A 228,957-nucleotide genomic window follows, 5' to 3' on the forward strand; every position below is an offset into this window, starting at 1 on the left:
CGCCACCCAGGCCATCAGGCTGTCATGGATGGGCAGTTTGTTGTCCACGGCCAGCCAGACGAAACCCGCCACCAGCGCAGCTGCGGCCGGGCTGGGCAATCCCTGGAAGAAACGTTTGTCCACGACGGCGATATTGGTGTTGAAACGCGCCAGCCGCAACGCCGCGCCGGACACGTAGACGAAGGCCGCCAGCCAGCCCCAGCGGCCCAGGTCGTTCAGGATCCATTCATACATGACCAGCGCCGGCGCCACACCGAACGACGTCATGTCGGACAGTGAGTCGTATTGCTCGCCAAATGCGGACTGCGTGTTGGTCAGACGGGCCACCCGGCCGTCCATGCCGTCCAGCACCATGGCGACAAAAATGGCGATGGCGGCGACTTCGAAGCGGTCGTTCATGGCCTGCACAACGGCGTAGAACCCGGCAAACAAAGCGGCGGTGGTGAACGCGTTGGGGAGCAGGTAAATGCTCCGGTGGCGGTTCTCGGAATCGCGCATGGAAAAATTGGGCATGGTCTCAATAACTTACGACGGACTTTGAAAGGTTAACCTATCTGGCCCTGCTTGCGGGCTACAGCAAGGATCATGCCCGGCCCCATTTGGCGCCAAAGCGCCCAAATGGCTGCGAAAAGGCCAAAAAATAAGAAAAAAGCGGCATGCCCATGAAAGGCATGCCGCTTCGATCCTGACGGGCGGGGCCGCGCCCCGCCTGCCGTGGGGATCAGTTCTTGGACTTGTCCACCAGCTTGTTGGCGGCGATCCAGGGCATCATGGCGCGCAGCTTGCCGCCCACTTGCTCGATCTGCGATTCCGCGTTGATGCGGCGGCGCGAGGTCAGGGTCGGGGCGCCGGCGGCGTTTTCCAGGATGAACTTCTTGGCGTATTCGCCGGTCTGGATGTCCGTCAGGCACTGGCGCATGGCCTTGCGGGTTTCGTCCGTGACGATCTTCGGGCCCGTTTCGTACTCGCCGAATTCGGCGTTGTTCGAAATCGAGTAGTTCATGTTGGCGATGCCGCCTTCGTAGATCAGGTCGACGATCAGCTTCAGTTCGTGCAGGCACTCGAAGTAAGCCATTTCGGGCGCGTAGCCGGCTTCCACCAGCGTGTCGAAACCGGCCTTGATCAGTTCGACGGTACCGCCGCACAGCACGGCCTGTTCGCCGAACAGGTCGGTTTCGGTTTCTTCGCGGAAGTTGGTTTCGATGATGCCGGCACGGCCGCCGCCGTTGGCGCTGGCGTACGACAGGGCCACGTCACGCGCGGCGCCCGACTTGTCCTGGTACACGGCCACCAGGTGGGGCACGCCGCCACCCTGCTTGTACGTGTTGCGCACCGTGTGGCCGGGGGCCTTCGGGGCGATCATGATGACGTCGATGTCTTCGCGCGGCACGACCTGGCCGTAGTGCACGTTGAAACCGTGGGCAAACGCCAGGGCGGCGCCCGCCTTGATGTTGCCGTGGACTTCGTTGTTGTAGACCGAAGCGATGTTCTCGTCGGGCAGCAGCATCATGACGATGTCGGCCGACTTGACGGCTTCCGCGACTTCCTTGACTTCCAGGCCGGCGTTGGCGGCCTTGTTCCACGAGGCGCCGCCCTTGCGCAGGCCGACGATGACCTTCACGCCCGACTCATGCAGGTTCAGCGCGTGCGCGTGACCTTGCGAACCGTAGCCGATGATGGCAACGGTCTTGCCTTTGATGAGGGACAGATCGCAGTCTTTGTCGTAGAAAACTTTCATGTTGTGCTCCAGATTCCAGTATTTGGATATTCGTTTGATTCAGATGTAGGGTGAGGCAGGCCTGGAAGGCCGGTCAAATCTTCAAAATCCGTTCACCGCGTCCGATGCCGGACACGCCGGTGCGCACGGTTTCAAGGATGGCACTGCGGTCCAGGGCCTCGAGGAAGGCCTGTACTTTTTCCTGCACCCCGGTCAATTCGATGGTGTAGGACTTGTCGGTGACGTCGATGATGCGGCCGCGGAAGATGTCCGCCATGCGCTTCATTTCCTCGCGTTCCTTGCCGACGGCGCGCACCTTCACGAGCATCAGCTCGCGCTCGATGTGGGCGCCTTCGGTCAGGTCCACCACCTTCACGACATCGACCAGGCGGTTCAAATGCTTGGTGATCTGTTCGATGACCTCGTCCGAACCGGTCGTGACGATGGTCATGCGCGACAGCGTGGAATCCTCGGTGGGCGCCACGGTCAGGGTTTCGATGTTGTAGCCCCGCGCCGAAAACAGGCCCACCACGCGCGACAGCGCGCCGGGTTCGTTTTCGAGGAGGACGGAAATCACGTGCTTCATTGCGGGGCCTCCTTACAGGTCTTCAGAGCCGAGCAGCATTTCAGTCAGCCCGCGGCCGGCCTTGACCATCGGCCACACGTTTTCGGTGCGGTCGGTGATGAAGTCCAGGAAGACCAGGCGCTCCTTGTGCTTGCCGAACGCTTCGCGCAGCGCCGGTTCGACGTCGGCGGGACGCTCGATGCGCAGGCCCACGTGGCCATAGGCTTCGGCGACCTTGACGAAATCGGGCAGCGAATCCATGTACGACTCGGAATAGCGCGAGCCGTAGTCGATCTGCTGCCACTGGCGCACCATGCCCAGGAACCGGTTGTTCAGGCAGACGATCTTGGGCGTCAGGCGGTACTGGTGGCAGGTCGACAGTTCCTGGATGTTCATCTGGATCGAGGCCTCGCCGGTGATCACGGCGATGTCCTTGCCCGGATTGGCCATCTGCACGCCCATGGCGTACGGCAGGCCCACACCCATGGTGCCCAGGCCGCCGGAGTTGATCCAGCGGCGCGGCTTGTCGAACTTGTAGTACTGGGCGGCCCACATCTGGTGCTGACCGACGTCCGAGGTGACGAAGGCGTCGCCGCCGGTCACTTCCCAGAGCTTTTCCACCACGTACTGCGGCTTGATGACCTCGTCCGAGTTGGCGAACTTCAGGCATTCCTTGCCGCGCCACGTCTCGACCTGGTCCCACCATTTGGCGAGCGAGGCCGGCTTGTGCTCGGCGGCGGCGATCTCGAACTGCGCGCTGAGATCGGCCAGAACGTCCTTGACGTTGCCCACGATCGGGACATCCACGCGCACGCGCTTGGAGATCGACGAGGGATCGATGTCGATATGGATGATCTTGCGGGCGTTCTGCGCAAAGTGCTTGGGATTACCGATCACGCGGTCATCGAAGCGGGCGCCGATGGCAAGCAGCACGTCGCAGTGCTGCATGGCCATGTTGGCCTCGTACGTGCCGTGCATGCCGGGCATGCCCACGAACTGGCCGCTGCTGGCCGGGAAGCCGCCCAGACCCATCAGGGTGCTGGTGCAAGGCGCGCCCAGTTGCGTCACGAGCTTGTTGAGCTCGGGCGCGGCGTTCGACAGGATGACGCCGCCGCCCGTGTAGATCATAGGGCGCTCGGCGGCCAGCAGCATCTGCACGGCCTTCTTGATTTGTCCCTGGTGGCCCTTGTTGACGGGCGCGTAGGAACGCATCGAGATCTCGCCCTTGGGCGGCACGTACTTGCACTGCGCGACGGTGATGTCCTTGGGGATATCCACCAGCACCGGACCGGGACGGCCCGTGCGCGCAATATAGAACGCGCGGCGCATGGTTTCGGCCAGGTCCTTCACGTCGCGCACAAGGAAGTTGTGCTTGACGCAGGGACGCGTGATGCCGACGGTGTCGCATTCCTGGAAAGCGTCTTCGCCAATGGCTGCAGTGGGCACCTGCCCGCTGATGATGACCATCGGGATGGAGTCCATGTAGGCGGTGGCAATGCCGGTGACGGCATTGGTCACGCCCGGACCGCTGGTCACGATGCAGACGCCGACCTTTTGCGACGAGCGCGAGTAGGCATCGGCCGCGTGCACGGCAGCTTGCTCGTGACGAACCAGGATATGCTGGAATTTGTCTTGCTTGAAGATTGCGTCGTAGATGTAGAGCACCGCGCCGCCAGGGTAGCCGAAAACGTGTTCCACGCCTTCATCGGCCAGGCAGCGCACGACGATATCGGCGCCATTCATTTCCATGTTGTAGTTCCTTTCAAAACCGGCCCTGCAACCCTGACTGCTGCGCGCCCGGATACGGCGGCAACTGAACCCATACCGGTTACGACAACATGATCCGGCGCTTAGCGGCTCACGGAGCCACGCCACCCGGACACCTTGCCGACCCGGCACACGCTCGACAGAACGCAGTGCAAACGCCCCTGGGGGACGCTGGAGGTCGAAATGGAAGCCTTGGCAACACACGCTTGTGGCGCGGCCAACGGCAGGTGAGACTTGCTGCACAACGGCTGGGATGTGACCCTGGCCGTTCGCATCAACGCTCCGGTATCGGATAGGCAGACCGAAGCAAGTGGAGCAATTTACCGCGTTGCGTCAAAGGTGGCAAATCGGCTTTTGCCGACCGTTGCGTGGAAGGTTCGGTCACTATCCGGCCCCAAAACGCGCGATGCCCTCTCTATACTTGTTGCGTCGTCCAGAACCGAGCCGCCGCCCATGGATTTACGCATTGCCAGCATTCGCCGCTTTCTCTATAGCCACTACTTCTTCGGAGGGGTGCGCCAGGGGGTCGGCATGCTGTTGCCCGTGCTGGTGCTGGGCGGCCTATTCGGCAATTACACGACCGGGCTGGTGGCGACCTTCGGCGCGCAATGCCTGGCCATCATCGACCAGCCGGGCGGTCCGCAGCGGCACCGCACCAACGAAATGCTGGGCGGCGCGGCGCTGGGCACGATCACCGTCATCATCACGGGGCTGGCGTCCTCGCATCCGGTGCTGATCTGGCTGGCCGTCATTGCGCAATGCTTCGTCTATTCGATGTTCACCGTGTTCGGCAAGCGCGGCGGCCTGATCGGCTTTGCGGGCCTTCTGCTGATGACGCTGACCATGCACTCGCCGCTGGCGCCGCAAGAAGTGCTGGCCCATGCCGCCGCCACGCTGGGCGGCGCGCTGTTCTATGTGGCGTTCAGCCTGGGGTTTTCGCGCCTGTTCTGGCTGCGTGAAGAGCAACAGGCCATGTCCGTCGCGCTGTTTGCCACCGCCGACTACGTGGCCGCGCGCGCAAACTTCTACGACGAAACCGCCGATCTGGACGAGGCCTACCGAAACCTGATCCAACGCCAGTCCGTCATGACCGAAAAGCACCAGGCGGCCCGCGATATGGTGCTGCGCGCCCTGCCCCGCGGCAAAGGCCTGGGCGACCGCCAGCGCGTGATGATCTGGAACATGTTCGTGGACATGCTGCAGTTGCTGGACACGCTGGTTGCCACGCATACCGACTACGCCGCGCTGCGCCGCACGCTGGCCGGCAACGACTGCCTGATGTTCATGCGCGACGCGCTGGTGAAGATGTCGCTGGAACTGAACCGCATCGCGCTGGACGTGTCGCGCGGTCGCAAGGTGCAATACCGAAGCAGCGCCAAGGCGGAGCTACGCGCCATCGAGTACGAGATCGAGCAACTCAAGCAGCAAGGCCTGGGCGAACGCGACCCGGAGATGCTGGCGCTGATAGTGCAGGTGCTGCGGCGCCTGCGCAATTCGGCGCGCATCGTGGACCGGCTGGCCGATCACACGGCGGCCTCGCCCGACGCCAAGCCCACCGACGTGCTGCGCATCAACAAGTCGCTGACGCGGTTCATTTCGCGCCAGGAATTCCGCTTTGGCCTCTTGACCAGCAACCTGCGGCTGGATTCCCCGCACTTCCGCTATGCGCTGCGCGTGACGGCCGCTGCCGCGATCGCCATGACGCTGGCCAGCCGCTGGCTATCGCCCGAGTTCTCGGCGCACAACTACTGGATCATGCTGACCATCGTCATCATCATGAAGCCTGGCTTTGCGCTGACGCGCCAGCGCAATGGCTGGCGGCTGATGGGCACCCTGATCGGCTGCATCGCCGCGCTGCTGCTGTTCAACGTGACCGACGAGCCCAGCGTCCTGTTCGCCGTCCTGCTGGGCGCCTGCATCATGGGCAACAGTATGGTGCAGCTCAACTACATGGCCAGCGCTATTTTCAATACGCTATTCGTGGTGCTGGTGTTCCATTTCGTGTCGCCGGGCACGGTGTCCATGTCGGTGATCGGCGAACGCGCCATCGACACGCTGCTGGGCTGCGCGCTGGCGCTGGTCTGCAGCTACATCCTGCCGTGGTGGGAGGCGCGTTACCTGAAGCCGCTGGCTTCGGCCGCGACCCGCGCCAACCGCGAGTATCTGCTGGCCGGCCTGCGCTACGTCGAAGCCATGCAGGCGCACGGCGCGCCCGTGGGTGCGGCAGCCACCGACACGCCCGCCGTCACCGACGCCGACCTGGCCTGGCGCCTGGCGCGCAAGAACGTGCACATCGCCTTCAGCAATTTCGCCGAGGCGTTCTACCGCATGATGAGCGAGCCCAAGTCGCATCAAGTGGACGTGCCGGAGCTGAACAATCTGTTGATCCAGAACCACGTGCTGGCCTCGCAAATTACCGCGGCAATTCCGATTCTGGCGGCGCTGCCCGCCACGCCCGAGCCGGTCCGGCAGGCGCTGGACGGCATGACCGTGCTGCTGGATGAAAACAGCCCGCGCGTGCCGCTGGACCTGCCCACGCAATTCGACACTGCGGGCGATCAGGCTGCGCTGGTCTATCCCGTGAAGCAGATGCTCAAGGCCACGCACATGATCCGCCAGGAACTGCAGGCGCTGGCCGATCCGCTGCATGCGCCGCCGGTGGCGGCCGCGGCGTCGTAAGCCGCCGTCCGTCGATTCGACGGGCAAAAAAAATGCCAGCCTGGCGGAGATGCCAGGCCGGCATTTTTTGTGAAAGGGCGAGGTCCCAACCAGGTGTCTGACACCTTCCCCCGCCGCCGACTTCGTCAATCTAGCTTGCGGCGAAACACCAGCTTGTCCGCCGACGACGCCGACGCGTCGTACGCGTAGCCTTCCAGATCAAACCCCTGCAGCCCTTCCGGCTTGGCAACCTTGTGCTGGATGGCGTAACGCGCCATCAGGCCGCGCGCGCGCTTGGCGTGAAAACTGATGATCTTCCAGGCGCCGTTCTTCCAGTCCTGGAACACGCATTGCACCACCCGCGCCTTCAGGACCTTCTGATCGACGGACTTGAAGTATTCCTCGGAGGCCAGGTTGATGACGACCGGCGACTTCTGGCTGGCCTGGCGCTCGTTCAGGTAGTCCGCGATGGTGCTGCCCCAGTACTCGTACAGGTTCTTGCCCTTGGGGTTCTCCAGCCGCGTGCCCATTTCCAGGCGGTACGGCTGCATCAGGTCTAACGGGCGAAGCACGCCGTACAGGCCGCTCAGGATGGCGACGTGCTCCTGCGCCCAGTCGAGCTGCTTGGCCGACAGGGTGGCGGCGTCCAGGCCTTCGTAGACGTCGCCATTGAAGGCCAGCACGGCCTGGCGCGAGTTGGCCTGCGTGAAGCTGCGCTTCCAGTGCGCGTAGCGCTGGACGTTCAGCTCGGACAGGGCCGGGCTCAGGCTCATCAGGTCCGAGATGTCCTCGGCGGTCTTGGTCTTCAGGACCTTGATCAGGCCGGCGGCCTGATCCACGAACATCGGCTGGGTATGCGTCTCGACGTGCAGCGGCGAGTCGTAGTCCAGCTTCTTGGCGGGGGAAAGCAACAACAGCATTCAGAAATTCCTTGTTTAGCGCGCCGTCCAGCCGCCATCGACGGAGACGGTCGTGCCGGTGATTTGCGCGGCGGCGTCCGAGGCCAGGAACACGGCGGTGCCGCCCAGTTGTTCCGGCGTCACGAATTGCAGCGACGGCTGCTTTTCGCTGAGCAGGTCGCGGGCAGCGGTTTCCTGGTCCACGCCGTTCGTTTCAGCCAGCGCGGTGATCTGCTTTTCGACGAGCGGGGTGCGCACCCAGCCCGGGCAGATGGCGTTGGCGGTGATGCCCTGCCCGGCCGTTTCCAGCGCCGTGACCTTGGTGAATCCCACGACGCCATGCTTGGCGGCCACGTAGGCCGACTTGCTGGCCGATGCCACCAGGCCGTGCGCGGACGCGATGTTGATGATTCGGCCCGAACCCTGCTTCTTCATGTGCGGCAAGGCGGCGGCGGTGCCGTGGAACACGGCGGACAGATTCAGCGCCAGGATGGCATCCCACTTTTCGGCCGGAAAGTCTTCGATCAACGCGGTGTGCTGGATACCCGCGTTGTTGACCAGGATGTCGATGCGGCCAAGCTGGCGGACGGTGTTTTCGACCAGCTCGCGCACAGCGGCGCCCTTGGAGAGATCCGCGCCGTCGTAGATGACCTTCACGCCATGCTTGGCGGCAAGCTCCGCGCGCAGCTTCTCGATTTCGGCCGCGTCGCCAAAACCGTTCAGGACGATATCGGCGCCCTGCTCGGCGAAGGCCGTGGCGATACCCAGGCCGATGCCGCTGGTGGAACCGGTGACAAGCGCTACTTTTCCTTTGAGCATGAGCTTTCTCCTGTGAGCTGGCGTGGGGAAACGAAACGGGCTTCAAGTGTAGCTGCCCGGCAAGCCGCCAATCATGCCATGCCCTTACCCGCTGCGGGGTCAAGCGGTGGGCGGCTTGTCCGAGGAGGATGACGGCGCGGCGTCGGCAGACGGCGCAGTGTCCGTGACCGGCACCGCGTCCGTCACAGGCAGGCCCGCCATGCCGCCGTATTTCTCCGGCACGCGCTCTAGCACCTTGATCAGCACCGGCACCACGCCCATCGACACCGCGACGATCACCGACAGCACGTCGCGCTGCTCCAGGTTCACCAGATGGTTGTCCCAGGCTTCGTTGAAGATGGCGAAGCTGAACTCGCCGCCCTGGGCCAGCACCAGCGCAAACAGCAGCCGGTGATAGCGCGGCAGCCCCAGAAAGCGCGCGAATCCATAAAGGATGACGGCCTTCACCGCCAGCAACGCCGCGACGCCCGCGCAGATGAACATCCAGTGATGGGCCACGACCTTGAGGTTGATGGACATGCCGATGGCCACGAAGAACAGGCCCAGCAGCAAACCCTTGAACGGGTCGATCGCTTTTTCCAGTTCATGCCGGTAGCGCGACTCGGCCATCAACACGCCCACCAGGAATCCGCCCAGGCCCGCCGACAGGCCCGCGTAGTCGAACAATTGAGCTGCGCCCACCACCATCAGCAGCGCCGCGGCGGTAAAGAGTTCGTTCAATTCCGCCTTCGCCGCCCAGCCCAGCAGACGCAGCCGGTAGGCCAGCGCCACGACCGCCACGGCCACCAGCGCTTCTTTGAAGGACGGTGCGGAGGTCCCGTCCGAGCCCAGCAGGCCGGCCGCGACCAGCATCGGAATCGCCGCCATGTCCTGGAACAGCAGCACGCCCAGCGCCGAGCGCCCCAGCGGCGTGCGCGTCAACTGACGCTCGTCCAGCAACCGCAGCGCCACCGCCGTGGACGACAGCGCCAGCGACAGACCGCACAACACCGCCGCCTGCCACTCCATGCCCGCCAGATGCCGCAGCGCCGCGCCGAACACCACCCCCAGCAGCAGGCCGCAGACCAGCATCTGCAGGGTGCCCAGGATGAAGACTTCGTTGCGCATCGCCCACAGGCGCTTGGGCGACAGTTCCAGCCCGATGATGAACAGCATCATCACGACGCCCCACTGCGACACGCCGATCATCGTGTCCACGTTCGTGACCAGCTTGAAGCACGATGGACCGACCAGGACGCCCGCGATCAGGTAGCCCGGAATGGCGCCCAGCCCCAGTCTTTGCGTGATGGGCACGCAAAGCACGGCCGCGAGCAGAAGGATGAGGATGAGGTCCATGGAATGCGCAGAGGGCGGAATGGGGTGAATTCTGGCCAAAGATTGCGCCGGCTGAAAGCCGGATGAAACCCGCTGTGGTCCTTTTACCCGTTCTTTTTTCCACCCCTTTACACAAAAGAAAAAAATCCTGTAGAATTGCGGGCTTCGCTGCTCCGACAACGAAGATCCTTCCGACCAGGGATCTTTTAGTGAAGTCTTGTTAAACCGAAACTTCACCGATGCGGAACCCAGCCACGGAGAGGTGGCAGAGTGGTCGAATGTACCTGACTCGAAATCAGGCGTACGGTATCCCCGTACCGTGGGTTCGAATCCCACCCTCTCCGCCAAGTATTGAAGAATGAAGCCCCTGAGAAATCAGGGGCTTTTTTCTTTGCACGGCGTATTCACGCCGTGCCGCATGCTCAATAAGCGGCCAGCCGCAGCGATGCCTGCGATCCGCCGGCCTGGACGGACGACACCGCCTCGACCGCCAACACCCGCTCCGCACCGCCCGGCAACCTGAATGCGCTCACCGCCCGCGTCAGATCCGCCGACTGATCCTGCATCGAGCCCGCAGCCGCCGCAGCCTCTTCCACCAACGCCGCGTTCTGCTGGGTCACCTCGTCCATCTGCGACACGGCACGGTTGACTTGTTCAATGCCATCCGCCTGCTCGGCCGAGGCCGCCGCGATTTCGCCCATGATGTCGGTCACGCGTTGCACCGAACTGACAATTTCCTGCATCGTCGCGCCGGCGCGTTCGGCGCTGCCCGAGCCCTGGCCGATCTTCTGCACGGTGTCTTCGATCAGGACCTTGATCTCCTTGGCGGCCTGGGCGCTGCGCTGCGCGAGCGTGCGCACCTCGGCGGCCACGACCGCAAAACCCTTGCCCTGCTCGCCGGCACGGGCGGCTTCCACCGCGGCGTTGAGCGCCAGGATGTTGGTCTGGAATGCGATGCCGTCGATCACCGAGACGATGTCCGCGATCTTCACCGAGCTGGCGGAGATCGCGTTCATGGTGCTGACGACTTCGGACACGGTGGCGCCGCCGCGCGACGCGGTTTCCGAGGCCGCCGCGGCGAGCTGGTTGGCCTGCTTGGCGCTGTCGGCGTTCTGCTTCACGGTAGACGACAGTTGCTCCATCGACGCGGCGGTTTCCTCCAGCGACGCAGCCTGCTGCTCGGTGCGCGAGGACAGGTCGGTGTTGCCTGCCGCGATCTCGCCGGAGGCGGACGCGATGCTGTCCACGCCGGTGCGGATCCGGGCGACCGTGCTGGCCAGGTTGGCGTTCATGGATTCCAGCGCCGCCATCAACTGGCCGATCTCGTCACGCGAGCGCACGACGATGGTGCTGGTCAGGTCGTTTGCGGCAACCGTGCGCGCGACGCGCACGGCGTCGGACAGCGGACGGGTGATGCTGCGCGTCAGCAGCACGGACATCAACAGGCCACACACCACCGCAATGGAACCGATCACGATCATCCACAGATTCGCGGTGCCGTAAGACGCTTCGATTTCTGCGGCGCGCGCGTCGATATCGGCGCGCTGCAATTCGGACAGGCGATTGATGTTGTCAATGAACTGGCGCGTCGCGGGCAAGAACTCCTGCGTGAAGATCTTGTTGGCGGCGTCCACGTTGCCTTCCTGCTTGGCCTTGAAGATGCCGTCGCGGGTGCGCAGGTATTCGCTGCGCGCCTTGCCAATGCCTTGCCAAAGCACCTTTTCCTCGTCGCTTTCGATCAAGGGCTCGATCTTCTGCTGCAAGGCCGACGAGTTGCGGCTCGATGCCGCGGCTTCCTCGGCGAAGAAGCCTGCCAGGCTGGCGTCGGCACTCTTGGCGATGGCGGTGGTCCGGGTGACGCCCGACTGGATGTTGCGCGCCCAGTCGTTGATCAGGCGTTCCTTTGTGAGGGATCGCTGCGTCAGCGTTTCGACCGATTCGTTGATGTTGGCCAGGCTGACCAGTCCGACAATGCACATGACCATGATCATGGCCAGCAAGATGGCGAAACCACCCGCAAGGCGGGTTCCAAGCTTCATGTTTTTCATACTGCCTCCGGCGACTTCCAGGGCGGTGTGAATGCGTGCTCGGGCGGATGCCTTGGCGGCGGGATTGCGCCGCCTCCAATTCAAGCCAGATGCTCGCAAGCCCCTGGTTATCCGCCCCCAATAATGGTGTCCGTTGTGTCTGAAATTGCCGGCGGAGAGTTCGGATTTTCGAGGGTTCTCGCGACGGTCGAACGGATGCTAGCAGTCCGGATTTGGGCGGCATCGGGGGAAATGAAGGCGTTATTGACGCAACCTCTTCGCATTGCCTGAAAGGCGTCGGCAGCGTTGAAAAAAAGCCGCTATTGCTGACCGAATCAACGGGAAAACCCAGGCAAGAAAAACGGCCCGAAGGCCGCGGAAACTCAGGTCGGCGACGTCGGCCGCGCAAGCTGGAAGGTGTCCGTACTGCGCGCATACCAGCCGCCGCCGTGCATGCGGGCAATAAGTCCCAGCGCCGGCGTATCCACATGTCCGCGTTCGGCGTCCCGCACATAGGCGTCTTCGACATGCGCGCCCAGCACGCGCCCGATAACCACAATCTGTCGCGGACCGGTCACCACCGTTGCCTGGCTGACACACTCCAGCGACACCGGGCTGCCCTGGATGCGGGGCGGTCGCACATGGGTGGCGGGCAGCGCGGTCAAACCGGCCGCGGCCATTTCGTCTACGTCCGCCGGATAGTCGGCGCAGGTCTGGTTCATCTCGCGGACCAGGGATTCCGGCACCAGGTTCACCACGAACTCGCCGTTCTCGATGATGTTGGCGCCGGTGTCCTTGAATTCCCCGCCAGCATGGCGCATCAGGCCGATCGCGACCGTCGGCGGCTGATGCCCCATCACGTTGAAGAAACTGAACGGCGCGGCGTTCACGACGCCTTTGCCCGACACGGTGGTGACCCACGCGATCGGACGCGGCGTGACGGTCGAGGTGAGGATGTTGTAGACCGTCTGCGCCGGCAAGGCGTTGAAATCAAAATGCATCGATCAGACCTCCTGCTGCCCGGCGCCGGCGCCGGTGGCCGAGACCGCGCGCTTTTCGCGGGTGTCCACCTGAAGCTGGAAGACGTCGGGGCGGGCGTAGTGCCCGGACACGTCGAAATCGTACTTGCCGCGCAGGATCTGGTTGGGTTCGATGTCGGCGTACAGGATGGTCTCGTCCGAGAAATCCGGACCGGCCAGCACCTCGCCCAGCGGACCGATGATGGCGCTGCCGCCGCGCATCAGGACCGTGTCCGGCGCGTCGCCCAACGCGCATTCGAAGTCCTCGGGGTAGGCGCTGCGGCGCAGGTGCTGGCACGCGGTCAACACGTAGCAGCGCCCTTCCAGCGCAATGTGGCGCATGCTGGGCACCCAGGTGTCGCGATCGTCCGCGGTGGGTGCGCAATACAGCGCGACGCCCTGGCTGTACATGTACATGCGCAGCATGGGCATGTAGTTTTCCCAGCAGATCACCGCGCCGATCTTGCCGTAGGGGGTGTCGATGACGGGCATGGTGGACCCGTCGCCGAAACCCCAGATCAGGCGTTCCCCAGCGGTCGGCATCAGCTTGCGATGCTTGCCCGCCAGGCCGGCCTGGCCGTTGAAATACAGCACGGTGCAGTACAGCGTACCGCCGTCGGCCTCGATGCAGCCCATCACCACGAAGCTGTCGGTGTCGGCCGCGGCCTGCGCCACCAGCGCGACCTCCTCGCCGTCCAGGCGGATGGCCTGCTGATGGTAGGCGGCAAAGGCGTCGCGGCCTTCGGGCTTGCGCATCCCGATGGGCGCGCCGAACGAGTTGCCCTTCGGGTATCCGCCCAGGAAGGCCTCGGGAAACACCTGCACGCGGGCGCCCTGCTCGGCCGCCTGCCGGATCAGCGCGGCGGCCTTTTCGGCGCAAGCCATGCTGTCGGTGGGAATGGACGCCGCCTGGATGACGGCGGCCTTGAAGGTCTTTTGCATGGACATATCTATGCTCGCTTCCTTTTTGTCTCGTTGTTGTCAGTGGGCCGGATCTTCGTCGATGGCCTTCGCACGCGTGTTGGGCAGCAGCAGGCTGCCGATGACGCCCACGACCACCATCACCGCCACCGGGTACATCAGGCCGCCGAAGATATTGCCGCTGGCCTGCGCCAGGTACGTGGCGGTAAAGGGCACGATACCGCCAAAAATGCCCGCGCCGATGTGATACGGGAACGACAGCGCCGTGTAGCGGATGCGCGCCGGGAACAATTCAACCAGATAGGACGCGACCGGGCCATAGACCATCGCGACGACGGCCGTCATCAGCACCAGGATCAGGATGATCGTGGCGCGGTCGATGCGCGCGGGATCCGCCTTCTCCGGATAGCCGGCCGCCGTCAGCGCCTTGGCGTAGGCCGCGCGGTCAAAGCCGTTGACGGTGGCGCCGCCCACGCTCATCGCAATTTCCTGCCCCGGGATCGGCGCGGCATATTCAAAGTTGATGCCCTTGCCGACCAGGAATTTCTTGGCCTGCACGCACACCTTCTTGTGGTCGGCATGGCTGCCGATCATGGCGGCCTGCAATCCGAAGTCGCACGCGCCGCCGCTGGTGTCGGCATGCACGCGGACCGGCGTGGTCTGCATGGCCTGCGCCAGCGCCGGATTGCCGGCATTGAGCAGCACGTTGAACATCGCGTGGTAACCCACGGCGCCGATGAACAGGCCGGCCATCATGATCCACTTGCGGCCCACCTTGTCCGACAGCCAGCCGAACAGCACGAAAGTCGGCGCGCCGATGATGAAGCCGATCAGGATCAGCCGGTAGACAGTGGTCTGATCAAGCTGCACGGCCTGCTGCAGGAAGATCATCACGTAGAACTGCCCGGTGAAATAGGTGGCGCCCTGGCCTGCGGTGACGCCGATCAGCGCCAGCAGCACGAGGCGCAGGCTGGGCCATTGGCCGAACGTTTCCTTGACCGGGTTCTTCGACAGGCGGTTCTGCTGCTTCATGCGCGTGAAGACGGGCGATTCGTGCAGCTTGGCGCGCACGTAGATCGAAATGGCCAGCATCAGGATCGACAGGATGAACGGCAGACGCCAGCCCCACTGGCGGAAGTCCTCGGCGCTCATCGAGGCCTGGACGAGCAGGATGACGACCAGCGACAGGATCAGGCCGGCCGACGAGGTGATCTGGATCCATCCGGTCAGGAGCCCCCGGCGCCGCGGTTCGCAGTGTTCGGCAACGTAGATCACCGCGCCACCGTATTCGCCGCCCACCGCCAGGCCCTGCACGACCCGCAGCGTCAGCAGCAGGATCCAGGACAGGTGGCCCGCCGTTTCATAGGTCGGCAGGCAGCCGATCAGCACGGTGGCGCCGCCCATCATGACGACGGTGATCAGGAAGGTGTACTTGCGGCCCAGCTTGTCGCCCAGATAGCCGAACATCACCGCGCCCAGCGGCCGGATGATGAAGCCCACGGCCAGTGCGCCCAGGGCGGCCAAGAGCGCGACGGTGGGGTTGTCCTGCGGAAAGAGGACCTGGCTCATGAAGACAGCCAGCGTTCCGTAGATGAAAAAGTCATACCACTCGAACAGCGTGCCCAGCGTCGAGGCGACCACGACCTGACGTTCTTCCTTGCGGCTCAGCGTCGGCCCGGCGTCGAGCCTGGGCATTGCGACATTTGCTTCCATGCTTGCTTTCCCCTGTCGTTTTAGATTGATACTGCTGTACGCATTAACTATTATCAAAGCTAAGCTGGGACCGGAAAAAGCTAGGGGAAACCCGGCGCGGTCTGGAAAAGCGGGGAAAAGGCCGCTGCTACACTGCCGCCACGCACACTGTGGAGGCAGCAATGGCAAGGCCCGCCGGCAAGGTTGAGAAGAATTCGGAACAGGCGCCGGCCACGGCGCGCAGGGGCATCCAGTCGATCGAAGTGGGGTTCCGGATCCTGGACGTCATCCGCAAGACCGGCCGCCCGATGCCGCTCAAGGAAATCGCGGACGCCTGTGCGCTGACGGTGCCGAACGTCCACTACTACCTGGTGAGTTTTCAGAAAGTGGGCGTGGTGCAGCAGCACGCCGACACCGGCCACTACGGCCTGGGTCCGTATGCGTTGCGGCTGGGGCTGGCCGCGCTGGAGCAATTCGACGTGTTCACGACGGCGCGCCCGATCATGGCCGAGGTGGCCGCGGCCACGGGTCACACGGTGTTCCTGGGCGTGTGGGGCAACAAGGGTCCCACGATCGTCTACCGCGTCGAAGGCAGCCGCAGCCGGCCGCTGCTCGAATTGCGCGTGGGCACGGTGATGCCGCTGCTGTCGTCCGCGCTGGGCCGAAATTTCCTGGCGCACCTGCCCGATGCGCTGACCCGCGAGCTGCTGGAACAGGAGCTGGCCTCATCCGTGCCCGAAAGCCACGGCGGCACCGCCGGCAATGCCTACACGATGGCGGACGTGCAGGCCATTCGCGACGAAGTGCAGAAGCACCACATCAGCCGCTGCCGCCACGCGCTGCTGCCGCATTTCACGTCGTTGTCCGCGCCCATCTTCGACATGCTGGGCGAAATGAAGGCCGCCATCACACTGATGGGACCGGTCGGCGCGGTGGACGACGACCTGGAATCCGAAACCGCGCGCCTGCTCAGCGAAAAAGCCCGCTCGATCTCGGCGACGGCGGGCTGGGTGGATCCTGAGGCGCGGTAAGCGCTACCCCTCCGCCACGATCTTCGCGTCCTGGATTGTCTTCGCGTACTTCTGCTGTTCGCTCTTCATGAATTCGGCAAAGCGCTGCACGCCCCCGCCGCCGTCTTCCGCGCCCACCTGCGCCAGTTTCTCCTGCACGTCCGGCATCGCCAGCACCTGGTCGATGTCGCGGTTCATGCGCTGGACCATGGCGGCAGGCATACCGCCCGGGCCGACCATACCAAACCAGATGCTGGCCTCGAAGCCCGGGTAGCCCTGCTCGGCCACCGTCGGCACATTGGGCTGGCTCTTGGAACGCTTCTGCAGCGTCTGGGCCAGCGCGATGACCTTGCCGGACTGGATCAGCGGCGTGGCGGTGGTCATTCCTTCGAAGCAATATTGCACGTGGCCGCCCAGCAGGTCGTTCATCAGCGGCGCCGAGCCCTTGTACGGCACATGCAGCACGTCGATGCCGGCGCGCGCCTTGAAGATTTCCAGTGCCAGATGCTGCGCGGATCCGCTGCCCGCCGATCCGAACACGATCTTGCCGGGCTGCGCGCGGCATAGCTGGACGAGTTCGGGCAACGTCTTGGCCGGCTGGCTGGCGCCGCCGATCAAAATGGTGGGCGTCTTGCCGACCAGCGCGATGGGCGTGAAGTCCTTGTCCACCGAATACGCCAGCTTGGGCTGCAGGCCGGGCGCGATGCCATGGCTGTTCACGTGCGCCATCAGCAGCGTGTTGCCGTCGCCGGGCTGGCGGGCGACCTGCTCGGCCGCAATGATGCCCGCCGCACCCGCGCGGTTTTCGACGATGACGGGCATGTTCCACAGCGCGCCGAGCTTCTGCCCCAGCAGCCGGGCCAGCACGTCCGTGCCGCCGCCCGCGGGAAACCCCACCACGATCTTCACCGGACCGGAGGGCATGTCCTGCGCCCGCGCCGCCGACGGCAGCACAAGGGCCGCCCCCAGCGCCGCGGCGCTGGTCATGAATTGCCTACGTTGCATCGTTGTCTCCTCGCGCGCCGGTCCGACGGCCGGCAACTGGTTATGTGGAACTGCCTGCCGCTGTTGCATCCGGCCGTCTGACGCGGCCTGGATGCGGACCTTCGGGTACTACGCCTGCATGAACCGGCGCCGCTGCCGCATGTGCACGGCATGCAACCTTTGCGCGGCGCCGGTCGACGGGCCTAATGGAAGACGGGCCTAATGGAAGACGGGCCTAACGGGCGACGCGCGTCCACTTGCCGAAGCGTTCGACCATGCGCTCGTCAAAGCCGAACCCCAGACCCGGCTCCTGATGCAGAATCACGCGGCCCTGCTTGTGGGTCAGTTGGCGGTCGACCAGCTTGCGGAAGTTCAGGACCTGGTCATCCCAGAAGAATTCGACGTAGCGCGCATTGGGCGTGGCCGCGACCAGCGGCGCATGCACGTCGTGGAACCAGTGCGGGCACACGACCACGCCGTAGCTGGCTGCGGTCGCGGCGATACGCTTCCATTCGGTGATGCCGCCGCAGACCGCCGCATCCGTCTGCAGGATGCCCGCTGCGCCCTTGTCCAACAGTTCCTTGTGATACCAGCGGCCGTAGCCGATCTCGGCGGTGGCTATCGGCAGATGCGTCAGGCGCGCCAGCTTGGCGTGGCTGTCGATGTCGTCCGGACTGAACGGTTCTTCGATGAAGTACGGCTCGTATTGTTCGAAGCGGCGGATGTATTGCATGGCCTGCGTCACGTCCTGCCAGGCGTTATTGCAGTCCATCATCAGCTCGACGTCCGGACCCACAGCTTCGCGCGCGGCCTTCAGGCGCGCTTCTTCCTCGCGCGGCGACAGGCGGCCGGTCTTCATCTTGACGGCGCCAAACCCCTTGGCCACGTAGCTGGCCATTTCCTCGCCGAGATGCTGCGGGGTCTTGCCATCGAGGTAGTAACCGCCGCTGGCGTAGGCCGGCACGGATTCCAGTTCGACCGCGCCCAGGAACTTGTGCAGCGGCAGGCCCGCGGTCTTGGCGTTCAGATCCCACAGTGCGATGTCCAGCGCGCTTAAGGCGCGCATCACGGTGCCTTGGCGGCCTTGCAGCAGCGCTTCCTGGTACATGGACTGCCACAGCCCTTCGACCGCGTGCGAATCCTTGCCGAGCAGCACGGGGCCCAAGAGGCTCTGGACGGCGGCCTCGAAGATCGCGCCGCCGGCGCTGCCGACGTAGCAGAAGCCGATGCCCTCCACGCCATCGGTGGAGCGCACCTTGACCAGGCCGTAGTGGCGGGTGGACACGGTGCGGTTGGAAAACGAGGTGACTTTATCCAGAGGCACCGCCGCGGCGCATACGTCTATGGATTCAATGATGGGCACGGGTGGCTCCTTGAAAGCAGTGAAATCGACTGGACCGATCGGCGCGCCGCGCGTTGCCTGATCGCCTGGACGTATTCTTCTCCGGACCAAAGAAAACAACAATTATCTTCACGCATCTTTAGAATATGGAAAAACCATTTTCCGAAAAGGGCACGCGGCTTTGGATTCGCGCTTTCTACAGACCTATGTGCATGTGGTGGAACTCGGCTCCATCGCCCAGGCCGCCCGGCATCAGGGGCTGACACCGGCCACGGTGCAGCAGCGGTTGCGCACGCTGGAGGCGGATGTGGGCAGCGCACTGATTGCGCGCTCGGGCCGCACGGTCAAACCCACGCCCGCCGGCGTGCGCATCCTGGAACGCGCGCGCGCCATCCTGCGCGACGTGCGTGACCTGCGCTCGGCCGCGTCGGACACGGACCTGCCGGCTGGCCCCTTGCGGCTGGGCGCCACCCCCACCGCCTTGACCGGCATCATGCCGCCGGTGCTGCGCACGTGGGTGACCCAGCATCCGGGCATCGAGATCTACATAGAACCCGCGCCGACCACGCTGCTATACAGCAAGGTGCTGTCGGGCGAACTGGACGGCGCGCTGCTGGTGCACCCGCTGTTTCCCATTCCCAAGACCTGCGCGTGGCGCGACTTGCGGCACGAGCCCCTGGTGCTGGTTACCCCCGCCGACATGAAGGTCGACGACCCCTTGGCCGTCATCGTCCGGGAGCCGTATATCTGCTACGACCGCAGCGTGGTGGGCGGCAAGATGGCGGACGACTACCTGCGCGCGCGCAGCCTGCGTCCGCGCGTCCGCTTTGAACTGGACGGCATCGAATCCATTGCCAAACTGGTCGCCGAAGGGTTGGGTGTCGCGCTGCTGCCCGATTGGGCCAGTACGGGCACGCCGTCCGCGCACGTCAAACGCTGGCCGCTGCCCGAACCTTGTCCGGTCAGGACGGTGGGCGCGATCTGGTTGCGCTCCGGCGTGCGTTCGGAATTGATGCGGGCGTTTGTGGAATTGGCCGAGTCGCAACTCGGCCTGGGCGCCGCGGCCGCGCAGCGCGCCCGCTAGGCGATGGCGTCTTCGCCGTTGCGCGCCACGACCACGCCGCTGGACACCACCAGGCGCCGGGGCGTGCGCTGCACCACGGCTTGGGCAATGCAACTGGCGTCGGCCAGCACCAGATCGGCACGCGCGCCGGGGGCCAGGCCGTAATCCGCAAACCCGCAGGCGCGGGCTGCCGCGCGGGTCACGCATTCAAACGCCCACTCGATCTCGTCGTCGCGGCGCAGATCGTTGCGCAGTCCGATCAGCGCGGCGCGTTCCAGCATGTCCGGGCTGCCGTACGGCGTCCAGGTATCCCGGATGCCGTCGTTGCCGCCGAACAGCGTCACGGCCGCCTCGCGGCAGGCCCGCACTGCGGGCACTGGCCTCGACGCCGGCGCGGTGGTCAGCAGGGCCACGTCCAGCAACGCCAGCCGCCGGAGCAACCCGTCCAAACGAGCGGCGTCGAGGGCGCCCAGACAGAAGGCGTGGCTGATCACGACCTTGCCTTTCATGTCCAGCGCCTGCACCCGGTCAAGGATCAGCTCCAGCGTGAAGGCGCCGAGTTCGCCGGGTTCATGCAGATGAATGTCCACCGGCTTGCCATGCTTGTCGGCCAGGCCGAACAGCACGTCCAGGGATTTCACGGGGTCTCGGTCGATGGCGGATGGGTCCAGTCCGCCGAGCACGTCCGCCCCGCCGGCAAGTGCCTGGTCCAGCAGCTCGGCCGTGCCGGCACGGCCCAAGAGACCGGATTGCGGAAAGGCCACCGTCTGGATTTCGACGCGGCCGGCCAGCGCCTGCCGCGTGGCATGCACGCCTTCCAGATGCTTCAACCCGGCGTCGGTGTCGACGTCAACGTGGGTGCGGATCCGCGTCGTGCCCGCCCGCAGAAATGCGAGCGCCAATGCGTGCGAATGGCTGGCGGCGTCATGTGCCGTGGCGGCGCGCCAGTTGCGTTCGTTGTCGATGCGATCGGTGAGGGACGGTCCGACCTTGTTCACGTACCAGGCGGAACCCCAGGTCGTCTTGTCCAGATGGGTGTGGCCCTCGATGAGGGCGGGCAGCAGCAAGGCGCCACCGCCGTCTTCGACGTTTACGCCGGGATCGGCATCGAGACCCGGTCCGATCTGCAGGATGCGGCCGCCGCGCACCAGGACGTCAACGCCCTCGCCTTGTGCCGAGCGAACGTTCTTGAGGAGCAGATCCGCCATCTCAGACTTGAGGCGGCTCGATCCAGAAGAAGCGTTCGCCTTGCCGGACCATATCGGCGACGCCTTCGGCGCCGATGCGATAGTCCGTGCCCATGAGCGTGGCGCCGCCGTCTTCATGAATATGAATGACGGCCAGCGGGTCGTTGGCCATGGTGTACCAGTAGTACCCGGGCTTGAGATTGTGGAGGTCGGTAGTCATTCGTCGAGTATACAAATAACGCCCAGGCGTTTTCAAAAAGACAACACATATGAAGCGCCCTACCTGACAGGTAAGTCGTGACACGTCATACTCCGCATGCGGAGCTTGAGCAAGTCTCAAGCAGGTGGCACGTGCCGGCCCCGGCCATAACAGCAATAAGCGCGCAAGCGTTCATCGCGAGGGATACAGCTAGCACATGAAACGGCAGTTACTTCAATTCAGCGAACCGCTCAAGCAAGCCATTCTGGATGGCGCCAAGGTGCAAAGCCGGCGCATCCTCAAGCCGCAGCCGTCCAAGTTCACCACGGTCTGGTATGCGGACGCCGCGGATTCCGGAAGATGGGTGGCCATGGGACCGTCACCGGATAAGCCTTCCGAATTGCGCAAGACTTCGAGCTGGGTCAGGTGCCCCTATGGCAAATCGGGCGAAACCATCATCCTGGCCGATGAAGCGGGCTCGCCTTTTGCCAGTGCCGTCGTCGTGGGCGTACGCATTCAGCGGCTACAGAACCTGACCGAGGCCGACGCGCGTGCCGAAGGTACGCAGTCGCTTTATCAGAGTTCCGCGCTATTGCCGGGCGTGCCGCTGCAGACTGCGTTCGCGCTGATGTGGTGCGAACGTTATGGCGCACATGCGTGGGCGGCCAATCCCTGGGTGTGGGTGGTCGAATACCGCCAGACGACGCCTTACAACAAGTCGGACTACTAGCCGGCTGGTGTGCCGCAACAACACCGGTACGGCTGCACGCCTGGAGTTAGTGTCCAGCTGTAACTCCAACCCTCCGCTTCAGTTAATTCCATCCTATTTCAATCGACTTCAATCGCGAACTCCCCAGAGCGAGCGCCCGCTGCCGCAGTGCAGCAGGCGCACCCGCTTGAAAAAGGGGGCGGTTGCGGATTGTCGCCATTGCGGCCGGGATGCTTACGAATAGCTTGCGCAAACCGCCGAAAATAGCACCAACGAATACTCAACTTTGCTGCGGCTCGCAGCAGGCAGGTGCAAGATGAAAAAATGGCTTATTGCAGGTGTCGGTGCCGCGGGTCTGCTGATTTCCAGCGTCGCCCTGGCCCGCGTGGACGTTGGTATCTCCATCGGTGTTCCAGGCGTCGTCTACCCCGCACCCGTCTACGTGGCCCCGGCGCCGGTGTACGTCGCACCGCCCCCACCGGTGTATTACCGTCCTGCACCGGTTTATGTCGCGCCGCCCGTCGTTTATCCGGGGCCGGTGTATTACGGTGGCGGCCGTTATTACGACCGCCGCGAATGGCGAGGCCCGGGGCCCCGCCACGGCCATTACCGCGGCCACGGCCACGGCCACGGACATGGGCGCGACCGTCACTGAATATGCCCGGCGGCAAAAAGCAAAGGCCACTCTTGCGAGTGGCCTTTTTTTCGTCGGGGCAATGTCCGGTGCCCCGCGCGACGACCTGTCAGGCAGCGGGGGCCTGGACGGGTTTTGCGGCCAGCGAGGCCGGTTGTTGCAATACCGGTTTGGCCTTTTCATCGGCCCAACGCGGCGATTCCTGAACGAGATCAATCCAGCGGCGCGGCGCACTGGACGCCCGCCACCAACCATTATGCGGACGCATGAGCAAACTCCGGTTCACCGTTGAAACGCACACCATTGATGCCCTGAAACAGATGACGGCTTTCCTGTTCTGCTTCGTGCAATTCAGCGAAGGGCGGCTGTCCCGGAACGGTCCAGCATTTTTCGGGTGCGGTACCGCCAATTCGGCGGGTCCATATTTGCACCCGATAGCCCTGCTCGTCTTCCTTTGCCACAGAGCATCTCACACGAAAATCTCCAATCATTCTTGAAGTCATGGACAACTCCTTGTTATATAAGTGAATGAAGCGTGTAGAACGCCGGTGTATTGTGCCGTAACTATCCGGCCCTTTTATGCCAAATACACAATTGCTCACATCAAAAATCAAGCACTCACGCGAGCAAGATAGCGTTCTAAAACGACAGGAATATGTCGGCCATGATAAAAAAAAACGGAGCCCGAAGGCTCCGTCTTTTTATCAGCCATATGGCCGATGGACGTGCGGCAATATCAGGGCTTGAGTACCGAAATACCGCCCATGTACGGCTGCAGCGCTTCCGGAATCAGCACACTGCCGTCGGCCTGCTGGTGATTTTCCAGCACGGCGACCAACGCACGGCCCACCGCCAATCCCGAACCGTTCAGCGTGTGCACGTATTCCGGCTTGCCTTGGGCATTGCGGAAACGCGCCTGCATGCGGCGGGCCTGGAAGGTTTCGCAGTTGGACACCGACGAAATCTCGCGCCAGGTGTTTTGCGCCGGCAGCCAGACTTCCAGGTCATAGGTCTTGGCCGAACCAAAGCCCATGTCGCCCGTGCACAGCAGCACGACGCGGTAAGGCAGATTCAGCAACTGCAGCACGCGCTCGGCATGGCCGACCATTTCTTCCAGCGCGTCGTACGACTGGTCCGGTTGCGTGATCTGCACCATTTCAACCTTGTCGAACTGGTGTTGACGGATCATGCCGCGGGTGTCGCGGCCGCCGCTGCCGGCTTCGGAGCGGAAGCACGGCGTGTGGGCAGTGAGCTTGAGCGGCAGATCGGCGGCAGCCTGGATCGCGCCGCTGGCCACGCTGGTCAGCGTGATTTCCGACGTGGAGATCAGGTACTGGTCTTCACGCACATACGGCTTGCCCTGGTCGTCGACCTTGGGATCGTCATCGCCGCCGCCTTTGGAGACCGCGAACATGTCGTCCTTGAACTTGGGCAACTGACCCGTGCCGTACAGCGTCGAGGCATTGACGATGTAGGGGGTGTAGCACTCGGTATAGCCGTGGGTGCGGGTTTGCAGGTCCAGCATGAACTGCGCCAGCGCGCGGTGCAGGCGGGCGATGGGGCCGCGCATGAACGAAAAGCGCGCGCCCGACAGCTTGGCGGCCATGTCGAAGTCCAGGCCCAGCGGTTCGCCCAACGACACGTGGTCGCGCGCTTCGAAGGCCAGCGCAGGCGGGTTGCCGTCAGCCCCCGCTTCGCCAGGCAGCCAGCGGCGCACCTCGACGTTGTCGTCGGCGGATTCGCCCAGCGGCACGCTGGCGTGCGGCAGGTTCGGCACCGACATCAGCAGGTCGTTGAGCGGCTGCTGCAGCGCGGCCAGCTCTTCTTCGAGCTGCTTCAGGCGCTCAGGCACGGCCTGCGATTCCGCCATGACGGCGCTGGCGTCCTCGCCCTTGGCCTTCAGTTGGCCGATCTGCTTGGCCAGCGCATTGCGGCGGGCTTGCAGGGACTCGGTCTCGGTCTGGACGGCCTTGCGGCGAGACTCCAGGTCGTTGAACCGTTCCGTGTCGAAGGCGACGCCGCGGGTCTTCAGGCGGTCTACGACGGTTTGCAGGTCTTTGCGCAGCAGTATCGGGTCTAGCATGGTGAGGTCGGTGAGGTTGCAAAAAAGGTGGCGGGACTTTGCCCGTCACCGGTTCTTGGCGCGTTCCTGCGCGTCCAGCTCGCGCAGGAATGCCAGCTTCTGCTGGATTTTAGCCTCCAGGCCGCGATCGGTCGGCCGATAGAAGGAAGGCTTGAGTCCGTCAGGGAAATATTGCTCGCCCGCGGCGTAGCCGTGGGGCTCGTCGTGCGCATAGCGGTAGGCCTTGCCGTGGCCCAGCTGTTTCATCAGTTTGGTCGGCGCGTTGCGCAGGTGGATGGGCACCGGCGCGCTGCCGTGTTCCGCCGCGAACTTGCGGGCCTGGTTGTACGCGTTGTAGACGGCGTTGGACTTGGCGGCACACGCCATGTAGACCACGGCCTGCGCCAGCGCGAGCTCGCCTTCGGGGGAACCGAGACGTTCGTAGATGTCGGCGCCGTTCACCGCCAGGTCCGTAGCGCGGGGGTCGGCCAGGCCGATGTCTTCGACCGCCATGCGCACCAGGCGCCGCGACAGGTACTTGGGATCGGCGCCGCCGTCGATCATGCGGCAGAACCAGTACAGCGCCGCATCCGGATTGGAACCGCGCACCGACTTGTGCAGCGCGCTGATCTGATCGTAGAAGGCGTCGCCGCCCTTGTCGAAGCGGCGCAGATTCTGCGACAGGGAGATTTCCAGCCAGGCCGCATCCACCGTGTCGCGTCCGGCGGACTGCGCCGATTCGGCCACGACTTCCACCGCGCTGATCAGCCGGCGCGCATCGCCATCGGCCCAGGCGGCAAGCTGCTCGCGTGCGTCGGGTTCGATGCGGATCGCCGCGCCGTCGTCTTGTCCTTCGTTGAGCGCCTGCACGGCGCGGTCGACCAGCTGCTGCAGCTCTTCGGCCGTCAGCGACTGCAGCACGTAGACGCGTGCCCGTGACAGCAAGGCCGAATTGACTTCGAACGAAGGGTTTTCAGTGGTCGCGCCAATGAACGTGAACAGCCCGCTTTCGACATACGGCAGGAAGGCATCCTGCTGCGCCTTGTTGAAGCGGTGAACCTCGTCAACGAAAAGGATCGTGCGGCGGCCCTGGCCTTGCGCGATCTGCGCCACCGTCACGGCGTCGCGGATGTCCTTCACGCCACCCAGCACGGCCGAGATGGCGATGAACTGCGCGTCAAAGCCGTCGGCCATCAGACGCGCCAGCGTGGTCTTGCCCACGCCCGGCGGCCCCCAGAAGATCATGGAGTGCGGACGGCCGGATTCGAAGGCGACGCGTAGCGGCTTGTCAGGTCCCAGCAGATGCGACTGGCCGACCACGTCGGCCAGGGTGCGGGGACGCAGGCGTTCGGCCAGGGGAACGTAAGGCCGATGCGCAGGATCGGCCGCGAAGAGATCGTTGCTCATTGGCAGCAGATGAAGGAATACAGCAAGGATTTCAAGCCTGCATTACACCATGTCCGGCTCGGCCCCCTTACCTGCCAGCCGCCCCGCTCGGCGGCAGCACGCCAGGCCTACGCCAGTTCGGGCGGACCGAACCGTCGGTTGGCCAGCACGGGCAAGACCTTGCGGGCATGGGCCAGCCGTTCGGGGTCAATGTCCGCAAAGACCAGCGCAGGCGCTTCACCGGCCCGCGCCGTGACCACCCCCAGCGGATCCACGACCATGCTGCACCCGATATTGCGTTCGCCGCATTCGCCAGTAGCGGCGACGTAGCAGGTGTTTTCCAACGCCCGCGCGGTCACCAGGACCTCCCAGTGCATTTCCTTGAGCGGACCGCGCACCCAGGCGGCCGGGAGCACGAGCAGGTCGGCGCCGTCCAGCGCCAGCCGGCGGGCCAGTTCGGGAAAGCGCACGTCGTAGCAGGTCATGAGGCCCACGCGCAGACCGCCGATATCCAGCAACGGCGGGATGTCGGTGCCGGGGGTGACATTGGTGGACTCCTTCATGGTGAAGGCGTCGTACAGGTGCAGCTTGCGGTACTGCGACAGGATCTGGCCGTCGCGGATGGTGACCAGCGTGTTCCACACGCGGCCCTCGCCCGTCGGCACGTGGACGCACATCATCGTGGCCAGGTCCGAACCGCGGCTGGCGTCGAGCAGGCGGGTGATGAACGGGCCATCCAGCGGCTGCGCGGCCTTGAGCACGATCTGCGGGTCGGTGATGTCGCGGGCCAGGATGCCTTCGGGCAGAACCAGCAGCCCCGCCCCGCCGGCGCGGGCGCGTTCCATCAGGTCCACGCAGACCTGCGCGTTTTCTTCCCAGACGCGGCTGACGGCGAACTGGCCCAAGGCGACTTTCAGCATGGCTTTTCCTTTGTCGAAGCACGGGCGCGCCCTGTGGGGCGCGCAGCATGGACCTATTTTCCCACCGTCGGCGCGGCCGGGGCTACGGGAAACTCCTAGCTCCCGCTTGTAAATTTCTTTCACGATAATGAAAAAAATCAGTTTTGACGTAAATATTTTCCATACCGGACCGCCGCCATGACCAACTCCTCCTCCCCCGCAGCGCCGCTGGACGTGAACGGCAAAGGCCTGGGCGCGTTTCCCGAGTCCTGTACCACCGCCGACGTGGCGGCGCTGAACTGGAATCTGCTGAACGAAGACGTGAGCCTGCCGGTGGCCGTGCTGTACGAAGCGCGTGTGCGCCACAACCTGCAGTGGATGCAGCAGTTCATGGAGGCCTATCACGTCAAGCTGGCGCCGCACGGCAAGACGACGATGAGCCCGGCGCTGTTCAAGCGCCAGATCGACAACGGCGCCTGGGGCATCACGCTGGCCACCGCGCCGCAGGTGCTGGCGGCCTACCAGCACGGCGTGCGCCGGGTGCTGATGGCCAACCAGCTCGTGGGCCGCGCCAACATGGCCATCATCGCGCGACTGCTGCAAGACCCCGCCTTTACGTTCTTCTGCATCGTGGATTCGGTCGCCAACGCCGCGCAACTGGGCAAGTTCTTCGGCGACGAGGGCAAGGTGCTGCCCGTGCTGATCGAACTGGGTCCGGCCGGCGGACGCACCGGCGTGCGCGATGACGCACAGTTGCAGGCCGTGGCCGACGAGATCGCCCGCTGGCCCGGCCTGGCGCTGGCCGGCATCGAAGTCTACGAAGGCGTACTGCAGGAAGAAGGCGCCATCCGCGCGTTTCTGCGCCGCGCCACCGATGCGCTGCGCGGCCTGGCCGCCGCGGGCCGGCTGCGCAAGAACGGTCCGGCCATCATCTCCGGCGCCGGTTCGGCCTGGTTCGATGTGGTCGCCGAGGAATTTTCGCAACTGGACATCGGCGGCGCCCTGGAAGTGGTGCTGCGTCCGGGTTGCTACCTATCGCACGACGTGGGCATCTACCGCACCGCCGCCGAGCGCATCAATGCGCAGAACCCGGTGGCGCGCAAGATGGAGCCCGGCTTGCAGCCCGCCTTGCAGGTCTGGGCCTACGTGCAGTCGCTGCCCGAACCCGGCCGCGCCATCATCGCGATGGGCAAGCGCGACGCCGCCTTCGACGCGGGCCTGCCCACTCCCGCCCTGCTGTACAGGCCCGGCTCGGTGCAGCCCGGCGCCGCGCCGTCGCACTGGAAGCTGTCCGCGATGATGGACCAGCACGCCTTCATGCAGGTGGGCGACGGCGACGACATCCAGGTCGGCGACATGATCGCCTTCGACATTTCTCATCCCTGCCTGACGTTCGACAAATGGCGTCAGGTGCTGCTGGTGAACGAGCACTACGGCGTCACCGGCGTGGCCGAAACCTTCTTCTAGTCCCCCAGCCCGCGGCACCGCGCCAGGCCCCAAGGGGACCGCAGCATCCGGGCACCGGCGCGCATCCGATTTCACGCGACAACCTGTTTCTGTTCCTCTGGAGAGAGAATCATGAACTTCCGTACCTCCCGGCGAGGCGGTGGGCTGAAGAGCCTGCTCGCGGCCGGCGCAATTGGCTTGACCGCTTTGTCGACCCCCGCCCTCTGTGCCACGCCGGTCAAGGGAGGCACGATCTCTGTCGCCACCATCGGCGAGCCGCCGACGCTGGACCCGATGACCAGCACGGCCGACCTGGTTGGCATCCTGACCCAGCACTTCTTCGAGACGCTGTACACCTTTGACGCCAAGTGGAACCTGACGCCGCTGCTGGCCGACAAGATGCCGGAAGTGTCGGCCGACGGGCTGGTCTATACGATCCCGCTGCGCCAGGGCATCACGTTCCATGACGGTTCGAAGATGGATTCGTCGGACGTGCTGGCGTCGCTGAAGCGCTGGACCGAGACCGCCACGCGCGGCAAGATGGCCGCCAAGATCATCAGCGCCATCGAGGCCCCGGACGCCAACACGATCCGCATCACGCTCAAGCAGCCGTACGCGCCGCTGACCGCGCTGCTGGCCATGAACAACAGCGCCGCGGTCGTCATGCCCAAGGGCAAGATCGCGCCGTCGCTGACCGAATTCATCGGCACGGGCCCCTACCAGCTCAAGGCCCGCGTTCCCGACCAGTACGTGCAACTGGTGCGCTTTGACGGCTACAAGCAGCGCGAAGGCGAGCCCAACGGCTACGGCGGCGCGCGCAAGCAATACCTGGACGAGATCCGCTTCGTGCCGGTCAGCAACGCCAATACCCGCGTGGAAAGCGCGGTGGCAGGCCAGTTCGACTACGTGGACTCGCTGCCGGTGGAGTCGCTGCCCAAGCTGAAGAACGGCCGCTCCGATCCGGTCATGCTCAAGCCCTTCGGCTGGCCGCGCCTGGTGCTCAACACCAAGCAGGGCATCATGTCGAACCAGGCCGTGCGCCAGGCGGTGCAGCTGGCCCTGAACGAAGAAGACATGCTGTTCGCCGCGTTCGGCGACAAGAACTTCTACAAGCTCAACGGCGACCTGTATCCGGAAGGCTTCCCGTGGGCCACGTCGCTGGGCGGCAAGGTCTACAACAAGGGCGACGCCGCGGCGGCCAAGAAGCTTGTCGACAGCGCCAACGTGCAGGACCGCAAGATCCGCATCCTGACCAGTCAGCAGTACGAGTTCCATTACAAGATGGCGCTGGTTGCCGCCGAATACCTGAAGGCCGCCGGCTTCACAGTGGACATGCAGGTCGTGGATTGGGCCACGCTGACGCAGCGCCGCCAGGATCCGGCCGTGTGGGACATCTTCATTACCCACAGCCCCTTCCTGCCTGAACCCGCGCTGATCGACTTCCCGTCCAAGGACGCGCCGGGCTGGTGGGACACGCCGCGCCGCAATCAGGTGCTGGACGCCTTCAACCAGGCCGGGTCGCAGGAAGAGCGCGTCAAGCGCTGGGCCGATGTGCAGCAGGCCGTGTACGACGAAGTGCCGTTCATCAAGGTGGGCGACTTCAACGCACAGGCCGCGCGCTCGCCATCGCTGCAAGGCACGCAGGCGGTGCCGTGGCCGTATTTCTGGAACGCCTGGAAGGCGGCCAAGTAAGCCCCTGCCCCGGCGGGCGGCCGCAGCCGCCCGCCACCGCAGACCGCGCGATCCGCTCGCGCCCACGAGAATGATTTCCAGGACTCCACCGTGTTGCGTTATCTCTTGAATCGGCTGGTCGGGCTGGTGGCCGTGATGTTCATCGTCGCGACCATCGTGTTCGTCATCATCCGCCTCACGCCCGGCGACCCGGCCGCCGTGATGCTCGGCCCGCAGGCCAGCCAGCAGGACATCGCCGCCCTGCGCGCGCAGCTGGGGCTGGACGAGCCCGTGGCGATGCAGTACGTGTCGTGGCTGGGCAAGCTGCTCCAGGGCGACCTGGGCCAGTCAATCTTCATGAACAAGCCGGTGCTGGCGGCGCTGGCCGACCGCGCCGAACCGACGATCCTGCTGACGCTGATGTCGCTATTGATCGCCAGCGCCATCGCGCTGCCGGTCGGCATTCTGTCGGCGGTCAAGCGCGGTACGACGCTGGACCAATCGGTGCTGTCGTTCTCGATGTTCACGTCCAGCGTGCCCAGCTTCTGGCTGGGGCTGCTGCTGATGCAGGTGTTCTCCGTGAAGCTGGGCTGGCTGCCGGTGGCCGGCTATGGCGGCCCGGACGCTTCGCTGGCCACGCGGCTGTCGCACCTGATCCTGCCTGCGGTCGTGCTGGGACTGGTGAATTCGGCGCTGATCACCCGCTTCATCCGCGCCAGCATGCTGGACGTGCTGCGCGACGACTACGTGCGCACGGCGCGCGCCAAGGGCCTGCCGGAACGCAAGGTCATCCTGAAGCACGCGGTGCGCAACGCGCTGATTCCGATCCTGACGGTGCTGGGCCTGACCACGGCGCTGCTCATCAGCGGCGCGGTGGTGACCGAGACCGTGTTCGGCCTGCCCGGCGTGGGCAGCCTGGTGGTGTCGGCCGTGCTGCGGCGGGATTATCCGGTCATCCAGGGCGCGCTGCTGATCATCGCGGCCATCTATGTGCTGATCAATTTGTTCATCGACCTGCTGTATCTGGTGGTCGACCCCCGCGTGCGTTACTGAGCCATCGACATGACGACTGCAACTTCCATGAATCCCGGCTCGGACCGCTGGCAGGTCCTGCGCCTGCTGGTGTCGCGCAAGACGGTGCTGATCAGCCTCATCGTGATCGTGGTGCTGGCGGCCGCCGCGCTGCTGGCGCCGTGGATCAGCCCCTACGACCCGTTCAAGCTGTCCATCATGAACCGCCTGAAGGCGCCGGGCGCCGCGCACTGGTTCGGCACCGACGACTTCGGCCGCGACGTGTTCAGCCGCGTCATCCACGGCGGACGGCTGTCGCTGATGGTGGGCTTTTCCGTTGTCATCCTGTCCAGCGTGCTGGGCATTGCGCTGGGACTGATCGCCGGGTTCTTCCGCACCGCCGACAAGTTCGTGTCGCGGCTGATCGACGCGATGATGGCGTTCCCGGACATCCTGCTGGCGATCTCGCTGGTGGCCGCGCTGGGCCCGTCGCTGGTCAACGTGGTGATCGCGCTGGGCATCGTGTACACGCCGCGCCTGGCGCGCATTGTGCGCGCCTCGACGCTGGTGATCCGCGAGCTGCCCTTTGTGGAAGCGGCCCGCGCGCTGGGCGTGCCCACGTGGCGCATCGTCACCGTGCACGTGCTGCGCAACCTGGTGTCGCCCATCCTGGTGCAGGGCACCTTCATCTTCGCGTACGCCATCCTGGCCGAGGCGGGCCTCTCGTTCCTGGGCGTGGGCGTGTCGCCCGACATTCCGACCTGGGGCACCATGATCAACGCCGGCCAGCAGTACATGGGCTCGGCCGACTGGATCATGATCTTTCCTGGCATCGCCATCGTGCTGTCCGTGCTGTCGCTGCAACTGGTGGGCGACGGCCTGCGCGACGTTCTCGATCCGCGCCTGCGCAAGGAGCTGTAAACATGACCGCAAGCACCCGAGACATCGTGCTGTCGGTGGAAGGCTTAAAGACCTGGTTCCACAGCCGCGACGGCATCGCCAAGTCGGTGGACGGCGTCACCTTTGACCTGGCCCGCGGCGAAACGCTGGCCATCGTCGGCGAATCCGGTTCCGGCAAATCCGTGACCAGCCTGTCCATCATGGGCCTCTTGCCCAAACCGGCCGGCCGCATCGAGGCCGGCAGGATCCTGTTCCGCGACCGCCAGGGCGTCCAGCACGATCTGGCGCACGCCACGCCGTCCACGCTGCAACGCATCCGCGGCGCCGAGATCGCGATGATCTTCCAGGAGCCCATGACCAGCCTGAACCCGCTGTACACCGTGGGCGATCAGATCGCCGAGGCAGTGCTGCAGCACGAAGGCGGCTCGCGCGCGGCGGCATTGAAGCGCGCCCGCGAGATGCTGGAGCGCGTGGAGATTCCGGCGGCCGACCGCCGCGTCAACGAATACCCGCACCAGATGTCGGGCGGCATGCGCCAGCGCGTGATGATCGCGCTGGCCCTGGCGTGCAACCCCGCGGTGCTGATCGCCGACGAGCCCACCACCGCGCTGGACGTGACGGTGCAGGCACAGATTCTGGACTTGCTGCGCCGCCTGCAGGCCGAGATGAACATGAGCATCCTCTTCATCACGCACAACCTGGGCGTGGTGGCCGAGATCGCGCATCGCGTGGCCGTGATGTATGCCGGCCGCGTGGTCGAGGACGCCGGTGTCTACGACCTGTTCGAAAAGCCCACGCATCCCTACACGCGCGGCCTGCTGTCCTGTCTGCCGACGGCCGCGCTGCTGGCGTCGGGCGAACGTCTTCGCGCCATCCCGGGCAACGTGCCCAGCGTGCTGTCGCTACCGGCAGGCTGCACGTTTGCGCCGCGCTGCCCGCTGGCCGCGGACGACTGCCGCGCGGGCGTTCCCGACCTGGTGACGGTGCAGGCCGAACACCGCGCCCGCTGCATCAAGGTGAACCCGATATGACGAGCATTCCGACTCCCCGCGCCGCCGAGCCGCTGGTGCGCATCGACGACCTGAAGGTCCACTTTCCGACCTCGCAGGCGCGCAACGCCCCCGTCGTGCGCGCCGTGGACGGCGTGAGCTTCGACGTGCCGCGCAACACCATCGTCGGCCTCGTCGGCGAATCCGGTTCGGGCAAGACCACGACCGGGCGTGCGCTGCTGCGCCTGTTTGCCCCCACTGCCGGCCGCATCGTGTTCGACGGACAGGACATCACCACGCTCAATGAAAAGCAGATGCTGCCGTGGCGCCGCCGCATGCAGATCGTGTTCCAGGACCCGTACGCCAGCCTGAATCCGCGCATGACAGTGGCCGAGATCCTGGGCGAGGCGCTGGACACGCACAAGCTGGCGCAGAACCGCCGCGCCGAGCGGATCGGCGAACTGCTGGAACGCGTGGGCCTGAATGCGGACCACAGCCGCCGCTATCCGCACGAATTTTCCGGCGGCCAGCGCCAGCGCATCGGCATCGCGCGCGCGCTGGCGGTTGAGCCCGACTTCATCGTGGCCGATGAACCCGTATCCGCGCTGGACGTGTCGGTGCAGGCGCAGGTGCTGAACCTGCTGCAGGACCTGCAACGCGACCTGGGCCTGACCATGCTGTTCGTGGCGCACGACCTGGCCGTGGTGGATTACCTGTGCGACGACGTCGTGGTGATGTACCTGGGCCGCGTCATGGAGCGCGGGCCGACCAGCGAGGTCTACGCCCGCCCCCGCCATCCCTACACGCGCGCCCTGCTATCCGCCGCGCCCGTGCCGGATCCGCGCGCCCCGCGTTCGCGTATCCTCCTGAAGGGCGATATCCCGAGCCCGGTGAACCCGCCTTCCGGCTGCGTGTTCCGCACGCGCTGCCCGCACGCCATCGACGCCTGTGCCGCGGCCGTGCCGCCGGCCGTCAGCGTCAGCGCGGACCATTACGTGTCCTGCATCCGACTCGACGATCCCGCGCTCGCGGCCTGAGCCCGCCCGAATTGATCCAGGAATCACACATGAACATCATCCGCGACATCGTCTTCCAGATACGCAGTCGGCGGGACGCATTGAGCGTGACCGAACGCAAGGTGGCCGACGCCATTCTGGACGACATCATCTGGAGCGCCAGCGCCACGGTGGACCAGCTTGCCGCCAAGGCCGGCGTCAGCATCGCCACCATCTCGCGCTTTGCGCGCACGGTGGGCTGCGACGACACGCGCGACCTGAAGATGAAGCTGGCGCAGGCCAGCACGGTGGGCAGCCGCTTTCTGGATCCCAGCGCGCCGGCCGAAGAAAGCACGTTTTACGCCCGCATCTACGCCGACATCGAAAGCACGCTGCGCGCGCACCTGCCGGCCTTCACCGAGCAGCTGTTCGAAGCGGCCGCGTCCATCGTCGATGGCGCACGCATGATCTATGTCTTCGGCATGGGCGGCGCATCCGCGGTGCTGGCGCAGGAAGTGCAGTCGCGCCTGGTGCGGCTGGGCTATCCCATCGCCGTCTACAGCGACGCCGTGCTGCTGCGCATGGTGGCGGCAACCCTGGACGAGCGCGACGCCGTGCTGGTGCTGTCGGCCTCGGGACTCACGCCTGAAATCGTGGGCGCCGCGCGCATCGTGAAGCAGTACCGCGCCAGCATCGTGGCCATCACGGACGCCTCGTCCGAACTGGCGAAACTGGCCGACGTCGTGCTGCCCATCCGCACCGACGAAACCGACTTCATCTACAAGCCCTCCGCCTCGCGCTACGCGATGATGCTGGCCATCGACCTGCTGTCGACCGAACTGGCCATGCTGAACCAGGAAGAAAACCGCGAACGCCTGCGCCGCATCAAGCTGGCGCTGGACGAGCACCGCGGCGGGCCGAACCGCCTGCCGCTGGGCGATTGATCTGGAAACCAAGATGTACGACACCCTCATAGGCAACGTCCGGATTCTGGACGGCTCCGGCGGCCCGGAAATCCGCGCCAGCGTGGCGCTGGAAGGCGGCCGCATTGCCGCCATCGGCGACCTGCCCGGCGCCCCTGCGCGCCAGATCATCGACGGCACCGACCTGGCGCTGGCGCCCGGCTTCATCGACGTCCACACGCACGACGACACCAACGTCATCCGCACGCCGGACATGCTGCCCAAGCTGTCGCAGGGCGTGACGACGGTAGTCGTGGGCAATTGCGGCATCAGCGCCTCGCCGGTGACGCTGCGCGGCGATCCGCCCGACCCGATGAACCTGCTGGGCAAGCGCGAGGACTTCCGCTACACCACCTTTGCCGACTACACCCGCGCCATCGAAGCCGCGCAGCCCGCCGTTAACGTGGCCGCGCTGGTCGGGCATACCGCCTTGCGCAGCAATCACATGGACCGGCTGGACCGGGCGGCGACGCGGGAAGAAGTGCTGGCGATGCGCGAACAGTTGCGCGATGCGTTGGCGCACGGCGCGATCGGCCTGAGCACGGGCCTGGCCTATGCGTCGGCGTTCGAGGCGGATACGGCCGAGGTCAAGCTGCTGGCCGAGGCGTTGGACGAGTTCGGCGCGCTGTACACGACGCATCTGCGCTCGGAGTTCGCCGCCATCCTGGAGGCCATGCAGGAAGCCTTCGACATTGCCCTGCATGCGCGCGTGCCGGTGGTGGTGTCGCACCTGAAATGCGCGGGGGCCGGCAACTGGGGCCGCACGAAAGAGGTGCTGTTCGCGCTGGAGAACGCGGGGCGCATGCAGCACGTGGGTTGCGACTGCTATCCGTACTCGGCCAGTTCGTCGACGCTGGATCTGAAGCAGGTCACTGACGAATTCGACATCGACATCACGTGGTCCGAGCCGCATCCGGAACAGGCGCGCCGCAAGCTCGCGGCCATCGCGGCCGACTGGGGCGTGACCTTGCTGGAGGCGGCAAAGCGGCTGCAACCGGCCGGTGCGGTGTATCACAACATGCACGAGGACGACGTGCGACGCGTGCTGTCGCACCGCCTCACGATGGTCGGATCAGACGGCCTGCCGAACGATCCCATGCCGCATCCGCGCTTGTGGGGCGCCTTCCCGCGCGTGCTGGGTCATTACAGCCGCGACGTAGGCCTGTTTCCGCTGGCCCAGGCCGTGCACAAGATGACCGGCCTGTCTGCCGCCCGCTTCGGTTTGGCCGAGCGCGGCTTCGTGCGCGAGGGTTATCACGCTGACTTGGTGCTGTTCAACCCCGACACTGTTATCGACAGCGCCACTTTCGCTGAGCCCGTACAGACTGCGGCGGGCATCGAGGCGGTGTGGGTCAATGGCGTCCTGTCCTACCGCAAGGGCCAGGCCACCGGCGAGCGCGCCGGCCGTTGGCTGCCGCGCAGCGGCGACCTGCGAAAGTCTTACCCCGATCTTTCGGCCGCCTGACTGCGGCGGCATCCGGACATCTTCAAGGAGAACCATCCCATGAGCGCTACCCCCACTCCCGACAACAACGGCATCACCCGCTACGGCGTGGCCGGTGGCACCGGCCAGGGCGGCTCGCACATGCCCTTCGCCCGCGCCGTCGCTGCGGACGGCTGGCTGTATGTGTCCGGCCAGGTGCCGATGGACAACGGCGAAGTGATCGAAGGCGGCATCGTCGCGCAAAGCCACAAGGCCATCCAGCAGGTGCTGGCGATCCTGCAGGAAGCCGGCTACGGTCCCGAACACGTCGTGCGCTGCGGCGTCTGGCTGGACGACGCGCGGGATTTCGCGTCGTTCAACAAGGTGTTCAAGGAGTATTTCGGCGCGAATCCGCCGGCGCGTGCCTGCGTGCAGTCGAGTCTGGTCGTGGATGCGAAAGTGGAAGTCGATTGCGTGGCGTATAGGAGCCCCCACGCCGCGACCACTAACGTGGTCTAGCTGCCCCCCAAGGGCTGCCCCGCCTTGGGGCGGCCCGGCGGCGTGGCGCATGCTAACGGAAGGTGTCTGACCCCGCCGTCAAAACGAAAATGCCCGGTTTCCACCGGGCATTCTGCATTGGGCTGGAGCCAGCACCGCACTACATCTTCACCACGTCCACGCCCTTGGGCGCGGTGAACTGGAATTCCTTGGCCGGCAATTGCGGGTTGGCCTGGATGCCCGACAGGTCGACGCGAGTGGTCTGGCCGAACGAATCCAGCAATTCCACGCGCACGGGCAGATTGTTCTTCATACCAATATCCACGCGCGAAAAACCGGCGTCGGCCGTACGCGGCTTGGCGCGCAGCCAGTCCACGCCGTCCTTGGCGGGCAAGGCAGACACGTCGAAGCTTTGCTCGAGCGACCCCGATCCAAACAGAATGGCCGCTGGCGACGTGCCAATCGCCGCGTCAACCTTTCGCTCGGTGACCTGGGCCAGGTCCGGGTCGTACTGGAACACCTGGCGGCCGTCGGAAATCACCAACTGCTCATAAGGCTTCTGCACGGCCCACTTGAATTTGCCGGGCCGCTGGAACGAGAACACCCCGGTCTGCGCGGGCTGCGTCCGGCCCTGATCGTTGACGGTGTACTGCGAGAACGATCCGGTGGCCGAGGTGACCGTGCTCACGAAAGCGCGCAATTGCTCCTGCGCGCTGGCGGCCAGCACCAAAGTCGGCGACAGGCCCAGGACCGCGACGGCGGCCAGCCTTTGAAACGTCTTCATCATGCTTCCTCTCGGGCGGCGGCTGCAGGAACCAGAATCTCGCGGTTCCCATTGGATTGCATCGCCGACACCATACCCGATTGCTCCATCTGCTCGAGCAACCGGGCTGCACGGTTGTAACCAATGCGCAGGTGACGCTGCACCAGCGAGATCGACGCGCGGCGGTGCTTGAGCACGACTTCGCAGGCCTGGTCGTACATAGGGTCGGATTCCGCGTCGCCGCCGATGCCCGTGACGCTGCTGGCGCCCTCGGCGCCGTCGCCGTCCAGACCGCCTTCCAGGAGGCCCTCGACGTAATTGGGCTCACCCTGCGACTTCAGGCTCTCGACCACGCGATGGACTTCGTCGTCGCTGCAGAACGCGCCGTGCACGCGCACCGGCAGGCCGGTGCCCGGCGGCATGTACAGCATGTCGCCCTGACCCAGCAGCGTTTCCGCGCCCATCTGGTCAAGAATGGTGCGCGAGTCGATCTTGGACGACACCTGGAACGCGATGCGGGTCGGAATATTGGCCTTGATGAGACCGGTGATCACGTCCACGCTGGGACGCTGCGTGGCCAGGATAAGGTGGATGCCGGCTGCGCGCGCCTTCTGCGCCAGACGGGCGATGAGTTCTTCGATCTTCTTGCCGACGACCATCATCAGGTCGGCCAGCTCGTCGATGACGACCACGATGGTCGGCAGCGGCGACAGCGGCTCGGGCTGGTCGGGCGTCAGCGAGAACGGATTGGGGATCGGCTCTTCGCGCTTGATCGCGTCGCGGATCTTGGTGTTGTAGCCGGCCAGGTTGCGCACGCCCATCTTGCTCATCAGGCGATAGCGCTTTTCCATTTCGCCCACGCACCAGTTCAGCGCGTTGGACGCCTGGCGCATGTCGGTGACGACCGGGGCCAGCAAATGCGGGATGCCTTCGTAGACGCTCATTTCGAGCATCTTGGGATCGATCAGGATCAGGCGGGTGTGCGAGGCGTCGGCCTTGTACAGCAGCGACAGGATCATCGCGTTGATCCCGACGGACTTGCCCGAGCCGGTCGTGCCCGCCACCAGCAGGTGAGGCATCTTGGCCAGATCGGCCACCACCGGGTTGCCGGCGATATCCTTGCCCAGCGCCATGGTCACGACGGAATGGCTGGCGTGATAGGTCTGCGAACCCAGGATTTCGGACAGGCGCACCATCTGGCGGCGCGGATTGGGCAGTTCCAGCCCCATCAGGTTTTTGCCGGGGATGGTCTCGACCACGCGGATGCTGACCAGGCTGAGCGCCCGCGCCAGGTCCTTGGCCAGATTGACGATCTGGCTGCCCTTCACGCCGGTGGCCGGTTCGATCTCGTAGCGGGTGATGACGGGGCCGGCCTGCGCCGCGACCACGGTAACCGACACGCCGAAGTCGGCCAGCTTCTTTTCGATCAGGCGCGAGGTGAATTCGATGGTCTCGGCCGAGACGGTTTCCTGGTTGTTCAGGGGCGGATCGAGCAGACCGAGGGTGGGCAGGTCGCCTTCGGCGCCGCCGGTGGGCGGGAAGAACAGCGATTGCTGCTTTTCCTTTTCGACGCGCTCGGACTTGGGCACCACGGTGATGGCCGGTTCAATACGCACCGGCTGCTCGTGGACCAGCTTTTCCTGCTTGGCCACGACCTGTTCGGTGCGCACGGCCTTGGCGACTTCGCCGACCTTGCGGTCCTGACGCGCCGTATAGGAATTGCGCATCTTGCGGACCAGGCCTTCCAGCCAGGAACCGACGCGCTCGGCCACCGCCAACCACGAGAACGAGAAAAACAGGCTGAGTCCGATTGCGAGCATGACCAGGAAGGCCAGCGTGGCGCCCGTAAAGCCGATGCTGCTGCCGATCAGGCCGGCCAGCATCTGGCCGATGACCCCGCCAGCGCCGCTGGCCGTTTCCGAGGCGCCGGGCAGGTGCGTGCCGCGGCTGGCCAGGCGCAGGGCTTCCATGCCCAGCGAGCCCACCATCAGCAGAAAGAAGCCGATGCCCTCTTCCCAATGGACACGCGGCAGCACTTCGGGCTGCTTGCTATTGGCGACGCGCAACTGCGCGGCCAGCCGCCGATAACCTGCGCGAACGCGGTGCAGCAGCAGGATGACCCACCACCAGGCGGAAAAACCGAATAGATAGAGGAGGATGTCGGCCAGATAGGCGCCCAGGCGTCCCCCCTGGTTGCGCACGACATCGCCTGGAACCGAGTGCGACCAGCCAGGGTCGGACGCGCTCCAGGTGGCGAGCACCAGGGTAAGCCAGGCCGCCAGGGCGGCAAAGAGGATCCAGCGGGCTTCACGCAACAGCGCGGAAATGCGCGTTTGCAGCGGCGAAGGTCCGTTGCGGGTGTTGCGCGAGGCGCGCGGAGAAGCAGTCGAGATACGCGGCATGCGGCTCATTATAATTGGGCGTTACCCTAAAGATACCTGCCCATGTCCACGCCTACGCACGCTAAAGTTTTGATACTCGGTTCCGGCCCCGCCGGTTACACGGCGGCCGTCTATGCGGCACGCGCCAATCTTAACCCTGTTCTTGTTACAGGTTTGGCCCAAGGCGGCCAGCTCATGACCACCACGGACGTCGACAATTGGCCGGCCGACGCAGATGGCGTGCAGGGCCCCGACCTGATGCAGCGCTTCCAGAAGCATGCCGAACGCTTCAACACGGAAATGCTGTTCGACCACATCGCCAAGGTCGACCTCTCCAAGCGCCCCTTCACCCTGACCGGCGACACCGGCAAGGTCTACACCTGCGACGCCCTGATCATCGCGACCGGCGCCTCGGCCAAATACCTGGGCCTGCCGTCCGAACAGTCCTTCATGGGCCGCGGCGTGTCCGGCTGCGCCACCTGCGACGGTTTCTTCTACCGCAACCAGGACGTGGTCGTGGTCGGTGGCGGCAATACCGCCGTCGAAGAAGCCCTGTACCTGTCCAACATCTGCCGCAAGGTCACCCTGATCCACCGCCGCGACAAGTTCCGCGCCGAGCCCATCCTGGTCGACAAGCTGATGAGCAAGGTCGAAAACGGCAACATGGAGCTGAAGCTCTTCCACACGCTGGAAGAAGTGCTGGGCGACGACAGCGGCGTGACCGGCGTGCGTGTTCGCCACGTGGACACCGGCGCGACCGAAGACATGCCGGTCACCGGCGCGTTCATCGCCATCGGCCACCAGCCCAACACGGAAATCTTCCAGGGCCAGCTCGAGATGAAGGACGGCTACATCGTCACCAAGAGCGGCCTGTCCGGCATGGCCACCATGACCTCGGTGCCCGGCGTGTTTGCCGCCGGCGACGTGCAGGATCACGTCTACCGCCAGGCCATCACCAGCGCCGGCACGGGCTGCATGGCCGCCCTGGACGCCCAACGGTGGTTGGAGAATGCGGGGCAATAAGGTCGGCGTGGCCGACCTGAAACGCCTGAAGAAGGACCTGCAGGAAGAACGCGAGCGCGCCGCCCTTGCCCCGCAACGGGCGGCAGCAGCGCCGGCGCGCGCGGCATCGCCCCCCGAGGACGATCTGGCGGCGTTCAAGCGTTCGATGAAGTCCGTCACGCCGATCCGGCACACGGAACGCGTCACGCACAAGCCCGCCTCGGAACCGGCGCCCGCCCTGCGGCGCGCCAACGCGCTGGGCGAAACGCCCAGCCGCGCCGATGCCGGTGTCTCGGACGGCGGCGAGATCACGCATCTGCTGTCCGAAGGCGGCACCGCCTTCGTGCGCGGCGACGTGGCGCCCGACACCGCGCGCAACCTGCGCCGCGGCCAATGGCGCGCGGGGGCTGAACTTGACCTGCACGGATTGCGTGTCGAACAGGCGCGGCATGCGCTGCTGTCGTTCCTGGACGAATGCCAGGAACACGGCATCCGCTGCGTGCGCATCGTGCACGGCAAGGGCTACAACTCGGAAGGCCTGGAGCCAGTCCTGAAGGACAAGGCCCGCACGTGGCTGGTGCAGAAGGCCGAGGTCATGGCGTTTTCTGAAGCGCCGGAACGCGAAGGCGGCGCCGGCGCCCTGCTGGTGCTGCTGCGGCAGTCAGAGGGTCCGCGCAAATGAAATGGCTGTACCTGGGCGTGGCGATCGTCGCCGAGATCTTCGCCACCAGCGCCCTCAAAGGGTCCGAAGGCTTCACGCGGCTGGTGCCGTCCGTCATCACCGTCTTCGGCTACCTGATCTCCTTCTATTTCCTGTCGCTGACCCTGCGCGAGATCCCCGTGGGCATTGCCTACGCGATCTGGTCCGGCGTGGGCATCGTGCTGATCTCCATCGTGGGCGCGGTGCTGTTCAAGCAGCATCTGGACACGCCCGCGCTTATCGGCATCGGCCTCATCATCGCCGGCGTGGTGGTGATGAACGTTTTCTCCAAATCCGTCTCGCATTGACGGCCGTCGCCGGGGTCCTCGCGCGGTGCTTTTTGGCGCAGGGCTTCCTGGCGCAGGGCTTCCTGGCGCAGGGCTTCCTCGCGCAGGGCACGTTGCGCCGCGCGCTGGCGGCCTTCCTGTGCATGGCCTGCCTATTCGCCGGCAGCGCATCCGCCCACGACTTTGACCGCGCGGCCGAGCTTAAGCGCTACCGGGCCTGGCTGACCGTCTTCACGCAGGACATGGACCGGCTGGCCGCCGCGCGGGGCCCGTTGAACGACGCGCAGCTCGATGCGATGTTCGACAAATCCGTGGTGCCCGGTTCGCGAGCCGCCGGCTTCATCCGGGAGGCCTTCACCCGCCAATCCGGCGACGGCGACTACCGCCCGCAATACGGACCGCGCTCGGTCTTCCTGGGCGTGCTGGCCAGCGGCATTCCCGCCGGCCAAGGCGGCACGTATCCCGAATCCGATGCCGCGTTCAAAGGCACGGATCTGATCGTCTGGTATCTGCATGTGGACGTGGGCGACATGACCAACACCTACCTGCTGTCGTCCGGCCACTTCACCCCCTACCGACTGCCGCCCGCCGGCACCTTCGAGCGCAAGGCCTATCCCTTCCTGCTGATGGAGTCGCGCGACGGGACGCTGAGGCTGGGCGGTGTCAGCGCCGAGTTGTGGGGCCTCGTTGCATGGCTGCACAATGCCGCGAACTGATTGCGTCCTGCACCTGCTTGCCCTTGCCGCGCTTTCCGCGGCGCCGGGGCTTGCGCTGGCCCTGTGCCAGCCGCTGGCCGCGGGCGACAAGCTGACCGTCGTCGCCGACGTCCGGCTCGACGACACCAACACGTTGCTGGGCAAAGACGGCTCCCGCATCCGGAGCTGGCTGCCCCCTGTCCAGGTGCCAGACGGCCCGCGCGCCACACCGGTCCTGTGGGCCGAACGCGTGGACTGGTCCGTCTATGCAGCCGAACCCGGCGCGCGCATCGGCGTCACCGTGCTGCGCTTCGAACACGGCGTAGACGGCCGCCAGCATCTTTGCGGCATCGCCCAATACAGCCCGCACACGGTGGATGAGGCGCGCGCCCAGCCCGGCCCCGCCCTGCCGCCGCCAGACAACGAAACCCGCTTTCGCTACGACGCGGCCGGCAGGCTGACCGGCTATGACCTCCGCTCCCGCGCCTGGGACGGCCGGCAGAATCGCCCGGTGCGGCATTGCCTGCGTTACGACGCCAACGGCTGGCTGGCGGAACTGGCCGACGGCGCCTGCGACGGCGCCACGCGTCCGCAAGTGCGCTACGTGCATGACGCCGCAGGCCGCCTGTTACGGACCATCCGCCACGCGCCCGAAACCGGCGAGGCGAACGAGGTCATCGTGCATGACACAAAAGGCGGAACCGCCGAACGCTACCTACGGCCGGTCCGCGACACTGAAGACGGCCTCGGCGTGCAGGCCGCATTGCCATACCGCGCCATCCAGGGCGAACACCCGATCCTCGTGCTGCCCGGCGCTGGCTGGCAGCCGCCGGCGTTGGACTCCCATCACTACGACTGGGCCATCGTGCAGCCGCGCGGCGACGCCGATGTCTACGACGCCAAGCGCGATCCTTCGTCCGTGCTGGCCAGCGGCAACAGCGGCGCCAATGGGCGCTTCGACCTTAGCGCCGACGCCCGCCAACGTATCTGGAAGGCAGCGGGCCGCGCGCCCGGCGGTGTGCAATGGCTATGGGCGCCGGGTCAGGTCCTGACGCTGTTGCAGGCGATGCCCGGCGCCGCCTGGGCAGCCTGCGCCGATCCCCAAGACCGCAGTCCGGCCGCCTGCCCCGCCCCCTAGGTGTTGTCCGGCTGCGGGTGGCGCGCGTCCGGATTGCGCAGGTAGTCCACCAGCGCCAACGTGGCCCGATCGGGCGGCGGCGTCAGCAGCGACACCACCACGATCGTCAGGAACGCCACCGGCGCGCCAAACACCCCCGCCGCGATGGGCTGAATGCCCCACCACAGATCCACCGGCTGCGTGCGCGCGATGCCGAGCACCGATTCCCGCAGCCACGGATGCGTGTGCGTCATGTAGGCGAACGTCACGGCCAGCCCGGCCGCCATCCCCAGTGTGGCGCCCCATTTGTTCGCGCGCCGCCAGAACACGCCCATGACCAGCGCCGGAAAGAACGACGAGGCCGCGAACGAAAATGCGGCCGACACCATGAACAGGATGTCCGCGGGCTTGCGCGCCGCGACCCACGCCGCGCCAAACGCCACCACCAGCAGCAGGATCTTGGACACCATCACCCGCCGCGCCGCCGACATGCGCGGCGACACGACGCGATACCACATGTCGTGCGACAGGGAATTGGACAGCGTCAGCAACAGGCCGTCGGCCGTGGACAGCGCCGCCGCTAGCCCGCCCGCAGCAACCAGCCCCGAAATCACATAAGGCAGCCCGCCGATCTCTGGCATGGCCAGCACCACCACGTCCGCCCCCATGCTGATTTCGCTGAGCTGCACGACGCCGTCGCGGTTGATGTCGCTGACGTCGAGCAGATTGGTGTCGACCGCGCTCCAGGCATGCACCCAGTTGGGCAGGCTGAGGAAGTTCGATCCAACGACCTGCGTATAGATCTCGAACTTGACCAGCAGCGCCAGCGCGGGCGCCATGAAATACAACAGCAGGATGAACAGCAGCGACCAGCACACCGATTTGCGCGCCTCAATGACGGACGGCGTCGTGTAGGAGCGCATCAGGATGTGCGGCATGCCCGCGGTGCCCAGCATCAGGCACAGCACCATCGCCAGGAAGTTGATGCGCATGTTGCTGCGTTCCTCGGCGTCCTTCGCAGGGAACGGCTCGGCATGTGGCGTGGGCGGCGCGGCCCGGGCCTCGAAGGTCGCCTTGGCCTGCGACCACGTGGCGCGCGCATCCTCGACGGTCGGCGGATAGGCGGCCAGTTCGCGCTCGGCCGACCGGATCTCGACCATGGGCGCATCGCCCGCGTTCAACTGGGCCAGCCGGCTGCGCAGCTTGTCCTTTTCCAGCGTCCACGACTCGGGCAGCGCCTGCAGGCGGCGCCCCATTTCGTCGGCGCGCTGCTGCCAGATCCTGCGCACCTCGATCTCCGAAGGATCGTTCTGCAGGTAGACCTCTTTTTCAGTCACCTGCTGCAGCACGGCCCCGCCCGACAGTTGCGGCAACGGCATGTTGGTGTGCTTGACCGACAGCCAGATCACCGGCACGAGATACGCGATCACCAGGATGATGTACTGCCCGACCTGCGTCCACGTGACCGCGCGCATGCCCCCCAGGAACGAACACACCAGCATGCCGCCTAGCGCCACGAAGATGCCCAGTTCGAACGAGATGCCGGTCATCCGGGTCGTGATGATGCCCACCCCGTAGATCTGGGCCACCAGATACGTGAACGAGCACAGAATGGCGCAGAAGACCCCGGCCAACCGAGGCAGGTTGCCGCCGTAGCGCGCGCCCATGAAATCGGGAATGGTGTATTGGCCGAAGCGCCGCAGGTACGGCGCCAGCAGCATCGCCACCAGCACGTACCCGCCCGTCCAGCCCATGATGTAGGCCAGCCCCCCGTAGCCGGTCAGGTACAGCGTGCCCGCCACGCCAATGAAGGAAGCCACCGACATCCAGTCGGCCGCCGTCGCCATGCCGTTGTAGATGGCCGGCACGCGCCGGCCGGCGACGTAGTATTCGACCTGGTCGGACGTGCGGCAGACGATGCCGATGCCGGCGTACAGGCTGACGGTGACCAGCAGGAACACATAGCCGATCCAGTTGCGCGGCATGCCCAGGATCTCGGCCAGCGCCATCAGCAGGATCATCAGCGCGAAGCCGGCCGTGTACAGCACATAGATGCGCCGCAGCCGGATGCGGAACTCCTGCGGGGTGTCTCCGGTGAAAAACGGCATCAGCGCGGCTCCCCGGTTTCGTCGGCGCGCTCATCGGCGCGATTCATGACCCGGGCGTAGACGGCGATGATGATCAGGTAGGCCAGAGGAGCGCCATAGGCGGCCATCCAGAAGGCGAAGGGCCAACCGATGAAGTCGAAGGAGAGGCTGCGTGCGAAGTACGAGGGGATGAAGGTCAGCGCCGCCCAGACGGCGAGCAGCAGCACGATCAGCCGCAGATTGCGGCGCCAGTAGGGCGTGATGGATGTCCGGGACGGAGTAAGGCGCGTTTGCGGCATAGCGTGGATAAGCAGATCCCATCTGAATATCGCCAAACGCAGCGCTTGAAAAGCCCTGAAGCTTGATTTGCCGGCTTTTTATGCGACAACGGCTGGCACTTCCTGGTGCCAGCCGTTGTGCGTTTGCTTTTTTTGAGTACTGCTTTACTTTTTTTATGTACCGGTGCCGCCGGTATTTGCCCATGCAGGGCTTTGTCTCCTCACCTGCATGGGAAGAGATTCTGCACCAGATGCGGGAATGCCACACTAGGGGAATGCCCTAAGACGGAGCATTCATTTACATATTCCATGCACCATATGAGTGCATTTTGGGGTCGCCGTACTAAATATTGGGATTTTTCCGGCAAATCGGCCCATCGTACCGCCTAATTCTTGAGCAGTGCTCAGTTAGTGATCATGGCCGATGGCGCCGGCCGTCCAAGTCCGTGCATCGCGAAGCGCCCGATTCCGGGCATGGAACCGACAGCATTCCAGATCATCTTTACGCGCCGTTTACACCCCGCTCGCCAAGCTATACCCCGTTTTTACCCCCCGCTCCGTAACCTGCCGGTGTCCTGAAGGGTCACCTCGCCTGCCCGGCGCGCATCCGCTTTCTGCCGCGCAGGCCTGTTCGAAGGGAGCAAGCCTCCCGGGGAGAAAAAACGTGGATCTCATTTATATCGCCATCTTCACCGTGATGGCCGGGCTGACTTGGGCCCTTGTCCGGTTCTGCGACGCATTGTCGGCCGGAGACCAGCCATGAGCTGGCTCTACTGGCTGAGCGGCCTGACGGCCGCATTCCTGTTCGTGTACCTGCTGGTCGCGCTGTTCAAACCGGAGAAATTCTGATGACCCCCGAATTCGTCGGGCTGCTGGTCCTGCACCTGGCAGTCCTGCTTGCGATCGCGCCCATCCTGGGCCGCTACATCCGCACCGCCATGGAAGACGGCCGGTCCCGGCTGACCGCCTGGGGCCGGCCGATCGAACGCGGCATCTACCGGCTGGCGGGCATCGACCCGCAGGCGGAGATGGGCTGGAAGCGTTATGCCGCCGCCGTGCTGGTCTTCAACCTGGTGGGCATTGCCGCCGTCTACGCGCTGCAACGCGTGCAGGGGCTGCTGCCGCTGAACCCCGCGGGCTTGGGCGCCGTGTCGCCCGATTCCGCGCTGAACACCGCCATCAGCTTCGTCGCCAACACCAACTGGCAGGGTTACGCCGGCGAATCCACGATGAGCTACCTGACGCAGATGCTGGCGCTGACGGTGCAGAACTTCGTGTCCGCCGCGACCGGCATTGCCGTGCTGTTCGCGCTGATCCGCGGACTGGCGCGGCACTGTTCGGCCACGGTGGGCAACTTCTGGGCCGACATGGTCCGTTGCACGCTGTATGTGCTGCTGCCCCTGTCGCTGGTCCTGGCAGTGGCGCTGGTCAGCCAGGGCGTAATCCAGAACTTCAGCGCCTACCAGGAAGTACAGACGGTCGAAGCGGTGCGCTACGACGCACCGCGCCTGGACGCGCAGGGCCAGCCCGTACTGGACGCAGCCGGCGCGGCGGTCACCGACCCGGTCACGACGCGCACACAGACGATTGCCATGGGGCCGGTTGCGTCGCAGGAAGCGATCAAGCTGCTGGGCACCAACGGCGGCGGCTTTTTCAACGCCAACTCGGCGCACCCTTTTGAAAACGCCACGCCCCTGTCGAACTTCCTGCAGATGCTGGCGATCCTGGCCATCCCCGCCGCCCTGTGCTTCACCTTCGGCGAGATGGTGGGCAGCCGGCGCCAGGGCATCGCGATCCTGGCAGCGATGACGGCGCTGTTTGCCGTCTTCGCGCTGTCCACGGCGCACTTTGAACAACAGCCCAATCCGATGGCCGTCCAGGCCGGGGCCGTGACGCCCGGCGGCAACATGGAAGGCAAGGAGACGCGCTTCGGCATCGCCGCCACCTCGCTGTTTGCGACGGTCACCACCGCTGCCTCCTGCGGCGCGGTGAACGGCATGCACGACTCGCTGTCGGCGATGGGCGGCCTGTCGCCCATGCTGCTGATGCAGTTGGGCGAAGTCGTGTACGGCGGCGTGGGTTCGGGGCTGTACGGCATGCTGGCCTTTGCGATCCTGGGCGTCTTCATCGCCGGGCTGATGATCGGGCGCACACCCGAGTACCTGGGCAAGAAGATCGAGGCCTTCGACATGAAGATGGTTTCCATCGTCATCCTGGCCACCCCGCTGCTCGTGTTGGGCGGCACGGCGCTGGCCGTGTCCGTGACGGCGGGCCAGGCCGGCGTGCTCAATCCGGGCATCCACGGCTTCTCGGAAATCCTCTACGCGCTCTCGTCGGCCGCCAACAACAACGGCAGCGCCTTCGCCGGGCTGTCGGCCAACACGCCCTTCTACAACGTGCTGCTGGGCATCGCGATGTGGTTCGGCCGGTTCGCCGTGATTGTCGCCGTGCTGGCCATGGCCGGTTCGCTGGCCGCCAAGCGCCGGCTGCCCGCCGGCCCCGGCAGCATGCCGACCACCGGCCCGCTCTTCGTGACGCTGCTGATCGGCGCGGTGCTGCTGGTCGGCGCCCTCACCTACGTGCCCGCACTGGCCCTCGGCCCGGTCGCGGAACACCTGCAACCCTGATGCAACAGGCTAGGAAAGAACATGGCCAAGATTGAAATGGAAACAACCAGCTCGGGCGGCAGCGTGGCCCGGGCGCCCGCTGCGGCCGCGCAGCCTGACGCGGCTCAGCCTGACGCGGCCCGGCCTGACGCGGCCCGGCCTGGCGCGGCCCGCCCCGTCGCAGCCGGACCCGAGGCGGCGCCCGCCTTCGGCATGTGGTCCCGCGCGCTGGTCGGCCCCGCCATCGTCGACAGCCTGCGCAAGCTGTCGCCCGCCGCGCAGCTCAAGAACCCCGTGATGTTCGTGGTCTACGTGGGCAGCCTGCTCACCACCGTGCTGTGGATCATGGCCCTGCGCGGGCAGGCCGAAGCGCCGCCGGGATTCATCCTGGGTATCACCGTGTGGCTGTGGTTCACCGTGCTGTTCGCCAACTTTGCCGAGGCGCTGGCCGAAGGCCGCGGCAAGCAGCAGGCGGCCACGCTGCGCGGCCTGCGCACCACCATCGACGCGCGCCTGCTCAAAGGCTTTCGCGACGCCGATGCGGCTGATGCCGACCCCGCGCAATGGCGCGGCCAGGCGGTCAGCCAGCCTTCAGGCCTGCTGCGCCGCGGCGACGTCGTCCTGGTCGAAGCCGGCGACACGGTGCCCGGCGACGGGCAGGTCATCGCCGGCGTGGCCTCGGTCGACGAAAGCGCCATCACGGGCGAATCCGCGCCCGTCATCCGCGAGTCGGGCGGCGATTTCTCGTCCGTCACCGGCGGCACGCGCGTGCTGTCGGACTGGATCTTCGTGCGCATCGCCGCCGATCCCGGCGAGAGCTTCCTGGACCGCATGATCTCGATGGTCGAAGGCGCCAAGCGCCAGAAGACACCCAACGAGCTGGCGCTGACCATTCTGCTGGTGGGCCTGACCGTGGTCTTCCTGCTGGTCGTTGTCACGCTGATGCCCTTCTCGCTGTACGCCGTCTCGGCCGCCGGCGGCGGCGCGGCCGTCACGGTGACCGTGCTGGTCGCGCTGCTGGTCTGCCTGATCCCCACCACCATCGGCGGCCTCCTGTCCGCCATCGGCGTGGCGGGCATGAGCCGCATGATGAGCGCCAACGTGATCGCCACCTCGGGCCGCGCCGTCGAAGCGGCCGGCGACGTCGACGTGCTGCTGCTGGACAAGACCGGCACCATCACCTTCGGCAACCGCCAGGCCTCCACCTTCCTGCCCGCGCCCGGCGTGTCCGCGCGCGAACTGGCGGACGCCGCGCGCCTCGCGTCGCTGGCCGACGAGACGCCGGAAGGCCGCAGCATCGTGGCGTTGGCGGACAAGGCCATCCATGCGCCGGCCCCGCGCATGACCGGCGTTGAGTTCGTGCCGTTCACCGCGCAGTCCCGCATGAGCGGCGTCGACCTGGGCGAACGCAAGATCCGCAAGGGCGCGGTCGACGCGATCCAGGCCTGGCTTGCCGCGCAGGGCGCCACCGTGCCGGCCGAGGCTCTGCGCCTGGCCGAAGACGTTGCGCGCCGCGGCAGCACGCCGCTGATGGTCAGCGACGGCAACCGCGCGCTGGGCGTCGTCGAGCTCAAGGACATCGTCAAGCCCGGCATCCAGTCGCGCTTTGCCGAGCTGCGCCGCATGGGCATCAAGACGGTGATGATCACCGGCGACAACAAGCTGACCGCCGCCTCCATCGCGGCCGAAGCGGGCGTGGATGACTTCCTGGCCGAAGCCACGCCCGAGGCCAAGCTCAAGCTCATCCGCAACTACCAGTCGGAAGGCCGTCTGGTCGCAATGACCGGCGACGGCACCAACGACGCACCCGCGCTGGCGCAGGCCGACGTGGCGGTGGCGATGAACTCCGGCACGCAGGCCGCCAAGGAAGCCGGCAACATGGTGGACCTGGATTCCAACCCGACCAAGCTCATCGAGATCGTCGAGATCGGCAAGCAGATGCTGATGACCCGCGGCGCGCTGACCACGTTCAGCGTGGCCAACGACGTCGCCAAATACTTCGCCATCATCCCCGCCGCCTTCGCCACGGTGTATCCGCAGCTGGACGTGCTGAACATCATGGGGCTGGCCACGCCGTCCTCGGCGATTCTGTCCGCCGTGATCTTCAATGCGCTGATCATCGTGGTGCTGATCCCGCTGGCCCTAAAGGGCGTGCGCTACCGCCCGCTGGGCGCCTCGGTGCTCCTGCGCCGCAACCTGCTCATCTACGGCCTGGGCGGCCTCCTGGTGCCGTTTGCCGGCATCAAGCTGGTCGACATGGTGCTGGCCGCGTTGGGCTGGGTGTGATGCCCGCCCGCGATCAAGCCCCTACGCAAAGGAAATCCTCATGAACTCAGCAATCTCCACGCCGCGCCAAGGCGGCATCCTGCGCCCCGCGCTGACCCTCTTCGCCGCGCTGTCGCTCATCAGCGGCCTGGCGTATCCCTTCCTGACCACCGGCATCGCGTCCGCCGTGTTTCCCCACCAGGCCGCCGGCTCGCTGATCCAGCAGGACGGCAAGGTGATCGGCTCGGAATGGATCGGCCAATCGTTCACCTCGCCGCAATACTTCTGGGGCCGCCCGTCGGCCACCGCGCCCATGCCGTACAACGCGGCGGCTTCCGGCGGCTCGAATCTCGGCCCGCGCAACCCCGCGCTGGCCGAGGCCATCGAAGCGCGCATCGCGGCCCTGAAGGCGGCCGACCCGGACAATGCCGCACCCGTGCCGGTCGACCTGATCACCGCGTCCGGCAGCGGGCTGGATCCGCACATCAGTCCGGCGGCCGCGGCGTACCAGGCCGACCGCGTGGCGCGCGCCCGCAACCTGCCGCGTGGCGAGGTCGATGCGCTGATCCGGGCGCACACCGCCGCCCCGTCGCTGGGCGTGCTGGGCGACCCCGCCGTCAACGTGCTGACGCTGAACCTGGCGCTGGACAAGCTGCGCGTGGCGCGCTGATGCGACGGCGTATAGTATTGCCAGCCGTTTCCTCCCCTCCCTTGCGCGTTCATGGCTGACATCGCTGGCGAGCGTCCCGATCCGGACGCGCTATTGAAGACCCTGGACGCCGCCGAGCGCCAGGCGGAGCGCGGCAAGCTGCGCGTGTACTTCGGGTCGTCGGCCGGCGTGGGCAAGACCTACGCCATGCTGGCCGCGGCGCGCGCGCAGGCGGCGCAGGGCACGGACGTGCTCGCCGGCATCGTCGAAACCCACGGCCGCCGCGAGACCGCCACGCTGCTCGACGGCCTGCCGGTCCTGCCGCTCAAGGACGTGGCCTACCGCGGTCACACCCTCAAAGAGTTCGACCTGGACGGCGCCCTGCTGCGCCGCCCCGCGCTCGTGCTGGTCGACGAGCTGGCCCATTCCAACGCGCCGGGTTCGCGCCACGCCAAGCGCTGGCAGGACATCCAGGAACTGCTGGCGGCCGGCATCGACGTCTGGACGACACTGAACGTGCAGCATCTGGACAGCCTGAACGAGGCCGTCGGCAGCATCACCGGCGTGCGCGTCTGGGAAACGGTGCCCGACGACGTGTTCGACGCGGCCGATGAGGTCATGCTGGTCGACCTGTCGGCCGACGAACTGCTGCGCCGTCTGAAGGAAGGCAAGGTCTACCTGCCCGAACAGGCGCGCCACGCGGCCCGCAATTTCTTTCGCAAGGGCAATCTGATCGCGCTGCGCGAACTGGCGCTGCGCCGCACCGCCGAGCACGTGGACGACGACGTGCAGGCCTATCGCCGCGACCGCGCCATAGATTCGGTGTGGCGCACGCGCGAAGCCATCGTCGCCTGCGTCGGGTCCGATACCGACGCCGACTACGTGATCCGCAGCGCCCATCGCATGAGCCAGCAGCTCGATTGCGATCTGCACGTCGTCACCATCGACACGCCGCGCGCCGCGCCGCCCGCGGCGGCCGACGTCGAGCGGCTGCAGCACAGCCTGGCGCTCGCCGACGCGCTGGGCGCGCGCACCGAGACGCTGGCGGGTGGCGACATGGTCGATGCCGTCGTCCGCTACGTCCGCCGCCACAACATCACCAAGGCGATCGTGGGCCGGACCCGCGCGGGCGGCTGGCAGCGGTTGCGGCTGTCGCTGACCGCGCTGCTTACCGCCGTCATGTCGCCGGGATGGCTGTGGCGGCGCCACAGCTTTGCCGACATGCTGGCCGCCGGCTGCCCGGAGATCGACATCATCCGGCTGGGCGCGCCACCCCTGCCCGCGCAGGCGCCGCCCGGACGCGACCCGTTCACGTTGGGACGCCGCGCCCGCCCGTCCGATGACGAACGCGGGGCGCGGCCGCTTGCAGGCTATGCGTGGGCGCTGTGCTATTGCGCGGTGGCCACGGCGCTGTCGGCGCTTGCGTTCCCGACGCTGCACCAGACCAACATCGTCATGCTCTTTCTGCTGGCGGTGGCCGCAGTGGCGCTGCGCCACGGGCGCGGGCCCGCCGCGCTGGCGTCCGTCGTCAGCGTGGGACTGTTCGACTTTTTCTTCGTGCAGCCGCTGTCGTCGTTCGCCGTGTCTGACGTGCAGTATCTGCTGACCTTCGGCGTGCTGCTGGGCGTGGGGCTGCTGATCGGCCAACTTACCGCCGGCCTGCGGCTGCAGGCGCAGGCCTCGGTCAAGCGCGAGGCCGATGCGCGCAGCCTCTACGAATTCGCGCGCGAACTGTCGTCCGCCCTGCTGCCCGAGCAGATCGTCGCGCTCGCCGGCTCGTTCGTGCATGCCACGTTCGGCGCGCGCTGCTCGCTTTACATCCTGGGCCTGGACGACCGCTTGAAACTCGCCTCGCCCGAAAGCGGCGACACGACCGCTCCGGAATCGGCGCTGGCGCAGTGGGTGTACGACCACGGCCAGCCTGCAGGCGCGGGCACCGCCACCCTGTCGAACAGCGCGTTGCTGTACCTGCCGCTCAAGGCGCCCATGCGCACGCGGGGCGTGCTGGTGCTGGATGCCCCCCGCCGCAGCCTCTACGCGAATCCCGACACGCGCCGCCAGGTCGAGGCCTACGCCACGCTCATCGCCATTGCGCTGGAACGCCTGCACTACGTGGAAGTCGCGCAGCAGGCCGTGGTCAGCATGGAATCCGAAAAGCTGCGCAACTCGCTGCTTGCCGCGGTGTCGCACGACCTGCGCACGCCGCTGACCAGCCTGGTCGGCATGACCGATACGCTGATGCGCCAGCAGCACGCGCTGCCCGACGGCGTGCAGGACACCGTGCGCGCCATGCGCGATCAGGCGCAGCGCATGCACGCGCTGGTCGTCAACCTGCTGGACATGGCGCGGCTGCAAAGCCGCGACGCGCCGCTGCGTATGGAGTGGCAATCCATCGAGGAGCTGGTCGGCGCCGCGCTGGCGGCCATGCGCGAACCGCTGGCGGGCCGCAAGGTCGACGTTTCGCCCCTGTCGGCGCTGCCGCTGGTGGAGTGCGACGGCGTGCTGATCGAACGCGTGCTGTGCAACCTGCTGGAGAATGCGGCCAAGTACACGCCCGCCGGCAGCACGTTGCGCATCCATGCCTACGTGCATGAAGACGGGATACGCGAGGCCGGGATGCACGAGGCCGAAGTGCACGCGGCAGCAACGCAAACTGCTGAAACACACACGGCTGCAACGCACACGACTGTGCCGCACCATGCCGAAATGCGCGTGGCCATCACCGACAACGGTCCGGGCGTCGCGCCGGGCGCCGAGCGCCGCATCTTCGAAAAATTCACGCGTGGCGAACGCGAGTCCGCCACGCCCGGCGTCGGCCTGGGCCTGGCCGTGTGCGAAGCCATCGTTGCCGCCCATCACGGCCGCATCTGGGTCGAACACGCGCCGGGCCAGGCCAGCGGCGCGCAGTTCGTCTTCAGCCTGCCGCTGGGCGCCCCGCCCTCAATCCAACCCGAAACCGCCTGAGTCCGCGTCATGTTCGATTTTCAGCCCGTAGTCCTCATCATCGAAGACGACGCCAACATCCGGCGGTTCGTCCGCCAGGCGCTGGAAAGCGAAGGCTGCGTGGTCCACGAGGCCGACACAGTCAAACGCGGCCTGATCGAGGCCGGCACCCGCCAGCCGGACGCGATCGTGCTCGACCTTGGCCTGCCCGACGACGACGGCATGACCCTGATCCGCGAGCTGCGCGGCTGGACCGAGGTGCCGGTGCTGGTGCTGTCCGCGCGCAGCGCCGAGGCCGACAAGGTGGCGGCGCTGGACGCGGGCGCCGACGATTATCTGGCCAAGCCTTTCGGCGTGAGCGAACTGCTGGCGCGCCTGCGCGTGCTGCTGCGCCGGCATGGCCGCGGCGGCGCGGGCAACGCGGCTGAGATCGTGTTTGGCGACGTGCGCGTGGACTTCTCGCGGCGCGTGGTCGAACGCGCTGGCCAGCACGTGCACCTGACCGCCATGGAATACCGCCTGCTTGCCGCCTTGCTGGCTCACCGCGGCAAGGTCATGACGCACCGTGAGCTGCTGCGGCAGGTGTGGGGCCCGTCCCACGTCGAAAGCAACCACTACCTGCGGATCTACATGGGCCATCTGCGCCAGAAGCTCGAAGCCGACCCGGCGCAACCGGTGTTCCTGCTGACGGAGATCGGGGTAGGTTATCGCTTCGCGGGCTGAGCAGACGCGTTCAACGCCGGCTTCGACAGACGCCATTTCAAAACCCACTTTTTGAAACCCGCTTTTTGATATGCGCTTTACGCGCAGGCCGCGAGTCTTGTCTCGCGCTTTATGCCGATCCTCCTATTGTTGCGTTCCGCTCAACACCAGGAGGCTTCACATGCCCCGCACCACCCTTGCCGCGCTGGCGCTGCTTTCCCTCATTCCCGTGGCGCAGGCCGCCGATGCCCCCAGCGCCGCCGATTCCGCATCGCCGTACTCGCTGACGGCCAACGTCACGCTCGCCAGCCAGTACCGCTATCGCGGCCTCATGCAGACCAACAACCAGCCCGCCATCCAGGGCGGCTTCGATCTCACGCACGCCAGCGGCTTCTACCTGGGCAACTGGAACTCCAGCATCAGCTGGCTGAACGACAGCAACAGCGACGTGTCCGCGCCCGTCGAGATGGACTTCTACGGCGGCTACAAGGGCAACCTCACGGACAACGTGCCCGTCGACCTGGGCGTGCTGCAGTACTACTACCCGGGCGACTATCCGTCCGGCTACACCAGCCCCGACACCACCGAACTCTACGCCGGCATCGGCTACGGCCCGGTGATGTTCAAGTACTCCCTTGCGCTGACCAACCTGTTCGGCTTTGCCGACAGCAAGTACAGCCAATACTTCGACCTGTCCGGCAACTTCGATACGGGCGTCTGGGGGCTCGTCGTCAACGTTCATGCGGGCCGCCAGATCGTGCGCAATGTGGATAACGGCTCCTACACCGACTGGAAGCTGGGCGTGACCAAGGACTTCGGGCAGGGGCTGTCGGTCTCGCTGGCCTATCTGGACACCAACGCCGACCGCGCCATCTACACCAACACGCGCGGCCGTGACATGGGCCGCGCCACGGGCCTCCTGTCGGTGACCAAGACGTTCTGAAACGCCGCGGCCGTTGACGCCGTTTTTATACGGCGCCCCCGCATTTATCGGCAGGATTTACGGCGGCATTCCTATAGTGGAATCGTCGTCAACCACCGGATTCGCGGGTCGCCGTCTTCGGCCCCGCCCCCACACTGCCATGATTCCCCGATCGCACCGCCACCAGGCCACCCTCGACGCCGCCCTAGCTGCCCAGCCCGCGCCGCAGCCGCAATGCAGCCTGATCGCGCTGACCGTGCGCATCGATACGCTGGACGCCTTGAACGTGCGGCTGGCCTTGCACCGCGCACTGGGCGATCGCATCGGGGTCTACCTGCTGTCGGTCGACCATGCGCACGCCCAAAGCACGCTCGAACTGCAATGCGAACGCGGCGAACTGGACGCCATGATGGCCGCGATCATGCGCGGCCTGCCTTGCGCTGAATTCGGTACGGCGCGCCCGGCCGCCGCCCTCACGGAGCGATGAGCCATGGACACCCTTGCCAAACCCGCCTTCGAAGGCCTGTGGCTGCCGATGGTGACGCCCATGCGCGGCGGCCACGTGGACCTGGACGCCGCGCAGGCGCTGGCCCGCTACTACCGCAACGCCGGCATCGCCGGCCTGGTCCTCTTCGGCTCCACCGGCGAGGGCAACCTGCTCAGCATGCCCGAGAAGACCGACATGATCGAAGCCATCGCCAGCGACGCGCATGCGCTGCCGCTGGTGCTGGGCGTGGGCGGCGTCGATACGCGGGGCGTGGCCGCCGCCGTGCGACGACTGGACCGCTACGCACCCGCCGGCTACCTGGTTCCCCCGCCGTACTATCTGGGGCCATCCCAGGCCGGCATCCTGTGGCATTACCGGCAGATCGCGTGGGCCACCGAGCGGCCCATCATCCTGTACAACATCCCCAAGCGCGCAGGTGTCGCCATGACGGTCGAAACCATGGAAGCGCTGGCGGCGCTGCCCAATTTCGGGGCGGTCAAGGAATGCAATCCCGCCGTGCTGGGCGCCTTGAATGCGCGGGGCCGCCTCGATGCCCTTTGCGGCGAGGACCTGGCCTTGCTGGATCACTTCCTGGCGGGCGGGCGCGGCGCGATTCCAGCCGCCGCGCACCTGTTTCCGGAGCGCTTCGTCGAGATGATGCAGCTTGTACAAGCCGGCCACGTCGAGGCCGCGCGCGACTGCTTCGACCCATTGCGCCCCCTGATCCGGTTGCTGTTCAGCGAGCCCAATCCCGCGCCGGTCAAGCGCGCGCTGGCCATGCAGGGCCTCATCGCCGACGAGCTGCGCATGCCGATGATGCCCGCCAGCCGCGACCTGGGCGCGAAACTGCGGCGGGCCATGAGCCTTATCCCGGCATCGGCTGAGCGGCTGCAGACAGCCTGAAGATCGACACGGCGCGGGCCAGATCGCCCGCCTGACCGTGCAGCGCGGCGGCAGACGCCGCAAACTCCTCTACCAGCGCAGCGTTCTGCTGGGTCGCTTCGTCCAGATGCGTCACGGTCTGGTTGATCTGCTCGATGCCCGCGCTCTGTTCGCCGGACGCCGTGGCGATCTCGCTCATCAGCGGCGCGCTGGTGGCTGCCGATTCCAGCACGCTTCCCATCGTGGCGCTCGCCTGTTCCACCCGCTGGCTGCCGCGCGCCACCGAGTCGGCCGACGCTTCGATCAGCGACTTGATCTCCTTGGCGGCGGTGGCGGACCGCTGCGCCAGCGCCCGCACTTCGCCAGCGACCACCGCAAAACCACGCCCCTGTTCGCCCGCCCGTGCGGCTTCGACGGCGGCGTTCAATGCCAGGATGTTGGTCTGGAACGCGATCACGTCGATCAGACCGATGATCTCGTCGATGCGCTGCGAACTTTGCGAGATCTCGCGCATCGCGTCGATCGCATGCTGCGTCTCGTCGCTGCCCTGCCGCGCCAGCCGCGCGGCTTCGCCGGCCAGCGCGCTGACCTCACGCACGTGCTCTGCGCTTTGGCGGGCAGTGGCGGTGATTTCCTCCACGCTGGCCGCGGTCTGTTCCAACGCGGCGGCCTGCTTTTCGGTGCGGTCGGACAGGTCGACACTGCCCGCGGCAATCTGGCGCGATGCGGCCGCAATGGACGCCGTGGAATGCACGATGCTGCGCACCGCCGCGTCCAGCCGCTGTTGCATTCGCGCCATTGCGTCGAACAGGCGGCCGATCTCGCCCCGGTGATGACGCGAGATGCCGCTGGACAGGTCGCCATTGGCCACGCGCTCGCACACGGCCACTGCCTCGTTCAATGGCCGCAGGATGTGTGTGCTGAAAAAGCGCAGCGCCGCCGTCAGCACCAGCGCAAGCAGCACCAGCGTCACGCTGCCCTGCCGCCACAGCGTGCCGTAGAACGCTGCATCGACGTCGTCCACGTACAGGCCCGTGAACATCAGCCAGCCCCATTCCGCGTCATAGGCCGCGTAGGTCAGCTTGGGCAACGGGTCCTCGGAACCGGGGCGCGGAAACAGGTAGCGCACATAGCCACCGCCCGCCTTGCCCTGCGCGTAAAGGTTTTCAAACAGCGGCTGCCCCTGGCTGTCGCGCGTGGCGCGCACGTTGGTGCCCACCAGCTTCGCGTCGGGATGCACCAGCAGATCGTAGTCGTCGCCAAACGCGCCCACATAACCGTCCCCGCCGTACCGCAATTGCGACAGTTGGCGGGCCACGTCGCGCTTGGCGTCGGCCAGCGGCTCACCTTCCTGCACGCGCTGCTTGCCGCCGCGGACGATGCCCGCGGCCATATCCAGGACATGGCGAAGCTCCGTCTTGCGGTCGTCCACCATCTCGGCACGGCGCTGCCAGGCGTCCCACACGCCCAGCGCCAGGACGGCGGCGCCAATGGCAAACACGAACCACAACAGTTCCCTACGCAAGCTGGAAGTACTCATCGACTCTCTTTGACACGCCACCAATTAGAAACAATATCTAGCTGGATGTGACGTTTTATGTAATTTGGCCGTCGAGCATACCCTTTCAAACTTCGTTTGAATTCGCTTTGACTAGTCACTTTGATCTAGCTCAAATCCGATAAAAAAAACGCAAGGCGCGTCGCGCCTTGCGTTTTCTTGGAACGCGAACTCAAACCGCGGACTGGGACGCCGGGGGGACCCTGCGCGCCGGACGCGCCGTCGTCAGCGCAATCAGCGTCACCGTGATCAGCGCGTAAGTGGGCACGCTGCGCATGTTGCGGAACATCATCTCGGTCAGGCTGAAGGCGCAATAGCTCAGGCAGAACAGAAGGCCCATCTGGGCGCCCACGCGGATCACGCGGTCATCACTGGCCAAACGCCGGAAGAAAATGGCTGCCGGCAGCAGATACAGCGTCAGCATGCTCAGCAGGCCGAGCACGCCGTACCCCGCCAGCGCCGCCAGCAGGTCGTTGTGCGGCTCGCCGAAACCGTCGACGACTTCCTGCGTCACGATGCCCTGCCCTTGCAGCACACGCAGCTCGTCGCGGAACTTGCTGGGACCAATGCCCACGACCGGGCTTTTTTCAAACATCAGGATTGCGGCATGCCACAGTTGCAACCGGATGCCGAAGGACGTGTCACGGTTGGCCGAGGTGGCGAACCCTTGCACGTCGTGGGTGATCTCCTGCATGCGGCTGCTGAACGTCCAGATGGCCGCCGCGCTGACGACCAGCGCCACGCTCACGGCCAGTGCACAGTACACCTTGTGGCGCCGCCGCCAGTTGCGCAGGCCCAGCAGGAAGACGAGTCCCAGAATGGGCAGCAGCATCCAGCTGCTGCGGGTTTCGGACATCCAGGTCGCGCACACGGCCAGCGCCGCGGCCAGGACCTTCAGGCCGGTCTCCAGTCGCGGCCAGCGGGATCCGGGGCCCCAGCCGAGCGACAGCAAGGTCATCCCCCCGAACAGCAGCACCATGTTCGCAAAGGCTACGGCGTTATAGCGTCCGCCAACCTCGACCACCGCGCCGCGGCCGCCCGTAAGCATCATCGTGATCAGCAGGATGGAGCCGGCAAGCGCGCCGGCCAATACAGTCCATTCGATATGGCGCAGCAGCCGCTGCGGAGCGCGCAGCAGCAGCCACAACACGGGCAGGGCCAGTGCAAAGCGCAGCAGCTTTTCAAGTTCGGAATTGCTCCACACGCTTTTCACGGAAGACGTGATCAGCATACAGACGAGCGGGGACAGCAGCGCCAACGCCATGGGCCAAAGCGCCCGGAAATCCATGGGCTCGTAGCGCTTCACCGCATTGACGGCAATGGCCGTCAGCGCGATCAATGCACTCAGGTACAGCACGGCGGGACCGCCAACGGGACTGGTCAGCGCCAGGGCGGGCATGAGCAGCACCAGCCAGGCGACCAGATTTACATACATTCGGGGCACAACAATCAACCTGAAAAGAACAATGCACACGCAATACGCATGATGCGGGTGGTTAGACAAAACCCGCCCGCCATGACGGCGGGCGGGTTTTGCTCAAACTCGAGATGGGGCCCCAAGCGCACAGCGGCAGCCTGGCGAGGAGCCCCGGCCGAGGCTTACATGTTCTCGATCATCACTTGGCCAAAGCCCGAGCACGACACCTGCGTCGCCCCTTCCAGCAGACGGGCAAAGTCGTACGTGACCTTCTTGGACTGGATCGACTTTTCCATGCTGGAGATGATGAGATCCGCGGCTTCGGTCCAGCCCATGTGACGCAGCATCATTTCCGCCGACAGGATCTCGGAACCGGGATTCACGTAGTCCTTGCCCGCGTACTTGGGCGCCGTGCCGTGGGTGGCTTCAAACATGGCCACGGAGTCGGACATGTTGGCGCCCGGCGCGATGCCGATGCCGCCCACCTGCGCGGCCAGCGCGTCGGAGATGTAGTCGCCGTTCAGGTTCAGCGTGGCGATGACGTCGTATTCGGCCGGACGCAGCAGGATCTGCTGCAGGAACGCATCGGCGATCACATCCTTGACGATGATCTCGCGGCCGGTCTTGGGATTCTTGAACTTGCACCACGGGCCGCCGTCGATCAGCTGCGCGCCGAATTCCTTCTGCAGGAGCTCATAGCCCCAATCGCGGAAGCCGCCTTCGGTGAACTTCATGATGTTGCCCTTGTGCACCAGCGTCAGCGACGTGCGGTCGTTGTCGATGACGTACTGCGCGGCCTTGCGCACCAGGCGCTCGGTGCCTTCGCGCGACACGGGCTTGATGCCGATGGACGAGGTGTTCGGGAAACGGATCTTCTTGACGCCGAGCTTGGTCTGCAGGAACTGGATCAGCTCCTTGGCCTGCTCGCTTTCGGCCATGTATTCAATGCCGGCGTAGATGTCTTCCGAGTTCTCGCGGAAGATCACCATGTTGGTTTTTTCGGGTTCACGCACCGGGGACGGCACGCCCTTGAAGTACGCCACGGGACGCAGGCAGACGTACAGGTCAAGCTGCTGGCGCAGCGCCACGTTCAGCGACCGGATGCCGCCGCCGACCGGGGTGGTCAGCGGGCCCTTGATGGAAACCACGTAGTCTTTGACGACTTCCAGGGTTTCATCGGGCAGCCACACGTCAGGACCGTAGACCTTGGTGGCCTTTTCGCCGGCATAGACTTCCATCCAATGGATCTTGCGCTTGCCGCCGTAGGCCTTCTGCACCGCCGCGTCGACGACCTTGATCATGACGGGGGTGATGTCGGCGCCCGTGCCGTCGCCTTCGATGAAGGGGATGATGGGCTGGTCAGGCACATTCAGCGAGAAATCGGCGTTGACCGCAATTTTCTGGCCGCCGGCGGGAACCTTGATATGTTGGTAGGACATGAATGCTCCATTTGCTCCGGGTGGTTTTCTTGCACGCGCCAGGATCGGACAGCGTCCGATTCCGCGGGTTATACCGCCTCCTGCGAACCGCACACCGGATGGCGGATAGCAACCCATTCTATATCGCAAAGCGCCGGGCGAAACCGGCGGTCCGCGCGGGGCGGTAAAATAAAGCGCCCACATCCTGCTTTTGGCCCCCTCCCGAATGTTCAATCCCTCCCGCGACCAAGTCCGCGAATTCTTTATTGAAACCTGGCGCAAACATCGCGCCAACGAGGTCCTGACCCCGCTGGAGGCGATTGCGCTGGACTGGATCATCGAGCATCCCGAATACCACGCGGACCTCGAAAGCCCGGACGCCATGACGGCGGAATACGCGGTGGAAAAAGGCCGCACGAATCCGTTCCTGCACCTGTCCATGCACCTGGCCATCGCGGAACAATTGTCAATCGACCATCCGCCGGGCATTCGCCAGGCCTACCAGCAGCTCACCGCACGTTCGGACGCGCATCACGCCGCGCACGAAATCATGGAATGCCTGGGGCAGGTGGTCTGGGAAGCGCAGCGCCTGGGCACGCCGCTGGACAGCGACACCTACATCGACCTGATCCGCCGCCGCGCCAGCCTCTGACTCAACGAAAAAACCCTCGCTAGCGAGGGTTTTTCATTCACATCGGCCGAAAAGCGTTGCGTCCTAGCGGCGCACACCCAAATCGCTGGGCAGCGTGGCCAGCCACGCCGACACGTTGGAGATGTCCTGGTCGGACAACTGCGTGGCGAAGGCGCCCATGATGGGGTTCTTGCGCACGTTGGCCGTGGCGGCGCTGCCGGAGGCGCCCCGCTTGTAGGCCTTGAGCGCATGCGCCAGGTAGTCGGCGTGCTGCCCGGCCAGCGTCGGATACGCCGGATCCACCGCTGTCTTGGCGTCGGCGCCGTGGCACGACGCGCAGTTGAATTTCTCGAAGACGGCCTTGCCGGCCGCCAGATCCTGCGCCTGGGCGGCAGAGCCCCAGATGGCCAGGGTCGCGCCCGCAAGGGCAAGCATGGTGCGGTTCATGATTTTGCCCCCTTATTTGAGATTCGAGTAGTACGCGGCCAAGTCGGCAATGTCCTGATCGGACAGGCTGCCGGCAACGGCGTCCATCGTGGGATGGCTGCGCGCGCCTTTCTTGTACTCGTTGAGGGCGGTTTCGATGTACTTGGCGTTTTGGCCAGCGATCATCGGAACGTGGTAAAGCTCGGGAAACGATGCCTTGTAGCCAGGGATGCCATGGCAACCGATGCACATCGAAACCTTGTCGCGGGCATTCTGGACATTACCGACCGGCGCTGCGTCTGCAGCAACAGCCTGGCCGGCGATCGCACAGGATGCCATCGTGGCCAACACGGAAACCGTGTACTTCAGAGAGGTTCGCAACTTCATTGGAATGACTCTTCTTGGTATGGCTAAGGACTAGGGCCTGCTCACACGAAAAGGCCCTCTGCAAACACGTTGCGGGTGGAACCCAAAGCAAAACCGCCTGATTGTACGATAATTGCTCAGGATTAATACCTTGCGTTAGTGTTGATCCCAATCAAACCACAGAAGCCATCAGACCATGTCCGCAGCCCAGACCGCCTCATCCGCCAAGCCAGTCCGCTTCGATGGCACCGACAGCTACGTCGCCACCGACGATCTCAAGCTCGCCGTGAACGCCGCCCTTACCTTGCAGCGCCCACTGCTCATCAAGGGCGAACCCGGCACCGGCAAGACGATGCTGGCCGAGGAAGTGGCCCGCGCGCTGGGCCGGCCGCTGCTGCAATGGCACATCAAGTCCACCACAAAGGCGCATCAGGGTCTGTACGAATACGACGCCGTGTCGCGCCTGCGCGATTCGCAGTTGGGTGACGAAAAAGTCCGCGACATCCGCAACTACATCGTGCAGGGCACGCTGTGGCAGGCGTTCCAGTCGCACGAGCCGGTGGTGCTGCTGATCGACGAGATCGACAAGGCCGACATCGAGTTCCCCAATGATCTTCTGCGCGAGCTGGACCGCATGGAATTCCATGTGTACGAAACGCGCGAGACCATCGCCGCGCGCCACCGTCCGCTCGTCATCATCACGTCCAACAACGAAAAGGATCTGCCAGACGCATTCCTGCGCCGCTGCTTCTTTCACTACATCCGCTTCCCGGACCGCGAGACGATGCGCGACATCGTGGCCGTCCACTATCCGGACCTGAAGCAGGACGTGCTGCGCGCCGCGCTGGACACGTTCTTCTCGCTGCGCGATGCGCCCGGGCTGAAGAAAAAGCCGTCCACGTCCGAACTCCTGGATTGGCTGCGCCTCTTGCTGGCCGAAGACGTCACGGCCGCGCAGATCGACGCGCACACGGCCACCGCCGTGCCGCTAATGGCCGGCGCGCTGCTCAAGAACGAGCAGGACGTGCATCTGCTCGAACGCCTGGCGGCCATGACGCGCGGCGGCCAACGCCGCTGATCCGGCATCCACGGGCGGCCCGCACATGCTGATCGACTTCTTCTATCACCTCCGGGCGCACAAGCTGCCCGTCTCGGTCAAGGAATACCTGACGCTGATGGACGCGCTGCGCCAGGATCTGATGTCGCCCACGCTGGACGAGTTCTACTTCCTGGCGCGCGCCACGCTGGTCAAGGACGAGTCCCTCTACGACCGCTACGACAAGGCCTTCGGCGCGTATTACCGCGGCATCGAAGCCGCGCTGCCCGCGGGCAAGGACATCCCGCTCGACTGGCTGATCAAGCAGTTCGAGAAAAGCCTGTCGCCCGAAGAAAAGGCCGCCATCGAAAAGCACGGCTGGGACAAGCTGATGGAGCTCTTCAAGGAGCGCCTGGACGAGCAGAAGGAACGCCACGCCGGCGGCAGCAAGTGGATCGGAACGGGCGGCACCTCGCCGTTCGGCAACGGCGGCTATCACCCCGAAGGCATCCGCGTGGGCGGCGCATCGGCCGGCAACCGCACGGCGGTCAAGGTCTGGGACATGCGCCAGTTCAAGGACTACGACGACCAGGTCGAACTGGGCACGCGCAATTTCAAGGTGGCGCTGCGCCGCCTGCGCCGCTTCGCGCGCCAGGGCGCCGAACTGGAACTGGACCTGGACGACACCATCGCCAGCACGGCGCGCAACGCGGGGCATCTGGACCTGCGCATGATCCCGGAGCGCCACAACACGGTGAAGGTGCTGATGCTGCTGGACGTGGGCGGCAGCATGGACGACCACATCGGCCGGGTCGAGGAACTGTTCTCGGCGGCTCGCAGCGAGTTCCGCAACCTTGAGGTCTATTACTTCCATAACTGCCCGTACGAAAGCCTGTGGCAAAGCAACCGCCGCCGCCAGAACGAGCGCTTCGACACCTGGGACGTGCTGCGCAAGTACAACCCGGACTGGCGCCTGATCATCGTGGGCGACGCCACGATGAGCCCGTACGAAATTCTGCAGCCGGGGGGTTCGGTCGAGCACTACAACAAGGAACCGGGCGCCGAATGGATGCGCCGGCTGCTGGACGCGTGGCCCAAGTCGGTCTGGCTGAATCCCGAGCCCACGGCGTCCTGGCAGTACCGCCAATCCATTGCGCTGATGCGCGACATCATGCAGGACCGCATGTATCCCGTGACCGTTGCGGGCCTGGAACAGGCGATGCGGGTGCTGTCGAAGTAAAAGTTGCGCCGTCGCGGCGGCGATGCTGCCGCCGCGGTTGGCGCTGTCAGCCGTCGACGGGGTTGTCGGGCGTGTCCAGCGTCAACTGATAGAACGCCAGATCGAGCCAGCGTCCAAACTTGAAGCCGGCCTGGCGGATCGTGCCGGCATGTACAAACCCCAGCTTTTCATGCAGGCGGATGCTGCCCTGGTTCGAGGCGTCGATGCCCCCGACCAGCACGTGCACGCCATTGGCGCGCGCTCGCTCGATCAGGATGGCCATCATGGCTTCGCCCAGACCGCGGCCGCGAAAGCGCCCGTCCACGTACACGGAATGCTCCACCGAATACTTGAAGGCGGGAAACGCGCGAAACGTGCCGTAGCTGGCAAACGCCATCAACTCGCCGTCCGCATTCTCAAGCCCCACGACGGGGAAGCCGCCTTGCTGCTTGGTCTTGAACCATCCGTCCATCGCTTCGCGCGGCCGCGGCTTGTAGTCGTACAGCGCAGTGGATGTAGCAATGGCGTCATTGAAGATGGCCAGGATCTGGTCGGCATGGCGCTCGTGCGTGCAGTCAACCAGCGTGGCGCCCTGAGGGGCGCGGAATTCGGCGGGCGTTTTCATGGCGGGAATTTTAGCGATGGCGCCGCCTGCCGGTATCAAGCGGACGAAAAAAAACCGGCGATGACGCCGGTTCAGTGAAACGTTGCCGCTTCTGGCCACTCTCAGGCGGCGCGGCTCTCCACAGATCGATGGGCGCTTGTACTCATGTGGCGCAAACCGGGGCATTGCCGCCACGACAATTCGTCGGCGTCCATGTCCAGGTCGAACAAATCTTGCGCGGCGGGCCACGGATGGGAGCGCACGGTGGAGCCCTCCATTTCAAGCACATGGCCGGCAAATCCGCGAGGCGACCCACCGCACTCCGCGAAATACCGCTGCGAACTCAGGTCCACCACATAGGTGGTCATGTCATGGGTAAGTATGGCCACGTATTGGCCGTCATCACTGGCATAAGCGTATTGAAACTGTCCTTTGATCCCGTCGCCTTTGAGGGCGCTACCGGTCAGTTGGGACAAGGCACGCGTGACGATTTCGGTCAGCATGGGTCGTTCCTCCGAAGAATGCGCCGGCAGGATGCCGGCGGCGAAGGCGCGAACGACAAGCACCGGCGCTGCGTCGAAGCAGCGTCTGGCGTTGGACGGGAAGCCGGTAAGACGGCCGTCGCGCATCCCGTCAGCAACAGCTAATGCGTCCTTGAAAGCTTACACCCGCGACCGGAATTGGTTCAAATCGCCTGGGAGAACTGAACTGCTGCATCGCACCATCAACACTGGCGCGGCATGGCGGAGCATCAAGCCGCCGCAAAGATGGCGCCATCGTTGGCGCCGCCCGCCTCCCGACGCCGCCGCCATGCTTCACGTCCAAGCCGGTAAAGCACATGCGCACGCAGCGGGTGTCCCGCCGGCACGGCCGGATGGTCAAAGCATCCGGGTTCGGCGGCCATGCCCAAACGGTCCATCACGGCGCGTGAGCGCACGTTGTCCGTCGCCGTAAAGGCAACGATTTCTTCCGCGCCCACCTGTTCAAAGCCGACCCGCAATGCGGCATCAGCCGCTTCGCTGGCGTAGCCCCGTCCCCAGAACGGTTGCGCGAGACGCCAGCCGATCTCCACGCCAGGCGCAAAAGGCAGCGTGGGCGCCAGCGGCTTGATGCCAACGAAGCCGATGAAAGGCGCCACGCCCGGCGCCTCCACGGCCCAGAAGCCCCAGCCGTGCTCGTCAATGCCGGCGGCCAGCCTGTCGGCCAGGGCATCGCTTTCCTGGGGCGTCATCGGCAACAGGAACTGCGTCACCTGCGGGTCAGCATTCAGGGCGGCGAAAGGCTTGCGGTCCGCCGCGCGCCATTGCCGCAGCACGAGGCGGGGCGTTTCGACTTCGATGTTCAGGGACATATCACTTCCTCAGCATGGCGGCCGGCGATGGCAGTCCTGCGATGGCGGCGAAGGCCCCTTCCCGCCCGCCTGAACCATTGCCAACGTATACACTCCAACGGATTCTGCCATGCCAAAGGAATAGTCCGCCATGCGCTTGTCCCTGTCGAAGCTGCCGCGCCCGCTAGGCGTGCTGCTGTTTTCCTCCTTCCTGGCCTTTCAGGCCGGAGCCGCCAGCCTGCCGGCCGGCGTCACGGAGGCCGCCTCGATCGAAGGCATCACCGAATACCGCCTGGCCAATGGCCTGCGGGTGCTCCTGGTACCCGACGAATCCAAGCCGTCCACCACGGTCAACATGACGTACCTGGTGGGCTCGCGCAACGAAAACTACGGCCAGACCGGCATGGCGCACCTGTTGGAGCACATGCTGTTCAAGGGCACGTCGACCACCCGCAACGCGATGGGCGAGTTCTCCCGCCGCGGATTGCAGGCCAATGGCTCGACGTCCAGCGACCGCACCAATTACTTCGCGAGCTTCGCGGCCAACCCCGAGACGCTGAAGTGGTACCTCGGCTGGCAGGCCGATGCGATGGTCAATTCGCTGATCGCCAAGGAAGACCTGGACTCGGAAATGACCGTGGTCCGCAACGAGATGGAAAGCGGCGAGAACAACCCGTTCCGCATCCTGATGCAGAAGATGCAGGCTGCCGCCTACCAGTGGCACAGCTACGGCAAGAACACGATCGGCGCGCGTTCGGACGTCGAAAACGTGGATATCGGCCAGCTGCGCGCCTTCTATCACGAGTATTACCAGCCGGACAACGCCGTGCTGATCGTGGCGGGCAAGTTCGACCCGCAGACGACGCTGGCGGACATCGAAGCCACGCTGGGCAAGCTGCCCAAACCCGACCGCAAGCTGCCGCCGGAATACACGGTGGAACCGACGCAGGACGGCGAGCGCTCGGTGACGCTGCGCCGCACCGGCGGCACGCCGCTGGTCGCGGCGATGTATCACATCCCGGCCGGCGGCAGCGCGGACTTCGTGCCGTTCGACCTGGCGACCACGATCCTGGCGGACACCCCGTCGGGCCGCCTGTACCATGCCCTGGTGCCGACCAAGCTGGCCTCGGGCGTGTTCGGTTTCACGATGGAAAACCTGGACCCGGGACTGGCGATGTTTGCCGCGCAACTGACGCCGGGCAAGGATCAGGACGCCGCCATGAAGGCGATGACGGGCACGCTGGAGACGCTCGACAAGAAACCCTTCACAGAGCAGGAACTGGACCGCGCGCGCAGCAAGTGGCTGACGTCGTGGGAACAGACGTACAGCGATCCCGAGCAGGTGGGCGTGGCGCTGTCCGAAGCGATCGCCGCGGGCGACTGGCGCCTGTTCTTCCTGCAACGCGACCGCGCGCGCAAGGCAACGCTGGCCGAGGTGCAAAAGGCCGCGACGACCTATCTGGTGCAGAGCAACCGCATCGAGGGCCGCTACATTCCGACCGAGAAGCCGGTGCGTGCGCCGCAGACGGAACGCGTGGACCTCACGGCAGTGTTCAAGGACTACAAGGGCGATCCGGACTTCAAGGCTGCGTCGGCGTTCGATCCCTCGCCGGCCAACATCGACAAGCTGACGCAACGCACGACGCTTGATCTGCCGAATGGTCCGGTGAAACTGGCGCTGCTGCCCAAGGCGACGCGGGGCAGCCGTGTGCAGGCGCAGATGCTGATCCAGTTCGGCAACGAAAAAGACCTGCTGGGCCAGCGCGTCAATTCCAGCGCGGCGGCGGACCTGCTGTTGCGCGGCACGGACAAGCTGTCGCGCCAGGATATCCAGGACCGTCTGGACAAACTGCAGGCTGAACTTGGCTTTACCGGCGGCGGCACGACACTGAAGGTGGCGATGTCGACCAAGGGCGAGAATCTGCCTGAATTGACGGCGCTGGCGCTGGAGATCATCCGCAACGCCAGCTTCCCGAAGGAGCAGGTCGAGGAATATCAACGCCAACTTGAAACGTCGATCCAGAATGCGATGACGGAACCGTCGGCGCTGGCCGGACGCGCGCTGGCGCGCCACGACAATCCGTGGCCTGCGGACGATCTGCGTTATGTGCCGACGTTCGAAGAGTCGCTGGCTAGCGTGCGCGGCCTGAACCGCGAGGCGCTGGCAACGTTCCACGCCAAGTTCTACGGCGCTGGCGATATCGAGTTCTCGGCGGTGGGCGACTTCGAGCCGGCAGCGGTGGAAAAGTCGCTGCGCACGGGACTGGCCGGATGGAAGAAGGCGCCGGCCTACACCCGCGTGCCGAACCCGTACCGCGACGTGCCGGCCAAGCAGTTCGACATCGACACGCCGGACAAGGCCAACGCGTTCTACCTGTCGCGCATGCCGCTGAAGGTGCAGGATACGGACGCGGACTATCCGGCGCTGTACCTGGCCAATTACCTGTTCGGTGCGTCGGAAACGTCGCGCTTGTGGAATCGGGTGCGCGAGACGGAAGGCCTGTCGTACAACGTGCGCAGCTCGCTGTCGGTGTCGGCGTTTGAACCGACCGCAAGCTGGAGCATTTACGCGATCTACGCGCCGCAGAATCGCGAGCGGCTGGAGAAGGCGATCAACGAGGAACTGGCGCGCGTGCTGAAGGACGGTTTCTCGGAGAAGGAAATCACGGAGGGCATTACGGCGCTGCTGAACTACCGGAATCTGGCTCGGGCGCAGGACGACGTGTTGGCAAGCACCTGGCTGGATTACCTGGAGCGCGGCCGCACGTTTGCGTGGTCTGCGGAAATGGACAAGAAGATTTCCGCCTTGACGCCGGAGACGGTGAACGCGGCGCTGCGCAAGTATGTGCGTCCGGACGGGTTCAGCACGGCGCTGGCGGGGGATTTCAAGAAACCCTGATGCACCCTCTGTTGGGAAAACCCCTGCCTCGGCAGGGGTTTTTTTTGCATAGTGGGTGGGCTGTTGCGGTTTGATGATTCTGGGATTGGGCTTGACCATTCCATCCATGGGGCAAATTCTATCTGTCTGATCTATTACTCGGTTATTTGGAAAGATGTTTTCAGGGATTAAGGGTTTATCCCAGGTGGGAAGGCGCGCACAATTCAGTCCATCGGGAACAGCAAACGAACCACGACGGAGTGCCGCCGGATTCGGTCCCTCTTTACGACGAATTGGAGGTCTCACCATGAAAACCCTAGCAACCACCCTTTTCCTATCCCTGGCCCTGGCCGGTTTCGGCGCACAAGCCGCCGGCGTCGAGCAAGCAAAGAGCAGCGCCCAAGTGGCGACGGAACTGCAAGCAGCGAAGGCAAGCGGCCAGTACACGTTCGGCGAGCTGGACTATCCGCCCGCCCTGCCCCAAAAGACCAGCCTGAGCTCGCAGGAAGTGCAAGCCGAGCTGCAGCAAGCCAAGGTCAGCGGTCAATACACGTTCGGCGAACTGCAGTACCCGCCGGTCGTTGCAACGTCGAGCAGCGCCAAGTCGCGCGCCGAAGTTCAGCAGGAACTGGCGCAAGCAAAGGCCAGCGGCCAATACACGTTCGGCGAGCTCGAATACCCGCCGATCAGCCGGTGAGCTGCTTGCTGTAGCCCGGCCGGCCTCGGGTGGCATCATGGCCTGAGGCCGGTATTTTCGGTGTACAGCGGCGGTTGAAGTAGCAGTAGCAGTAGTCGTTGAAGTCAGCAGTTGAAGTTGAAGTCAGCAGTTGAAGTTGAAGTTGCAGTTCGCAGTTGCAGTTCGCAGTTGAAGTTGCAGTTCGCAGTTGAAGTTGCAGTGGTAGTAGCGAAGAGGCCGTGGCGATTGTCGCGGTCTCTTTTTTTCGTCGGGATTTTGCTGGGCTGCCATTGGGGTTCTTTAGCGCCTGGCGCGGCCACGGCACTCGGCGCGCGGGGCCACGATTGCGGTCCGGAGCCTTCGCTCCGGACTTCCCCTGCCTCATCCTCGTCACCGCCTTTGGCGGTTCCTTCGGATTCCGTTGGGCTTATCGACGCCCCGCGCGCCGAGTGCCGCGGCCACACCAGGCTCGCCGTGTCAAACGGCCTCGGACGCTGGGACGGGCGGATTTCTTGGCGTTTTGGCGACGAGCTTTCGCCTGTGGAGGATCTTGCGGGGCCCGCGTTGCGTCGGCCGCGCGGGCGGCCTTGCAACGCTTACGCGATGCGTTGCGTCAGCGGGGGTGCGCTGCGCGCTGGTGGAGAGCCCTGGGCAGAAGTGTGTGTTGCGCGTTGGTAGAGGGCTTATGGCAGCGCTGCGTTGCGCCCCTAGTGGAGCGCTTGGTGTAGCACCTGCATGCAGGCTGTGCATTGCATGCTGGTAAAGGCTTCCTGGACTGCGTATTCCCGCATATGCGTAATTTTTAGAAGCCCTTCGATATCTCGCCAATTTGGAAGGTGGTTTCATGCCGTTCGGGTTCATGCCGGGATTTGGCGTGCTGCATCTGGCCATCGAGATCATCAGATGGACCACGACGATGGGCCGCCGGACTCGGTTTCACTTAAAGCAATCTGGAGGTCTCACTCATGAAAATCCTGGCCACGACGCTGTTTGTTTCCCTGGCCCTGGCAGGCGCCGGCGCTCACGCAGCTGGCGTTGAACAATCCAAGTCCCGTTCCCAGGTGGCGGCCGAATTGCAGGAAGCCAAGGTCAGCGGCCAATACACGTTTGGCGAGCAGGACTATCCGGCGGCACAGCCTCGCACCTCCAACCTGACCGAGCAGGACGTGCGCGTCCAGCTTGAGCACGCCAAGGCCAACGGCGAGTACACGTTCGGCGAACTCGACTACCCGCCGAGCAGCCGCTAAGGGGCTCGCGGTTCTGCGTGATCCCGCAGCACTGTCCCTGACGCGCCAAGCATTGTTGGCGACCAAACGAAAAAAAGCCGCGACTCTCGTCGCGGCTTTTTGCGCTGAGCGGCAGCGTGATCAGCTGAAGACTGATCAGCTGAAGAATTCCTTGACGCGGTCCGTCCAGGATTTGCTTTGCGGCGAGTGGCGATCGCCACCGTCGTTCAGCGAAGCCTCGAATTGGCGCAGGATGTTCTTTTGGTCGTCGCTCAGGCGCACGGGAGTTTCCACCACGACGTGGCAGTACAGGTCGCCCGGGTAGCTGCCGCGCACGCCGCGAATGCCCTTGCCGCGCAGGCGGAAGGTTTTGCCGGATTGCGTGCCTTCGGGGATGGAGATCTCGGCCTTGCCGCCCAGCGTGGGGACCTGGAGTTCGCCGCCCAGTGCCGCCGTGGTGAACGGGATGGTCAGTTCGCAGTGCAGGTCGTCGCCGTCGCGCTGGAAGATCTTGTGCTGCTTGATGTGGATTTCCACATACAGGTCGCCGGGAGGACCGCCGTTGATGCCGGGTTCGCCATTGCCGCTGGAGCGGATGCGCATGCCGTCGTCGATGCCGGCCGGAATCTTGACCTGGAGGGTCTTGTTGCGGCGAATGCGGCCGACGCCGTCGCAGGCTTGGCAGGGGTCGGTGATTTCCTTGCCGTTGCCGTGGCAGGTGGGGCAGGTCTGCTGGACGCTGAAGAAGCCTTGCTGCATACGCACGGCGCCCGAGCCGCCGCAGGTGCGGCAGGTCTTGGGCGAGGTGCCGGGCTTGGCGCCGGAGCCGTGGCAGGTGTCGCAGTTTTCCCAGCTGGGGACGCGGATTTCGGTGTCGAAACCGGCTGCCGCTTGTTCCAGGGTGATTTCCAGCGCGTACTTGAGGTCGGCGCCGCGGTAGACCTGGGGTCCGCCGCCGCGACGGCCGCCGCCGGCGCCGCCGAAGATCTCGCCGAAGATGTCGCCGAACGCGTCGGCGAAACCGCCGCCCATGCCCGCGCCGCCCATGCCGGCGGCGTTGGGGTCGACGCCTGCATGACCATAGCGGTCGTACGCAGCGCGCTTTTGGTCATCGCCCAGGACCTCGTAGGCTTCCTTGGCTTCCTTGAACTTCTCTTCGGCTTCTTTGCTGTCCGGATTACGGTCCGGATGGTATTTCATGGCCAGCTTTCGATAGGCCTTCTTGAGATCGTCGTCCGAGGCGTTTTTTGCCACGCCCAGGATTTCGTAATAGTCGCGTTTTGCCATGATCCGTGGGCTCGAAACCGAGCCTTCTTTTCAGTGCTACAGAATGAGTACGCCCGGTAGGCGGATTTCTCCGGCTACCGGGCGGCAGAGGCAGGTCAATGCCCGGCCATTATTGGTCGCGCTTGACTTCCTTGAAGTCGGCGTCGACGACGTTGTCGTCCACCGGCTTCGCGTTGTCGGCCGCTTGCTGCTGGCCGGCGGCTTGCTGCGCCTGCATGTCGGCGTACATCTTTTCGCCCAGTTTCTGCGAAGCGGTGGACAGGGCTTCGACCTTGGCGTCGATTGCGGCCTTGTCGCCTTCCTTCAGCGTTTCTTCCAGGTCCTTGATGGCGGCCTCGATGCTTTCCTTCTCGGCAGCTTCGAGCTTGTCGCCGTACTCGGTCAACGACTTGCGGGTGGCATGCACCAGCGCGTCGGCCTGGTTACGCGACTGAGCCAGTTCGGCGACGCGATGATCTTCCTCGGCGTTGGCCTCGGCATCCTTGACCATGCGCTGGATCTCGTCTTCCGACAGACCCGAGTTGGCCTTGATGGTGATCTTGTTTTCCTTGCCGGTGCCCTTGTCCTTGGCGGACACGTGCAGGATGCCGTTGGCGTCGATGTCGAACGTGACTTCGATCTGCGGCATGCCGCGCGGCGACGGCGGGATCCCTTCAAGGTTGAACTCGCCCAGGGCCTTGTTGCCCGCAGCGATTTCGCGCTCGCCCTGGAAGACCTTGATCGTCACGGCCGGCTGGTTGTCGTCGGCCGTCGAGAACGTCTGCGAGAACCGGGTCGGGATCGTGGTGTTCTTCTGGATCATCTTGGTCATGACACCACCCAGGGTTTCGATACCCAGGGACAGCGGCGTGACGTCCAGCAGCAGCACGTCCTTGCGGTCGCCCGACAGCACGGAGCCCTGGATGGCGGCGCCAGCGGCGACGGCTTCATCGGGGTTCACATCCTTGCGCGGATCCTTGCCGAAGAATTCCTTCACCTTTTCCTGGACCTTCGGCATGCGGGTCATGCCGCCGACCAGGATCACGTCGTCGATGTCGGAAACCTTGACGCCGGCGTCCTTGATGGCGACGCGGCAGGGCTCGATCGTGCGTTCGATCAGTTCTTCGACCAGCGCTTCCAGCTTGGCGCGCGTGATCTTCAGGTTCAGGTGCTTGGGACCGGAGGCATCGGCCGTGATGTACGGCAGGTTGATTTCGGTCTGCTGCGCGGACGACAGTTCGATCTTGGCCTTTTCAGCGGCTTCCTTCAGGCGTTGCAGCGCCAGCACGTCCTTGGACAGGTCAACGCCTTGTTCCTTCTTGAACTCGGCAATGATGTAGTCGATGATGCGCTGGTCGAAGTCTTCGCCGCCCAGGAAGGTGTCGCCGTTGGTCGACAGCACTTCGAACTGCTTTTCGCCGTCCACATCGGCGATTTCGATGATGGACACGTCGAACGTGCCGCCGCCCAGGTCATAGACGGCGATCTTGCGGTCGCCCTTTTCGGTCTTGTCCAGGCCGAACGCCAGCGCCGCAGCGGTGGGTTCGTTGATGATGCGCTTGACTTCCAGGCCCGCGATGCGGCCGGCGTCCTTGGTGGCCTGGCGCTGGCTGTCGTTGAAGTACGCGGGCACGGTGATGACGGCCTCGGTCACTTCTTCGCCCAGGTAGTCCTCGGCGGTCTTCTTCATCTTGCGCAGCACGTCGGCCGACACTTGGGGAGGCGCCATCTTCTTGCCGCGCACTTCAACCCAGGCGTCGCCGTTGTCGGCTTTGACGATGGCGTAGGGCATCAGATTGATGTCCTTTTGCACGGCTTTTTCTTCGAACTTGCGACCGATCAGGCGCTTCACTGCGTACAGCGTGTTGCGCGGGTTGGTCACGGCCTGACGCTTGGCAGGCGCGCCGACCAGGGTCTCGCCGTCATCCATGTAGGCAACGATGGAGGGAGTGGTGCGAGCACCTTCCGCGTTTTCGATGATCTTGACCTGCCCGCCGTCCATGACAGCCACGCAGCTGTTGGTCGTTCCCAGGTCAATGCCAATAATCTTGCTCATGGTGGGTTACCTTGATTATTAAATCTATGAAAATTTGGGGAAAACTGCTTGTCTCCCCGTAACTGGGGCTGCCCGTGGGGTTTTTCAAGACGCCGGGCTGGAAATTTCCGGGTCCGGGTCCTGCAGGCGCTGGATTGCCGCAGTGAACTGGGGCAATCCGGGCCAGCCGGTGATGCGCCCAAGGCGCTTGCCGGACCGGTACAGCACAAAAGTGGGGACGCCATGCAACGAAAACCGGCGGCCCAGCGGTTCATCCGCGTAGACATCGGCTTCGAACCACGTGAGGCCAAGCCCCAGCAGCGTTTCCTGGTGCAGCAGCGCCGCCTGCTTGAACAGGTTGCAGTTGTAGCAATCCTGGCCCCACAGGAAGACGCAGCGCAGATCGGCGCCGGGCGCTTGCACCACGGCCGCGTCGAATCCCGCGGTGTCGACATGGCGCATGCCGAACACCTGGAATACCTGGGCCGGGTCGAAGCGCGGGTCGGTCATGGCGGATACGCGGTTCAGCCCTGGCCGGCCGAGACGACCACGAGCGCGGGGCGCAGGGTGCGGTCGGCGATCACATAGCCCTTCTGCAGCAGTTGCACCACCGTGTTGGCGGGCTGTTCATGCGGAATGGACGAAATGGCCTGATGCTGGTGCGGATCGAATTTGTCGCCCTGCGCCGGTGCGATTTCCTTGAGCAGGTTGCGCTCGAATGCGGCGGCCAACTGCTTAAGGGTGACTTCGACGCCTTCGCGCAGCGTTTCGACCGTCTGATCAGGTTGGGCCAGCGCAGCTTCCAGGCTGTCCTTGACCGGAACCAGGCTTTCGGCGAACGATTCGATGCCGAACTTGCGCGCCTTGGACACTTCTTCCTGGGCGCGGCGGCGCACGTTCTCGGCTTCAGCTTGCACACGCAGAAGCTGGTCGTGCTGCTCGTTGACGGTAGCCTGGGCGGCGTCCAGCTGGGCGCGCAACTCGTTCAGCTCGGCCTGCGCGGCGTCCTGGGCGGCGGGTGCCGCATCGGCGTTCTGGCCGACTTCGGGCGCCTGGTCAGCAGGCTCGTGGGGTGCCGTCATGGGGAATCCTCCAAAAAGAATGGCTTTCGGAGACATGAATGGGGGCCAATACCCCTAATTCAAGCCCGGGTAAGCGAAATATTCCCCAGGACCCGGCGCCGCGGCCGGGCGCCTGGCGGCGGTTTCCTACTTTTTGCTTGGCTGCGCGGGAGCGACGGGGTCGCTGGCGGGGAAGCTTTCCTTCAGTGCGCGGTCCACCCGCTTGTCGTCCGCGTCCGGATCCGAAGGGATCGCGACGGGGTCGCTGGCCGGGAAGGTGTCGGCCAGGGCCTCGTCCAGGTCGTGTTCGACGCGGTCTTCGTCGACGGGAGTGCTGACTTTGCCCTTCTTGACCGATTCGCCAGTCTTGGGATCATGGTGCATGCGCCTTCTCCTTCAAGTCCGTGGTGTCTGGAATCCACCCCTGCAAGTATCGTTCCACCAGCCCAGACAACCCCGCGATCCAGGCCGGATCGTCGTTGATGGCGGGAATGTAACGGAACTGCTTGCCACCGGCCTCGAGAAAGGCGTCGCGGCATTCCAGGCTGATTTCTTCCAGGGTTTCGAGACAGTCTGCCACAAATCCCGGGCACACCACATCGACCTCGGTGACGCCCGATGCGGCTAGTGCCTTGAGGGTCGGTTCGGTGTAGGGCTCCAGCCAGCGGGCGGTGCCGAACCGGCTCTGGAAGGTCACTTCGATCTGGTCGCGGGGCAGCGAAAGTCGCTGGGCCAGGAGCCGGGCCGTCTCCATGCAGTCGCGGTAATACGGGTCGCCCAGCTCGATGGAGTAGCGCGGCAGGCCATGAAAGCTCATGACCAGCTTCTGAGGCTTGCCGTGTTCGCTCCAGTACCGTTCGATGCGCGCGGCGAGCGGGTCCAGGTAGGCGGGGTCGTCGTGGAACCGCTTGATGAAGCGCATTTCCGGCTGATCGCGCAGCTTGCCCATGTAGCGGGTAACCGCGTCGACGACGGTGGCGGTGGTGCTGGCGGCGTACTGCGGATACAGCGGCACGGTCAGGATGCGCTCGCAGCCCTGCTTGCGCAGGTTGGAGATGGCGTGGGGGATGGAGGGATTGCCATAGCGCATGCCCAGTTCGACCGCGGCATCCACCCCGGCCGCCTGCAGGGCGGCGCGCACGCCGTCGGTCTGCCGCTGGCTGTAGACCATCAGGGGCGAGCCTTCCTTCATCCAGATGCCGCCATAGCGGGGCTCGAGGCGCTTGGGACGGCGCACGAGCACGATGCCGTGCAGGATGGGCTTCCAGAGGTAGCGCGGGATCTCGATGACGCGGGGGTCGGACAGGAATTCGCCCAGGTACTTGCGGATGTCCTTGGCCGTCGGCGTGTCGGGCGTGCCCAGGTTCACCAGCAGCACGCCGACCTTGCCGGGCACGCGCGGCGGCGGATCTTCGTTGAAGGGGTCTTCTTGCTCGGGTTCAGGAAGGTAGCGCTCAGGCCAGAGATACTTGAACAGGCGAAGAAACACAAAAACTCCCCTTCCTCCGCAAGGAGGATGTAGCTTTGAATGGAACTACTGGTTGTGGCTGAGGGCGTTGGACAGCAGGCGCGCCGTGATGTCCACGATGGGTATGACGCGCTCGTAGGCCATGCGGGTCGGACCGATGACGCCCAGCGTGCCCACCACCTTGCCATCCACGCCATACGGCGCGGTGATGACGGAAACGTCTTCCAGGGGCACCAGTTGCGAATCGCCACCGATGTAGATCTGCACGCCCTGCGCCCGGCTGGAGACATCCAGCAACTGCAGCAGGTCGGTCTTTTTCTCGAACAACGAAAACATCTTGCGCAGCCGGTCCATGTCGGACGCGATGTCGGTCACGTCCAGCAGCTTTCGCTCGCCGGAAATGACCACGGCGTCGCCGTCCTCGGCAGCTTCGGCACTGGCCTCGACGGCGGCCTGCATGAGGCGCGAGATGTCTTCGCGCAACTGGGCCAGCTCGGTCGAAAGCGTCTGCCGCACGGCATTGAACGACTTGCCGGCGAAGTGCATGTTGAAGAAGTTGCCGGCCTCCAGCAGTTCGGATTCGGCGTAATCCCGCTGGACGAAGAGAATGCGGTTCTGGACGTCGCCATCGGGCGTCACGATGATCAACAGGACGCGCTTGTCGGACAGGCGGATGAATTCGATCTGGCGGAACACCTGGGCCCGCTTGGGCGTGAGCACCACGCCCGCGAATTGCGTCAGATTCGACAGCAACGCGGCGGCCGCGTTGACGGCGCGAGTGGGTTCGGCGGCAGAGAGCATTTCGCCCATGTTGTGCGGCTGAAGCTGGTACGACTGTACCGACAGCAGCGAATCGACGAACATGCGGTATCCGCGCGGCGTGGGTACACGGCCGGCGGAAGTATGCGGGCTATGGATCAGCCCCAGCTCTTCCAGGTCCGCCATGACGTTGCGGATGGTGGCTGGGGACAAGTCGAAGACTTTAGATAGCGTCCGCGAGCCGACTGGCTGCCCATCGGCGATGTAGCGTTCTATCAACGCTTTCAGTAATGCGCGTGCGCGGTCATCCATAGCGGCTATTTTAGGGAATCTTTTTCGGTTGGGGCGATTTTTGTCCCGCAACCCGATATACGGCCCCATATAATCGGCTAATCGGCCCATTCTGGGTACATTCAGCTTTACGGTTTTGCCCTTTTTCATTTGTACGCAGCCATGCACTTTCCCACCGTCGCCCTGATCGGCAGATACCAGGACACCGGCCTGGACACACCGCTGAGAGCCCTTGCGCACGCGCTGACGCAAGCGGGCCGGCATGTGTTGATCGACGCGGACACGGCGCGCAATACCGGGCTGACCGAATATCCCATCGCCACGCTCGAGGAAATCGGCAAGACCGCCTCGCTGGCCGTGGTCATGGGCGGCGACGGCACCGTGCTGGGCGCCAGCCGCCATCTCGCGCCCTACGGCATGCCGCTGGTCGGCATCAACCACGGGCGCCTGGGCTTCATCACCGACATCGCCTTGCAGGACGCGCACGCAGCGCTTGCCCGGGTGCTCGAGGGCAGCTTCCAGATCGAAGACCGCATGCTGCTCGAAGGCAGCGTATGGCGCGGTGATCAAAAGATGTACTCCGCCTCGGCGCTGAACGACGTGGTCCTGAACCGTGCGGGACGCGGCGGCATGATCGAGGTCCGGGTCGAACTGGACGGCGCCTTCATGTATACCCAGCGTGCCGACGGCCTGATCATCGCCACGCCCACAGGGTCCACCGCCTATGCGCTGTCGGCCAACGGCCCCATTCTGCATCCGGGCATGAACGCCATGGTGCTGGTGCCGGTGGCGCCGCAAACGCTGTCGAACCGCCCCATCGTCATCCCGGACACCGGTGTGCTCAACATGACGCTCACTGCCATGGGCCGCGTCGAAGTCGGCGCCAGTGTGCATTTCGACATGCAGACCTGGTCCGACCTGCAACCGGGCGACCGCATCGTCGTGCAGCGCGCGCCCTACACCATCCGATTCGTGCATCCCGAAGGCTATAGCTTCTTCTCCACCCTGCGCCGCAAGCTGCACTGGAACCTGATGCCCGAAGCCTCCGACAACGTAGAGTAGTTAGCGCCCCCACATGCTGCGCACCCTGCACATCCGCGACTTCGTCATCGTCGAACAGACCGAAATCCATTTCGGACCCGGCTTTACCGTCTTTTCCGGCGAAACCGGCGCCGGCAAATCCATCCTGGTCGATGCGCTGGCCCTCACCCTTGGCGAGCGCGGCGACGCCAGCATGCTGCGCGAAGGCGCAACCCGCGCCGACATCACCGCCGTCTTCGACACCCCCAAGGCCCTGCATGCGTGGCTGGCCGAACGCGAGATCGACGCCGACGACGAACTCTCGCTGCGGCGTGTCATCGATGCGCAAGGCCGCAGCCGCGCTTACATCAACGGCACACCGGCCACCGTGGCGCAGCTGCGCGAACTCGGCGACAGCCTGGTCGACATCCACGGCCAGCACGCGCACCAAAGCCTGATGCGTCCCGATGCCCAGCGCGACCTGCTGGACGCGCACGGCGGCCATGGCGATCTGCGCCAGGCGGTCGGCCAGGCATGGAAGCAATGGCGCGCACTGGCGCGCCAATTGGAATCCGCTGAAAAAGACGCTGAAAGCCTCGCGACAGAACGCGAAAGCCTGCAATGGCGGGTCAATGAACTCGACCAGCTCAACCTCGGGCCGGACGAATGGGAAGCCCTGCAATCCGAGCACACGCGCCTGTCGCATTCGCAATCGCTGCTGGACGGGGCTTCGCAGATCCTTGAAACGCTGGACGGCGAAGGCGACTCCGCGCATCATCGGGTGACGGCCGCAAACCAGCGTCTGCAGCAGATGCTGCGGCACGATCCGGGCCTGAAGGGCGTCCATGACGAACTGGAATCGGCCCGCATCGCCATCAGCGAAGCCGTGTCCGACCTGAACAACTATGTCAGCCGGGTCGAACTTGATCCGAAGCGGCTTGCGGACGTGGAAGCGCGTCTTGGGCTGGTGTTCGAGACCGCCCGCAAGTTCCGCACCGAACCCGACGCGTTGTGCGAATTGCGGGAATCCCTGCATGCAGAGCTGGCGGCCCTGCAGGCCGCCGGCGACATCGACGCGCTGCGCGCCCAGGCGGCTGCGGCGCAGGCGCAATACGACGCAGTCGCCGCCAAGCTCACGACCGCGCGCCGCAAGGTTGCCAAGGATCTGGGCAAGCAGGTCACCCAGGCCATGCAGACGCTCGCAATGCAGGGCGGCCGCTTCGAACCGACGCTCGCGCCGTCCGCGCCCTCCGCACACGGCAGCGAACAGGTCGAATTTCTGGTCGCCGGCCACGCCGGCACTACCCCGCGGCCGCTGGCCAAGGTCGCGTCGGGCGGCGAACTGTCCCGCATCTCGCTTGCGCTATCGGTTATCGCCAGCCGCGCGGCGCGCGTCCCCACGCTGATCTTCGACGAAGTCGACAGCGGCGTGGGCGGCGCGGTCGCCGAATCCGTCGGCAAGCTGCTGCGCGAGCTGGGTGAACGCCATCAGGTGCTGTGCGTCACCCACCTGCCCCAGGTTGCTGCCTGCGCCAACAACCAGTTCCTGGTCAGCAAGGCCGAATCGCGCGGCACCACGCGCTCCAGCATCGAACCGCTGGACGCCCCAGCCCGCGTAGAGGAAATCGCGCGCATGCTGGGCGGCATGAAGCTCACCGCCACCACCCGGGAACACGCGCGCGAAATGCTGGAAGGCTTCGGGCAGACCGCGCCCTGAGTCTGACCCCGCGTGGGGGCATCCCTCGACCGACGCGCACGCAATGGCCAAATGCAAAAAGCCCCTTCACATCGAAGGGGCTTTGTTTTTCACCTAAGCAGCCGGACGGGCCGGCCGCTAGCCTGCCGAGCTGGGCTTACCGGCCCTTGAGGCAGCTACCGCAGATGCCGTACAGCACCATCGCATGGCTTTCCAGCGCGAAGGCGTTGTCCTTGGCGATCTTCTGCTGGCGCTTTTCGATCTCGGGATCCGAAAACTCGACAACCTTTCCGCAATTGGTGCAGATCAAGTGGTCGTGGTGGTCGCCGTCGTTCAATTCGAAAACGGCCTTGCCGCTGTCGAACTGGCTGCGCGCCAGGATGCCGGCCTGCTCGAACTGGGTCAGCACGCGGTAGACGGTAGCCAGGCCGATCTCGACGTTTTCGCCGATGAGGGCGCGGTAGACGTCTTCGGCGCTCAGGTGCCGTTCACCCGATTTGCGGAAAATATCAAGAATTTTCAGGCGAGGAAAAGTCGCCTTCAAACCCATGTTTTTCAGTTCGCTTTGGTCGCTCATGGTGTAATCGCTCTCCGTCCGCGTTGGCATGGGCAAGGACTGGGGTCACCGCAAGCCGGCTCGCCGAATTCATGCCGCCTCGCGGAACTATCCTGATGAAACCTTTATGATAACGGTTTTGCTTGCTTCCAAATAATAGGGGCGCGTAGTGTCCATGTTTGCACGTATTCCCTCCCGCTCTCTGAAGACCGGTTTGGCCGTCGCCGCCCTGGCCGTCGCCTTGGCGGGCTGCACCTCAAACAAATGGGGCTTTCCTTACAAAGCTCCGGTCCAGCAGGGTAACTGGATCACGCAGGAACAGGTCGCACTGCTCCAGCCCGGCATGACCCGCGAACAAGTCCGCTTCGCGCTCGGCAGCCCCACGCTCACCAGCGTGCTGCACGCCAACCGCTGGGACTACCCGTATTACTTCAAGCCCGGGTACGGCAACTCGCAAGAGCGCAAGTTCACCGTCTGGTTCGAAAACGACCGCCTCGTGCGCTGGGAAGGCGACAAGCAGCCTGATCTGCAGCCCTACCAGATCAACACGCCGGATGCCGTTGCCGACGAAAAGGCCGACAAGCGTCTGAATCAGGACGAAGAGCGTATCAAGCAAGAGCAGGACGAACAGAAGCGCGACGCCGATGCGCCCGTCAGCCCGCTCAACCAATACCCAGGCCAGCCGGGCAACGCGCCCGAGCCGCTGCTTTAAACCGAAGGACTTTTTTTATGCGTATTGCTATCGCCGGCGCCAACGGCCGCATGGGCCAGATGCTGATCGAGGCCATCCTGAAGGCCGACGGCCTGGAGCTGGCTGTTGCGCTGGACGTCCCGGGCTCCGCTTCGCTGGGCCGCGATGCCGGCGCCCAGTTGGGCAAGCAGACGGGCGTGGCCATCACGGATGATCTGGACGCCCTTGCCGGCGCCGATTGCCTGATCGACTTCACCCGCCCGGAAGGCACGCTCAAGCACCTGGAAGCCTGCGTCAAGCACGGCGTGAAGGCCGTCATCGGCACCACCGGTTTTGACGACAATGGCCGCGCCGCAATCGAAGTCGCTGCGCAAAAGACCGCCATCGTGTTCGCCCCCAACATGAGCGTGGGCGTCAACGCCACGCTCAAGCTGCTGGACATGGCGGCCCGCATCCTGAACGCCGGCTATGACGTCGAAGTGTTTGAAGCGCACCATCGCAACAAGGTCGACGCGCCTTCGGGCACGGCGCTGAAGATGGGCGAAACGATTGCGTCCGCCTGGGACGTTGCCCTGCCCGACGTCGCCACCTGGAGCCGCCACGGCGACACCGGCGTGCGCAAACCCGGCACCATCGGCTTTTCGGTGCTGCGCGGCGGCGACATCGTCGGCGATCACACCGTGTCGTTCTGCGGCATCGGCGAGCGCATCGAAATCACGCACCGCTCGTCCAGCCGGGCCACCTACGCGGAAGGCGCGCTGCGCGCGGCGCGCTTCCTCGACGGCAAGAGCAACGGTCTGTACGACATGCAGTCGGTGCTGGGCCTCTGATCCGGTTCACGGCGCTAAAAATAAAGGACCCCTCGGGGTCCTTTTTTAATGCCGTGTTCTTGGGGTTCTTTGGGCGCGGCCGGCTAGGTGCGGCCGGCTAGGTGCGGCCGGCCAGGTCCGGCCGGTCACACCACGACGGGTTCCGGCTCCAGCCGCACGCCATAACGGTCAGCCACGGCGTCCTGCACCGCTCCCGCCAGGCCCATGATGTCCTCGGCCGTGGCGCCGCCTCGATTGATCAGCACGAGCGCCTGGCGATCATGCACACCCGCCGCGCCCAACGCCTTGCCCTTCCAGCCGCATTGATCGATCAGCCAGCCGGCGGCCAGCTTGTAGCGGCCATCGGGCTGCGGATACGACACCAGGCCGGGAAAACGCGCCGCCAGCGCTTCACGCTGCGCAGCCGGCACGATCGGATTCTTGAAGAAGCTGCCCGCATTTCCGGTGACGGCGGGGTCCGGCAGCTTGGCTCGCCGGATCTCGCAAACCGCCTCGAACACGTCGCGCGCGCTGGGCGCTCCGTCCGCCAGCCGCGCATGACGTTGCAGATCGGGATATTCCAGCACCGGCCGCCAGGGGCGCGGCAACGCAAACCGCACGCTTACGATGATCCAGCGGCCAGGTTCATCATGTTTGAACGTGCTGTCGCGGTATGAAAACCTGCACTCGGCCGCCCGCATTTCCACGAAGCGTGCCTCGCGCACATCCCAGGCCGTCAGACTGTGGAACCGCTCCTGCAGCTCGACGCCGTAAGCGCCGATGTTCTGCACCGGCGAGGCGCCGACGGTACCGGGGATCAACGCCAGATTCTCCAGGCCGTCCCATCCCTGCGCCACGCAGGCCGCTACGAATCCGTGCCAGCTCTCGCCGCCCGCGGCTTCGACGATCCATGCGTCCGGCCGCGCCTCCAGCAGACGCACGCCTTCGAACGCGACGCGCGCGACCAAGCCCGGCACACGCTCGGGCAACACCACATTGCTGCCGCCGCCCAACACCAGCAGCGACGGCGCCGCTTGCGCGAGCGCCGACAAGGCCGGCAATTGCGCCGGATCGCGCAGCGCGACGAAGGCGTCGGCCCGGGACGCGAGTCCCAGCGTATTCAGACGAGTAAGGTCCTGCACGGCCGGAGACAACGGATCGGACGCGGGTCCGGCGAAGGAATTTGACATGGGTGCTACGTGGTGTGCTATAGTTTCTGTCTTCGCTCAGTTTACTTGATTGAGTGCTTGACCCGATTTGAAGTTCGAATCGAAACGGCCACGGCGGCTCAGGACAAGCTCAAAAAATCGTGCTAGACTGCGCGCCTTCTGATCGATAACCAAGTTGATCAGAGTGAATAAGAAAAGCGGTTCTGAGCAGTTTGCGGAACCAATGCGGGAGTAGCTCAGTTGGTAGAGCGCAACCTTGCCAAGGTTGAGGTCGCGAGTTCGAGACTCGTCTCCCGCTCCAGATTTTGATGTGCAGCTTTTTCAGTGCTGCAGATCATTGAAAGCAAGGGCCGAAAGGCCCTTTTTTCATGCCTGAAAAGCCAGTTCATGCAGCACATGCGAGCCGACTTGATGGATGAAAAAATTAATGTATACTCTCGCCTCGCTGATTGGACAGCCGCCAGATTCTTGAAGATCTTCTTGAAGACTCAAGCGCACAGCCAGCGATGAGGGTATTAGCAAATGCGGGAGTAGCTCAGTTGGTAGAGCGCAACCTTGCCAAGGTTGAGGTCGCGAGTTCGAGACTCGTCTCCCGCTCCAGATTTCGGTCTGCCGTGCAAAGACCCTTAAAAGTATGTACAATCGCTGTCTTTGGTGAACAGCCCTGATACCAAAACAGGCATTCATCAGAACAAGCGAAGGCTTGTAGCTTAGTAGTAATAAGCAGTACCCAGCAGTACCCCAGCAGTACCCCCGCGGGAGTAGCTCAGTTGGTAGAGCGCAACCTTGCCAAGGTTGAGGTCGCGAGTTCGAGACTCGTCTCCCGCTCCAAATACAAAGAGGAAGCATCGGCCAACACCGCGCTTCCTTTTTTCTTGCAAGTGCTGGCGCAATGGCAGAGTGGTTATGCAGCGGATTGCAAATCCGTGTACGTCGGTTCGATTCCGGCTTGCGCCTCCAGCATCTTTCCCCCCTCCCCAGCATCTCGTTACCCATCCCTACGCCCGGTCAGCCGGATGATTGTTATGGTGACCCCGTTTTCATTTGAACGATGAGTCCATGCACAACATCCCGGTATCGCAACCGCGCCGCTTTACTGCCCGCCCCGCTTTCCTGAGCCTGTCCGCCGCCGCGCTGATCGCACTAGCGCCGCTGGCTGCCGAGGCGCATGACAAGCACCATCACCACCGCCACAAGGGCGGCGAGTACAAGGAAAAGTATTGGGATGGCGCCTGCAAGGTCGAGCGCAAGTGGAAGCGCAACGGCGACTACAGCGAAAAGCGCAAATGCCGTGACGACTATGCTTATGGCTACGCACCGCAACCCGTGGCGGTGCCCGTGATGCCGGTGCAACCTGGCATCGTCATCTCGCCCACGATCGTCATCCGCCCCTGAGACCATGGATCAATCGGTAAAGGACGCCCTCACCCGCTGGCCGAATGTGCCGGCTGTCTACGGATGGCTGTCGCTGGATGCGCGCGGCCGCTGGCGCCTTCATCCGCAAGGACAGGCCAATGAGGGCGGGCCGGGCGAGCCGATCACCAATACGCAGATCCTGGAATTCATCAGCCGCAATTACGAACGCGACAACGACGGCCGCTGGTTTTTCCAGAACGGCCCGCAGCGGGTGTTCGTACGTCTGGACGCAGCGCCCTATGTGTTGCGCCTTGCCGATGACAATCGCGGCCTCATCACGCACACGGATGCGACCGTCGACGCAGTCAGCGCGTGGTGGCTGGATGATGAAGGCCGGCTCTACGCATCGACGCCGATGGGCGCCGGCATCGTGCTGGACCGCGATTTGCAGCCGCTGCTGGAGATGATGCGGACGCAAGCTGGTGCTCCGCTGCTGGACGCGCTGGCCGAACTGGCGGCTAGCCATTCGATGACAGCCGACTGGCCTGACGTGTACGCGGCGGCGCCGCTGCACGCAATCGCGCAGGCGGACATCGCCGCGCGCCTGGGATTTGACCCCGCCCCGCACGCCCCCGCGGCCTGACGGGTCAGCGCAAACTCAGAACATCCCGTTGCTGTTGGCGGCCTTCTCGGGAATCGGTTGCACGGCATCCCAATGCTCGACGATCTTGCCGCCTTCCAGGCGAAAGATGTCGATGATGGCGTTGCCGCGCGTTCCCGGCTCGCGCACGGCGTGGACATGCAGGATGACGTAATCGCCATCCGTGAACACGCGCTTGATTTCGCTGTGCGAGGCGGGATACTTGTCGCGCAGGAATGCGATGAATTGCCGGAAGCCCTCGGGGCCGTCGGCCGCGTTGGGATTGTGCTGCACATAACGATCGCCCACGTACTTGAGCGCGGCGTCCGCGTCCTTCTGGTTCAAGCCTTTTTCATAGAACGCCAGGACGGCAGCCTTGTTGGCGGCTTCCTGTTCGGGCGTGGCTTGCGCGGCGCAGGCCAGGACGGAAAACAGCAGTGCGGCAAACGCGCGCATGAACATAGGCCGGGACATATCGACTCCAGATAAAAAAAGGCGAAGCCATTCTATGGCCCCGCCTTCGCGCGGGCCACGTCCGGCCCGGTAAACAGATTGATGCGCGTAGCGCTCAGTGGTTTGACGCCGCTATGGCTCAGCGGCGGCCGCTTTTGACCAGCGCGAACTTACCGTCGCCCAACAGCGCCAGGACGGCAGCCGCCACGGTCAGGAAAATCGGATATTCCCAACCGCCGCCCGGGTTGCCGAAGCCCCAGCCATTGCCAAAATGGACCGTCGACGCCGCGAAGAGCTGCACCACGGCAATCGCAGCGACCCAGCGCGGCACCACGCCCAGGATCAGCAGGATGCCTCCGGCCACCTCGAAAAACGTGACCGGATAGGCCAACCAGCTGGCAAAACCGATCTTGGCGAAGAACTGGGCGGTGCCGGGCAGCGTGAACACCAGCAGCTTGGTCAGGCCATGGGCCAGGAACATCACGCCCAGCGCCACGCGCAAGAGCAACGCGGCATACGGCGCGGTACGGGAATCAATCATTGCAATCATCCTTGTGCAGAAAAGCGAATCGCCCGGAGCAGGCAGATCCTTCATGGGCCGTATTCTTGCGATTCCAAAAACAAAGATAAACATGCAGAATTGCAAATTATTGTTCCCCGATAGGAAACAATCTTGGACACCCATACCGCCATGCAGACCTATGCCAAGGTCGTCGAACTGGGCTCATTCGCGGCAGCCGCCGACAAGATGGGCCAGGCGCGATCTGTGGTGACGCGGCAGATCGCCTATCTGGAGCAGAAGTACGGCGTACGCCTGCTGAACCGTACGACGCGCAAGCTCAGCATGACGGACGCCGGACGCGCCTTCTATGACCGCGTCCGGCCCATTCTGGCGGAGGTTGCCGACCTGGAACTGTCGCTGCAGGCGGAAGGCCAGCGGCCCAGCGGACGATTGCGGGTCAGCGCGCCCGTGTCCTTTGGCATCCTGCATCTGGGGCCAGCCATCGCCGAATACCTGCAGCGCTATCCGGACGTGGTGATCGACCTGGACCTGAACGACCGCGTGGTGGATCTGGTCGAGGACGGCTACGACGTTGCGGTGCGCATCGGCCCGCTGGTGGATTCGTCGCTGGTGGCCAGACCCCTGGCGCCGCAGCAACTGCTGGTCTGCGCAGCGCCGTCGTACCTGGAGCGCCACGGCGCGCCCGCCGTGCCTGAAGACCTGAAGCAGCATCGCTGCCTGCACTACGCCTACGCCAGCACGGGCAACGAATGGCATTTCGAGAAGGACGGCGTGACGCATCTGGTGCGCGTGAACGCGGCGTTGCGGGCCAATAACGGCGACGTGCTGCGCACCGCTGCACTGGCCGGCCACGGCATCATCCTGCAGCCGGAGTTCCTGGTCGGGGATGACATACGCGCCGGACGTCTGACCGCCCTCTTGACCGGCTATGCCCACACGCCGATTTCCATGGTCGCCGTCTACCCGCACCGCCGCTTTCTGTCGCCCAAGGTCCGGTCGTTCGTCGAACACCTGGAAGCGCGGTTCGGCAGCCCCGCGCCCACGCCGCCGGCCCGGCGCGCCACGACCCGCCGCAGCCGGTAGAATCGTACCCATGACCGCCAAATCGCCCCTCGAATACTTCCCCGCCCCGCGCCGTTCCCACTTTTGCAGCCAGTGCGGCTCTCCGGTAAACCGCCGCGTGCCGGAAGGCGATAACCGCGAGCGTGACATCTGTGATCACTGCGGGGCGATCCATTACCAGAATCCGCGGCTGGTGGTCGGGACCGTGCCCGTCTGGGAAAACCGCATCCTGCTCTGCCGCCGCGCGATCGAACCCCGCTACAACACGTGGACCCTGCCCGCCGGCTTCATGGAGCTCGGCGAGAGCACGGCGCAAGGCGCGGCGCGGGAAACGCTGGAAGAGTCCGGCGCCAAAATCCAGTTGGGCGACATCTACACCATCATCGACGTCCCGCAGATCGAGCAGGTGCACGTGTTCTATCTCGCCCAGGCGGTGGGTCCGGAACTGGACCCGGGCCCGGAAAGCCTGGAAGCGCGCTGGTACGACGAATCCGAAATTCCCTGGGACGACCTGGCCTTCCGCACTGTCGCCAGCACCCTGCGCCTGTTCTTCGAGGACCGCAAACGCGGCACCTTCGGCCCGCATCACTACACCCTAGAATCCCACCGTTGAAACTGCCCTGGCTCGCCGCCGACACCCCGTTTCCTCCTGCGGAATTCGCGCTGACGGATCCGGACGGTCTGCTGGCCGCGGGCGCGGACCTGTCGCCGGAACGTCTGGCCCAGGCCTATTCCAACGGCATCTTTCCGTGGTACTCGGAAGGCGAGCCCGTGCTCTGGTGGAGTCCGAACCCGCGCATGGTGCTGCCCGTGAAGGACTTTGCGCCGTCGCACTCGCTGCGCAAGCTGCTCCGCCAGATCGCCGCCCGGGAATACGAAGCCACGCCCAGCGTGCAGGTGCGGGTCGACACCGTGTTTCCCCAGGTCATGGCGGCCTGCGCCGCGCCGCGCGACGGCCAGCCGGGCACGTGGATCACCGCTGCCATGCAGGACGCCTACCGGCAGTGGCATGACGCCGGCGTCGTGCACAGCATCGAAACCTGGATCGACGGGGAATTGGCGGGCGGGTTGTACGGCATCAGCCTGGGACGCATGTTCTTCGGCGAATCCATGTTCACCCGCGTCCCGAACGCCTCGAAGATCGCGCTCGCGCATCTGGTTCGCTACCTGGACGCGCAGGGCGTCGAGTGGATCGACTGCCAGCAGCAGACGCGGCATCTGGCAAGCATGGGTGCGGCTCCCGTGCCACGGGAACACTTTCTGCGGCATGTTCGGCAAGCCACTCAACAGCCCGGCATTCCGTGGTCACGCGGCCGGCTGGACACGCGCGGCCAACTGCATCCGGATACACCCGAGGGGACGGATTGCAGCCCGAGTTAAGCGTTAATATGGAGCCACTCCCGTCCCGGGTTTGCCGCCTATACGCGGGATATCCGATACGCCAGCTCCCATGAGCCAGCTCCAATGAGCCAGCTGAAAGAACTTCCCTTCTCCACGCTGCAGTTCTACGCAACCGCCCCCTACCCCTGCAGTTATCTGCCGGGTCGCCAGGCCCGGTCGCAGGTGGCCGCGCCCGGGCATCTGATCAACGCGGGCACGTATTCCCAATTGGTGGAACAAGGCTTTCGCCGCAGCGGTCTATTTACCTACCGTCCCCATTGCGACAACTGTCAGGCCTGCATTCCCGTGCGCGTAGATACGGCCGGATTCGCCCCCAACCGCAGTCAGCGCCGTGCGTGGCGCGATCATCAGCATCTGCAGTCGTTCGTCGCGGAGCTGGCATGGTCGCCGGAACACTACCGGCTCTATACCCGGTATCAGCAGGGCCGGCATCCGGGCGGCGGCATGGACGAGGACAGCCGCACGCAGTACGCGCAGTTTCTCTTGACCAGCCGCGTCAACACCCGGCTGGTCGAGTTCCGCAACGCCGAGGGTGTGCTGGTGATGGTCTCCATCATCGACGTGCTGGACGACGGCCTGTCCTCGGTCTACACGTTCTATGACCCGGACATCGCCGATGGCCTGGGCACGTACAGCATTCTCTGGCAGGTAGAACAGTGCCGCGCGCTGAACCTGCCGTGGCTCTATCTGGGCTACTGGATCGCGGACAGCCGCAAGATGTCCTACAAATCGGCCTTCCGTCCGGCGCAGTTCCTGGTCGACGGGGAATGGCGCGACAGTCCCGACCGCCCGCCCGCCTGAATCTGTTGCGGCGTCGTTTGCAATCGGCGGGGACGGAGCAAATCGCTCTACAATCCCGGCCCATGTCTATCCTCTTCCACGCCTATCCCCTGGCCCGCCCGGCGCTCTTCGCCATGGATGCGGAAACCGCCCACGAAGTCACCCTGTCGGGCCTGCAGCGCGCCTATGAATGCGGCGCCACGCGCAAGCTCATGCACGCGCAGCCCAAGGCGCCCTGCACACTGATGGGGATGCAGCTGGCCAACCCGATCGGACTGGCCGCCGGCCTGGACAAGAACGGCGCCTACATCGACGCGCTGGGCAACCTGGGTTTCGGCTTCATCGAGGTCGGCACGGTCACGCCGCGCGCGCAGCCCGGCAACCCCAAGCCGCGCATGTTCCGCCTGCCGCGCGCCAATGCGCTGATCAACCGGCTGGGCTTCAACAATCAGGGGCTCGACGCCTTTCTTGCCAACGTGCAGCGCAGCACGTGGCGCAAGCAAGGCGGAATTCTGGGCCTGAACATCGGCAAGAATGCAGACACGCCCATCGAACGGGCCGCCGACGACTACCTGATCGGCCTGGACGGCGTGTACCCGCATGCCGACTACGTCACCGTGAATATCTCGTCGCCCAACACCAAGAACCTGCGTGCGCTGCAAAGCGGCGACGAGCTTTCTGCGCTGCTCGCGCAGTTGGCCGACAAGCGCCGCGCCCTGGAAGACCGGCACCAGCGCCGGGTCCCGATGGCGGTGAAGATTGCGCCGGACCTGTCACAGGAAGAAATCGACGCCATCGCCGAGATCCTTCCGCGCCACGGCATCGATGGCGTCATCGCCACCAACACCACGCTGTCGCGCGACGCGGTGAAGGGCCAGGCCCATTCGGAGGAGGCTGGCGGCCTGTCCGGCGCGCCCGTGCATCAACTGTCGCTGGCGGTGATCCGCCGCCTGAAGGAACGGCTGGGCAATAGCCTGGCCATCATCGGCGTGGGCGGCGTGCTGTCCGGACGGGAAGCCCGCGAAAAGATGGAAGCCGGCGCCGACGCGGTGCAGCTTTACACGGGCCTCATCTACCGTGGCCCCGGGCTGGTCGGCGAATGCGTACGCGCCGTCGCGTCCCGCTGACAGCCGATAAAGACAAAAAACGCAGGCAAAAAAAGGGGCCACCCTGTGGGTGGCCCTAATTCCAGCTCTGCTCTGTCACTCAACAGTACTACATTACTGCGCTTCGCGCAGCACCGTGCGCCAAATACTTAGGCGCTGCGGCGGCTGCGGCCGGCAACCTTGGTCGCGGCGTCGGCGGCGTCCGTGGCGGCCTTGAAGGTCGCGTTGGCGGCGGCGTTCAGGTTCGACTCGGCGACTTCAGCGGCCTGCTTGGCAGCCTTGGTCATCGAATCGTAGGCGCTGGTCGCGGTGGCCAGCGAGGACTTGATCAGGGCGACGGCGCTTTCGGAACCGGTCGGGGCGTTCTTGGAGAACTGGTCGACGGCTTCGCTCAGCTGTTGCTGGCTTTCGGCGATCTGTTCTTCGGTCAGCTTGACCAGGCTGCCTTGCACGCCGGCAACGATGTCATACACGTGCTTGGTGTAGGCCAGGGCCTTTTCGGCGCCCGGTTGCAGCAGGCCCGTCGCGAACGCGGCGGCTTCCTGCGGATCCTTGACTTCAGCGGCTTGCTGCGACTTCTGGGCGACTTCGTCCAGGGTGGCCTTCACAACCTTCAGGTTCAGTTCGACCAGCTTTTCGAAGCCGGCGAAGACGGCGGTCTGGGCGGCCACGATGGTGTTGATGCTGGCCTTTTGACGGTCCAGAACTTGTTGCGGAATTGCGCTCATAGGATGCTCCTCTCAGGGTAGCCGGAGGCTGTCCGGCAGTAAGGATGGTTGTCTGCGACGAAATAAGAAACGTGCGCGGAAACTGGTACTACAAGCTACCGCCGGCCCGTTTGATGCACTGCACAATTGCCATTCTAGACTGGGTAAAAAACTTGTCAAGCAGTTTTTGTGCGGCGCAACAAGTGTTTGCACTTTAACGGTGCGCCCGCCTGCCGGGGCTTGATTCTGCTCAACGAATTCCCGGAACTCGGGAAATACCGGACATGACGCGGTATCAATTCTTTTCTACACTGTTTTCACGCTGATGACAGACAAATACCAATGATATGTCAGCGAAAGATAACTAATCGCAGCAAGCAAAACCCTGCAATCGGAGACCTCATGACTTTCATTCCCCGCACGCTTTCGGCCCTGCTCGCGGCCGGTGCCCTGTTCGCGGCCGGCGCCGCGCACGCGGAATATCCGGAACGCCCCATCAACATGGTGGTGCCGTTCGCGGCAGGCGGCCCGACGGACAACGTCGCCCGCTCCCTTGCGGAAGCCATGCGGCCCAGCCTGGGCCAGACGGTCGTCGTTGAAAACAAGGGCGGCGCCGGCGGCACCATCGGCACCACTCAGGTCGCCCGCGCCCAGCCTGACGGCTATTCCATCCTGTTGATGCACGCCGGCTTCTCGACCGCCCCGTCGCTCTACAAGAATCCGGGGTATGACCCCTTCACGAGCTTTGAGCCGGTCGGCCTGGTGGTCGACGTGCCCATGACCATCGTCGCCCGCTCGGACTTCCCGCCCAACACCATCGCCGAACTGGCCGACTACGTCAAAAAGAACAAGGACAAGGTCTCGCTCGCCAACGCGGGCATCGGCGCCGCCAGCCACCTGTGCGGCACGATGCTGGTCGAAGCCCTGGGCGTGCAACTGCTGACCATCCCGTACAAGGGCACCGCGCCCGCCATGAACGACCTGCTGGGCAAGCAGGTCGATCTGATGTGCGACCAGACCACCAACACCACGCAGCAGATCGAAGGCGGCAAGGTGAAGGCCTACGCCGTGACCAGCCTGAAGCGCGTTCCCACGCTGCCCAAGCTGCCGACCATGGACGAGTCCGGCTACAAGGGCTTTGAAGTGGGCATCTGGCATGGCATGTGGGTGCCGAAGGGCACGCCAAAGCCTGTCGTGGACAAGCTGGTCAAGAGCTTGCAGGCCGGTCTGGCCGATCCCAAGTTCCAGGAGCGCATGAAGCAACTCGGCGCCACCGTGCTGACGTCGGAAGCCAACCCCGATGCGCTGACCGCGAAGGTCAAGCAGCAGGTCCCGCAATGGGCCGAGCTGTTCAAGAAGGCCGGCATCGAGAAGCAATAAGCCCGCTTCAAGAGGCCGCCCGCTTCGGCGGCGCCTCTTGCGGCAATGGCCCATAAAAAAGCCCCCTCATGGGGGCTCTCTGTTTTTGCGTGCGCCGCAGCTACGGCCGCATGGCTTCGGCCGCCAGACCCAATCCGTTGAAACCCGAGGACACGGAGGGTTCGTAGCCCAGCGCTTCGGAAATGCTGGCGGCAGTTTCGACCAGCGCCTTGATCCAGTCGTCCTGCAGCCGTTCGGCCGGCGCCGAGATCGACAGCCCCGCCACCAGCTTGCCGGTGTCGTCGAAGATGCCGGCGGCGATGCAGCGTACGCCCAACTCCAGCTCTTCGTTATCGCGGGCGTAGCCGTGGCGGCGCACCAGGGCCAATTCGCGTTCCAGCTTGTCCAGATCGGTCAGGCTGTTGCGCGTATGGCCGGCCAGCCCCGTGCGCAGCGCGTAGGCGCGCACCTGGCGCGTGTCGCCCGTGGACAGAAACAGTTTGCCGGTGGACGTCAGGTGCAGCGGCGCGCGGCCGCCGATGGCCCGCACCACCTGCATGCCGGAGCGTTCGCTCCAGGCGCGGTCGATGTAGACGATTTCGTCGCCCTGCTGGACGGAAAGATTGATGGTCTGCCCCGTCAGCTTGTGCAGCGACCGCATGGCCGGAATGGCCGCCTCGCGCACGTTCAGACGGCCCTTGACCAGCGATCCCAGCTCCAGCAGGCGCATGCCCAGCTGATACAGCCCGTTGTCGACCCGCTCGACATAGCGGCCGACGACCAGGTCGTTCAGGATGCGGTGGGCGGTGGAGGCGTGCAGACCGGTGGTGGCCGACAGCTCTTTGAGCGTGACCGGATCCGGTTGAGCGGCCAGGGCGTCGAGCAGACGCATCGCGCGTTCGATGACCTGAATGGCGATCGGATGGGCGGAAGCGCCTTCGGTTTCGGCGTCCAGCGGATTGCGAGGGGTGGGAAGACGGGCCATGGAATTTTGGGCTGGCGCCGCCACGCAAGACACGCGTTGCGGCAATGCAGCAAACAGTTCTTATCCCGTATTGTGAAATTTACCGGCCGGTTTGGCAAATGGTATTTGCGCAGCGGGCGCGACCGGCGGTGCCCCGCCGCCGCGCAAATCAGGCCGCCGCCGGGGGCGCCAGCTTGCCGCCCAGGCGCAGGACTTCGGCGCGCAGGAATTCCAGCGCCGCTGCGGCAGCCTCGGGTTCGCCCTTCACGCCCAGCTCGATGTGGGGCGTGCCGCCCGCCTCGCCGACGCTGGGCAGACTGAACGCGCGGACGTCGGGCCAACGACTTTCCACAGCAACCATCGACGGCGTGATGCGCGATTCGGGCATGCTGAAAACCAGGAAGGAATGCTCGACGTGGGCGCGAATATGCTGCAGCGCACGATAGCGGGTATCCAACGTCCATTCCAGCATTGGCCACGCCATGACGGGAAAGCCCGGCACGAAGGTGTGATCCTTGATGAAGAATCCCGGGATCCGGTTGTACGGATTGGGGACGATCTCGCAGCCTTCGGGGAACATGCCCATTTGCAGCCGCTGCTGGTTTTCCGGCGCACTCATGTCGGCGGTGCCCTGCCCCTTTTCCGCCATTTCGCGCGTGCGCAATGCGATGGCCTCCTCGGCTTCGGGATGCAGTGCCAGCGGCAGGCCAAGCGCAGCGGCCGCGGCCTGGCGGGTGTGGTCGTCGGGCGTGCCGCCGATGCCGCCACACGACAACACGACGTCGCCACTGGCAAAGCTGCGCTTGTAGGCGTCGACCAGACGGTCGCGCTCGTCAGGCAGGAATTCGGCCCAGCTCAGGTGCATGCCGCGCGCGCCCAGCATTTCGACGATCTTGGAAAAATGCTTGTCCTGGCGCCGTCCCGACAGGATTTCATCGCCAACGATGATGAGGCCGATACGGCGGGCGGTGGGTTCTGCAGCCATGTCCGATTCCATTGATAAGAAAAGACGCCGGTCAGACGTCGATGACGCGGTCCTGCCGCAGGCGCTTGAGGGCTTCCAGGCCGTAGTGCGCGTAGACCAGCGCGGAAAACACCGGCAGGATAATCCACGCGGGCGGCAGCAGGTTCAGTAGCGAGCAAATCAGACCGATGGTCCAGAAGCCGCCGTTGTTCCGTTCGAGGATCAGTTTGCGTTCATCCGGGCTGGCGTGCTCGACGATCGCGTCGACGCGCATCATGCGCGAGAACGCGAAGGCCCACCAGAAAATGGACAGCACGATGGCCATGGGCGGCACGAGCCAGAGCGGCAGCGTCAGCACCCACCCCGCGGCGAACGCCGCGGACACCCACACGGCGTTCCACACGCTGACCGCGGTGGAGAACTTGCCGCGGCGGCCCACCGTGGCGTATTCGCGCTGACCGACGTGACGCAGCACCAGCGGCATGACGAAGACGGCGGCGATGGCCAGTCCAAGGATGCCGGACACCGGCAACAGGATGGCCGCGGCGATGACCGGAATCAGCCAGATCTTGAGCGAGAACAGGCCGACCGCGACTAACCATTGGTCGACGCGATTGACGATGTCCCATTGCGACACCTCGGTGCGCAACCAGTCGGTCAGGGGCGTCCAGAAAAACCAGAGCAGCAGGATGGCGCCAACAAGGGCGATCAGGAAAGGCAGCAGCACCGCGAACAGCATGGTCGGGTGGCACTGCGACACGAGCGCGCGCTTGAACGCCTGCCCCACGCTTACGGCCCCCGCGCCGGCGCCGGACAGGCGGCCGTTTCCGGGGGCGGGCGGATCAGTACGCAGGACGGTCATGGCAATCAAATTGAGGGGTGAACAACCCGGGTATGATAGTCAAACCCGCCCCGATCCGCTCACATGTCTCTGCTTACACCTGGTACCGATCTTGCCCCGCTGCGCGCGCGGCTGAGCGCCACGCCCAACACCTGGCTCATCGCCTGTTTCTGCGCCGCCTGGTGCGACACCTGCGAAGAATACAAGCCCAAATTGCAGGCCCTGGCCGGCGCCTTGCCGCAACACGTCTTTGCATGGGTCGACATCGAGGATCACGCTGAATTGCTGGGCGACGTGGACGTCGAGAACTTCCCTACGCTGCTGGTGCAGATCGGCGATCGTGTCGTGTTCTACGGCCCCATGCTGCCGCATATCGGCCACCTGGAGCGCCTGCTGGAAAGCCTTGACGAAGACAGCGCGGCCGTGACCACCGCCCTGCCCGATCTGCCGCGAATGCTGGCCGCCTGACATCGCGGCGCGGCCGACAAAAAACCCGCAACGCCTGAAGGCCTTGCGGGTTTTTTTGCGGTCCGAGGACCGGCGACCGGTGTCGCGCGCGATCAGGGCTTGCGGCTGCCGCCCAGCAGGACGGCAAGCTGGCGCTTGGGCGCCGACGACGGCGCGGCATTGCTGCGCGAATCCTGTTCTTCGGCCGGCGCGGCCGTCGTCGAGGGCTCGTAAGGCTTCAGGAAGAAGTCGTCCACCGGTTGGCGCGAGCCGCCGCCGTGGTGGCTGGAGCGTCGGTCCGAAGAACGGCCGCGATCGCCACGGTCGCCGCGGCTTTCGCGGCTGCTCTCGCGCCCCTCGCGCGAATGCGAACCACCGTCGCTGCGGCGATGGCTGCGGGCGATCAGATCGGCCGGCACGTCGAGCGTGCCACGAGGCACTTCGCGCTTGATGAGCTTTTCGATGTCGAGCAGGAAACGCTCTTCATCGGCGGTGAACAGGGCAATGGCTTCGCCCGACGCACCCGCGCGGCCCGTGCGGCCGATGCGGTGCACGTAGTCTTCGGCGTTGTACGGCAAGTCGTAGTTGATGACGCAAGGCACGCCCGCCACATCCAGGCCGCGCGCGGCCACGTCGGTTGCGACCAGCACTTCGAGCTCGCCCGCCTTGAAGGCTTCCAGCGCTTTCATGCGGTCGGCCTGGGTTTTGTCGCCGTGAATCGATTCAGCCTTGACGCCGTCGCGTTCGAGGTCGCGCGCCAGACGCGCGGTGCCGATCTTGGTGTTCGAGAAAACGATGACCTGATTCAGGCCGCGGGACTTCACCAGATGCACGACGGCGGCGCGCTTGGCGTCGCTGGTCATCTTGTAGGCGATCTGGGTGATGGTCGTCGCGGTGGCGTTGCGCGCCGCCACTTCGATTTCCACAGGCTGGTTCAGGTACGAACGGCCCAGCTTGCGGATTTCGTTGCTGAACGTGGCCGAGAACAAGAGGCCCTGTCTCTGCGCGGGCAGCAGCCGGATGATGCGTTCGAGATCGGGCAGAAAACCCATGTCGAGCATGCGGTCTGCTTCGTCCAGCACCAGGATGCCGACCTGGCTGAGGTTCACGTTCTTTTGTTCAACGTGGTCGAGCAGGCGGCCCGGCGTGGCGACCAGCACCTCGCAGCCGCGGCGCAGCGCTTCTTTCTGCGGACCGATATCCACGCCACCGAACACGACGGCCGAGCGCAGCGGCGTCTTCTTGCTGTAGCGCTTGACGCTCTCGAAGACTTGGTCCGCCAGTTCACGCGTGGGCGCCAGGATCAGCGCGCGCACCGGATGCCGGGCGGGCGAAGCACTGGTATTGGCCAGCGGCATGAGACGGTGCAGGATCGGCACCGTGAAGGCCGCCGTCTTGCCGGTGCCGGTCTGCGCGGCGCCCATGACGTCACGACCCGACACCACGACGGGAATGGCCTGCGCCTGGATGGGCGTGGGGGTGGTGTAGCCGGTTTCGGCGATGGACTGCAACAACAGGGGGTGCAATCCGAAATCGTCGAACGTCGGCGCGGGCGCGGGCGCGTCAGCGGTGGGTGCTGCGGTTTGAGTGGATTCAGTCATCAGGGGTTAGGCAAGTACCGGGACCAGTGAAAAAGAACAAAACGAGAGTGCTGCATGCACTGCTACATAAGGCATCGGGGCATCCATGCTGGATTCGATACTTATGAGGGCAGTACCAGGCCCGGATTGCTGTGGATTGATGAATTTTAGCGCAGCCGCCTTACCACACGGTCAAACGGTCTGTTTGAGGCCCGGTCGGCAGCACGATCCAATGGCCCACCGAGGCAAAAAAAGTGCCTCGAGTGTCCACCAGACGGACGATGTAACACGGGATTTGTGGCCGTCAGCTGGCCAGCCAGCGCAAACCCCAGAGCACCAGCATGCCGACCACGATCACGAGCACCGCGCTGCGGGTGCGCAGGAACACCAGGATGGCGACCAGTCCGGCAACCAGCTTGTAGTCGAAGACAGGGCCCAGCCCGGCCTTCCAGGGCAGCAGATCGGGGACCACGATGGCAGTGAGCGCCGCGGCGGGTGCGTAGCGCAAGGCGCGGCGCACATTGTCGGACAGCGGAATGTAATCGCCAAACAGCATGAACCCGGCGCGCGTCAATACGCTGCACAGGGCAAGCAGCAGGATGGCGGAATAGACGTAGAGTTCCCAGGACCAATTTGTCATGGACGCGCCTTGAAGAAGCGTTCGGCCCACATGCCGGCGATGACGCCGGAGATCACCGCCGCAGCCAGCCCGAGGCGCAGGGGCATTGCCTGCCCCACCCAGGCGACGACGCCGGCGGCCAGCATCGACACCAGCATCGGTTTGGAACTGGCCAGCGGCACCGTGATGGCCAGCAGCGCCAGCACGGCGGCAAAATCCAGGGACCAATCGGTGGGAACCTGCGCGCCCAGGTAGATGCCGATGATCGACGACGACTGCCAGACCAGCCAGCCCGGCACGATGGAACCCAGGAAGAACCAAAGCTGCTCTCGGGTCCCGCGTTCGACCGAGTCGCCAAAACGGGGCATGAACAGCACGAAGCCCATGTCCGTTGTGAAATAGCCGAGTCCCAGGCGCTTGGGCCACGACAGGTGGCGGAAATAGGGCTGCAGGGCGGCGCCGAAGATGATGAAACGCAGATTCACGACGCAGCCGGCGGCGAAGATCAGCCAGAGCGGCGCGCCGGCGGCGATGAGCGGCAATGAGGTGAGCTGGGCCGAGCCGGCGTACAGCAGCAGCGTCATGGCAAGCGCCATGGATTCCGTCAGTCCGGACTTGACCATCGCCACACCGGTCACCAATCCCCAGGTCGCGGTGGCGATCAGGGCGGGCACGATGGCATGGACGCCGGCACGGAAGGCGGTTACGCGTTCCTGGCGGACCAGGGCTGGGTCTTCGGATTCAGGAAGCGCGGATTCAGAGGACAACGGCTGGCCCCTGGCGATTCAGGCAGGACGACATGGATACTCGATGGGAATGAACTGCGCGAATAGGCCCGTATTGTAACCTCGCTGCTTGATACAATAGCGCCCTCGAGATTCTTGGCCCCCATGGCCTGGCGCACGGCGGCAGGTTTGGTGCGCACTGTGTGGAGAAGACCATGTCGATGGCTGACCGCGACGGTTTCATCTGGTATGACGGCAAGCTCGTCCCATGGCGAGACGCGACGACGCATGTCCTGACGCATTCGCTGCATTACGGGCTGTCCGTCTTCGAAGGCGTGCGCGCTTACAACTCCACCCTTGGCACAGCTATCTTCCGCCTCGAAGACCACACCAACCGGCTCTTCAATTCGGCGCACATCTACCAGATCCCCATGCCGTTCGATCGCGACACGATCAACGAGGCACAGCGGACGGTCGTGCGCGAAAACCAGCTTGAATCCGGCTACCTGCGCCCCCTCGTGTTCTACGGCCCCGAAAAAATGGGTGTGTCGCCCAAGGGCGCCCGGGTGCACGTGGCCATCGCGGCATGGCCCTGGGGCGCGTATCTGGGCGAAGAGGCGCTGTCCGGCGGCATCCGCGTGAAGGTGTCGTCGTTTGCGCGCCAGCACGTGAATGTCACGATGCCGCGCGCCAAGGTCGCCACCACCTACGCCAATTCCATCCTGGCCAATACCGAAGCCCTGCAGGACGGCTACGACGAGGCCCTGCTGCTGGACACCGACGGCTTCGTGGCCGAAGGCTCCGGCGAAAATCTTTTTCTGGTCAAGGACGGGGTGCTCTGCGAACCCGAGATCGCTTCCGCCCTGACCGGCATTACCCGCTCGACCATACACGCCCTGGCGGCCGACCTCGGCCTGCGTGTGGTCACCAAGCGGCTCACGCGCGACGACGTCTACATCGCGGACGAGGCCTTCTTCACCGGCACGGCCGCTGAAGTCACGCCCATCCGCGAGGTCGACAACCGCCAGATCGGCTCGGGCCGGCGCGGCCCAGTCACCGAACTATTGCAGAACGCGTTTTTTGACGTGGTGAATGGCCGCAACCCGAAGTACCATCACTGGCTAAGTAAAGTCTGATTCTCAATTCTGATTGGCGCGCTTTTGCCCAGCAAGACCGCATCATTGTTTCAACCTGCCGTCTATCGGTTTTTTTTCAGGAATATCCATGACCGCTGCTGCCCCGGCCGCCGGCTCCCGCGCTAACGAAGTCATCGAGGTCGGCGCCGAAGACCTTCCCGTGTTCTGTCCCGGCCCCAAGGCTCCGCTCTGGAGCATGCACCCCCGCGTCTTCCTGGACGTGGCCCGCACCGGTTCCGCAAGCTGCGCCTACTGTGGCGCCGAGTACCGCCTGAAGGCCGGCACGGTGTTGCACGGCCACCATTGAGCGGCACCGCCCCATAACACGCTTAACCGTTTCAGCAGCCATGTTCGCCACGCCCGAAGAAGCAGAACACGCGTTCTACGAAGCCCTTGAGCAGGCGGACGCCGTCCGCCTGATGCAGGTCTGGGCCGACGACGAGGAAGTCGTATGCATCCATCCGGGAGGGCTGCGCGTCGTCGGCCATTCCGCGGTGCACGAGTCCTGGCAACAGGTGCTGGCCAACGGTCCGTTGCATGTGCGTCCACTGCGCCCGCTTGTCATGCTCAGCATGATGTGCGCGGTGCATGTCCTGGTGGAACAGGTCGCGGTGCGCACGCGTGAGGGCACGCAGTTCGCCAACTGCTATGCCACCAACATCTACCACAAGGGCCCCACGGGCTGGCGCATGGTCATGCACCATGCCTCGCAGGCGCCCTCCGAAGCCGGGGTGCTCGACCTGCACGACGTGCCCGACATGCTTCATTGAACGCGGTGGATTCCCAGTTGGCCGCTGCTCGTCTTGATACAACGCCCTGCCCTGTACCCCCCTGGCTTCCCGGGGGCGACAGCCAGACGGTCTACGCCGCCCTGTTCGCGCAGTATCACCGCATCGCGTTCGTGCGCGATCGCGTCGACACGCCCGATACGGACTTCGTCGACTTGGACTGGACAGGCCCTGGTCTGTTTCCGCACAAGGCCGCCGATGGCGCGCCGGTGAGCGGCCAACGTCCGGTCGGCAATGGCAAGACCGCCGCGGCGCGCTGGATGACGGACGCAGACTGGAAGTCGCTGCCGCAAACGCCCGACACCCCTGCCCTGATCCTGTTCCACGGCCTGGAAGGCGGCAGCAACAGCCGCTATGCGCAGTCCGTCGCGCATTATTTCCGGGCGCGCGGGTGGATCGTGGTCATCGCGCATTTCCGGGGTTGCTCTGGCGTGCCCAACCGGCTGGCCCGCGCGTATTACTCGGGTGACTCGGCCGAGGTCGGATTTCTGCTCAACACCGTGCGCCAGCGCATTCCCCACGCGCGCTGGCATGCCGTCGGCGTATCGCTGGGCGGCAACGCGCTGCTGAAGTACCTGGGGGAACACCAGGAAGACACCACGTGGCTGACCGCCTGCGCCGGCGTGTCGGCGCCGCTGGATCTGGTCGCCTGCGGCAAGACGCTATCCACCGGCATCTTCAACCGGCGCGTGTATACGGCGCACTTTCTGAAGACGCTCAAGCACAAGGTCCTGGAAAAGGCGCACCGGTTTCCGGGTTCCATCGACGTCATGCGGATCGCGCACGCGCACGACCTGCGCGAGTTCGACGACACCTATACCGCGCCGATGCACGGTTTTCGCAATGCGCTGGACTACTGGACGCGCGCCTCCAGCAAGCCGTGGTTGCCCAAGATCGCCGTGCCGACGCTGGTGCTGAACGCGCGCAACGACCCCTTCATTCCTGCCGCTTCGCTGCCGAAACCTGACGAGTGTGCGCCGGGCATCCTGCTGCACCAGCCTTCCGACGGCGGGCACGCGGGCTTTCCGACAGGCAGCTTTCCGGGGCATCTGAACTGGCTGCCGCAGCGGCTGGGGCGGTTCTTCGAAACGGGTCTCTAAGCGCCCGTCAGCCCGACTTGAAGCGCTCGAGCAGCTGGCGCTCTTCGGCCAGCTTGTCCTTCACTTCCTTGATCTGCACGTCGATCTGCGACTGCTCGTAGAAGTCCTTGGACAGGCCGCGCGCCTGTTGCAGTTGCGATTCCGCGGCCGCATAGGCGCCTGTCATGACGTAGTAACGCGCCAGGTCGCGGCGCGCCTGTACGGGCTTGCCGTTGCGCTCTTCGCTTTGCGCCAGCATCTGGTAAAGGCTGGGCTCGTCGCTGCCCCACTGCTTGATCTTGGCGCGCAGGTAGTCCTGCGCCTCGGCGTGCCGCCCATTGCCCTGCAGCGCCTGCGCGTACGCGATGCCCAGCGCCCGGTGGTCCGGATAGCGCTTGGTGCCCGCCTGGGCCAGTGACAGCGCCTGCGGGAAATCCTTGCGCGCCAGCGCGATGTCCACGCCCAGCTTCGCCAATTGGGGCGAACTGCGCCCATCGGCGGACGCCAGATTCCAATAGCGTTCCGCTTCCGCAAGATTGTTGCGCTGATAGTTCTGCAGGGACAGTCCGTAATAGGCGGCAGACTGCCGCACGCCCGAGAGCGCCTGGGCCTCGTCCTGCAATTGCTGCCCGGCGGTGCGCAAGCCCACGGTATCGCGGCCCTGCACCACGCGCATCTTGGCGCGGATGTACCAGAAGTCGTCGCTGTCCAGATGGCGCGTTGCCGGCAGCGCGCGGGTGCGGTTCTGCACGTCGGACATGCGCTCGATCGACAGCGGGTGGGTACTGGCCCACGAGCCGCCGCCCGCGCCTTCGTTCAGGCGCGAAGCGTTCATCAGCCGCGCAAACATCTGCGACATGCCGGCGGCGTCGTAGCCGGCCTTGGTGAGCATCTGCAGGCCGGCGCGATCGGCCTCGCGTTCGGCGTCGCGGGAAAAGCCCAATTGCCGGTTGATGGCCGCCGCCTGGCCGAAGGCGGCCACGCCCATGGAAAGATTGCCGCCGCCGCCCGCCAGCGCCGCAAGCAACGCGCCCGCCAGGCTGGCCAGCATGAGCATGCCGTTCTGATTCTGCTGGGTCATGCCGCGCGCAATGTGGCGCTGCACGACGTGGCCGATTTCGTGGGCGACCACGGCCGCAAGTTCGGACTCGCTGGCCGACGACACGATCAGGCCCGTGTTGATTCCAATGAAGCCGCCCGGCATCGCGAATGCGTTGATTTCGGGATCGCGCACGCCGAACATCTCGACCTCGGGCACGCCGCCCGGCGCAAATTGCGCCAGCTTGCGCCCCATCGTCGTGAGGTATTGGCTGAGTTCGGAGTCGTCGATGTAAGTGGGGTCGCGGCGCCCCTGGGACATGATGGCTTCGCCCAGCGTGCGCTCCAGCATGGGCGACAGGTCGGACGACGAGGCGGCGCCCATGGAAGGCAACCCGACCGGCTGCGCCCACGCGGTGACGGGAGCAACGGGAATGGCGAGCGCCGCGCAAAGGCTAGCGATCGCGCCCCGTTTCGCAATCGAGCAAATGGATGGCATGTTCCTGCGGTTCATAAGCCTATGATAGCGATGAGCTTAAAATGTTTCATCGAATCCTCAACGAGGTATCAATGCGTCCCGTCCGTAAAGCCGTTTTCCCTGTCGCCGGCATGGGTACACGCTTCCTGCCCGCCACCAAGGCGATGCCCAAGGAAATGCTGCCCGTGGTAGACAAGCCCCTGATTCAATACGCGGTGGAAGAGGCCGTCGCCGCCGGCATCACTGATCTCATATTCGTGACCGGCCGCAACAAGCGCGCCATCGAGGACCATTTCGATTCCGCACCCGAGCTGGAAACCGACCTGGAAAGCAAGGGCAAGCATGAACTCCTGGCAATGGTGCGGGGCATTCTACCCGCGCACGTCAATTGCCTCTATATCCGCCAGTCGGCCCCATTGGGCCTGGGCCACGCCGTGCTGTCGGCCGCGCCCGCCGTGGGTGACGAACCCTTTGCCGTTCTGCTGGCCGACGACCTGATCGACGCCAATACGCCTGCCATGAAGCAACTGGTGGATGTGGCCGTGGCGCGCAACGCCAGCGTGCTGGGCGTGCAGGACGTGCCGCGCGCCGACACGCGCAAGTACGGCATCGTGGCCACCCATACCGGCGAGACGCCGGCGGACAGCCGCACCGAGCGCGTCACGCACATCGTCGAAAAGCCGGACCCGGAGGCCGCACCGTCGACGCTGGCTGTTGTGGGCCGCTATGTACTGGAAGCTGCGATCTTCGACCATCTGCGCTCGACCAAGATGGGCGCGGGCAACGAGATCCAGTTGACCGACGGCATCGCCTCGCTGATGCGCGAGCGCGAGGTCTATGCGCATCGCTTCGACGGCGTGCGCTACGACTGCGGCAACAAAGCCGGCATGTTCCAGGCCACCGTGGCGCTGGGCAAGAAGTATCACGGCCTGCTGCCGGAATGACCCGCACGGCCTGACGGGAATGCGCCAATCAGCGCGGCATTCCCGGCCGGGCTTACGACGATAGCGCCGCGCCGGACTTGGCGCGCGCGCGCGCATCGCGATCCGCCTTGCGCAGCCGCCCCTTGGCGGAAAGACGCATCAGCGTTCCCAATGCCACCATCAGGCCGATCACTTCCACCAGCGCGGCGGGGATCCACATCGTCAGCCCGCCGATCGTCTGATCGGTCTGCGCCGACATGGCGATGGCCCGGCCGCACAGCTCGAAGAGCGGGTAGATGTCGCTTTCCGTGAAGGCGATGACGGCGCCCGCGACCATCTGCGGCAGCATGGTCGCCACGGGCGAGATCACCCGACCGCCCGGCGACATGGCCGCCGGGGGCGCTGGACGACGGTCCAGAATCAGGTTCCAGTACATGAAGCCGCTGATCACCACCGACCAGTTCATGAGCCGGTACAGGCGCCAATCCAGCATCGAATAAAACTGCACCGACGGGATCAGCCAGACCAGCACGAGGAACACGAAGAGGGCCGGCACGAAAATCTTGTTGGTCAGCACGGCCACCGTGGCGCGGCCCGTACCCGTGCGCAGGAAGTCGCGCAGCCGCACGCGCCACCGCATCGGCAGGCCCGCCCGCATCACCTGTCCGGGGAAGGCCGCCATGACGAGCAGCGGTCCCAGATGATGCAGGACCAGATGCTGGATGCGATGGATGAAGAACATGCGCTCGGCGTAATAGTCGAGGCGGGTGTGCAGCGACAGGTACAGCAGGACCATCCCCGTCCAGAACAGAATGCTGCGCGCACGCGTGACGTGGTGGACCCGCTGGCCGCGTACGAACAGCACGATGGCCACCAGGAAGGAAGCCACCAGCGTGGGAGAGAACTCCCAGGGTACGAGCCATTCGAGACTATCCATGCGGGCCATCCGAGAAACGACGCGAAGACAAGGACCGGCGCGCCGGGCGCCGATCTCAGGCGATTGTAGTAGACCCCGCCGTTGTCCGCTGCCGGGCGCCGCCGGGGGCGGCATGCGTCAGAAGCGGTGCGACACGCCCGTGCCGATGCGCGTGGTGTGGGCGTTTCCGGGGTCGAACTGGTTGTCCAGCGTGTAGTTCGACGCGTAGCCGGCGAAGGCGTAGAGAGTCGTGCGTGGGGACAGGTCGTAGGTATAGCCCAGCGTCGCGACCTGCGCATTGCGCGCCGTCATGCCATTGCCCCAACGCCAGTCGGGTTTGGCCAGGGACCATTGCACCAGCACCGCACCCGGCCCGGCAGGCACGCTGACCCCGACCAGCCAGGCATCGACCGTGCCGCCCTGCACGAAGGCCGCCGGGCCCAGCCCGACGCCCAGGCCATCCGGGTCGCCGCCGTCCAGTCCCACGTAACCGTTGCGCTGGCGCGACCAGGCCACCGACACCTTGGCCACCTCAAAGTCGTACGAGGCGCCCAGCTGCATCGCCTGCGGACGCCCCTCGGCCGCCGCGGGCGGGTCGGCCAGGCGCAGTTGTTCCCAAGTCGCCACGGCCAGCAGCGGGCCGTCCTCATACTTCAGGCCCACACTGATTGCCCGAGTGTTCTGGTTGGTGCGGAAGTTGTCCTGCCCATCCGCGTCGAAGGCGTATCCGACCCCGGCCTGGAACCCGCGCCACTGCGGCGAATACCAGTTCACCATGTTGCTGAACTGGTAGTTGTCGGACGCCTTGAAGGTGGCGCCCATGCCCATGTCTTTCCAGGAGGCGATCTCCAGCGCGTCGCCGTAGGTCTGACCAACGGTGTACTGGCGGCCGAACCGCAAGTCGCCATAGTCCGCATGGGCCAGGCCGACCCAGGCGCCATAGTTGAAGAGGCGGCTGCCGTCGGCCGCGGTGCCGCTGGACGGGTCAAAGCCGCTTTCCAGTTGAAAGTTGGCGGCCCAACCGCCGCCAAGGTCTTCCGTCCCCTGCAGCCCCCAGAGCGAGTCGGTCAGCCCGCCGTTCAGCAGGCCGCTGTGACTGCCCTGCCCCGACACCCGGGTCACGGCAACGCCCGCGTCCACCACGCCATATAGTTGCAGTCCGGCCCCGGCATCCGCGGCCAGCGCGGTACAGGGCGGAATCAGGCCGGCCGCCGACAAGGCGGCGCACAATGCAATTCTCATGATCTTTCCTTGCGTTGGCGGCGGGTTGAGCCCGCCGCCGGTTGCATCAGCCTACTGCCAGCCGTAGCGGCGCACCCAGAAACCCTTCAGCGCCTGCGTCAGCACGCAATACCCGAGCAGGATGCCGACGAGCCAGGGGAAATAGCTCCAGGGCAGCGCCTGCAGCTGGAAGTATTCCGCCAACGGCGAGAACGGCAGCACAAGGCCCAGCGCGATCACCATCAGCGTCATACCCATCAGCGGCCACGAGGCGCGGCTTTGCAGGAAGGGAATCCGGCGCGTGCGGATCATATGCACGATCAGCGTCTGCGACAACAGGCCTTCGACAAACCAGCCGGACTGAAAGAGCGTCTGGTGCTCGGGCGCATTGGCCTGGAACACGTACCACATGACGGCATAGGTGGCGATATCGAAGATCGAGCTGATCGGGCCGAAGAACACCATGAAGCGGCCCAGGCCGTCCGGGTCCCAGCGCTGCGGCTGCTTCAGCAGTTCTTCGTCGACGTTGTCGAACGGGATCGCCGTCTGCGAAATGTCGTACATCAGGTTCTGCAGCAGCAGGTGGATCGGCAGCATCGGCAGAAACGGCAGGAAGGCGCTTGCGACCAGCACTGAAAACACGTTGCCGAAGTTCGAGCTGGCCGTCATCTTCAGGTACTTGAGCATGTTGCAGAAGGTCTTGCGGCCTTCGATCACGCCGTCCTCCAGCACCATCAGGCTCTTTTCCAGCAGGATGATGTCCGCAGCCTCTTTCGAGATATCCACCGCCGAATCCACCGAAATGCCCACGTCCGCCGCCCGCAGCGCCGGCGCGTCATTGATGCCATCCCCCATGAACCCCACCGTGTTGCCCTGCGCGCGCAGGCCGCGCACGATGCGTTCCTTGTGGATGGGCGACAGGCGGGCGAACACGTTGGCCTCGCGCACGGCGGCGGCAAGCTCCTCGTCGTCCATCGCCTCGATCTCGGCGCCCAGGTACACCTTGCGCACGTCCAGTCCCACTTCGCGGCAGACCTTGCGCGTGACCAGTTCAACGTCGCCGGTCAGCACCTTGACCTCGATGCCCGAGTCCTTCAGCGCGGCCAGCGCGGGTCCCGTCGACTCCTTGGGTGGATCCAGAAACGCGATGTACCCGACCAGCACGAGATCGGATTCGTCCGCGACGCCGTAAGCCTGCTGCGTGGGCGGCAGTTCCTTCACGCCCACTGCAATGACGCGAAGACCGTCTCGGTTCAGACCGGCGGTCACGCGGCGGATATCGGCGCGGCGGGCGTCGGTCAGCGGATGCACCTCGTTGCCCACGCGCAGCCGCGTGCAGGCCGAGAGCATTTCCTCGAGCGCCCCCTTGCAGATCAGTTCGTGGTGGTCGCGGCCGTTCTCGGTCTCGTTCACCACAACGGACATGCGGCGGCGCGAGAAGTCGAACGGGATCTCGTCGATCTTGCGGTAACGGCCCGCCAGATCCAGGCTGCGCGCGACCTCGGCATGCTCCAGCACCGCCACGTCCAGCAGGTTCTTCAGGCCCGTCTGGTAGTAGCTGTTCAGATACGCGTACGCCAGCACGTCGTCGCTGGCCGCGCCATACACGTCGGTATGGCGCTCGAGCACGATGCGATCCTGCGTCAGCGTGCCGGTCTTGTCGGTGCACAGCACGTTCATGGCGCCCAGGTTCTGAATCGCATCCAGGCGCTTGACCACGACCTTGCGGCGCGACATGCGCACGGCGCCCTTGGCGAGCGTCGCGGTGACGATCATGGGCAGCATTTCGGGCGTCAGTCCCACCGCGATGGCCAGCGCGAACAGCAGCGCTTCGAGCCAGTCGCCCTTGGTGAAGCCGTTGATCAACATCACCACCGGCGCCATGACGAGCATGAAGCGGATCAGGATCCAGCTCACGCGGTTGATGCCCTGCTGGAACTGCGTGGGCGCGCGCGAGGTCTGCGTGACGCGGCCTGCCAACTGGCCGAAGTACGTGTCCGAGCCGGTGGCCACCACCAGCGCGCTGCCCGCTCCGCTGACCACGTTGGTGCCCATGAAGGCGATGTTTTCGAGCTCGAGGGCATTGGCCGATTGCTCACGCGGGGACATGTGCTTTTCGACGGGCAGCGATTCGCCCGTCAGCGCGGCCTGCGCAACGAAAAGGTCCTTGGCGTTGAGGATGCGGCAATCGGCGGGGACCATGTCGCCCGCGGACAGCAGCACCACGTCGCCGGGCACCAGGTCGGCCAGCGGCACTTCGCACTGGTGCGAGCCGGTGGCATGCAGGGCGGCGCCGAAGAAGCGCCGGCCATTGCCCGCGTCCGGCGATCCCGAAGCTGGCGCTCCGGCGGCCGGCGACCCGGCGGCCGGCGGGCCGGCATCGCTGCGCAGCACCGTCGCGGTGTTGCGCACCATTGCCTTCAGGGCTTCGGCGGCGCGGTTGGAGCGCTGCTCCTGCACGAAGCGCAGCACCGTCGAGATCACCACCATCGAGCCGATGATCGCAACCGCCGTCCAGGACTGTTCCTCGGGCGCGGCCATGCGCACGTCGGTCAGCCACGACAGCACGGCCAGCGCGGTCAGCAGCAGATTGAACGGATTGCGGTACGACAGCCACAGGTGCGCTGGCCAGGACAGCGGCTTTTCGTGGTCGACCTCGTTGGCGCCGTGGCGTTCGCGCGCGGCCAGCGCCTGGGCGTCGGACAGGCCGCCCCAGCCGCTGCCGAACCGCTCGAACAGCGAATCGAAACCGAGCCGGGACGTCTCGACCATACGCTGGCTGGCGCGGCGCGCGGCTTCGGACGAAGCCGCGGCCTGATCCCCGCCTTGCTCGAGAATGGGGGCGCGGCGAAAGTGCCGGCCGGTGCGGCGCAGACGCGCAGCGGAAGAAAAAAAGGACTTCAGGAAAGCAAACATGGGAGTGCTCCGCATTTATTAAAGTTGTTGCGGGAGACACGGACTACCCTGCCGGCGGCGGCCGCGCGCGGGCAGCAGCGGGCCGCGGCGTTTCCGAGGAAATGCCGTGAGACCGCCACTGACGGGCGTGCGCAGGCGCCGGAGCAATGTTGCCGGTGTCCGGATCGCGTCTATGGCGCGCCGGGTGCGGAAAACGGAAAGGGAGCGGGCGGTGGAATCAGGACCGGGCGCCGGGGCGCGCAGGGCGCGTGCTGGGCCGGGGATTCCAGGCTGCGGGTTCCGTACGGACCGGGATGTCTATCCGGCCAGTCGGCTCGCAGGGAGATGACGGGTCAGATAGGCATGCCGGAGCCGCGCACAGGGCGCAATCGAGGCTCTGGGTCTAAGGCGCTGGGCATGATTTCTCCTGGGTTGAAAGAAAAGGCGCGATCAGGCCAATGCGGCCTGCGCGCCGAAATGCACGTGACGGACAGCAGGGTTGGCGCTCAGACGGCGCGCTTGCGTCATCAGTTCCGCCCGCAGCTCCGGGGGGCAATTGACGGTGATGCAAGCCGATGCGAGATCCGGCTCCTGGCCTTGATCGATCTGCACTTGCGCGACATCCAGGCCGGCGGCGCTGAAGTCCAGGCAGATCTGCTTGCGCAGGGCGCCGAGCTCACCGCGAGGACAGATCACCGTCAGCCGGGACGTGCCGCGACGGCGGCCCAGGGCGGTGGCACGGTCCACGCCAGCGCGGCGCAGGAACAAGTCGAAGAAACGCATAACGACCTCCATGACAAGAAGGCGGAGCGTGATCGCGAACACGAGCGCAGCCGGACAACGCCCTTGCGGCGGGCACGACGAACGTGCACGAACGCTGGCGCTGCGACTAGCGGCGGTTCTGGCGGTTTATGTCGGGGGGAGTCCCGGCAGACCGTAGGCCTGCACTATGGGCCGGGCTGATGCCTGGCGCTTGGGATACACCGCAACCTGAATGACAGGATGCGGCAGACGGAGTTCTGCGTGGATCCTGTCAGACAGCGACGTCGATGCAAGATCGACAACTTTCGCCGGAATCGGTATTCACGAAGACAACTCCTGGGATGGAAAACACGGCGAGTTTACGCGGGTTTGTACTGATGGACAAGGGTCTGACGCACTTTTGACACACAAATGAAGCAAAGCCGGACAGGCACGGAGAGGCCTGCCCGGCAACTGCGCTCAGGCGTAGAAGTGCCAGCCCAGATAGCCGGCGAACAGCGCATACAGTCCGCCCACCGCCGACAGCGCCGGCACGCTCATGGCCGCGCGGCGGAAGCGCATCCACAACAGGCCGATGGACACCATGGTGAAGAGACCTGCGGCCAGCAGGGGCGCATCCAGCACCCACGGCGTCATGAAGATGCCGAGCGCGCTGGGGATGGTGGCCTGGATCATCATGGCGCCCGAGATGTTGGCGAGCGCCAGACGCTCCTTGCCCTGGCGCACCCAGATCAGCGCGTTCATGATTTCCGGCAATTCGGTAGCCACCGGCGCCAGCAGCAGCGCGGCCACGTGCGGCGACGCGCCCATCGCAATGCCGAGCAGTTCAATCTGGTTCACGAAGACGTGCGAGGCGCCGGCGATCACCACCAGCGCCATGATGGTCTGCGTGGCGGCCCAGAACATGGTCGGGTTCTCGTCGCGGGGTCGCAGCTTGAGCGGCTCGAGGTCCTCGCAGTCCAGGCATTCCTCGTCGTTGCTCAGCTCGCGCTTGATGTAGAGCGCGTAGGTGGCCAGAAACACGAAGCCCAGCCACGGCTTCCAGGCGAAGGCCAGCAGCCCCAGGCCCACCTTGAAGATGAAGATGCCCATGAACCAGGCCTGGTCGCGGGCCAGCCGGCGCTGGTCCGCGTTGATACAGTCTGCCTGCGCGGGTTGGCCGCGGCGCGCGCGCCACAGGGCCAGGCCGACTACGGCGTAGGCCAGCGTGGCCAGCACGAGAGGACCGCCCATTGCGGCGCCGACGCCGATGTCCTTTTGTTCTGGGGTATCGCCGAAGACAACGGCCATGAAGGTGACGGCGCTTTCCGGCAGCGCGGTGCCGAAGGCCGCCAGCACGGTGCCGGTGGCGGTCGCGCCCAACTGGAAGCGGTGACCGACCCATTCGACGCCGTTGACGAAGAACTCGCACGCGACGTAGATCACTGCCGCGGACAGGAAGAACAGAAACAGGGTGAGCAACATGGGAATGCGGCCGGACGAGCAGATACCATTGGCGCGACGCAGCGGCTCGCCCGGCCAAGGGTGAACGCTACGCGGCCAAAGGTCTCGCCTGGCTGATCCACGCGGCGGCAAGCCGGACGTGGGTGCCGTCAGCGCCATGGGGTTCTAGCGGCTGCTCCGCAGCACTGAACCACCAAGTCTGTTGACGCTGACTCCTTTAGGGGAAAAGGATGGCTACTCCCCAATGACAGAGCGGCGATTGTAGCAGCGGTTCGCGCGCCGTCCAGTCATCACCGCACCGCCCTCGCGGATTCGCGCGCCGGGGTGTTGCATTCGCGGGATGGCGGGTAAAGTAGGCCCCATCTTTCGCCCTTGCCGGGGTGCCCGCCCCGACCCGCCCGCCATGAGCCTGCCTCCCGACGACATCGCCCCTTTCGCCGCGCGGCGCCAGCGCCTGATGGAGCGCATGCGCGCAGACGGTGGCGGCATCGCGATCCTGGCGACGGCGCAGGAAGCCATCCGCAACCGTGACGCGGAGTACCCCTACCGGCACGACAGCGACTTTTTTTACCTGACCGGCTTTACCGAACCGGACGCGTGGCTGGTCCTGGTTGCCGGCGCCACGGACCGGGCCGTGCTGTTCTGCCGGCCGCGCCATGTCGAGCATGAACTCTGGGAAGGCAAGCGTTTCGGCCCCGAGGCTGCCGCGGCCTACTTCGGCTTTGACGACGCCCACCCCATCGACGCGCTGGACGAGCTGGTGCCCGCGCTGATGCTGGACCACCCCACGCTGTACGCGCCGCTGGCCGGCGACAAGCGCACGGATGGCCGCCTGCGCCGCTGGCTGGCCGCGGCCCAGGAAAAGAGCCGCGGCGGGCACACGCCACCGACGCGGCAGCAGGACGTGCGTCCGCTGTTGGCCGACATGCGGCTGATCAAGGACGCCTCGGAGATCGCGGCGATGCGGCGCGCGGCCAAGATATCGGCGGGCGCGCACGCGCGGGCCATGCGCGTTGCGCGGCCGGGCATGCGCGAATACGAAATCGAAGCCGAGCTGCTCTATGAATTCCGCCGGCATGGCGCGCAGTCGGTGGCGTACAACAGCATCGTCGCCGCCGGGGCCAACGCCTGTGTGCTGCACTATCCGGCCGGCGAGGCGGTGCTGCGCGACGGCGATCTGGTGCTGGTCGATGCGGGCTGCGAGGTCGACAGCTACGCCAGCGACATCACGCGCACATTTCCGGCGAACGGCCGCTACAGCGGCCCGCAGCGCGCGCTGTACGACCTGACGGTGGCGGCGCAGGATGCTGCGGCCCAGGCCACGGCGCCGGGCCGCACCTTCAACGACGCGCACGAGGCCGCCCTGCGCGTCCTGGCGCAAGGCATGCTCGATCTGAAACTGTTGAAGGGGTCGCTGGACGGCGTGCTGGAATCAGGCGACTATAGCCGCTTCTACATGCACCGGACGGGCCACTGGCTGGGGCTGGACGTCCACGACGTGGGCGACTACCGCCAGCCGGGCACGGCAACCGGCGCGGAGCGGCCGTGGCGCACGCTGGAAACCGGGATGATGCTGACGATCGAGCCGGGCATCTATGTGCGCCCGGCGGACGACGTGCCCGAGGTCTACTGGAATATCGGCATCCGCACCGAGGACGACGCGCTGGTCACGGACGAGGGCTGCGAACTGATTACCCGAGGCGTCCCGGTGCAGGCCACCGAGATCGAGGCGCTGATGCGCGAATAGCGCGGCGGGGCAAGCGACTTACAGCACGTAGCCGTCGAGCCAGCCCATGGCCACCCACACGTAGACCACGACCATGGCGATGGCGAACATGGTGACGATGGCGCCGACCAGGCAGGCCAGGATCGCCACCAGCACCGGGCCCCACCCTGTCGACGACACCTTGCCCAAGCCCGGATTGCAGAGCCGATCGAATTTCTCGTCCGGCATCAGCGAGTAGACGGCGCTTTCGATGAAGCCGTCGATCATCGGGATGAAGAGCAGGAAGAACGCGGGGTTGTCGTACCAGACCGGGTAGAAGCGGAATGCGCAGAACAGGCACACGGCGGCGAACGCGGTGACCAGCCACGCGTGGCGCCGGCCCAGATACCACCAATGCGCCCCGAAGGCGCCAAGCAGGCAGGCCAGCAGCCCCACCACGACCTTGCTGCGGGGGCGGCGGGCGGATACGGCGGAAAGCGAAGAGGAAGCCTGAGCCTGCGTCATGTCAATCAACCGGTAAGGGAGCCGTGGCGCCGGGCTGCGGCGGCTGCCGCGATTGTAGTGGACGAGTAAAATCCGGGCATGACTTCCTCCGCCTACGACATTGCGATTCTTGGCGCCGGCCCCGTGGGCCGGGTATTGGCCCTGATGCTGGCGCGCGTGGCGCCCGATCCGGCGCGCATCGCCCTGCTCGCGGGCAGCGCGCCGGTCCCCGTCACACCGGCCGCGGCCATCCCGGCCGCAGATCCGCGCGTGCTCGCCATGAACCACGGCAGCCGGGTGCTACTGGAGTCGCTGCATGCCTGGCCCGAACGCTCGGCCGACATCCGCAACATCCATGTGTCGCAGCGCGGCCGGTTGGGCCGCACGCTGATCCAGCACACCGATTTCAACGTGCCCCAGCTGGGCAGCGTGGTGGCCTATTCCGGGCTGTACGCCAAGCTGGACGAATGCGTCGCGGCGTCCGGCGTCACCGTGCTGGCCGGTCCGCCGGCGCAGATTGGCCTGCAGGATGCCGACGGCGTGCGTATCCAGCAGGGCGAAACAGAAATCCTTTGCGGCGTTGCGGTGCAATCCGACGGCGCCGGCGCCTCGGACGTGCGGCGCGACTACGACCAGCACGCCGTGCTGACCACCGCGCAGGCCACCCTGCCCCGGCGCGGCTGGGCCTGGGAACGGTTCACGTCCGAGGGCCCGCTGGCGCTGCTGCCGCACCCGCAGACGCCGGAAGCCTATTCGGTCGTCTGGTGCAGCGCGCCGGACCGCGCGGCCGAATTGGCGGCGCTGGACAACGCCGCGTTTTCCCACGCACTGACGCAGGCCTTCGGCGAACGCCTGGGCCGCCTGTCCAGCCATGCGCCCCGCCACGTTTTCCCGCTGGCGCTGTCCGCCCGCCGCGCACAGGTGCACGGCCGCGTGGCGGCCATCGGCAACGCGGCCCAGACCTTGCACCCGGTGGCGGGGCAGGGTCTGAACCTGGGCCTGCGCGACGCCGCGCGGCTGGCGCAGACCCTGGCGGGCTGGCTGGCGAGTCGCGCTGCCAACGCCGGCTCAAACCCCGGCCCCGCGCTCGCCGAATTCGCCAGCGCGCGCCATCTGGATCGTTTCATCACCGCCGGGCTCACCGATTTCATGCCGCGCATCTTCGCCACCGGCCTCGCGCCCGTCGAACACGCCTGCGGCGCCGCGCTCTTGGGGATGGACCTTGCCTCCCCGCTGCGCGCCCCGCTCGCGCAGCACCTGCTCCAGGGATTCCGCGCCTGACCTCCCTTCGATCCGGCCCCGCATAGGGGCGGGATCGCCCTCTTTTATTCCCTGTTTGTTACCAGGCCCTCGCGCCCCAAAAATGGGGGTTCGATCGAGCCGGTTAAAATGTGAGCATGCGCATAGGCCAGTGGACCCTTCCCAACAACGTTCTTGTCGCGCCCATGGCGGGCGTGACGGATCGTCCTTTCCGCCAGCTTTGCAAGAAGCTGGGGGCGGGTTACGCGGTGTCCGAGATGGCCGCCAGCAACCCGAAACTCTGGGACAGCGTCAAGACCTCGCGCCGCCTGAACCACGATGGCGAGATCGCCCCCATTTCGGTGCAGATCGCCGGGGCGGCCCCCGCCATGATGGCCGAGGCCGCCGCCTTCAACGCCAACAAGGGCGCCCGGATCATCGACATCAACATGGGATGTCCGGTCAAGAAGGTGTGCAACGTGGCGTCGGGCTCGGCACTGTTGCGCCATGAAGACCTGATCGTCCGCATCCTGGACGCGGTGGTCGCCGCCTGCGCGCCACTTGGCGTGCCCGTCACCCTGAAGACCCGCACCGGGTGGGATCGCAACAGCCGCAATGCTTTGCGCGTCGCGAAGCTGGCCGAAAACGCCGGCATTGCCGCCCTCACGCTGCACGGCCGCACGCGGGCCGACCTCTATACGGGCGAGGCGGAATATGACACCATCCGCGCCGTCAAGGCCGAAATCGGCATCCCCGTGATTGCGAACGGAGATATCGACTCGCCCGCCAAAGCCCGGCATGTCCTGGATTACACTGGCGCCGATGCGGTCATGATTGGCCGGGCGGCCCAGGGCCGTCCGTGGATCTTCCGCGAAATCGACCACTACCTGCGCACGGGCGAAACACTGGCCCCTCCCTCTTTTAGGGAAATGCGCGAGCTGCTGCTCGAACATCTCGACGACCACTACCGTTTCTATGGCGAGCACACCGGCGTACGCACCGCGCGCAAGCACATCGGCTGGTATGTGGACGGCCTGCCGGGCGCGGATTCGTTCTGCGCCGGCATGAACCTGATCGACAACACCCGCGACCAATGGCGGGCGGTGGCGGACTGGTTCGACACGCTATCACGCGACGGCGCTCCTACCCCGGCGCCGGCCGCAGAAGCCCTATTGGCGGCATGACCGCCTAAACACCAACATAAAAATATCTGTACTCAAATGAGCAAGAAAGATGTCCTGGAAGAATGCGTGCGCGCCAGCCTGGAGCGCTATTTCGAAGACTTGGGCGAGTCCGAGCCCCACGATATGTGGGACATGGTCATGCGCTGCGTGGAGCGCCCGGTGCTTGAAGTAGCGTTGGAGCGGTCGGGCGGCAACCAGTCCCGGGCGTCCGAGATGCTGGGCATCACCCGCAACACCCTGCGCAAGAAGTTGCTGGCGCACAATATCCAGGTTTAGCTTTCCCCCGCGCGGGCGGCGCATGCTTGGCGCCGCCGCCCCCTCCAGATTTCCCATCCGACCAGAACGAGAAAGGCGTCCCCGCCCCACTCCGTCCCATCATGAAAATCGAAACCGCCCTGCTTTCGGTGTCCGACAAGACCGGCATCGTTGAATTTGCCCGCGCCCTGGCCGCGCGTGGCGTGCGCCTGCTGTCGACCGGCGGCACCGCCAAGCTGCTTGCCGATTCCGGCCTGACCGTCACCGAAGTGGCCGCCCACACCGGCTCGCCCGAGATCCTGGACGGCCGCGTGAAGACGCTGCACCCGAAGATCCACGGCGGCCTGCTGGCCCGCCGCGACAGCGCCGAGCACATGGACACGATCAAGGCGGCTGGCATCGATCGCATCGACATGCTGGTGGTCAACCTGTATCCGTTCCGCGAGACGGTCGCCAAGCCCGACTGCACGTTTGCCGACGCCGTCGAGAACATCGACATCGGCGGCCCCGCCATGCTGCGCGCTGCCGCCAAGAACCACGGCACCGAAGCCGGCGGCGTGACGGTCGTGATCGACCCGGTCGACTACTCGCGTGTCCTGGCCGAAATGGACAAGGGCGGCTCGACCTCCTACGGCCTGCGCCTGGCGCTGGCCGCCAAGGTCTACGCCCACACGGCCTCGTATGACGGCGCCATCGCCGCCTACCTGACCAGCCTGACCGAAGCCGAACCCGTGCAGGAAGCCGTGCCCGCCCGCAACGAATGGCCCGGCACGCTGACGCTGCAGGTCAAGCAGGAACAAGCCCTGCGCTACGGCGAAAACCCGCATCAAAGCGCCGCCTTCTACGTCGACGCGCAGCGTCCGGCGGGCCTGCTGGGCAACTACCGCCAGCTGCAGGGCAAGGAACTGTCCTACAACAACATCGCCGACGCCGACGCGGCGTGGGAATGCGCGCGCAGCTTCGAGGCGCCCGCTTGCGTCATCGTCAAGCACGCCAATCCGTGCGGCGTGGCCGTGGCCAGCGACACGCTGGGCGCGTACCAGCAAGCCTTCAAGACCGACCCGACGTCGGCCTTTGGCGGCATCATCGCCTTCAACCGCCCGGTTGACGCCGCGACCGCCGAAGCCGTCAGCGCGCAATTCCTGGAAGTGCTGCTGGCCCCGGCCTACGACGGCGCCGCGCTGGCCATCCTGGCCGCCAAGAAGAACGTGCGCGTGCTGGAAGTGCCGATGGGCACGGGCCAGAACGCCTTCGACATCAAGCGCGTGGGCGGCGGCTGGCTGGTGCAGACGCCGGACGCCTACAACGTGCCGCGCGACGCCCTGAAGGTCGTCACCAAGCGCCAGCCCACCGAACAGGAAATGAACGACCTGTCGTTCGCCTGGAAGGTCGCCAAGTACGTCAAGTCCAACGCCATCGTGTTCGTGGGCGGCGGCATGACCCTGGGCGTGGGCGCCGGCCAGATGAGCCGCATCGACTCGGCCCGCATCGCCTCGATCAAGGCGGAAAACGCCGGCCTGACCCTGAAGGGCTCGGCCGTGGCGTCCGACGCGTTCTTCCCGTTCCGCGACGGCCTGGACGTCGTGGTGGCGGCGGGCGCGACCTGCGTGATCCAGCCGGGCGGCAGCGTGCGCGATGACGAAGTCATCGCCGCCGCCGACGAGCACGGCATCGCCATGGTGCTGACCGGCACCCGCCACTTCCGCCACTGATGCGCGTCCTCGGCATCGATCCCGGCCTGCGCCGCACCGGCTTCGGTGTGATCGATGCCGAAGGCTCGCGGCTGCGTTACGTGGCCAGCGGGACCATCGTGGTCCCGCCGGCGCTGACGCTGTCCGAACGCCTGAAGGTCATCCTGGACAATCTGCGCCAGGTGGCCCGCGACACGCAACCCGACGTGGCCGCGCTGGAAATCGTCTTCCTGAACACCAATCCCGCTTCCACCCTGCTGCTCGGGCAGGCGCGCGGCGCGGCGCTGTGCGCGCTGGCCGACAGTTCGCTCGACGTGCACGAATACACCGCCCTGCAGATCAAGAAAGCCGTGGTCGGCACCGGCCGCGCGGCGAAAGAGCAGGTGCAGATGATGGTGCAGCATCTCTTGGCGCTGGACGGCGTGCCCGCCCCCGACTCGGCCGACGCGCTGGCCTGCGCGATCTGCCACGCGCACGTGGGTCCGCTGCAGGACAAGCTGGAACGCCTGGGCAGCGCGCTGCGCATGGGCGGCAAGACCCGCATCCGCAACGGCCGGCTGATCGGCTGATCCCCGTTTTCCCTTTTTCGCTGCGTCACATCACGCCTGCGCGGCCCCGCCCGCTCGTGCGCCCGCACGTATAGAATCCCCGCATCTGCCGCGCATTGCGCGGCTCCACCATTGCCAGGCCTCTCACCATGATCGGAAGAATCACCGGAACCCTGATCGAAAAACTGCCTCCCACGATCTGCGTGGACGTGGGCGGAATCGGGTACGACATCGACGTGCCCATGAGCACGCTGTATTCGCTGCCCGACACGGGCGCGCGCGTCACGCTCTACACGCACCTGACCGTGCGCGAAGACGCGCACATCCTGTATGGCTTTGCCTCGGCCGGCGAGCGCAGCGCGTTCCGCGAGCTCATCAAGGTCAGCGGGATCGGGGCGCGAACCGCGCTGTCGGTGCTGTCGGGTTTGTCGGTCGCGGATCTGGCGCAGGCCATCACGCTGCAGGAGTCGGGCCGCCTGACCCGCGTGCCGGGCATCGGCAAGAAGACCGCGGAACGCCTGCTGCTGGAGATGCGCGGCAAGCTGGGCGCGGACATCGGCGCGACGGCGCACGTCACGCACGACAACCAATCCGACATCCTGAATGCCCTGCTGGCGCTGGGCTACTCCGAGAAGGAATCGCTGTCGGCCCTGAAGACGCTGCCCGAGGGCGTGGGCGTGTCCGACGGCATCAAGCAGGCGCTGAAGGCGCTGGTGCGCTGAGTAATCGCGCTAGGCCGTCTTGCCGTGCTGCAGGTAGCGCGGCGCCACGGCTTCCAGCCCCGTGGGCACCACATGCAGCTCCGGGGCGATCGGCCCGCCGCAGACGTTGTCGCGGCGCAGGGAATCCAGATTGTCGCGCGACATCAGCGGCGTGCCCGGCATGCATTCGAACAGCCGGGCCTGCATGCGACCCACCCCCATCGGGATGCTGATTACGGGTCGCGGATGGCCGCTCCAGGCGGCGCATAGCCGCGCGATCTCGCCCAGCGTGTAGACCTGCGGTCCACCCAGTTCGTAGGTCTTGCCGCAGGTATGCGAGTCGGCCAGCGCCGTCGTCATGGCGGTCACCACGTCGCCCACATAGATGGGCTGCATGCGCGCGTTGGCGCCAGCCAGCGGCAATACCGGCAGCCAGCGCGCCAGCGACGCGAACATATTGGTGAAGTTGTCGTCGGGGCCGAAAAGCACCGACGGGCGGAAGATGGTCCAGCCGATATCGCCGCGGTCTTGGTAGGCCGCCTTGATGGCGGCCTCGCCGTCGCCCTTGGAGCGCTGGTACATGCTGTCGCCGCTGGAATCGGCGCCCAGCGCGCTGACGTGCAACAGGCGACGCACGCCGTGGCGCACGCAGGCCTGCGCAATGCGCTGCGGCAGATGCACGTGGGCCCGCGCGAAGTCCGACCCATATGGCCGGCCCAGATTGCCATGCAGGATGCCCACCAGATTCACGACGGCATCGCAGCCCCGGACCATGCCGTCGAGCGCGGCGTCATCATGGATGTCCGCCTGAAGCAGCGTGACGGTGGGAAGTAATTGCAGGTCGCGTCCGCGTGCAATGAGCCGCGTGGGCACGACGATCTGATGCGGGTCCGCGCAAAGCCGTGCTACCAAGTGGCGGCCGATGAAGCCCGTGCCGCCAATGACAAGGATACGCATGGCGTAGCCTCCGGTTCGTCAGGATCGAGGTTCGATTCTGCCTTGCCAGGTCGGCAGGCGCAAGCGCGCGCAGGGCGCACGCCGCGCGCGCCGCTTGATGCGCGTCAGCCCGCCAGCAGCCGGGCGTAGGCCGGAAGGTCGACGTTGCCGCCGCTGATGATGACGCCGACCCGGGCCCCGCGCACCGGCACCACGTTCTGCATGACGGCCGCCGCGGCCAGGCAGCCCGTGGGTTCCACGACCATCTTCATGCGCTCGGCAAAGAACTTCATGGTCGTGACGAGCTGCTCATCCGTCACCGTGACGATGTCGCGCACGTACTTCTGGATGAGGGGGAACGTGATGTTGCCCAGGTGCGTGGTGGCGGCGCCATCGGCCAGCGTCTTGGGCGCGGGGATTCGGACAATTTCACCCTTGCGCAAGGACTGCTGCCCGTCGTTGCCGGCTTCGGGCTCCACGCCGTACACCAGGCAGCGCGGGCTGAGCGCGAACGCGGACAGGGCCGAGCCCGACAGCAGGCCGCCGCCGCCCAGGCACACGAACAGGTAGTCCAGTTCGCCGACTTCCTCGAACAGCTCCTTGGCGGCGGTGCCCTGCCCCGCGATCACGTCCTCGTGGTCGTATGGCGGGATCAGCGTAGCGCCGGTTTCGGCCTGGATGCGGCGGGCGATGGTCTCGCGGTCTTCGGTGTAGCGGTCGTACGTGACGATCTTGCCGCCGTAGCCTTCCGTGGCCGCGCGCTTGGCCGCGGGCGCGTCCAGCGGCATGATGATCGTGGCCTGAACGCCTTGCAGCTTCGAGGCCAGCGCGATGGCCTGCGCGTGATTGCCCGACGAGAACGTCACCACGCCGGCGGCACGCTGCTCGGGCGTGAGGCGCGCGATGGCGTTGTAGCCGCCCCGGAACTTGAACGCGCCCATGCGCTGGAAGTTCTCGCACTTGAAGAACAGCGACGCGCCGGCGATGGCATCGGCGGTGGCCGAGGTCAGGACGGGCGTGCGGTGTGCGTTGCCGGCCAGGCGCTCGCTGGCGCGCACGACGTCATCATAGGAGGGCAATTCGGGCTGCATGGAATAAGGTCCTTAGATCGCGAGGGGGAAACGAAACCCTCGGATCATAAACCCGTCGCGCGGTTTGCGCGCCGCCCGTTGGCATGACGGCGCGTGGCGCGGATTATTTGCCGAAGAGGTCGCCGGAGCCGCCGGTAGCTGTGCCCGCAGGCGGCGCCAGGCCCAGGTGGCGCCACGTGGTCAGCGTGGCGGTGCGCCCGCGCGGCGTACGCTGCAGGTAGCCGTGCTGGATGAGGTACGGCTCGATGACGTCCTCGATCGTGTCGCGCTCTTCGCCGATGGCAGCGGCCAGGCTGTCCACGCCGACCGGGCCGCCATCGAACTTGTGGACGATGGCTTCGAGCAGCTTCCTGTCCATCAGGTCCAGCCCTTGCGGATCGACTTCCAGCATGGCGAGCGCGCGGCCCGCGACGTCGGCGTCGATCGTGCCGCCCGCCTTGACCTCGGCGTAGTCGCGCACCCGGCGCAGCAGACGGTTGGCGATACGCGGCGTGCCGCGCGCGCGCCGCGCCACCTCGGCTGCGCCGTCCGGCGTGATGACGGCGTTCAACAAGCCAGCGCTGCGCGTCACGATGTGGCCGAGATCGGCAGCGTTGTAGAACTCGAGCCGCGAGACGATGCCGAAGCGGTCGCGCAGCGGATTGGTCAGCATGCCGGCGCGCGTCGTGGCGCCTACCAGCGTGAAGGGCTGCAGATCCAGCTTCACGCTGCGCGCGGCCGGGCCTTCGCCGATCAGGATGTCGATCTGGAAGTCTTCCAGCGCCGGGTAGAGGATTTCCTCGACGACGGGCGACAGGCGATGGATTTCGTCGATGAAGAGGACGTCGTTCTTTTCCAGGTTGGTCAGCAGCGCGGCCAGGTCGCCCGGGCGTTCAAGGACCGGGCCTGAAGTCTGGCGCAACTGCACGCCCATTTCGTGGGCGATGATGTGCGCGAGCGTGGTCTTGCCCAGGCCCGGCGGGCCGAAGAGCAGGACGTGATCCAGGGCCTCGCCGCGCTTTTTGGCCGCGGCGATGAAGATCTCGAGCTGTTCGCGGGCGCGCTGCTGCCCGACGTACTCCTGTAACGCCTTGGGCCGCAACGCGCGTTCGATCGACTCCTCGTTGGGCGACACCGGCTGCGGCGCCACGATGCGAGGGGCGTCGGGACGGGAGGAAAGCGAATCGGACTGGATGGCCATGGTGCGGGGTACGGGCAAAGGACGAAGCAGGATGAATCGTACCGTAGCCCGGCCCGCCCCGGGGCCGCCCCGAGGACACGTCGATCAGGCGGCCTGCGGTCAGGCGGCCTGCGGTCAGGCAGCCTGGGACAGCGGCAGACGCACGCGCACGCACAGCCCGCCGGATTCGGCCTCGCGCAGTTCGAGCGATCCGCCGTGCGCCCGCGCGATGGCCTCGGCCAGGGCCAGGCCCAGGCCCACGCTGCCCGTGCGGGTGCGCGCGTCGTCCAGCCGGCTGAACGGCCGCAACGCCTCCAGGCGGCGTTCGGGCACGATGCCCGGTCCATGGTCGGCCACGTCCAGCACCGCGTGCCCTTCTTCACGGCGCAGCGCGATGTCCACCGGCGGCGCGCCGTGGTTCAGCGCGTTGCCGATCAGGTTGTCCAGCAGACGGCCCAACGCCACGGCGTCGGCCTGCACCACCGCCCCGCTGGCATCCTGGGCGGTGTCCAGGCCGATGGCGGTGCCGGCGCCCTGCCAGGCGCCCACGCGCTCGGTCAGCCATTCGGCCAGCACGATGGGCGCATAGCGGTAGGCCGCCGGATCGGTGCCGCGCACGAAGCCGATGAACTGATCCACCATGTGCTGCATGTCGCGCAGGTCGGTGCGCAGGCCTTCCTTCAGCGTGGAATCGTCGGCCATTTCAACGCGCAGCCACATGCGCGACAGCGGCCCCTTCAAGTCATGCGGCAGACCGGAAAGCAGGGTGCGCCGCACCGAGTCGGACTCGGACAACGCATCCAGCATGGCGTTGAAGCGTTCGCCCAGCACGCGGGTTTCATGCGGCCCCGAGGGCTCCACGCGCTGCGGCTGGCCGGCGGCCAACTGGTCCGCGGCATCGGCAAGGCGCGTGATCGGCCGCGTGATGTGCCACGAAAAACCCACGGCCAGGAGCAGCAGCAGGCCCAGACCGCCAAGCCAGGCGGCGATGAAGGGCGTGGCCACGGGCGGGTCCAGCCGTTCCAGCGGAATGACCAGCCACTCGCGCAGCCGCGGGGCGTCTTCGGTGGCAGGGTTGGGCGCCAGCGAAATGAAGATTTCCGGCGTGGGGCCGCGCGACAACGCCACGCGCGTGCCATCGTTCAGGCGTTCGTTGAGTTGCTGGACCAGCACGCGCAGATCGCGGCGGATGTCGTCGGGCTCGGGCTTGTAGCGGCGGTTGGACTCCTCGCGGTCGCGGGCCCCGTCGCCGGTGCGCTGCGCGTCGCCGCGCCCGTCGGCCTGGGCGGCGTGCGTGTCGCGCTCGTCGTCGCGGACTTCGGGCGGCGGAGGCGGCGGCGGTCCGTGAAATTGGGCATCCTGGGAGGACGGCGGCGATGGCGGCGGGCGCGGCGCGGCGCGTGGCGGTGGCGGACGGCGGCCGTTGAAGCGCTGCAGCTTGGCTTCGGCGGGCAGCACACGCGACCACAACCGCCACTGGTTCTGCGACGCGGCCCGCACGAAATCGGCGCGGTCTTCGGCCGGCACCTGGGATACGGCGGCGCGTAGCGTGCGGATGGTGGTGACGATATAGCCGATGGCCACGTCTTCCATGAACTTGTGCCGGAAGTACGACACGGTCACCAACGTGGCGGCCTGCGTCAGCAGGACGGATCCCAGGATCAGCAGGATCAGCCGTGCCCGCAGCGAGCGGGGCACCAGAATGCCGGGGGAAAAGCGCATCAGGGCGAGAACCGGTAGCCGATGCCCCAGACGGTCTGAATCCAGCGCGGCTGCTTGGGATCGTCTTCGATGACGCGGCGCAGGCGCAGGATTGCGATGTCGATCGCGCGGTCGTTGCGCTCGCCGGCGTCGTCGTCGCGGGCCAGCGCCAGCAGGCGTTCGCGCGACAGCGGCTTGCCGGCGTTGCGCACCAGGGCTTCAAGCAGGTTGATCTCGCCGCCCGTCAGCTTGACGACGGTGCCGTCGCGGGACAGCTGACGCGTGGACGGATCGAACACGAACGGGCCGAACGAGACCGGCGCGTCCTTGGTGAGCGCGGACGGGCCGCGCTTGCGGCGCAGCACGGCCTCGATGCGGGCCAGCAGTTCGCGGGGATCGAAAGGCTTGCCGACGTAGTCGTCGGCGCCGGCCTCCAGGCCGATGATGCGGTCCACGGCTTCGTCGCGCGCGGTCAGCAGGATGACGGGAATGTCCTCGCCCTGCTCGCGCAGGCGGCGGCAGGCATCGGCGCCGTCGCCGCCGGGCAGCATGCGGTCGAGCACCAGCAGATCGGGCGCGTAACGGGTAATGCGCGAGGAAAGGTCGGTCGCGTCCGGGGCAAGCAAAGTGTCGTAGCCATGCCGGTTCAGGTAGTCGGCCAGCAATTGGCGCAGCGCCGGATCGTCGTCGACGACCAACAGCTTGGTGTGGGAATTGTCCATGGGCGTCATAGTGCGGCGCGTCGCCGTCGCCCGCAAGGGGCGGGAAATCATCTGAAATATACCCGTTGCACGATGTACGGATGATGTGTCGGGCTTTTTGCAACGGGGGGCCCCTCGCCCCCGAACTGGCCCTAGAATGTCGCTTCGCCTGCCGCCCTTCGTGGACTTTCCTAAAGATCGTTTACAGATGCCCGGCAGGGTGCTCCCTACACTGTCCCCATGGCCGCCACAGCTAACCCCTGGCGCAGAGGGCTGTTGCACGCGGCGCTGACGGCGGGCCTGGCCTGGCCGCTGGCGCCCGCTTTTGGTGACGAGCCCGACGTGTCCCCTTTTACTTGGACGCCGCCCCCGGCGGGCGACGTTACGCGCGTGGCGCGCGGCATCGGCGTGCTCTCGCCGGTTCAATCGCTGCCGGTGCGCCCCGCCCCGTCGCTGGAAGATCGGGCCGTGCCGCTCGACCCGACGCCGTGCGACCTGCACGCGACGGAACCCGGCATGGACACTACGGTGCGCGATGGTGCTGACGACCCTGCCGAAGGCTTCATCCCCGGCACCGGCATGGGCCTGACGGGCAACGCGCCGACGGTCCCGCTGTCCTGCGATCCCCTGGCAACGCCGGCTTCCGCCGTCGACACCCCCCCGGACTACTCGTTTGCACTGGAAGACGGCGATCTCCCGAAAATACCCGTGGTGGTGATTTCCGGGGTTTCCCGCCCCTCGCGCCCCTGGTTCTCGTCCGTCGGCGGACTGGATGGCCTGCGCTATGGCGGCAGCCGCAACTGGGTCTACAACAACACCGTCGGCCCTTCCCTCACCGTGGGCAACGTCAATCCGAATGCGCCCGCGTGGGGCAGCGGCGCGCCGGTGGGCGGACTGCAGATCGCCAACTGGGGCGGCAGCGGCGCCACGTTGCCCGAGGGCAGCTTCGGCTACTCGTCATCGGTGGGCAAACTGAACCTGATGGACCCGGCCGCCAAGTCCGGGGCCGTGGACTACGGCGCGTCCGTCGGCAGCGGCAGCGTGCGCTACGGGCTGACGCCGGTGGTGACGGTCGAAGGCCAGATGCAGAGCGCCCCGTCCCTGACCACGCGCGGCGTGGGCACCACGTACAACGCCGGCGAGTTCGGCACCTTCCGGGCCGGCGCCACGCAAAGCACCTTCGATGCGGCCAGCGGCTACCGCTACCGCTTCGGCTACAGCATCGACGTGGCCGACACGGTGACGCTGGGCTACACCAACGAGCAGATCGGCGCAGGCTACGGCGACCTGTCCACCTATTCCGACGGCGTCGCGTCCACGGCCCAGACGCGCAATACCGTATCGGCGGGCGTCCCGCTGTCCGGCTGGGGTACGCTGAGCGGCACGTATTCCGGGCTGCGCGAAGGCTCGGTCCTGGCCGAGCAGCGCGTGGGCCTGTCCCACAGCATGTTCGTGGCTCCGAAGGTCAAGCTGGCCGTCGGCGCCGACCGCGACATCGTGACGGGCGACTACGGCTGGCGCGCCAACCTGAGCATGCCCGTCGACACCTTCATGCGCGGCACCTGGCTCAGCTGGTAAGTGCCGGATAGCGTGGCCAAAATCTCCCTCGGGAACGGGCGGCCGGGATTTGGGGCTTAAAATCGCTGCCATGATGCTTCCGGCCTACCCCCATGTCTGACGCGCGCGCCCTCGGCGTGTTGCAGCGCGTTTTCGGTTACGAATCCTTCCGCGGCGACCAGCAAGCCATTGTCGAACAGGTGATCGGCGGCGGCGATGCGCTCGTTCTCATGCCCACGGGCGGCGGCAAGTCGCTCTGTTACCAGATCCCCTCGCTGGTGCGTGAAGGCACCGGCATCGTCGTGTCGCCCCTGATCGCGCTGATGCAGGACCAGGTCGACGCGCTGACCGAACTGGGCGTGCGCGCGGCGTTCCTGAATTCCACGCAGGATTGGCGGGTGGCGCGCGAAGTTGAACAGGCTTTTCTGGATGGCGAGCTCGACCTGCTCTACGTCGCCCCCGAACGCCTGCTGACCGACCGCTGCCTGCAATTGCTGGACCGCGGCCGCATCGCCCTGTTCGCCATCGACGAAGCGCACTGCGTATCGCAGTGGGGTCATGACTTCCGGCCCGAATACCTGGGCCTGTCCATGCTCCACGAGCGCTGGCCCGACGTGCCGCGCATCGCGCTCACGGCCACCGCCACCGCCGTCACCCGCACCGAGATCGCGCAGCGCCTGTCCCTGGATGAAGCGCGCCATTTCGTCTCGAGCTTCGACCGTCCCAACATCCGCTACCGCATCGTCGAAAAGAACGAGGTGCGCAAGCAGTTGCTGGACATGATCCGCACCGAGCACGAAGGCGAATCCGGCGTGGTGTACTGCCTGTCGCGCGCCCGGGTCGAAGAAACGGCCGAATTCCTGTGCAATCAGGGCATCGATGCGATGCCGTACCACGCGGGCCTCAGCCCCCAGATCCGGGCGGCCAACCAATCGCGCTTCCTGCGCGAGGACGGCGTGGTCATGGTGGCCACCATTGCGTTCGGCATGGGCATCGACAAGCCCGACGTGCGCTTCGTGGCCCACATCGACCTGCCCAAGTCCGTCGAAGGCTACTACCAGGAAACCGGCCGGGCCGGCCGCGACGGCCTGCCCGCCACGGCGTGGCTGGCCTATGGCCTGCAAGACGTGGTGCAGCAGCGCCGCATGATCGACGAATCGCCCGGCGACGAATCCTATCGCCGGCGCCTGGGCCAGCAGCTCGACGCCATGCTGGGCCTGTGCGAAACGGTGGAATGCCGGCGCGTGCGGCTGCTGGCTTACTTTGGGCAGCAGATCACCGCCTGCGGCAATTGCGACGTCTGTCTGGATCCGCCGCAGGCGTGGGACGGCACGGTGGCGGCGCAGAAGGTGCTGTCAGCCGTGTACCGGCTCTGGAAAGAACGCGGCCAGCGCTACGGCGCCGGCCACATTATCGACATCCTGCGCGGCAAGGTCACCGACCGCACCAAGCAGCATGGCCACGAGTCGCTCAGCGTGTTCGGCGTGGGCGCCGACCTCTCCGACACCGCGTGGCGTGGTGTGCTGCGCCAGCTGTTGGCGCAGGGCCTGCTGACCGTGGACAACGAAGGCTTCGGCACGCTGGCCCTGACCGAAGGCAGCCGCGCGGTGCTCAAGGGCGAGCACCAGCTCATGCTGCGGCGCGAATCCGAAAAGAAGCCGCGTTCCGGCAAGACGGGCAGCGGACGGCCCAAGGCGGCGGCGATCGACCTGCCGGCCGAACTGCAGCCGGTGTTCGAGGCACTGCGCGCCTGGCGCGGCGAAGTCGCCAAGAGCCACGGCGTGCCTGCCTACGTGATCTTCCACGACGCCACGCTGCGCGAGATCGCGCTGGCGCAGCCCGAGTCCATGGACGAACTGAGCCACATCAACGGCGTGGGGGCCCGCAAGCTGGAAGCCTACGGCGAAGAAATCCTGCAGCGGGTGGCGCGGCCGGTGCTGTAGCGCCCGGACAGCGCCAGAAGCCCGGGCGGAATGCCGGCCCGGCAATCCGCCCCGCCTTGAATCGCTTAGTACGACGGCGGCGGCAGCAGCGGCACGGGGCGGCGCTCCTTGCCGAAGACCGACCGGTACGCCAGGATGTTGAACACCAGCACCACCGGAATCCCCACGACGGCGCCCGCCATCACGAGCCGCATCGAGCCCAGCGCGCCCGCGCCGTCCCACAGCGTCATGTCGTCCAGGATCAGGTACGGGAACAGGCTGTACGCCAGCCCGCTCAGCATCAGCAGGAACAGCGCCACCGTCAGCACAAAAGGCAGCCAGCTGAAGCGGTCGGCGCGGCCCGGCAGCCGCGCCAGCAGCATTTCCGCGGCCACGAAGCCGGCCAGCATCAGCACCCACACCGACGCCGCAAGGCTCAGGTGGGCAATGTTGCTCCACTTGTAGAAGATGCCGGCGTTGGCCAGGCCCAGCGTGACCGCGATCGACACCATGCCCACGGCGGTCCAGCGGATGGCGTGGCGCGCCCAGTTGGCCGCGCGGCGCTGCAGGTCGCCCTCGACACGCATGACGAGCCACGACGCGCCCAGCAACACGTACGCGGCCACCGCGCACAGGCCCACGAACATCGCAAACCAGCCATAACCCGCGTCGGACTGGTAGCCCGTGGCGATGCGGCCAAGCAGCGTGCCCTGGCCGAACGCGGTGATGACCGAGCCGATCCAGAATGCGAAGATCCAGCGCGGCTTCATTTCGTTGCGGGCGCGGATGCGGAATTCGAAGGCGACGCTGCGCAGCACCACGCCCAGCACCATGAACGTCAGCGGCCCATAAAGTTTGCCCAGCACGGCGCCCCAGGCGAACGGGAACGCCGCCGCAAACAGCCCCATGCCCAGCAGCAGCCAGAACTCGTTGGCGTCGCGCCACGGGCTGAGCAGGCTCATCATGCGGCCGCGCTCGTGTTCCGGCGCGATCTGCAGCAGGATGCCCACGCCGAGGTCGAAGCCGTCCAGAACCATGCCCGCGGCAATCACGACAAACAGCAGCGCCATGAAGGCGAGCGGCATCCAGAACGAAGGATCGTCGGGGCTCAGGCCTTGCGACGCAGCCAGCATGGCGATCATGGCGCACCTCCGCTCAGCTTGCGCACAGGCACGACGCCGTAGCGCGCCGCATGGAACAGCATGCCGGCGAACGCGGCCAGCAGCAGCGCGTACAGCAGTCCGTAGCCGGCCAGCCCGTACAGCACGGTGCTGGAGGGCACGGAGCCCAGGACCTCGGATTGCGTAACGGTGCCGTTCACGACAAAAGGCTGCAGCCCGATGATGGAGACCCACCAGCCGGCCACGACGGCGATGCCGCCGGAGAACATCATGCCGCACAGGACCCGCTGCCACCACGGCGGGAGGACCGACGGGTCCATGCCGCGCCGGAACGTCCACAGGAAGGTCACGCACGCCACGGCCAGCATCAGCAGCCCCAGGCCGACGGCCACGCGCAGCGACCAGAAGGTCAGCGCCACCGGCGGCAGCATGCCCGAATATTTGTCCAGGCCCTGGTAGGTGCCGTCCGCATTGCGATGCAGCCACATGCCCCCGGCGTTGTTGATCGTGAGGTCGCCTTCGTTGACGTGCCCGCGCGCGTCGGGCCAGCCGAACAGCACCAGTTGCGGCACGGGGCCGCTTTCCCAGAAGCCCGCCGCGGCAGCGGCCTTGGCCGGTTGCAGCTTGGCCATCATCTGACCCGCGCCGGTCGCCACGGGCACCTGCAGGAACGCGGCCACCACGGCCACCACGAGCGCCGTCTTGAACGCGCTGCGCTCGCCCTCGCCCAGCGGCCGCCGCAACGACTGCAGCGCGGTCACGCCCATCATGAGGAACGACGCGGCCAGCGCCGCACCGACCATCACCACGGCCATGCGCCAGCCGACCGAGGGATTGAGCACGACCTTGTGCCAGTCATAGACCTGGTAGCGGCCGTCGACCAGCAGCGCGCCGTCCGGCGTCTGCATCCACGATTGCAGGGCAAGCACCCAGAACACGGCGACGAGCTGCCCGGCCGCCACCATCAGGACGGCCAGCGTGTGCGCGCCATCGGACACGCGGCGTTGGCCGAACAGCATGACGCCCAGGAAACAGGACTTGAGGATGAAGACGGACAGGATGCCGTAACCCAGCAGCGGACCGGCCACGTTGCCGATCTTGTCCATCAGGCCCGCCCACAGGCTGCCGATCTGGATCAGGACGGGCACGCTGGCGGCTAGCGTCAACACGAAGGACAGCGCAAAGATGCGGACCCAGAAGCGGTAGGCCGCCGTCCAGCCACCGTGGCTGGACCACCGGGCCCGGATCTTGAAGAACAGCAGCACCCAGGCCAGCGCCAGAGAGACGGCTAGGAAAAGCGCCAGGAAGCTAAGGCTGGCCACAAACTGCGCCCGGGCCAGGGATAGGGTCGAGATATCCATAATGGCCCGTAGTGTAGAGCCAGTTACATGACTATGGGGGCCGATCGAAACCGGTTGAAGGCGTGGCAAAAATGGCCGCGCTGCGGAACGTGGCAAAATTGACGCTTTGTCGCTGCTTTTTCCTATTCTTTCAAGAATGACCACCGCCCCGACGCCGACCCCCGCCGCATCAAACTTCCTGCTCAACATCGTCCAAGACGACCTCGAAGCCAACCGCTTCCAGGGCAAGCGCTGGGCGGGCAAGCCTGGCCCGGCGGCCATGCAGCAGCAGGGAGACGCGGACCCGGCGCGCATCCGCACGCGTTTTCCGCCGGAGCCCAACGGCTACCTGCACATCGGCCACGCCAAGAGCATCTGCGTGAACTTCGGCCTGGCGCGCGACTTCGGCGGCGTCTGTCACCTGCGTTTCGACGACACCAACCCCGAGAAAGAAGACCAGGAATACGTCGACGCCATCATCGAGGCCGTCCACTGGCTGGGCTTTGACTGGAAGGCCGACGGCCGCGAGAACCTGTACTTCGCCAGCGACTACTTCGGCTATATGTATGAGTTTGCCGAAGCCCTCGTCGAAGCCGGCCACGCCTACGTCGACGAACAGAGCGCAGAAGAAATCCGCGCCAACCGCGGCACGCTGACCGAACCCGGCACGGATTCGCCCTGGCGCAACCGCCCGGCCGCCGAGTCCATCGCGCTGCTGCGCGAAATGCGCGACGGCAAGCATCCGGACGGCAGCCTGGTGCTGCGCGCCAAGATCAACATGGCGTCGCCCAACATCAACCTGCGCGACCCGGTCATGTATCGCGTCCGCCACGCCACGCACCATCGCACCGGCGACCAGTGGTGCATCTACCCGATGTACAGCTGGGCGCACCCGGTGGAAGACGCGCTGGAAGGCATCACGCACAGCGTCTGCACGCTTGAATTTGAAGACCAGCGCCCGTTCTACGACTGGATCCTGACGCGCCTGGCCGAACTGGGCAAGCTGGCCCAGCCGCTGCCGCACCAGTACGAATTTGCCCGCCTGAACCTGAGCTACGTCGTCACCAGCAAGCGCAAGCTGCTGCAGTTGGTGAAGGAAGGCCATGTGGACGGCTGGGACGACCCGCGCATGCCCACCATTTTCGGCCTGCGCCGCCGCGGCTACACGCCCGCGTCGATCCGCCTGTTCTGCGACCGCACCGCCGTCTCCAAGTCCGATTCGCGCATCGACTACAGCCTGCTCGAGCAGGCCGTGCGCGACGACTTGGATCCCATCGCCGCCCGTTCGGTGGCCGTGCTGGACCCGATCAAGCTGGTCATCACCAACTACCCGGAAGGCCAGACCGAGACCTGCACCGCGCCGCGCAATCCGCACGACCCCGAAGCCGGGGTGCGCGAGTTCCCGCTGTCGCGCGAGTTGTGGATCGAGCGCGACGACTTCCGCGAGGAAGCGCCCAAGAAGTATTTCCGCCTGTTCCCGGGCAACACGGTGCGTCTGAAGTACGGCTATGTCGTGCGCTGCACCGGCTTCACCAAGAACGAGGCCGGCGAGGTCGTCGAAGTGCAGGCCGAATACCTGCCGGACACCAAGAGCGGCACCCCGGGCGCTGACAGCGTCAAGGTCAAAGGCAACATCACCTGGGTCAGCGCGGCGCACGCGGTGCCCGCGCAGATTCACCTGTACGACCGCCTGTTCGCGGATCCGCGTCCGGACGGCGGCGACAAGGACTTCCTGGCCTGCCTGAACCCCAACTCCAAGCAGACCGTCACGGCCTGGCTGGAACCGGGCACGGTGGCCACGCCGGGCGCGACCTGGCAGTTCGAGCGCCTGGGCTACTTCACGGCTGACCTGAAGGACTCGACGCCCGACGCGCCGGTGCTGAACCGCATCGTGACCCTGCGCGATTCGTGGGTGCAAGGCTGACGCGCCCGCGTGCGCAATACCGGGAAAAGGCGCCTTGTGGCGCCTTTTTCTTTCGCCCTGCGCCCGGCGCAGGCCGCCCCCGGCGGGTTATCATCCCCGACATCCCGCAGCCGGTTGCGCGCGCTGTTTTCCGCCGCCCGGACCGCCAGCCACAATCAAGATGAACACTGAATCCCTAGCCCTGGACTTCAAGAGCGCCACCCTGTATGCCATCCGGGTGGTTTTGCATAGCGCCGATCCCGAACGCCTGAACGCAGCGCTGGCCAAGCGCATGGCGGATGCCGGCAGCTTCTTTGAAAACGAACCCGTCGTCATCGACGCCAGCCGGGTCGAGGAAACGATCGACTGGCCGGCGCTGGTCGCGTCGCTGCGCGGCCACAACCTGCCTCCGATCGGCGTGGTGGCCGAAGGCGCCAATCTGCAAGCCGCGCGCGATGCCGGCCTGACCCCGGTCGAACTGTCCACGCCTGCCGCGCGCCCCGCCCCCGTGGTGGACACCGCGCCCCCGAACGATGTCGCGACGCCCGTGCCGTCCGTGCCGGCCGCCGCCGTCGAGATCGCGCCCGCACCCACCGACACGTCGGCGCTTGCCGCGCAGACGTCTGCCGCCGATACCGCGGCGCAGGACAAGACGGGCGCCGCTGACGTTGCCGATGCAAAGGCCGATACGCAGGCCGAAAAGCCCGCAGCCGACGCCGATCCCCTGCCCGCCCGCGCGGCCAGCAGCACCACGTCCGCGCCCAGCCCGACGGCCGCCGCCCCGCACTCGTCGTCGGCGCTGGTGATCACGCGGCCGCTGCGCTCGGGCCAGCGCGTTTACGCGCGGCATACGGATCTGGTGGTGATCGGCATGGTCAGCCAGGGCGCCGAAGTCATCGCCGACGGCAACGTGCACGTTTACGGTCCGCTGCGCGGCAAGGCCATGGCCGGCGCGCGCGGCGACACGTCGGCGCGCATCTTCACGACGCACCTGGATGCGGAATTGCTGGCCGTCGCGGGCGTCTACCGCGTGGTCGAAGACAAGCTCGATGGCACGCTGCAGAACCAGCCTGCGCTGGTCCGCCTGGATGGCGACACGCTGCGCATCGAAGCGCTGAAGGCCTGATGCCGCGCCCGGGGCGCGGCATCCTGCGAGACGGCGGCGCGGCCGCGGCCCGCTCAAATCTCAACACATCCTGTAAGAAGCCTTACACGGGCTTTTTGCTTTACGATAACGCGATTTATTCGAACATAAGGGTTTGATCGTCATGACACGCATTGTTGTGGTGACTTCCGGCAAAGGCGGCGTGGGCAAAACCACGACGAGCGCCAGTTTTTCCGCGGGCCTCGCGATGCGGGGCCACAAGACCGCTGTCATCGACTTCGACGTCGGCCTGCGCAACCTCGACCTCATCATGGGTTGCGAGCGTCGCGTGGTGTATGACTTCGTCAATGTGATCCAGGGCGAAGCGACCCTCAAGCAAGCGCTCATCAAGGACAAGCAGCTTGAAAACCTTTTCATCCTGCCCGCCTCGCAAACGCGCGACAAGGATGCGCTGACGCAGGAAGGCGTGGAAAAGGTCATCAATGACCTGAAGGAAATGGGTTTCGACTACATCGTCTGCGATTCGCCCGCCGGCATCGAAACCGGCGCGCTGATGGCCGCGTATTTTGCGGATGACGCGCTGGTGGTGACCAACCCGGAAGTCTCGTCGGTGCGTGACTCGGACCGCATCCTGGGCATCCTGGCCGCCAAGTCCAAGCGCGCGGTCGAGGGCGACGAGCCGGTCAAGGAATACCTGCTGCTGACCCGCTACAACCCCAAGCGCGTGTCCGACGGCGAGATGCTGTCGCTGACCGACATCGAGGACATCCTGCGCATCAAGCTCATCGGCGTGATTCCCGAATCGGAAGCCGTGCTGCAGGCGTCGAACCAGGGCCTGCCGGCCATTCACCTGAAAGACACCGACGTCTCGGAAGCCTACAAGGACGTCGTCAGCCGTTACCTTGGCGAAGACAAGGCCCTGCGCTTTACCGACTACGAAAAGCCGGGTTTCCTGAAACGCCTGTTCGGAGGCAAGTAAGCGATGTCCTTCCTGTCGTTTCTGCTCGGTCAAAAGAAGACCTCCGCGTCCGTCGCCAAAGAACGGTTGCAGATCATCCTTGCCCACGAGCGTGGCCGCGGGGATTCGCCCGATTACCTGCCGCAGCTTCAGCAGGAACTGATCGCGGTCATCTCCAAGTACGTGAAGATCAATCCTGAAGACATCAAGGTGCACCTGGAACGCCAGGACACGCTGGAAGTGTTGGAAGTGAAGATCGAAATGCCGCAAAACGAGACGTGACGTCTCTGCTGTGCGCCGGCCTTGCCGGCGCGCGTTGCGCATAAAAAACGCCCGGCATTGCCGGGCGTTGCTTTTTGGGACGAGGAAGGCTTAACGCTTGCCGACCTGGTCGCCGATCACACCGCCGATCGCCGCGCCGCCGACCGTGCCGAGCACGCCGCCGTTAGTGATCACCGCACCCGCGACGCCGCCGAGTGCGGCGCCCCCCACGGTGCTCTTCTGGCGATGGCTCATGCCATCCCACGATGAACAACCCGCCATGGTGGCAGCCAGCGCCACAGCGGCACAGATCTTGGAAAGCGATGCGATTTTCATGATGTAGCTCCTATTCTTTTACCCGGGGCCGCACCGGAGAATCAAAATGCGAGCGAGCGGACCTTTAGGGGTTTAGAGCTTTCAGGATCGCAAATTATCCGGGGACACGGTGTTAGGTTTACCCAGGAATTGTGTCAAAGGGAGAGCGAACTTTTGCACTCCCCTGGGAACGATGTTGCAAGGGCCGGCGGCTATTTGACCAGACGTAACACGTCGCGGAAGCGCGGGTGCTCGCACGTCTCCATCCACTCGAAAATCGCCATCTCTGTCGTGACGATCTCCGCGCCATGCGCGCGCGCGCGGCGCAGCGCAGCGCGGCATGATGGTCCGACGGCTTGCGCGATCCCGCCGCATCCGCGACAAGCACCGTCTTGTAGCCAAGGTGCACCAGACCGATCACGGTTTGCAGCACGCAGATATGCGCCTCGCAGCCGGCCACCAGCACCGTCTTGCGCGAGGCGGGCAGCCAGCCGTCGAAACCCGGTTCGCGCGCTGACGAAAAGTGCATCTTCTGGAACGTGGCCTGCACCAGCTCGCGCAACGGGTCCACGGTGACGCCCAGCATCTTGCTGTGGTGCTCGGTGGCCACGACCGGTACATCGAGCAACCGCGCCGCCTGCGCCAGCTTGTGCGCGGCGTTCAGCACGGCGTCGCCTTCGTGGATGACAGGCATCAGGCGGCCCTGCATGTCGACAATCAACAGGGTGGAATCGGAGGCGGACAGCAGCATGGTGGGGGACTCCTTGGGGGCAAGGGGTCAGCATAACGCTGTGGGGCGGTGATGTCGCGCGGGCCGATGTCTGACATCTCAGAGGATCCAAACGTAGGACTGATTCTGGTGTCTGACACCACTGCAAAATGTAGGACTGATTCGGGTGTCTGACACCCCCGCAGAATGTAGGACTGAATCGGGTGTCTGACACCAAAAAAAAATCCCGGCACCTGGGCCGGGATTCTTGGCATTCGGCTGGTGTCGGACACCAGAGGAATCGGTTGTTTACTTCAATGCCTTGTACCGCAGGCGCTTGGGCTTGGCGCCCTCTTCGCCCAGGCGGCGCTTCTTGTCGGCTTCGTATTCCTGATAGTTGCCGTCGAAGAACACGACCTGCGAATCGCCTTCGAAGGCCATGATGTGCGTGGCGATACGGTCAAGGAACCAGCGATCGTGGCTGATGACCATGACGCTGCCGGGGAACTCGAGCAGCGCATCTTCAAGCGCACGGAGCGTTTCGACGTCGAGGTCGTTGGACGGTTCGTCAAGCAGCAGGACGTTGCCGCCGGCGATCAGCGTCTTGGCCATGTGCAGGCGGCCGCGTTCGCCGCCCGAGAGCTGGCCCACGACCTTGTTCTGGTCGCCGCCCTTGAAGTTGAAGCGGCCCAGGTAGGCACGCGATGACATCTCGAACTTGCCGACGGTCAGGATGTCGGCGCCATCGGACACGGCGTCGAACACCGTCTTCTTGTCTTCCAGCGCGTCGCGCGACTGGTCGACGAAGGCGAGCTTCACGGTCTGGCCGATCTTGACTTCGCCCGAATCCGGCTGCTCGCGGCCGGCGATCATGCGGAACAGCGTGGACTTACCGGCGCCGTTCGCGCCGATGATGCCGACGATGGCGCCCGGCGGCACCTTGAAGCTGAGGTTGTCGATCAGCAGACGATCGCCGTAGGCCTTGCTGACGTTGTTGAATTCGATGACCTCGTTGCCCAGGCGCTCGCCCACCGGAATGAAGATTTCCTGGGTTTCGTTGCGCTTCTGGTATTCGTACGAGGACAGTTCCTCGAAACGGGCCAGACGCGCCTTGGCCTTGGCTTGGCGGCCCTTCGGGTTCTGGCGCACCCACTCCAGTTCCTTCTTGATGGTCTTCTGGCGCGCCGATTCGGAGGACTCTTCCTGCTTGAGGCGGTCTTCCTTCTGTTCCAGCCACGAGCTGTAGTTGCCCTTCCAGGGAATGCCGTAGCCGCGGTCCAGTTCCAGGATCCATTCGGCCGCGTTGTCCAGGAAGTAGCGATCGTGGGTCACGCCGACGACGGTGCCGGGGAACTTGTGCAGGAACTGCTCCAGCCACTCCACGCTTTCGGCGTCCAAGTGGTTGGTGGGTTCGTCGAGCAGCAGCATGTCGGGCTTGGACAGCAGCAGGCGGCACAGGGCCACGCGGCGCTTTTCACCACCGGACAGGTTGCCGACGGTGGCATCCCAGGGCGGCAGGCGCAGCGCGTCGGCGGCGATTTCCATCTGGTGTTCGATGTCGTCCGCGCCGCTGGAGGCGGCGGCGGCGATGATGGCTTCGAGTTCGGCCTGTTCAGCGGCCAGCGCGTCGAAGTCGGCGTCGGGTTCGGCGTACGCGGCGTAGACCTCGTCCAGGCGCTTCTTGGCGGTGACGACGGCGCCCAGGCCTTCTTCAACCGCCTGGCGGACCGTGTGCTCGGGGTTGAGCTGCGGTTCCTGCGGCAGGTAGCCGATGTTCAGGCCCGGCATGGGCACGGCTTCGCCTTCGATCTCGCGGTCGACGCCCGCCATGATCTTCAGCAGCGTCGACTTGCCCGAGCCGTTCAGGCCCAGCACGCCGATCTTGGCGCCAGGAAAAAACGAAAGGGAGATATCGCGCAGGATCTGCCGCTTGGGCGGCACGATCTTGCCGACGCGGTTCATGGTGTAGACGTATTGGGCCATGGGCTCGTAGGTGAGATATAGCTGAGAAACCGTTGATTGTAGGCCGGATCCCTGACCGGCGTGCGGCAGCAGTGATCCGGCCCCATCTCGCGTTGATCCGGGCCTTTGCCCGCCTTCAGTTGGCCTTCTCGGCCCGGCCCGGCAGACCCGGCGTACGCATCTGCGCCAGCATCACGCCGGCCAGCGCCAGCGCACCGCCCGCGATATGAAACAGATGCGGCTTTTCATCGAGGAACAGCGCCGCGATGGCCACGGTGAACACCGGCATGACGTTCAGGAAGATGCTGGCGCGGTTGGGGCCCAGGTGGCGCACGCCCTGCATCCACAGATACGGCGCAAACAGCGACGGAAACACCGCCGCATACAGCACCAGCGGCACGTTGGCGGCATTGAGCGGCGACGGCGCCGCCATCAGAAAGGCGGGAAGCTGGAACAGAATGCCGAACGCGACCTGCACGTACAGCGACTGCCACGGCCCCACGGGCAGCGCCCACCGGCGCAGCAGCACGCCATAGAGCGCATAGGCCAGCGCGCCCAGCCCCATCAGCACGTCGCCGTGGTTGGCGCCCACGGACAGCAGCCGGGCCGGGTCGCCCTCGCCGATCAGCAGCGCCAGCCCGGCCAGCGACACCAGGCTGCCCAGCACCGCCATGGCCGTGGGGCGCTCGCGCATGATGACCGCCATGACGGCGATGGTCATGAGCGGGATCATCGCGGTGATGAAGCCCATGTTGGTGGCCGTGGTGGACGCGGCCGCCACATACGCCAGGCCTTGGTACAGCGCCATGCCCAGTCCGCCCAGCACGGCGAATTTCGGCAGGTGCGCCAGCACCTGGCGGCGTTGCGCCCAGACACCCGGCAGCGCAAACGGGGTCAGGACGATGCCCGCCAGCGCCCAGCGATAAAAGCCGATGGCCGCCGGCGCGATGACGCCTGCGGCCATCTTGGTGACGATCATGTTGATCGACCAGATCAGGGCGGCCAGAAGCGGAAACAGGAAAAATCGGAGAGGGAGCTGCGGGGCGTCGGAGCGCATGGATGAAACGGGAAGGCAGAAAGACGAAAAGCAGGCCAGTGTAGGCGCCGTCCGACCCGCTGTATACGTCACTGATATGTTGGCGCCCCGGCACGCCATCTGAACACCGCCCGCGTTTCTTCGTAATCCAAGCGCCCGATGCACCGCAGCGCGGTTCGCGCGACAATAGCGCCTGACGTATCTGCCGTGCCGTCGCGGCTTCATCGCGCCCAGGAACCTTCATGTCCGCCTCTGCCACTCCTCCCGCTTCCTTGACCCATTTCAGCGCACCCGAACTGGACATGCTGACCAAGACCGCGGATGCACTCAGCGCCTATCTGGGCAAACCCGTGCTGGCGGAAGTGGTGCTGGGCGATGAAGGCACCGAATGGGTGACCTACGGCGTCCCAATGGACGAGAAGGCCGAGACGGACGAGGAACAGACCCACGTGCAGATGGGCGGGCCGGGCGCGCGCCTGCTCGGCAACCGAGGCGGCTTGCCGCAGTCCGATGACGACACCTACGACTGTCTGTACCTTTGGGCGATCCAGATCTCGCTGAACGACGGCGAGCGATTCATCAAGCTGGACCACGACGGTGAAGAATCCGCCTGGTCCGACAACCTGGAAGACGTGCTGCCCTTTGCCCTGACCGAGGAACCGCAACCGGATCCCGACGAGGAAGACGAAGAAGACGACGGCGCGGACGACGAAGACGACGACACGCCGTACGACGACGTCCACAACCACAACCACCGCCATTGAGCGGCGCGCCGCGGCCCGGGCAGGCGCCCGGTCCACGGCGTTTACAGAATCACACGGTGATCCGGCCTTCCTCGACCGCGTGGCAGGCCACGATCGACACCCCCGCCAGCTTCGCGACCGGCGCTTCGGCCTTGCAACGGTCGTTGGCGTGCGGGCAGCGCGGATGGAAGGTGCAGCCGGACGGGGGATTCAGGGGATTGGGCACCTCGCCCGCCACCGCCGTGCGCGGCTTGCCCGCGCCGTTGATGTCCGGAATCGCCTCGAGCAGCATCCGCGTGTAAGGATGCCGCGGCCGCGCGAAGAGTTCGTCGCGCGGCGCCACTTCCACCATGCGGCCCAGATACATCACGCCCACGCGATCCGCCACATGGTGCACGACGGCCAGGTTGTGCGAGATGAACAGGTACGTCAGCCCCAGCTTGCGCTGCAGGTCTTTCATCAGGTTCAGCACCTGCGCCTGCACGGACACATCCAGCGCCGAGGTGGGCTCGTCGCACACCAGGAATTCCGGATTGACCGCCAGCGCGCGGGCGATCGAGATGCGCTGACGCTGCCCGCCCGAGAACTGGTGCGGATAGCGGCTCTGGTCCGCGGGATCCAGGCCCACTTGCCGCAGGAGTTCGCCCACGCGCGCCACGCGGTCCGCGGGCGACATCTGCGTGTGCGTCAGCATCGGCTCGGCGATGATGCGGCCCACGCGCCAGCGCGGATTCAGGCTGGCATAGGGATCCTGGAAGATCATCTGCAGGCGTTTGCGCAAGGCGCGCCCGCCGGGCTCGGACATGCGCGACAGCGGCTGGCCGTCGAAGTGGATGTCGCCGCGCGTCAGGCCATACAGCCCGACCAGCATGCGCGCGACCGTGGATTTTCCACAGCCGGATTCACCCACCAGTGCCAGCGTTTCGCCGCGGGCGATGTCGAACGACACGCCGTCCACCGCACGCAGCATCACTTTGGGCTTGCGCGCCAGCGTGCGCTCCAGCCAGGGCGGCGATACGTCGAACCAGCGCGCAGCGTCCTTTACTTGAACCAAGGGCGTGGTCATGCGGCCACCTCCAACGTATTGCCTTTGTCATGCAGCCAACAGGCCGCGCGCGACGTGCCCGCGGACATCAGCTCCGGGCGGTCGTGCGCGCAGCGCGGCAGGCGCTGGCCGCAGCGGGGATTGAACGCACAGCCCGGCGGAATGGCGTTCAGGCGCGGCATGCTGCCGTCGATCTGCACCAGCCGCTCGGTGTGGCCTTCCAGCGTGGGAATGGACCCCATCAGTCCCGACGTATAGGGATGGCGCGGTTTGTGGATCACGTCGGCCACCGGCCCGATCTCGGCCACGCGGCCGGCGTACATCACCGCCACGCGGTCGGCGGTCTCGGCGATGACGCCCATGTCGTGCGTGATCAACATGACCGCCGTGCCGTTTTCGCGGCACAGGCGTTTGAGCAGTTCGATGATCTGCGCCTGGATCGACACGTCCAGCGCGGTGGTGGGTTCGTCGGCCACCACCAGTTTCGGCTCGGCGGCCAGGGCCAGCGCAATCACGACGCGCTGGCGCATGCCGCCGGAGAACTGGTGCGGGTAGTGGTCGATGCGCTCGCGCGCGGCGGGAATGCCGGTGGACGCCAGCAGCTCCACCGCGCGGTTGCGCGCCTGCGACCAGGTCATGTCCAGGTGGGTGACGATGGTTTCAGCCAGTTGCCGGCCCACCGTGTACAGCGGATTCAGCGACGTCAGCGGGTCCTGGAACACCGCGCCGATCTCGCGGCCGCGCACGCGGCGCATCTGTTCGTCGGGCAGGTTGTCGATGCGACGGCCGGCCAGCAGGATCTCGCCGGCCGCGATGCGGCCCGGGGGTTCGAGCAGGCCGATGATGGAGGCGCCGGTCAGCGACTTGCCGGCGCCGGATTCGCCCACCACGCCCAGGACTTCGCCAGCCTGGATGGAAAAGGACACGTCGTCCAGGGCGCGTAGCGTGCCGCGGCGCGTGGGAAACTCCACGCGCAGGTTGCGGACTTCAAGTAATGCGCTCATGGTTTACCTCAGTTCAGCCGCGGGTTCAGTGCGTCGCGCAGCCAGTCACCCAGCAGGTTGACCGACAGCACAAGCAGCACCAGCGCCGCGCCCGGGAAAATGGTGATCCACCACTCTCCGGAAAACAGGAAATCGTTGCCGATCCGGATCAGCGTGCCCAGCGACGGCGCGGTCGGCGGCACGCCCACCCCCAGGAACGACAGCGTCGCCTCGGTGATGATGGCGGTGGCCAGATGAACCGTGGCCAGCACCAGCACCGGACCCAGCACGTTGGGCAGCACGTGGCGGAACATGATGACGGGCGAGGCCACGCCGATCACGCGGGCGGCCTGCACGTATTCACGGTTCTTTTCCACCAGCGTCGAGCCGCGCACCGTGCGCGCGTACTGCGGCCAGCCGGCCAGCGCGATAGCGCCGATCAGCACCGGAAAGGCGATGATCTCGTGCAGCTCGCGCGGCACCGCCGCTCGGGCCACGCCGTCGATCAGGAGCGCGATCAGGATGGCGGGGAACGAGAGCTGCACGTCGGCGACGCGCATGATGAACGCGTCGATGCGGCCGCCGGCATAACCGGAGATCAAGCCCAGCACGATGCCGATCACCATCGACAGCAGCACCGAGGCCAGGCCGATCAGCAGCGACACGCGCGTGCCGTACAGGATGGCCGAATACAGATCGCGGCCCTGACTGTCGGTGCCCAGCAGGTACGTGGCCTGCCCGTTGGGTTCCCAGGCCGGCGGCAGCAGCGCGTCCAGCAGTTCGACCTTGGTCAGGTCGAACGGGTTGTGCGGCGCGACCCAGCCGGCTCCGAAGGAACCGATCAACAGGGCTGCAAGCAGCAGCGTGGCGACGATGGCCACGGGCGCCCGGCGCCAGGCCCAGGCAATGTCGCTGTCCCACCAGCGTTTAAGTACGGCGCGCATCAGTGAGCCCCCCCGCGAGTCAGCCCGGAACGCAGCCGCGGGTCCACGACGAAATACAGAAGATCGACGATCAGGTTGATGACCACGAACACCAGCGCGATCAGGCACAGGTACGCGGCCATCACCGGCACGTCGGCGAATTGGACCGCCTGGATGAAGAGCAGGCCCATGCCCGGCCACTGGAACACGGTCTCGGTCACGATGGCAAAGGCGATGATGCCGCCCAGCTGCAGGCCGGTGATGGTGATGACGGGCACCATCGTGTTCTTGAGCGCGTGGCCAAAATGGATGGCGCGGCGCTTCAGACCCCGGGCGCGCGCGAACTTGATGTAGTCCGAGCGCAGGACCTCCAGCATTTCGGAGCGCACCAGCCGCAGCACCAGCGTCATCTGGAAGAGCGACAGCGTGATGGACGGCAGGATGAGGTGCTTCCAGCCCGTGGCGGTGAACAGGCCCGACGTCCACCAGCCCAGGCTGACGGTATCGCCGCGCCCGTAGCTGGGCAGCCAGCCCAGTTGCACCGAGAACACCAGGATCAGCAGGATGCCGATCAGGAAGGTTGGCAGCGACACGCCCAGCAGCGAGCCGGCCAGCAGCATCTGGGAAACCAGGCTGTTGCGCTTGAGCGCCGTGTACACGCCCAGCGGCACGCCCACGACGAGCGCCAGCAACGCGGCCACCATGGACAGCTCAAGGGTGGCGGGCAAACGGGACTTCAGCAGGGTGGAAACGGGTTCGCTCTGGCGCAGGGAGATGCCGAAATTGCCCTGCACGGCGTTGGCCACGAAATGGCCGAATTGAACGATGGCGGGCTCGTTCAGGCCCAGGCGTTCACGCAATTCGATGCGCTCGGCATCGGTGGCGTCCTGCCCCAGCATGATGGTGACGGGGTCGCCGACGTATTGGAAAAGCACAAAGGCCAGTAGCGCGACGGTGAGCATCACCGCTACGGCCTGCAACAGGCGACGCAGTATGAAAGCGAACATAGGCGGAAAAAAGCAAGACGGCGGAACCGGGTAGGTCCCGCCGTCTGGTTAGCCTGGATCAGTCAACCTTGACCCAATCGGCAACGAGGCGGTTGTCGGCACGGTGGATGACCGTGACGTTCTTGCGCATGGCCCAGGGGATGACCTGGTCGTGCAGCGGGATATGCCCGAAGTCCTTGGCGTGCCCTTCCAGCACGGTGATGATGTCGGCGTCGCGCTTCTTCTCATCGGTCTCGGTCTTGATCCGATCGATGATGACGTCGAGTTCCTTGTTGCTGTAGTTGCCCAGGTTGTACATGCCGTCGGCGCCCTCACCCTTGGTGCGGATCAGGTTCTGCAGCGTGTACATGGCGTCGAACGTGGGCACGCCCCAGCCGAACAGATAGGCGCTGGTGTCGAACGACTGCACCTTCGGGAAGTACGTGGAGCGCGGCATGGCGTTCATGGTGGCCTTGACGCCGACCTTGGCCCACATGCCCACGACGGCCTGACAGATGGCTTCGTCGTTGATGTAGCGGTTGTTCGGGCAGTCCAGCGTGAAGTTCAGCGTGCCGTCGTAGCCGGCTTCCTTGAGCAGGGCGCGGGCCTTTTCGGGGTCGTAGGGCACGCGCTTGTGCACGGACTCGGCCCAGCCATGGACCTGCGGCGCGATCATCGTGCCGGTGGGCGCCGACAGGCCGCGCATCACGGCGCGCTTGATGGCGTCCACGTCGATGGCGCGGTACAGCGCTTCGCGCACGCGCACGTCCTGGAAGGGGTTCTTGCCCTTGATGTTGGAGTACTGCAGCTCCGGACGCTTCTGGTCCAGGCCCAGGTAGATGGTGCGGTATTCGTTGCCCTCGACGACCTTCTGCGACTGGCGCAGGCGGTCCAGGTCTTGCGCGGCCGGATCCAGCACGAAGTCGATCTCGCCGGACAACAGCGCGGCGGTGCGCGTGGCGTTCTGCTTGATCGGCGTGAAGACGACTTCGGTCACGTTGCCGACCTTGCCGGCCTTGTTCCACCAGTCCTTGTTTTCCTCGAAGACCGTGCGCACGTCGACTTCGCGGCTCTTGAGCTTGTAGGGACCGGTGCCGTTGGTGTTGCGCGCGCCGTAGGTTTCTTCCTTGTTGACGAAGTCCTGCGGCTTGGCGATGTTGTTCTTTTCGGACCAGGCCTTGTTCATGATGAACACGTTGGTCAGCTGGCGCAGCAGCACGGGGTTCGGCGCCGAAGTTTCGATCTCGACGGTCAGGTCGTCGATCTTGCGCGCTTCCTTGATGCCGGTGGTGTAGGCCTTGTAGTTCGACGTGGGCGCCATCGCGCGGTGAATCGAGAACACCACGTCGTCCGCCGTGAACGCGGCGCCGTCATGGAACTTGACGTTGGGGCGCAGCTTGAAGCGATACAGGGTGGGCGACACCTCCTCCCATTCGGTGGCCAGGCGCGGCGACACCTTGAAGGACTTGTCGTAGTCGACCAGCGGCTCGTAGATGTAGCTGTTGGCGGCGATCGTCATGCCTTCGTTCTGCGAGTGCGGATCGAACGTGAGGATGTCGCCCTGGGCGGCCCAGCGGAAGGTCTTGGCTTGCCCGATCGAGGGCACTGCCACGGCGGCGGCGATCGCGATAGCAATCAAAGTGCGGCGCATAAGTGTCAACTCCTGACAGTAGTCTGAATACCGGCGCGAGTGTGCCTACCCACGAGACCCGCGTCAATTCAGGGTTTGCGCGTACCGGCGGTTGTTTTCACTGGGGAACGACAACCGGGGACGCATAAGCATGTAACAAAAAAATCGGACCAAACAACGTTCGAGTGCGCGCTTGCAACGGACGGATCTATTCGTCCGGGTCGATGGGCAGTTCCAGGGGAACGTGTTCGGTCATCAGCACGTCCAGCATGTCGATCAGCAGCGCGGCCTTTTCTTCGCCGAAGGGCGCCAGCACCGCCTTCTGGTGCTGCAAAGCCTGATCGCACAGGCCGCCGATGAGGTTGGAGCCCTTGGCCGTGATGCAAACCCGCGTCTGGCGGCGGTCGGCTCGCACGCCCGTGCGGGCCACCAGACCGTCGGCCTCCATGCGCTGCACGACCTTGCTGAGCGTGGGCTGCTTGGTGATGGCCAGCACGGCCAGGCTGCCGATGGTTTCGCCGGCGCTGCCTTGCAAGCTGGCGAGCACGCGCCATTCGGTCACGGACAGGCCGGCGGCTTTGACCTGTTGATGGAACTCCGCCGAGATGCGCTGACTGGCCTGCGCAAGCAGATAGGCCAGGTAGCCGTCGACGAACCGCGGGCCCGTTGCGGCGGCGCGCGTGCCGCGTGGCTTATCTGCCTGCATGTTGGTTTGCTCCCACGCACCCATTTCGAAGGCCTGCCCCGTTGCCGAAAAGCGCATTGCACCACGACGGCGCAGCCGTGCGCCATGATGTACCGCAATGCTGTTGCGCAGCACAGGGTATACCCCAAATCGCAACCCGTTTTTGCACCATTGCAGCGCCCTCAATCCGTCAAAAACCTAGAGAACAACCAGTATATACACCCTTGTTTTTGCGTGATATTTTTTAATTTCCATGAAATTTCATCTTTTTTATTGACAGCTAAAACGTTGACTCCTAAAGTATTTTTCAGGCGATGTTTTCGTGGCAAGACGATGCTGCACGGCAGCACGGATTAAGGATCCCGACGGGGTCCGCGAAAGGGATCCAAGATGGCGGAAAGGTCTTTCAAGAAAGAAGTCCAGCAACTGCGCATCGGCGCGGGCGAGGAATTTCGCGGCGAAGGGATTCTTGCCGTCACGAAGGCGCTGCTGCAATCCGGCGTGGGTTACGTGGCCGGCTATCAGGGCTCGCCGATCTCGCATCTGATGGACGTGCTGGCCGACGCCAACGACATCCTGCAGGAACTGGGCGTGCACTTCGAGGCGAGCGCCTCGGAAGCCACCGCCGCAGCCACGCTGGCCGCCTCCGTCATGTACCCCATCCGTGGCGCCGTGACGTGGAAATCCACGGTGGGCACCAACGTCGCCTCCGACGCGCTGGCCAACCTGGCCTCGGGTGGCGTCACCGGCGGTGCGCTCGTCATCGTGGGCGAAGACTACGGCGAAGGCTCGTCGATCATGCAGGAACGCTCGCACGCGTTCGCCATGAAGTCGCAGATCTGGCTGCTGGACCCGCGCCCTAACCTGGAAAGCATGGTCAAGGCGGTGGAAGACGGCTTTGCGCTGTCGGAAGCCAGCAAGACGCCCGTGATGCTGCAACTGCGCATCCGCGGCTGTCATGTGCATGGCCGCTTCATCGCCAAGGAAAACAAGCGCCCGGCGTTCAGCCTGGCCGAGGCGCTGGAAAGCCCGGCGCGCGACACCAGCCGCATCGTGCTGCCCCCGGCCTCGTTCCTGCACGAGCAGGAAAAGATCAAGGAGCGCTGGCCGGCCGCCATCCGCTACATCAAGGAAAACCAGCTCAACGAGCACTTTGACGGCGACCAGGACGACATCGGCCTGATCCTGCAGGGCGGTCTGTACAACGGCGTCATCCGCGCGCTGCAGCTCTTGGGCCTGGCCGACAACTTCGGCAACAGCCGCATCCCGCTGTACGTGATGAACGTGACCTACCCCGTCATCGAGGACGAGGTCATCGACTTCTGCCGCGGCAAGCGCGCCGTGCTGCTGCTGGAAGAAGGCCAGCCGGACTACATCGAGCAGAACCTGCACGCGGTGCTGCGCCGGGCCGGTGTGAGCACGCAGTTGTCCGGCAAGGACGTCCTGCCGATGGCAGGCGAATACACGACCCAGGTCATGCGCGATGGCCTGCGCGAATTCCTCAGGCGCAACCGGCCGGAATCGCTGCAGACGCATCCGGCGGTAGCGGTGGATGCGCAGGCAGAAGTGCAGCCCGAGCCCCAGCTCACCATCACCGAGGTCTCGCGGCCCAAGCCCGCCCGTCCCGCCGAGCAGCCCATCACCTTCCACAAGCACGTCGAAGGCCTGGCGGCCGTTGTGCCGCCGCGGCCCGCGGGCTTCTGTACGGGCTGTCCGGAGCGGCCCATCTTTTCCGCGCTGACGCTGGCGCAGGAAACGCTGGGCCAGCACCACATTTCGTGCGACATCGGCTGCCATCTCTTTTCCATCCTGCCACCCTTCAACCTGGGCGCCACGACGATGGGCTACGGCCTGGGCGCTTCCAGCGCGGCCGCCTTCAACGTGCCGGCCGCCAAGCGGCCCATCTCGATCATGGGCGACGGCGGCTTCTGGCATAACGGGCTGGCGTCGGGCATTGGCAACGCGGTGTTCAACAAGTACGACGGCGTCATCGTCATCGTGGACAACTTCTACGCGTCGGCCACCGGCGGACAGGACATCCTGTCCTCGCGCGCCGACAACCCCGATCGCTCGACCAACAACCCGATCGACCAGGCCGTGCGCGGCGTGGGCGTGAAGTGGGTCCGCACGCTGGACCGCACTTACGACGTGGCCAAGGTGCGCGCCACCATCGAAGAAGCGCTGACCACCGACATCAAGGGCCCGAAGGTCATCATCGCGCAGTCCGAATGCATGCTGAACAAGCAGCGGCGCGTCAAACCCCTGTTCAACAAGGCGGTCAAGGAAGGCAAGCGGGTCGTGAAGGAACGCTTTGGCGTGGATCCGGATGTCTGTACCGGCGATCACGCCTGTATCCGGCTGTCCGGGTGTCCGTCATTGACGGTCAAGGACAGCGGCGATCCGCTCAAGGAAGACCCGGTTGCGCACGTGGAAAGCAGCTGCGTGGGCTGCGGCAACTGTGGCGAGGTCGCGCACGCGGCCGTGCTGTGTCCGTCGTTCTACCGAGCCGACATCATCCACAACCCGACCGGCGCCGACCGCTTCCTGGCGCGCATGCGCGGCGCGGTGATCGGCTTCCTGCAACGGCGCCGCGCGGCGCGTCTGGCGCAAAGCGCGCTTTGAGGAACCCAGCAACATGAACGCGGCGGCGATGCAGCAAGGCAACCCCATCAAGATCGCGATCCTGGCCATGGGCGGCCAGGGCGGCGGCGTGCTGGCCGACTGGATCGTCGACATGGCCGAGCACGCCGGCTGGTGGGCGCAAACCACCTCGGTGCCCGGCGTGGCGCAGCGCACCGGCGCCACGATCTACTACCTGGAACTGCTGCCCGAGGCCGATGTGCAGCGCGCCGGCCGCCAACCCGCGCTGGCGCTGATGCCCACGCCAGGCGACGTGGACCTGGTGGTGGCGGCCGAACTGATGGAAGGCGGCCGGGCCATCCAGCGCGGCCTCGTGACGCCGGACCGCACGGTCCTGATCGCGTCGTCGCACCGCAGTTTTGCGGTCAGCGAGAAGTCCGCGCCCGGCAACGGCATCGCCGATCCCAACAAGGTGCTGGAAGCGGGCCGCACGGCGGCCCAGCGTTTCCTGTGTTTTGATCTGCAGGACCTGGCCGACCGCGCCGGCAGCGTCATCAGCGCCAGCCTGTTTGGCGCGGTGGCCGGCAGCGGCGCCCTGCCCTTCACCCGTGACGACTTCGAGGCCACCGTGCGCCGCGCGGGCCTGGGCGTGGACGCCAGCCTGCGCGCCTTTGCGCTGGGTTTCGAGTCGGCCAACTCGGCGCCCGGGCAGCCTGCCCCCATCGACCTGACGCGCCCCGTTCCGGACGTACCCGAGCGCGCCGCCAGCCCGCGCGCGCAGGCCTTGCTGGACGCCATCCGGCGCGATTTCCCCGCCTGTGCCCAGCCCATGCTGACCGCCGGCGTGCGCCGCCAGATCGAATTCCAGGATCTGCCCTACGCCGAAGACTACTTGCGCCGCCTGAAGGCCATCCGCGACCTGGATGCGCAGCACGGCGGCGACGCGCACCAATGGGCGCTGACCTGCGCCGCGGCGCGTTACGTGGCCACCGCCATGGCCTACGACGACGTGATCCGCGTGGCGGACCTGAAGACCCGCGGCACGCGCTTTGACCGCGTGCGCACGGAAGTCGGCGCGCGCGCCGGCCAGCTCGTCGACACGACCGAATTCATGCATCCCCGGCTGGAAGAAATCTGCGGCACGTTGCCGGTGCGGCTGGGCCGCTGGCTGGAAAACTCCAAGGCCTTCGGCGGCTTCGTCGAACGCCGGCTCGGCAAGGGCCGCCGCCTGCGCAGCGGCACGCTGGGCGGATTCCTGATGCTGTACACACTGGCCGGCATGCGGCGGTTCCGTCGCAGCACGCTGCGCCATCAGATCGAAACCGAATCGCTGGAATCGTGGCTGGCGCTGGTGGCGCGGCTGGCCCCGCGCGACTACGCATTGGCCGTCGAAACCGTCAACTGCCGCCGCCTGGTCAAGGGCTACAGCGACACCCATGTGCGCGGCGGCGGCAAATACCGGCAGCTCATCGCGGCCGCCGAGCAGCTGGTTGGCCGCCCCGATGCCGCCGACGCGCTGCGCGCGTTGCGCGACACCGCGCTCGCCAACGTGAAGTGCGAGCCCATGGAACGCCAGATCGCGGAAAAACTGGCCGCCTGAGGCCGACACCAGAAAGAGACAGACATCGTGCAGACACTCAAACTGATCGTCCGGGAAGTCCGGCAGGAATCACCGCTGATCCGCTCGTTCCGGCTGGCGCGCGAGGACGGCGGCACGCTGCCCGCGTTTGGCCCCGGTGCGCACCTGAAGGTGACGGTGCCGGGCCTGCGCGATCCGCGCTGCTATTCGCTGGTGCAGTTGGCGCCCGAAGCCGGCCGCTTTGCCGAGCCGGCGGAATATCGCCTGGGCGTGCGGCTGGAAGACCCCAGTCAGGGCGGATCGCGCCACATGCACGCGCTGGCCGAGGGCGACGTCCTGACCGTGGAAGGCCCCAAGAACGACTTTCCGCTGCATGAATCCCCCGCGGGCGATGAGCCGGTCGTGCTGATCGCAGGCGGCATCGGCATCACGCCCATCGCGTCCATGGCCGCCGCGCTCAAGTCAGCCGGCCGCGCCTTCCATCTGCACTACTGCGGCCGCAGCAAGGACCAGCTTGCGTTCCTGCCTGAACTGCAGGCGCTGGCGGGCGGCGACCTGACGCTGCACGCCGACGACGATCCGTCCTGCCGGTTCGATCTGCAGGCGCTGCTTGCCGCGTCCAACCCGCGCCAGCACCTGTATGTCTGTGGCCCGAAGGGCCTGATCGACGCCGTCATCCAGGGCGCGCACGCGCGCCACTGGCCCGACGCCCACATCCATTTCGAACTCTTCACCACGGCCGCCGCGCAGGCCGGCGACCAGGCCTTCGAGGTCGAGCTGCGCCAGTCCGGCCGCGTGCTGACGATCCCCGCCGACAAGACCATCGTCGAGGTCATGGAAGACGAAGGCTGCGACCCGATGTACGACTGCAAGCGCGGCGAATGCGGCGTCTGCCAGGCCACCGTGCTGGAAGGCGAGCCCGATCACCGCGACTACTACCTGTCCGATACCGAGAAGGCCAGCGGCAAGATCATCCAGATCTGCATCTCGCGCGCAAAGTCCGCGCGCCTGGTGCTGGACCTGTAAGCCCGACGAGGAAGCCATCATGGCCAAATACCGCGACAATCCCGACGCCATCCGCGCGCTGCTCCGCGACACCGAGGTGCACAAGGACCTCTTCATCGACCAGGAACTGTTCGACCTGGAAATGGAGCGCCTGTACGCCAACACCTGGGTCTTCGTCGGCCACGACAGCCAGGTGCCCAACGCCGGCGACTACATCACCACCACCGTCGGCAACCAGCCCGTGGTGATGGTGCGCCACAGCGACAAGACGGTGCGCGTGCTGCACAACCGCTGCCCGCACAAGGGCACCATGGTCGCGGGCGAGGCCTGCGGCAACACGGGCAAGTTCTTTCGCTGTCCTTATCACGCCTGGACCTTCAAGACCGACGGCAGCCTGCTGTCGATCCCGCTGAAAAAGGGCTACGAGAACACCGGCCTGGAAAATTGCGAAGCCAGCCAGGGCATGGCCGCCGTCAAAGACGTGCGCAACCATCGCGGCTTCGTGTTCTGCCGCTTGAATCCCGAGGGCCAGTCGTTCGAGGAATTCTTCGGCGACTCGCTGTCCACGCTGGACAACATGGTGGACCGGTCGCCGGAAGGCCGCCTGGAAGTCGCGGGCGGCGTGCTGCGCTACATGCACCGCTGCAACTGGAAGATGCTGGTCGACAACCAGACCGACACCTGCCATCCAATGGTCGCGCACGAATCGTCGGCGGGCACGGCCGTCAAGGTCTGGGAACAGGCGCCCGAGGGCACGCCCAAGCCGATGGCGGTGGAACTGTTCGCGCCGTTCATCTCGCCGTACGAGTTCTTCGAGAACATGGGGATCCGCGTCTGGGAAAACGGCCACGGACATACCGGCGTGTCGGACTCGATCCACGCGTCGTACTCCGGCATTCCGGGCTACTGGGAGTCGATGGTGCAAGCCTACGGCGAGGATCGCGCCAAGCAGATCCTGGGCGACGTGCGCCACAACACCGTCTACTTCCCCAACATCATGGTCAAGGGTCCGATCCAGACGCTGCGGATCTTCAAGCCGATTGCCGCCGACCGTACGCTGGTGGAGTCCTGGACCTTCCGCCTGGTGGGCGCGCCGGACCTGCTGCTGGAACGCACCCTCATGTACAACCGGCTCATCAATGCGCCGACGTCCGTGGTCGGCCACGACGACCTCGAAATGTACGAACGCGCGCAGGACGGCCTGCATTCGCGTGCGCGGGACTGGGTGAACGTGGGGCGGCTCTACGCGCCCGGCGAAGCGGACCAGAAGAACGTCGTCACCAATGGCACCAACGAATGGCAGATGCGCAACCAATATCGCGCATGGGGCCGCTACATGACCGGACCGGAGTCGGTATGAGCGCAAGCGACCGCGAGTTGATCGATTTTGTCTACGCCGAGGCGCGCCTGCTGGATGAGCTGCGCTTTGAGGACTGGCTGGACCTGTACACCGAGGACGGCTACTACTGGATGCCGCTGGCGCACGGCCAGACCGATGCGAAGCTGCATGCGTCGCTGATGTATGAAGACAAGCTGCTGCTGCGCGTGCGTGTGGAGCGGCTGGCGGGCCAGCGCACGTTTTCGCAGCAGCCCAAGAGCCGCTGCCATCATCTGCTGCAGGCGCCCACGGTCGAACATGACCACCCGGAGGCCGCGCCATCCGAGGGGCGTCACGTCGTGCGCACCGCCTTCCATTACGTCGAGACGCGGCAGGACGCGCAGACGCTGTATGCAGGCTGGGCGACGCATCACCTGGTGGAGCAGGAAGGCGCGCTGCGCATCCGGCTCAAGCGCGTGGACCTCGTCAACTGCGACGCTGCGTTCGGCAACATCCAACTGTTCATGTAGGAGCGGACCGTGACCGCCACCGTCCACCAGGCATTTGCCGACACCGCGTCCCGCCACGGCGGCCATCCGTTCCTGTGCATCCTGCCCGAAACCGCCGAGGCCTATGGCATCGCTGCGGGGGAACTGACCTACGCCGCAGCCGCCGACGCCATCGAGACGCTACGCGCCGCGTATGCCGACGCCGGCTACGGCCATGGACACCGCGCGGGGCTGCTGCTGGAGAACCGGCCCGCCTTCTTCCTGCACTGGTTCGCGCTGAACGCGCTGGGGGTGTCGGTTGTGCCGATCAACCCGGACCTGCGCGCCGCCGAACTGGAATACCTGGCTGGCCACTCCGAGATCGCGTTGGCGGTCGCCCTGCCCGGCCGCCACGCGGACCTGCTGGCCGCCGCGCAACGCGCGGGCCGCGAGTTGCGCGTGATGGGCCCGGACGATGCGCCGCCCGCCGCGCCGTTCCCGGCGCCATTGCAAGGCACGGCGCTGTCGGAACTGACCGAGTGCGCGCTGCTCTACACGTCCGGCACAACAGGCCGGCCGAAAGGCTGCATCCTGCCCAACCGCTATTTCCTGCACGCGGGCGGCTGGTATGCACGCATTGGCGGGCTTGCGGCGTTGCGGCCGGGACAGGAACGCATGCTGACGCCGCTGCCGCTGGTGCACATGAACGCCATGGCGTATTCCGCCATGGCGATGGTGCTGACGGGCGGCTGCCTGATTCCGCTGGACCGCTTCCACCCCCGCTCGTGGTGGGGCAGCGTGCGCGAATCGCGCGCCACCGTGCTGCACTATCTGGGCGTCATGCCCGCCATTCTGATGAAGGCCGAGCCCACCCCGCAGGATCTGCAGCCCGCCATCCGCTTCGGCTTCGGCGCGGGCGTGGACCGCAAGCTGCATGCGCCCTTCGAGGCGCGGTTCGGCTTTCCGCTGCTGGAAGCCTGGGCCATGACCGAGACCGGCGCGGGCGCCGTCATCATCGCCAATCAGGAACCGCGCCACGTCGGCACCAGCAGCTTCGGCAGCGAGGAAGATGACGTGGAAGTGCGCATTGTGACCGACGCGGGTGAACCGGCCGCCATTGGCGAGCCGGGCGAACTGCTGGTGCGCCATGCCGGGGAAGATCCGCGCTATGGCTTTTTTGCCGGCTACCTGAAGGACGAGGCCGCCACCAACGAAGCCTGGGAAGGCGGCTGGTTCCACACCGGCGACATCGTGCGCCGCGAGGCCGACGGCGCGCTGCGCTTCGTGGACCGCAAGAAGAACGTGATCCGCCGCAGCGGCGAGAACATCTCGGCCGTGGAAGTGGAAAGCGTGCTGATGCAGCATCCGCTGGTCAAGGCCGTGGCGGTGGCCGCCGTGCCGGACCCGGTGCGCGGCGACGAAGTGCTGGCGTGCGTGGTGCCCGAGGCCGCACCCGCCGACGCGGATGCGATGGCCGAGGCCGCGCGCAGCATCGTGCAATGGTCGCTGTCGCAGCTGGCGTATTACAAGGCACCCGGCTATGTCGCGTTCGTGGACAGCCTGCCGCTCACCACCACCAACAAGATCCAGCGCGGCGAAATGAAGGCGCTGGCGCCCGGCCTGCCGGGCACGGCGCGCTGCGTGGACACCTGCCATCTGAAGAAGCGTCCGGCCGAAGGGGCCCACCGATGAGCCGCCTGGGCTACGACGGCGTGGTGGCGGCCCTGCCCGTCACGATTCCGTACGAACGCTATTCCACGCACGCCGCGCACTGGTGGCTGGGCCGCGCACTGGGCGCGCTGATCCGGCAGTCCGGGTTGGCCAAGACCGACGTCGATGGCCTGTGCGTGTCCAGCTTCACGCTCGCGCCCGACACCGCGGTCGGTCTGGTCCAGCATCTGGGCATGACGCCGCGCTGGCTCGATCACATTCCGATGGGCGGCGCGAGCGGCGTGGCCGCGCTGCGCCGTGCGGCGCGCGCCGTGCAGGCGGGCGATGCCAACGTCGTGGCCTGCCTGGCCGGCGACACGAACCACGTGGACTCGTTCCGCAACACGGTCAGCCAGTTCTCGCGCTTTGCGCAGGACGCCGTCTACCCGTACGGCGCGGGCGGCCCGAACGCCAGCTTTGCCCTGCTGACCGCCAACTACATGCGCGAGACGGGCGCCACGCGCGAAGACTTCGGCAAGCTCTGCGTGGCCCAGCGCGACAACGCCCTGCGCTATCCGCACGCGCTGATGAAAAAGCCGCTGACGCTGGCGCAGTATCTGGACGCGCGCGTCATCACCGAGCCGATCCACCTGTTCGACTGCGTCATGCCGTGCGCCGGGGCCGACGCATTCCTGGTCATGAGCGAGGACCGCGCCCGCGCGCTGAAGCTGCCTTACGCGCGCATCCTGTCGACCATCGAGCGCCACAACGCCTGGATCGACGATCCGATCCAGACGCGGGGAGGCTGGACCATGGACGTGGACGAGCTGTACGGGCAAGCCAACGCCGCGCCGGCCGACATGGATTTCCTGCAGGCCTACGACGACTATCCCGTCATCAACCTGATGCAGATGGAAGACCTGGGTTTCTGCCAAAAAGGCGCCGCGCCGCAATTCGTGCGGGACAACACCTTTACCGTGGACGGCAGCTTTCCGTTCAACACCAATGGCGGCCAGTTGTCGGTCGGCCAGGCCGGCGCGGCCGGCGGCTATCTGGGCATGGTCGAGGCGCTGCGCCAGTTGACCGGCACGGCCGGCGGCACGCAGGTCAGCGATGCGAAGCTGGGCATGGTGAGCGGCTTCGGCATGATCAATTACGACCGCGGGCTGTGCACGGCCGCGGCGATTCTGGCAAGGAGCGACGCATGACCGAGCCGCTGGCCAAGCCGCCTCGCAAGAATCCCGTCGCGCGCACCCGGCAGCCCACGCTGCCGCCGGGCTCGCGCAGCCGCAGCGCGCTGGGGCTGACCGCTGCCGCCGCCGAAGGGCGCTTCGATCTGCAGACCTGCGCCGAGTGCGGCACGGTGCAGTACCCGCCGCGCGAAGTCTGCGGCCATTGCCTGTCGGAACACCTGCCGTGGCGGCCCGCCGATCCGAACGGCGTGCTGCTGGTCAGCACCACGCTGCATCACAGCAACGACCTGTATTTCCGCGAACGCCTGCCCTGGCGCGTGGGCACGGTGCGGATGGACGCCGGTCCGTCCGTCGTGGCGCACGTCCACCAGGACTGCGCCGACGGCGGCCGCGTACGCCTCGCGTTGAAACTGGACCGCAGCGGCCAGGCCGTGATGATTGCCCTGCCCGAAAGGAATACGCCGAACATGGAAGACGACAAGACACTGCGCGAGACCTCGTGCGATCCGAAATTCCGCCGCGTGCTGGTCACCGACGGCAAGTCGGCCGTCGGTCAGGCTGTGGCGCGCGCGCTGCTGGATGCGGGAAGCCCGATGATCTTTCTGGGCGATCCGCAGGCCTGGAAGCGTGACGCCGCGTTTGACGCGCTGGCGGCCGATCCGCGCGTGCAGGCGGTGACGCTGGACGTGACCGACACCGATTCCGTCGAGCGTGTGGCCGCGTCGATTGGCGGCAAAGTCGAGATCCTGGTGAACACGGCGGACCTGGAGCGCGAAGGCGGACTGCTTAGCCGCAAGGACGTGAACACCGCGCGCGACGCGATGGACGTCAACGTACTGGGCCTGATGCGGCTGGCGCAGAGCTTCGGCCCCGCGCTGTGCGGCCGCGCCGCCGACGGCGTGAACAACGCCGCCGCGTGGGTCAACGTACTGTCAATCTACGCGCACATGAACCTGCCATCGCGCGGCATGTGGTCCGCGTCCAAGGCCGCCGCGCTATCGCTGGCGCAATGCCTGCGCGCCGAAATGCGTGGCGCGGGCGTGCGGGTGGTGAACGTGTTTCCCGGCCCGGTTGATCACGAATGGGAGCAACGCACGCCGCCGCCGCGCGTGGCGCCGGCTGCGATCGCCGCCGCGATTGTGCGCGCCCTGAAGGACGGTATCGAAGACGTGTACGTGGGCGACGTTGCGCAGGAATTCCGCGCGCGGCTGGCCGAGAACCCGAAGGGACTGGAACGGGAGCTGGGCGCGGGCGGCTGACCGCCTGCCCCGCGCGTCGTCCCCCAACAAGCACCAACAGGAGAGCACCGTGAGTCAACCCATTCTTGCCCAATTCATGACCGAGCTGGTCTCCGGCCGCATCCGCCTGGTGGACCTGACCGAGACGCTGACGCCGGAGTTTCCCACCATCGTGCTGCCGCCGGAATTCGGCCAGGCGTGGCCGTTCCGGATCGAGGAGATTTCGCGCTACGACGAGCGCGGGCCGGCCTGGTACTGGAACAACTTCTCGTGTTCGGAACACACCGGAACGCACTTCGACGCCCCCGCGCACTGGGTCACGGGCAAGGACCAGCCCGACAACACGGTGGATACGATTCCCATCGACGCCTTCATCGCCAGCGCCTGCGTGATCGACTGTTCCGCCGAAGCGGCCGGCAATCCGGACTTTTTGCTGACCATCGACTTCGTCAAGAAATGGGAAGAACAGCACGGCCGCATCCCCGCAAGGTCGTGGGTGCTGATGCGCACCGACTGGTCCAAGCGCGCCAAGCCCGCCGACTACCTGAACATGCAGGCCGACGGCGCGCATTCTCCCGGGCCGGATGCCGAGGTCGTGCCCTGGCTCATCAAGGAGCGCGACGTGCACGGGTTCGGCACCGAGTCGGTAGGCACGGATGCGGGACAAGCCCAGCACCTGGATCCGCCCTACCCCTGCCACTACTACATGCACGGCAACAACCGCTACGGCCTGCAGTGCCTGACCAACCTGGACCAGCTACCGGCCACCGGCGCGGTGATCTTCTCGGCGCCGCTCAAGATCCGCAGCGGCTCGGGCAGTCCGCTGCGCGTGCTGGCGCTGGCGCCCACGGCCTGATCGCGGCCGGACCATACCAATAAATCAAGGGGGAACCATGACGCAAACCCATGTGGCCATCGTGACCGGCGGCAGCGCCGGCATCGGGGCGGAAATCTGCCGCAGCATGCTGGACGCGGGCTACGAGGTGATCTCGATGGCGCGCCGCGCCGCGGACTTCTCGCATCCGCGCCTGCACAACGTGCAGGTCGACCTGCTGGACGCCACCGCGACCGCGCAGGCGGGCGCCGAAGCCGCCGCCCAATTTCCGATCAGCCACGTTATCCACAACGCCGGCGTGATCTGGCCGAATCTGCTGCCGCAGGTCACGCAGGAAGAGCTCCATGGTCTGACGCAGATCCATCTGGGCGCCGCCATCAGCCTGGTGCAGGCCGCCCTGCCGGGCATGCAGGAACGCAAGTTCGGCCGCATCGTGATGATGTCGTCGCGCGGCGCGCTGGGCCTGCCCACGCGCACCGCCTATTCGGCCACCAAGGCCGGCATGGTGGGCATGGCCCGCACCTGGTCGCTGGAACTGGCGCCATACGGCATCACCGTCAACGTGGTGGCGCCCGGCCCGATCCAGACCGACATGTTCTACGAGGTGATCGAGGCCGGCAGCGAACGCGAACGCCAGCTTGCCGAGGGCATTCCGGTCAAGCGCCTGGGCCGTTCGGACGACGTGGCGCGCGCCGTCATGTTCTTCGCGGATCCCGCCAACAGCTTCGTCACCGGCCAGACGCTGTTCGTCTGCGGCGGCGCCAGCGTCAGCTCCATCACCATCTGACCGCCCCGCGCTTCGGGTTTTGACGGATAGGTAAGCACCGGGACCCGGGTCTACAGTGCTGATCCTTGAACGTAAGAAAGTTTAAGCAACAAGTATTCCCGCAGTTCCCGTTTTCTCCGCTTTCCAGCCGCACTCCCACTCTGCTCCCTACCCCGGAGGTTTTGCCATGCTGTCGAAGAAACTCCCCCTGGCCGCTGCCGCCGCCATCGCCACCCTGTTCGCCCTGCCCGCCCTGGCCCAAGTCAAGGTCGGCGTGGTCACCTCGTCCACCGGCCCCACCGCGCTGGTCGGGATTCCGCAGAAGAACACGGTGCCGCTGCTGCCCAAGAAGATCGGCGACCTGACCGTGGAATACATCTCGCTGGACGACGCCAGCGATTCCACGAACTCGGTCACGGCCTTCAAGAAGCTGATCTCGGAGCAGAACGTGGATGCGCTGATCGGGCCGTCGGGCTCGCCCAATGCCATGGGCGTGATCCAGTTCGCGGCCGAGGCCGGCGTGCCGATGCTGGCGCCGGTGGGCACCGCCGCGGTGGTGCTGCCGATGAACGACCAGAAGAAGTGGGTGTTCAAGACGACGCAGAACGACGACATCATCGCGCGCGCGCTGGTGGACCACATGGCCAAGACCGGCATCAAGACGGTCGGCTTCATCGGCCTGAACGATCCCTATGGCGAGAATTGGTACAAGGTGTTCTCGGGCCTGGCCGCGGAAAAGGGCATCAAGATCGCCGCCAACGAACGCTACCTGCGCTTTGACAGCTCGGTCACCGGCCAGGCGCTGAAGATCCTGGCCGCCAAGCCCGACGCCGTGCTGGTCGCCGCCCCCGGCGCTGCCAGCGTGCTGCCGCAGACGACGCTGTTCGATCAGGGCTACAAGGGCAAGTTCTACCAGACCCACGGCGCCGCGCTGCCCGACTTCCTGAAGCTGGGCGGCAAGAAGGTCGAAGGCACGGTGCTGGCCGCCAGCCTGATGCTGGTGCTGCCGGAAATGCCGGACAGCAACCCGTCCAAGAAGGTGGCCACCGAGTACATCGCCGCCTACGAAAAGCTCAACGGCTCCAAGCCCGCCACCTTCGGCGCCAACGTCTATGACGCCGGCCTGCTGCTGGAAAAGGCCGTGCCGATCGCCGAGAAGGCCGGCAAGCCGGGCACCAAGGAGTTCCGCAGCGCCCTGCGCGACGCGCTGGAACAGACCAAGGAGCTGGTGGGCACGCAAGGCGTCTACAACATGAGCGCCGCCGACCACAGCGGCTTTGACGAACGCGGCCGCGAACTCATCACCGTCAAGGACGGCAACTGGACCCTGGTCAAGTAGGAGGGGTTCCCCCCGAGGCGCTGCGCGCTTCCCCCCAGGGGGCATGCCAGCGGACCGGCGGAGCCCGGATCCGCGGCATCCCGATGGGACGCGCAGCGCCTGCTTGCTGGCGACGCCCGCGCCGCATGTGAGCGGGGGTGCCTGGCGTGCTTCTCTGTATCACCCGGAATTTCGCATGAATGCTCAGATTGCCTTGATACTCGGGCAGGACGGCATCACCAACGGCGCCATCTACGCGCTCTTGGCGTTGTCCATCCTGCTCGTCTTCACCGTCACCCGCGTCCTGTTCATCCCGCAGGGCGAGTTCGTCGCCTTTGGCGCGCTCACCATGGCCGCCATGCAGGCCGGCAAGCCCATCCTGCTGGTGTGGCTGCTGCTCGCGTTCGCGCTGGCCGAGGTCATCGCCGATCTGATGGCGCGCCGCAAGCGCCCCGCGCGCGGCCGCACCCACTGGCGCATGGCCGCCAAGGTGATCTATCCGCTGGCGCTGGCGCTGCTGCTGTACCGCCTGCCGCTCGCGCAACTGCCGATGGCGTTGCAGGCGCTGCTGACGTTGCTGTTGCTGGTGCCGATGGGTCCGCAGCTCTATCGCCTGTTCTATCAGCCGATCGCGTCGGCCTCGACGCTGGTGCTGCTGATCGTATCCATCGCAGTCCACCTGGCGCTGGTCGGCCTGGGCCTGCTGGCGTTTGGCGCGGAAGGCGCGCGCACGGCGCCCTTCAGCGACGCCAGCATGACGCTCGGCCCGGTCAACGTGAACAGCCAGGCGCTGTGGGTGGTGGCGGTGTCGGTGGTGCTGATCGTCGTGCTGTACCAGTTCTTTGAACGCTCGATGTACGGCAAGGCGCTGCGCGCCGCGGCGTTCAACCGCATCGGCGCGCGCCTGATGGGCATCTCGCCCGTGTTCGCGGGCAAGGCCACGTTCTTTCTGGCCGCGTTGATCGGCACCGTGTCGGGCATCCTGATCGCACCCATCACCACCATGTATTTCGATTCGGGCTTCATGGTCAGCCTGAAAGGCTTCGTCGGCGCCATCATCGGCGGGCTGGTGAGCTATCCGCTGGCGGCGGCGGGCGCCGTGCTGGTCGGGCTGATCGAAGCCTTCTCGTCGTTCTGGGCCAGCGCCTACAAGGAAATCATCGTGTTCACGCTGATCATCCCCGTGCTGCTCTGGCGTTCACTCAACAGCCATCACGTCGAGGAAGAAGACGAATGACCCCGCGCCACATCCTCCTCGCCTTCCTGGCCCTGCTGGCGCTCGGCCCCCTGGTGCTGCCGCCGTTTTACGTGACCTTGCTGAACTACATCGGCCTGTATGCGCTGGTCGCGCTGGGGCTGGTGCTGCTGACCGGCGTCGGCGGCCTGACCAGCTTCGGCCAGGCCGCCTTCGTGGGCGTGGGCGCCTATACGACGGCGCTGCTCACCACCCGCGCGGACACGCTGCCGTCGTGGCTCGGCTGGCTGGGCGCGTCGCCCTGGCTCACGCTGCTGGCCGGCCTGGCGCTGACGCTGGCGCTGGCCTACCTGCTGGGCGCGATCACGCTGAAGCTGTCCGGCCACTTCCTGCCGCTGGGCACCATCGCGTGGGGCCTGTCGCTGTACTTCGTCTTCGGCTCGGTCGAAGGGCTGGGCGGCCACACCGGCATCCCGGACATTCCGGCCATCAGCCTGTTCGGCTGGACGCTCAACCAGGGCGGCAACATCTACTACCTGATCTGGGCTTTCCTGCTGGTCGCCGTGTGGTCTACGCAGAACCTGCTGGACTCGCGCGAAGGCCGCGCCATCCGCGCGCTCAAGGGCGGGCGCGTAATGGCCGAATCCATGGGCGTGGACACGGCGCGCTCGCGCATGGTGATCTTCGTCATCGCGGCGCTGCAGGCCTGCGCGTCGGGCTGGCTGTACGCGCACATGCAGCGCTTCGTGAACCCCAACCCCTTCGGCCTGCAGATGGGCATCGAATACCTGTTCATGACCGTCATCGGCGGCGCCGGACAGGTGTGGGGCGCGCTGGTCGGCGCGGGCGTCTTCACGGTGCTCAAGCAATGGCTGCAGGACCTGCTGCCAAAGGTGCTGGGCCAGACCGGCAACTTCGAGGTGATCGTCTTCGGCTTCGGCATGGTGCTGCTGCTGCACCGCGCCCGCAGCGGCCTGTGGCCGGTGCTGACGCGCTGGGTGCCAGTCAAGCGCAAGCCGCGCCATGTCGACATGACGACCGAACCGCTGCCCCGGCGCACCATGCCGCCGCGCGGCGAGGTGGTGCTGAAAGCCGTGGACGTGACGCGCAAGTTCGGCGGCCTGGTGGCCAACAACGCCATGAACCTGGAGATCCGCGCGGGCGAAGTGCTGGCGCTGATCGGCCCGAATGGCGCGGGCAAGAGCACGATGTTCAATCAGATCTCGGGCGTGGACACGCCGACGTCGGGACAGGTAACGCTGCTGGGCCAGCCGGTGGCCGGCGCGGGCGCGCGCAAGATTGCGCGCCTGGGCCTGTCGCGCACGTTCCAGCACGTGCGGCTGCTGGGCCGCATGAGCGTGCTGGAAAACGTGGCCATCGGCGCGCACCTGCGCGGGCATCGCGGCGTGCTGCCGGCCGCCTGGCGGCTGGACCGGCCCGAAGAGGCGCGCCTGCTGGCCGAAGCCGCGCGTCAGGTCGAACGCGTGGGGCTGGGCAAGCATCTGCATGACGAGGCGGGCTCGCTGGCGCTGGGTCAGCAGCGCATTCTGGAGATCGCGCGCGCGCTGGCGTCCGACCCGTGCATCCTGCTGCTGGACGAACCCGCGGCCGGCCTGCGCTATCAAGAGAAATGCGAGCTGGCCGAGCTGCTCAAGCGCCTGCGCGCCGAAGGCATGGCCATCCTGCTTGTCGAACACGACATGGATTTCGTGATGGGGCTGGTGGATCGCGTGGTGGTCATGGACTTCGGCGAAAAGATCGCCGAAGGCCTGCCGGCAGAGATCCAGCAGAATCCCGCGGTGCTTGAAGCGTATCTGGGCGGAGTGGAAGAATGAGCGCGAAACTGCTGCAAGTGCGCGACCTGCGCGTGGCCTACGACAAGGTCGAGGCGGTCTCCGGCGTCAGCCTGGAAGTGGGCGAAGGCCAGATCGTGACCGTGATCGGTCCCAACGGCGCGGGCAAGACCACGCTGCTGTCGGCCATCATGGGCGTGCTGCCGTCACAGGGCGGCATCACCTTCGGCGGCAAGGCGCAGGAACACGCCGAAATCGAGGAAATGGTCGCCGCGGGCATGAATCTGGTGCCCGAAAAGCGCGAGCTTTTCTCGGAAATGACGGTCGAGGACAACCTCATGCTGGGCGCCTTCGACCGCTATCGCCGTGGCCTGCGCGACCAGGACCAGACGCTGGCCGAGGTCTTTGAACTGTTTCCCCGGCTGCAGGAACGGCGCGCGCAATTGGCCGGCACGCTATCCGGCGGCGAGCGCCAGATGCTGGCCGTGGGCCGCGCGCTGATGGCCAAACCTCGCCTGCTGATGCTGGACGAACCCAGCTTGGGGCTGGCGCCGCGCATCGTGCGCGAAGTGTTCCGCATCGTCGCGCGGCTGCGCGAGATGGGCGTGTCCATCCTCCTGATCGAACAGAACGCGCGCGCCGCGCTGCAGGTGGCCGATTACGCCTATGTGCTGGAAACCGGAACGGTCACGCTGGAAGGTCCGGCGGCCGAGGTGGCGCAGGATCCGCGCGTCGTGGAGGTCTATCTGGGACTGGGGCACGGCGCGCCTGCGTGACGCAGGCTACCGGGTCGGCAGGCTGGGTCAGGCCACGCCGCGACGCCGATCGCGGCGGTACAGCGCATACCCCAGCGGGTACATGACGGCCACGAGAAACGTCGCGACCGGATGGGTCAGCCGGTAGGCCTGCACGGCCGTCGGCACGCCGGAATGCTTCAGGTGCAGGCGAAAACGCGTGTAGCGCGCCGCCGCCATCATGAATTCGCGCGGGCGGTAGCGGAAGAATTCCAGGTGATGCTGCAACATGTCCCAGGCCAGCAGGTACAGGCCCTGGGCGTTGTTGCTGACGGACACCGCGCCCTGGCTCAGGCCACCGGGCGTGTCGTGATAGGTGCGCACCACGCGGTTGATGAAGCGGCTGAGATAGCCCGCACGCGCGACCGCCCACCACACCAGGCTTTCGGGCACGAATCCCGCCACGTCCTCGGGAAACGGGTACTTGCGCAGGATGTCCGTGCGCATACAGCCGAATTTCTCGCCCTTGATGCGGTAGCGGAAATACACGTCGACGGCGGTGCTGTCGAACACGTCCTGCGGATAACGGTCGCCGACGATGGTGCCGTCGGGCCGCGCGCACAGCCCGGTAATGGCGAAATACGAGTCGCGGCGTGCGGGCGGAATCGCGTTCCAGGCCTCATGGAAAATGGCCAGCGCGTCCGGCGGCATTTCGTCGTCGCTATCCAGGCCCACGATCATCTGGCCGCGCGCCTCGCGCACGCCACGATTGAAGGCGGTCTTCTTGTGCTGATTGTTCTGCCAGACATAGCGGATCGGAAAATCCGCCAGCGATTGCCAATGCAGGATGGACTCGTGCGTGTTGTCGGTGGAGCCGTCGTCCACCACCACCCATTCAAAATCCCGGAAAGTCTGCTGGCAGAGCGATTCGTAGACGCGGTGCAGGGTTCCTGCCCGGTTGTAGGTCGGCGTCAGAACGGTGAAAAAAATCGGTGTATCGGTCATGCCTGCTGTGCCCCTTGCGATCTTCCAGAAACCGCTGCGGTCTTGGTTCTTATGATTTCGCCTGAAGTGTAGGGGATATGCCTCGGGGAACCGATTCCACGGCTTTGGAATTTGCAATCAAATCTGACAAACCGTGCGGTTTTTTTTGATGCCGTGCGCGGCGCCGGACGTTGGCCGCAGGGCATCGTGGCGTAAACTCGGGCGGCCCAATTCGGAACGCCTATGGAAGCCTCGACCGTCCAGCTCAATGACATCGCCTTGTTCGTGGAGGTTGCCAAGCGCAAGAGCTTCAGCCAGGCCGCGCGCGCGCTGGACATGCCGACGTCGACGCTGTCGCGCCGGATCAACGAACTGGAACGCGCGATCGGGCTGCGGCTCATCAACCGCAACACGCGCCGGCTGGATCTGACCGACGCGGGCGCGGCCTACATGCGCCGGTGCCAGGGCCTCATCGACGAAGCCCGGCTGGCGCACGAGCAACTGCTGTCATTGTCAGGCGGCCCGTCGGGCAATCTGCGCGTCTCCATGCCGTACAGCCTGGCCATCTGGCTGCTGCCCGAGACCATCAGCGATTTCACCGATCGCTATCCCGAAGTGGAATGCGAGTTCGACCTGAGCATGATGACGGCCTCCGACGCACAGGGCACGCCGTTCGACATCGTGCTGCGGTTCGGCCGCGAAGCCGACTATCCGGGCGCCTCCGCCGACAACGGCAATGGCAACGGCACGCCGCATCGCGCCATCGAGGGCGCCGTGGTGCACGAGCTGGTTTCGCTGGAAACGCATCTGTACGCGTCCGACAGCTATATCGCGCGTCATGGCGAGCCGCAGACGCCGGCCGATCTGTCGCAGCACCAGTGCCTGCGCACGACCATCGACGAAGCCCATTCGTACTGGACGCTGAATAACGGCGCGATTTCGCAGCGCGTGGCCGTGCACGGACATCTGGCCGCCAACAACATGAGCATCGCGGGAACGCTGGCCGGCCTGGATCTGGCCATCACCCGCATGCCGCATTGCCTGGCGCTGGAACCGATCATCCAGCGCAACTCGCTGCGGCGCGTGTTGCCGGGCTGGTCGGTGGATCCGATCTCGATCTATGTGGTTTTCCCTTCCAGCATCCAGCCGGCCAAGACCCGCGCGTTCATGGATTTCATCCGGCCCAAGCTCGGGGCCCCGCAGGCCTGACGAAAAAAAACCGCAGGGCTCGCGCCTTGCGGTTTTTCTTTGATCAGGCCAAGCGGGTCCGAAGACCTGCCGGCCGAACGCATCATTTAGACGCGCTTGATCTTTTCCAGCATCTTGAACACGCCCTTGGGCGACTTGACGAACAAGCGCTTGAAAGCCTTGCCCAGGCAACGGCGTTCCAGGGTGTTACGACGCACGCGTTTGCGTTCAGCCATGTTGATTCTCCTGTTGAATTTGCGGAAAGTGGCCCGCACAACCGGAAACCGGACTGGCGGAAAAAATTCGGATAACTTGGCATTTTAGCCTGAAATCCGAATCGGACGCCAATGGGCGGATTTCAAAGGCGCCAACCGGGGCTTACGCACCGCCTGAAACAACCAGGGACAAATCGGCCGCGGATACGCCAAGGCGCCAAGGCGCGGCGCAATATGGCTGGATCGCGGTCCGTCTCAGCCCGCTGCACCGCCGCCCTGCCACGCTCAGCCCGACGTTTCCTTCAGCCGTTCCCACACCTGCTCCGCCCGCGGCAGCGGATCGACCGCGCCGTAGCCCAGCGTGGACAGCGCCGCCGCCGCATTGGCATAACGCACGGCGTCTTCCCAGGCATCGCCCTGGCAACGCCGCGCCAGCAGGCTGCCGGCAAAGCAGTCGCCCGCGCCGGTCGCGTCCACGGCCTGCACCCGCAGCGCTGGCATCGCCGTGCGGCTGCGGCCGTCGTCGATGATGGAGCCGTCCTTGCCAAGCTTCAGCACCACCACGCCCGGCGCGCCGCCGTCGCGGATCCAGTCCAGCGTGCGCTCCGGGTCGTCGTTGCCGGTCAGGTGCTGCATGTCGTCCATGCTGGGCAGAAACACGTCCGCCGTGCGCATGGCTTCGCGCAGGATGGCGCGGGCGCGGTCCACGGGCCACAGGCGCAACCGCAGATTGGAATCCAGGCTGACCTGCGCGCCAGCGGCATGCGCGCGCTCGATGGCGGCGAAGACCGTATCGCAGGCGGTGGTGCTGATCGCCATGCTGATGCCCGACACGTGCAGGAAACGCGTGCGTTCGATCAGGCCCGCGTCCAGGCTGGCCGGCGTCATCAGGCTGGCGGCCGAGCCGCGCCGCAGATAGCTGAAAGCATGGCCGTCAGGTCCGTGCTGCACGAAGTACAGGCCGGTGTGCGCGTCATCGTCGACCTCTACGCCGGACGTGTCGACGCCCTCGTTCTGCCACAGGTCCAGGAACTGCTTGCCGAAGGCGTCATTGCCGACCCGGGTCAGGTATGCGCAGCGCGCGCCCTGGCGGGCGGCTGCGATCACCGCGTTGGAGGTGTCGCCGCCGAAACCCTGCAGGTATTGCCGCTGGCCTTCGTGCGTCTGGTTCAGCTCGACCAGCGGCTCGCCCAGCGCGACGATGTCGAAGTCAGCCATGAGCGGCCTCGCGGGTCCGGGTGATCTGCGCCACCAGCGCGGCGGTGTCGCGCGACGCGAAGCCGGCCTTGTCGTAGAGGTTGCTGCCGATGCCGACCAGGCCGGCGCCGGCCGCGAAATATGTACCCATGTTTTCCTGCGTGATGCCGCCCGTGGGGCAGAAGATCGTGTCCGGGTACACCGACTTCAGCGCGGCCAGGTGCTTGGGGCCGCCGGTGTCCGCCGGGAACACCTTCACCACGTCCACGCCGGCGCGGCGCGCGGCCAGGACTTCGCTCGGGGTGAACGCGCCCAGCATGCACAGCGCGTCCGCGGCGTGGGCCATGTCCACGATCTCGTGCGCCAGCGCGGGCGACACCAGGAAGTCCGCGCCCGCCACCAGCGCCTCGCGCGCCTGCGACTCGTCCAGCACGGTGCCCACGCCCAGCAGCAGGCTGGCGCCGTGCTTGTCGCGCAGCGCGCGCACCAGATCTGTGACGTTCGGAATGGTCCAGGTCAGTTCCAGCGTGGTGCAGCCGGCCGACACCGCGACTTCGGCGGCATAGGCCGCGGCGGCCGCGTCGGTGTAGCGCAGGACGGGCACGACGCGGGCGGCCAACAGGGCGGCAAGCTTGGAGGCGGTGGGAGCAGCGGTTGCGGTCATGGATTTCCTCTGGGGCTGACGATCAGGCGCCGCCGGACGATACCGGCAGGACGGCGAGTTTGGCCGCGGCGGCATCACGCAGCCGCAGCAAGGGTTCGATATAGGCGGACTGCGGATCGCCGCGGCGGCGGAACAGCAGCGTGCTGACGCTGACGCCCGCGACGGGACGCCCTGCCCCGTCGCACAGCGCGACGCCGTAGCAGACGATGCCGGGTTCGTTTTCCTCGTTGTCGACAGCGTAGCCTTGCTGAGCCGCCACGCCCAGCGCCTCGCGCAGCGCGGGCAGACTGGTCAGCGTGGCGGGCAACCGGGCCGGCATCGGCAGCGCGTGCAGCAGGCGCTCGCGCGCGGGCTCGTCCAGCGCGGCCAGATAGGCCTTGCCGACGGCACTGGAATGCAGCGCGACGGACGCCCCCACGCGCGACACCATGCGCACGGGGCCGGGGCTTTCCAGTTTGTCGATGTAGATCATCTCGTGACCCGCGGGCACGGCCAGATGGACGGTTTCGCCAGTCTGGTCGCGCAGCGCCTGCAGTTCGGGCGCCAGCGCGGCGCGCAGATCGAACTGGGACCATGCCTTGCTGGCCAGCGACATCAGGCGCGGACCCAGGCGATATGCGCCGCTGGATTCTGTGACCATCCCTTGTTCGGCCAGCGCCGCCAGGATGCGGTAGACGGTAGGACGGGGATAGCCGCAGTCACGGGCAAGCATGGCGGCCGTCGGCGGCTGCGGCGCATCGGCCACCGCCTGCAGCACCGCCATGAATTTTCCGAACGCTGCCGCGCCCGCGACCTTGGATTCCTGCACTCATGTCCCCAAATACATGCGATAGCCCAGGCCAGATCCGCAACGCGGCAAGCGCGAATATCAGACGAATCTGCGATACTGTTTATTTGTACAGCTACCGAGGCGCCGATTGTCCACCATGTGGACATGCGCCTCACAATATAGTCAATTATTCCATATCGACGCGCCCGGAACCAGCGATGGATCGCCGCGCCGGCATGCTCCCTTCGTCAGGCTACGATACCGTCCATGAGCTCCCATATCCGCATCGTTGGCGCCCGCCAGAACAATCTCAAGAACCTGGATCTGACCATCGCCACCGGCGAACTGGTCGTCGTCACCGGGGTGTCGGGGTCCGGTAAAAGTTCGCTGGCCTTCGACACCCTTTACGCCGAGGGCCAACGGCGCTACGTGGAAACCTTCTCGCCCTATGCGCGCCAGTTCCTGGACCGCATGGACAAGCCGCAGGTGGACCGCATCGAAGGCATTCTGCCCGCCATCGCCATCGACCAGACCAATCCGGTGCGCAGCTCGCGCAGCACGGTCGGCACGATGACCGAACTGAACGATCACCTGAAACTGCTGTTCGCGCGTGGCGCCAAGCTCTATTGCCGCGGCTGCGGCAAGCTGGTGCGGCGCGACACGCCGGAATCCGTCTATCACTCGCTGGCCGAGCGCGCCGCCACCGCGGGCGACCCGCGCCTGGTCGTGACCTTCCCGATCGCCGTGCCGGCCAACTTCACCGAAGACGAAGTGCGCGGCTTCCTTGAGCAGCAGGGCTACACCCGCGTGCACGCCGAGGAAACCGCCGTGCCCCGCGCCGCCGCGCCCGCCAAGGGCGCCAAGAAGGCCAAGGCCACGAAGACCGCCAAGGCCGCCACCGAAGAACGCCGCATCCTGCACGTCATCCAGGATCGCTTCCGCTTCGCCGGCACCGAGCGCGAACGCATCATGGAAGCGCTGGACACGGCGCTGCGCATGGGCGCCGGCCACATCGCCGTCTACGTCATGGACGCCGACGGCGGCAACGCGCATATCTGGAAGTACAGCGACCGGCTGCACTGCGCCGATTGCGACATCGAATACACCGACCCGCTGCCCAGCAGCTTCTCGTTCAATTCGCCGCTGGGCGCCTGCGAGGCCTGCCGCGGCTTCGGCCGCGTGATCGGCATCGACTTCGGCCTGGTCATCCCCGACGAGAAAAAAACCTTGCTCGAAGGCGCCATCAAGCCGTGGACCACGCCGTCCTACAAGGAATGCCAGGACGACCTGCAAAAGTACGCCCCGCGCGCGGGCGTGCCGCTGGGCGTGCCCTGGAAGGACATGAGCGACGAGCACAAGCGCTGGGTGCTGTACGGCACGCCCGACTGGAAGGGCGGCAATGACGCCTGGAAGCACCAGTGGTACGGCGTGCAGCGCTTCTTCGACTGGCTGGAAACCAAGTCGTACAAGATGCACGTGCGCGTGCTGCTGTCCAAGTACCGCAGCTACACGCCCTGCCCCAGCTGCAACGGCGCGCGACTGAAGCCCGACGCCCTGCTCTGGCGCCTGGGCAACAAGGATGAAGCCGACGCCGTGCTGCCGCCCGAAGACGGCCGCTACAAGCGCTTCATGCCGGTCGGCACCACCTGGAGCCGCGAGCAGCTCAACGGCCTGGACGGCCTGTCGCTGCACGACGTGATGCTGCTGCCGATCGAGCGGGTGCGTAAATTCTTCGACACGCTGTCGTTCTCGGGCGCGCTGGACGCCGCCACCGACCTGCTGATGACCGAAGTGCGCGCGCGCCTGAAATTCCTGTGCGACGTGGGCCTGGGCTACCTGACGCTGGACCGCCAGAGCCGCACGCTGTCGGGCGGCGAGGTCCAGCGGATCAACCTGACCACCGCGCTGGGCACCTCGCTGGTGAACACGCTGTTCGTGCTGGACGAGCCCTCCATCGGCCTGCACCCGCGCGACATGCACCGCGTCGTCGAAGTCATGCACCGCCTGCGCAACGCCGGCAACACGCTGGTGGTCGTGGAGCACGATCCGCAGGTCATGGTGGCCGCGGACCGCATCATCGACATTGGCCCCGGTCCCGGCGAACGGGGAGGCCGCATCGTCTTCGACGGCACGCCCGACCAACTGCGCGCCGCGCCCTCGCTGACCGGCGACTATCTCGGCGGCCGACTGCGTGTGGAAGCGCCGCGTCCGATGCCGGTGGCGGCCAACACGCCGCGCCTGCTGCTGGAAGGCGTCAATGCGCACAACCTGAAGAACGTCTCTGTCGAGCTGCCGCTGGGCCGCCTGGTCTGCGTGACGGGCGTGTCCGGTTCGGGCAAATCCACGCTGGTGCAGGATGTGCTCTACCCCGCGCTGCTCAAGCAGAAGGGCAAGCCGTCGGAAGCGCCGGGCGCCTTCGACCGCCTGCTCGGCGCCGAGCAGATCGCCGACGTCGTCATGGTGGACCAGACCCCCATCGGCAAGACCGCGCGCTCCAACCCAGCCAGCTACGTCGGCGCGTTCGACGCGATCCGCAAGCTGTTTGCCCAGGCCCCGCTGGCGCGTGAGCGCGCCTACACGGCGGGCACATTCAGCTTCAACGGCGGCGACGGCCGCTGCCCGACCTGCGGCGGCACCGGCTTCGAACACGTCGAAATGCAGTTCCTGTCCGACGTGTACCTGCGCTGCCCCGATTGCGACGGCAAGCGCTTCCGCCCCGAAGTGCTGGAAGTGCGCGTCGAGCACCTGGGCAAGAGCGCCTCGATTGACGAAGTGCTGGAAATGACCGTCAGCGAGGCGCTGGACTTCTTCAAGGGCCTGCGCGACGTGCAGACCGGTCTTGCGCCGCTGGCCGACGTGGGCCTGGAATACGTGCGGCTGGGCCAGCCCGTGCCGACCCTGTCCGGCGGCGAGGCGCAGCGCCTGAAACTGGCTGGCCATCTGGCTGAGGCCGCGCGCAGCGGCATCTCCACCGCCAAGGTCGCCAAGAAGGGCAGCCTGTTCCTGTTCGACGAACCCACCACCGGCCTGCACTTCGACGACGTCGCGCGCCTGATGCGCGCGTTCCGCAAGCTGCTGGCCGCCGGCCACACGCTGCTGGTCATCGAACACAACCTGGACGTGATTCGCGCCGCGGATTGGCTGATCGACCTGGGTCCCGAAGGCGGCGACGCCGGCGGCCTGGTGCTCGGCACCGGCACGCCGCAGGACCTGATGGACAACCCCAAGTCGCATACGGGCGCCGCCCTGCGCGACTATGAAGTCAGCATCCTGCCCATCGATACCGTCGCGGGCGGCAAGGCCGACGTCATCGTCAGCAGCGATGCCGACGCCCAGGAGGCCGAGCAGGCCGGCCTGACCGCGCGCATCGCCGAGCCGCAAGCCGAGTACGGCGCGGGCGTGGGCACGCCCCTGCAATCCCTGGTGCGCGAACGCCGCCAGGGCAGCATGGCCATCGAAATCCGCAACGCGCGCGAACACAACCTGAAGAACATCAGCGTCGAAATTCCGCACGACAAGTTCACCGTCATCACGGGCGTGTCGGGGTCGGGCAAGTCCACGCTGGCCTTCGACATCCTGTTCAACGAGGGCCAGCGCCGTTATCTGGAATCGCTGAACGCCTACGCGCGTGCCATTGTGCAGCCGGCCGGCAAGCCGGATGTGGACGCCATCTTCGGCATCCCGCCCACCGTGGCGATCGAACAGCGCACCAGCCGCGGCGGCCGCAAGTCCACCGTGGCCACGATGACGGAAATCCATCACTTCCTGCGGTTGCTGTACGTGAAACTGGGCACGCAATACTGCCCGGACTGCAATGTCGCGGTCGAACCCCAGAACACCGACCAGATCGTGGCGCGCCTGTTGCGCGAGCACAAGGGCGAGCACATCGGCCTGCTGGCGCCGCTGGTCACCGCGCGCAAGGGCTATTACACGGATCTGGCCAAGTGGGCGGGCTCCAAGGGCCATTCCCATCTGCGCGTTGACGGCGAATTCATTCCCGTGGCGCCGTGGCCGCGCCTGGACCGCTACAAGGAGCACACCATCGAACTGCCGGTGGCAGACGTGGTGGTGGACCCGGCCAACGAGGCCGCCCTGCGCGCCGCCGTCAAGAGCGCGCTGGAGAACGGCCAGGGCGTGATGTCGGTCGTGTGGCCCGTCAACAAGCTGCACGAGGCGCTGAACAGCGAACTGCAGCAGCAGCATTTCTCGGTCAAGCGCGCGTGCCCGTCCTGCGGCACCAGCTTCCCCGAACCCGATCCGCGCCTGTTCTCGTACAACTCCAAGCACGGCTGGTGCACGGGCTGCTACGGCACCGGCCTGCAATTGCAGGGCTTTGACGCAGAGCAGACCGGCGAGGAAACCGCCTGGAACGCGTGGTACGAAGGCGAGGCCAAGACCTGCACGCAATGCGATGGCCAGCGGCTGAACCGCGTGGCGCGCGCCGTGCGCTGGCGCGACAAGTCGATTGCCGAACTGGCCTCGCTGCCGGTGTCGGACGCACACACCTTCTTTACCGGACTGGTGGCGCGCGGCCGAGAAGGCGAAATTGCCCGCGACATCCTGGCCGAGATCCGCGGCCGCCTGAACTTCATGCAGGAAGTGGGCCTGAACTACCTGGCGCTGGACCGCGCCGCGCCCACGCTGTCCGGCGGCGAGGCGCAGCGCATCCGGCTGGCCGCGCAACTGGGCTCCAACCTGCAGGGCGTCTGCTACGTGCTGGACGAACCCACCATCGGCCTGCACCCGCGCGACAACCGCATCCTGCTGGACGCGCTGGCGCGGCTGGAAGGCAACGGCAACACGCTGGTGGTGGTCGAGCACGACGACGACACCATCCGCCGCGCCTCGCACGTCATCGACATCGGCCCGGGCGCGGGCATCCGCGGCGGCCGCGTGGTGGCGCAAGGCACCGTGCAGGACGTGATCGACGCACCTGAATCCGTGACCGGCCGCTACCTGAAGACGCCGCTGGCGCATCCGCTGCAGGGCCGCCGTCCGGTCGAGGCCGACACGCCCATGATCGAGATCCGCGGCGCGCGCCTGCACAACCTGCGCAGCGTGGACGCGCGCATTCCGGTGGGCCGCCTGAGCGTGGTGACCGGGGTGTCCGGTTCCGGCAAGTCGACCTTGGCGCGCGAAGTGCTGCTGGACAACCTGACGCAGGCGGTCTCGCAAGGCAAGGCGCCGGGCTGGGCGGGCTGCGAAAGCATCAAGGGCTGGGAAGCCATTGACCGCGTGCTGGAAGTGGACCAGACGCCCATCGGCAAGACGCCGCGCTCGTGCCCGGCCACCTACGTGGGCTTCTGGGACGACGTGCGCAAGCAGTTCGCCGACACGCGCGAAGCCCGCATGCGCGGCTGGACGGCGGCGCGCTTCTCGTTCAATACCGGCGATGGCCGCTGCCCGATCTGCGAAGGCCAGGGCATGCGCACCATCGAGATGAACTTCCTGCCCGACGTGAAGGTGCCGTGCGACGCCTGCAACGGCGCGCGCTTCAACAGCGACACGCTCAGCGTGCAGATGCGCGGCAAGAACGCCGGCGAGCTGCTGTCCATGGAAGTGGACGACGCCATCGGCTACTTCGCCGCCCATCCCAAGATCCACCGTCCGCTGCAACTGATGCAGGACGTGGGGCTGGGATACCTGACGCTGGGCCAGCCGTCGCCCACGCTGTCGGGCGGCGAGGCGCAGCGCATCAAGCTGGTGACCGAGCTGTCCAAGGCCCGCCTGACCGACGGCCTGATCAAGACCGGCCGCGCCTCGCGCATCCCGCACACGCTGTACGTGCTGGATGAGCCCACGGTGGGCCTGTCGATGGCCGACGTCGAAAAGCTGATCCACGTGCTGCACCGCCTGGTCGAAGCCGGCAACACGGTGGTGGTGATCGAACACAACCTGGACGTCATCGCCGAAGCCGACTGGCTGCTGGACCTGGGCCCCGAAGGCGGCACGGGCGGCGGGCAACTGGTGGGCGAAGGCTCGCCCGAGCACGTGATGACGCTGGCCGATCATTCCCACACCGGCCGGGTCCTGACGGAGTTCCTTGCGCAACAACAACGGTAACGCACCATGGATTGCCGTTTTGAAGACCGGCTTGCCGGTCGCGCGCTGCGCCTCGACGGGTTTTGCGACCGGATCGAGGCGCGCGCCGCGGCCGAGGTCGCCCCGGCGCTGGCCGCCATCGACGCCGCGCGGCGCGAAGGCCGCTGGATTGCCCTGCTGCTGGACTACGAGCTGGGCGAATGGCTACTGCCCGAGGCCACCCGGCCCGCGCCGGCCGGGCCGTGGACGCCGCCGCGCGACGACGGGCGCCCCCGACTGACCGCGCTGGTGTTCGACCGCAAGATCGACGAAGCGCCGTGGGACGCGCCGGACGCCGACGCGCCCACAGCGTCCATCAGCCTGCCCGCACCGCGCATGACCGAGCCCGCCTACGTACGCCAGATCGACGCCATTCGCGGCCTGATCCGGGACGGCGAGCTGTATCAGGTCAATTTCACGCAGCCGCTCGACGTCGGCTTCCAGGGCGATCCGGGCACGCTGTATCGCCGCATCGCGGCGCGCAATCCGGTCGCGCACGCAGCCTACATCCAGGACGGCGATCGCACGGTGCTGTCGTTTTCGCCCGAACTGTTCGTGCGGCGCGAGGGCGCCCGGCTGACGACCCGGCCCATGAAAGGCACCGCACCGCGACATGCCGACCCGGCCGAGGACGAACGCCTGGGCCAGGAATTGCTGGCCAGCGACAAGAACCGCGCCGAGAACCTGATGATCGTGGACCTGCTGCGCAACGACCTCGGACGGCTGGCCGAGCCGGGTTCGGTGAAGGTCGACGCGCTGTTTTCGTTGGAGCGATACCCCACGGTCTGGACCATGACGTCCACCGTGTCGGCCACCGCGCCGCACGCCACGCTGTCGGACGTGCTGCACGCCCTCTTTCCCTGCGGATCGATCACCGGCGCGCCGAAAGTAGCGGCCATGCGCCGCATCCGGCAAATGGAAACCGCCCCGCGCGGTCTGTATTGCGGCAGCATCGGCTGGCTGGCCCCGGATGGCGACTTCTCGCTCAACGTCGCGATCCGCACGCTGGTCCTGGACCAGCAGGGCCACGGCGTCTACAGCGTGGGCGGCGGCATCGTCTACGATTCGGACCCGGCCGGCGAATGGCAGGAATGCCACTGGAAGGCCCGCATCCTGCGCGCCTGACGGCGCAAACCTCACGGCCGGTAGTAGCATAGAGCGCGGCCCGCGCAGCCCGGCCAGGCGCGGCCCCACTCAGCCGGCCCCGCGCCTTATTCCAGGAGAGTCCCATGCAACCCGAATTGATCGAGACCATCCTGGTTGAAGCCTCGGGCAACGTGCCGCTGCTGGCGCGCCACCTCCACCGCCTCGAAGCGTCATGCAAGGCCCTGGGCTATGTCTGGGGCGGCCGCGATGTCGAAGGCGACATCCTCGTCGCCGTCATGTCCCTGGGCTCCGCCGGCCCGCACCGCCTGCGCCTCCTGGTCGCGCGCGACGGCAGCCGCCACATCCAGACCGCCGTCCTGCCGCCCCTGCCCGCCCACCAGGAAGTCATGCTGGCGCCCGAGGCGCTGCGCTCTTCCGAACCGCTGCTGCGCTACAAGACCACGCACCGCCCCTGGTACACCAAGACGATCGAATGGCTGCCTTCGCATCCGCACATCTTCGATCTGGTCTATCTGAACGAACGCGGCGAACTCTGCGAAGGCAGCCGCAGCAACGTCTATCTGCGCCTGGGCGACGTCTGGTACACCCCGCCCGTGGACAGCGGCTGCCTGCCGGGCGTGCAGCGCGCGCAACTGCTCGACGACGGCAAGACGAAGGAACGCGTCCTGACGCTGGCGGACCTGCATGCCGCCGACGAAATCCGGTTGTCGAATGCGCTGCGCGGATGGTTCACGGTGACATTCCGCGACGCCTGACATCCGCTCGGGGCGAACGCGCATTGCAAAAGCCGCGCCGCTGAAGAATAATTGCGACTGATTCTTATTGGCATCATGTCAGCGGCTTCATCGTGTCTTCCTCCCGCCCCGGGGCGCCCGCCTGCATCGAATCCCTGTATTGCGACCACCACGGCTGGCTGCAGGAATGGTTGCGGCGCCGCCTGGGCAACACCTTCGACGCCGCCGATATCGCGCACGACACGTTCGTGCGCCTGTTCCGCAACCAGGAACCCATCTGCGAACCGCGCGCGTTCCTGACCACCATTGCCCGCGGCCTGGTCATCAACCATTGGCGGCGGCAGGATCTGGAACGCGCCTACCGCGACACGCTGGCCACCGTCGCCGACACCCTCCATCCCTCGCCCGAAGACCGCGCCCTGCTGATGGACGCGCTGTCCGAACTGGACGCGCTGTTGAACCAGCTCAATCCCAAGGCCCGCACGGCCTTTCTGCTGGCGCACCTGGAGGGCCTGGGCTACGTCGAGATCGCCGCGCGCCTGGCGGTGTCCGAACGCATGGTCAAGAAGTACATGGCGCAGGCGATGCTGCACTGCCTGACTTCCAGCCTGGCGGCCACCGCACCATGACGCCCGCCCCCAGCGCGCCCAGCTTCAAGGTGCTGCAAGAGGCCGCCGAGTGGTTCGCCGTGCTGCGCGCCCCCGCGGTGCCGCCCGGCGAGCGCCAGCGCTGGCGCCAGTGGCATGACGCCGATCCCATGCATCAGGCCGCCTGGCACCGCGTGGAGGCCATCAGCGGCAAGTTCGACGACCTGCCGGGCGTGGACAAGCCCACCGCGCATCGCATGCTGGACGCCGCCGCGGCAAAACGCTCGCAGCGCCGCAGCGCCCTGAAGATGCTGACGGCGCTCTGCGGCACCGGCTTGGGCGTCTGGGCCGCGTCCCAGACCACGCCTTGGCGCGCCTGGACCGCAGCCCATCACACCAGCGTGGGCGAACGCCGCCAGATCCAGTTGGCCGACGGCGGCACCTTGTGGCTCAACACCGGCAGCGCGGTCGACGTGGACTACGGACCGCAGTTGCGTCGCGTGGTGCTGGTGGCCGGGGAGATCCTGGTCAGCACCGCGCCGGACACGCAGTCGCCCGCGCGGCCCTTCGTGGTCGACACCGCCGAGGCGCGGCTGCGCGCGCTCGGCACGCGCTACGCGGTCTACCAGGAGGACGACGCCAGCCGGGTCGCCGTCTTCGAGGGCGCGGTGGAAGTGCGCCCCAAAGCCGCCGGCGCCGCGACCCTGATCGTGCACGCCGGCCAGCAGTCCCGCGTCACCCGGGCGGCCGCCGCGCCCCCCGAGCCCGCCGAACCGGCGCGCGAATCCTGGTCGCGCGGGCTGCTGATCGCCGAGAACATGCGCCTGGCGGACTTCATCGCCGAGCTGTCCCGCTACCGGCGCGGCTATCTGGCCTGTGCCCCCGAGGTGGCCGACCTGCGCATCGTCGGCGCCTATGCGCTGCCGGACACGGACCGGGTGCTGAGCGCGCTGGCCGCCACGCTGCCCGTGCGCATCCAGGCGCCGATGCCGTGGTGGGTGACGGTGGTGCCGCGCTGACGCCACGCGTTGCAAAAAGATTTCAGGACCGAGGTTCCCTTTTCGGATGCCACGTTTGGCATACGGGGTGAAGACCCTCTTCCTTCCCCACGAAAGGCTTTCCATGCACTCCTCGTCCCTTACCCGCCGCACCGCGCTGTCGCTGGCGATTTTCGCGGCCCTCCTGGGCATTGCTGTCACGGCGGCCTCGCCCGTGCACGCGCAGGCTGCGCCGGCCGCCTCGGCCAGCCGCGACTTCGACATCGCGCCCGGCGCGCTGAGCCGCGTCATCACCCAGTTCGCGGCGCAGGCCGGCATCCAGGTGTCCGTCGACGCCGCCATAACAGCCGGCCGCGACAGCCCCGGCCTGCGCGGCCGCCATTCCGTGCCGAGCGGCTTCGGCGCCCTGCTGGCCGGCACCGGCCTTGAGGCGGTCCACCGGGGCGGCGGCGAGTACACCCTGCGCCCCAGCCCCGCGGCGCCGGGGGTGGTGACGCTGCCCGGCGTCACGGTGACCGGCTCCACCAACGCCGCCCTGCAGCAGGACGGCTTGGCCAGCGACGGCTACCGCGCCTCGCTCGTGCAGTCGGTCGGCGCCCTGGGCGGCATGGATCTGCAGCGCGCGCCCTTCGCCATCAACGTCGTGCCCCGTGAACTGCTGCAGAACGTGCAGGCCCAGTCGCCCGACGACGTCTACAAGATCAGCCCGTCCGCCATGACGCAGACGCCCCAGATCAGCGGCTGGGCGCCCATGGTGAAGATTCGCGGGTTCAACAGCTACGACCGCGCCGAAGAAGGCCTGCGCCGCTCCTTCGGCTTTGCGGCATCCATCGAAGACAAGGAACGGGTCGAGATCCTGAGCGGGCTGTCGGGCTTCCTGTTCGGCGCGGCCTCGCCCGGCGGGATGGTTAACTACGTCTACAAGCGCCCCACGCAGGAGCGTCTGAACAGCGTCACGGTCGGCAACTACGGCGGCGGCCAGTATTACGTGCACGGCGACTTCGGCGGTCCGGTCGACAGCAATGGCAAGGTCGGCTACCGCGTCAACCTGGTGCGCCAGGACGGCGACACCGCCGTCGACGACCAGAAGATCGACCGCAGCCTGGCCAGCGCCGCGCTCGACTTCAACATCACCGACCGCTTCAAGCTGGAGCTGGGCGCCTCCTACGGCGACTACAAGATGGACGCGCCCAACTCCTACTGGTTCTTCCGCGACGGCGTATCCCGCCCCACACTGGACACGAAGAAGAACTGGAGCCAGCCCTGGATCCGCGATGAAACCGAAACGCGCAAGTGGATGGCCCGGGCCACGTATGAAGCCAGCGACCACCTGACGCTGCGCGTGGCCCACCTGCGCGAATACCAGGACCGGCCCGTGCAGTACCACACGATGAATTCCGTGCGCTCCGCCGGCGAATACTTCCAGCTGCGCCAGAAGGTCGGTCCCACGCGCACGGAATCCGAGGCATGGCAGGCGCTGGCCGACATCTCGTTCGCCACGGGCCCGGTCGATCACAAGATCACCATGGGGTACTACGGCTACACCGACCGGCAATGGCAGAACACGTGGTTCCCCAGCACCGGCTACCAGGGCCCGTACAGCCTGGATTCGCCCACGCACGTGCCGGAACCGGACTGGGCCACGACGCCGGCCAAGTCGATGTACTTCTCCAGCCGCATCCGCAACGACAACTTCATGATCGGCGATCTGGTGCGCTTCAACGATCAATGGTCCGCGCTGGTCGGCATCAACCGCAGCACCATCCAGACGACCGACCGCAACGCCGACGGCAGCCTCAGCCAGCCCGACTATGACCGCGGCAGGAACTCGCCCAACGCGTCGCTGATCTTCACGCCCGTGCCGTGGATGACGGCGTACGCCACCTACATCGAAGGTCTGGAACAAGGCGGCGTGGCGCCCGAAGACGCCGCGAACGCGCTGCAGGTCATGGCGCCGATGCGCAGCAAGCAGAAGGAATTGGGCCTGAAGGCCGAGGTCGGCGGCGTGCTCGTGAGCGGCGCGCTGTTCGACATCGAGAAGGCCTACGAATACACCAACGACGCCAACGTCTACGGCCAGGACGGCGTGCAGCGCCACCGCGGCGCGGAGGTCTCGGCCATCGGGAAGGTCACGCCCGCATGGACGGTCGTGGGCGGCGCCACCTGGCTGCATGCCCGCGTCGAAGGCGGCGCCAATGACGGCAAGGATCCCTTGAACGTGCCCAAGTTCATGGCCAAGCTCTACTCCGAATACGCCCTGCCCTTCGCGCCCGGCCTCAGCGTCACGGGCGGCGTCTACCACGTCGGCAAGCAGTGGTCGTCCGCCACCAACGTCAGCCGCCTGCCGTCCTACACCACGTTCGACGTCGGCCTGCGCTATGCGGCCCAGGTCTCCGGGCGGCCGCTCACGCTGCGCCTGAACGTCAACAACGTCACCGGCCGGGACTACTGGCTCAACAGCTACTACCTCGGCAGTCCACGCAGCGTCGCGCTGTCGGCGCAGATGCAGTTCTGAAGACGCGGACTCAATCAGACCCTGTCGAAAAGCAAAGCCTTGATGCGCAGTCGAATCGATGACTTACGGCGATGGCCAAATATTTACGGCTGCGCGTCCTTTTTCTCTTTCGGGCATTAATTACCCTGTGGGGGTCGAGTGTCCCTAATTGCGCAAGTTAATAAGACAGAGATGTCAAACTTGCTCCGTAATCCAGTCCGTCAGCGCAGGCAAGTCATGCGCCCAAAAAAGTGAAAGCCCGCGCCCCTGAGCATCAATTAAGTTGTGGAGCTTAAAGACCCCTCCCAGAACTGCCGCCGGCACTACTTGTCGGATTCCGAACTCGCGCAACCACGTCGCGGCCTTGGCAGCGGCGTCATTGTTGAGTCGCTTGACAGAGTTAGTAGAGGAATTGGAGACTTTGCACTCAATGGCTAATACTCGGCCGTCTCGTAGGCCTACAACAACATCCGCTTTACGACCCCCTAGTTCGCTTTCCGAACAGTACTCGCCACGCCCAGGAGCTTGAGCTAAAACCGATATACGGCGGGACGAGACTGGCGTAAAGCCTACGGCGTCCAGCGAGGCAAAAACCGCGGCCTCCTGCTCACGCTTACCTTCACTTCGACGTCCAGTCTCGAGACGACGCGATGCGATTAGCGCGGCAGATGAAACGACCGCGGCCTGCCGCTCAGCCTCCGTTGGGTCACGGCCTTCGACCACCCAAGGAAACCGCCTGCGATCTAGACCGCTCAGAATGACACTGCGAATTCGTGCCACCATTTCAGGGTCGCGTCTAATCCTCTGCTTTGTCAGCACCCCCTCCGCAACCACCTTCAAGTCGTCCTCTGAGATCGGAGGCCCAGCTAGGTATCGAAACGATTCCAGCAGCCTTGGAGTCGTCAGTACGTCGACCAAGCTCCCATCAAGGTCAGTTAAGTCAACAGTCGACTCCAGCAGTTCCTCAACGACACCTTGGTATTCGTCGAAGTGAGCCACGTACTGCTCAAGCGGCTCCTCCATGCGGCGACGGCGAAAAATTTCGATCGCCTGTGCCCGCTTCAACTCCAACTGTTCGGACGTCCAAACTGGCGGTTGGGTCATGTGGCAGTCTCTTTCAACAAACTAGGCGAAGGCACAAACAACCGCTCCATCTCTCCGGGCTCAAACTTTGTCAGCCCGCCGGCATAGGTGCGGCCGTCAAGCACACTAATACCCGTGCAGAGGTAGTCCACCAGCTTTCGCAACTGCGCTTCCGACAGCGGTTCTCTAGGATACAAGCCATGCGCAATATTGATGTGTCGTACCGCCACAGCGTTCCGAACGAACTTGGGGGCGCTCCGCGCCATGTACGTCGCTAAGATTGGAGCTGGGGCCCGCATGCCCACCGACCACCACGCACGCCTATTTCGAGCAACATAACCTTCATGCGCGCCACGTTCACGCGCAGCCCTCAGGAAGCACTCAACACCGGCACGTTCTTCGAGCTCAAGCTCATCAAGGTCGTCAGGTAAATCAACGACACTACGAAGCATTGACGCATCATCGAGGATGCGTCCGGCAGCGATCAATTCTCGAGCCTTCGTTACGCTTCGTAGTTTGTATCGATCTGGAACGCCGCTGGCATCTGCGTTAGCAATGAATACTGCGTTGGCGCCCGTCACAGTACCTCGATGCACTCGGCAAAGTTCACCCAGTTCAACAAAGCCCTCAGGGCAACCTCGGCTTGCATGCGTCAGACGTGACCATCGCGATTCCAATTCAAGCCGCTCTCGTCGCACGGGTTTGCCGCCACTAAGATCGGTCAAGTCTTTCATTCGTTGAACCCGCCGCAGACGCACCGACGTAGGCTTGGAGCCGATCTGAAACGTCGTAATTGCGGCAGTGGTTGCTGCGTCCGGAAATGGTGATGCAGTGGGCTCCACGATAACGATTCCTTTGCCCCCAAGAGGACCAAGAAAGAGCTCGCGTAGGAGTTGGCCGTAATTAACATCCAGCCATTCGGCGGCGGTGATAAACGATCCATGATCTCCGGGTGCGGCGCGCATCACGGTCGCGAGAAAAAAATATATGTGTAGACCTGCTAACTGACTCGCCTTGAGGCCATAACCCGCCGCCGTCTCTGCAAGCCACCGCTTCCATTCAGCATTGATCTGATGATGGCGAACGTAAGGGGGATTTCCAATGAAAAGAGTTCGGCCAGCGAATGTGTCACTCGAAGAACGGTAATCCACCAAATCTACGCGACCACGCTTCGCAAAGCCGTTCGCAGCCAGATTTGCCCGCGCCATTAGTGCGGCGAGCGGATCGACCTCAAGTCCAATAAGTTGTGCATTGCCAAAGGTGCGGCCAGCTGCACACAAAAACCGAGCGGAGCCTACGCCCGGGTCGACAACACGGTCAGGCGCCGGCTGCTCAGAAGCCCACGCCATCATGGCTTGAACGATCCCGTCGGGTGTATATGTGGCTCCAGAATTTCGGCGGACCTCTGCGCTTCGAAGTCGCGAAAACGAAGCCCCGAGAGGATCGCCGCCCTCGCGTATTTCTTCCCGGAGGCGCTTCACCAGATTCCGATTAACAGGCGCAGCGTTATGAGCAAGCTCGGCCTCCGCTCGGGAAAAACCTGCAACGTCAACAGCCCCAAGCTCTATTGCTGCTGCCGCCAAAGAAGCTTCAGTGACCAGTTCATCTACCATGGCATTCAATTCAGTAGGTCGGATTGACGGGGGGTGGTGCGCGTACGCTTTAACGCTTCGGCCCGATCAGGGCGAGCCGACCGAATGCGGCCCGGCTCAAAGTACATGGAGTCAACAGAGAAATGTGTAATTCCGAGGCCTCGTAGAAAAACAGCCAAATTGGTCAAGTTTGAGAAAATGCGAACACTGCCACGCGTACTTCCCAAAGTTCGCTCTGTGTCACCACATCGAACGGACACGGCGAAGCCCCCATGCTGACCTATCGCAGATGCCGAACTGATAGATTTTGTTGTAACCAGTTCCCGTAGTGTGTTCTCGCGGATAGTGGCGCCGCTCATAGGTCTAGCCTGATAGTGAGATAGGACACATGATAGCGCGCAATTATCATTGCGCGCCAATCGGATAACATTAAATGCTGCAATTTCGGCAAATTTCCGCTGACTTAGGCTGGCAATGCCGCAACTGTCAGGCAGCCATGCCCAAGAAAGACGTGAAGCCACTGCTTTTCAGCCGCCCGGCCCCCATGAGCGACGTGCGGCCCCCCAATTGTGGATTTGACATGCGCAAGCGAGATTTAGGCAGGGTGGACAACTCCCTCAACGACGCCATGTGTCTGTTGGAACTGGATGCGTACTGCCAAGCAGGAAGATCTTCGCGAGGAAGGTGCTGGCAGCGAAGCGCAAGCAAAATTTAGGCAACATGATCGTCATGCCCTTAACTAGACAGTATCAGGCTTCGGGTATCAAGGATCTCCACTGGCATGATTTCCGCCACACTTGCGAAGAATTGGCACTTTCAATGAGGAACGCCACTTATGGTACTGAAGGATTGGGCTGTTGGCAGACCCTCACAATGCGCAGCTCTTCGCTCGTCCTGCGCCGAAGCATTCTGCGGCGCTGACTAACCTGATTGATTTTTGGGCAACAACCGCCTGAAAATGGAAAACCTTCAGGAAGTCGCGCAAAGCATTTTCTAAAGATCATTGGCGGCTTCGGAGTGGAATCGAACCACCGACATGTGGGTTTTTATTCCGCAAACACGTCCACCACCACCTGCCGGAGCCACTGGTTGGCGGCTTCGCGGTGGTTGCGGGCGTGCCAGAACACGTTGATGACCGACTCCGGAATCTTCACCGGACAGGGCGCGGCGGCCAGGCCGAACGGGCCGCACGCGCAGTCGGCAAAGCGCTGCGGCACCACCGCGATCATGTCGGTGGCCTGCAGCACCGGGCCCACCGCCATGAAGTGCGGCACCGTCAGCCGCAGCCGGCGGCGGATGCCCGCGCGTGCGATCACCTCGTCCACCACGCCGTGGCCCGTGCCCTCGGACACGATCGCCACGTGCTCGGCAGCGCGGAACTGCCTGGCCGACACGCCCGAGCGCGCCAGCGGATGGTCCTGCCGGAAGATGCACACATAGGGCTGGCGAAACAGCCGGCGCTGAAAGAACCCGCCTTTCAGCCCCGGCAGAAAGCCCATGGCCAGATCCATGCGGCCCCGCTCCATTTCGTCGCGCACGTCGATCGACGTCGTGCGCACCGTGCGGATGGTCACGCCCGGCGCCACCTGATCCAGCGCCCGCATCAGGCGTGGCAGGAAGTAGGTCTCGCCCACGTCGTTCACCCCGATCACAAACGATCGCTCGCTGCGCGCCGGATCGAACGCCAACCGCGCGTTCAGCGTGCCTTGCAGCGCGGCAAGCGCATCGGCGATCGGCTGAGCCAGGCTCTCGGCATAAGGGGTCGGCACCATGCCGCGCGACGTCCGCAGGAACAACTCGTCGCCCAGCAGCTTGCGCAGCCGGCTCAGCGCATTGCTGACGCCCGGCTGCGAAATCCCCAGGCTTTCCGCCGCCGCCGACACCCGGCCATGCTTGTGCAATTCATTGAAGACAACGAGCAGATTCAGATCCACGTCTTTCAGGTTCATGCGGCTGTCTCCACCAATATTGATTCTGGTGATTTATGTAATAAGCCAGATTCTATTTATTAATTTGGCGCCCTGCCCGAAGATGCAAAAAAACCGCCTGCGCCCAAGCCGCGCAAGGCGCTGCCCGGCCGCCACGCGGCCAGCTGAAAAATGGAGACAAATCATGCGCGTCCGCACGCATCGCATCGCCACGTCCTGTCGCAGGGGCCGTCCATGAACGCCCCCGAACATCCCATCCAATTCTTCCCGCCCTGGCAAGGCGACGGTTCCCATCGCATTCCATTCGGCGTCTATACCGATGCCGCCCTGCACCAGCGGGAACTGGAGCGCTTCTTCTACCAAGGCCACTGGAGCTACGTCGGCCTTGAGGCCGAAATCCCGAATCCCGGCGACTTCAAGCGCACGGTCGTGGGCGAGCGGTCCGTCATCCTGCTGCGCGACAACGACGGCGCCGTGCGCGTCGTGGAAAACGTCTGCGCCCATCGCGGCGTGCAGTTCTGCCGCGAACGCGCCGGCAACCGCACCGAGTTCGTCTGTCCGTACCACCAGTGGAACTACGACCTGCAGGGCAACCTGATCGGCGTGCCCTTCCGCCGCGGCGTCAAGCAGGACGGCAAGGTCAACGGCGGCATGCCGCCCGACTTCAAGCCCGAGGACCACGGCCTGACAAAACTGGCGGTCGCCTGCCGCAACGGCGTCGTCTTCGCGTCCTTCGACCACGACGTCGAACCGCTGGAAGACTATCTGGGCCCCGACATCGCGCATTACTTCGACCGCGTCTTCGACGGTCGCGAACTGGTGATCCACGGCTACAGCCGCCAGCGCATTCCCGGCAACTGGAAGCTGATGCAGGAGAACATCAAAGACCCCTATCACCCCGGCCTCCTGCACACCTGGTTCGTCACCTTCGGCCTATGGCGCGCGGACAACCGGTCCGAACTGAAAATGGACCGCCACTTCCGCCACGCCGCCATGATCTCCACGCGCGGCCAGGGTGGCAAAAGCACCGTCACCAGCGGCGTGTCCAGCTTCAAGGAACAGATGTCGCTGAACGACGACCGCTTTCTGGACATCGTGCAGGAACCCTGGTGGAACGGCCCCACCGCCGTGCTCATGACCCTGTTCCCCAGCGTCATCATCCAGCAGCAGGTGAACTCGCTGTCCACCCGCCACATCCAGCCCGTCGGCCACGACGCCTTCGACTTCGTCTGGACCCATTTCGGCTTTGCCGACGACACCCCCGAAATGACCCAGCGCCGCCTGCGCCAGGCCAATCTCTTCGGCCCCGCCGGCTTCGTGTCCGCCGACGACGGCGAAGTCATCGAATTCTCGCAATCCGGCTTTGAACAAAAGCCCTGGCACCGCAGCGTCGCCGAACTCGGCGGAAAAACCGCCGAAAACACCGATCACATGGTCACCGAAACGCTGATACGCGGCATGTACGCGTACTGGCGCCGCGTGATGGAGGCGTGACATGCTGGACTTTCCGCGCTACTACCAACTCACCCGCCTGTACACCGACTACGCCGCCGCCCTGGACGCCGGCGAATGGGAAAAGTGGCCCGACTTCTTCACGGAAGACTGCATCTACAAAGTGCTGCCGCGCGAAAACTACGAACGCGGATTTCCGCTGGCGACCATGGCGTTCGAGAGCCGCGGCATGCTGAAGGACCGCATCTACGGCGCCACCGAAACCATCTTCCACGACCCCTACTACCAACGCCACGTCGTCGGCGCGCCACGCGTGCTGCTGGCGCAGGACGACCGCATCGAGTCCGAAGCCAACTACGCCATCTTCCGCACCAAGCCCAGCCAGCTCACCACCGTCTTCAATGTGGGCCGCTACCTCGACGTGATCCGCCAGACCCCCGACGGCCTCAAATTCGAATCGCGGCTGTGCATCTTCGACAGCGAGCTGATCCCCAACTCGCTGATCTATCCCATCTGATCCGGAGACGAACAATGACTGTGCAATGGACAAAGGCGATTGAACGCGATGAAGTCCCCGAAGAAGACGTCATCGCCGTAGAGGCAGGCGGAAAGGAGATCGCGCTATACGGCGTAAATGGCGAGGTCTACGCGACCGACAATCTCTGTACGCACGGCAATGCCAGGCTGTGCGACGGCTTCCTGACCGGCCACGAAATCGAATGCCCGCTGCACCAGGGCCGCTTCGACGTGCGCGACGGCCGCGCCCTGTGCTCGCCACTGCGGGAGAACATCGCGACCTATCCCGTGCGTATTGAGGATGGCGTCGTGTTCGTGGCGCTTTGATTTACGGGCGCTGGGCGCGGCGACCACAAGACGCCAGTCCGTTGACGCACCGCAGCGCTCAGAAATTGAGGCGCCGCCGCCCCGGCGGCCCTCAAACCGCCAGCCGCAACGCCTCGTTCGCCGCCGCCATGCCCATGGCAGCCGTCACGGTAACCACCGACCCATAGCCCGCGCACGACAAACCTTGCGGCGCCAGCGTCATCCCCGACGCGCCCATGTCGTCCTCGCCCTCGACCGGCCGGGTCCACGCATCCGGCAAGATCGCAGGCTGGTCAAACCACAACGCATGCACGCCCATCTTCGGCACCCGCTTGAGCGCCTTGCCGTTCTTGTCCGACGCCCGCGGAAACCCATGCTCGCGCCGCAACTTGTTGCGCAGCTTGGACAGCAACGCATCATTGACCGCCCCCGACAGATCCCCTGCTCGCAAAGCCAACGGATCCGTCTTCCCGCCCGCGCCGCCACAAAGGAGCATCGGCACCCCAAGCGCACGCGCATGCAAAATCATCGCGATCTTCGCGGCCGCCTGATCGGTGCAGTCGATGATGACCGTATAAGGCCCCGGCAACACCTCACCCACGTTCTCCGGCGACACGAAGTCGTCCACCCGCGTGATCCGGCATTCCGGATTGATCGCCAGCACCCGCTCAGCCATCGCATCCACCTTCGACTGCCCCAGCGTCGAACTCAACGCATGGATCTGCCGATTGACGTTGGACTCGGCAATGTGATCCAGATCGATCAACGTCAACGCCCCCACCCCACACCGCGCCAGCGCTTCGACGGTCCACGAGCCAACCCCGCCCAGGCCGGCGACGGCAACGTGGGCATTGCGGATGCGGGAGGGCGCGTCAGGACCATAGAGGCGCGACAGCGCGCCGAAACGACGGTCGAGATCGGCGGGTTCGGGTATGAGTTCGGGCGAGTTCATGGAGCGCATTTTATGGCAGCGGCCGCCAACCCATCCGCCCAAGTCACGCGGACAAGGTGTCTGACACCCTGCGGAGACTGCAGTCATGCCGCGGATGTGCCCCAAGGGTGTCAGACACCGGCGCACTTTTCGCCACCCGTCCAGATCCCCGAGGGACCCACGGACAGGGTGTCAGACACCGGAGGCAACGCGCCGCCGCCCACCGCAAGCGCGAAGCGTCATCCCCGGACGCAATACACCGCGTAAGCGCCCGGAGGCCGCCCGCGCGGCCAACCGGGCGCGGGCCCCGCAAGCTGCTTCAAACATGCGCAAACGCAGGCAAGAACCTTAAAAACTCAGCCCGCCCCAGCGATCGGCAAGTTCAAACCACCCGAGCCCGGCGTGGCGTCGGCCTGGGGCGCGCGGGGCGTGTAGATGCGCCCGAGGGAATCGGAAGGCAGTCGCCGAAGGCGACAACGACGATGACGAAGGGGCAGTCCGGAGCGAAGGCTCCGGACCGCAATCGCAGCCCCGCGCGCCCCAGGCCGACGACGCGCCGGGCGTCTTAAGAACCACAATCGACACCTAAAACACCCGCCAAGCGCCACAAGAACCGCAATCGACACCTAAAACACCCGCCGAGCGCCACAAGAACCGCAACCGACACCTGCCCCCGACTTTCGCCGAAAATCGATGCGCCTGCCGGCAGACAGCCTCACATCCGCAGCCCATCCCCCTCAACAGCCACCACATCATCCCCGCCAAGCGCCTGATAAACCGTGACCTGATTCACCAACCGATTCAGCATATTCTCATCGCTGGCCACCTCAGCCACCCGCCGCTTCTCCTGCGCATCCAGCCAATCCCGCAGCGGCACCGCCCCCGCCCGATACCTGACTTCGTACAGCCGCTCAGCCTCCCGAGCCGCCCGCAACGACAGATCCAGCTGCTCAGCACGAATCGACAATTGCGTCCGATTCGACAGCGCATTCTCCACATCCGCCATCGCCTGATACAGCGCCTGCCGGAACGTCACCACCCGCTCCTCAAAATCCGCTTTCGAAATCCGGATATTGAGCTGCATCTGGTTCCATTGCAGAAATGGCAACGTCAACCCCGCCCCCAACGTCCCGATCGGATTCTTCAACACATCCGACAACGTCGGGCTAGAAGTGCCCAGCGCCCCCGTCAACGTCACCGGCGGATAAAAGCTAGCCCGCGTCGCATCCACGGTAGCCAGCGACTCCCGCAACCGCAGCTCGGCCGCCCGCAGATCCGGCCGCCGCCCCAGCAACTCCGCCGGCACCCCCGCCCGCGCCTCCGGCAACGCGCTCGACGGCAACCGCATCGGATCCGCCGTGATGCGATCCGGCGGCCCATCGAACAGAATCGTCAACGCATTGATGTACTCCACCCGCTGCTGCACCAGCAGCGCATGCGCCGCCTCCTGGCTGGCAACCGTCTGCTCCGCCTCAGCCAACTCCAGCGCCGACGCCCCGCCCGCCGCGTACTGCGCCCGCACCAGATCCTGCGTGCGCCGCGCGTAGGCAATGCTCTCCTCGCTGCTGGCGATGCGTTGGTTGATGAACGCCGTCTGCCAATACAACGTTGCCGTCGTCCCCACCAGCGACAGCGCCGCGGCCTGGCGGTCCTGCTCCGTCGCCAGCGCCTCCCACTGCGCCGCATCCCGCTGGCGCGCCAGCTTGCCCCACAGATCCACCTGATAGCTCACCGTCAGCTCGGCCGAATTGGCCCGCGTGATTGCGCGATCCCCATACAGATTGCGCACCCGCGACACATTCGCGTCCCCGCCAAACTGCGGCATCAACTGATCGTCCGCCAGCCCCGCCTGGTACTGCGCCCGCCGCACGCGAATCGCCGCCGCCGCCAGATCGTTGTTGCGCGCCAGCGCCGTCTCCACCAACCTGTTCAGCACCGGATCATCGAAATTGCGCCACCAGTCGCCTCCATCGGCCAGCGAAGCCTGCGCGCCCGCATCAGCGCCCGCCCCCGCATAAGTCCAGGACGCCGGCACACTCACCGCCGGCCGCTCGTAATCCGTACGCAGCAGACCGCACCCGCCCAGCGCCAGCAACAGCGCCACGCCCAGCGGCTTGCACACCAGAGAAACTGCTTTCATCTTCCTCATTCCCGGGCCAACGCCTCGACGGGATCCAGGCGCGCCGCGTTGCGCGCCGGCAGATAGCCAAAAATCACACCGATCAGCGTCGAGCACGTGAATGCCGCCACCATCGATGCCGTGGAATAGATCATCTGGAACGAGCCGCCCGTCGCCTTGCTGACCAGCACGCCCAAGCCCAGCGACAACAGGATGCCCACCGCGCCGCCGATCAGGCACACCAGCACCGCCTCGATCAGGAACTGCTGCATGATGTCGCTGCGCCGCGCGCCCACCGCCATCCGCACCCCGATCTCGCGCGTGCGCTCGGTCACCGACACCAGCATGATGTTCATCACCCCGATTCCACCCACCATCAGCGAAATCAGCGCGATCAGCGACACCAGCAGCGTCATCGTCGCCGTCGTGCGCTCGATCGTCTTGCGCACCGCATCCGTGTTGAACACGAAAAAGTCCTTCACCACGTGCCGGCGCGTCAGCACCCGCACGATGGCCTGTTCGGCGGCCGCCGGCGGCGTTGCGTCGTTCACGCGCACCGTGATGCTCTTCAGGTGCTGCTGCCCCAGCACCCGCGACAGCGCCGTCGTATAGGGAATCCACACGTTCAGCGAATCGTTGCTGCCAAACACCGTGTCCTTCTTCTGCGTCACCCCGATCACGCGCGCCGGCATCGATCCCAGGAAAATCACCTGCCCGATGGGCTCCGTATGCGACCCGAACAGCGCACGCCGCGTGCCCTCGTCGATCACCACTTCCTGCGCGCGGCGCGCCACGCTGGTCTCGTCAAAGAACTTGCCCTCGGCCAGCTTGATCGCGCGCACCCGGAAGTATTGATCGCCCACGCCCTGGATCGACCCATTCACCGACACGTTGCGGTAACGCAGCGTATTGCTCGTGCCCACTTCCGGCGTCACGCTGTCCACATAGGACTCGCGCGCCAACGCCTCGGCGTCCGCCGCCACCAGCGTGCGGATGTTCACCGCCTTCTCGTCGCCGAAATCCTTACCCGGAAAAACCTCAACCGTGTTCGTGCCGATTGCGCTGATGTCTTCCAGGATCTTGCGCCGCGAGCCCTCGCCCAGCGCCACCACCGACACCACCGCCGCAATGCCGATGATGATGCCCAGCATCGTCAGCGACGTGCGCAGCCGATGCGCGTTCATCGCCAGCAGCGCCATGCGCAGCGCCTCGCCGCAGCGGTCCAGATACGCCTGCCAGGCCGGCCGCTGGGCCATCGCCGGGGCCTCGTCCAATGCCGTCTGATGGCGCGGCGCGTCCGGATTGCGCTTGTCCGCGACGATCTCGCCGTCACTGATCTCGATGATGCGCTGCGCGTGGCGCGCCACGTTCATATCGTGCGTGACGATGATGATCGTGTGTCCCGCCGCGTTCAGTTCTTCCAGGATGCGCAGCACCTCCTGGCCCGTATGCGTGTCCAGGGCGCCCGTGGGCTCGTCGGCCAGGATGATGTCGCCGCCGTTCATCAGCGCCCGCGCGATACTCACGCGCTGCTGCTGACCGCCGGACAACTGGCCGGGCCGGTGTTCGGAACGATCGGCCAGGCCCAGGCGCGCCAGCAAGGCCGAAGCCCGCTCCAGCCGCGCCTCGCGGCGCTTGCCCGCGTAGACGGCCGGAACCTCCACGTTGCCCTGCGCGCTCAGGTCCGCCAGCAGGTGATAGCGCTGGAAGATGAACCCGAAGTGTTCCCGGCGCAGCTCCGCAAGTTCGTCGGGATCCAATTCGCCCGTGCTGCGGCCGTCGACCTTGTAATCGCCGCGCGTGGGCCGGTCCAGGCAGCCCAGGATGTTCATGAGCGTCGACTTGCCCGAACCGGACGCCCCCACGATGGCGACCATCTCGCCCGCCTCGATCGTCAGGTTGACGTCTTTCAGGACCGCGATCGTCTGGTCGCCCGCCGGAAACTCGCGGCGCACGCCCGACAGGGAAATGAGCGGACCGCTCATGTCAGGCTCCCGGCTTGGCGGCGGCCGGCGACGAATCCGCCGACACGACGCGTTCGCCCACCTCCAGGCCTTCCAGCACCTGCGCCTGCACATTGTTGTTCATGCCGATGCGGACCTGGCGCGTCTCGGTCTTGTTGCCTTCCCCCACCACGCGCACTTCGTAGCGCCCGTCCGCGCCCCGCTTGCCCAGCGCCGACGCCGGCACCACCACCGCCCCCTTGGCCTCGCCCAGCACGATGAAGACCTGCGCCGTCATCGAGATGCGCAGCTTCTCGTCGGGGTTGGGCACGTCGAACAGCCCGTTGTAATAGACCGCGGCGCTGGTGGACGTGCTGGTCGAGGACGTCAGCGACGACGCCGCGTCATCCTTCTGGATGGAATCCGGGGCCGGTTCCACCGCGCGCAGCGTGGCGCGGTAGCGCTCGTCCGGTTCGCCCAGGATCGTGAAGTAGACCGGCAGCCCCGGCTTAACCCGCGTCACGTCCGCCTCGGAGATCTGCGCCTTGATCGTCATGGTGTCCACCTGCGCCACCTTGATGATGGTGGGCGCGCTCTGGATGGAGTTGACCGTCTGGCCTTCCTTGGTCACCACCGCCACCACCATGCCGTCGATCGGCGACACGATGCGCGTGTAACCCAGGTTGACCCGGGCCGTGTCCACCTGGATCTCGGCCTGCGCGATCTGCGCGTCGAGCGACGCGATCTCGGCACGGGTCACGGCCAGCGTGGCCTCGGCGGTCTCATAGGCCTCGCGCGAGCTGGCGTCGGCCGCCAGCATCATGCGCTGGCGCTTGAACGCCAGTTCGGCCTGCTTCAGCGTGGCGACCTTGGCCGCCCGCTCGGCGCGCCGCGTCTGCAGCGCCGCTTCGGCGTTGCGCAGCTCGTTCTGCTGGGTCAGGTCATCGATCTCGGCGACCAGTTGTCCTTTCTTGACGCGATCGCCCAGTTCCACCTTCAGGGACTTGAGCTGGCCCGTGGCCTGCGCACCGACGCTGACGCGTTCGATGGCGTCGATGGTGCCGCTGGCCAGGACGCTGTCTTCCAGGTCCGCGCGGGACACCTCGGCCACGGCGAAGGTAGGCGGCGGCGGCGCTGAGAAGAATGCGGCGCGCGCACCGAAGACAAGAAGCAGGAGGATGACGGCTATCAGGACGTAGCGCTTGAACTTGCTGCGGGACTTTTTCATTGAACCTGGACGATGGGAACGGCAAGGCGCCACGGGCGGCGCCGGTAATGCTGCAAACAAGCGGCGTAATTCGAAGGTGAATTGCACCGGGCGGACGTGTTCCGTTGCGTGAACGATACAACGATCCCAGGACGGTTGCGGAACCGTTTTACCGCACCTGCCGCGAACGTGCCGTCATCTTGCCGAATAAGCGCGAGACTTGTCCGGTAGAGACCGTTAACTTCGCAATGTGACTAGTCACTGTGCGCTGCACCGCAAAATCGCATCGCCTCGACATAGCCGGACGTTACGAACAGAATGAATGCAGTTAAGCCGTGTCTACCTCCAACAGATCCCCCTCCTCGCCATCCAGTTCCCCGGAATTTTCCGGGGCGGTGCTTTTGTGCCTGCTGGCAATGATGAATCATGTGGCGCTGACCGGGGGACGGATCACCGTTTCCCTGACGGCGCTGCAGATGGGGCTGTCCACATTCACGGTGGGCACGCTGGTGGCGGTGTTTGCGGTGCTGCCCATGCTGTTTTCGGTCCGCGCGGGTCGCTGGGTGGACCGGGTCGGCATCGTCCGTCCGCTGGTCATCGGCACCACATTGGTGGCTTTCGGCACGCTACTCCCCTCTATTTCACAAACGCAGTCCGCGCTGCTGGTCGCGTCCTGCTGCATCGGCATCGGCTTCATGCTGCATCAGGTCGCCACGCAGGATCTGCTGGGACACGCCGAACCCGAAAAGCGGCTGCGCAATTTCTCGTTCATGTCATTGGCCCTGGCAGGGTCGGGATTTTCCGGTCCTTTGATCGCCGGTCTGGCCATTGACCACCTGGGTACGCGCACGGCCTTCGGCCTCCTCGCCGTCGGGCCCCTGCTCTCGGGAATCGGCCTGTATGCGCTGCGGCATCAGTTGAAGGCCGTCGACGCTGCCATCACCGGCGTGCGAGAGGCCCAGCGCCGCCGGGTCACCGAATTGCTCGCCGTGCCCGCCTTGCGTCGTGTCCTGATGGTAAACACGATCCTGTCCGGCGCGTGGGATACCCACCTGTTCGTCGTACCGATCTTCGGCGTGGCGATTGGCTTGTCCGCCACCACCATCGGCGTCATTCTTGCGTCGTTCGCGGCGGCAACTTTCGTTATCCGGCTGGCTTTGCCGCTGATCCAGCGCCGGGTGCGATCCTGGACACTGGTGCGCGTGGCCATGGCCACCGCGGCGATCGACTTCTTGCTTTACCCGCTGTTCACCGACGTTACCGTCCTGATCGTGCTGTCTTTCATCCTGGGACTGGCGCTGGGCTGTTGCCAACCCAGCATGCTGTCCCTGCTGCACCAATACTCGCCGCCGGGCCGCGCCGCCGAAGCCGTGGGCCTGCGCATGGCGCTGATCAACGGTTCGCAGGTGTCCCTGCCGTTGACCTTCGGCGCGCTGGGTGCGGTAATTGGCGTTGCCCCGCTTTTCTGGGCCTATTCCGTGGCGCTGATGGCCGGGGGCTGGGCCAACCGAAATCCTCCGCACGAGCCTGAACGGAAAACGTAGTTGTGAACAAGCAGTCCTCCCCCTCCGACATCTCCGGCGCGTCCTTGCCCTTCCGGCTCTGGACGGCAGAAGAACGCCAAGCCTCGCTCGACGATGCGCTCAAACACTGGCAGGCCGGGGAAGACGTATGGGTATTCGGGTACGGATCCCTGATCTGGCGGCCGGATTTCGACTTCCAGGAACGGCGCCTGGCCACGCTGCGCGGCCACCACCGGGCGCTTTGCCTATGGTCGCGGGTGAACCGGGGCACGCCCGAATGCCCCGGCCTGGTGTTTGGACTGGATCGCGGCGGTTCCTGCCGGGGTGTGGTCTACCGCCTGGCCGGCGACCAGGTCCCCAATTACTTCCCCGCCCTCTGGGAACGCGAGATGTCCACGGGCGCCTACCTGCCCCGCTGGATCAACTGCGCCACGGACGAAGGGGTCGTCCGCGCCCTGGTCTTCATCATGAACCGCAGCAATCCCGCCTATATCCGCGCACTGCCCGAGCCGGAACTGCTGGAGATCGTGCGCCGCGCGGCGGGACGCTACGGCCCGTGCACGGACTATGTGGTCCAGACCGCCCAGGCCTTGCGGTCCGCCGGCATTCACGACGCCCGGCTCGACGCGATCGCACGCCGGCTGGAACTGGACGGCCACCCGCTGCCCGAAGGTCCCTGACGCCAAAAGGGGCGAGCAGGCCCGGCGAACTTGTCCGGGGCCTGCGCGGGGTCAATGAGGGGCCGGTCTTCCAGGCGGTATAAACTCCCTGTTATCAACGCTGAACCCCTAAGACCATGTCCGTCTCTGATCTGCGTCAAAGCTACGAAAAGAATGTGCTCCTGGAAAGCCAGGCCGCCCGCTCCCCGTTCGAACAATTCACCCGCTGGTTCGACGAGGCCCTCGCGGCCAAGGTGCCCGAACCCAACGCCATGACCCTGGCGACGGTGGATGCCAGCGGCCAGCCCAGCGCCCGCATCGTCCTCATCAAGGGCTTTGACGACCAGGGCTTCACGTTCTTCACCAATTACGAATCGCGCAAGGGCCTGGACCTGCTGGCCGAACCGCGCGCCAGCCTGCTGTTCTTCTGGCAGCCGCTGGAGCGCCAGGTCCGCATCGAGGGCGTGGTGGAAAAGGTGGCCGCCGAAGAGTCGGACGCCTACTATCACAGCCGCCCGGCCGGATCGCGCATCGGCGCGTGGGCCTCGCGCCAGAGCCAGCCCATCACCCGCGAAGAGCTGGAAGCCCGTGAAAAGGAATTCCGCGAACGCTTCGGCGAACAGCCGCCCCGCCCGCCGCACTGGGGCGGCTACCGTCTGAAGCCCACCGCCTTTGAGTTCTGGCAGGGCCGGCCGTCCCGCCTGCACGACCGCCTGCGCTACGTCGCGGACGGCGCGGACTGGAAGATCGAACGCCTGTCTCCCTGATACAGGCGCCCCCGTCGCGGGGCGTCCCCACGCCGGGCGCCTCCCGCGCCCGACCGAACTGTCTACTGCATGTCCGCCTCCTCCCCTGATTTCGATTCCGTCTTCTTTCGCACCGCATTGGGCCGTTACGCCACCGGCGTGACGGTCGTGACGACCGCCGGCCAGGACGGCGCGCCCATCGGCCTGACGGTCAGCTCGTTCAATTCGGTCTCGCTGAACCCGCCGCTGGTGCTGTGGAGCCTGTCGCTGGGCTCCTCGTCGCTGGAGGCCTTCGAACAGTGCGAGCGCTACGTGGTAAACGTGCTGAGCGCGGATCAGATCGCGCTGGCGCGGCGCTTCGCGACCGGCAAGACGCCGGACCGCTATGCCGGACTGCAGGTGCATTACGCGCCGGGCGGCACGCCGATGCTGGACGGCCACTGCGCCGCGTGGTTCGAATGCCGCAACCGCAGCCGCTATGTCGAAGGAGATCACGTCATCATGGTCGGAGAAGTCGAACGTTGCGGTCATAGCGGCGAGCCTCCGCTGGTGTTTCACGCTGGCGGATTCGACCTGACACCGGCCGGCACGCGCGCCGAGAAGGCCAGATCATGAGCGTCGACGTCGATTGCGTCGTCATCGGCGCCGGCGTGGTCGGGCTGGCAATCGCCCGCGCGCTGGCCCAATCCGGCCGCGAGGTGCTGGTCGCCGAGGCCACCGAGGCCATCGGCACCGGCACCAGCTCGCGCAACTCCGAAGTCATCCACGCCGGCATCTATTACCCCGCCGGAAGCCTGAAGGCGCGGCTATGCGTGCGCGGCAAGCATCTGCTGTACGCGTACTGCGCCGAGCGCGGCGTGCCGCACAAGCGGCTGGGCAAGCTCATCGTCGCCACCAGCCCCGAACAGGCCACGCAGCTGGAAGGCATCGCCCAGCGCGCCCGTGCCAATGGCGTGGACGACCTGCAGTACATCTCGGGCGAAGAAGCCATGCGCCTTGAGCCCGCGCTGCAATGCACCGCCGCGCTGGTGTCGCCGTCCACCGGCATCGTGGACAGCCACGCGCTGATGCTGTCTTTTCAGGGCGACGCCGAAAACGCGGGCGCCCAATGCGTCTTCCATACGCCGCTCGTGTCGGGGCGTGTGCGTCCTGAAGGCGGCTTTGAACTGCAGTTCGGCGGCGATGACGCCATGCAACTGACCTGCAACGTGCTGATCAACTCGGCCGGCCTGCAGGCGCCCGCCCTGGCGCGGCGCATTGAAGGCGTGCCGGCAGACAGCATCCCCACCGATTACCTGTGCAAGGGCAGCTATTTCACGCTCTCCGGGCGCGCGCCGTTTTCGCGGCTGATCTATCCCGTGCCGCAGCACGCCGGCCTGGGCGTGCACCTGACGCTGGACATGGGCGGCCAGGCCAAGTTCGGCCCCGACACCGAATGGGTCGGGACCGAGGACTACACGCTGGACCCATCCCGCGCCGAGGTGTTCTACGAAGCCGTCCGCACCTACTGGCCAGCTTTGCCGGACGACGCGCTGGCGCCCGGTTACACGGGCATCCGGCCCAAGATCTCCGGCCCGCACGAGCCGGCCGCCGACTTCGTCATCGCCGGCCCCGCCGTGCATGGCGTGCCGGGCCTGGTGAACCTGTTCGGCATCGAATCCCCCGGGCTGACCTCCAGCCTGGCCCTGGCGGAAGAAACCCTGGCGCGCCTGTCCGCCTGATCTCCGCCCGCTCCCTCTTTCTTATTCATCCATTTCCGCCATGCAGCACAACGACTACATCCTGACCCTGTCCTGCCCCGACCGCACCGGCATCGTCTACCGCGTCAGCGGCCTGTTGTTCGAACTGGGTTGCAACATCCTGGATTCGCAGCAGTTCGGCGACGAAGAGACCGGCCGGTTCTTTCTGCGCGTGCACTTCGACCTGCCGGTCGGCGCCTCCGCCGAAGACCTGCGCACCCGCCTGGACGCCATGTCCGCCGGCTACGGCATGGAACTGAAGCTGCACGACGCGCGCCGCAAGGAACGCCTGCTCATCATGGTCAGCAAGCAGGGCCACTGCTTGAACGACCTGCTGTTCCGCGTGCACAGCGGCCATCTGCATGCCGAAGTGGCCGCCATCGTCTCGAATCACAACGACTACGCCGGCCTGGCCGCCACCTACAACATCCCGTTCCACCACCTGCCGGTCACGCCCGACACCAAGCTGGAACAGGAAAAGCAGGTGCTCAAGATCGTCGACGAGGCGAACATCGATCTGGTCGTGCTGGCGCGCTACATGCAGATCCTGTCCGCCGACATGTGCCGCGCGCTGACCGGACGGGCGATCAACATCCATCACAGCTTCCTGCCCAGCTTCAAGGGCGCGCGCCCCTACCACCAGGCGCATGCGCGCGGCGTGAAGATCATCGGCGCCACGGCCCATTACGTGACCTCGGACCTGGACGAAGGCCCGATCATCGACCAGGACATCGAGCGCGTCGACCACACGATGACCGCGCAGGACCTGACCCAGGTGGGCAGCGACATCGAATCCCTGGTGCTGTCGCGCGCCGTGCGCAGCCACGTCGAACACCGCATCCTGCTGAACCGCAACAAGACCGTCGTGTTCCGCTGATCCTCACGCCTTTGACGGGACCGCGGCGGGCGGTTGCAACGGCGGAAACGCCTGGGCCACCAACGCCACCGCGCGCTCCTGCAAGGGCGAGCGCGCCGCATCGGGCCAGATCACCTGGCTGATCGAGCGCGCTTCGTGTTCGAACGCAATGAACCGCGTGCCCGCCAGCCCGCTGCGCGACAGGCACGCCGGCACGATCGACACCCCCAATCCCTGCGACACCAGCGACGCCACGCTCAGCCAGTGGCGCACCTCGTGCCGGATCGCCGGCATGAAGCCGGCCGACACGCACATGGCCAGCACCGTCTCGTAATAGCTGGGCGAGGCCGCCCGCGCGAAAAAGACAAAGTCATCCTCCGCCAGCTCCGCCAGCCGCAGCGTCGTGCGCTGCGCGAGCGGATGCGCGTCCGGCAGACACACGACGAACGGCTCGGCCATCAGATCACGCGCCTGCACGCCGTCCGGCACCGGATTGGCGTGGATGAAGCCCAGGTCCTGCTCGCCGCGCCGCACCGCCTCGATCTGATCATGTGAGTTCAGTTCGGTCAGCACGTGCTCCACGTCGGGCAGTTCCGTGCGCATGGCGCTCAGCAGCGCGGGCAGGCCCCGATACAGCATCGACCCCACGAAGCCGATCCGCAGCCGGCCGCGCAGGCCCGCGTCCACCTGGCGCACCAGCGTGCGGACCTCTTCAGCCTGGCGCAGCAGAATCAGGGCCTCGTGGTAGAGCGCCTGGCCGGCGTCGGTCAGCTCGACATGCCGGCTGGTGCGGGCCAAGAGGCGCGCGCCGATGTTCTCTTCCAGCTGGCGGATCGCGTAGCTGAGCGGCGGCTGCGAGATGTGCAGGCGTGCCGCCGCGCGGCTGAAATGGCGCTCTTCGGCCACGGCGATGAAGTAGCGCAGCAGCCGGGGTTCCAAGTCCATGCGTCCCTCCTTAAGGCATATCTATATTTTTTTTGGATTGATCTACATCAAAACAGTATTTGAATAGATAAATCAAGGCCCGCACCATAGGGCATCTCCCCGTCTCGACCCGGATGCCGCCATGGATACCCCTGCCTTGCCCGTTGCCGCCACCGCCACGCCCGTCCCGGATTCCCGCGGGCTGAACCTGTTCAGCGCCGACTCATACGCCGAGGCGCTGAGCCGACGCTACCTGCCGCCCGCCCTGCACGCGCATCTGTTGCCGCACCTGAGCCGGCTGGGCGAACTGGCAGGCGGGGTGATGGACGAACTGGCTTCCGTGGCCGACAAGCATCCGCCCACGCTGTCCGTGCGCACCCGGGCCGGCACGGACGAGTCCCGCATCGACAAGCATCCGGCCTACGTCGAACTGGAACGCCTGGCCTACAGCGAATTCGGTCTGGCCGCCCTGTCCCACCGGGGCGGTGTGCTCGGCTGGCCCGAGCCCATGCCCGCCGCCGCCAAATACGCGCTCAGCCATCTCTTCGTGCAGGCGGAGTTCGGCCTGTGCTGCCCGGTCAGCATGACGGACTCGCTGGCGCGCACGTTGCGCAAGTTCGGCGACCCGGCACTGGTCGAGCGCGTGCTGCCGCAGGTGACGTCGCAGGACTTCGACACGCTGCGCCAGGGCGCCATGTTCATGACCGAACAGGGCGCGGGCTCGGACGTCAGCGCCACCGAAGTCACGGCGCAAGCGCAGGACGACGGCACTTGGCGCATTCACGGCGACAAGTGGTTCTGCTCGAACCCCGACGCCGGCTTTGCGATGGTGCTGGCCCGCAGCGAAACGGATCCCGGCCTGAAGGGCGTGTCGCTCTTTCTGCTGCCGCGCGACCTGGCGGACGGCACGCACAACCACTACCGCATCCTGCGCCTGAAGGACAAGCTGGGCACGCGCTCCATGGCCAGCGGCGAAATCCGTCTGGAAGGCGCGGTGGCCTGGCTGGTGGGCGAACGCGGCCGCGGCTTCAAGCACATGGCCGACATGATCAACAACTCGCGCCTGTCGAACGGCATGCGCGCCGCGGGCCTGATGCGCCGCGCCGTCACTGAAGCCGTCTACGTGTCGCAGCATCGCCGCGCCTTCGGCAAGCGGCTGATCGACATGCCGCTGATGCAGCGCCAGCTCGTCAAGATGATCGTGTGGGCCGAACAGGCGCGCAGCGTGATGTTCCAGACGGCGCGCGCGCTGGCCGATGCCGATCAAGGCGCGGCGGACCCCGCGCTGGCGCGCATCCTGACGCCGCTGATCAAGTTCCGCGCCTGCCGCGACGCGCGCAAGGTCACCGGCGACGCGATGGAAGTGCGCGGCGGCTGCGGCTATATCGAGGAGTTCACCGAACCCCGCCTGGTGCGCGACGCGCATCTGGGCTCCATCTGGGAAGGCACCAGCAACATCGTCGCGCTGGATGTCCTGCGCGCCATCAAGAAAGAGCATTCCCTGCCCGCGCTGCGCAGCCACATCGACCGCCTGCTGGCCGACGGCGCGCCCTGCCCGCCCGAACTGGCCGATCTGCAGGCCAGCGCCCTGGAAAAGACCTACGCGCTGGCGGAACATGCCGCGCAAGGCGACCATGCCCAGCTGGCGCGCCAGGCCGCATCGCTGCTGTATCACGCGGTGTCCATGGCCGCGTTGCGCTGGGAAGCCACCGGCCCGGGTCTGGAAACCCGCGCGCGGCTGGCCGACCAGGTGCTGCTGCACCGCCTGTCGCCGCGCGATCCCTATGCCATCCCGCCTGACGAAAGCGCGGCCTGCCAGGCCATCCTGCAGTACGCGCTGTAATGCCCATCCGGCTTTTGCAGTAACCCGACGCCGGCGGCACAGCCGGCGCGCCATCCACTGGAGACATGCATGAAACGCTATTTCGCCCCCCTGTTCCTGGCGGCCGCCGCCATCGTCGCGGCCACGCCGGCCGTTGCCGCAGACGCCTACCCCACTGCGCGGCCGGTCACGCTGGTCGTGCCCTTCCCGCCCGGCGGCCCCACCGACGCGCTGGCCCGCCGCCTGGCCGAAAAGCTGCGCGAGCCGCTCAAGCAGAACGTCATCGTCGAAAACCGCAGCGGCGCGGGCGGCAACATCGGCTCTGAATACGTCGCGTCCGCCAAGCCCGACGGCTACACCATTCTGTTCGGCACGTCCGGCCCGCTGGCCATCAACGTCAGCCTGTACAAGAAGCAGAACTACAACCCCGAGACCAGCTTCGCGCCCATCATCCGCATCGGCCACCTGCCCAACATCCTGGTCGTGAACCCGTCGGTGCCCGCCAACAACATGCAGGAACTGATCGCCTACGCGCAGAAGAATCCGGACAAGCTGAGCTACGCCTCGTCCGGCAACGGCGCGTCGTCGCACCTGGCCGGCATCCTGTTCAACCGCATGGCCGGCACCAAGATCATGCACATCCCCTACAAGGGCACCGGCCCCGCGCTGAACGATCTGCTGGGCGGCCAGGTGTCGATGTCGTTCACCGACATCCTGACCGCGCTGCCGTACATCAAGGCGGGCAAGCTGCGCGCCATCGGCCTGGGCAGCGCGCAGCGTTCCGACGCGCTGCCCGAGCTGCCGACGCTGTCCGAGCAGGGGCTGAAGGGCTATGACGTCAGCGTCTTCTTCGGCATCGTCGCGCCCAAGGACACCCCGGCCGATGTGGTGAACACGCTGAACCAAGCCTTCAAGACGGCGCTGTCCGATCCCGCGATCGAGCAGACGCTGCGCATGCAGGGCATCGTCGAAGCGCAGGACAAGACGCCGCAGGGTCTGTCCACCTTCATCACCACCGAAGTCCCCAAGTGGCGCGAGCTGATCCAGAGCGCCAACGTTTCCATCGACTGACGCGAAGAATTCCATGGCTCACACCCTACCCAATGCCGGCGCCCTTGCGGGCTGCAAGGTGATCGATCTGTCACGCGTGCTGGGCGGTCCGTACTGCACACAGATCCTGGCCGACCACGGCGCCGACGTGCTGAAGATCGAGCCGCCCGGCGGCGACGAGACGCGCGGCTGGGGCCCGCCCTTTCTGGGCGAGACGGCCTCGTACTTTGTCGGCGTGAACCGCAACAAGGACGGCATGACGCTGGATCTGTCGCAGCCCGCCGGGCAGGAACTGCTGCGCCACCTGCTGGCCGACGCCGACGTGCTGGTCGAGAACTTCAAGCCCGGCACGTTGGAAAAGTGGGGCCTGGGCTATGAAGACCTGAAGGCGGCCTTCCCCGCGCTGATCCATTGCCGCGTCAGCGGGTTCGGCTCGGACGGCCCGTTGGGCGGCTTGCCCGGCTACGACGCCTGCGCGCAGGCGATGTGCGGGCTGATGAGCGTAAACGGCGATGCGGACGGCGAAGCGACGCGCGTGGGCCTGCCGGTGGTGGACATGGTGACGGGGCTGAACGCAGCGGTGGCGATCCTGCTGGCGCTCAACGAGCGCACGCGCAGCGGGCTGGGGCAGTTCCTGGACATCACGCTGTACGACTGCGCGCTGTCGCTGCTCCACCCGCATGCGCCCAATTATTTCTACAGCGGCAAGGTGCCGCAGCGCAGCGGCAACGCGCACCCGAACATCGCGCCGTACGAAACCTTGCCGACCGCCAGCGGGCCGATCTTCCTGGCCGTGGGCAACAACCGCCAGTTCGCGATGCTGGCGCAGACGCTCGATGCCCCGGCGCTGGCCGAGGATGCACGCTACGCCACGAATGCAGACCGCCTGCGCCATCGCCAGTCCCTGCGCGACGATCTCTCTGCGCTGCTTGCCCGCCACGAAGCCGCCGCGCTTGCCGACCAACTGCTGCGCGCCGGCGTGCCTGCCGCCGCCGTGCAGACGGTCGATCAGGCGCTCGCGCATCCGCATACGCGGCACCGCGGCATGGTGCTGGAACAGGGCGATTACAAAGGCGTGGGCTCGCCCATCAAGCTGTCGCGCACGCCCGCCACGCTGCGCAAGCTGCCGCCAGACCTGGCGCCGCCAGCCGGGCAGGACTGATCCCGCATCGATGACCCCGCCCGGCGCCCGCCGGGCTTTTTTTGCTGCAGCGTTTCCGCTTGGCCAGGTGTCAGACACCCGCATATCCGGTGTCACAGGCTGACGGCCCTCTCGCCCGGGTGTCTGACACCGTCCGAAGTGGACTGCTATCCCCGCGCGCAACAACTTAGACATTTGGTTTCAGCACACCGCCCTATTGCCGCCGTAGACTTTTTTTGCATTTTGCGTCGCATCTGCACGCTTTCCCGAGCCACATAAAAAGGCGAGCCACATAAGAGGAAATAAAAGACTATGGCCACGACAGACTCACAAGACCACGGCCAGCTGAAACGGGTGATGGGCCCGAAGCTGCTCCTGCTATTCATTGTTGGCGACATCCTGGGCACCGGCGTCTACGCACTGACAGGGCAAGTGGCCGCTGAAGTCGGCGGCGCGGCCTGGCTGCCGTTCCTGGTCGCCTTCGGGGTGGCCCTGCTGACCGCGCTGTCCTACCTTGAACTGGTCACCAAGTACCCGCGCGCAGCCGGCGCCGCGCTCTACGTCCACAAGGCGTTCGGCGTGCACTTCCTGACGTTCATCGTCTGCTTTACCGTCATGTGTTCCGGCCTGACGTCGGCCGCCACCGCCTCGCAGGCCTTCGCCGCCAACCTGTTCGCCGCGATGGGCATCGAGGCCGAAAAGCACTGGATCACGCTTGGCGCGCTGGGCTTCATGACGCTGGTCATGCTGGTCAACTTTCGTGGCGCGACTGAAAGCGTTCGCGCCAACGTCGTGCTTACGCTGATCGAGCTGTCGGGCCTGCTGATGGTCATCCTGCTGGGCTTTTACGCCATCTCCGGCGGCCAGGCGGACTTCTCGCGCGTCGTCGCATTCGATACGCCCGAGGACAAGAGCGTGTTCCTGGCCGTGACCTCGGCGACCGCGCTCGCGTTCTTCGCCATGGTCGGCTTCGAGGATTCGGTCAACATGGCCGAGGAAACGCACGATCCCAGCCGCATCTTCCCGAAGGTCATGCTGACCGGCCTGGGCATCACGGCACTCATCTATGTGCTGGTGTCCATCTGCGCCGTTGCGCTGGTGCCGGTGGGCGAACTGGCCAAGAGCAGCACGCCGCTGGTGCTGGTGGTCAAGCGCGCCGCGCCGGATCTGCCCGTGGAGTACATCATGCCGATCATCTCGATGTTCGCCGTGGCGAACTCGGCGCTGATCAACATGATGATGGCCAGCCGCCTGTTGTACGGCATGTCGCGCCAGGGTGTGCTGCCGTCGTTCCTGGCGCACGTGCACCGCAAGAACCAGACGCCGTGGACGGCCATCCTGTTCACGACGGCGCTGGCCTTCGGCCTCATCATCCTGGTCTCGCTGACCGACTCGCAGGCGATCCGCGCGCTGGGCGGCACCACCGCGTTGCTGCTGCTGGGCGTGTTCGCGTTCGTGAACGTCGCGGTGCTGGTGCTGCGGCGTGACAAGGTCAAGCACAAGCACTTTTCCATCAACCGCATCGTCCCGTGGCTGGGCGCCGCGGCCTGCCTGTTCCTGGTTACGCCGCTGACGGGCCGTGACGTGATCCAGTACCAGGTCGCCGGCTGGCTGCTGCTGCTGGGCGTGGTGATGTGGTTTGTGACCTGGCTGGCACGGCGCCGCGAGGCCAAGATGGAGCTGGATCCCTCGGCGCTGGAGTGATGCGTGGCGCCACGGCTGAGGCACCCTCAGCCGGGCGCCCCAGTCTCACGTGTTGGCCGCGGCGTCTCAGCGAGGACGCCCCCGCCGGGCCTGGCGCCGCAGCGCGGCGTCAGCCGCCCACCGCCAGCCCTTCGCGGCGCGGGTCCGCGCCGCCTTGCAGGCCCTTCGCGTCGATGACGATGCCGTGGATGCCGCTGGGAAACTCGGTGATGCGCACCGGGTGCCCCATGCGTTCCAGTTCCGGCGCCAATGCTTCCAGCGCCGTGCCCTTCTCCAGTTCGGTTTCCTTGTTGCGGCTGCCCATGTTGGGCAGGTCGATTGCCGACTGAATATCGAGATTCCAGTCCAGCACGCCCACGAGCGTCTTGGCGACGTAGTTGATGATTGCGCTGCCGCCCGGCGAGCCCACCAGCACGTAAGGCTTGCCATCGCGTAGCACCATCATCGGCGCCATCGAGCTGCGCGGGCGCTTGCCCGGCTCGATGCGGTTGGCGACGAGCCGGCCTTCGGGGTCCTTGAACGACGACGAAAAATCGGTCATCTCGTTGTTCAGCAGAAAGCCCCGCACGAAGATCTTGCTGCCGAATTCGCTTTCGATGGTCGTCGTCATGGTCAGCGCGTTGCCTTGCGCGTCGACGGCCACGAGGTGGCTGGTGGACGGCAGTTCCAGCGCGTTGTCCTTGCCCAGCGACAGCAGCTTGCCTTCGGGGTCACCGGGCAGCGCGACCTTCATGCTGCGATCCGGCTGGATCAGCGCGCCGCGCGCGCGCAGGTAGGCGGGGTCCAGCAAGGCGCGTACCGGGACGCGCACGAAGTCCGGGTCGGCCACGTAGAAATCGCGGTCGGCGAAGGCCAGCCGGCCGGCTTCCGAAAAATAATGCACCGCCTGCGCCGTGCCCGGCGCGTAGCGGCTCAGCGGAAACTGCTCCAGCTCGCCCAGCATCTGCAGGACGGCGATGGGACCGCTGCTGGGCGGACCCATGCCGCAGAGTTGATAGCCGCGGTACGCGCCGCACACAGGGTCGCGCGTCTTCGCGCGATAGTCTGCAAGATCCGCAAGGGTAAGGTCGCCCGGCTTCTCATGCTTCTGCACCGCGGCCACGATGTCGCGCGCGATATCGCCTTGGTAGAACGCGTCGGCGCCTTGCGTTGCCACCGCGCGCAGGGTGCGTGCAAATTCCGGGTTCTTCAGCACGTGGCCCACGGGCCAGGGCGTCCCGTCCGGCGCATAGAAATACGCGGCCGCCGCAGCCTGCTGCGGCAGCGCCTTGTTGCCGGCCAGCAGCGAATGCAGGCGCGGCGACACCGCAAACCCCGCTTCCGCCAATTCAATAGCCGGCTGGAACAGGTCGGCCCAGGGCAGCTTGCCGTGCGTCTTGTGCGCCAGTTCCAGACCGCGCAACAGGCCGGGCACCGCCACCGACATGCCGTTGTTGACGGCCTGCGCAAAGGGCAGCGGCTTACCTTCGGCATCCAGGAAGCGATCAGGCCGCGCGGCCGCGGGCGCGGTCTCGCGGCTGTCGATGGTGCGGATCTGGCCGTCCGCCGCGGAGTACAGCACCAGGAACGCGCCCCCGCCGATGCCCGACGATTGCGGCTCGACCAGATTCAGCACAAGCTGCGTGGCAATTGCGGCGTCCACCACGCTGCCGCCGCGCCGCAGCATCGCTTCGCCCGCGCGGCTGGCCAGCGGGTTGGCCGACACCATCATGAAATGCGGCGCGCGCACCAGCTGGCGCGCCTGGACGCCGCTGGCGGCTTCGGGATTGATGTCCTCGGCTGCGGGCGGCGTGCGCGCCCAACTAGCGGAAACAAATGGCAGGCCGGTTATCGCGGCGGCGAGCAGCAGGGCTGCGTGGCGGCGTAGGCGCATGGATGGCTCCGGTGGTCGCCGGACATCCGGCTGGCGTCCATGATAGTCAAAGGGCGGCGCGCGGTACACGGCGCGCGGGGCGCCATCCGGCTTAGAATCGCGGTTTCGGACTCCCCCCGTCTGCGCCATGCGCCTGCGCCACATCGAGATATTCGAAGCGATCCGCCGCACCGGATCCCTGACCGAAGCCGCCGCCGCGCTGCATATTTCCCAGCCCGCCGCCAGCAAGCTGCTGGCGCATGCCGAAAGCCAGCTGGGCTTCAAGCTGTTTGACCGCGTAAAGGGCCGGCTGGTCGCCACGCGCGAGGCCGAGATCCTCACCCCCGAGATCGCGCGCCTGAGCCAGGACCTGAACAGCGTGCGCAGGCTGGCGACCAACCTGCGCGACCGGCCTCACGGCCATCTACGCCTGGGCTGCGCGCCCGCGCTTGGACTTGGCCTGTTGCCCGGCGTGGTGCGCGACAGCCGCAACGCGCAGCCCGGCATCACCTTCGATATCCACACGCACCATAGCGCGGAGCTGGTGCAAGGGCTGCTGACGCGCGAACTGGACCTGGCGGTCACGTTCGACACGAATGACTATCCCGGTCTGACGCGCATGGGGCTGGGACACACGGAACTCGTGCACCTGAGCCGCAAGCCCGCGCGAGGCCCGATGCGCTTGTCTGAGCTGTCCGAGGCAACAGGCGGCGATACCGTGGGCGGCGATCCCTCGATAACCGGCATCACGAGCGACACGCTCATCGTGCTGGACGCAGGCGACGCATCGGGCGCCCTGCTGCAACTGGCGCTGGATGCGCAGGGCCTGGCGCCGCAGGTCGCCATCCAGGTGCAGACCCATTACGTGGCCTGCGCGCTGGTCGATGCAGGCTGCGGCGACGCCATCGTTGACGCCATCACCGCGCGCGCCATGCTGCGTCCCGGCATGACCCTGCGCCGCCTGGAACCGGCGCTGCGCGTGCCGATCAGCATCATGACGCGCAACCAGGATCCGCTGTCGGCCTTGCACCGAGACCTGATCGAACGTCTGCGCACGGCGTGCGCCGCGCTGCTGGAAGGGCTGGACGCGCCGGTCTGACCAACCGCGCGCGGCCCGCAAAGCACAACGGGCGCCCGAAGGCGCCCGTTGCTGTGTCGATCGGGGCAACCCAGGCCGCCCCGCGCAGCATCAGTCCAGCTTGATGTTCTGCTTCTTCACGACGTCCTGGGCCCAGTTGAACTGTTCCTGGATTTCCTTGGCGAACTCTTCCGGCGTGTTGCCCGACGGCGCCGAGCCTTGCTCGTCCAGCGCCTTGATGACCTTCGGGTCCTTCAGGGCCACGACGGCGGCGTCACGCAGCTTGTTCACGACTTCCATCGGCGTGCCCTTGGGCGCCAGCAGGCCGTACCAGACGGGCTGGTTCAGCACCGGGAAGCCGGCGTCCTTGAAGGTCGGCACGCCCTTCATCGTGCCGATCTGCTCGGGCCACGCGATGGCCATGGCGTTCAGCTTGCCGGCCTGGATCTGCGGCATCGAGGACGGCAGGTTGTCGAACAGGATTTCGATCTGGCCGCCGACGGCGTCAGCCAGCGCCGGGCCCGAACCCTTGTAGGGCACGTGCACGATGTCGGTACCGGTGGCCATCTTGAACGATTCGCCCATCAGGTGCAGCACGCCGCAGGTGCCCGAGCTGCCGTACGAATACTTGCCCGGGTTCTTCTTCAGCTCTTCGATGAAGCCCTTGAAGTCCTTGGCGGGGAACTTGGGGTTCACGGCCACGACGTTGGCGGTGTTGGCGAAGTTGGTGACCGGCTGGAAGTCCTTGATCGGATCGTACGGCAGGTCCTTCGGACGGCATGCTGGGTTCACAGCCATCGTGGAGACGGTGGCGATGGACAGCGTGTAGCCGTCGGCCGGTGCGCGCGCGGCTTCGGCCGCACCGATGGCGCCGCCGGCGCCGCCCTTGTTTTCAACGACCATCGGCTGGCCGAGTTCCTGGCTCATGCGCTGCGTCACGAGGCGCGCAATGATGTCCGTGGAACCGCCAGGCGCGAACGGAACGATCACGCGGATAGCCTTGCTGGGGTACTTGTCTGCGGCGTGCGCGACCGAAGCGCCCAACGTGCCGGCAGCACCGGTAGCAAGGGCGATGGCCACTGCCAGGGAGCGGACCTTATTCATAGTTGTGTTTCCTCCAAGATTGCGAGCCCGAGTGTAGACGGACCGTTGTGTGTTGTGCCCGCCTGTAGACGGACCAGCAGATAACGGTGCGGGCGCATTGCTTGTGCGCAGCGTGTCTACGCCGCATTTATAGGTTGCTTGTGGCACACGCGCCCGCCAGAATGACGGAGAATAGCAGCAAATGCTTACACCCGCATAGCGCGCCCGACGCCGCCCGGCGCCAGACGAAAAACCACTCCCTCATGTCTGTTGCACTCCTGGTTCTCCCCGATTTCATGCTGGTCGCGCTGGGTTGGGCGCTACGTCACAAACTGGGTTTCTCACGCGAGTTCTTCGCCGGCACGGAACGTCTCGTCTACTTCGTGCTGTTCCCCGCGCTGTTGTTCCAATCGATCCTGCGCACACCCATCACGGCGGGCAACGCGGCGCTGCTGCTGCAGGCCACCGCGTCGGTCATTGCCGCCGGCGTCGCGATGGCGTGGCTGGCGGGCCTCGCGCTGCGGCCCTCGTCGCTGGGTCTCGCCTCCTCCGCCCAATGCGGGTACCGCTTCAACACCTACATTGGCCTGGCGCTGTCGGCCAGCCTGGCGGGCGCGCCGGGCCAGACCGTCATGGCGCTGATCGTCGGCTTTGCAGTGCCGATGGCCAACGTCGCCGCCGTCTATGGCCTGGCGCGTCACAGCGGCGGCAACCTGCTGCGCGAACTCGCGCGCAATCCGCTGGTGATTTCCACGTTGCTCGGCCTGGCCTGCAATCTGGCGGGACTGCAGCTTCCCGGCCCCGTCGACACAGTGTTCGCGCGCTTGGGCGCGGCGGCGCTTGCGCTGGGCATCATCTGCGTGGGCGCCAGCCTGGCGTGGGAAGGCGGCAAGGGTTATGGCTCTCTGATCGCGTGGATGCTGACAGTCAAGCTGGTCGCGCTGCCCGCGGTGGCGCTGCTGGTGGCGCACCTGCTCGACCTGCCCCCGCTCGAAGCGCGCATGCTGCTGCTGTTCGCGGCGCTGCCCACGGCATCCGCGGCGTATGTGCTGGCGATGCGCATGGGCGGCGACGGCCGCATGGTCGCCGTGCTGATCTCGCTGGGCACGTTGTTCTCGGCGCTCACGATCCCGTTGTGGCTGCTCGTGGCGGGCGGCTAGCCCGCTCACAAGAAAAATGGCCGCCCTTTGCGGGGCGGCCATATTCATGGGACCGGCGGCGCGGGCCGGCGTGTGACGTTTACGACGGCTTGTGCGCGTTCGTCATCGAGCCCGGCACAACCCATTCGGCAAACTGCGCTTCGGTCACAAAGCCCAGCGCCAGCGCCGATTCCTTCAGCGACAGGCCTTCCTTGTGCGCCTTCTTGGCGATCTGCGCGGCCTTGTCGTAGCCGATGTGCGGATTCAGCGCGGTCACCAGCATCAGCGAACGGTCCACCAGTTCCGCGATGCGCTCGTGGTTGGGCTCGATGCCCGCGGCGCAATGCTGGTCGAAGCTGGCCATGCCGTCCGTGAGCAGACGCACCGATTGCAGGAAGTTGTGGATCACCAGCGGCTTGTAGACGTTCAGCTCGAAATTGCCGCTGGCGCCGCCGATGTTGATCGCCACGTCGTTGCCCATGACCTGCGCGGCCAGCATCGTGATGGCTTCGCACTGCGTCGGGTTGACCTTGCCCGGCATGATCGAGCTGCCCGGCTCGTTCTCGGGGATGCTGATCTCGCCCAGGCCTGAACGCGGACCGCTCGACAGCCAGCGCACGTCGTTGGCGATCTTCATGAGGCCAGCCGCCAGCGACTTCAGCGCGCCGTGCGCGAACAGCAGCGCTTCGTGCGACGCCAGCGCCTGGAACTTGTTGGGTGCGGAAACAAACGCCGTGCCGGTGGCATGGGCCAGTTCGGCCGACACCTTGGGGCTGAATTGCGGATGGGCGTTCAGGCCGGTGCCCACTGCCGTGCCGCCGATGGCCAGTTGGTGCAGCCCGGGCAGCGTGGCGCGGATCTGCTGTTCGGCCAGATCCAGCTGCGCCACGTAGCCGGACAGTTCCTGGCCCAGCGTCAGCGGCGTGGCGTCCTGCAGGTGGGTGCGGCCGATCTTGACGATGTCGTAGAACTTGGCGCTCTTGGCCGCCAGCGTGGCGCGCAGCGCCTTCAGCGACGGCAGCAGGCGGTGTTCGACTTCCACGGCGGCCGCCACGTGCATCGCGGTCGGGAAGGTGTCGTTCGACGATTGTCCGCGGTTGACGTGGTCGTTCGGGTGCACCTTGCGCTCTTCGCCGCGCACGCCGCCCAGCAATTCCGAGGCGCGGTTGGCCAGCACCTCGTTCATGTTCATGTTGCTTTGCGTGCCCGAACCGGTCTGCCAGACGGACAGCGGAAACTCGTTGGGCCACTTGCCCGCGACGACTTCATCAGCGGCGCGCATGATCGCGTCGGCGATCTTGGGGTCCAGCTCGCCCAGGTCGGCATTGACCTTGGCCGCCGCACGCTTGAGCCTTGCCATCGCATTGACCAGCGGCTCCGGCATCTTCTCGGTGGAAATCGCGAAGAAATGCAGGGAGCGCTGTGTCTGCGCCCCCCACAGGTGGTCTTCCGGCACCTCGATAGGGCCGAAGGTGTCTTTTTCGATGCGGGTCTTCATGGCGCGTACAACTCCGTGGCGGCGTCAGTCGCGTGCGGCGGAAGGCCGCAAAGTCGCGACATTATTGAGAATAGCAATCGTTATAGGTTAGCAGAAACCCGCATTCCTATAATTGCTCCCATCTGTGCTCCGATCCTCGTTTTTTACCACTGCTCCCGCGCCATGTCCGCCCCCCTTGCCACCCTGACCCTGCACCTGCCCGACGAAGCTGCCACCGAGGCGCTGGCGCGCCAGCTTGCCCCGATGGTCACTGGCGCCAAAACCGGCCTGCCAGGCGCATGTATTCACCTTCGAGGGGACCTCGGGGCAGGAAAGACGGCCTTCTCCAGGGCATTGTTGCGGGAAAGCGGCATCACAGGCCGAATCAAGAGTCCAAGCTACGCGCTGCTTGAATCCTATAAAGTTTCTAACTTATACTTCTATCACCTTGATTTTTATAGATTTAGTGATTCGCGCGAATGGTTGGACGCAGGATTCCGGGATTTACTGCGTGACGAAGCAGTCGTTTTGATCGAATGGCCGGAGCGGGCGGAGGGTCTTTTGCCCCCGCCCGACCTGCTGATCTGCCTGGACTATGCAGGCGACGGACGTGACGCCAGCCTGACCGCGTACACCGCTCGAGGACAAACATGGTTGAACGCGATTGTCCCCCCGCCCCTGACGGCGCCCTCCCCGCGGCAGGCGCCACCCGCCGACGCCTGATCAGCGTCGCCGCCACTCTGCTCGTCCTGCCGGTCGTGCCAAGGCTGGCGCAGGCAGCAACGATCCTGGCTGTCCGGACCTGGCCGGCAGACGAATACACCCGGGTCACGCTGGAACTCGACAGCGAACTCAAGGCCGAACAATTCACCCTTGAAAATCCCCACCGCCTGGTGGTCGACATCGAGGGACTGACCCTCAGCGCGGCACTAAACGACCTGGTTTCGAAGGTCCGGCCCGACGACCCCTACATCCAGAGCCTGCGCGTGGCGCAGAACCGCCCGAACGTGGTGCGGCTGGTGTTCGACCTGAAGCAGCCCGTGGCGCCGCAGGTGTTCACGCTCAAGCCGGTGGCCGATTACCAGTACCGCCTGGTGCTCGACCTGTATCCCAAGATCGCGCAGGATCCGCTGATCGCGATCCTGAACAAATCCAGCGGTCCCGACGTGGACGATCCGCTGGCGCGCATCCTCGAAGACATCCAGCGCAACCCGGTGACCCGCGCAGATCCGCCCGAGCCGCCGCGCGTGCGCGGCCAGCAGCCGGCGCCCGCGCTGCCCACCCCGCCCAAGCCCCCCGCCACCGCCAGCCGCGGCAAGCCGCGCATGCTGACCATCGCGCTGGATCCCGGGCACGGCGGCGAAGACCCGGGCGCCATCGGCAAATCCGGGCTGCGCGAAAAAGACGTTGTCCTGCGCATCGCGCGGCGCCTGAAGGCGCTGATCGACAGCCAGCCCTACATGCGCGCCTACCTGACGCGCGACGACGATTACTTCGTGCCCCTGCACGTGCGCGTGCAAAAGGCGCGCCGCGTGCATGCGGACCTGTTCATCTCGATCCACGCGGACGCCTGGGTCAAGCCCTCGGCCAACGGCTCGTCGGTATTTGCGCTGTCCCAGCGCGGCGCCACCAGCGCGCAGGCCCGTTGGATGGCCGACAAGGAAAACGCGGCCGACCTGATCGGCGGCGTCAACCTGGGCAGCCACGATCGCCAGGTCGCGAAGGTGCTGTTGGACCTGTCCACCACGGCCCAGATCAATGACTCGCTCAAGGTTGGCAACGCCTTCCTGGACGAGATCAAGAAGATCAACCGCCTGCACAAGAACAGCGTCGAGCAGGCCGGCTTTGCCGTGCTGAAGGCGCCGGACATCCCGTCGGTGCTGGTCGAAACCGCCTTCATCAGCAATCCGCAAGAAGAAGCGCTGCTGCGCAGCTCCTCGCACCAGGACAAGCTGGCGCAGGCCATGATGACCGGCATCCAGCGCTACTTCACGGCCAATCCGCCGCTGGCCCGTTTGGGCGATCTGAGCTAGCCGAGGTCGGCCCCGCGCTCGGACTTATTTCAGGGTCCATGAAAAAAGGCTATGCACCTTCCGGCGCATAGCCTTTTTGTTTGCGCAGCGCGGACGCTATTGCGTGCGGCGCGCGCGCACCAGCTTGAGGACACCCGCCCCCACTACCGGCACGACCGCCGCCGCCAGACCCACCAGCACGATGGTGTTCAGGTGATCGCGGATGATCGGGATGTTGCCAAAGAAGTAACCCGCCGCCACCAGGCTGATCACCCACAACAGCGCGCCCATGATGTTGAACAGCTGGAAGCGCGCCATCGACATCTCGGCCACGCCCGCCACGAAGGGCGCGAAGGTGCGCACCACCGGAATGAAGCGCGACATCACGATCGTCTTGCCGCCGTGCTTTTCGTAGAACGCGTGCGTGCGCATCAGCGCGCCCCGGTCCAGAAAGCGCAGGTTCATCGAGAACACCCGCGGCCCGATGTAACGGCCGATGGCGTAGTTCAGCGAGTTGCCGGTCACGGCGGCGACGATGAGCAACACCGACATCAAAACGGGGTCGATATGCCCTGTCGCGCCAAAGGCCCCGGCGATGAACAGCAGCGAGTCGCCCGGCAGGAAGGGCAGCACGACCAGCCCCGTCTCCGCAAAGACGATGAGAAACAGCACCAGGTACACCCACACGCCGTACTGCTCGACCCAAAGGCCAAGCGTCTGGTCGATGTGAAGCACCATATTGAAAAACTCAAGCATTGAAGCGGCCCTGATATCCGAGTGGAATTTGTCAGCGACTATAGCCGACCGGGGCATGACGCTAAAATCGTCCGCACTGCTACATAAGATCTGGGCCTCATGACCGAACGTCGTTCCATCCTTGCGCTTCCCGACCTGCTGATCAGCCAGATCGCCGCTGGCGAGGTCATCGAGCGCCCCGCGTCCGTGCTCAAGGAAATCCTTGAAAACGCCATCGACGCGGGCGGGCGCGCCATCGAGGTCCGCCTCGAAGGCGGCGGCATCCGGCGCATCGCCGTCACGGACGATGGCGGCGGCATTCCGCCCGAGGAACTGCCCCTGGCGCTGGCCCGCCACGCCACCAGCAAGATCCGCTCGCTGAACGAGCTGGAATCGGTCGCTTCCATGGGGTTTCGCGGCGAAGCGCTGGCGTCGATTGCGTCGGTCGCCCAGGTGTCCATCATTTCCCGCACCCGCGACGGCGATCACGCCTGGCAGATCGACGCGGGCAGCATGCAGGTCGGCCCCGCGTCCGGCCCGCCCGGCACCACGGTCGACGTGCGCCAGCTGTTCGACGCCGTGCCGGCCCGCCGCAAATTCCTGCGCTCCGAAGCCACCGAATTCGGCCATTGCGTCGACGCCATGGAGCGCATCGCGCTGGCGCATCCGCAGATCGCCTTCCGCCTGTTCCACCACGACCGCGCACAGCGCCAATGGCTGCCGGCCGACCCGCCGCAGCGCATCCGCGACGTGCTGGGCGCCGAGTTCGCCGAGCACGGCCTGCTGCTGTCGCATTCGGTCGGCACAGTCAGCCTGGCCGGCATGATTACCCGGCCGACCGCCGCCCGCGCCCGCGCCGACCGCCAATACCTCTACGTGAACGGCCGCTACGTGCGGGACCGCACCGTCAGCCACGCGCTGCGCTCGGCCTATGCCGACGTGCTGCACGGCGACCGTCAGCCCGCGTACGTGCTGTTCCTGGACATCGACCCCGCCGCCGTGGACGTGAACGTCCACCCGGCCAAGCACGAGGTCCGTTTCCGCGACAGCGGCGCCGTGCACCGCTTTGTCTCGCACGCCGTCAGCCAGACGCTGGCCCAGATGGGCGGCTCGTCGGCCGTTGCGCCTGCGGGGCACGCTGAAGACGCCGAATTTGAAACCGTGGCGCGCCCGGCGGGCGACGCGGCCACGACCGACTCCGCCGCACCGGCGTACCGGCCGGCCACGCCGTCCACGACGGAATCTCCGCGCCCGGGCTACGGCGGCGTGAATGGCGGCTACGGCAGCACGATTGGCGGCAATGGCGGCTTGAACGGCGCCGCGGCTGGCGGCTCGAACGCCGGCGCTTATCCCGGCGCAAGCGGCGGCCCCGGCAACGGCGCCGCCTACGGCCTGCGCCCCTCGCCCGCCCCCCAGCGCCCGCACACCCAGGTCCCCTTCCGCCTGCACGCCGAACCGGCCGGGATCCCGGCCGCCGACTGGCAATCGCTCTATCGCCCGCTGACCGACGACACGGCGGCCCGCGCCGCGCCCCTGCGCGAACCGTCGCCCGCGTCCGCCGCGTTACCGGCCGACGAAGAACACCCGCTGGGCATGGCGGTGGCACAACTGCACGGCGTCTACATCCTGGCGCAGAACCGCCGCGGCATGGTGCTGGTGGACATGCACGCCGCGCACGAGCGCGTGGTCTACGAGCAGCTCAAGCAGGCCCTGGACGCGCGCAGCCTGCCGCGCCAGGACCTGCTGGTGCCCGTGGTGTTTCACGCGCAGGAAAAGGACGTGGCGCTGGTCGAGGAGTTCGAAGAACAGTTGAACGACCTGGGTTTCGAGATGCGCCCGTCAGGCCCCACGTCCATCGCCGTGCGGTCGGTGCCGGCCATCCTGGCGCGCGGCGACATCGAAACCCTGGCCCGCGCCGTGCTGCGCGACCTGGGCGCCGTCGGCGTGTCGCGACTGCTCACCGAACAGCGCAACGAACTGCTCTCGACCATGGCCTGCCACGGTTCCGTGCGCGCCAACCGCAAGCTCACGCTTGAAGAGATGAACGGCTTGTTGCGCCAGATGGAAACCACGGAACGTGCCGACCAGTGCAATCACGGGCGGCCCACCTGGGTGCAGTGGTCCATGTCGGACCTGGACAAGCTCTTTCTGCGCGGACAATAGCTTGTCGTCTTCCCAATCTCCCGCATCGCTCCCGGTCATCTGCCTTGCCGGCCCCACCGCGGCCGGCAAGAGCGCGTCCACGCTGGCGCTCGCCGAACGCTGGCCGCTCGAAATCGTCAACGTGGATTCGGCCACGATCTACCGCGGCATGGACATCGGCACCGCCAAGCCGTCTGCAGAAGAGCAGGCCCGCGTGCCGCAGCATCTGCTGGACATCCTGGATCCTGCCCAGTCGTATTCGGCCGCGGAGTTCCGCGCCGACGCGCTGCGCCTGATCGGGGAGATTCGCGCGCGCGGCCGCATTCCGCTATTGGCGGGCGGCACGATGATGTACTACAAGGCGCTGCGCGACGGCCTGGACGATCTGCCGCAGGCCGATCCTGCCCTGCGCGCCGAACTGGAAGCGCGCGCCGCCCGCCTGGGTTGGCCCGCCCTGCATGCCGAGCTGGCGGTGCTGGACCCCATCACCGCCGCGCGCCTCGCGCCCAACGACAGCCAGCGTATCCAGCGCGCCCTGGAAATCTGCCAGCTGTCCGGCCAGCCGATGTCGGCGCTGCTGCAGCGGGCCGAGCGCAAGCCGGACGACGACGCCAACCGGTATCTGACCATCAGCCTGGAACCTTCGGACCGCGCCGCGCTGCACGCGCGCATCGAACAGCGCTTTGACGCCATGCTGCGGCACGGTCTGCTTGACGAGGTGCGCGGCCTGCACGCCCGCGCCGACCTGCATCCGGGCCTGCCGTCGGTGCGGTGCGTGGGCTACCGGCAGATGTGGGCGCACCTGGACGGCGAGATCGACCTGGATACCGCCCGCGAACAGGGCATCGCGGCAACGCGGCAACTGGCCAAGCGCCAGATCACCTGGCTGCGCGCGCAGCCCGAGCGTGTGATCGTGGACTGCCTGGCCGCCGACGCCGTCGCGCAGACGATCGACGCCGTGGCGGTAGCGCTGGCGGACTGACGGGCGGCAACACTTCCTGATTCGAGAGAGTGGCGCGCAGGCGACCACTCGCGCCACAAAAAAAATGACCGCCATCACGGCGGTCATTTCATTTCAGCGCTGTCGCCGCGGCATCACACCACGAAGGTCTGCGCCATGCCGGCTTCCTGGGGAACGATCTCGCCCAGCTTGCTGACCGTCTCGCCCTGCTCGCGCAGCGTGGCGGCGATGGCGTCGGCCTGGGCCGAGTCCACCACCAGCACCATGCCGATGCCGCAATTGAAGACGCGGTACATCTCGGTGTCTTCAACGCCGCCCTGCTCCTGCAGCCACTGGAACAGCTTGGGCATTTCCCATGCGTCGCGGTGCAGCTTGGCAGCCAGGCCGTCCTGCAGGATGCGCGGCACGTTGTCCAGCAGGCCGCCGCCCGTGATGTGGGCCAGGCCCTTGATCGCCGTGCCGTGCTTGGCCAGCGCGGCCAGCACCTGCTTGACGTAGATGCGAGTCGGGGCCATGACCACGTCGACCATCTTCTGGCCGTGGAAATCGTCGTCCGGCTTGGCGCCGGCGCGTTCCAGGATCTTGCGCAGCAGCGAGTAGCCGTTGGAATGCGCGCCGCTGGACGCCAGGCCCAGGACCACGTCGCCCGCCTTGATGGACTTGCCGTCGATGATCTTGGACTTTTCCACCGCGCCCACCGCGAAGCCGGCCAGATCGTATTCGCCGTCCGGGTACATGCCCGGCATTTCGGCGGTTTCGCCGCCGATCAGCGCGCAGCCCGACAATTCGCAGCCCTTGGCAATGCCGCCCACCACCGCCGCCGCCGTGTCCACCGACAGCTTGCCGCAGCCGAAGTAATCCAGGAAGAAGAGCGGCTCGGCGCCCTGCACCAGGATGTCGTTGACGCTCATGGCGACCAGGTCGATGCCGACCGTGTCGTGGCGGTTCCAGTCGAACGCGAGACGCAGCTTGGTGCCCACGCCGTCGGTGCCGGAAACCAGCACCGGCTCCTTGTAGGTCTTGGGCACTTCGAACAGGCCGCCAAAGCCGCCGATACCGGCCAGCACCCCGGGACGCATGGTGCGCGCGGCAAGGGGTTTGATTCGGTCGACCAGGGCGTCGCCTGCGTCGATGTCGACACCGGCGTCGCGGTAGGTCAGGGGGGCTTTAGGTTGGTTCGTCATGAGAAATGCCGTGGGGTATGTAACAATTGCTGGGATTTTGGTGGAACGCCCTGCATTTTACGATGACGCGGGCACGGACAGGCGCGTAAGGCGCAAACCCACGCCAAGCCGAGCGTTCCGACGCGACATCAGCGCCCCAGGTGGTTTAAAGTGTAGGGTTGGCCGGTATTGATTTTGCCAGTTTCTACATGGCCCTTGCATCACCGATTTTTCTTGGCTTTTTTCCTGGCTTTTTGTGGCGCCCCGAATTGGCTATTCCGGCGCCTTTGAAAATGGCTCTTCCGGCGCCCCTGAACATGGCTATTCCAGCGCCCCTGAAAAGCCCGATTGCTAACTCTCATGAACCGCCAGCTGCTGCTTGACGTTCTCCCCGCGCCAGCGCCATCGCTGAACAACTACATCGCCGGCCCCAACGGAGAAGCGGTGGCGGCCGTGCGTGCGCTCAAGCCCGGACGGGCCCTGTACATCTGGGGCGCCGCCGGCTGCGGCCGCACCCACCTCTTGCGCGCGCTGACCGCCCGGCCCGATGCCGTCTACGTCGACCCCGCCAACGGCGAAAACATGCTGCGCCGCCTGGCCGAGGCCGATTCCAAGTCGCCCATGCCCAAATTCGTGGCGGTCGACGACGTGCACCGCATGGACGACAGCCGCCAGGCTGCCCTGTTTGCGCTGTACAACCGGTGGCGCGAATCCGCCGCCACGCAGCGCGCCTTTGCGCTGGCGCTGGCCGGCGACCGCGCGCCGCTGTCGATGCCGCTGCGCGAAGACCTGCGCACGCGCCTGGGCTGGGATCTGGTGTTCCGCCTGGATCCGCTGTCCGACGCCGACAAGCTGGCCGCACTGTCCGCGCAGGCCGCCGAACGCGGGCTGCATCTGGCGCCCGAAATCATCAACTGGATGCTCACGCACCACGAACGCGACATCCGCAAGCTTGCCGCGTTGCTCGACGCGCTGGACCGTTATTCATTGGCCACCGGCCGCCCCATCACCCTCCCCCTGCTGCGCGCCATGCTCGCAGATCCTGATTCACAACGCACATGACCACCCGACGTCTCGCCCTGTTCGACCTGGATCACACCTTGCTGCCGCTCGACAGCGACTACCAATGGGCCGACTATCTGGCGCGCACAGGCCGCGCGGGCGATCCCGTCGAAGCCCGCCGTCTGAATGACGATCTGATGGACCGCTACAACCGCGGCGAACTCACGGCCGAACAGGCCGCGGAATTCATGCTGGGCCTGCTGGCCGCGCATTCGCCGTACGACCTGGCTGCCTGGCACGAAACCTTCATGGGCGAAGTCATCCGCCCGTCCATCACGCCGGCTGCCCGCGACCTCGTCGACAGCCACCTCGAAGCCGGCGACCTCTGCGCCATCGTCACGGCCACCAACAGCTTCGTCACCGCCCCGATCGCCCGCGCCTTCGGCGTGCCCCACCTGGTCGCGACCGACGCCGAGTACCTGCGCGGCCGCTACACCGGCCGCATCCTGGGCACGCCCAGCTTCAAGGAAGGCAAGGTCGTGCGCGTCAACGACTGGCTCGCCGGCATGGGCCTGGGGGTTGCGGATTTCTCCGAATCGTTTTTCTATAGCGATTCGGTCAATGATGTGCCGCTGCTCGAAAAAGTGACCCGTCCGATTGCCGCCAACCCCAGCCCCACCCTGCGCGCCATTGCGCAGGAACGCGGCTGGCAAGTGATCGACCTGTTCGACCACATGGAAGATTCGAAGTCCTAAATGATCACTGAAACCATAAGAAAATTCGTCGGCCGGCTCTTCGCGCCGACACCCAAGGGGCCGTTGCGCATCGGGCGCGACAAGCACGGAATCGACCGCCGCAACGTGTCGCGCCACGCCATCAAGGTGTGCGAGGTGCTGCGCCAGCATGGCTACGAAGCCTATATCGTCGGCGGCGCGGTGCGCGACCTGATCGTCGGACTGGAGCCCAAGGACTTCGACGTGGCCACCAATGCCACGCCCGAACAGATCCGCCCCCTGTTCCGCCGCGCGCGCATCATCGGCCGCCGCTTCCAGCTGGTGCACGTGGTGTTCGGCCAGGAAATCATCGAGACCTCCACCTTCCGCGCGCCCGCCTCGGAAGACCAGGAGACCGACGAGCACGGCCGCATCCTGCGCGACAACGTCTTCGGTTCGCAGGAAGAAGACGCCAAGCGCCGCGACTTCACCATGAATGCGCTGTACTACGACCCGCACAACGAGGAAGTCATCGACTACCACGATGGCGTGGCCGACCTGAAGAAGCGCCAGATCCGCATCATCGGCGACCCTGTCAAGCGCTACCGCGAAGACCCGGTCCGCATGCTGCGCGCGGTGCGCTTTGCCGCCAAGCTGAACGGCACGATCGACCCGGCCACGCGCCAGCCCATCAGCACGATGGCCGACCTCATCGAAAACGTGCCGGCCTCGCGCCTGTTCGACGAGATGCTCAAGCTGCTGACCTGCGGCCATGCCATGGACTGCCTGCGCCAGTTGCGCGCCGACGGTCTGCACAACGGCCTCTTGCCGCTGCTGGACGTCGTGCTTGAGCAACCCGGCGGCGAACACTTCGTGGAACTGGCGCTGGAACGCACCGATGCGCGCGTGCGCGCCGGCAAGACCATCAGTCCCAGCTTCCTCTTTGCCGCGCTGTTGTGGCAGCAGGTGGACGTGCGCTGGAAGCAGCTGCGCGCCCAGGGCGAGCACACCATCCCCGCGCTGTCGACGGCGGCGGACTCGGTGCTGGACGAACAGACCGAGAAGCTCGCCATCCAGCGCCGCTTCTCGTCCGACATGCGCGAAATCTGGTTCATGCAGCCGCGTTTCGAGCGCCGCATGGGCAAGACCATCTACCGCATGATCGAGCAGCCGCGCTTCCGCGCCGCCTGCGACTTCCTGCAGCTGCGCGCCGCCGCCGGCGAGTTCGACAGCGTGCTGGCGCAGTGGTGGATGGATCTGGCCAATGCCGACGACGACACCCGCGCCGAGATGATCGAGGAAATCTCGCGCCAGCCGCGCGAAGCCTCCGATGCGGCCACGGGCACGGCCTCTCCCGCGCGCCGGCGCCGCCGTCCGCGCCGCAGCGGACCGCGCAGCGCGCCCGCCGGCGAGTAACCCATGCCGCAGCCGTCCGTGCGCGCCTACGTCGGCCTGGGCGCCAACCTGGGCGACAGCGCGGCCACCCTGCGCCAGGTCCTGGCGCAGTTGCAGGCCACCCCGGGCATCACCGGGGTAACGTCCTCGCCGTTCTACCGCAGCGCGCCGGTGGATGCCACCGGCCCCGACTTCATCAACGCCGTGGCAGCCGTGGACACCGTCCTCGCGCCACTGGCATTGCTGGACGTCCTGCAGGCGCTTGAAAACGAACACGGCCGCCTGCGCCCCTACCGCAATGCCCCCCGCACCCTCGATCTGGATCTGCTGCTGCACGGCGATACGCGGCTGGATGACGCGCGGCTGATCCTGCCGCATCCCCGCCTGCATCTGCGCGCCTTCGTCCTGCTGCCGCTGCGCGATCTTGCGCCCGGCTTGGCCGTGCAAGGACAGCCGCTTGACGCGTGGATCGACGCGATCCACGATCAGCCGATCGAACGAATCGCGCCCTGAGCGCAGGATCAGCAGCGCGGCGCAATGCGCGCCCGCGCAATCGCGCGGCACATTGCGCAGAACATTACGCAGCACGTGACACTACACATAGCGCGAAACATAGCGCGACACATGGCGCGCCGCGTGCCAGCCGTCACGCCTTCGGCGTAAACGCCATCATCGCCCGCTCGACGTCTTCCACGCCCGGCAGCCCCGCCTCGTTCCCCAGATGCTGGATCTTGTGCGCGGAGGCCGCCCGTGCAAACGTGAAATGCTCGATCCACGGTTGTTCCGGCCGCGTCAGGTAGGACCACACATACGCGCCGTGAAACACGTCGCCCGCGCCCGACGTGTCGATGATGCGCGCAGCCGGCACATCAAGCGACGGCAGCGTGTCGACGCGCCCCGTCTCGTCGTACCACAGCATGCCGCGCTCGCCGAGCGTCACCGCGCCGATGCGGCAGCCGCGCTCCTTCAGCAGATCCAGCAGCCCCTCGGGCGACAGACCTAGCTGCTCGCACATGCGCTCGGCGCACACGGCCACGTCGATATGGCGCAGCAGTTCGTCGGTGTTCTCGCGCATGCCGCCCCCGTCCAGCGAAGTCAGCACGCCGGCCTGGCGGCAGGCGCGCGCGTAATGCAGCGCGGCGTCGGGCTGATGACCGTCCAGATGCAGGGCGCGATAGCCGCTAATGTCCAACCTGGGAAAGTCGTTCAGGTAGCCCGCGTCGCGCGCGCGGACGATGGCGCGCTTGCCGTGGTTGGGCATGATGAACGACAGCGAGGAGCGCCGCACCTGGCGCGCGTGCAGCGTGACGCCATGCGCGGCCGCCATGTCCGAGTACATGTGGCCCAGCCAGTCCGGCGCCAGCGAGCAGATCAGATCGGGCGGCAACCCCAGCCGCGCGCAGGCAAACGCCGCCGTCACCGCATTGCCGCCGAACGAGACCGCGTAGTCGCGCGCCACGCTTTTCTGGTCGCCCGTGGGCCATTCGTCGGCCAGCACGGTGACGTCGATGTAGGTATGTCCGATGAAAAGCGCCTCGCCCATGGGCCCGCCTTGTCAGGTTGTATGCGCGGGGCGCCTCGGCGCAGGGTCTGGACGAGGCGCCGGCGCGGGATTCAGCCGCGCGCGGATTCGCCCGCCTGCGCCAGCACCAGCCGCGCTCGTGCGATGACAGGTGCGTCGACCATCTTGCCATCCAGCATGAACGTGCCCGCGGCCGTGTCGCGGTGCGCGGCGATGACGCGCCGCGCCCAGTCGAGTTCCTGCTGGGCCGGCACGAAAGCGGCGTGGATGACGGGCACCTGCGTGGGATGGATGCACAGCATGCCGCCAAAGCCCATCTGCTGCGCGCGGCCGGCTGCCGCGGCCAGTCCGGCCTGATCCTGCACACCGGGAAAGACGCCATCCAACGCAGGCGCCAGGCCTGCGGCACGGGTGTGCAGCAGCACCTGCACCCGGGCGTGGTCCAGCACGGTTTCGGCGCCCGGCGTGTCGGGCGTCAGGCCCAGGTCCAGGCCGTAATCCAGACTGCCGAACGCCAGCCGCGCAACACCAGGGGTGGCGGCGATCTCGCCGGCATTGAGAATGCCCTGCGCGGTTTCAAGAATGGGAATCACGGGACAGCCGGTCTGCGCTGCGTGCCGCACCTGCATCATGCTTTCGGCCTTGGGCAGCAGGATGCCCGCCACGCCGGCCCTGCCGCGGCAGGCCTTCAGATCGTCGTCGTGCCAGGACGTGGAGGCGTCGTTGATGCGCACCCAGAGCCGGGCCTCGCGATTCAAGCCCAGGAAATCGCACAGGGCTTCGCGGGCCGACGCCTTGGCCAGGTGCTCCACGGCGTCTTCCAGGTCCACGATGACGGCGTCCGCGCCCGCAGCCAGCGCTTTGGGGATGCGTTCGGGCCGCGAGGCCGGCACAAACAGGGCGCTACGAACGACGGGATGCGTCACACAACCTCCGAGGCATGGAGCTGCGCCACCTGATCCGGCGCGTATCCCAGAGATGCTAGCACCGCATCGGTATTTTGGCCCACCGCGGGCACAGGCCCCATGTGCGCCGTGAACGCGTTGCTGGTGGCGGGCGGCAGCAGTGCCGGCAGCATGCCGGCGGGGCTATCGACCTCGCTCCAGCGCTGGCGCGCCTGCAATTGCGGATGCGCCCACACGCCGGCCATGTCGTTGACGCGCGCATTGGCGATCTGGGCGTCTTCCAGGCGTTGCGTCACCTGCTCAATGGACAGGTCGGCAAACGCGGCAACGATCAGCGCGCGCAGCGCGTCGCGGTTGGCGGTGCGCAGCGAATTGGAGATGAAGCGCGGGTCCTCGGCCAGCTCGGCCTGGCGCAGCACCTGGGCGCAGAAGACGCGCCATTCGCGTTCGTTCTGCAGGCCCAGCATGATGGTCGAACCGCCGCCCACCGGGAACGGCCCGTACGGATAGATGGAGGCATGCGCCGCGCCCGCGCGCACGGGCGGCGCGGCGCCGTCAAAGGCGTAGTACATGGGGAAACCCATCCACTCGACCATGCTCTCCAGCATGGACACGTCCAGCCGGCTGCCCTGGCCCGTGCGCTGGCGCAGCAGCAGCGCGTTCAGGATGGCCGAATAGGCGTACATGCCCGCGGCGATGTCCGCGATGGAACATCCTGCCTTGACCGGATCGTCCTTCGTGCCGGTGACCGACAGGAAGCCGCTTTCGCTCTGGATGAGGAGGTCGTAGGCCTTCTTGTCCTGGTAGGGGCCGCCCTCGCCGTAGCCCGAGATGTCGCAGACGATGAGGCGCGGGTATTTCTGGTGCAGCGCCTCGAACGACAGGCCCAGGCGCGCCGCGGCGCCGGGCGCCAGGTTCTGCACCAGCACGTCGGCCGATTCCAGCAGGCGGTCCATGATGCCGCCGGCTTCGTCGCGCTTCAGGTCCAGCGTCAGGCTTTCCTTGGAGCGGTTGGTCCAGACGAAGTGCGAGGACAGGCCCCGCACGCGCTCGTCGTAGCCGCGTGCGAAGTCGCCGGTCCCGGGGCGTTCGATCTTGATGACGCGCGCGCCCATGTCCGCCAGTTGGCGGGTGCAGAAAGGCGCGGCGATGGCGTGTTCCAGGCTGACGACGGTGATGCCGTCCAGCGGGCGGGAGGCCTGCATGTTCATTCGGTGAACCTCAATTCGGCTTGATGGGCCAGCGTGCCGTCCTGCTCGGCCCAGAGCTGGGCGACGCCCGGCTCGGACAGGCGGCCGGCAACCTGGAAGGGCGCGGGGGAAATCAGCGGACGCAGGCCGCGGTAGGCAAGATGCGTGAGGCGGGCCTTGGGATGCGCGCGCACAAAGGCGGCGACCATCTCGGTGGCGATGAGCGGGCCGTGGACCACCAGGCCGGGATAGCCTTCGACGCCGGTGACATAGGGATGGTCGTAGTGGATGCGATGGCCGTTGAAGGTGACGGCCGAATAGCGGAACAGCAGCACCGACGTGGGATTGACCGTGTCGCGCCATTGCGCCTGCGGCGCCGGCTCGCTGCCCGTGAGCTTGGGCGGCGTGGGCTGGCGGTACACGATGTCCTGCTCTTCCAGGATGGCCACTTCGCCTGCCTGCCGGTATTCATGCTGCACGGTCACGAACAGCAGGGAGCCGGTGCGGCCGGTCTTTTCCTTGACCTCGGCCACGGTGGACACGCGCTCGGCCGGCACGCCGACCTTGAGCGGCTGGCGGAATTCCACCCGGCCGCCCGCCCACATGCGGTTGCGGTCCTGCGCGGGCGGCAGGAAACCGCCGCGCGACGGGTGGCCATCCGTCCCCAACCCGTCCATGCCCACGGTGGAGAT

At 65.9% G+C, this 228,957-nt stretch carries 205 protein-coding genes, 6 tRNA genes, 1 pseudogene and 1 riboswitch (2 of these 213 only partly in view); of the genes and pseudogenes, 115 read left to right on the top strand and 97 right to left on the bottom strand.

All coding sequences use genetic code 11. The features are described from left to right. From pssA to HV681_RS10975, 4 genes are all read right to left on the bottom strand, one after another. Positions 1-513, bottom strand: partial view of a CDP-diacylglycerol--serine O-phosphatidyltransferase gene (gene pssA, locus HV681_RS10960; protein ID WP_105237630.1) — the 5' portion only. 261 nt of this gene lie to the left of the window's left edge; the window shows 513 of its 774 coding nt (coding positions 1-513); it begins with the start codon at positions 511-513; the stop codon falls past the left edge of the window. A gap of 208 nt (positions 514-721) precedes the next feature. Continuing rightward, a complete protein-coding gene (gene ilvC / locus HV681_RS10965; protein WP_056568560.1) occupies positions 722-1,738 on the bottom strand; it encodes a ketol-acid reductoisomerase in 1,017 nt (338 codons plus the stop codon). Positions 1,739-1,811: 73 nt separating this feature from the next. After that, the gene (gene ilvN / locus HV681_RS10970; protein WP_006223608.1) at positions 1,812-2,303 is read right to left on the bottom strand and encodes an acetolactate synthase small subunit; all 492 of its coding nucleotides are present in this window, start codon (positions 2,301-2,303) and stop codon (positions 1,812-1,814) included. 12 nt (positions 2,304-2,315) lie between these two features. Continuing rightward, the gene (locus HV681_RS10975; protein ID WP_279971975.1) at positions 2,316-4,085 is read right to left on the bottom strand and encodes an acetolactate synthase 3 catalytic subunit; all 1,770 of its coding nucleotides are present in this window, start codon (positions 4,083-4,085) and stop codon (positions 2,316-2,318) included. 417 nt (positions 4,086-4,502) lie between these two features. On the opposite strand from HV681_RS10975, the gene HV681_RS10980 reads away from it, so the two are divergent. Continuing rightward, positions 4,503-6,728, top strand: a complete 2,226-nt coding sequence (locus HV681_RS10980; protein ID WP_175123111.1) for an FUSC family protein — start codon at positions 4,503-4,505, stop codon at positions 6,726-6,728. Between the two features lie 125 nt (positions 6,729-6,853). Here HV681_RS10980 and yaaA read toward each other — a convergent pair whose 3' ends face one another. From yaaA to HV681_RS10995, 3 genes are all read right to left on the bottom strand, one after another. Next, positions 6,854-7,627: a peroxide stress protein YaaA gene (gene yaaA, locus HV681_RS10985; protein WP_175123112.1), complete on the bottom strand. Its 774-nt coding sequence runs from the start codon at positions 7,625-7,627 to the stop codon at positions 6,854-6,856. A gap of 15 nt (positions 7,628-7,642) precedes the next feature. Next, complete coding sequence (locus HV681_RS10990; RefSeq protein WP_175123113.1) at positions 7,643-8,425, bottom strand: 3-hydroxybutyrate dehydrogenase; 783 nt, start codon at positions 8,423-8,425, stop codon at positions 7,643-7,645. Positions 8,426-8,524: 99 nt separating this feature from the next. After that, positions 8,525-9,760 (bottom strand): cation:proton antiporter domain-containing protein, encoded by a 1,236-nt coding sequence (locus HV681_RS10995; protein ID WP_175123114.1) that lies wholly within the window; start codon positions 9,758-9,760, stop codon positions 8,525-8,527. A 235-nt stretch (positions 9,761-9,995) separates the two neighbouring features. Between HV681_RS10995 and HV681_RS11000 the strand changes: the two genes are divergently transcribed. Next, positions 9,996-10,086: transfer RNA gene (locus HV681_RS11000), tRNA-Ser, on the top strand. A gap of 75 nt (positions 10,087-10,161) precedes the next feature. Here the strand turns inward: HV681_RS11000 and HV681_RS11005 are convergent. The 4 genes from HV681_RS11005 to HV681_RS11020 form a co-directional block, all read right to left on the bottom strand. Continuing rightward, positions 10,162-11,778, bottom strand: coding sequence for a methyl-accepting chemotaxis protein (locus HV681_RS11005; RefSeq protein ID WP_302478744.1), 1,617 nt, complete (start codon positions 11,776-11,778; stop codon positions 10,162-10,164). A gap of 371 nt (positions 11,779-12,149) precedes the next feature. Further along, a complete protein-coding gene (locus HV681_RS11010) occupies positions 12,150-12,767 on the bottom strand; it encodes a flavin reductase family protein (protein WP_175123116.1) in 618 nt (205 codons plus the stop codon). Positions 12,768-12,770: 3 nt separating this feature from the next. Further along, positions 12,771-13,733 carry a carbon-nitrogen hydrolase family protein gene (locus HV681_RS11015; RefSeq protein WP_175123117.1) on the bottom strand — a complete coding sequence of 321 codons (963 nt, stop codon included), beginning with the start codon at positions 13,731-13,733 and terminating at the stop codon, positions 12,771-12,773. A 33-nt stretch (positions 13,734-13,766) separates the two neighbouring features. Continuing rightward, complete coding sequence (locus HV681_RS11020) at positions 13,767-15,419, bottom strand: MFS transporter (protein WP_175123118.1); 1,653 nt, start codon at positions 15,417-15,419, stop codon at positions 13,767-13,769. 161 nt (positions 15,420-15,580) lie between these two features. Here HV681_RS11020 and HV681_RS11025 point away from each other — a divergent pair, with 161 nt between their 5' ends. Further along, positions 15,581-16,429 carry an IclR family transcriptional regulator gene (locus HV681_RS11025; RefSeq protein ID WP_175123119.1) on the top strand — a complete coding sequence of 283 codons (849 nt, stop codon included), beginning with the start codon at positions 15,581-15,583 and terminating at the stop codon, positions 16,427-16,429. 3 nt (positions 16,430-16,432) lie between these two features. Here the strand turns inward: HV681_RS11025 and HV681_RS11030 are convergent, their stop codons facing one another. Both HV681_RS11030 and HV681_RS11035 read right to left on the bottom strand, forming a co-directional pair. Continuing rightward, the gene (locus tag HV681_RS11030; protein ID WP_175123120.1) at positions 16,433-17,413 is read right to left on the bottom strand and encodes a Bug family tripartite tricarboxylate transporter substrate binding protein; all 981 of its coding nucleotides are present in this window, start codon (positions 17,411-17,413) and stop codon (positions 16,433-16,435) included. Positions 17,414-17,627: 214 nt separating this feature from the next. Then, complete coding sequence (locus HV681_RS11035; RefSeq protein WP_105237620.1) at positions 17,628-18,755, bottom strand: mandelate racemase/muconate lactonizing enzyme family protein; 1,128 nt, start codon at positions 18,753-18,755, stop codon at positions 17,628-17,630. A 160-nt stretch (positions 18,756-18,915) separates the two neighbouring features. On the opposite strand from HV681_RS11035, the gene HV681_RS11040 reads away from it, so the two are divergent. Next, positions 18,916-19,818: a LysR family transcriptional regulator gene (locus tag HV681_RS11040; protein ID WP_175123121.1), complete on the top strand. Its 903-nt coding sequence runs from the start codon at positions 18,916-18,918 to the stop codon at positions 19,816-19,818. Here HV681_RS11040 and HV681_RS11045 read toward each other — a convergent pair. Together HV681_RS11045 and HV681_RS11050 are read right to left on the bottom strand one after the other, a co-directional pair. Beyond that, positions 19,815-21,005 (bottom strand): amidohydrolase family protein, encoded by a 1,191-nt coding sequence (locus HV681_RS11045; RefSeq protein ID WP_175123122.1) that lies wholly within the window; start codon positions 21,003-21,005, stop codon positions 19,815-19,817. The genes HV681_RS11040 and HV681_RS11045 overlap by 4 nt on opposite strands. 1 nt (position 21,006) lies before the next feature. Beyond that, the gene (locus tag HV681_RS11050; RefSeq protein ID WP_056568607.1) at positions 21,007-21,204 is read right to left on the bottom strand and encodes a hypothetical protein; all 198 of its coding nucleotides are present in this window, start codon (positions 21,202-21,204) and stop codon (positions 21,007-21,009) included. Positions 21,205-21,400: 196 nt separating this feature from the next. Between HV681_RS11050 and HV681_RS11055 the strand changes: the two genes are divergently transcribed. Continuing rightward, positions 21,401-21,913, top strand: coding sequence for an ASCH domain-containing protein (locus tag HV681_RS11055; protein ID WP_175123123.1), 513 nt, complete (start codon positions 21,401-21,403; stop codon positions 21,911-21,913). Between the two features lie 295 nt (positions 21,914-22,208). Next, the gene (locus HV681_RS11060; protein WP_175123124.1) at positions 22,209-22,547 is read left to right on the top strand and encodes a virulence factor; all 339 of its coding nucleotides are present in this window, start codon (positions 22,209-22,211) and stop codon (positions 22,545-22,547) included. A 233-nt stretch (positions 22,548-22,780) separates the two neighbouring features. Here the strand turns inward: HV681_RS11060 and HV681_RS11065 are convergent, their stop codons facing one another. From HV681_RS11065 to HV681_RS11080, 4 genes are all read right to left on the bottom strand, one after another. Beyond that, entirely contained in the window at positions 22,781-23,029 is a 249-nt protein-coding gene (locus tag HV681_RS11065; protein WP_175123125.1) for a hypothetical protein, read from the bottom strand. Positions 23,030-23,262: 233 nt separating this feature from the next. Then, entirely contained in the window at positions 23,263-24,609 is a 1,347-nt protein-coding gene (serS, locus tag HV681_RS11070; RefSeq protein WP_175123126.1) for a serine--tRNA ligase, read from the bottom strand. A 45-nt stretch (positions 24,610-24,654) separates the two neighbouring features. Next, positions 24,655-25,995 carry a replication-associated recombination protein A gene (locus HV681_RS11075; protein ID WP_056568621.1) on the bottom strand — a complete coding sequence of 447 codons (1,341 nt, stop codon included), beginning with the start codon at positions 25,993-25,995 and terminating at the stop codon, positions 24,655-24,657. A gap of 107 nt (positions 25,996-26,102) precedes the next feature. Then, positions 26,103-26,894 (bottom strand): deaminated glutathione amidase, encoded by a 792-nt coding sequence (locus HV681_RS11080; RefSeq protein WP_175123127.1) that lies wholly within the window; start codon positions 26,892-26,894, stop codon positions 26,103-26,105. A gap of 177 nt (positions 26,895-27,071) precedes the next feature. Here HV681_RS11080 and HV681_RS11085 point away from each other — a divergent pair, with 177 nt between their 5' ends. The 9 genes from HV681_RS11085 (at position 27,072) to HV681_RS11125 (ending at position 36,789) form a co-directional block, all read left to right on the top strand. Further along, a complete protein-coding gene (locus tag HV681_RS11085) occupies positions 27,072-28,340 on the top strand; it encodes an amino acid deaminase (RefSeq protein ID WP_175123128.1) in 1,269 nt (422 codons plus the stop codon). A gap of 111 nt (positions 28,341-28,451) precedes the next feature. Beyond that, entirely contained in the window at positions 28,452-30,011 is a 1,560-nt protein-coding gene (locus tag HV681_RS11090; protein WP_175123129.1) for an ABC transporter substrate-binding protein, read from the top strand. 90 nt (positions 30,012-30,101) lie between these two features. After that, positions 30,102-31,043, top strand: a complete 942-nt coding sequence (locus HV681_RS11095) for an ABC transporter permease (protein WP_175123130.1) — start codon at positions 30,102-30,104, stop codon at positions 31,041-31,043. 9 nt (positions 31,044-31,052) lie between these two features. After that, positions 31,053-31,922, top strand: a complete 870-nt coding sequence (locus HV681_RS11100) for an ABC transporter permease (protein WP_056568629.1) — start codon at positions 31,053-31,055, stop codon at positions 31,920-31,922. Between the two features lie 2 nt (positions 31,923-31,924). Further along, positions 31,925-32,932: an ABC transporter ATP-binding protein gene (locus tag HV681_RS11105; RefSeq protein WP_175123131.1), complete on the top strand. Its 1,008-nt coding sequence runs from the start codon at positions 31,925-31,927 to the stop codon at positions 32,930-32,932. Next, positions 32,929-33,927: an ABC transporter ATP-binding protein gene (locus HV681_RS11110; RefSeq protein WP_056568635.1), complete on the top strand. Its 999-nt coding sequence runs from the start codon at positions 32,929-32,931 to the stop codon at positions 33,925-33,927. The genes HV681_RS11105 and HV681_RS11110 overlap by 4 nt, the downstream gene beginning before the upstream one ends. 29 nt (positions 33,928-33,956) lie before the next feature. Continuing rightward, on the top strand, positions 33,957-34,829 hold the full coding sequence (locus tag HV681_RS11115; protein ID WP_175123132.1) for a MurR/RpiR family transcriptional regulator: 873 nt from the start codon (positions 33,957-33,959) through the stop codon (positions 34,827-34,829). A gap of 13 nt (positions 34,830-34,842) precedes the next feature. Next, the gene (locus HV681_RS11120) at positions 34,843-36,312 is read left to right on the top strand and encodes an N-acyl-D-amino-acid deacylase family protein (RefSeq protein ID WP_175123133.1); all 1,470 of its coding nucleotides are present in this window, start codon (positions 34,843-34,845) and stop codon (positions 36,310-36,312) included. Between the two features lie 39 nt (positions 36,313-36,351). Further along, the gene (locus HV681_RS11125) at positions 36,352-36,789 is read left to right on the top strand and encodes a RidA family protein (RefSeq protein WP_175123134.1); all 438 of its coding nucleotides are present in this window, start codon (positions 36,352-36,354) and stop codon (positions 36,787-36,789) included. A gap of 139 nt (positions 36,790-36,928) precedes the next feature. Here the strand turns inward: HV681_RS11125 and lolA are convergent, their stop codons facing one another. Together lolA and HV681_RS11135 are read right to left on the bottom strand one after the other, a co-directional pair. Continuing rightward, positions 36,929-37,552: an outer membrane lipoprotein chaperone LolA gene (lolA, locus tag HV681_RS11130; RefSeq protein ID WP_175123354.1), complete on the bottom strand. Its 624-nt coding sequence runs from the start codon at positions 37,550-37,552 to the stop codon at positions 36,929-36,931. Beyond that, the gene (locus HV681_RS11135; protein WP_175123135.1) at positions 37,552-39,933 is read right to left on the bottom strand and encodes a DNA translocase FtsK; all 2,382 of its coding nucleotides are present in this window, start codon (positions 39,931-39,933) and stop codon (positions 37,552-37,554) included. Before HV681_RS11135 ends, lolA begins: the two co-directional genes overlap by 1 nt. Before the next feature lie 42 nt (positions 39,934-39,975). Between HV681_RS11135 and trxB the strand changes: the two genes are divergently transcribed. From trxB to HV681_RS11160, 5 genes are read left to right on the top strand one after another with little or no spacing between them, the layout of a single operon-like run. Further along, positions 39,976-40,935 carry a thioredoxin-disulfide reductase gene (gene trxB, locus HV681_RS11140; protein WP_175123136.1) on the top strand — a complete coding sequence of 320 codons (960 nt, stop codon included), beginning with the start codon at positions 39,976-39,978 and terminating at the stop codon, positions 40,933-40,935. Beyond that, positions 40,922-41,596 (top strand): Smr/MutS family protein, encoded by a 675-nt coding sequence (locus HV681_RS11145; protein WP_175123137.1) that lies wholly within the window; start codon positions 40,922-40,924, stop codon positions 41,594-41,596. Before trxB ends, HV681_RS11145 begins: the two co-directional genes overlap by 14 nt. Continuing rightward, on the top strand, positions 41,593-41,922 hold the full coding sequence (locus tag HV681_RS11150; RefSeq protein ID WP_056568656.1) for a DMT family transporter: 330 nt from the start codon (positions 41,593-41,595) through the stop codon (positions 41,920-41,922). The genes HV681_RS11145 and HV681_RS11150 overlap by 4 nt, the downstream gene beginning before the upstream one ends. A gap of 32 nt (positions 41,923-41,954) precedes the next feature. Then, positions 41,955-42,617 carry a hypothetical protein gene (locus HV681_RS11155; RefSeq protein ID WP_254594944.1) on the top strand — a complete coding sequence of 221 codons (663 nt, stop codon included), beginning with the start codon at positions 41,955-41,957 and terminating at the stop codon, positions 42,615-42,617. Further along, the gene (locus tag HV681_RS11160) at positions 42,604-43,734 is read left to right on the top strand and encodes a hypothetical protein (protein ID WP_175123138.1); all 1,131 of its coding nucleotides are present in this window, start codon (positions 42,604-42,606) and stop codon (positions 43,732-43,734) included. The genes HV681_RS11155 and HV681_RS11160 overlap by 14 nt, the downstream gene beginning before the upstream one ends. On the opposite strand, the gene HV681_RS11165 is transcribed toward HV681_RS11160, so the two are convergent. After that, positions 43,731-45,821, bottom strand: a complete 2,091-nt coding sequence (locus HV681_RS11165; protein ID WP_175123139.1) for a sodium:solute symporter family protein — start codon at positions 45,819-45,821, stop codon at positions 43,731-43,733. The two genes, HV681_RS11160 and HV681_RS11165, sit on opposite strands and share 4 nt — an antisense overlap. Beyond that, positions 45,821-46,099 (bottom strand): DUF4212 domain-containing protein, encoded by a 279-nt coding sequence (locus tag HV681_RS11170; RefSeq protein ID WP_175123140.1) that lies wholly within the window; start codon positions 46,097-46,099, stop codon positions 45,821-45,823. The genes HV681_RS11165 and HV681_RS11170 overlap by 1 nt, the downstream gene beginning before the upstream one ends. A gap of 738 nt (positions 46,100-46,837) precedes the next feature. Between HV681_RS11170 and kdpF the strand changes: the two genes are divergently transcribed. The 9 genes from kdpF to HV681_RS11215 all read left to right on the top strand — a co-directional run bounded on the left by kdpF (position 46,838) and on the right by HV681_RS11215 (position 57,555). After that, a complete protein-coding gene (gene kdpF, locus HV681_RS11175) occupies positions 46,838-46,927 on the top strand; it encodes a K(+)-transporting ATPase subunit F (RefSeq protein WP_056321339.1) in 90 nt (29 codons plus the stop codon). Beyond that, entirely contained in the window at positions 46,927-48,705 is a 1,779-nt protein-coding gene (kdpA, locus tag HV681_RS11180; protein ID WP_175123141.1) for a potassium-transporting ATPase subunit KdpA, read from the top strand. The genes kdpF and kdpA overlap by 1 nt, the downstream gene beginning before the upstream one ends. Before the next feature lie 21 nt (positions 48,706-48,726). Then, a complete protein-coding gene (gene kdpB, locus HV681_RS11185) occupies positions 48,727-50,970 on the top strand; it encodes a potassium-transporting ATPase subunit KdpB (RefSeq protein ID WP_175123142.1) in 2,244 nt (747 codons plus the stop codon). A 40-nt stretch (positions 50,971-51,010) separates the two neighbouring features. After that, a complete protein-coding gene (gene kdpC, locus HV681_RS11190; RefSeq protein WP_175123143.1) occupies positions 51,011-51,619 on the top strand; it encodes a potassium-transporting ATPase subunit KdpC in 609 nt (202 codons plus the stop codon). A gap of 51 nt (positions 51,620-51,670) precedes the next feature. Continuing rightward, positions 51,671-54,562 carry a DUF4118 domain-containing protein gene (locus HV681_RS11195; protein ID WP_175123144.1) on the top strand — a complete coding sequence of 964 codons (2,892 nt, stop codon included), beginning with the start codon at positions 51,671-51,673 and terminating at the stop codon, positions 54,560-54,562. A 9-nt stretch (positions 54,563-54,571) separates the two neighbouring features. Next, the gene (gene kdpE / locus HV681_RS11200; protein ID WP_175123145.1) at positions 54,572-55,264 is read left to right on the top strand and encodes a two-component system response regulator KdpE; all 693 of its coding nucleotides are present in this window, start codon (positions 54,572-54,574) and stop codon (positions 55,262-55,264) included. A 160-nt stretch (positions 55,265-55,424) separates the two neighbouring features. Beyond that, positions 55,425-56,186 carry a TorF family putative porin gene (locus HV681_RS11205; RefSeq protein ID WP_175123146.1) on the top strand — a complete coding sequence of 254 codons (762 nt, stop codon included), beginning with the start codon at positions 55,425-55,427 and terminating at the stop codon, positions 56,184-56,186. A gap of 139 nt (positions 56,187-56,325) precedes the next feature. Continuing rightward, entirely contained in the window at positions 56,326-56,652 is a 327-nt protein-coding gene (locus tag HV681_RS11210) for a hypothetical protein (RefSeq protein ID WP_254594945.1), read from the top strand. Between the two features lie 3 nt (positions 56,653-56,655). Further along, positions 56,656-57,555 (top strand): 4-hydroxy-tetrahydrodipicolinate synthase family protein, encoded by a 900-nt coding sequence (locus HV681_RS11215; RefSeq protein ID WP_175123147.1) that lies wholly within the window; start codon positions 56,656-56,658, stop codon positions 57,553-57,555. Here HV681_RS11215 and HV681_RS11220 read toward each other — a convergent pair. The 3 genes from HV681_RS11220 to icd all read right to left on the bottom strand — a co-directional run bounded on the left by HV681_RS11220 (position 57,518) and on the right by icd (position 61,948). Beyond that, positions 57,518-59,074: a methyl-accepting chemotaxis protein gene (locus HV681_RS11220; RefSeq protein ID WP_175123148.1), complete on the bottom strand. Its 1,557-nt coding sequence runs from the start codon at positions 59,072-59,074 to the stop codon at positions 57,518-57,520. The two genes, HV681_RS11215 and HV681_RS11220, sit on opposite strands and share 38 nt — an antisense overlap. A gap of 190 nt (positions 59,075-59,264) precedes the next feature. After that, positions 59,265-60,536: an O-antigen ligase family protein gene (locus HV681_RS11225; RefSeq protein WP_175123149.1), complete on the bottom strand. Its 1,272-nt coding sequence runs from the start codon at positions 60,534-60,536 to the stop codon at positions 59,265-59,267. 155 nt (positions 60,537-60,691) lie between these two features. Then, positions 60,692-61,948: an NADP-dependent isocitrate dehydrogenase gene (gene icd, locus HV681_RS11230; RefSeq protein WP_056568692.1), complete on the bottom strand. Its 1,257-nt coding sequence runs from the start codon at positions 61,946-61,948 to the stop codon at positions 60,692-60,694. Positions 61,949-62,153: 205 nt separating this feature from the next. Here icd and HV681_RS11235 point away from each other — a divergent pair, with 205 nt between their 5' ends. Next, complete coding sequence (locus tag HV681_RS11235; RefSeq protein ID WP_056321316.1) at positions 62,154-62,579, top strand: DUF1841 family protein; 426 nt, start codon at positions 62,154-62,156, stop codon at positions 62,577-62,579. Positions 62,580-62,642: 63 nt separating this feature from the next. On the opposite strand, the gene HV681_RS11240 is transcribed toward HV681_RS11235, so the two are convergent. Next, positions 62,643-63,005, bottom strand: a complete 363-nt coding sequence (locus HV681_RS11240; protein ID WP_175123150.1) for a c-type cytochrome — start codon at positions 63,003-63,005, stop codon at positions 62,643-62,645. A 12-nt stretch (positions 63,006-63,017) separates the two neighbouring features. Further along, positions 63,018-63,371 carry a c-type cytochrome gene (locus tag HV681_RS11245; protein ID WP_056568700.1) on the bottom strand — a complete coding sequence of 118 codons (354 nt, stop codon included), beginning with the start codon at positions 63,369-63,371 and terminating at the stop codon, positions 63,018-63,020. Positions 63,372-63,546: 175 nt separating this feature from the next. On the opposite strand from HV681_RS11245, the gene HV681_RS11250 reads away from it, so the two are divergent. Continuing rightward, the gene (locus HV681_RS11250; RefSeq protein ID WP_175123151.1) at positions 63,547-64,428 is read left to right on the top strand and encodes an AAA family ATPase; all 882 of its coding nucleotides are present in this window, start codon (positions 63,547-63,549) and stop codon (positions 64,426-64,428) included. Between the two features lie 25 nt (positions 64,429-64,453). After that, on the top strand, positions 64,454-65,626 hold the full coding sequence (locus HV681_RS11255) for a vWA domain-containing protein (protein ID WP_175123152.1): 1,173 nt from the start codon (positions 64,454-64,456) through the stop codon (positions 65,624-65,626). A 46-nt stretch (positions 65,627-65,672) separates the two neighbouring features. Here HV681_RS11255 and HV681_RS11260 read toward each other — a convergent pair whose 3' ends face one another. From HV681_RS11260 to HV681_RS11270, 3 genes are all read right to left on the bottom strand, one after another. Next, entirely contained in the window at positions 65,673-66,230 is a 558-nt protein-coding gene (locus HV681_RS11260) for a GNAT family N-acetyltransferase (protein ID WP_175123153.1), read from the bottom strand. Positions 66,231-66,331: 101 nt separating this feature from the next. After that, on the bottom strand, positions 66,332-66,712 hold the full coding sequence (locus HV681_RS11265; RefSeq protein WP_175123154.1) for a hypothetical protein: 381 nt from the start codon (positions 66,710-66,712) through the stop codon (positions 66,332-66,334). Positions 66,713-66,960: 248 nt separating this feature from the next. Next, on the bottom strand, positions 66,961-67,560 hold the full coding sequence (locus HV681_RS11270) for a GNAT family N-acetyltransferase (protein WP_175123155.1): 600 nt from the start codon (positions 67,558-67,560) through the stop codon (positions 66,961-66,963). Positions 67,561-67,690: 130 nt separating this feature from the next. Here HV681_RS11270 and HV681_RS11275 point away from each other — a divergent pair, with 130 nt between their 5' ends. The 3 genes from HV681_RS11275 to HV681_RS11285 all read left to right on the top strand — a co-directional run bounded on the left by HV681_RS11275 (position 67,691) and on the right by HV681_RS11285 (position 72,340). Continuing rightward, positions 67,691-70,438, top strand: a complete 2,748-nt coding sequence (locus HV681_RS11275; RefSeq protein WP_175123156.1) for a M16 family metallopeptidase — start codon at positions 67,691-67,693, stop codon at positions 70,436-70,438. 286 nt (positions 70,439-70,724) lie between these two features. Continuing rightward, the gene (locus HV681_RS11280) at positions 70,725-71,114 is read left to right on the top strand and encodes a DUF4148 domain-containing protein (protein ID WP_175123157.1); all 390 of its coding nucleotides are present in this window, start codon (positions 70,725-70,727) and stop codon (positions 71,112-71,114) included. Between the two features lie 944 nt (positions 71,115-72,058). Then, positions 72,059-72,340, top strand: coding sequence for a DUF4148 domain-containing protein (locus tag HV681_RS11285; RefSeq protein WP_175123158.1), 282 nt, complete (start codon positions 72,059-72,061; stop codon positions 72,338-72,340). A 135-nt stretch (positions 72,341-72,475) separates the two neighbouring features. Here the strand turns inward: HV681_RS11285 and dnaJ are convergent, their stop codons facing one another. From dnaJ to hrcA, 7 genes are all read right to left on the bottom strand, one after another. Next, complete coding sequence (dnaJ, locus tag HV681_RS11290; protein ID WP_175123159.1) at positions 72,476-73,606, bottom strand: molecular chaperone DnaJ; 1,131 nt, start codon at positions 73,604-73,606, stop codon at positions 72,476-72,478. 109 nt (positions 73,607-73,715) lie between these two features. Next, on the bottom strand, positions 73,716-75,641 hold the full coding sequence (dnaK, locus tag HV681_RS11295; RefSeq protein ID WP_175123160.1) for a molecular chaperone DnaK: 1,926 nt from the start codon (positions 75,639-75,641) through the stop codon (positions 73,716-73,718). Between the two features lie 84 nt (positions 75,642-75,725). Then, positions 75,726-76,130 (bottom strand): thioredoxin family protein, encoded by a 405-nt coding sequence (locus tag HV681_RS11300; protein WP_175123161.1) that lies wholly within the window; start codon positions 76,128-76,130, stop codon positions 75,726-75,728. Positions 76,131-76,144: 14 nt separating this feature from the next. Beyond that, positions 76,145-76,702: a nucleotide exchange factor GrpE gene (gene grpE, locus HV681_RS11305; RefSeq protein WP_175123162.1), complete on the bottom strand. Its 558-nt coding sequence runs from the start codon at positions 76,700-76,702 to the stop codon at positions 76,145-76,147. Positions 76,703-76,828: 126 nt separating this feature from the next. Next, positions 76,829-77,065 carry a hypothetical protein gene (locus HV681_RS11310; RefSeq protein WP_175123163.1) on the bottom strand — a complete coding sequence of 79 codons (237 nt, stop codon included), beginning with the start codon at positions 77,063-77,065 and terminating at the stop codon, positions 76,829-76,831. Next, entirely contained in the window at positions 77,055-78,170 is a 1,116-nt protein-coding gene (gene hemH / locus HV681_RS11315; RefSeq protein WP_175123164.1) for a ferrochelatase, read from the bottom strand. Before hemH ends, HV681_RS11310 begins: the two co-directional genes overlap by 11 nt. 45 nt (positions 78,171-78,215) lie before the next feature. Further along, entirely contained in the window at positions 78,216-79,220 is a 1,005-nt protein-coding gene (gene hrcA / locus HV681_RS11320; protein WP_062840377.1) for a heat-inducible transcriptional repressor HrcA, read from the bottom strand. A 141-nt stretch (positions 79,221-79,361) separates the two neighbouring features. Here hrcA and HV681_RS11325 point away from each other — a divergent pair, with 141 nt between their 5' ends. Both HV681_RS11325 and recN read left to right on the top strand, forming a co-directional pair. Further along, positions 79,362-80,261, top strand: coding sequence for an NAD kinase (locus tag HV681_RS11325; protein WP_105237577.1), 900 nt, complete (start codon positions 79,362-79,364; stop codon positions 80,259-80,261). Between the two features lie 13 nt (positions 80,262-80,274). Then, a complete protein-coding gene (gene recN / locus HV681_RS11330; protein ID WP_175123165.1) occupies positions 80,275-81,936 on the top strand; it encodes a DNA repair protein RecN in 1,662 nt (553 codons plus the stop codon). A gap of 136 nt (positions 81,937-82,072) precedes the next feature. Here recN and fur read toward each other — a convergent pair whose 3' ends face one another. Then, positions 82,073-82,492: a ferric iron uptake transcriptional regulator gene (fur, locus tag HV681_RS11335; protein ID WP_056321269.1), complete on the bottom strand. Its 420-nt coding sequence runs from the start codon at positions 82,490-82,492 to the stop codon at positions 82,073-82,075. Between the two features lie 154 nt (positions 82,493-82,646). Between fur and HV681_RS11340 the strand changes: the two genes are divergently transcribed. Together HV681_RS11340 and dapB are read left to right on the top strand one after the other, a co-directional pair. Next, the gene (locus tag HV681_RS11340; protein WP_175123166.1) at positions 82,647-83,183 is read left to right on the top strand and encodes an outer membrane protein assembly factor BamE; all 537 of its coding nucleotides are present in this window, start codon (positions 82,647-82,649) and stop codon (positions 83,181-83,183) included. Positions 83,184-83,200: 17 nt separating this feature from the next. After that, positions 83,201-83,992 carry a 4-hydroxy-tetrahydrodipicolinate reductase gene (gene dapB / locus HV681_RS11345; protein WP_175123167.1) on the top strand — a complete coding sequence of 264 codons (792 nt, stop codon included), beginning with the start codon at positions 83,201-83,203 and terminating at the stop codon, positions 83,990-83,992. Positions 83,993-84,117: 125 nt separating this feature from the next. Here the strand turns inward: dapB and murB are convergent, their stop codons facing one another. Continuing rightward, a complete protein-coding gene (murB, locus tag HV681_RS11350) occupies positions 84,118-85,161 on the bottom strand; it encodes a UDP-N-acetylmuramate dehydrogenase (RefSeq protein WP_175123168.1) in 1,044 nt (347 codons plus the stop codon). A 204-nt stretch (positions 85,162-85,365) separates the two neighbouring features. Here murB and HV681_RS11355 point away from each other — a divergent pair. From HV681_RS11355 to HV681_RS11380, 6 genes are all read left to right on the top strand, one after another. Then, positions 85,366-85,441, top strand: a tRNA-Gly gene (locus HV681_RS11355). 223 nt (positions 85,442-85,664) lie between these two features. Further along, a tRNA-Gly gene (locus HV681_RS11360) sits at positions 85,665-85,740 on the top strand. A 155-nt stretch (positions 85,741-85,895) separates the two neighbouring features. Further along, positions 85,896-85,971, top strand: a tRNA-Gly gene (locus tag HV681_RS11365). Between the two features lie 55 nt (positions 85,972-86,026). Beyond that, a tRNA-Cys gene (locus tag HV681_RS11370) sits at positions 86,027-86,100 on the top strand. Positions 86,101-86,199: 99 nt separating this feature from the next. Further along, a complete protein-coding gene (locus tag HV681_RS11375; protein WP_175123169.1) occupies positions 86,200-86,535 on the top strand; it encodes a hypothetical protein in 336 nt (111 codons plus the stop codon). A gap of 4 nt (positions 86,536-86,539) precedes the next feature. After that, a complete protein-coding gene (locus HV681_RS11380; RefSeq protein WP_175123170.1) occupies positions 86,540-87,139 on the top strand; it encodes a DUF2946 family protein in 600 nt (199 codons plus the stop codon). A gap of 15 nt (positions 87,140-87,154) precedes the next feature. Here HV681_RS11380 and HV681_RS11385 read toward each other — a convergent pair whose 3' ends face one another. Next, positions 87,155-87,610 (bottom strand): nuclear transport factor 2 family protein, encoded by a 456-nt coding sequence (locus tag HV681_RS11385; protein ID WP_175123171.1) that lies wholly within the window; start codon positions 87,608-87,610, stop codon positions 87,155-87,157. 118 nt (positions 87,611-87,728) lie between these two features. Further along, positions 87,729-88,130, bottom strand: coding sequence for a DoxX family protein (locus HV681_RS11390; RefSeq protein ID WP_105237569.1), 402 nt, complete (start codon positions 88,128-88,130; stop codon positions 87,729-87,731). Between the two features lie 132 nt (positions 88,131-88,262). On the opposite strand from HV681_RS11390, the gene HV681_RS11395 reads away from it, so the two are divergent. The 5 genes from HV681_RS11395 (at position 88,263) to HV681_RS11415 (ending at position 92,482) form a co-directional block, all read left to right on the top strand. After that, positions 88,263-89,195, top strand: a complete 933-nt coding sequence (locus tag HV681_RS11395; protein ID WP_246282845.1) for a LysR family transcriptional regulator — start codon at positions 88,263-88,265, stop codon at positions 89,193-89,195. A gap of 10 nt (positions 89,196-89,205) precedes the next feature. Then, positions 89,206-89,787, top strand: coding sequence for an NUDIX hydrolase (locus tag HV681_RS11400; protein WP_175123172.1), 582 nt, complete (start codon positions 89,206-89,208; stop codon positions 89,785-89,787). Continuing rightward, on the top strand, positions 89,784-90,554 hold the full coding sequence (gene aat / locus HV681_RS11405) for a leucyl/phenylalanyl-tRNA--protein transferase (protein WP_175123173.1): 771 nt from the start codon (positions 89,784-89,786) through the stop codon (positions 90,552-90,554). The genes HV681_RS11400 and aat overlap by 4 nt, the downstream gene beginning before the upstream one ends. Positions 90,555-90,638: 84 nt before the next feature. Continuing rightward, positions 90,639-91,376, top strand: coding sequence for an arginyltransferase (locus HV681_RS11410; RefSeq protein WP_175123174.1), 738 nt, complete (start codon positions 90,639-90,641; stop codon positions 91,374-91,376). Between the two features lie 62 nt (positions 91,377-91,438). Next, positions 91,439-92,482, top strand: coding sequence for a quinone-dependent dihydroorotate dehydrogenase (locus HV681_RS11415; RefSeq protein ID WP_175123175.1), 1,044 nt, complete (start codon positions 91,439-91,441; stop codon positions 92,480-92,482). 128 nt (positions 92,483-92,610) lie between these two features. Here HV681_RS11415 and phaP read toward each other — a convergent pair whose 3' ends face one another. Further along, complete coding sequence (gene phaP, locus HV681_RS11420; protein ID WP_105237564.1) at positions 92,611-93,189, bottom strand: TIGR01841 family phasin; 579 nt, start codon at positions 93,187-93,189, stop codon at positions 92,611-92,613. 381 nt (positions 93,190-93,570) lie between these two features. Here phaP and HV681_RS11425 point away from each other — a divergent pair, with 381 nt between their 5' ends. Continuing rightward, positions 93,571-94,548 (top strand): tripartite tricarboxylate transporter substrate binding protein BugD, encoded by a 978-nt coding sequence (locus HV681_RS11425; protein ID WP_056568785.1) that lies wholly within the window; start codon positions 93,571-93,573, stop codon positions 94,546-94,548. Positions 94,549-94,648: 100 nt separating this feature from the next. Here the strand turns inward: HV681_RS11425 and HV681_RS11430 are convergent, their stop codons facing one another. The 3 genes from HV681_RS11430 to HV681_RS11440 form a co-directional block, all read right to left on the bottom strand. Beyond that, a complete protein-coding gene (locus tag HV681_RS11430; RefSeq protein ID WP_175123176.1) occupies positions 94,649-95,512 on the bottom strand; it encodes an IclR family transcriptional regulator in 864 nt (287 codons plus the stop codon). Positions 95,513-95,660: 148 nt separating this feature from the next. Continuing rightward, positions 95,661-96,476 (bottom strand): competence/damage-inducible protein A, encoded by an 816-nt coding sequence (locus HV681_RS11435; RefSeq protein WP_175123177.1) that lies wholly within the window; start codon positions 96,474-96,476, stop codon positions 95,661-95,663. Between the two features lie 31 nt (positions 96,477-96,507). Then, a complete protein-coding gene (locus tag HV681_RS11440) occupies positions 96,508-97,317 on the bottom strand; it encodes an EI24 domain-containing protein (RefSeq protein ID WP_175123178.1) in 810 nt (269 codons plus the stop codon). Positions 97,318-97,380: 63 nt separating this feature from the next. Between HV681_RS11440 and HV681_RS11445 the strand changes: the two genes are divergently transcribed. Next, the gene (locus HV681_RS11445; RefSeq protein WP_175123179.1) at positions 97,381-97,764 is read left to right on the top strand and encodes a thioredoxin family protein; all 384 of its coding nucleotides are present in this window, start codon (positions 97,381-97,383) and stop codon (positions 97,762-97,764) included. Between the two features lie 92 nt (positions 97,765-97,856). Here the strand turns inward: HV681_RS11445 and HV681_RS11450 are convergent, their stop codons facing one another. The 3 genes from HV681_RS11450 to HV681_RS11460 all read right to left on the bottom strand — a co-directional run bounded on the left by HV681_RS11450 (position 97,857) and on the right by HV681_RS11460 (position 100,709). Continuing rightward, positions 97,857-99,344 (bottom strand): DEAD/DEAH box helicase, encoded by a 1,488-nt coding sequence (locus HV681_RS11450; protein ID WP_175123180.1) that lies wholly within the window; start codon positions 99,342-99,344, stop codon positions 97,857-97,859. A gap of 283 nt (positions 99,345-99,627) precedes the next feature. Further along, positions 99,628-99,963, bottom strand: a complete 336-nt coding sequence (locus HV681_RS11455) for an AzlD domain-containing protein (protein ID WP_175123181.1) — start codon at positions 99,961-99,963, stop codon at positions 99,628-99,630. Next, on the bottom strand, positions 99,960-100,709 hold the full coding sequence (locus tag HV681_RS11460; protein ID WP_175123182.1) for an AzlC family ABC transporter permease: 750 nt from the start codon (positions 100,707-100,709) through the stop codon (positions 99,960-99,962). The genes HV681_RS11455 and HV681_RS11460 overlap by 4 nt, the downstream gene beginning before the upstream one ends. Before the next feature lie 173 nt (positions 100,710-100,882). Between HV681_RS11460 and HV681_RS11465 the strand changes: the two genes are divergently transcribed. The 4 genes from HV681_RS11465 to HV681_RS11480 all read left to right on the top strand — a co-directional run bounded on the left by HV681_RS11465 (position 100,883) and on the right by HV681_RS11480 (position 103,691). Next, positions 100,883-101,803, top strand: a complete 921-nt coding sequence (locus HV681_RS11465) for a branched-chain amino acid transaminase (protein WP_175123183.1) — start codon at positions 100,883-100,885, stop codon at positions 101,801-101,803. 88 nt (positions 101,804-101,891) lie between these two features. Then, positions 101,892-102,110: a zinc-finger domain-containing protein gene (locus HV681_RS11470; RefSeq protein WP_175123184.1), complete on the top strand. Its 219-nt coding sequence runs from the start codon at positions 101,892-101,894 to the stop codon at positions 102,108-102,110. 40 nt (positions 102,111-102,150) lie between these two features. Beyond that, positions 102,151-102,573: a YybH family protein gene (locus HV681_RS11475; RefSeq protein ID WP_175123185.1), complete on the top strand. Its 423-nt coding sequence runs from the start codon at positions 102,151-102,153 to the stop codon at positions 102,571-102,573. 17 nt (positions 102,574-102,590) lie between these two features. Then, positions 102,591-103,691, top strand: a complete 1,101-nt coding sequence (locus HV681_RS11480; RefSeq protein ID WP_175123186.1) for a YheT family hydrolase — start codon at positions 102,591-102,593, stop codon at positions 103,689-103,691. A gap of 7 nt (positions 103,692-103,698) precedes the next feature. Here HV681_RS11480 and HV681_RS11485 read toward each other — a convergent pair whose 3' ends face one another. Then, positions 103,699-105,222, bottom strand: coding sequence for a M48 family metalloprotease (locus tag HV681_RS11485; RefSeq protein WP_175123187.1), 1,524 nt, complete (start codon positions 105,220-105,222; stop codon positions 103,699-103,701). 56 nt (positions 105,223-105,278) lie between these two features. On the opposite strand from HV681_RS11485, the gene galU reads away from it, so the two are divergent. Then, on the top strand, positions 105,279-106,130 hold the full coding sequence (gene galU, locus HV681_RS11490; protein WP_175123188.1) for a UTP--glucose-1-phosphate uridylyltransferase GalU: 852 nt from the start codon (positions 105,279-105,281) through the stop codon (positions 106,128-106,130). Between the two features lie 52 nt (positions 106,131-106,182). Here the strand turns inward: galU and HV681_RS11495 are convergent, their stop codons facing one another. The 5 genes from HV681_RS11495 to HV681_RS11515 form a co-directional block, all read right to left on the bottom strand. Continuing rightward, the gene (locus HV681_RS11495) at positions 106,183-107,055 is read right to left on the bottom strand and encodes a cytochrome c oxidase assembly protein (protein ID WP_175123189.1); all 873 of its coding nucleotides are present in this window, start codon (positions 107,053-107,055) and stop codon (positions 106,183-106,185) included. Positions 107,056-107,163: 108 nt separating this feature from the next. Continuing rightward, a complete protein-coding gene (locus HV681_RS11500; protein ID WP_175123190.1) occupies positions 107,164-108,267 on the bottom strand; it encodes a porin in 1,104 nt (367 codons plus the stop codon). A gap of 51 nt (positions 108,268-108,318) precedes the next feature. Next, entirely contained in the window at positions 108,319-111,162 is a 2,844-nt protein-coding gene (mgtA, locus tag HV681_RS11505; protein WP_175123191.1) for a magnesium-translocating P-type ATPase, read from the bottom strand. A 429-nt stretch (positions 111,163-111,591) separates the two neighbouring features. Then, on the bottom strand, positions 111,592-111,924 hold the full coding sequence (locus HV681_RS11510; protein WP_175123192.1) for a hypothetical protein: 333 nt from the start codon (positions 111,922-111,924) through the stop codon (positions 111,592-111,594). 438 nt (positions 111,925-112,362) lie between these two features. Next, the gene (locus HV681_RS11515) at positions 112,363-113,367 is read right to left on the bottom strand and encodes a sodium:calcium antiporter (RefSeq protein WP_175123193.1); all 1,005 of its coding nucleotides are present in this window, start codon (positions 113,365-113,367) and stop codon (positions 112,363-112,365) included. A 43-nt stretch (positions 113,368-113,410) separates the two neighbouring features. Continuing rightward, positions 113,411-113,602: riboswitch (yybP-ykoY riboswitch) on the bottom strand. Between the two features lie 147 nt (positions 113,603-113,749). Here HV681_RS11515 and HV681_RS11520 point away from each other — a divergent pair. After that, on the top strand, positions 113,750-115,093 hold the full coding sequence (locus tag HV681_RS11520) for an aminopeptidase P N-terminal domain-containing protein (RefSeq protein ID WP_175123194.1): 1,344 nt from the start codon (positions 113,750-113,752) through the stop codon (positions 115,091-115,093). Positions 115,094-115,111: 18 nt separating this feature from the next. Here the strand turns inward: HV681_RS11520 and HV681_RS11525 are convergent, their stop codons facing one another. Next, positions 115,112-115,576 (bottom strand): NINE protein, encoded by a 465-nt coding sequence (locus HV681_RS11525; protein WP_175123195.1) that lies wholly within the window; start codon positions 115,574-115,576, stop codon positions 115,112-115,114. 78 nt (positions 115,577-115,654) lie between these two features. Here HV681_RS11525 and HV681_RS11530 point away from each other — a divergent pair, with 78 nt between their 5' ends. The 6 genes from HV681_RS11530 (at position 115,655) to ruvA (ending at position 121,194) form a co-directional block, all read left to right on the top strand. Continuing rightward, a complete protein-coding gene (locus HV681_RS11530) occupies positions 115,655-116,836 on the top strand; it encodes a UbiH/UbiF/VisC/COQ6 family ubiquinone biosynthesis hydroxylase (RefSeq protein WP_175123196.1) in 1,182 nt (393 codons plus the stop codon). A 116-nt stretch (positions 116,837-116,952) separates the two neighbouring features. After that, on the top strand, positions 116,953-117,978 hold the full coding sequence (dusB, locus tag HV681_RS11535; RefSeq protein ID WP_175123358.1) for a tRNA dihydrouridine synthase DusB: 1,026 nt from the start codon (positions 116,953-116,955) through the stop codon (positions 117,976-117,978). 36 nt (positions 117,979-118,014) lie between these two features. Further along, positions 118,015-118,254 carry a helix-turn-helix domain-containing protein gene (locus HV681_RS11540; RefSeq protein WP_006217670.1) on the top strand — a complete coding sequence of 80 codons (240 nt, stop codon included), beginning with the start codon at positions 118,015-118,017 and terminating at the stop codon, positions 118,252-118,254. Between the two features lie 101 nt (positions 118,255-118,355). Then, on the top strand, positions 118,356-119,945 hold the full coding sequence (gene purH, locus HV681_RS11545; protein ID WP_175123197.1) for a bifunctional phosphoribosylaminoimidazolecarboxamide formyltransferase/IMP cyclohydrolase: 1,590 nt from the start codon (positions 118,356-118,358) through the stop codon (positions 119,943-119,945). After that, positions 119,945-120,493 (top strand): crossover junction endodeoxyribonuclease RuvC, encoded by a 549-nt coding sequence (ruvC, locus tag HV681_RS11550; RefSeq protein WP_142050713.1) that lies wholly within the window; start codon positions 119,945-119,947, stop codon positions 120,491-120,493. Before purH ends, ruvC begins: the two co-directional genes overlap by 1 nt. A 128-nt stretch (positions 120,494-120,621) precedes the next feature. Next, on the top strand, positions 120,622-121,194 hold the full coding sequence (ruvA, locus tag HV681_RS11555) for a Holliday junction branch migration protein RuvA (RefSeq protein ID WP_175123198.1): 573 nt from the start codon (positions 120,622-120,624) through the stop codon (positions 121,192-121,194). Between the two features lie 9 nt (positions 121,195-121,203). Here ruvA and HV681_RS11560 read toward each other — a convergent pair whose 3' ends face one another. The 5 genes from HV681_RS11560 to HV681_RS11580 form a co-directional block, all read right to left on the bottom strand. Next, complete coding sequence (locus HV681_RS11560; RefSeq protein ID WP_175123199.1) at positions 121,204-122,130, bottom strand: complex I NDUFA9 subunit family protein; 927 nt, start codon at positions 122,128-122,130, stop codon at positions 121,204-121,206. A gap of 104 nt (positions 122,131-122,234) precedes the next feature. Further along, positions 122,235-123,200: a threo-3-hydroxy-L-aspartate ammonia-lyase gene (locus HV681_RS11565; protein WP_175123200.1), complete on the bottom strand. Its 966-nt coding sequence runs from the start codon at positions 123,198-123,200 to the stop codon at positions 122,235-122,237. Between the two features lie 103 nt (positions 123,201-123,303). Beyond that, positions 123,304-124,380, bottom strand: coding sequence for a Holliday junction branch migration DNA helicase RuvB (gene ruvB / locus HV681_RS11570; protein ID WP_175123201.1), 1,077 nt, complete (start codon positions 124,378-124,380; stop codon positions 123,304-123,306). Positions 124,381-124,494: 114 nt separating this feature from the next. Then, a complete protein-coding gene (locus HV681_RS11575) occupies positions 124,495-126,081 on the bottom strand; it encodes a sensor histidine kinase (protein ID WP_175123202.1) in 1,587 nt (528 codons plus the stop codon). Further along, a complete protein-coding gene (locus HV681_RS11580) occupies positions 126,081-126,782 on the bottom strand; it encodes a response regulator (protein ID WP_008158717.1) in 702 nt (233 codons plus the stop codon). The genes HV681_RS11575 and HV681_RS11580 overlap by 1 nt, the downstream gene beginning before the upstream one ends. A 219-nt stretch (positions 126,783-127,001) precedes the next feature. On the opposite strand from HV681_RS11580, the gene HV681_RS11585 reads away from it, so the two are divergent. Then, complete coding sequence (locus HV681_RS11585; protein ID WP_414631973.1) at positions 127,002-128,339, top strand: fimbria/pilus outer membrane usher protein; 1,338 nt, start codon at positions 127,002-127,004, stop codon at positions 128,337-128,339. A 92-nt stretch (positions 128,340-128,431) separates the two neighbouring features. Continuing rightward, positions 128,432-130,261 carry a DNA helicase RecQ gene (recQ, locus tag HV681_RS11590; protein WP_175123203.1) on the top strand — a complete coding sequence of 610 codons (1,830 nt, stop codon included), beginning with the start codon at positions 128,432-128,434 and terminating at the stop codon, positions 130,259-130,261. Between the two features lie 65 nt (positions 130,262-130,326). Here the strand turns inward: recQ and HV681_RS11595 are convergent, their stop codons facing one another. Both HV681_RS11595 and HV681_RS11600 read right to left on the bottom strand, forming a co-directional pair. Further along, positions 130,327-131,382, bottom strand: a complete 1,056-nt coding sequence (locus tag HV681_RS11595) for a cytochrome d ubiquinol oxidase subunit II (protein ID WP_175123204.1) — start codon at positions 131,380-131,382, stop codon at positions 130,327-130,329. Further along, entirely contained in the window at positions 131,379-132,722 is a 1,344-nt protein-coding gene (locus HV681_RS11600) for a cytochrome ubiquinol oxidase subunit I (protein ID WP_175123205.1), read from the bottom strand. The genes HV681_RS11595 and HV681_RS11600 overlap by 4 nt, the downstream gene beginning before the upstream one ends. A 136-nt stretch (positions 132,723-132,858) precedes the next feature. On the opposite strand from HV681_RS11600, the gene HV681_RS11605 reads away from it, so the two are divergent. The 4 genes from HV681_RS11605 (at position 132,859) to minE (ending at position 136,949) form a co-directional block, all read left to right on the top strand. Beyond that, entirely contained in the window at positions 132,859-134,625 is a 1,767-nt protein-coding gene (locus tag HV681_RS11605) for a glutamine--tRNA ligase/YqeY domain fusion protein (RefSeq protein WP_175123206.1), read from the top strand. Between the two features lie 160 nt (positions 134,626-134,785). Next, positions 134,786-135,730 carry a septum site-determining protein MinC gene (gene minC / locus HV681_RS11610; RefSeq protein ID WP_175123207.1) on the top strand — a complete coding sequence of 315 codons (945 nt, stop codon included), beginning with the start codon at positions 134,786-134,788 and terminating at the stop codon, positions 135,728-135,730. A 142-nt stretch (positions 135,731-135,872) separates the two neighbouring features. Further along, complete coding sequence (minD, locus tag HV681_RS11615) at positions 135,873-136,688, top strand: septum site-determining protein MinD (RefSeq protein WP_008158705.1); 816 nt, start codon at positions 135,873-135,875, stop codon at positions 136,686-136,688. A 3-nt stretch (positions 136,689-136,691) separates the two neighbouring features. Continuing rightward, positions 136,692-136,949, top strand: a complete 258-nt coding sequence (gene minE, locus HV681_RS11620) for a cell division topological specificity factor MinE (protein ID WP_006217654.1) — start codon at positions 136,692-136,694, stop codon at positions 136,947-136,949. A gap of 90 nt (positions 136,950-137,039) precedes the next feature. Here minE and HV681_RS11625 read toward each other — a convergent pair whose 3' ends face one another. The 4 genes and pseudogenes from HV681_RS11625 to HV681_RS11640 form a co-directional block, all read right to left on the bottom strand. After that, entirely contained in the window at positions 137,040-137,264 is a 225-nt protein-coding gene (locus HV681_RS11625; protein ID WP_056321146.1) for a YMGG-like glycine zipper-containing protein, read from the bottom strand. A gap of 191 nt (positions 137,265-137,455) precedes the next feature. Beyond that, positions 137,456-137,994 (bottom strand): annotated as a pseudogene (locus tag HV681_RS11630) (isochorismatase family protein). A gap of 267 nt (positions 137,995-138,261) precedes the next feature. Further along, on the bottom strand, positions 138,262-139,935 hold the full coding sequence (gene ettA / locus HV681_RS11635) for an energy-dependent translational throttle protein EttA (RefSeq protein WP_175123208.1): 1,674 nt from the start codon (positions 139,933-139,935) through the stop codon (positions 138,262-138,264). Positions 139,936-140,050: 115 nt separating this feature from the next. Then, complete coding sequence (locus tag HV681_RS11640) at positions 140,051-140,971, bottom strand: DMT family transporter (protein ID WP_175123209.1); 921 nt, start codon at positions 140,969-140,971, stop codon at positions 140,051-140,053. 221 nt (positions 140,972-141,192) lie between these two features. Here HV681_RS11640 and HV681_RS11645 point away from each other — a divergent pair, with 221 nt between their 5' ends. Next, entirely contained in the window at positions 141,193-141,714 is a 522-nt protein-coding gene (locus HV681_RS11645) for a hypothetical protein (protein ID WP_175123210.1), read from the top strand. A 49-nt stretch (positions 141,715-141,763) separates the two neighbouring features. On the opposite strand, the gene HV681_RS11650 is transcribed toward HV681_RS11645, so the two are convergent. From HV681_RS11650 to HV681_RS11675, 6 genes are all read right to left on the bottom strand, one after another. Beyond that, entirely contained in the window at positions 141,764-142,759 is a 996-nt protein-coding gene (locus HV681_RS11650) for an ABC transporter ATP-binding protein (RefSeq protein WP_175123211.1), read from the bottom strand. Then, the gene (locus HV681_RS11655; RefSeq protein ID WP_175123212.1) at positions 142,756-143,742 is read right to left on the bottom strand and encodes an ABC transporter ATP-binding protein; all 987 of its coding nucleotides are present in this window, start codon (positions 143,740-143,742) and stop codon (positions 142,756-142,758) included. The genes HV681_RS11650 and HV681_RS11655 overlap by 4 nt, the downstream gene beginning before the upstream one ends. An 8-nt stretch (positions 143,743-143,750) precedes the next feature. After that, on the bottom strand, positions 143,751-144,665 hold the full coding sequence (locus HV681_RS11660; RefSeq protein WP_175123213.1) for an ABC transporter permease: 915 nt from the start codon (positions 144,663-144,665) through the stop codon (positions 143,751-143,753). Next, positions 144,665-145,651 (bottom strand): ABC transporter permease, encoded by a 987-nt coding sequence (locus HV681_RS11665; RefSeq protein WP_105237526.1) that lies wholly within the window; start codon positions 145,649-145,651, stop codon positions 144,665-144,667. The genes HV681_RS11660 and HV681_RS11665 overlap by 1 nt, the downstream gene beginning before the upstream one ends. Positions 145,652-145,709: 58 nt before the next feature. Continuing rightward, the gene (locus HV681_RS11670; RefSeq protein ID WP_175123214.1) at positions 145,710-147,281 is read right to left on the bottom strand and encodes an ABC transporter substrate-binding protein; all 1,572 of its coding nucleotides are present in this window, start codon (positions 147,279-147,281) and stop codon (positions 145,710-145,712) included. Between the two features lie 187 nt (positions 147,282-147,468). Next, positions 147,469-147,966: a MarR family winged helix-turn-helix transcriptional regulator gene (locus HV681_RS11675; RefSeq protein WP_056569521.1), complete on the bottom strand. Its 498-nt coding sequence runs from the start codon at positions 147,964-147,966 to the stop codon at positions 147,469-147,471. A gap of 369 nt (positions 147,967-148,335) precedes the next feature. On the opposite strand from HV681_RS11675, the gene HV681_RS11680 reads away from it, so the two are divergent. The 14 genes from HV681_RS11680 to HV681_RS11745 all read left to right on the top strand — a co-directional run bounded on the left by HV681_RS11680 (position 148,336) and on the right by HV681_RS11745 (position 165,679). After that, positions 148,336-150,567 (top strand): ferredoxin family protein, encoded by a 2,232-nt coding sequence (locus HV681_RS11680; RefSeq protein WP_175123215.1) that lies wholly within the window; start codon positions 148,336-148,338, stop codon positions 150,565-150,567. A 13-nt stretch (positions 150,568-150,580) separates the two neighbouring features. After that, positions 150,581-152,125, top strand: coding sequence for an indolepyruvate oxidoreductase subunit beta family protein (locus tag HV681_RS11685; protein WP_175123216.1), 1,545 nt, complete (start codon positions 150,581-150,583; stop codon positions 152,123-152,125). A 27-nt stretch (positions 152,126-152,152) separates the two neighbouring features. Beyond that, positions 152,153-153,130, top strand: a complete 978-nt coding sequence (locus HV681_RS11690) for a PDR/VanB family oxidoreductase (protein WP_175123217.1) — start codon at positions 152,153-152,155, stop codon at positions 153,128-153,130. A 19-nt stretch (positions 153,131-153,149) separates the two neighbouring features. Continuing rightward, positions 153,150-154,469, top strand: a complete 1,320-nt coding sequence (locus HV681_RS11695; RefSeq protein WP_175123218.1) for an aromatic ring-hydroxylating dioxygenase subunit alpha — start codon at positions 153,150-153,152, stop codon at positions 154,467-154,469. Beyond that, positions 154,466-154,957 (top strand): aromatic-ring-hydroxylating dioxygenase subunit beta, encoded by a 492-nt coding sequence (locus HV681_RS11700; RefSeq protein WP_175123219.1) that lies wholly within the window; start codon positions 154,466-154,468, stop codon positions 154,955-154,957. Before HV681_RS11695 ends, HV681_RS11700 begins: the two co-directional genes overlap by 4 nt. 9 nt (positions 154,958-154,966) lie before the next feature. Beyond that, on the top strand, positions 154,967-156,607 hold the full coding sequence (locus HV681_RS11705) for an AMP-binding protein (RefSeq protein WP_175123220.1): 1,641 nt from the start codon (positions 154,967-154,969) through the stop codon (positions 156,605-156,607). Then, the gene (locus HV681_RS11710; RefSeq protein ID WP_175123221.1) at positions 156,604-157,773 is read left to right on the top strand and encodes a thiolase family protein; all 1,170 of its coding nucleotides are present in this window, start codon (positions 156,604-156,606) and stop codon (positions 157,771-157,773) included. Before HV681_RS11705 ends, HV681_RS11710 begins: the two co-directional genes overlap by 4 nt. Continuing rightward, positions 157,770-159,017: an SDR family NAD(P)-dependent oxidoreductase gene (locus HV681_RS11715; RefSeq protein WP_175123222.1), complete on the top strand. Its 1,248-nt coding sequence runs from the start codon at positions 157,770-157,772 to the stop codon at positions 159,015-159,017. Before HV681_RS11710 ends, HV681_RS11715 begins: the two co-directional genes overlap by 4 nt. A gap of 49 nt (positions 159,018-159,066) precedes the next feature. Then, positions 159,067-159,852: a cyclase family protein gene (locus tag HV681_RS11720; protein ID WP_152383539.1), complete on the top strand. Its 786-nt coding sequence runs from the start codon at positions 159,067-159,069 to the stop codon at positions 159,850-159,852. Positions 159,853-159,889: 37 nt separating this feature from the next. Further along, on the top strand, positions 159,890-160,618 hold the full coding sequence (locus HV681_RS11725; RefSeq protein WP_175123223.1) for an SDR family NAD(P)-dependent oxidoreductase: 729 nt from the start codon (positions 159,890-159,892) through the stop codon (positions 160,616-160,618). Between the two features lie 166 nt (positions 160,619-160,784). Then, positions 160,785-161,936 carry an ABC transporter substrate-binding protein gene (locus HV681_RS11730; protein ID WP_175123224.1) on the top strand — a complete coding sequence of 384 codons (1,152 nt, stop codon included), beginning with the start codon at positions 160,785-160,787 and terminating at the stop codon, positions 161,934-161,936. 175 nt (positions 161,937-162,111) lie between these two features. Next, entirely contained in the window at positions 162,112-163,152 is a 1,041-nt protein-coding gene (locus tag HV681_RS11735) for a branched-chain amino acid ABC transporter permease (RefSeq protein ID WP_175123225.1), read from the top strand. Next, entirely contained in the window at positions 163,149-164,945 is a 1,797-nt protein-coding gene (locus HV681_RS11740) for a branched-chain amino acid ABC transporter ATP-binding protein/permease (RefSeq protein WP_175123226.1), read from the top strand. Before HV681_RS11735 ends, HV681_RS11740 begins: the two co-directional genes overlap by 4 nt. Then, the gene (locus tag HV681_RS11745; protein WP_175123227.1) at positions 164,942-165,679 is read left to right on the top strand and encodes an ABC transporter ATP-binding protein; all 738 of its coding nucleotides are present in this window, start codon (positions 164,942-164,944) and stop codon (positions 165,677-165,679) included. Before HV681_RS11740 ends, HV681_RS11745 begins: the two co-directional genes overlap by 4 nt. A gap of 27 nt (positions 165,680-165,706) precedes the next feature. Here HV681_RS11745 and HV681_RS11750 read toward each other — a convergent pair whose 3' ends face one another. Further along, the gene (locus tag HV681_RS11750; RefSeq protein ID WP_175123228.1) at positions 165,707-166,642 is read right to left on the bottom strand and encodes a glycosyltransferase family 2 protein; all 936 of its coding nucleotides are present in this window, start codon (positions 166,640-166,642) and stop codon (positions 165,707-165,709) included. Positions 166,643-166,864: 222 nt separating this feature from the next. Between HV681_RS11750 and HV681_RS11755 the strand changes: the two genes are divergently transcribed. Beyond that, the gene (locus HV681_RS11755; protein ID WP_175123229.1) at positions 166,865-167,830 is read left to right on the top strand and encodes a LysR family transcriptional regulator; all 966 of its coding nucleotides are present in this window, start codon (positions 166,865-166,867) and stop codon (positions 167,828-167,830) included. Between the two features lie 86 nt (positions 167,831-167,916). Here the strand turns inward: HV681_RS11755 and HV681_RS28025 are convergent, their stop codons facing one another. The 4 genes from HV681_RS28025 to HV681_RS11770 all read right to left on the bottom strand — a co-directional run bounded on the left by HV681_RS28025 (position 167,917) and on the right by HV681_RS11770 (position 170,693). Further along, the gene (locus HV681_RS28025) at positions 167,917-168,045 is read right to left on the bottom strand and encodes a hypothetical protein (protein WP_006226408.1); all 129 of its coding nucleotides are present in this window, start codon (positions 168,043-168,045) and stop codon (positions 167,917-167,919) included. Between the two features lie 264 nt (positions 168,046-168,309). Continuing rightward, positions 168,310-169,242 (bottom strand): sugar kinase, encoded by a 933-nt coding sequence (locus HV681_RS11760; protein ID WP_175123230.1) that lies wholly within the window; start codon positions 169,240-169,242, stop codon positions 168,310-168,312. Beyond that, a complete protein-coding gene (locus HV681_RS11765; RefSeq protein ID WP_175123231.1) occupies positions 169,235-169,885 on the bottom strand; it encodes a bifunctional 4-hydroxy-2-oxoglutarate aldolase/2-dehydro-3-deoxy-phosphogluconate aldolase in 651 nt (216 codons plus the stop codon). The genes HV681_RS11760 and HV681_RS11765 overlap by 8 nt, the downstream gene beginning before the upstream one ends. 22 nt (positions 169,886-169,907) lie before the next feature. Continuing rightward, the gene (locus HV681_RS11770) at positions 169,908-170,693 is read right to left on the bottom strand and encodes an IclR family transcriptional regulator (RefSeq protein ID WP_175123232.1); all 786 of its coding nucleotides are present in this window, start codon (positions 170,691-170,693) and stop codon (positions 169,908-169,910) included. 228 nt (positions 170,694-170,921) lie between these two features. On the opposite strand from HV681_RS11770, the gene uvrA reads away from it, so the two are divergent. The 6 genes from uvrA (at position 170,922) to HV681_RS11800 (ending at position 182,676) form a co-directional block, all read left to right on the top strand. Then, a complete protein-coding gene (gene uvrA / locus HV681_RS11775; protein ID WP_175123233.1) occupies positions 170,922-176,717 on the top strand; it encodes an excinuclease ABC subunit UvrA in 5,796 nt (1,931 codons plus the stop codon). A gap of 6 nt (positions 176,718-176,723) precedes the next feature. After that, entirely contained in the window at positions 176,724-177,860 is a 1,137-nt protein-coding gene (locus tag HV681_RS11780) for an aminodeoxychorismate synthase component I (protein WP_175123234.1), read from the top strand. 104 nt (positions 177,861-177,964) lie between these two features. Then, positions 177,965-178,597 carry an aminotransferase class IV family protein gene (locus HV681_RS11785; protein ID WP_175123235.1) on the top strand — a complete coding sequence of 211 codons (633 nt, stop codon included), beginning with the start codon at positions 177,965-177,967 and terminating at the stop codon, positions 178,595-178,597. Positions 178,598-178,689: 92 nt separating this feature from the next. Further along, positions 178,690-179,205 (top strand): sigma-70 family RNA polymerase sigma factor, encoded by a 516-nt coding sequence (locus HV681_RS11790; protein WP_175123236.1) that lies wholly within the window; start codon positions 178,690-178,692, stop codon positions 179,203-179,205. After that, the gene (locus tag HV681_RS11795) at positions 179,202-180,182 is read left to right on the top strand and encodes a FecR domain-containing protein (RefSeq protein ID WP_175123237.1); all 981 of its coding nucleotides are present in this window, start codon (positions 179,202-179,204) and stop codon (positions 180,180-180,182) included. The genes HV681_RS11790 and HV681_RS11795 overlap by 4 nt, the downstream gene beginning before the upstream one ends. A 103-nt stretch (positions 180,183-180,285) precedes the next feature. Next, complete coding sequence (locus tag HV681_RS11800; protein WP_175123238.1) at positions 180,286-182,676, top strand: TonB-dependent siderophore receptor; 2,391 nt, start codon at positions 180,286-180,288, stop codon at positions 182,674-182,676. A gap of 174 nt (positions 182,677-182,850) precedes the next feature. On the opposite strand, the gene HV681_RS11805 is transcribed toward HV681_RS11800, so the two are convergent. From HV681_RS11805 to HV681_RS11820, 5 genes are all read right to left on the bottom strand, one after another. Then, the gene (locus HV681_RS11805) at positions 182,851-183,759 is read right to left on the bottom strand and encodes a XamI family restriction endonuclease (RefSeq protein WP_175123239.1); all 909 of its coding nucleotides are present in this window, start codon (positions 183,757-183,759) and stop codon (positions 182,851-182,853) included. Then, on the bottom strand, positions 183,756-185,351 hold the full coding sequence (locus HV681_RS11810) for an Eco57I restriction-modification methylase domain-containing protein (RefSeq protein ID WP_217467846.1): 1,596 nt from the start codon (positions 185,349-185,351) through the stop codon (positions 183,756-183,758). Before HV681_RS11810 ends, HV681_RS11805 begins: the two co-directional genes overlap by 4 nt. Before the next feature lie 5 nt (positions 185,352-185,356). Beyond that, complete coding sequence (locus tag HV681_RS28220) at positions 185,357-185,689, bottom strand: ParC-related protein (protein ID WP_496349916.1); 333 nt, start codon at positions 185,687-185,689, stop codon at positions 185,357-185,359. A 645-nt stretch (positions 185,690-186,334) separates the two neighbouring features. Beyond that, a tRNA-Phe gene (locus HV681_RS11815) sits at positions 186,335-186,414 on the bottom strand. Beyond that, positions 186,377-187,279 (bottom strand): LysR family transcriptional regulator, encoded by a 903-nt coding sequence (locus tag HV681_RS11820; protein WP_175123241.1) that lies wholly within the window; start codon positions 187,277-187,279, stop codon positions 186,377-186,379. Before HV681_RS11820 ends, HV681_RS11815 begins: the two co-directional genes overlap by 38 nt. Before the next feature lie 213 nt (positions 187,280-187,492). On the opposite strand from HV681_RS11820, the gene HV681_RS11825 reads away from it, so the two are divergent. The 3 genes from HV681_RS11825 to HV681_RS11835 are packed head-to-tail and all read left to right on the top strand — an operon-like array spanning position 187,493 to position 189,553. Next, positions 187,493-188,752, top strand: coding sequence for an aromatic ring-hydroxylating dioxygenase subunit alpha (locus HV681_RS11825; RefSeq protein ID WP_175123242.1), 1,260 nt, complete (start codon positions 187,493-187,495; stop codon positions 188,750-188,752). A gap of 1 nt (position 188,753) precedes the next feature. Then, complete coding sequence (locus HV681_RS11830; RefSeq protein WP_175123243.1) at positions 188,754-189,227, top strand: aromatic-ring-hydroxylating dioxygenase subunit beta; 474 nt, start codon at positions 188,754-188,756, stop codon at positions 189,225-189,227. A gap of 14 nt (positions 189,228-189,241) precedes the next feature. After that, complete coding sequence (locus tag HV681_RS11835; protein WP_175123244.1) at positions 189,242-189,553, top strand: non-heme iron oxygenase ferredoxin subunit; 312 nt, start codon at positions 189,242-189,244, stop codon at positions 189,551-189,553. A gap of 91 nt (positions 189,554-189,644) precedes the next feature. Here HV681_RS11835 and HV681_RS11840 read toward each other — a convergent pair whose 3' ends face one another. The 4 genes from HV681_RS11840 to HV681_RS11855 all read right to left on the bottom strand — a co-directional run bounded on the left by HV681_RS11840 (position 189,645) and on the right by HV681_RS11855 (position 195,753). Further along, complete coding sequence (locus HV681_RS11840; protein WP_437340381.1) at positions 189,645-190,493, bottom strand: tRNA threonylcarbamoyladenosine dehydratase; 849 nt, start codon at positions 190,491-190,493, stop codon at positions 189,645-189,647. Between the two features lie 685 nt (positions 190,494-191,178). Then, positions 191,179-192,603 (bottom strand): efflux transporter outer membrane subunit, encoded by a 1,425-nt coding sequence (locus tag HV681_RS11845; RefSeq protein ID WP_175123246.1) that lies wholly within the window; start codon positions 192,601-192,603, stop codon positions 191,179-191,181. Positions 192,604-192,608: 5 nt separating this feature from the next. Continuing rightward, positions 192,609-194,567, bottom strand: a complete 1,959-nt coding sequence (locus HV681_RS11850) for a MacB family efflux pump subunit (protein WP_175123247.1) — start codon at positions 194,565-194,567, stop codon at positions 192,609-192,611. 1 nt (position 194,568) lies between these two features. Further along, complete coding sequence (locus tag HV681_RS11855) at positions 194,569-195,753, bottom strand: efflux RND transporter periplasmic adaptor subunit (protein ID WP_056568980.1); 1,185 nt, start codon at positions 195,751-195,753, stop codon at positions 194,569-194,571. A 314-nt stretch (positions 195,754-196,067) separates the two neighbouring features. Between HV681_RS11855 and HV681_RS11860 the strand changes: the two genes are divergently transcribed. The 6 genes from HV681_RS11860 to purU all read left to right on the top strand — a co-directional run bounded on the left by HV681_RS11860 (position 196,068) and on the right by purU (position 201,276). Continuing rightward, the gene (locus HV681_RS11860; RefSeq protein ID WP_175123248.1) at positions 196,068-197,276 is read left to right on the top strand and encodes an MFS transporter; all 1,209 of its coding nucleotides are present in this window, start codon (positions 196,068-196,070) and stop codon (positions 197,274-197,276) included. A gap of 2 nt (positions 197,277-197,278) precedes the next feature. Next, on the top strand, positions 197,279-197,935 hold the full coding sequence (locus tag HV681_RS11865) for a gamma-glutamylcyclotransferase (RefSeq protein ID WP_175123249.1): 657 nt from the start codon (positions 197,279-197,281) through the stop codon (positions 197,933-197,935). Between the two features lie 116 nt (positions 197,936-198,051). Then, positions 198,052-198,681, top strand: a complete 630-nt coding sequence (gene pdxH / locus HV681_RS11870; RefSeq protein ID WP_175123250.1) for a pyridoxamine 5'-phosphate oxidase — start codon at positions 198,052-198,054, stop codon at positions 198,679-198,681. A gap of 69 nt (positions 198,682-198,750) precedes the next feature. Continuing rightward, complete coding sequence (locus HV681_RS11875) at positions 198,751-199,275, top strand: flavin reductase family protein (RefSeq protein WP_175123251.1); 525 nt, start codon at positions 198,751-198,753, stop codon at positions 199,273-199,275. Then, positions 199,272-200,381, top strand: coding sequence for an NAD(P)/FAD-dependent oxidoreductase (locus tag HV681_RS11880; protein ID WP_175123252.1), 1,110 nt, complete (start codon positions 199,272-199,274; stop codon positions 200,379-200,381). Before HV681_RS11875 ends, HV681_RS11880 begins: the two co-directional genes overlap by 4 nt. 40 nt (positions 200,382-200,421) lie before the next feature. After that, positions 200,422-201,276 (top strand): formyltetrahydrofolate deformylase, encoded by an 855-nt coding sequence (gene purU / locus HV681_RS11885; protein ID WP_175123253.1) that lies wholly within the window; start codon positions 200,422-200,424, stop codon positions 201,274-201,276. Positions 201,277-201,279: 3 nt separating this feature from the next. Here purU and HV681_RS11890 read toward each other — a convergent pair whose 3' ends face one another. Continuing rightward, the gene (locus HV681_RS11890; RefSeq protein WP_175123254.1) at positions 201,280-202,200 is read right to left on the bottom strand and encodes a LysR family transcriptional regulator; all 921 of its coding nucleotides are present in this window, start codon (positions 202,198-202,200) and stop codon (positions 201,280-201,282) included. 121 nt (positions 202,201-202,321) lie between these two features. Between HV681_RS11890 and HV681_RS11895 the strand changes: the two genes are divergently transcribed. The 4 genes from HV681_RS11895 (at position 202,322) to HV681_RS11910 (ending at position 207,896) form a co-directional block, all read left to right on the top strand. Continuing rightward, positions 202,322-204,022, top strand: a complete 1,701-nt coding sequence (locus HV681_RS11895) for an acyl-CoA dehydrogenase family protein (RefSeq protein WP_175123255.1) — start codon at positions 202,322-202,324, stop codon at positions 204,020-204,022. A gap of 69 nt (positions 204,023-204,091) precedes the next feature. Next, positions 204,092-205,072, top strand: a complete 981-nt coding sequence (locus HV681_RS11900; RefSeq protein ID WP_175123256.1) for a Bug family tripartite tricarboxylate transporter substrate binding protein — start codon at positions 204,092-204,094, stop codon at positions 205,070-205,072. A 13-nt stretch (positions 205,073-205,085) separates the two neighbouring features. Then, entirely contained in the window at positions 205,086-206,213 is a 1,128-nt protein-coding gene (locus tag HV681_RS11905; RefSeq protein WP_175123257.1) for a CaiB/BaiF CoA transferase family protein, read from the top strand. Between the two features lie 291 nt (positions 206,214-206,504). Then, positions 206,505-207,896: an APC family permease gene (locus HV681_RS11910; RefSeq protein WP_175123258.1), complete on the top strand. Its 1,392-nt coding sequence runs from the start codon at positions 206,505-206,507 to the stop codon at positions 207,894-207,896. 109 nt (positions 207,897-208,005) lie between these two features. On the opposite strand, the gene ggt is transcribed toward HV681_RS11910, so the two are convergent. Further along, on the bottom strand, positions 208,006-209,769 hold the full coding sequence (gene ggt, locus HV681_RS11915) for a gamma-glutamyltransferase (RefSeq protein WP_175123259.1): 1,764 nt from the start codon (positions 209,767-209,769) through the stop codon (positions 208,006-208,008). Between the two features lie 127 nt (positions 209,770-209,896). On the opposite strand from ggt, the gene HV681_RS11920 reads away from it, so the two are divergent. Beyond that, positions 209,897-210,847, top strand: a complete 951-nt coding sequence (locus HV681_RS11920) for a LysR family transcriptional regulator (protein ID WP_175123260.1) — start codon at positions 209,897-209,899, stop codon at positions 210,845-210,847. A 90-nt stretch (positions 210,848-210,937) separates the two neighbouring features. Here HV681_RS11920 and HV681_RS11925 read toward each other — a convergent pair whose 3' ends face one another. Continuing rightward, complete coding sequence (locus tag HV681_RS11925; RefSeq protein ID WP_175123261.1) at positions 210,938-211,930, bottom strand: tripartite tricarboxylate transporter substrate binding protein BugE; 993 nt, start codon at positions 211,928-211,930, stop codon at positions 210,938-210,940. A 242-nt stretch (positions 211,931-212,172) separates the two neighbouring features. On the opposite strand from HV681_RS11925, the gene HV681_RS11930 reads away from it, so the two are divergent. Further along, positions 212,173-213,069: an AEC family transporter gene (locus tag HV681_RS11930; protein ID WP_175123262.1), complete on the top strand. Its 897-nt coding sequence runs from the start codon at positions 212,173-212,175 to the stop codon at positions 213,067-213,069. Between the two features lie 79 nt (positions 213,070-213,148). On the opposite strand, the gene fumC is transcribed toward HV681_RS11930, so the two are convergent. Continuing rightward, complete coding sequence (fumC, locus tag HV681_RS11935; protein ID WP_175123263.1) at positions 213,149-214,546, bottom strand: class II fumarate hydratase; 1,398 nt, start codon at positions 214,544-214,546, stop codon at positions 213,149-213,151. A 162-nt stretch (positions 214,547-214,708) separates the two neighbouring features. On the opposite strand from fumC, the gene tsaE reads away from it, so the two are divergent. Together tsaE and HV681_RS11945 are read left to right on the top strand one after the other, a co-directional pair. Continuing rightward, positions 214,709-215,248: a tRNA (adenosine(37)-N6)-threonylcarbamoyltransferase complex ATPase subunit type 1 TsaE gene (gene tsaE / locus HV681_RS11940; protein WP_175123264.1), complete on the top strand. Its 540-nt coding sequence runs from the start codon at positions 214,709-214,711 to the stop codon at positions 215,246-215,248. Then, complete coding sequence (locus HV681_RS11945) at positions 215,176-216,558, top strand: N-acetylmuramoyl-L-alanine amidase (RefSeq protein WP_175123265.1); 1,383 nt, start codon at positions 215,176-215,178, stop codon at positions 216,556-216,558. Before tsaE ends, HV681_RS11945 begins: the two co-directional genes overlap by 73 nt. A gap of 96 nt (positions 216,559-216,654) precedes the next feature. Here HV681_RS11945 and HV681_RS11950 read toward each other — a convergent pair whose 3' ends face one another. Further along, positions 216,655-217,293 (bottom strand): VTT domain-containing protein, encoded by a 639-nt coding sequence (locus HV681_RS11950; RefSeq protein WP_175123266.1) that lies wholly within the window; start codon positions 217,291-217,293, stop codon positions 216,655-216,657. A gap of 99 nt (positions 217,294-217,392) precedes the next feature. Here HV681_RS11950 and mutL point away from each other — a divergent pair, with 99 nt between their 5' ends. Then, positions 217,393-219,435: a DNA mismatch repair endonuclease MutL gene (mutL, locus tag HV681_RS11955; RefSeq protein ID WP_175123267.1), complete on the top strand. Its 2,043-nt coding sequence runs from the start codon at positions 217,393-217,395 to the stop codon at positions 219,433-219,435. A gap of 1 nt (position 219,436) precedes the next feature. Further along, a complete protein-coding gene (gene miaA / locus HV681_RS11960; protein ID WP_175123268.1) occupies positions 219,437-220,396 on the top strand; it encodes a tRNA (adenosine(37)-N6)-dimethylallyltransferase MiaA in 960 nt (319 codons plus the stop codon). Between the two features lie 113 nt (positions 220,397-220,509). Here miaA and purM read toward each other — a convergent pair whose 3' ends face one another. Continuing rightward, positions 220,510-221,559 carry a phosphoribosylformylglycinamidine cyclo-ligase gene (gene purM, locus HV681_RS11965; protein ID WP_175123269.1) on the bottom strand — a complete coding sequence of 350 codons (1,050 nt, stop codon included), beginning with the start codon at positions 221,557-221,559 and terminating at the stop codon, positions 220,510-220,512. Between the two features lie 339 nt (positions 221,560-221,898). Here purM and hda point away from each other — a divergent pair, with 339 nt between their 5' ends. Genes hda through HV681_RS11985 form a run of 4 tightly spaced genes read left to right on the top strand, consistent with a single transcriptional unit; the run spans position 221,899 to position 225,161 of the window. Then, positions 221,899-222,600: a DnaA regulatory inactivator Hda gene (hda, locus tag HV681_RS11970; protein ID WP_105237474.1), complete on the top strand. Its 702-nt coding sequence runs from the start codon at positions 221,899-221,901 to the stop codon at positions 222,598-222,600. Beyond that, on the top strand, positions 222,597-223,295 hold the full coding sequence (locus HV681_RS11975; RefSeq protein WP_175123270.1) for an HAD family hydrolase: 699 nt from the start codon (positions 222,597-222,599) through the stop codon (positions 223,293-223,295). Before hda ends, HV681_RS11975 begins: the two co-directional genes overlap by 4 nt. After that, a complete protein-coding gene (gene pcnB / locus HV681_RS11980; RefSeq protein WP_175123271.1) occupies positions 223,296-224,669 on the top strand; it encodes a polynucleotide adenylyltransferase PcnB in 1,374 nt (457 codons plus the stop codon). 3 nt (positions 224,670-224,672) lie between these two features. Continuing rightward, positions 224,673-225,161 carry a 2-amino-4-hydroxy-6-hydroxymethyldihydropteridine diphosphokinase gene (locus HV681_RS11985; protein ID WP_175123272.1) on the top strand — a complete coding sequence of 163 codons (489 nt, stop codon included), beginning with the start codon at positions 224,673-224,675 and terminating at the stop codon, positions 225,159-225,161. Between the two features lie 133 nt (positions 225,162-225,294). Here the strand turns inward: HV681_RS11985 and HV681_RS11990 are convergent, their stop codons facing one another. The 4 genes from HV681_RS11990 to HV681_RS12005 form a co-directional block, all read right to left on the bottom strand. Beyond that, positions 225,295-226,191: a sugar kinase gene (locus HV681_RS11990; protein ID WP_175123273.1), complete on the bottom strand. Its 897-nt coding sequence runs from the start codon at positions 226,189-226,191 to the stop codon at positions 225,295-225,297. 71 nt (positions 226,192-226,262) lie between these two features. Beyond that, positions 226,263-227,096 (bottom strand): HpcH/HpaI aldolase/citrate lyase family protein, encoded by an 834-nt coding sequence (locus HV681_RS11995; protein ID WP_175123274.1) that lies wholly within the window; start codon positions 227,094-227,096, stop codon positions 226,263-226,265. Beyond that, the gene (locus HV681_RS12000; protein ID WP_175123275.1) at positions 227,093-228,286 is read right to left on the bottom strand and encodes a CaiB/BaiF CoA transferase family protein; all 1,194 of its coding nucleotides are present in this window, start codon (positions 228,284-228,286) and stop codon (positions 227,093-227,095) included. The genes HV681_RS11995 and HV681_RS12000 overlap by 4 nt, the downstream gene beginning before the upstream one ends. After that, positions 228,283-228,957: the 3' portion of an HTD2 family dehydratase gene (locus HV681_RS12005; RefSeq protein WP_175123276.1), read on the bottom strand. The gene runs 156 nt beyond the window's last position; only the last 675 of its 831 coding nucleotides appear in the window; the start codon falls outside the window, past its right edge; it ends in the stop codon at positions 228,283-228,285. The genes HV681_RS12000 and HV681_RS12005 overlap by 4 nt, the downstream gene beginning before the upstream one ends.

It is taken from the genome of Achromobacter animicus, from assembly GCF_902859585.1.
Taxonomy (GTDB): Bacteria; Pseudomonadota; Gammaproteobacteria; order Burkholderiales; family Burkholderiaceae_B; genus Achromobacter; species Achromobacter animicus.

Bases quoted from the DNA above. Each gene is read 5' to 3' on its own strand.
- ggt (WP_175123259.1), bottom strand. From the start codon at position 209,769: ATGCGCCTACGCCGCCACGCAGCCCTGCTGCTCGCCGCCGCGATAACC.
- HV681_RS11280 (WP_175123157.1), top strand. From the start codon at position 70,725: ATGAAAACCCTAGCAACCACCCTTTTCCTATCCCTGGCCCTGGCCGGT.
- HV681_RS11985 (WP_175123272.1), top strand. From the start codon at position 224,673: ATGCCGCAGCCGTCCGTGCGCGCCTACGTCGGCCTGGGCGCCAACCTG.
- kdpF (WP_056321339.1), top strand. From the start codon at position 46,838: ATGAGCTGGCTCTACTGGCTGAGCGGCCTGACGGCCGCATTCCTGTTC.
- HV681_RS11135 (WP_175123135.1), bottom strand. From the start codon at position 39,933: ATGCCGCGTATCTCGACTGCTTCTCCGCGCGCCTCGCGCAACACCCGC.
- HV681_RS11485 (WP_175123187.1), bottom strand. From the start codon at position 105,222: ATGAACCGCAGGAACATGCCATCCATTTGCTCGATTGCGAAACGGGGC.
- HV681_RS11890 (WP_175123254.1), bottom strand. From the start codon at position 202,200: ATGGACTTGGAACCCCGGCTGCTGCGCTACTTCATCGCCGTGGCCGAA.
- HV681_RS11310 (WP_175123163.1), bottom strand. From the start codon at position 77,065: ATGCACCATGATCCCAAGACTGGCGAATCGGTCAAGAAGGGCAAAGTC.
- ilvN (WP_006223608.1), bottom strand. From the start codon at position 2,303: ATGAAGCACGTGATTTCCGTCCTCCTCGAAAACGAACCCGGCGCGCTG.
- hrcA (WP_062840377.1), bottom strand. From the start codon at position 79,220: ATGGATGACCGCGCACGCGCATTACTGAAAGCGTTGATAGAACGCTAC.
- HV681_RS11765 (WP_175123231.1), bottom strand. From the start codon at position 169,885: ATGACCGCAACCGCTGCTCCCACCGCCTCCAAGCTTGCCGCCCTGTTG.
- HV681_RS11450 (WP_175123180.1), bottom strand. From the start codon at position 99,344: ATGACTGAATCCACTCAAACCGCAGCACCCACCGCTGACGCGCCCGCG.
- dnaK (WP_175123160.1), bottom strand. From the start codon at position 75,641: ATGAGCAAGATTATTGGCATTGACCTGGGAACGACCAACAGCTGCGTG.
- purU (WP_175123253.1), top strand. From the start codon at position 200,422: ATGCAGCACAACGACTACATCCTGACCCTGTCCTGCCCCGACCGCACC.
- HV681_RS11245 (WP_056568700.1), bottom strand. From the start codon at position 63,371: ATGAAGTTGCGAACCTCTCTGAAGTACACGGTTTCCGTGTTGGCCACG.
- HV681_RS11715 (WP_175123222.1), top strand. From the start codon at position 157,770: ATGACCGAGCCGCTGGCCAAGCCGCCTCGCAAGAATCCCGTCGCGCGC.
- HV681_RS11780 (WP_175123234.1), top strand. From the start codon at position 176,724: ATGGATTGCCGTTTTGAAGACCGGCTTGCCGGTCGCGCGCTGCGCCTC.
- HV681_RS11425 (WP_056568785.1), top strand. From the start codon at position 93,571: ATGACTTTCATTCCCCGCACGCTTTCGGCCCTGCTCGCGGCCGGTGCC.
- HV681_RS11080 (WP_175123127.1), bottom strand. From the start codon at position 26,894: ATGCTGAAAGTCGCCTTGGGCCAGTTCGCCGTCAGCCGCGTCTGGGAA.
- HV681_RS11120 (WP_175123133.1), top strand. From the start codon at position 34,843: ATGTACGACACCCTCATAGGCAACGTCCGGATTCTGGACGGCTCCGGC.
- icd (WP_056568692.1), bottom strand. From the start codon at position 61,948: ATGTCCTACCAACATATCAAGGTTCCCGCCGGCGGCCAGAAAATTGCG.
- HV681_RS11390 (WP_105237569.1), bottom strand. From the start codon at position 88,130: ATGATTGATTCCCGTACCGCGCCGTATGCCGCGTTGCTCTTGCGCGTG.
- pdxH (WP_175123250.1), top strand. From the start codon at position 198,052: ATGTCCGTCTCTGATCTGCGTCAAAGCTACGAAAAGAATGTGCTCCTG.
- HV681_RS11795 (WP_175123237.1), top strand. From the start codon at position 179,202: ATGACGCCCGCCCCCAGCGCGCCCAGCTTCAAGGTGCTGCAAGAGGCC.
- HV681_RS11850 (WP_175123247.1), bottom strand. From the start codon at position 194,567: ATGAGCGGTCCGCTCATTTCCCTGTCGGGCGTGCGCCGCGAGTTTCCG.
- uvrA (WP_175123233.1), top strand. From the start codon at position 170,922: ATGAGCTCCCATATCCGCATCGTTGGCGCCCGCCAGAACAATCTCAAG.
- HV681_RS11045 (WP_175123122.1), bottom strand. From the start codon at position 21,005: ATGGCGGATCTGCTCCTCAAGAACGTTCGCTCGGCACAAGGCGAGGGC.
- dnaJ (WP_175123159.1), bottom strand. From the start codon at position 73,606: ATGGCAAAACGCGACTATTACGAAATCCTGGGCGTGGCAAAAAACGCC.
- HV681_RS11650 (WP_175123211.1), bottom strand. From the start codon at position 142,759: ATGACCACGCCCTTGGTTCAAGTAAAGGACGCTGCGCGCTGGTTCGAC.
- HV681_RS11325 (WP_105237577.1), top strand. From the start codon at position 79,362: ATGCACTTTCCCACCGTCGCCCTGATCGGCAGATACCAGGACACCGGC.
- HV681_RS11380 (WP_175123170.1), top strand. From the start codon at position 86,540: ATGGATCAATCGGTAAAGGACGCCCTCACCCGCTGGCCGAATGTGCCG.
- HV681_RS11905 (WP_175123257.1), top strand. From the start codon at position 205,086: ATGGCTCACACCCTACCCAATGCCGGCGCCCTTGCGGGCTGCAAGGTG.
- murB (WP_175123168.1), bottom strand. From the start codon at position 85,161: ATGTCAAATTCCTTCGCCGGACCCGCGTCCGATCCGTTGTCTCCGGCC.
- HV681_RS11855 (WP_056568980.1), bottom strand. From the start codon at position 195,753: ATGAAAAAGTCCCGCAGCAAGTTCAAGCGCTACGTCCTGATAGCCGTC.
- HV681_RS11055 (WP_175123123.1), top strand. From the start codon at position 21,401: ATGAAACGGCAGTTACTTCAATTCAGCGAACCGCTCAAGCAAGCCATT.
- HV681_RS11825 (WP_175123242.1), top strand. From the start codon at position 187,493: ATGAACGCCCCCGAACATCCCATCCAATTCTTCCCGCCCTGGCAAGGC.
- HV681_RS11050 (WP_056568607.1), bottom strand. From the start codon at position 21,204: ATGACTACCGACCTCCACAATCTCAAGCCCGGGTACTACTGGTACACC.
- HV681_RS10990 (WP_175123113.1), bottom strand. From the start codon at position 8,425: ATGCTCAAAGGAAAAGTAGCGCTTGTCACCGGTTCCACCAGCGGCATC.
- HV681_RS11830 (WP_175123243.1), top strand. From the start codon at position 188,754: ATGCTGGACTTTCCGCGCTACTACCAACTCACCCGCCTGTACACCGAC.
- HV681_RS11255 (WP_175123152.1), top strand. From the start codon at position 64,454: ATGCTGATCGACTTCTTCTATCACCTCCGGGCGCACAAGCTGCCCGTC.
- HV681_RS11150 (WP_056568656.1), top strand. From the start codon at position 41,593: ATGAAATGGCTGTACCTGGGCGTGGCGATCGTCGCCGAGATCTTCGCC.
- HV681_RS11785 (WP_175123235.1), top strand. From the start codon at position 177,965: ATGCAACCCGAATTGATCGAGACCATCCTGGTTGAAGCCTCGGGCAAC.
- HV681_RS11800 (WP_175123238.1), top strand. From the start codon at position 180,286: ATGCACTCCTCGTCCCTTACCCGCCGCACCGCGCTGTCGCTGGCGATT.
- HV681_RS11840 (WP_437340381.1), bottom strand. From the start codon at position 190,493: ATGCGCTCCATGAACTCGCCCGAACTCATACCCGAACCCGCCGATCTC.
- galU (WP_175123188.1), top strand. From the start codon at position 105,279: ATGCGTCCCGTCCGTAAAGCCGTTTTCCCTGTCGCCGGCATGGGTACA.
- phaP (WP_105237564.1), bottom strand. From the start codon at position 93,189: ATGAGCGCAATTCCGCAACAAGTTCTGGACCGTCAAAAGGCCAGCATC.
- HV681_RS11375 (WP_175123169.1), top strand. From the start codon at position 86,200: ATGCACAACATCCCGGTATCGCAACCGCGCCGCTTTACTGCCCGCCCC.
- HV681_RS11820 (WP_175123241.1), bottom strand. From the start codon at position 187,279: ATGAACCTGAAAGACGTGGATCTGAATCTGCTCGTTGTCTTCAATGAA.
- HV681_RS11210 (WP_254594945.1), top strand. From the start codon at position 56,326: ATGATTCCCCGATCGCACCGCCACCAGGCCACCCTCGACGCCGCCCTA.
- HV681_RS11575 (WP_175123202.1), bottom strand. From the start codon at position 126,081: ATGCGCTTTTCCCCCGGCATTCTGGTGCCCCGCTCGCTGCGGGCACGG.
- HV681_RS11685 (WP_175123216.1), top strand. From the start codon at position 150,581: ATGAACGCGGCGGCGATGCAGCAAGGCAACCCCATCAAGATCGCGATC.
- HV681_RS11920 (WP_175123260.1), top strand. From the start codon at position 209,897: ATGCGCCTGCGCCACATCGAGATATTCGAAGCGATCCGCCGCACCGGA.
- HV681_RS11520 (WP_175123194.1), top strand. From the start codon at position 113,750: ATGAGCCTGCCTCCCGACGACATCGCCCCTTTCGCCGCGCGGCGCCAG.
- HV681_RS11605 (WP_175123206.1), top strand. From the start codon at position 132,859: ATGACCACCGCCCCGACGCCGACCCCCGCCGCATCAAACTTCCTGCTC.
- HV681_RS11600 (WP_175123205.1), bottom strand. From the start codon at position 132,722: ATGGATATCTCGACCCTATCCCTGGCCCGGGCGCAGTTTGTGGCCAGC.
- HV681_RS11560 (WP_175123199.1), bottom strand. From the start codon at position 122,130: ATGCGTATCCTTGTCATTGGCGGCACGGGCTTCATCGGCCGCCACTTG.
- serS (WP_175123126.1), bottom strand. From the start codon at position 24,609: ATGCTAGACCCGATACTGCTGCGCAAAGACCTGCAAACCGTCGTAGAC.
- fumC (WP_175123263.1), bottom strand. From the start codon at position 214,546: ATGAAGACCCGCATCGAAAAAGACACCTTCGGCCCTATCGAGGTGCCG.
- HV681_RS11385 (WP_175123171.1), bottom strand. From the start codon at position 87,610: ATGTCCCGGCCTATGTTCATGCGCGCGTTTGCCGCACTGCTGTTTTCC.
- dapB (WP_175123167.1), top strand. From the start codon at position 83,201: ATGCGTATTGCTATCGCCGGCGCCAACGGCCGCATGGGCCAGATGCTG.
- HV681_RS11415 (WP_175123175.1), top strand. From the start codon at position 91,439: ATGTCTATCCTCTTCCACGCCTATCCCCTGGCCCGCCCGGCGCTCTTC.
- HV681_RS11745 (WP_175123227.1), top strand. From the start codon at position 164,942: ATGAGCGCGAAACTGCTGCAAGTGCGCGACCTGCGCGTGGCCTACGAC.
- yaaA (WP_175123112.1), bottom strand. From the start codon at position 7,627: ATGCTGTTGTTGCTTTCCCCCGCCAAGAAGCTGGACTACGACTCGCCG.
- kdpB (WP_175123142.1), top strand. From the start codon at position 48,727: ATGGCCAAGATTGAAATGGAAACAACCAGCTCGGGCGGCAGCGTGGCC.
- recN (WP_175123165.1), top strand. From the start codon at position 80,275: ATGCTGCGCACCCTGCACATCCGCGACTTCGTCATCGTCGAACAGACC.
- HV681_RS11235 (WP_056321316.1), top strand. From the start codon at position 62,154: ATGTTCAATCCCTCCCGCGACCAAGTCCGCGAATTCTTTATTGAAACC.
- HV681_RS11900 (WP_175123256.1), top strand. From the start codon at position 204,092: ATGAAACGCTATTTCGCCCCCCTGTTCCTGGCGGCCGCCGCCATCGTC.
- HV681_RS11975 (WP_175123270.1), top strand. From the start codon at position 222,597: ATGACCACCCGACGTCTCGCCCTGTTCGACCTGGATCACACCTTGCTG.
- dusB (WP_175123358.1), top strand. From the start codon at position 116,953: ATGCGCATAGGCCAGTGGACCCTTCCCAACAACGTTCTTGTCGCGCCC.
- tsaE (WP_175123264.1), top strand. From the start codon at position 214,709: ATGTCCGCCCCCCTTGCCACCCTGACCCTGCACCTGCCCGACGAAGCT.
- HV681_RS11880 (WP_175123252.1), top strand. From the start codon at position 199,272: ATGAGCGTCGACGTCGATTGCGTCGTCATCGGCGCCGGCGTGGTCGGG.
- HV681_RS11275 (WP_175123156.1), top strand. From the start codon at position 67,691: ATGCGCTTGTCCCTGTCGAAGCTGCCGCGCCCGCTAGGCGTGCTGCTG.
- HV681_RS11540 (WP_006217670.1), top strand. From the start codon at position 118,015: ATGAGCAAGAAAGATGTCCTGGAAGAATGCGTGCGCGCCAGCCTGGAG.
- kdpE (WP_175123145.1), top strand. From the start codon at position 54,572: ATGTTCGATTTTCAGCCCGTAGTCCTCATCATCGAAGACGACGCCAAC.
- HV681_RS11435 (WP_175123177.1), bottom strand. From the start codon at position 96,476: ATGGCTGCAGAACCCACCGCCCGCCGTATCGGCCTCATCATCGTTGGC.
- HV681_RS11160 (WP_175123138.1), top strand. From the start codon at position 42,604: ATGCCGCGAACTGATTGCGTCCTGCACCTGCTTGCCCTTGCCGCGCTT.
- ettA (WP_175123208.1), bottom strand. From the start codon at position 139,935: ATGGCCCAATACGTCTACACCATGAACCGCGTCGGCAAGATCGTGCCG.
- minD (WP_008158705.1), top strand. From the start codon at position 135,873: ATGACACGCATTGTTGTGGTGACTTCCGGCAAAGGCGGCGTGGGCAAA.
- HV681_RS28220 (WP_496349916.1), bottom strand. From the start codon at position 185,689: ATGAGCGGCGCCACTATCCGCGAGAACACACTACGGGAACTGGTTACA.
- ilvC (WP_056568560.1), bottom strand. From the start codon at position 1,738: ATGAAAGTTTTCTACGACAAAGACTGCGATCTGTCCCTCATCAAAGGC.
- HV681_RS12000 (WP_175123275.1), bottom strand. From the start codon at position 228,286: ATGAACATGCAGGCCTCCCGCCCGCTGGACGGCATCACCGTCGTCAGC.
- HV681_RS11195 (WP_175123144.1), top strand. From the start codon at position 51,671: ATGGCTGACATCGCTGGCGAGCGTCCCGATCCGGACGCGCTATTGAAG.
- HV681_RS11030 (WP_175123120.1), bottom strand. From the start codon at position 17,413: ATGCAACGTAGGCAATTCATGACCAGCGCCGCGGCGCTGGGGGCGGCC.
- HV681_RS11655 (WP_175123212.1), bottom strand. From the start codon at position 143,742: ATGAGCGCATTACTTGAAGTCCGCAACCTGCGCGTGGAGTTTCCCACG.
- HV681_RS11725 (WP_175123223.1), top strand. From the start codon at position 159,890: ATGACGCAAACCCATGTGGCCATCGTGACCGGCGGCAGCGCCGGCATC.
- HV681_RS11410 (WP_175123174.1), top strand. From the start codon at position 90,639: ATGAGCCAGCTGAAAGAACTTCCCTTCTCCACGCTGCAGTTCTACGCA.
- HV681_RS11085 (WP_175123128.1), top strand. From the start codon at position 27,072: ATGACCAACTCCTCCTCCCCCGCAGCGCCGCTGGACGTGAACGGCAAA.
- purH (WP_175123197.1), top strand. From the start codon at position 118,356: ATGAAAATCGAAACCGCCCTGCTTTCGGTGTCCGACAAGACCGGCATC.
- HV681_RS11475 (WP_175123185.1), top strand. From the start codon at position 102,151: ATGTTCGCCACGCCCGAAGAAGCAGAACACGCGTTCTACGAAGCCCTT.
- HV681_RS11700 (WP_175123219.1), top strand. From the start codon at position 154,466: ATGAGCGCAAGCGACCGCGAGTTGATCGATTTTGTCTACGCCGAGGCG.
- HV681_RS11585 (WP_414631973.1), top strand. From the start codon at position 127,002: ATGGCCGCCACAGCTAACCCCTGGCGCAGAGGGCTGTTGCACGCGGCG.
- HV681_RS11945 (WP_175123265.1), top strand. From the start codon at position 215,176: ATGGTTGAACGCGATTGTCCCCCCGCCCCTGACGGCGCCCTCCCCGCG.
- HV681_RS11115 (WP_175123132.1), top strand. From the start codon at position 33,957: ATGAACATCATCCGCGACATCGTCTTCCAGATACGCAGTCGGCGGGAC.
- HV681_RS11660 (WP_175123213.1), bottom strand. From the start codon at position 144,665: ATGCGCGCCGTACTTAAACGCTGGTGGGACAGCGACATTGCCTGGGCC.
- HV681_RS11165 (WP_175123139.1), bottom strand. From the start codon at position 45,821: ATGCCGTTTTTCACCGGAGACACCCCGCAGGAGTTCCGCATCCGGCTG.
- kdpC (WP_175123143.1), top strand. From the start codon at position 51,011: ATGAACTCAGCAATCTCCACGCCGCGCCAAGGCGGCATCCTGCGCCCC.
- fur (WP_056321269.1), bottom strand. From the start codon at position 82,492: ATGAGCGACCAAAGCGAACTGAAAAACATGGGTTTGAAGGCGACTTTT.
- HV681_RS11020 (WP_175123118.1), bottom strand. From the start codon at position 15,419: ATGGAAGCAAATGTCGCAATGCCCAGGCTCGACGCCGGGCCGACGCTG.
- HV681_RS11565 (WP_175123200.1), bottom strand. From the start codon at position 123,200: ATGCAGCCCGAATTGCCCTCCTATGATGACGTCGTGCGCGCCAGCGAG.
- HV681_RS11595 (WP_175123204.1), bottom strand. From the start codon at position 131,382: ATGATCGCCATGCTGGCTGCGTCGCAAGGCCTGAGCCCCGACGATCCT.
- HV681_RS11680 (WP_175123215.1), top strand. From the start codon at position 148,336: ATGGCGGAAAGGTCTTTCAAGAAAGAAGTCCAGCAACTGCGCATCGGC.
- HV681_RS11580 (WP_008158717.1), bottom strand. From the start codon at position 126,782: ATGGACAATTCCCACACCAAGCTGTTGGTCGTCGACGACGATCCGGCG.
- HV681_RS11925 (WP_175123261.1), bottom strand. From the start codon at position 211,930: ATGAATAAGGTCCGCTCCCTGGCAGTGGCCATCGCCCTTGCTACCGGT.
- HV681_RS11075 (WP_056568621.1), bottom strand. From the start codon at position 25,995: ATGAGCAACGATCTCTTCGCGGCCGATCCTGCGCATCGGCCTTACGTT.
- HV681_RS11645 (WP_175123210.1), top strand. From the start codon at position 141,193: ATGTCCGCCTCTGCCACTCCTCCCGCTTCCTTGACCCATTTCAGCGCA.
- HV681_RS11735 (WP_175123225.1), top strand. From the start codon at position 162,112: ATGAATGCTCAGATTGCCTTGATACTCGGGCAGGACGGCATCACCAAC.
- HV681_RS11710 (WP_175123221.1), top strand. From the start codon at position 156,604: ATGAGCCGCCTGGGCTACGACGGCGTGGTGGCGGCCCTGCCCGTCACG.
- HV681_RS11640 (WP_175123209.1), bottom strand. From the start codon at position 140,971: ATGCGCTCCGACGCCCCGCAGCTCCCTCTCCGATTTTTCCTGTTTCCG.
- hda (WP_105237474.1), top strand. From the start codon at position 221,899: ATGAACCGCCAGCTGCTGCTTGACGTTCTCCCCGCGCCAGCGCCATCG.
- HV681_RS11495 (WP_175123189.1), bottom strand. From the start codon at position 107,055: ATGGCCCGCATGGATAGTCTCGAATGGCTCGTACCCTGGGAGTTCTCT.
- HV681_RS11285 (WP_175123158.1), top strand. From the start codon at position 72,059: ATGAAAATCCTGGCCACGACGCTGTTTGTTTCCCTGGCCCTGGCAGGC.
- pcnB (WP_175123271.1), top strand. From the start codon at position 223,296: ATGATCACTGAAACCATAAGAAAATTCGTCGGCCGGCTCTTCGCGCCG.
- HV681_RS11105 (WP_175123131.1), top strand. From the start codon at position 31,925: ATGACCGCAAGCACCCGAGACATCGTGCTGTCGGTGGAAGGCTTAAAG.
- HV681_RS11250 (WP_175123151.1), top strand. From the start codon at position 63,547: ATGTCCGCAGCCCAGACCGCCTCATCCGCCAAGCCAGTCCGCTTCGAT.
- HV681_RS11515 (WP_175123193.1), bottom strand. From the start codon at position 113,367: ATGTTGCTCACCCTGTTTCTGTTCTTCCTGTCCGCGGCAGTGATCTAC.
- HV681_RS11875 (WP_175123251.1), top strand. From the start codon at position 198,751: ATGTCCGCCTCCTCCCCTGATTTCGATTCCGTCTTCTTTCGCACCGCA.
- HV681_RS10995 (WP_175123114.1), bottom strand. From the start codon at position 9,760: ATGGACCTCATCCTCATCCTTCTGCTCGCGGCCGTGCTTTGCGTGCCC.
- lolA (WP_175123354.1), bottom strand. From the start codon at position 37,552: ATGAAGACGTTTCAAAGGCTGGCCGCCGTCGCGGTCCTGGGCCTGTCG.
- HV681_RS11300 (WP_175123161.1), bottom strand. From the start codon at position 76,130: ATGACCGACCCGCGCTTCGACCCGGCCCAGGTATTCCAGGTGTTCGGC.
- HV681_RS11670 (WP_175123214.1), bottom strand. From the start codon at position 147,281: ATGCGCCGCACTTTGATTGCTATCGCGATCGCCGCCGCCGTGGCAGTG.
- HV681_RS11990 (WP_175123273.1), bottom strand. From the start codon at position 226,191: ATGGGCGAGGCGCTTTTCATCGGACATACCTACATCGACGTCACCGTG.
- HV681_RS11510 (WP_175123192.1), bottom strand. From the start codon at position 111,924: ATGCGTTTCTTCGACTTGTTCCTGCGCCGCGCTGGCGTGGACCGTGCC.
- ruvA (WP_175123198.1), top strand. From the start codon at position 120,622: ATGATCGGAAGAATCACCGGAACCCTGATCGAAAAACTGCCTCCCACG.
- mgtA (WP_175123191.1), bottom strand. From the start codon at position 111,162: ATGTTTGCTTTCCTGAAGTCCTTTTTTTCTTCCGCTGCGCGTCTGCGC.
- HV681_RS11455 (WP_175123181.1), bottom strand. From the start codon at position 99,963: ATGACAAATTGGTCCTGGGAACTCTACGTCTATTCCGCCATCCTGCTG.
- HV681_RS11240 (WP_175123150.1), bottom strand. From the start codon at position 63,005: ATGAACCGCACCATGCTTGCCCTTGCGGGCGCGACCCTGGCCATCTGG.
- HV681_RS11750 (WP_175123228.1), bottom strand. From the start codon at position 166,642: ATGACCGATACACCGATTTTTTTCACCGTTCTGACGCCGACCTACAAC.
- HV681_RS11695 (WP_175123218.1), top strand. From the start codon at position 153,150: ATGGCCAAATACCGCGACAATCCCGACGCCATCCGCGCGCTGCTCCGC.
- HV681_RS11665 (WP_105237526.1), bottom strand. From the start codon at position 145,651: ATGTTCGCTTTCATACTGCGTCGCCTGTTGCAGGCCGTAGCGGTGATG.
- HV681_RS11220 (WP_175123148.1), bottom strand. From the start codon at position 59,074: ATGAGTACTTCCAGCTTGCGTAGGGAACTGTTGTGGTTCGTGTTTGCC.
- HV681_RS11835 (WP_175123244.1), top strand. From the start codon at position 189,242: ATGACTGTGCAATGGACAAAGGCGATTGAACGCGATGAAGTCCCCGAA.
- HV681_RS11440 (WP_175123178.1), bottom strand. From the start codon at position 97,317: ATGACCGTCCTGCGTACTGATCCGCCCGCCCCCGGAAACGGCCGCCTG.
- HV681_RS11100 (WP_056568629.1), top strand. From the start codon at position 31,053: ATGACGACTGCAACTTCCATGAATCCCGGCTCGGACCGCTGGCAGGTC.
- HV681_RS11145 (WP_175123137.1), top strand. From the start codon at position 40,922: ATGCGGGGCAATAAGGTCGGCGTGGCCGACCTGAAACGCCTGAAGAAG.
- HV681_RS10980 (WP_175123111.1), top strand. From the start codon at position 4,503: ATGGATTTACGCATTGCCAGCATTCGCCGCTTTCTCTATAGCCACTAC.
- HV681_RS28025 (WP_006226408.1), bottom strand. From the start codon at position 168,045: ATGGCTGAACGCAAACGCGTGCGTCGTAACACCCTGGAACGCCGTTGC.
- HV681_RS11060 (WP_175123124.1), top strand. From the start codon at position 22,209: ATGAAAAAATGGCTTATTGCAGGTGTCGGTGCCGCGGGTCTGCTGATT.
- HV681_RS11090 (WP_175123129.1), top strand. From the start codon at position 28,452: ATGAACTTCCGTACCTCCCGGCGAGGCGGTGGGCTGAAGAGCCTGCTC.
- grpE (WP_175123162.1), bottom strand. From the start codon at position 76,702: ATGACGGCACCCCACGAGCCTGCTGACCAGGCGCCCGAAGTCGGCCAG.
- HV681_RS11125 (WP_175123134.1), top strand. From the start codon at position 36,352: ATGAGCGCTACCCCCACTCCCGACAACAACGGCATCACCCGCTACGGC.
- HV681_RS11010 (WP_175123116.1), bottom strand. From the start codon at position 12,767: ATGCATTTTGATTTCAACGCCTTGCCGGCGCAGACGGTCTACAACATC.
- HV681_RS11270 (WP_175123155.1), bottom strand. From the start codon at position 67,560: ATGTCCCTGAACATCGAAGTCGAAACGCCCCGCCTCGTGCTGCGGCAA.
- HV681_RS11675 (WP_056569521.1), bottom strand. From the start codon at position 147,966: ATGCAGGCAGATAAGCCACGCGGCACGCGCGCCGCCGCAACGGGCCCG.
- HV681_RS11500 (WP_175123190.1), bottom strand. From the start codon at position 108,267: ATGAGAATTGCATTGTGCGCCGCCTTGTCGGCGGCCGGCCTGATTCCG.
- HV681_RS11015 (WP_175123117.1), bottom strand. From the start codon at position 13,733: ATGTCCATGCAAAAGACCTTCAAGGCCGCCGTCATCCAGGCGGCGTCC.
- HV681_RS11110 (WP_056568635.1), top strand. From the start codon at position 32,929: ATGACGAGCATTCCGACTCCCCGCGCCGCCGAGCCGCTGGTGCGCATC.
- HV681_RS11950 (WP_175123266.1), bottom strand. From the start codon at position 217,293: ATGCTTGAGTTTTTCAATATGGTGCTTCACATCGACCAGACGCTTGGC.
- HV681_RS11065 (WP_175123125.1), bottom strand. From the start codon at position 23,029: ATGACTTCAAGAATGATTGGAGATTTTCGTGTGAGATGCTCTGTGGCA.
- HV681_RS11170 (WP_175123140.1), bottom strand. From the start codon at position 46,099: ATGCCGCAAACGCGCCTTACTCCGTCCCGGACATCCATCACGCCCTAC.
- HV681_RS11755 (WP_175123229.1), top strand. From the start codon at position 166,865: ATGGAAGCCTCGACCGTCCAGCTCAATGACATCGCCTTGTTCGTGGAG.
- HV681_RS11465 (WP_175123183.1), top strand. From the start codon at position 100,883: ATGTCGATGGCTGACCGCGACGGTTTCATCTGGTATGACGGCAAGCTC.
- HV681_RS11930 (WP_175123262.1), top strand. From the start codon at position 212,173: ATGTCTGTTGCACTCCTGGTTCTCCCCGATTTCATGCTGGTCGCGCTG.
- HV681_RS11215 (WP_175123147.1), top strand. From the start codon at position 56,656: ATGGACACCCTTGCCAAACCCGCCTTCGAAGGCCTGTGGCTGCCGATG.
- minC (WP_175123207.1), top strand. From the start codon at position 134,786: ATGAACACTGAATCCCTAGCCCTGGACTTCAAGAGCGCCACCCTGTAT.
- ruvC (WP_142050713.1), top strand. From the start codon at position 119,945: ATGCGCGTCCTCGGCATCGATCCCGGCCTGCGCCGCACCGGCTTCGGT.
- HV681_RS11805 (WP_175123239.1), bottom strand. From the start codon at position 183,759: ATGACCCAACCGCCAGTTTGGACGTCCGAACAGTTGGAGTTGAAGCGG.
- HV681_RS11005 (WP_302478744.1), bottom strand. From the start codon at position 11,778: ATGAAGCTTGGAACCCGCCTTGCGGGTGGTTTCGCCATCTTGCTGGCC.
- recQ (WP_175123203.1), top strand. From the start codon at position 128,432: ATGTCTGACGCGCGCGCCCTCGGCGTGTTGCAGCGCGTTTTCGGTTAC.
- HV681_RS11025 (WP_175123119.1), top strand. From the start codon at position 15,581: ATGGCAAGGCCCGCCGGCAAGGTTGAGAAGAATTCGGAACAGGCGCCG.
- HV681_RS11205 (WP_175123146.1), top strand. From the start codon at position 55,425: ATGCCCCGCACCACCCTTGCCGCGCTGGCGCTGCTTTCCCTCATTCCC.
- kdpA (WP_175123141.1), top strand. From the start codon at position 46,927: ATGACCCCCGAATTCGTCGGGCTGCTGGTCCTGCACCTGGCAGTCCTG.
- HV681_RS11740 (WP_175123226.1), top strand. From the start codon at position 163,149: ATGACCCCGCGCCACATCCTCCTCGCCTTCCTGGCCCTGCTGGCGCTC.
- HV681_RS11910 (WP_175123258.1), top strand. From the start codon at position 206,505: ATGGCCACGACAGACTCACAAGACCACGGCCAGCTGAAACGGGTGATG.
- mutL (WP_175123267.1), top strand. From the start codon at position 217,393: ATGACCGAACGTCGTTCCATCCTTGCGCTTCCCGACCTGCTGATCAGC.
- HV681_RS11845 (WP_175123246.1), bottom strand. From the start codon at position 192,603: ATGAAAGCAGTTTCTCTGGTGTGCAAGCCGCTGGGCGTGGCGCTGTTG.
- HV681_RS11810 (WP_217467846.1), bottom strand. From the start codon at position 185,351: ATGGTAGATGAACTGGTCACTGAAGCTTCTTTGGCGGCAGCAGCAATA.
- HV681_RS11430 (WP_175123176.1), bottom strand. From the start codon at position 95,512: ATGGCCCGTCTTCCCACCCCTCGCAATCCGCTGGACGCCGAAACCGAA.
- HV681_RS11730 (WP_175123224.1), top strand. From the start codon at position 160,785: ATGCTGTCGAAGAAACTCCCCCTGGCCGCTGCCGCCGCCATCGCCACC.
- ruvB (WP_175123201.1), bottom strand. From the start codon at position 124,380: ATGGCCATCCAGTCCGATTCGCTTTCCTCCCGTCCCGACGCCCCTCGC.
- HV681_RS11400 (WP_175123172.1), top strand. From the start codon at position 89,206: ATGACCGCCAAATCGCCCCTCGAATACTTCCCCGCCCCGCGCCGTTCC.
- HV681_RS11895 (WP_175123255.1), top strand. From the start codon at position 202,322: ATGGATACCCCTGCCTTGCCCGTTGCCGCCACCGCCACGCCCGTCCCG.
- HV681_RS11525 (WP_175123195.1), bottom strand. From the start codon at position 115,576: ATGACGCAGGCTCAGGCTTCCTCTTCGCTTTCCGCCGTATCCGCCCGC.
- minE (WP_006217654.1), top strand. From the start codon at position 136,692: ATGTCCTTCCTGTCGTTTCTGCTCGGTCAAAAGAAGACCTCCGCGTCC.
- HV681_RS11470 (WP_175123184.1), top strand. From the start codon at position 101,892: ATGACCGCTGCTGCCCCGGCCGCCGGCTCCCGCGCTAACGAAGTCATC.
- trxB (WP_175123136.1), top strand. From the start codon at position 39,976: ATGTCCACGCCTACGCACGCTAAAGTTTTGATACTCGGTTCCGGCCCC.
- HV681_RS11760 (WP_175123230.1), bottom strand. From the start codon at position 169,242: ATGGCTGACTTCGACATCGTCGCGCTGGGCGAGCCGCTGGTCGAGCTG.
- purM (WP_175123269.1), bottom strand. From the start codon at position 221,559: ATGACGAACCAACCTAAAGCCCCCCTGACCTACCGCGACGCCGGTGTC.
- HV681_RS11530 (WP_175123196.1), top strand. From the start codon at position 115,655: ATGACTTCCTCCGCCTACGACATTGCGATTCTTGGCGCCGGCCCCGTG.
- HV681_RS11625 (WP_056321146.1), bottom strand. From the start codon at position 137,264: ATGAAAATCGCATCGCTTTCCAAGATCTGTGCCGCTGTGGCGCTGGCT.
- HV681_RS11340 (WP_175123166.1), top strand. From the start codon at position 82,647: ATGTTTGCACGTATTCCCTCCCGCTCTCTGAAGACCGGTTTGGCCGTC.
- HV681_RS11260 (WP_175123153.1), bottom strand. From the start codon at position 66,230: ATGAAAACGCCCGCCGAATTCCGCGCCCCTCAGGGCGCCACGCTGGTT.
- HV681_RS11445 (WP_175123179.1), top strand. From the start codon at position 97,381: ATGTCTCTGCTTACACCTGGTACCGATCTTGCCCCGCTGCGCGCGCGG.
- HV681_RS11265 (WP_175123154.1), bottom strand. From the start codon at position 66,712: ATGCTGACCGAAATCGTCACGCGTGCCTTGTCCCAACTGACCGGTAGC.